Source organism: Fumia xinanensis (genome assembly GCF_014384905.1).
In the GTDB taxonomy this organism is placed as follows: Bacteria; Bacillota; Clostridia; order Oscillospirales; family Ruminococcaceae; genus Fumia; species Fumia xinanensis.
In genome coordinates this window covers 978,949-1,209,634 of record NZ_JACRSV010000001.1, presented here as the reverse complement: position 1 = coordinate 1,209,634, position 230,686 = coordinate 978,949, and the positions used below count along the sequence as shown (strand labels likewise).

Sequence of the window (230,686 nt, the reverse complement as noted above, 5' to 3'; positions counted from 1 at the left end):
TCCAGCGCCTTGGTGTCGGCCATCCGGAAGAAAAACGGCGCTCCGCACCCCAAGGCCAGTACAGCGACCAGCAACAGTGCGGCGATCCGGCGGTTTCGCTTTCGCTCAACAGCCAGATAGACGGGCGGCGGGACGATTTTCGTCCGGTGTTTCGCTGTTTCCGGTTGGTGGTGGACGGTGTCCGGTGCCTGAGAGATCATTGTCAGCGATGCGGTCTTGTCCTGGAAAGAGTGGGAAGGTGACGGCGCGCCGGGGGACAGCAGAAAAATTTTTTTCAGAAGGGCCGCCGTGTTCCCACGCTTTTTGGACGGGGCTTTTCCGCGCTCGTCCGAAAGACTGGTTTTTTCCTCCTGGGACGGGAGGTCAGAAACTCTGACCGGCACCTCCCCGTAGGAAAAACCTTCGGCGGATGAAAGAGGGGAAGTCCCCCGCCATCTTTTTCGCCGTGAAGCTGGGGAGGTTTTTTGTTCCGCATTTTCCGGCGGCAGGGAAGGTTCTTCGTCTAACGGCACCTCCTCTGGAAGCGGTTCTTCGCCAGCAGAAGGCTCGGCATAAATCGGTTCGTCTTCCGCCGTTACGGGGAACGGTTTTGATTCCTTCAAAGGGGGCTCTTCGCCGAGGGAAGGCTCTATGAAAGCTTCCTGTTTTGCAGGCCCGGCCGATGCCCCGCCTGTTTTAGGGATCAGCGGTTCCAAATCGGATTCCTCTAGATAGGATACCTCCACCGCTGCCAGCAGGCTCTCTTCCAGGTCAGACTCGTCTACCACTGGCGGCGCGATGACGGTGATGACCGGTTCTTCAGCCAGACGGTGGGCACACTTGGGGCAAAACTTCCAGTTCTTCGGGACAGAAGCGCCGCAGTGGGGGCAAATGATAATTTTTTCTTCCATAGCGGCCTCCTTCCCATTCTGTTTTATGATTGTGCAGCCAGTATAACATCGCTTCAAACCTTTTAGCTTGATATGCCGTCAGGCGGCATATCTCCGGCAGAGCCGGAGAAGGCTATATTGCAAGAAAAAGCATCCGCCGCTTTTACGGCGGGGTGCCGCGCTTTGCGCGGTGCGCATGGCTTTGCCTTGCGCGTTGCTTTTTATTATAATATAGCCGCAAGCCCAGAGGGCTTGCATACTGCCTGTCGGCATATCTCCGGCAGAGCCGGAGAAGGCTATATTGCAAGAAAAAGCATCCGCCGCTTTTACGGCGGGGTGCCGCGCTTTGCGCGGTGCGCATGGCTTTGCCTTGCGCGTTGCTTTTTATTATAATATAGCCGCAAGCCCAGAGGGCTTGCATACTGCCTGTCGGCATATCTCCGGCAGAGCCGGAGAAGGCTATATTGCAAGAAAAAGCATCCGCCGCTTTTACGGCGGGGTGCCGCGCTTTGCGCGGTGCGCATGGCTTTGCCTTGCGCGTTGCTTTTTATTATAACACAAAATTTTTACCAAATAAAGGGCTTAGAAAAAATTTTGTACAAAATGGAGAAAACTCTTTAAAGCACTGGGATTCAACCAAAAAATTGTCGTCTGCTAAGGTGTTTAGAGCCGATAACCGCGGAAAACCCACCTGCCCAAAACATATTGGCAGGCGGGTTTTCCATTTCAGCAACAAATTGCCTTATAAATGCAAAGATTTTTTAGGGCAGGCATCGACGCATGAAAAGCATAAAATGCACTCTGTTCCGTTTAACCGCTTACGGGAATTATCGGAAACGGCGACATTCATAGGACAGACTTTTTCGCACTTTCCGCAGGAGATGCATTTATCGGTGTCGTTTTTTACCCGCAGCAGGGAAAAATAGCTTGCCGGTTTCAAAAACACGGTGATGGGGCAAATGTATTTGCAGAAAGCGCGGTTGTCCTGAAAAGCAAAGGCCAGCCCGATTCCGGCGATGTAGTACAGCGCATTACCGGCGATAAAGCTCCAGAACATAATGTTTTCCAAATTCGGTACCCGAAAAATAAAGAGCGCACCCACGAACACAAGGGAAACCGCGAAGACGATATATCGGACAAAACCGATTTTTTTGCGGGGCTGCCGCGGGACCTTGTAGGGAAGCAAATCCAAAATCATCGCCGTCCAGCAGGCGTATCCGCACCATCCCCGGCCGAACAGGAGGGGGCCGAAAATTTTTGCGATCACATAGTGAATGACCGCCGCCTCGAACACACCTAAAAACAGGTAATACCAGAAACCCTCGAGCTGCATGTTTTCCCGGGACAGGATACCGAGATAAATCAGCATATAAGAGCCCACGGCGAGCTGTACGATGCTGCGGGCGTGCTTCATTTTTTTGGAATAAAACCCAATGCCCAAAGCAAGGCAGGTTCCGATGTAGGAAAAATTGAACAGATAAAAGATGTTGTCAAGGGTCAGCCACAGCGTGACGGCAATGGCTTCAAACAGCAGCCAGATGGCGAAGGGGAAAGCATATTTTTTCATGAGCGTTTTTCTCCCTTAGTGTACAGAGTGAGGGCGCTATTTTTTCGTCCATTTCATGGGGGTAAAGCGGATGCCGTCTTCCAGCTGTTCCACATCGGTGTCCTGAAACCCCATACGACGGTAAAATTCAACAGCGTATGGGGAAGAATGGACGGTGAGGCTGCCGGGTGCGTCCTTTTGGATGCGATCAATCAGCATTCGGCCAATTCCTTGGCCCTGAAATTCTTTCCGGACGAAGAGCAGGGAAAGGTGGCTGCTACCTTTTCGAGTGGCGGCGACGCCGCAGAGGCGGTCCCCGTCGAAAATGCCGTACAAATTGAGGGCACAGAGGTTTTGCCGGTTCCCAATGAAGTTTTGGAAGGTCTCGACTCCCTCGGGGCTGTAATCCGGCGCTTCAAAGAGAAGAAACGTCTCCCAGACGAGGGCAAGGGCCGGTTCCCAGTCGGATTCATGCAACGTGCGGATTTTCATGGCTTACTGCCTTTCTGTGGGGTGAAAGTAGATGTGGATGTCAGCGCAATGCCCATCCCTCAAGCGATAGCCGCCGGGAATGGTGCCGATTCGCCGGAAGCGGAGCTTTTCATAAAGGTGGATGGCGGCGGCGTTCGTCGCCACTACAGCATTGAATTGGAGGCCGTGAAAGCCCAGTTCGCCGCATTTTTGCAGCGAATGGCGCACCATTTTCTCCCCGACGCCCTTACCTCGGAGGCCCGGTTTGACCCCGAAGGAGGCGTTGGCAATGTGTCCGCAGCGGCCCACATTGTTGGGGTGGAGGATGTAAAGCCCCAGAATCTGGCCGTTTTCCTCGGCGACACCGGTAAAGGACTGGGAAGCGAAGAAGGTTTCAGCTTCCTCCAGCGAGAACGGCTTATCCTGGGGGAAGGAGTTGGCTTCTTTAACCACCGCGTTCCATATTTTCATCAGGGCGGGGAGGTCTTTCGCCTCGTAGCCGCGCACCTTGATTTCCATCGTAATCAGAACCTTTCACGTAAATAGTCACCAATATTATACAACTTTTTCATCCTTTCTTCAAGGAGAGTTGACAGCCTTCGATGGAAAAGCGTTTCAAAGTGTGGTATGATACTGGTAGAGACACTGGCGCATATAATTAAATGAAATGTTGAGACAAAGGCCCGCTCCGGCGGGCGTGACAGTAATATTTGCATCGGAAGCCGAGCCTTAACAGGGCGGCTCCGGCCGAGAAGGAGACAATTATGGGAAAATTGGCAGTGGTGCTGGCGGGGGGAGGCTCCCGGGGCGCGTATCAGATGGGTGTGTGGAAAGCCCTTAATGAGCTGGGCATCGAGTATCAAATCGTCACAGGGGCGTCGGTGGGGGCCTTGAACGGCGCCATGATGGTTCAGAAGGACTATGACAAAGCCATGGAGATGTGGGCAAAGCTCACCACTCCCGACATCGTGGACATCGATTTAAAGCCCGAGGACGTGGACTATGAGAAGCGGCACTGGGAGGCCGGCGTCTGGCAGAGCTTTATTCACAAGGCCATGGAACAAAACGGGGTGGATTTCGCCCCGCTGGAACAGATTATGCACGATGTGGTGTCGGAAGAGCGCGTCCGGGCATCCGACGTGGATTTGGGCGTGGTGACGGTGGAATACCCGACGCTGAAGCCGCTGGAACTCTGCAAAAAAGACATCCCGGAAGGAAAGCTCATCGACTACCTGGTGGCGTCGGCGGCCTGTTTTCCGGCGTTCAAGAGCAAGCAGATCGACGACAAGCAGTACATCGACGGGGGCTATCGGGATAATCTGCCCATCAATCTGGCCATATCCATGGGAGCCGACGAGGTGCTGGCCATCAACCTGGACAGCGTTGGGGTGCTCCGCAAGCCTAAAACCGAGGCGGTTCCGGTGAAGTACATCAGCAGCAGCTGGGATTTGGGGCCGTTTCTGTGGTTTGAGCCGACCCTGACCGCCCGGAATATCAAGCTGGGGTATCTGGACGCCATGAAGCTCTACGGAAAGATGGAGGGTGGGGCCTACACTTTCCTGCCACGGGAGATGAGCTACAACGCCGAGCGTCTGGCTCCCTTCGCCGATGAGATTTTTGCTCTCGCCCGGGAGAGCATGGGCGGCCCCGATTACCTCCAGCACCTGGCTCGGTTCCGGCTGGTCAAGGCCATGCGCCGCAACCCCAAGGAGGACATTTCGGTGGAAGAAGTGCTGACTTCCGCCATGGAAATCACCGGAAAGCTCATGGAAGTGGACCCGACGGAGGCCTACACCGCCAGAAGTTTCAACGAGGCGATTTTAGAGAAATTCGCCGGGGTGGAGGGCATCGTCGAGGATACGCTGGAGGAAATCCGGAACACCAAGGTGTTCGTCCTCAAGGATATCCTCGACCGGGTGCAGAAGGAGGGCAAGAGCCACATTGTGAGTTTCCTCTACGGCGAGCTCAAGCGGATGATGGCCGATGGGAGCGATATGGGCGAGTTCTGGGGCCTGGCGGTCATGGTGCCGACCGAGCTCATCGCCGCCGTCTACGTCTACGGCTTGAAGCGGATGGAGGATGCAGAGGAAGATCTACAGGCATCGGCCCTGTGAATTCAGAAACACCGCCCGCAGAAAGGTTTGCGGGCGGTGTTTTATATCAGGTATAGTTGTAATCTGCATTGCGGTTTATATATGCCTGATTGGTCAGGCTTATTGCGGGCATTTCATGCCCGCAATAATACTATTTTTTATAAAAATGCTTCTCCTGCGCTTGTTTTCGACAAAAGTAGACTTCCGCACTCTTTCCACATAAGATGTATTGCCGAAGGTGTGTCAGAACTTTTCACAATGCCGCCAAACAAATTTCCGCAGCATGTAGCCCGCAACAACACCAAAACAGTGAGCGACCTCATGCGAAAGTTTCGTTCTGCACAGCAACGGTGATATTTTCAGTCATCATAGGGGCAGAAAATATCTTTTCCGGGAACGCCATATACCGGAAATCACAATCCCCCTACCTGTAATCTTAGTGATAAGTCCGGCGCCGCCCGGATCGTCAGCGGGCGGTCTTGGAAACAGCCGCTACCGCCGGAAACCACCTGTTTCGGCTGCGCAGCATTGAGGCGCTTCTGCAAAAAGCCGGACTACATAGCGTTTTTTCTTTTGGCGGCAAAGGGGACAGGCTCTGTACAAAAAACCTATCCTGTGTTAAGATGAATCAAAGCAACACAGAAAGGATGAATCCTATGAAAGACGCCGTTGTCCTCTACAGTTCCCGCTATGGAAGCACCAAACGCTATGCCGAAGCCATCGCCGCCCGGCTTCATTGTCCGGCTTTGGACGCCAAAAATGGAAAGCAGGTCCTTTCCGAGTACGAAACCATCATCTTTGGCGGCGGAATCTATGCAAGCGGTATCCGGGGCGTTTCCCTCCTCGCCAAAAATTTTGAAAAGCTTCGGGACAAGCGTCTTTTTGTATACACAGTCGGTATTTCCGACCCTACTGTGCCGGGGCGTTTTTCTCCCATCCTCGAAAAGAATTTTTCCCCAAAAATGCGGGAACAAATTCGTTTTTTTCATTTCCGCGGCGCTTTAGACTACGGCAGAATGAGCTTTCTGCACCGTTCCATGATGAAAATGCTCAAATCCATAGTGGAGAAAAAACCTCTTTCGGAGCGGACGGACGAAGACGAGGGAATCCTCAGCTCCTTCGGAAGCAAGGTGGACTTTTTCGATGAAAACGCCGTTTCTCCTCTGGTAGAAGCGGTGGAGAAAGGAAGTTTATAAAAAATAGTGTTTGATTTTGTGCCGTCAAAAAGGCATCGAGTTGTGAAACCTATGTAAAACCCGATTTTTTCAGAGATTTAGAGGCTAAAAACAGCAATCAATTTCAATGTTTTGGTGCCCAAATGGCGCCCGATTTTCCTATAATTAAATAAAACGATATGGACAGATATAAGGGAATACCTTTCACATAAGCAAAGAACGGAGAGATAAATTCATATGTTAGTGCTATAATATAAGCAAACATATTAACAAAAAGGAATTTGAATCTGCCAAAATTTTAGTCTGTGACCACTTGTTATAGGATGATATTAAAATCTGTGGGGAGCCTTGAAGACAAAGGATTTATCGCAGTTTTCTCACCTTATCCCTTTGTACGATTTCACACACACTTGTCTTTGATCTCGCACCTTATAAGGGCAGAAACAGGGGAAGCGAAATCTGATATCAAAAGATAACATAACTAAAAAGATAAGAGATATAGAAAAGGAGTGTGAAGAAATGGAATTTCACGGGGTAAGACTATTAAATATCGACTTGCTCGGTCTTAGTCAAATATATCTTAGTTCAGATAAGGTTGCATCTGTAATGGAATGGTTTGATCCACAGCGCATGGACAATTTTCAACCCTTGCTAGTTCATGATTTTGGGAACAATATATATACACTTACAGACGGTCATACAAGGACATATGTTGCATATAAAAACGGTGTTTCTGTTTTGCCCGTAGTCTATGATAATGATGATATTATTACGAATCAGATTGGGCAAATGTTATATAAAGCGGATATTGATTGGTGCAAGAGATTCAAAATATCTCATATTAAACATTTAGAAAGTCGTATCTTGGATAAAAGTGCATATCAAAAGTTATGGCATGAACGATGCGATAGAAGTTATAATCTGCTTACCAAAACTTCTTACAATGAACGTATACAACTACAGTGTTTGGCTCCAGATTTATTTTTATATGGAGCGTCTGAGAATATGTTAGTATTGTTTTTTGAAAATGAAACAGGTGAGTTGTTTTTATACAAAGATAATACGCTCACAAAGGAAAAACAGACTACAGTCGAAACAGAAATACGCTAAGTATAAACCGGAGGTTTGTGCGAGAGGTGCATTTCGCTCTCAAACGCCGAGGGCTCTTATTACCTGCCGAAAAAGCAGTTTGGCTTTTCCCTTGTTTCGGCTCGTAAGGGCAAAAACGAGAAAACCGTTGAAAATACAGGCTTGTTCTTCGTTTCTATAAACACTTTCAAGAAATTATAAGACGATTTTTGCCTGTAAAATCAATAAAAAATAGCTATTCTACTTATATTTTTTGTTACGGCTAGGAAAAACGTAGAACTCAAAAAGGCAAATTGAAAGGCGGGGAAATTTCCCCGCCTTTCTAGCGCTGTTCGTTTTCGTGAGTGAGCTGCCAGCGGACACCAAATTTGTCGGTGACGATGCCGTAAAACCGGCTCCAGGGCGTTTGAATGGGTTCCATATCCACATGGCCCTCCCGTTGGAGGGCGGTAAACCATTTGCGGAGCTTCCGTTCGTCACCTCCTGTTATGGCAAGGCTGATGCTGTTTCCCACGGTGAAGTTCATGCCATTTGGCACATCGGAAGCCATGACACGGCTTCCGGCAATGACCATTTCACCATGCATGACCCGCCTTTTGTCCGTTTCTGTCAAAGGGAGATCTTTAGCCGCCGGACTGTCCCCAAAGGTCAAGATGCGGGGTGGCTCGGTCTCGAAGGCTTTTTCGTAAAACTCCAGGGCTTCCCGGCAGTTGCCGGAAAAGCTCAAATAAGGGTGTATCATAAACGGTTCCTTCCTTTCTGGGCCCGGCTCCAAAACCGGTTGTTGCTTTTGCATTAGTGTTCCCGAAGGAAGGGCGGTTTAGTCAAACGTCTGCCAAAGTGAGGGCTTTAAGGAGCATTTCTTCGATTTCTGGATAGGAAAACAGTTCTCCTGACCGGAGCATCCTCCGAAAGGTGGCTTCATCCACCCAGCGCGCTTCCGCCACTTCTTCCGGCTGGAGTGTCAGGTCTTTCAGATCCACGTCCATTCTCAGGGCGTATACGTCCCAGACCAGATGGTTCGGCCTGGCCACCCGGAGCAGGTGCCGCAGTGATTTCGCCTCCACCGACAGCCCCAGTTCTTCCCGGATTTCCCGCACAGCCCCCGTCCTAGTGTCCTCTCCTGCCACCATCCGCCCGGTGGTCAGGCCCCACACCGCCCAACACCTCGCAGCTTTCCGCACGCCGCTGGATGAGGATCTGCCGGTTTGAGCTTACGATCCACGCCTCCATAGCCAAATGATATTCACCTTCTCCAAAGGCAGTTCCCTTGGGGACGACGTGGCCGGTCAAATTTCCTTCGCTGTCGCAGATATCCCAGTATTCCACGAAATTTCCTTCTTTCCTCATCTGTAAAGTTATTCACTTAACACTTTTTCCAAATCTTCAATGGAAACGTCCATCCTCTTCGAAACCTGTGCCAGGGACATGCCGGAAGCGAGAAAACGATTAACCACCATTTTCATCTCTTCCCCCACTTCAATCAGATGCCCGTCCGGGTCGTAAAACCGCACCACCCGCTGTCCCCATCCGTGCTCCACCACATCGCTCAGGTAGGCGACGCCGGGATATTGTGAGAGCTTGCGGAGAAAGCCGTCGAAATCCGCTTCCTCGAAACAGAGTTCCATATTGTTGGCATCTTTGAGGATTTTTTCTTTCGGAAGGCCTGTGAGCCAGTCAAAATTTTGCTGGAGCGACAGCCCGCAGGTAAAGGAAATGTTGATCCCATAGTCCTGATAGAGCTCCAGCCCGAACAAATTCTCGTAGAATTTTCTCGATGCGTTCACGTCCGACACTGATAGAACTGTACCGCTGTATTTCATCATTTTTCTCCTTTGAGTGTTTTTGTTTCATTGTAACAGGAAAAATTCCGGCTGTCCATGCATAATGCCGCTTTTTTCCGCATAGAATGGAGAACCAAACTTTTATGGAGTCGAAATAACGGTAATCCGAGAACAATTTATAAAAATTTACCAAATTTTGCATGTTTTTTACAGTTAAAGAATGGAATTTAGTTAGTCAATCGGTTATACTAAAAGAAAATAGAGTTTTTGCGGGGAAAGGACAGGATTTAAATGATTCATGCTGTGATTGACGTGGGTTCCAACTCCATTCGTATGTCAGTTTACCAGTGCGCCGGAGACGCCATCAGCCCCATGATCGACAAAAAGGAGACTGTGGGCCTGGCTGGATACATCGAGGATGGAATCCTCACCGAAGAGGGCATGTACCGGGCCGCTGACACCATTGCCGCCTTTGTCGAAGTTCTCCGCAAGTTCGGCATCGATCATGTCTCAGTCTTTGCTACGGCGTCTCTCCGCAACGCTGTGAACCAGGAGGAAGCGGTCCGTTTTATCGAAGAGCGAACCGGCCTTAAGGTCGCCGTCATCTCCGGCGACGAGGAGGCAAGGCTCGATTTCATCGGCGCCACTCAGTTTCTCTCGGTGCAGGACGGGGTGCTGGTAGATATCGGCGGCGGCAGTACCGAGATCGTCCTTTTTGCCGACGGACGCATCTCAAACCTTACAAGCATCCCCATGGGTTCCCTCAATATGTACACCAAGTACGCTGGCGGCGTCACCTTAGATAACGAAGAGCGCAAGCTGATGCGGCAGGGGATCCTCGACAACCTGAGCACCCTCTATTGGGCGCCTATGGAACCGGTAAAGACGCTGGTGGGGGTCGGTGGCACGGCCCGGGCATTCAAAAAAATCTGCCACGAGCTCTATAAAGTGCCCCGGGACGTTCAGCGGCTGGACGCCGGATTCTTAGGCATGCTCGTGAAAATCTTCAAAAAGGGCGACGTGAATCTTTGCCGCAAAATCTATAAAATGGTGCCGGAACGGATGCTGACCATCCAGCCGGGGCTCACCATCCTTAGCGAACTGGCCAAACGGTTCGGCGTATCGGAAGTGGTAGTCAGCCGCTACGGCGTCCGGGAAGGCTATCTCATCGAACATGTACTGAAAAACGGAGGGGACAATTGATGGACGGTTATCCCGCCTATATGGTCAATCGGGAACTATCCTGGCTCAAATTCAACGAACGGGTGCTCAACGAGGCCCTCTGCCGGGAGACCCCGGTGCTGACGAGGCTCCAGTTCGTATCCATATTTTCTACAAACCTGGACGAATTTTTTATGGTGCGGGTGGGAAGCCTCACTGATTATATGCATTTCGCCCCGGATTATATCGACAACAAAACCGGCATGAACGCCAAGGAACAGCTCACCGCCATCTACGCCGAAGCCCGGGCCCTCTGCGCCCGCAAGGACGAGGTTTACAGAGAGGTCGTCAACGAACTGAGCGTTTCCGGGGTCTCATTGCTGTCCTATATGGAGCTGACAAAAGACGAGAAAAAGGAGGCGGGGGAGTACTTTTCCCGGGAAATACGGCCCCTCCTATCGCCCCAGATCATCGACCCGCGGCACCCCTTTCCCTTTATCGCCAATAAGTCGCTGAACATTGCTGTCGAGCTGGAGCAGGACGGAAACCGTCTCTGCGGCATCATCCCGCTGCCCGGCGGAGTGCGGCGGCTGTTTTTCCCTGGCAGGGGGCGGCTCTGCTGCATTTCGCTGGAGGAACTGATCCTCCACTACGCAAACGAGGTATTCGCCCTCTACAAGGTGGTCAGCAAGGCGGTCTTTTCGGTGACCCGCAACGCCGACATCGACACCGACGCCAGGGAACTGGACGAAGACGACGACTACCGTCAGCACATGAAGAAAATCCTCAAAAAGCGGCAGCGGCTTTCTCCCGTCCGGCTGGAGATCCAGGGGAGCCTCAAGAAAAAGACGATGGAATTTTTAAAAGATAAGCTGGGCCTGTCGAGCCATCAGGTGTTCTTTACCACTTCTCCCATGGACCTGTCCTTCGTCGGGGAGATCGAAAAGCGCCTGACGCCGGAGCAGAAAGAGCGGATGCTGCTGCCCGCTTATCAACCCCGGCCTTCCGCCGCTATTCGTCCCAGGGAGAGCGTCCTGATGCAGGCGGCCCGCCGGGATATCCTTTTAAGCTACCCCTACGAGAGTATGCAGCCCTTTTTGCAGCTCATCAGGGAAGCGGCAAACGACGAAACCGTCCTGTCTATTCGGATCACCCTTTACCGCATCGCAAGGCAGTCGAAACTGGCGGAATCCCTCATCGAGGCGGCGGAAAACGGCAAGGAAGTCACCGTTTTGATGGAGCTCCGCGCCCGGTTCGACGAAGAAAACAACATCGAATGGGCCCAGCGGCTGGAAGAAGCCGGCTGCCGGGTCATCTACGGCTTAGATGGGTTCAAGGTACACTCGAAAATCTGCCTCATCACCCGAAAGGCGGCGGGAAAAATCCTTACGATTACCCAAATCGGCACCGGAAACTACAATGAAAAGACGGCGAAGCTCTACACCGACCTGTCCCTCATCACTGCCGACCCTCAAATCGGCCGGGACGCCGCCGACTTTTTCCTCAACATGTCCCTGTCGAATCGAAAAGGCGAATACCGCACTCTGTGGATCGCCCCCAATGGATTTAAGCAGAACGTCCTACGGATGATCGACGGGGAAATCGCCAAGGCGCGGGCGGGAAAGCCTTGCGGCATCCTGATGAAATGCAACTCCATGACCGACAAGATTGTCATGGAAAAGCTGGCCCAGGCGTCCAAGGCCAATGTTCCCATCAAGCTCATTGTCCGGGGGATCTGCTGCCTTCTGCCGGGAATCCCCGGCGAAACCGACAACATTGAGATTATCAGCATCGTCGGGCGGTTTTTGGAGCACTCCCGCGTCTACTGCTTCGGCGACGGGGAGGAAACGGCCGTCTATATCGGCTCCGGCGACATGATGACCCGAAATACTGACAAGCGGGTGGAGATTGCCGCCCCGGTCAAGGATGTAAAGCTCAAAAGGCAGATTCTGCGGATGATGGAAATCCTGCTCCGCGATAACGTTAAGGCCCGGGAGATGCACTCTGACGGGAGCTATACCCTGCGCACCCCCGACGGGCAAAGGCCCCTCTGCGCTCAAGAGGAATTTATCCTGAGGGCCGAAGCTGCGGCCCCGGCAGAAAGCGGTAAAAGTCGTTCCATAGGGGAATTATTCGCCGGAGTACGGCGGAAACTGCCCTTCAGGAGAGGAAAAAGGTAGTTTCAAGTCAAAATATGAAAAACAAAACGGCGCCTGTGTCTCAACACAAGCGCCGTTTTGTTTAGTAACAGTCGTTGGGTTTCATGCAGTTTTCGCTTTCTGCCGCCGCTTCAGGATGCTGTACCATCTGCATCAGGTCGTGAACCGTCATACCGGAGGACTCCACCACCTCTTTCAGCTCGGAAAGCTCTTTTTGCTCTTTTTGATTGAGGAGGGCTGTCTTTTTGTCCTGCAGCTCTTTGATGGTGTTGGTCCAGCGGGTGATTTGCGCGTCAATTTTCATCAGCTCTTCGTCATAGTTGACGGATTTTTTTACGCCTCGTGGCATGAAAAACACCTCTTTTTGTTTTGTTAGATTTAGCTTGGGCAGAAAGGGCAAAAAAATACCAAAAAAATCCGCCGACTGAAATTTTCAGGCGGCGGTTCGAGGCTTATCGGGTGTTGATGCGGCTGTGGTCGTCGATAATCTGATAACCCATTTTATTCAATGTGTTTTCGATTTGGTCGTATGAGGTTCCTGAGCTGTCGTAGTCAACGGACACCTGTGAGGTTTGTGCGTTGACTGCGACGCTTTCCACGCCGTGAATCGTGTCCAGGCGGCGTTTGATGTCTTTGACGTCGTGTTTGCCCACAATGTTCTCCACCTTAAAATATGCGCTTTCCTGAGACATACTTTATCACCTCGGATTTAGTTTTCCCGTTAAAACGCCGGCGGATACGAAGCAATTTTATGTAAGGCAAACGCTTTCTGGATTTTTGATTGGAAAAAATTTCTACTAAATAACTGTTGACATATATCACGATGTGATATATGATATCTATATCACATCGTGATATAGATAAATAGTAAAACAGAGTTTTTCTGGATGATGGAAAAAAGGGAAAGGAATGTGATAAAAATGGAACTGGAGCGGCTGAAAAAGCGTTTTCTCCCCATGAGCGAAACAATGTTCTACATCCTGTTCTCGCTGCGGGAGGAGCGCCACGGCTACGGCATCATGCAGTATGTGGAAGCCCTCACAGGCGGCCGCATCATTCTGGGAGCGGGCACGGTCTACCAAACCCTATCCAAACTGGAAAAACAGCGCCTCATCGAAGCGGTGCGGGAAATCGACCGGAAGAAGGAGTACCGCATCACCAAATCGGGAGCCCTTATTCTCAAGGAAGAGGCGCGGCGTATCTCGCAGCTTTATGAAACGGCAAAGGAGCTGATTTAAATGGAGAAAAAGGCAGTGTGGTTTTCCGTCTTTCGCAGGGTGGTTCCGGCGGATTATGAAGAGTGGCTGGAAAAAATGGCTCTCCAAGGCTGGAACGTTGAAAAAATCAGGCAGTTTGACTCCTTTCGGATGGTGTTTCACAAGAGCGAGCCGAGACGATACCGGTATGTATTTGACCTGAACGCCTTCCCAAAGGCCGATTACCGGAACACCTACGAGCAGTTCGGCTGGGAGTTTGTCGGGCAGATGGCGAGCTGTTTTGTCTGGCGAAAGACTTATACCGACATTCGTCCCGAGTCCTTTTCCGATACCGAAAGCCTCGTCAAACGGAACAAACGGGTCAAAAACGCCGTAACGGCAGCTCTTATTCTGTTTTTGCTGGGAATCGCGGTACTGATGGCTGGAATCGTCGTCTGCGGGCTTCGCGGATTATGGGAACAGGTGATGGAGCTTGCCTTAGAGGCTTTTCTCCTCGCGTTCATTGCGGGATACCTGTGGTGGGTGACACGGCAGATCAGAAAAAACCTGGAACGGTAAAAAAGGGTCCCGCGCAGTATTTGCTGCGCGGGACCTGCTGTTCGGAAAACGCTTTTGTGCGAATTGGAGGTATCAAACACGGGCACTTTCCATTATTCCATTGTTGACTGCAAAGCTAGATTTGTCAAGTCAAAATTAAAGGAAATCTGCAAAAAACAGCGTGAAACGCCAGCTGTTATTATGAAATAGTGCCACTATTTTATTCGATTCTTGAAATCAGCTGGCAGTAGACGTAGACATTCTGGATTTTTTTAGCCTCGTTGCCCTTATCGGTCCGGATAATAGGCTGGGTTTCCGACGGAGTAATGTAGGTTTTGAAAACCAATCCGTCCTGGCCCACCCGCATGTCGCGGATGTGCTTGTAGGCGAAATTTCGCTGGGTAATGCCGAGATGCCCGTAAATGATGTCCTCGATGTCCCGGTTTGAGAAACATTGGAGAATGTCAGCCTCGTCGTGCATGTCGAGGATGGCCTTGGCCTCCTCAAAGGTCACATCGGTACATTTGAAGGTCCCACGGTTTACCACTGACATCATCGAGCTGTTGTCTAATAACAGTAATGGATTTGTCGTCATCTGCTGTCACCCTTTCTTTTTGGTCGGCTTTGCGATAGAAAACCATCTATCTGATTCCAGTATAAGAAAGCAGGAAAGATTTGTCAACAATCGTTAATATAATAACGCTATCTGATAAATTTTAGTCAATATTGCCCAATTCTGTAATTTCTCAAGTCAAGTTAAATTTTTGGTTATTGGAGCAAATTGTTCAAAATAAAAAAGCAGGGAGGTGGCCCGGAAAAGGCTCTCCTTGCATGAAATAAGTAGCTGCCCGCAATTGGAGCGGGCTGTGAAACCGTTGGGATTATCTGCGGCAGCAGCGGCGGCAGCAATGTCTGCAGCATTCGTGGAAGCAACGGCAGCATCTGCATCCATTGAAATCATCGTCATTATCGTTGTCATTATCATTAATGATATTTGCACTGAATACAGGGACAAAGCCGATTAGCGGGCTATTGCCATTGCCGTTATTGTCAAAATCCCAATCCCAGTCCCAGTTATTATTTCCACAGTTACACATAATCAATTCCTCCAATTATTTAGTTGCGGTGGATTTCCCATCCGCACTTCATCATATGTCGGAGAATGTCGAAATGTGTCAAACTTCCAGAGCGATTTTTTTGTTCAAATGGTGGGCTCTTGGTTCAGCGTTTCAGTTGCTTCCGGAACGGGAAGATTTTGCTCCACTGCGTTGAGATCATAAAACCGGATGGCGGCGGCCAGCAGCACCATAAGGCTGGCGAGAAAGTTTATTTGGGCCGACTGTTTGGCGATACAGTCCTGCTGAGGGGTACAGAGCGCCTGTTTCGACAGGCCGAAAAAGAAGGCGGACGCACGGAGAATCACTGCGCTGGCGGCGAATCGCAAGGGGTAGATGCCCGAGTAGTCGCAGACGGGGGTTCCTCCATGGCAGGTGGTGTCTACAAGCTGCTGCCGCTGACAGACCAAAGCCTTGTAATTAAGGATGATCGCGGCGATAATCTGCTGGATGAACGCAAGGGATTTATCAATAACGGCGAGCTGCTCCTGCACTTCCGGGGGAATTTGCTCACACTGGAAGGGATTTTCCGGAAAAGAAGACTCATCCATTGTCATTTTCCGCACCTCCTTTCTACAGGTTATGAGAGGCGGAAAGGGGATATGACTCCATCCGCGGAGGCGTTAGGGGGCAGGGGCCTATAGCAGGGGAGAAAACGGAGAACTGAAGGTCGTTTTGATGTAAAGCAATATGGTTTACATCAGAAAAATGGCCTTGACATAGGGGTTACGGCCGATTTTCACATTTATCCGCCCAATTGTCCCAGCGACGGGGAACCGTGATTCTGTACGCCGTTTCGCAGGCCGCTCACCCGCCGGGGAGGCGTTTTGTCCCGATAATCGGCGGGAAATCCGCTGATGAATCCGGCGCCTAACTCCGTCATGTGTTTCCAGAACCGCTTGGGACAGTGGTTCATCCGGCAGCGGGGGTTGTAGCGGCCTTCGATGGCGATGGTGTCGTAAAACTGCTTCCATAAGGCGCGGAAATAAAGCTCCTGATCGTCGGCTTCCGGCAGCTCTATTTCGTCGGCGGCGATGATGGAGCTGGGTTTGCCCGGTTCGTGGAGGAGGGCAAGGTCGTTTGTTTTGTCATAAATGAGAAAGTATTCGTTAGGGTAACGGGTGCAGAAGTGGTTCGACAGGATGGGGAGCACATTGTTTTTTGGCTCGATCACAGAGGAGAGGACGCCGCCGCTGTCAGAAAACCGGACGAATCCCGAGAGCATGTGGGCCTCGTGAGTCAGATGGAAAACGGCCTTGCTGAGAATGCTTACCGTGTCGTCAGTGAGCATATGAACGATTGTCGGGCCGATACGAAGCCCCTTGCGAACAAAATCCAGCAAAAGCAGTTCTTTTTTGGGGTAGCAGGTCAGAAACCCCAGGTAGACCCACTCGGCGCCGTCTTTGGAGAGCTTTCCCGGCAGTACGGCAGCCACTCGGGAGGCTTTTACAAGGTCGGTATCAATGGTGCGGGCGGGGCAGAGGGTGTCCTGGGCGTTTTGGCCGGAGACGATGTCCAAGGGCCATTCCTTTTGTTCGTAGCAGGTAAAAATACAGGTGAGAAGCCCGTCGAAGCTGCCGTCGTAGCGATAGATCAGATTTGTCCGGTTAAACATTTGTGTACATCCTCTCGAAAAACTCTGGATGAATCGGGGAGCAGGGAGAGCTGTTCGCCGATTCCGCCCACGAAACCGGCGGCATACCCCTCCGGCATCAGTGAGCGGATCATGCCGTCGGAGGTGATTTTCAGGCCGTCGGGCAGCTTGCCGGAGCAGGTGATAAAATACTGGGCCCGTTTAAGGACGACGCCGATTTTTTTGAGGCCCTTGAAGTCCAGCGACCCGGTGCGGCGGACAGTGACGATCCGCTTTGCCGATGCGACGCCGATACCCGGCACCCGCAGGAGCATTTCCAACGGCGCTTTGTTGACATCCACCGGGAAGAGTTCCAGGTGGTTCAGGGCCCAGTTGCATTTGGGGTCGACGAGGGGGTTGAAATTGGGGTTTTGCTCATCCAGAAGCTCGCGGGCCTCGAAGCCGTAAAACCGCAGCAGCCAGTCCGCCTGGTAGAGCCGGTGCTCCCGCAGAAGAGGAGGCTTTGTATCCGCCGAGGGCAGGAGGGGATTGTCCGAAACCGGCATGTATGCGGAGAAAAAGACCCTCTTCAGGCTGTATTTTTTATAGAGGGATTCCGACAGGTGGAGGATTTGGTAATCGGTCTCAGGGGTGGCGCCCACAATCATCTGGGTGCTCTGCCCGGCGGGGGCAAAGCGGGGCGCATGCTTGTAGCGGACGATGTCGTGAGAACTTTCGGTGATTTTCTGCTGAATAAAGGACATGGGCTTTAGAATCGAGTGTTTCGATTTGTCGGGGGCCAGGGTAGAAAGGCTTTTCTGGGAGGGCAGCTCGATGTTGATGCTCATCCGGTCGGCCAGCATCCCCAGCTGGTTTAAAAGCACCGGGTCGGCGCCGGGGATGGCCTTCACGTGGATGTAGCCGTGAAAATGGTACCCTGTCCGCAGAAGGGTCAGGGTTTTGATAAGCTGTTCGCAGGTGTAGTCGGGGTTTTTGATGACGCCGGAACTGAGAAAAAGCCCTTCGATGTAATTGCGGCGGTAAAATTGGATGGTCAGCTCACTGAGTTCCTCGGGGGTGAAGGCGGCCCGCCGAGTGTCGTGGGAGACCCGGTTTACGCAGTATTTGCAGTCATAGATACAGACGTTTGTCATCAGCACTTTTAAAAGGGAGATGCACCGCCCGTCGGCGGCAAAACTGTGGCAGATGCCGCAGGCCGCCGTGCTGCCGATTCCCCCGGCGGAGGGGACGTTTGCCACGCCGCTGGAGGTGCAGGCGGCGTCGTATTTGGCGGCGTCCGATAAAATTGTCAGTTTTTCCATCAAGTCCATATTCCATACCAGCCTTTGTTTGCAGAGTTTCCTTCACCTGGGAAAGGGGCATATTGTTGTTATAACTTGTTTCCAATTTGGCACGGCGGCAAAGATTCAAAAACCGTTTGCCAAAACAGCAGGGCAGACCAGAACATTTGTTTATATAGTTAGTATACCACCAAAAACAGCGTTTGTAAAGTGTAATTTCTGGAAAAAAGAAAATTTGTTCTTATATTTCATACAAAAAAGCCGCCCGCTCCCAAATTCGGAACGGACGGCTTTGAAATTTAATTTACATGACCATCATAAAGTTGTTGAAATTCTGTTCTTTCACCTTGTTCATAATGGTGATGACATCGACGAGCCAGAGGATTCCGCATACACCGCCGGTGAGAAGCTTTAACACTCCCATGCCGATGTCGCCCATCATGAAGCGGTCAACGCCCCATCCACCGAGGAAAATCGAGATGATGAGCATGACGGTAGGATCCTTGAGTTCAATGGCCGTGGCCACGACGAACTGGGAGTCATCCAGTGCGGCCAATTTCTCCCGGATAAATGGAATTTTTTCCGGGGGGAAATATTTCTGATTGGACATCAGGTAAAGGTCGAGTTTTTGTACATCCATGTGTTTCACGCCTTTCCGGCCTGTCCCGTGGGGCAAGCCCATTCGATATGTTTTAAATTGCAGGTGTTTGATATCATTATAGGGAACAGAGCGCCTGCTTGTCAAGAAAAAAAGAAAAATTTATCTTCTTTTTAATCAATAGAACGATCCCGGAGCGCAGGGGGCTTCAAGGGCATAAAAAATGTTGCAACTTGCAGGAAAAATTGATATACTTATAAATACCGTCGGTTTTCAGAAGAGTGATGGAAACCGAATAAATCCAAAAAAAGGCAGGAATCCTTCCATGACATCATTGCTGATCCGGCTGTTCGTCAAGAACAGCGACCAGGTCAAAGACCATAAAGTGCGGGAAAGCTACGGCAAGATGGCCGGCATCGTCGGCATCTGCTGCAACGCCCTTTTAAGCGCCGCTAAAATCATCGCGGGCTGGCTGTTTAAGAGCGTTTCGATTCTCGCCGACGGCGTCAACAACCTGTCCGACGCAACAAGCAGTTTGGTGACCCTTATCGGCTTTAAGCTGTCGGGCCGCCCCGCCGACAAGGAGCATCCCTTCGGCCACGCGAGGATGGAGTACGTATCGGGGCTGGTGGTGGCCTTTTTCATCGTTTTGGTGGGCTTTGATCTGACAAAATCTTCTTTCGATAAAATCATCCACCCGGAGGCCGCGGATTTCAGCGTGATTTCGGTGGTAATTCTGGGGGTATCCATTCTTTTAAAGCTCTGGATGTTCTTTTTTAACCGCAAGGTGGGTAAACTCATCGATTCCACCACCCTGGAGGCCACCGCTGCCGACAGCCGAAACGACGTTTTAATGACGGCGGCGGTCCTCATCTGCGCAGTGGTCAGCAGACTCACGAATTTTGCCATGCTGGACGGCATCGTCGGCCTTGCCATTGCCATATTCATCGTCATTTCCGGCATCAAACTTGTCAGCGAGACGTTGAGTCCTCTGCTCGGGGAAGCTCCCAACAAGGAGCTTGTCACCGAGACCCTCGAAAAACTCCGGGCCTACGACGGGGTGCTGGGGGTTCACGACCTGATGGTTCACGACTACGGCCCTGGCAGGTGCTTTGCCTCGGTTCACGTGGAGATGGACGCAAAAAACGACATTCTCAAAAGCCATGACATCTGTGACAACATCGAGCGGGACTTTCAGGGGGAGGGCATGGCTTTGGTGGTGCACCTCGACCCCATTATCACCGACGACGAAGAGACAAACGAACTAAAAAGAATGACGGCGAAGCTCCTGGCCTCCATGGGCTACGGCATTACCATGCACGATTTCCGGGTGGTCAAGGGCTACACCCACACCAACCTGATTTTCGACATTGTAGTGCCCTTTGACTGCAAACTCTCCGACGACGACCTGAAACAGAGTATCCAGCAGATGGTGCGGCAGGAGAACGAAAAGCTCTTCACTGTCATTAATATTGACCGCAACTACATTGGATAGAATAGGCGGTTTTGCCGCCCTGATGCCCAAATCCTGGAAAGGAATGAATTATATGGGAAAAGATGAATTTATCGAGATCTATCAGAGGCACATCACCCGCAGAGGAGCGGATAAACTGCTGGATTGGCTCACAAAGAGCGACTTTTTCACCGCTCCGGCAAGTACCCGGTTCCATCTGGCGGAGGAGGGGGGATTATGCCTCCACAGCGTCAACGTCTACAAGCGGCTCAAAACCCTGATGGAGCGGGAATACCCGGAAGGGTGCCCCTATTCCGACGAGGCCGTCGCTGTCTGCGGGCTTTTACACGACGTCTGCAAAGCCAACTACTACAAGCAGGAAATGCGAAACGTAAAAATAAATGGCAGCTGGGAGCAAAAGCCTTTTTACACGGTGGATGAGCAGATCCCCTACGGACACGGGGAGAAAAGCGTCTTTATCATCGAGCGGTTTATGCGCCTCAAGCTGGACGAGGCCATTTCCATCCGCTACCACATGGGCGGGTTTGCCGCCGTGCCGGGGGATTACAGCATGTCTAAGGCCTTTGAGCAGTATCCTGCCGCCGTGCTGCTTCACACCGCTGATTTGATGGCGACCTATTTGGACGAGCAGGAGACCAGAGGGCAGAGCTTCGCATAAGCTTTGCTTATATCCATACATAGCTAACATTTAGGGCGGAAAACCGCCGTTACAGAAAGGAACGATACCTATGAAAAAAGAAATCATCAGCGCCAAAAACGCGCCGGCGGCAGTCGGCCCCTATTCTCACGCGGTCAAGGCGGGCGGCGTGCTCTATACTTCCGGGCAGATCGGACTGATTCCCGAAACCGGCGTTTTAGCAGAAGGCGGCGTTTCCGCTCAGGCAGAGCAGGGGATGAAAAACCTGGGCGCAGTCCTGAAAGCGGCAGGTATGGGCTATGAAAACGTGGTGAAAACCACCCTGTTTTTGGCCGATATCGCCGATTTTGCCGTCGTGAACGAAATCTACGCCAAATATTTCACCGGCGAGACCCCGGCCCGTTCCTGCGTGCAGGCGGGAGCGCTTCCCAAAGGAGCGCTGTTCGAGATCGAAGCTATCGCAGTGGAAGACTGATTTTATTTTCGTGAAATAAACCGGGAAACGGGAACAAAACTCGTTTCCCGGTTTTTTGCTGCCGGAAAGGTTTTTCCTGGCGGTGATTTCTGCATAAACTCCGTATCCTCCTGCATAAATTGATAGGGTATAAAGCCCGCTTCCAAGCGGAAAACGCGGATCAAACAGTACGAAGCCTCGTCCCACAATAAAGGGACGGATACAGCAAAGGAGGACACACATCCATGAACGGTTCGGATAGGGACGATTTGAATGAGATGATCCGGCGGTATCAGGAAGATCTGATGCAATACGCCAAGCATAGCGCCTATGCTCAGCAGAGCCCTGGCTCCAACGTAGGAACCAATTATACCGGAAATATGCCGTCCTGCGGCTCAGGGTCAGGCCCCGTCAATACAGGAATCGACACCGGAAACCCGGTGAAGAAAAGACGGCTCCCCGATGCTCCGCCACCCATGCGGATGCCGGATACATCCGTTCCGGTGGAAGCTGCTGGAAGCCCGAGAAACCACGCAGACAACCGCACTGACGTAAAGGGCGGTGATAATAAAGCGGAACAGTCGGTACCCCAGGCGATTCCCCCAAGCCCCATGGACGACGAGGAGCTGCTCCGGATGGGTGGATGGGAACCGGCTCCTGGTGCAAACTTTTCCGACGGCAGGACGCCGTTCACACCCTTATATCCTCTTGAGAACAGGACGATGGTGCCGGCAGGGCAGCGGGTAAACGCACCTGCAACTTTTCGTCCGCAGGTCGCTCCCAACCAACAAAGCGGCCTCCAGCAGGCGCCGACCGCCCCGGCGATCCAAAATCAGAGCGGCGCATCTGCGGCAGCCGGTTCCGCCCAGCAGGCTTCCAGGGATTCTGTCACTGCAAACCAGGGCAGGGCATTTGCACCTGAACAGACAGGGGGCGGTGTCCGGCAAAATCCTTCCGCTTCCATGAATGGGAGGCAGGGAACGGCCCCTGCCAGTCAAGCAGAGGCTCCCACCTCCGGAAATACCCGGAATCAAGTCGTCCCCCTGCCGCTGGCTTCCGGAAACGTGGGCGTGCGCCCAGCTATGCCAGTGGAGCAAAGTCCTTGGGGGGCCACTTCGGCCCAGCCCCCCGCTCGGCCGGAAAGCTCAGAAATCCCGGCTCGCACCCGGGCGCCCCAATACGCCGACCTGACGGCTACAGATGCCAACACGCCCACCAGCCATCCGCTGCCCCGGTATCCCCAGAGGCGGCAATCGGAAGTGTCCCTTCGGGAACAGAACATCGCCCGTGTGGCGTCGGAGGATCCGGGCAATCCCGGAGCGGAGCAAAACCGCGGCAGTGCTGCGCCGGCTGATGGACCAGATGTTTTTGTCACCCCTTCGGTGCTCCGCTCCGGAAATGAAGAAGCAGAAGTCCCTATGTACGGGTCTGCAATGTCGCCCCAGCTTCTGCGGGATTTAGAATCAGCCTCCTTGCTTATGACCGAAGAAGCGGCGGCGCCGTCTGCCCCGGGAATCGAAAATTTCCGTACTTCGGAACTGATGAACCGCCTGAGCGCCACCGGCATGAGCAGGCCTGTACCTGGCGATGTGCCCAGCGCCTTTTCCAGCGGACAGGAGACGCCTTCCATGCCAGAGGACGACATGCAGGCCCTGTCAGCGCCCTCAGAACGGCCGCAAGCCGCCGTATCAGGGCAGGAGAGCACCGTTCAGCCAAATGGTGTCTACCAGACCGAGTCGGATTACCCCGTCCGGGAACAGGAAGAATGGGAATCGGATAACGCTACCATTACCGTTTACGCCTATACCGCCCGGCAGGGATTGCCGGTGCCCGATGCCGACGTAACCATCAGCCGGGTTTTTGAGGGGCGTCCGGTTCTGCATTTCTTCACAACCACAGGAATCAGCGGCGAAACGGTGCCCCGGGGCGTCCCCGCTCCTCCCAGAGAGTGGACTCAGGCCCCGGGCTATGAACACCCTTATGCCAGCTACAGTATTCAAGTGGACGCCCCCGGTTATTACACGGTGGAAAATTTAAACGTCCCCGTATTTGGCGGAGAAGCATCCATTCAGCCGGTGGAGCTGATTCCCATCCCCGAAAACGAAAAATTCATCCGGGAAAAGGTGGTTCGTGAAAGCGAACCGGCGGACTTATAAGAAAGGAGCGTGAGGCAAATGACCGGAGTTCCCTATATTCCCCGATACATTACCGTTCACCTGGGAAGGCCCGACGCCTACGCCCAGAACGTGACGGTCACTTTTCCCGACTACATCAAAAACGTCGCGTCCAGCGAGATTTACCCCACCTGGCCCAATAATTCCCTCAGGGCAAACATCTACGTACAGGTGACTTTCGCCCTAAACCGCATCTACACCGAGTGGTATCGGAGCCGTGGCTATGATTTCGACATCACAAACTCCACCCAGTTCGACCAGAAGTACATCCACGGCCGTGACATCTTTCAAAGTGTTTCCACCATCGTCGACGAGCTGTTTAACGACTACATCCGCCGACAGGGGTTTGTGGAGCCGCTGTTTGCTCAGTTCTGCAACGGCACTACCGTCACCTGCAACGGCCTGTCCCAATGGGGGACGGTAGATTTGGCGCGGCAGGGCTACACGCCCTATGAAATGCTCCAGTATTATTACGGCAACAACATTGACATTGTCTTTAACGCCCCTGTGGATCTGATCACCGGCTCCTACAGCGGCACGCCTCTCCGGCGGGGCTCCACCGGAAACGACGTGCGGACGCTTCAAGTGCGTCTCAACCGGGTTTCCACAAACTATCCCGCCATTCCGAAAATCTACCCGGTAGACGGCATCTTCGGACCTAAAACCGAATCTGCTGTCAAGGCGTTCCAGCGGGTGTTCGGCCTCACGCAGGACGGCATCGTGGGAAAAGCCACCTGGTATAAGCTTTCTTACCTCTACGTTTCGGTGAAGCGTCTGGCAGAGCTGGATTCTGAGGGAATTTCCCTGGGCGAGCTGTCTAAGCAGTATCCTGACGCCATCAAAGAAGGCGACACCGGTGAAAAAGTGAGTCAACTACAATTTCTTTTGGGTATGGTGGCCAATTTTAATGAGGAAATTCCGCCTATCAACGTGGACGGTGTTTTTGGCAAGGAAACCAAACGGGCGGTAATCGCCTTCCAGAAGTCCTACGGCCTGCCGCCCGACGGCATCGTGGGGGCCCGTACCTGGGATGAACTTTGGAGAGCTTACCAGGGAGTGTTGGACGTTTTGCCGGCAAATTACCTGGGAAAGGGCCCCGCTACCTATCCCGGCACGCCCCTGCGCCAGGGGAGCAGCGGAGAAGCGGTTGTGGAGCTCCAAACCTACCTTTCCTTCCTGTCGGGGGCGTTCCCCGCCATTCCGCAGATTTCCGTCACCGGAGTGTTCGGTGAAGACACCAAAAACGCCGTCCGAATCTTTCAGTCGATGATGGGCCTGCCGGTGGACGGCATCGTCGGCCCCGAAACCTGGGACGCCATCGCAAGCCTTTACGAGGATGTGCGGTTGGGGCAGGTAAAACAGCCGGGCCAGTTCCCAGGTTACGAACTGACCGAAAGACCCGCTGAATAAGATGGAGGTGCATGAAACATGCCATATGCCCGCGACAATCATCAGGAAAACGTAATGGAGCTGCAGCAGTACCTGCGCACCATCTCCCGCTTTCGCAACAATATTCCTTTGATCATACCGGATGGGGTATTCGGCCCTGAAACCACCGATACCGTCAAGGCGTTTCAGGCCGCCTATAATCTGCCCCAGACCGGCATCGTCGACGAAGCGACCTGGGACGCTATCTATCGGGAATACCTCCAGGTAGCTGCCGAAACGGCCCAGCCAGTCTGCGTGCAGGCCTATCCGTCGCCGGATTTCATGGTGGGACCGGGGGCCTCTGGGGAAAAAGTGTATTTTCTTCAGCTAATGCTCATCAGCCTCGGAAACCACTTCCACAACATCCCTCCCGTCACTCTAACGGGACGCTACGACAACGGCACCGAGGCCGCTGTCAAAAAGCTCCAGGAAAAATCCGGGCTGCCGGAGACCGGTTCAGTAGACAATTTCACCTGGAATTCCATCGCTCGGGCCTACAATATTTTCAGTAAGCCCACTTATCCCATTGCGGCGAAATAGGAATTGTGAGAAAAATTCCAGCTGGTTTCTATTGATAGATTGCTCCCAGAAACAAAAAACGAACCCCGTCGATAGGGGTTCGTTTTTTTATGGATTCCTTCTATTTGCGGTATAGATTCCAGTACTCGTCCTCTAGAATGCTCATGATGACATCAGAATAGTATTTTCCCTCGATGAGGGCGCTTTCCCGCAGGATGCCGTCTTTCTGAAAGCCGCATTTTTCGTAGCAGCGGATGGCCCTGCCGTTGTAATCCAGAACCTTCAGGTCTATCCGGTGGAGGTGAAGAGTTTCAAACCCGAATCGAAGGACAAGCTCAGTAGCCTCCGTCCCAATGCCCTTTGCGTGGAAGGCGGGATCGAAAATGCCGATCCGGTAGGTGCCGCTTTTGTCCTCAGTCGAGAGATGGTGCAGGCCGCAAGAGCCGATACAACGGCCCTGAAGGTCGATGATCCAGGAGTATTCGCCGCCCGCTCCCCGACGCTTTTCCCTGTCGTACCACCGCTCCCAGAAGGCCCGGTCTGGATATTCGGGGGCGGGGAGGCTTTCGCCGCCGCACATATGGACGAATTCGTGATGACGTCCGATTGCCGTCCGGTCGTCGATGTCCTTTTCTCTGACACTGCGAAGCAGAATCCTTGTTCCCTGCAATTCTGGCTGTATCCGCATATTGATACCTCCATTATGGTGTAAAAATTGAATTAATTATACCATAAGGGGAGGATTTGTCAAGCAGACTTCACCGTTTCCGCGCCGGTACGGCGATGGAAGCGCCCTTTGCCGCCTCTGCTCCAAAGTTAAAGAAAGGAGCGGCATCGGGCACCCGCTCATAGCCGAACTTTTCGTAATCGTACCGCTCCGCCGCCCGGAAGGCACAGCCGATAGCGATGCCGAAGTCCTCTTCGTTTTCGTAGGGTTCCGTCTGGAAATAAAGCAGCAGACAGGGGGGAAGCTCCGCGAGATCATAGCCCTCGGGGATTTTCCCGTCGTAGCTAAAGGGCACTTCCACGCCGGAAGCGATCTTGGAAAAGCCGTGCTTTTGCAGAAAAGGCGGCAGCTCCAGGAGTGCGGCGGTATCGAATTTTTCCGGAATGCTGTTTAACAGCCCGTCCCATTCGCAGCCTTTTTCCTCACAAAAAGAAAAGTAATCGGTGGCGTTTACCGAACGCAGGAACAATAATTTCCGTTTGGGGCGTTCCACTGGAGTGACCATGCAGATCAGTTCTTTTGTTTCCATTTCATTTTCCTCCTTGCCGTGCAGATAATTATAATAGTGAGTGATGGGGTATTGGATGAACAGGGGGACAGCAACCGGCTTTTTGCGGTAGCTGCTGGGGGTCACGTCAAAGAAGCGGGCAAAGGCCCGCGTGTAGCCCTCGTGGCTGTCGAAACCGGATTCCAGCGCCACCTCTAGGATAGACGCCTCCTGCTCCCGCAACTTCGTCACGCTGTCGGTGAGCCGGATCTTTTTGACGGTTTCCAGCGGCGTTTCACCGAGAAATTCCCGAAAGACCCGGTCGGCGTGGCGTCTCGAATACCCAACAGCGGCGTAGAGGCCCTCCAGGGTGAAGTCGTCCGCTTTTACGTGTTCTTCGATGTAATCCTGCATCTCCTGGACCAGATTCACTTTGTCCCGCTCGTTCATCTCATCAACTCCACTATCAGTATAAAGGGTTTGGAAAATGGTTTCTTGATTTTATTGGACAAAATTAGGATTTCCGGCGGTCAGCATAAAGTCGCGGATGTACTTGGTGATGTCCCGGTCGAACCGTTTGTTCAATTCTTCGTCAAACCGCTGATTCAGAAATGGGTAGTTGGGCTCTGAGAAGCTGTATCCTTCATCCATCAAATATTTCTGCCACAGGATTTTCAGCCCTGTATCGTCCACAATTTTGGAGGAACAGTAATAAAAAATGGAGGTTGGCTTGTTCTTCAGGGGTTTATTTTCCGTGAGATAGCAGGAGCCTAACAGCTTTTCCATGAGCGCCGTAAATTTTGAAGGATACGGACAATAAACGGGGACGACGATCATGTTCATATCAGCGGAGACGAGCCTTTTCTGAATTTTCTCGAAATCGTCGCCAAATAGGCACCGGCCTTCCGATTTGATGACACATCCCGGACAGTCCTGTTTGCAGTGGGTGATCTCACAGTCCGCCATCTCGATAAAATCATACCCGTGGGGCAAGGGGAGGGAGAGAAGCATCTGTTTGATTTCCTCGTGCTTTCCGCCGTGGCGGTTTGATGCGAATAGTACGGCAATCTTCATAGGACATTCTCCTTTTCGTTCCACCAGTTTTGTTTCATTATAAAACAGAACACCCCGTCCGTCAAAGGCTATTTGATGGAAAAACGTGACAAATTATCGTTGACACAAAAGGATAATCCCGGTATGATAAAGGTATCCTATTACGGAAAGGAAGTTTGATTATGAAAAAAACCATATCCCTCATTTTGGCCTCCGTCTTGGTATTGAGCCTTTCCTCCTGTTCTTCCGACAGCGGAAAAACAGATTCCTATGCGCTCAGCGGTGAAGCCAAAAAGGTCTTTGAAACCCTGAAACCCGACGAGCGGGCGGACGACCTGCTCCAAATGTTCGGCGCTTTGGAGAACCTCCACTACGACGACGGAAAAACCTTGAATGCCGAATTGCAGTCGGTTGTGGATATCGCGGGAAAATACAATATCGCGCAAGAATTAAACGCCAAAACTTTGCTGGAAAATCCCAGCGAGGAAGCAGACAGCCCCAGCCTGAGTAATTTCCGGGAAACCGGTCTTCAGCTGGACAAGGAAAAAATCTTCTATTCCATCCTGCCCGGCCTTTACGCCGATAAAACCGCCGCCGACAAAACCTTGAAAGGCGGGAAAGAGGCTATTATCGCCGCGGCGGAATCGAAGGGCTATGAACTGACCACGGGAAGCCACTTGGCCTCCGGCCTCCTCAAGGATGACGAGGCGGACAGCTACAAGAGTTTTTCCTTTCAGTGGGATAAAGACAGTAAACTCGTGAACGCCGTAATCGTTGCTGAACACTTGGACCTTGTGCCCGAGCTGGAAGAGGAATTCAAGCAGTTTGGCCCACCGGAACAACTGGAAAAAACCGCCGGTAACCACGCGGTCTGGCTCAGTCAGCTCACTGTCTCGGAACACCCCGTTTTGTCCCAGATTTACTCCGTGGACGAACAAGCGATGCTGCAGGAGTTTTTCCAGAAAGTGGATTCAGATTACATCTACGAAAAGAGCGAGATCAGCGGGCAGCTGGACGGTTATCCGGTGCTGGACTGGAGTTTTAACTTTGCCGGTACAGTCCTCAATTTCAATGGCCCGGTCTACGAGCTGACCATCACAGTGGAACCGGCAGACTTTGGCAGCAGCAGCTACCAGATGGGTCTTATCGAGCTGGAAAAGGTCTTTGTAGGCGGCGAAACTTATCAAAAGGGGTTCCACACGGCGGCCCTCAATCTGGAAGACGAGCTGAAAACCCTCAAAGGAGAATAATGTCCTTTTGTGAAAGACATTTGTGCGTCGTGTGACGCCTTGCACGGTCAATAGGCAAAAAAATTGGTTTGTTTTCGCCAAAATAAAGCAAAATGCCCAAAAGCCTTCCAAAAAATACGTTTTTTTCCTATGCAGAAAAATTTGCAAAATCATGTATAAATCGTTATAATATGATGTAGAAACAGTACGTTACTGGTGAAAAACGTCTGAAAATGGAAGGGGAATGCTTACATGGATTCTATTCACGAAGTGTCCATACCTGTGGGGATGCTGAGCTTGATCGGAATGAAAGGCTGCGAAGACGTTGTCCAAAAGGTGGACAAGTACCTTGCGGAATGGCGGAGTGAACGCCACGGAGAGCTGATGAGCGACGGAGACTTTATCGGCTACTGCCGCGACAGCTACCAGCTCAAGGCAGAGTGCCCCCGGTTTGGAACCGGTGAAGCCAAGGGAACCCTCAAGGAATCGGTCCGCGGCCACGACCTGTTCATCTTGGTGGACTGCTTTAACTACGGCGTCAAATACAAGATGTATGGCCAGGAAGTGCCCATGAGTCCGGACGACCACTATCAAGATCTGAAACGGGTTATCGCTTCTGCCAGCGGCAAGGCGCGGCGTATCAACGTCATTATGCCCATGCTCTATGAGGGCCGCCAGCATAAACGTTCGTCGAGAGAGTCGCTTGACTGCGCTTTGATGCTCCAGGAGCTGGCTGACATGGGAGTGGACAACCTGATTACCTTCGACGCCCATGACGCCCGCGTGCAGAATGCTATCCCGCTCAAGGGCTTCGAGAATGTCCAGCCTACCTATCAGTTTTTGAAAGCGCTGGTCAACACCATTCCCGACATTGAAATCGACAGAGAACACGTGATGATCATTTCCCCCGACGAGGGCGGTATGTCTAGATGTATGTACTACTCTTCGGTTTTGGGCGTAGATCTGGGTATGTTTTATAAGAGAAGAGATTATTCGGTCATCGTCAATGGCCGTAATCCCATTGTCGCCCACGAGTTTTTGGGTTCCGACACCGAAGGCAAGGACCTTATCATCGTGGACGATATGATATCGTCCGGCGAGTCGGTGCTTGATATCGCCGAAAAGCTGAAAGCCCATGGAGCCAACCGGATTTTTGTCTGCACCACCTTCGGCCTCTTTACCGATGGCCTCCACAAGTTTGACGAGGCCTATGAAAAGGGCTTTATCAATAAAGTTTTCACCACCAATCTCATCTACCGCACCCCCGAGCTTCGCCAGAGGGAGTGGTATCGGGAAGTGGATATGTCCAAATACATCGCTTACATCGTTGATAACCTGAATCACGACCAGTCTATCAGCAACCTTCTGAATCCTGTCCACCGCATCAACAAACTGCTGGAGCGGAAACGTCAGGAGAGGGTCGAGCAGCAGCTGAAACTAGGCGAATCCAAATAAAATTTTGATTTTAGAACAAAAAGCCCTCGGCTATACAGCCGGGGGCTTTTTATATGTACAAAACTTTCTGCAATTCGGTGTCCTATCAAAATGTGGTAAAATCAAGTCAAAATCAAAGCATAATGTACAAAAAATAAACAATATACTATAGTTTTTTTATATTAATATGTGAATCTTGATGATATAATGAGGATACAAAATGATACAAATGATGCGGAACCTGCATCAAAACCCATGAGAAAGGAGAATACAAGATGAAACTGAAAAAGTGGCTGGCCACGTTGTTGGCGGGGCTGATGGTCCTGTCTTTTACGTCCGCCTGCGGACCCTCGGGAGGTCCGTCGGACAGTGGCAAAGAATCGGACTCGTCAAAAAGCGGTTCCTCTGATGCGGAGGAAACCAAAACTATCACCTTTTGGCATTCGTTTACCCAGCCGGACCGTGAAGCGGCCATTGCTAAGGTCTGCAAGGAGTTCGAGGCCAAGCATCCCGGCGTAAAAGTCGACATCGAGATTTACCCCTGGGCTACTTTCCACACCAAATGGACAACCGGCCTTGCGACCAAAGCCCTGCCGGACATCAGTACGGCTTTGGTAGACGAGGCGATCATGATGGCCAAATCCGATGCCACGGTGCCAGTGGACGATGTCATCGATCAAATCGGCAGAGACCGGTTCGTGCAAAAACCGCTGAAAATATTGTCCTACGACGACAAGAATTACGCGATACCGTTCTACACCCACTGCCGCGTGCTGCTCTATCGGAAGGATGTATTCGCAGAGAAGAATATCGAGCCTCCTGAGACGTGGCAAGAGCTGATTGCCGCCTCGAAGGCGGTCACTGACCCTTCTAAAAACCAGTATGGGCTGGTCATTCCCATGAGCAAATCCGACTACATCGCCACCTCTTTCCTGTATATCATCTCAGAGTCACTGGGAGCGCATTTAGTCAAATCGGACGGAACCGTGGACCTGACCTCGCCGAAGATGCAGGAATCCATCAACATCCTTCTGGACCTGTACAAAGCAGGCTCGCCGGAAGGCTCCATCAACTACGCCAGCAAGGAAGAAAACGACATGTTCTTCCAGGGCAAATCCACCATCGACATCAACACCGGCTTTAACATTACCGGGGTGAGGGATTCCGCTCCTCAGTATTACGACCAGATTGGCATTGTGCCCACACCGGTGGAAAACAAAGGCGACCCGCGCAACAGCGGCTTTGCCGACTACATCTCCCTCGTCGTCTGGAAGAACGCAAAATATCCCGAACTGACGAAGGAATTGCTGATGGACCTCTACCAGGACGACAACTACATCGATTTTCTTCACTGCACCCCCGGCGGCATGCTGCCTGCCCTGACCGATATTGCCGAGTCGGAGAAGTATCTGGACAATGAAGTCATCCAGAAATTCAAAAAAGAGATTGACATCATTCAGGAAGGCGTTGCAGTCGGCGCCCCCATCGGCGGAGATATGGCTGCGTCCCCAAGTATCAACATCATCAAAAACCAAGGCTTGATTGAAAGCATGCTGCAAAAGATCATTCTGGAAGGAACCCCTGTCGATCAGGCGGCCAAGGAAACCGAGGCAAAAATCAATCAGGAAATCGCCCAATTGAAATAACCTTGTTTATCAGTTGACTGGAACCTGTCCGTCCCACGGCGGGCAGGCCGCCGGGTAAGATGTTTTCTGCCGCAGAAAAGAGAGGTGAATCCCTTGAAAATGCCGTCGCCAAACCGAGTGCGAACAAAGGGCGGATTTATGGAAAGAAGGCTGCCTGTCATCTTTTTGCTTCCGGCGCTGCTGGTGGTGTTTCTGCTCCTTTTGTACCCGGTGGTATCCAGTTTGTATTACAGCGTAACCGACAAGAGCCTGTTGAGCGACGTTTACCAGTTTGTAGGAGTCAACAATTACAAGTCCATCCTGACAGACAGCGATTTTTGGACCGCCTTTCGAAACTCGATCGTCTGGACTGTCTTTTCGGTGCTGTTCCAGCTGCTGGTCGGCCTGACCGCAGCGCTTTGTCTCCAGCATATCAAGAGGCTCCGGGGATTTTTCAGGACCGCGCTCATCATTCCCTGGGCGTTTCCCAACATCGTCATCGCATTCACCTGGAAATGGCTGATGAACGACCTGTACGGCTACGTAAATGCGGTGCTGATGAATTTAGGGCTCATCGACTCGCCGATTCTGTTCCTCGCAAACCCCAAGCTTGCCATGCCGACTCTTCTGCTCATCAACACCTGGTTTGGCTTCCCGTTCATGATGGTGAGCATTTTGGCGGCGCTGCAGGCGGTCCCCAAATCGGAATACGAGGCGGCCCAAATCGACGGAGCCAACGCGGTGCAGAGCTTTTTTTTCATCACGCTGCCCCATATCCGTATTGTGGTAGGGCTTTTGGTGGTGCTGCGCACCATCTGGGCCTTCAATAACTTTGACCTGGTGTTTCTCATCACCGGAGGCGGGCCGGGAACGGCGACGGAAACCCTTCCCATTTACGCCTACCTCACCGGATGGCAGCTAAACGCCCTGGGCAAAGCTTCCGCGGTGGCGACGATTTTGCTGGTATTCCTGCTGCTGGTCAGCCTGATTTACCTCAAAATCTTGAACCGGATGGATAAAGGAGGGGAGTCGGAATGAAAGGAAAAGCCGGAAAACACGTTTCTGACATTCTGGCCTACGGGATTTTGATTCTGCTGCTGATCTTCAGCGTATTCCCGTTTATCTGGCTGATTTTCTCCTCCTTCAAGACTCTGCCGGACTTTGTCAACAACGCAAGCAGGCTGCTGCCAGAAAAGTTCACCTTCGGCAATTACCTGCGGGTCATCAAGGATTTCGGCTTCGCAGTATACCTGCGAAACAGCGCTGTCGTGTCCATTTCAGCTATGATTATCAGTATCGTGCTCTCTTCCATGGCGGCGTACTCGGTGGTGCGTTTTTTCCCCAAGGTGGGCAAGCGCATCACAAACGCGATTATCGTCGCCTATATGTTTCCGCCCATTCTGCTGGCGGTCCCTTACGTGATGGTCGTTTCCATGATCCATCTGACCAACAGCCTTGTCGGATTGACCATCGTCTATCTTTCCTTTACCGTGCCGTACTGCGTCTGGATGCTCACCGGGTATTTTACAAGCGTGCCTCTGGAAATCGAAGAGGCGGCGCGCATAGACGGAGCTACCCGCTTCCAGACCTTTACAAGGATCACGCTGCCCCTTGTGATGCCAGGGCTTGTGGCCACTGCTGTATTCGCCTTTATCAACGCGTGGAATGAGTTTTTGTACTCTTTGGTCCTGATCAGCAGCGGCTCCAAAAAAACGGTTTCGGTGGCGCTCTATTCCCTGGTGGGGGGAGAAACGCTCCAGTACGGCGAGCTGACCGCGGCTTCGGTTTTGGTGGTAATTCCCACCATCATACTGTTTTTCTGCATTCAAAAACGGCTGGTGACCGGTCTGACCAACGGAGCCATCAAGTAAGCCGTTAAGGGCTTCGCTCCCAGATAAAATTTGCTGTTCCCTTCGAGCAAAAGGCCCCTTCCAACGCGCTTGAAAAAGAGGCCGGTTCAAATCAAATCTATTTGGCGGCACGCCGCCTGATTCTCTCCGTTTGTTTTGTTCCGCGCTGCTTTTTCAAGCGCATTTTTTATAATTTGCTTTCCTTTTTCCGCATTTTATGCGGGAAATCCATCAAAGATGGGTTCAAAAGGCATTTGCCTTTTGAAAAAGCAAATTGTTAAAAAATAGTTGCAATCCGTGTCGCGAATTGCAAACTGCCTGTTTCGTCAGGCAGTTTGCGGGCATTTCATGCCCGCAAAGATACTATTTTTTATAATTTGCTTTCCTTTTTCCGCATTTTATGCGGGAAATCCATCAAAGATGGGCTTCAAAAGGCATTTGCCTTTTGAAAAAGCAAATTGTTAAAAAATAGCAGATAAGGTATTCTCTATCATCGAGTAGGATAGCTATTTTTTATAGTAATGGAGATTAGCGTCGTGTCCGGAAGCGCGTATTCCGCTTCCGGCAATACAGAAAGGTGTGATTTTGATGGAGATGAAATTAGGCATCGTCGGATTGGATTCCTCCCATGTCAGCGCGTTTACCCATCTGCTCAACGACCCGCAGGACCCTTTTCACCTGGAAGGCGCCCGCGTCGCGTGGGCGTATCCGGGCGTGCCCAGCATGGACTTCGATTTCAGCTATAACCGGCTCGACGGATACACCAGAGAGCTCCGGGATGAGTTCGGCGTAGAGATGCTGGATAGTGAAGAGGCAGTAGCTGAAATGGCGGACGCGATTTTTCTCGAACAAGTGGACAGCCGGAAGCGGGTGGAGCAGTTTTCGAAGATCGTGACCTTTGGAAAGCCCATTTTCGTAGACAAGGCCTTTGCCCTCAATACCGCCGACGCGGCCCAGATGATCGGGCTCGCACAGCGATACAAAACGCCGCTGATGAGCTGCTCTGCCCTGCGCTACTGCCAGGGGATGAACGTGGCCATGGCGGACGACAGCTCCGGCAGCATACTGGGAGCGGATTTCTTTGGCCCCATGCCCATCCAGCCCACACAGAACCAGTTTTTCTGGTACGGCGTCCACACCGCTGACATGCTGCTGCGCGCCATGGGGCGGGGATGTGAGTCGGTCCGGGTGACCCATACCGAGCATCACGACCAGATGACCGCCCTGTGGAAGGACGGCAGAATCGGGACCATACGGGGCGTCCGCGGCGGGGCAAACTGCTTCGGCGGCGTAATCCACCGGGAAAAAGGGTCTCAATATCTCAACTCTGAAAACGATGAAATTCCATATTACGCCAGCCTGCTGGCTGTGATCCTCTCCATGTTCCAGACCGGCACTCAGCCGGACTCCAACGAGGAACTCATGGAAGTCATGCGGTTTTTGGAGGCGGCGAACCAAAGCTTAAAAGACGGGCGGGCGGTGAGGCTTTGAACATTCTTCTCACCCATACGCCGCAGGAGCGGGAAGAACTCTTCCCGGATGAGCAGTTAGCCCAGCTCCTGAGGCTGGGAAAAGTGGTCTGCAACCCCTTCAGCCACCACCTTTCCCAGCTGGAGCTCTACCGCCTCTGCCCGGAGGCGGATGTCATCGTCTCCGAGTGGGAGACCGGCCTTGAGCGGCAATACCTCATGCAAAACCCGCGTTTGAAGGCCTTTATCCGCTCAGGCGTTGAAATCCGAAACGTTGATTTTGCCGCCTGCGAGGAATACGGCGTCCAGGTGCTCAACACGCCGGGAGGTTTCGCGGTGCCGGTGTCGGAATTTACGGTGGCGGCGCTGCTCTGCCTGCAAAAAAGCATATTCCCATATTGTTCCGCGCTGAAGGAGGGGAAGGTCCTCCCCCCGCAGCGAACACCGGAGCTTTTGGGCAAGACCATAGCGGTAGTCGGCCTTGGGTTTATCGGTATGCGGGTGGCGCGGCTCTGCAAGGACCTGGGAATGCTGCCCATTGGGGTCGACGTGGCGGAGCGGGAGACTTCTTTTCCCTGTATGGCCCTGGATGAAGCGCTCATCCAGGCGGATGTGGTCACCCTGCATGTGGAACTGAATCAACGGACGAAAAACCTGCTCAGCCGGGAACGGATCGGGCGAATGAAGAAGGGCGCGCTGCTCATCAATACGGCCCGGGGCGCGCTGGTAGACGAAGAAGCCCTCTACGAGGCCCTCGTGGAAGGCCGTTTAGCGGGGGCGGCGCTGGACGTATTTTCGGAGGAAGCTCCCGCAGAACTGGCGGAGAACAAGCTGGTGAGGCTGCCGAACGTTTTATCCACACCGCACATCGCCGGTTACTCCTACGAAGCGCACCAGAGAAACGCCCAGGCCTGCGTGGAGCATCTGCGCCGGCTGACTGCAAGATAGAAGAGAAAATGGAGGTATCAGGATGAAAGAGGTAGGATATGGAATCATCGGCTGCGGCTATTTCGGCGCTGAACTGGCCCGCACCATTCAGGAATTCGAAGGGGCGAAGGTGGTCTGCTGCCAAAGTCCCGGCGAGGGCGCACGCCGGCTGTCGGCCGAGCTTCACTGTGACCGGGAAGAGACGGTGGAAAAGCTCCTCGCCCACCCGGATGTGGACGGTGTCATCGTCGCCAGCCCAAACAGCATGCACCATGAGCATGTGCTGGCCGCTGCCCGGGCGGGGAAGCATGTGTACTGTGAAAAGCCCTTTGCCCTTTCGGTGCAGGACGCCGACGAGATGATCGACGCCTGCAAAAAGGCCGGGGTGGTTTTGATGATCGGACACGTGATGCACTATTACGAAGGGGTGCGCACGGTGAAGAACCTGATCAGCAGCGGCGCAATCGGAACGCCCCTCTGCGCCCATGCCGAGCGGACCGGCTGGGAACCGCCCCATGACGCCGTCAGCTGGAAAAAACAGCAGAAATTTTCCGGCGGGCACCTGTTCCACCACATCCACGAGGTGGATTTGATGCAGTGGTATATGGGGCCGGCCAAGAGCGTATTCGCGGTAGGCGGAAACTTGGCCCACAAGGGGAAGGGGTTCGGCGACGAGGACGACGTGCTTCTGCTGACCATTGATTTTGCAAACGGCAGCTTCGGGACGATGCAGTACGGGTCCGGCTTTCGAATCGGCGAACATTTCCTCAAGATTAACGGGACCTTGGGCGGGGTGAAAATGTCCTTTAAGGACAACACCCTGACCGTTTACCGGCAGGACGGCGTTGAAACTATTCCCATGTTCACCGATGAGGCAAGCGCCGCCGATCTTTCCAAGCTGTTTAAAAAAACAGACGGCGGCATCGCTTACGGAAAGCCCACCGATAAGCCGCCGGCTTATATCGCTAAGGCGGTTTCGGACGAACTGAGGGATTTTCATTCGGTTGTTTGCGGCGCCCCGGTGCCGGAACGGGTGAAAGACCTGTTCGACGGCAGCTCCGCACGGGAATCGGTGGCCATTGCCGCCGCCGCGCTCCGCTCCAAAGAGAGCGGGCAGCCCGCCCGGGTCGAGTGACGGAAGAAAGGAAGCGTTTTTCATGAAAGAAGTCAAAATTGGCATCATCGGCTGCGGCCTTTTGGGGAAAACCCACGCCGAGTGCCTGTCAAAAATCGCCGGGGCAAAGCTCTATGCTTTCTGCGATATTTTTGAGGAAAAGGCCTGGGAGCTGTGCAGGCAGTTCGACGGCGCCTACGCAACGGACAGCTTCCAGCGGGTGGCGGAGGACCCTCAAGTGGACGCCCTTTACATCTGCACCCGGCACAACACCCACACCCCTTACTGCGTCGAGGCGCTGAATCGGGATAAGCACGTATTTGTGGAAAAACCCATGGCGATGACATTAGACGACTGCCTTGCCATTGCCGACGCGGCATCGAAAAGCCGCGGCAAGCTGATGACCGGCTTTAAGCTGCGGTATTTCGACGCCGTAAAGAAAGCGCGGGAGCTGATGCCCCATCCTATGGTCATCACCATGCAGATGATGGATGACAGGTGGCCAAATGATTTCTGGGCCAACGACCCGGTCGAGGGCGGCGGAAACGTCATCAGCCAGGGCTGCCACTCCACCGATCTCCTCCGCTACATGGCGGGTGCCGACCCGGAATGGGTATCCGCGGCGGGAGGGAACTACTACCAGCCCAACAGGGAGGCGGATAACCTCTGCGCCGTGTTCCGCTTCCAAAACGGGGTGGCTGCCAGCTGGGTTCAGGGGGATTGCAGACGCCCGACCCTGCTGAGCAAATTTTTCATGCAGCTCTACTGTGAGGACGCTTGCCTTATCATCAACGACCGGCTGACCACTCTTACCTATCAGCAGGCGGGAAAGCCCGACGAAATTTACCATTATACAGAAAGCGGCTTCGATCAGGAGGACGTGGAGTTCATCAGCTGCCTGCTTCGCGATGAACCGCCCAGGACAGGCACCCGGGAGGGGCTGTACGCGACCCTGATGGTACTTCAGGCTATACGGGCGGCAGATGGCGGCGCAATGCAGCCGGTTGCGGCGGTGGCAGAAGAAGCTCTGAAACGGCCATAGGCCAGAAAGGGAGTATGGACAATGAAACAGATTCGTTACGGCATCATCGGGGCCGGCCATTTTGGAGCGGAAATGGCCCGTATGATTCATGAACGCACCAGTTCTGCCCTGTCGGCGGTATACAGCGTAAACGGCGTGGGCGCCGCCAGAGTTCGGGAAGAACTGGGCTGTGAAACCGAGGACACGCTGGAAGGGCTGCTTGCCCGGGAGGACGTGGACGCGGTGCTGGTCGCAAGCCCCAATGTGTTCCATCCGGAGCAGGCCATTGCGGCGGCTCGGGCGAAAAAACATATTTTTTGTGAAAAACCCCTTGCATTTACCTATAAAGACGCGCAGAATATAATCAGGGAAGCGGAAAAAAACGGCGTCACCCTGATGACCGGATTTACCATGCGCTTTTACGACGGATTTGCCAAAATGAAACGGATGATCGCCGACGGCTGCATCGGAGAGCCGCTGGCGGCCTTTGCCTCCCGGGTGGGATGGGACGAGCCAAAGCCTGCCTCCGGTTGGAAAAAAGACCAGGGTATTTCCGGCGGGCATCTGTTCCATCACATCCATGAGATCGATTTGCTGCTTTGGATGGCGGGCCCCGTGGACGGCGTTTACGCCGCCGGGGGAAACCTCATCCACACCGGGCCGGGAATGGGGACCCAGGATGATTTGATCCTGCTGAATTTCCACTTCGCAGGCGGCGCTTACGGCAGCATGGAATCCAGCTCGCTGCACCAGATCCCTCAGCACTGCGTGAAAATAAACGGAACCAAAGGCGGGCTGGAGGCCGATATGCGCACTTCACAGCTGACTCTCTGGCGAAACGGGCAGCCGGTCGAGGCCTATCCCATGTTCGACGACCCGGAAAGCCAGGCCTACAACATTTCCTACAATCAGAAAGGCCCCGCCCACGGAAGCCCCGTCAATCGGCCGCCTCTCACGTTCCGCACCACCATGCCGAAAGAGCTTTGCGTATTCGAGAAAAAGCTTTTGGGGGAACCTGTCGAACCCATTTATGAGGATTTGTTCGCAGGCGCGTCGGGAGCCAGCGCAACCGCGGTGGTAGAAGCAGCCCTTCGGTCTGTCCGCTCCCAAAAGCTGGAGCCGGTGGAAAAATAAGCGCATGAAAGCAGAGCAATAAAGCACAAAAGCCTTTCCGTTGGAATGACGGATGGGCTTTTTGGGCGTAACTTAGCGGGAGGAGCAAGATGAAGCGTCGCCGGAGCAGCGTCAAGACACGGTTTTTCAACCTGCCCCTGAAGTATCAGCTCTCCATCATCTTTACGGCTATCGTGCTGGTGTTTGTGGGGGTTTTGCTGTTCAGCTTTGTGATGTATTACCGCATCCAGACCGACTATTGGTACGAGAGAACCAATCAGGAGCTTCAGCTCATTGTCAGCGGCGTGGAAAACCAGTGCAAAGGCATCGACAAAATCTCCTACAGCATGGTGGAGGACCGCGAGTTGCAGGATACTCTTCTGCATATCGCCTCGGAGAATCCGGGAAGCCGCGTCAGCTATGCCGATGAAAGTGTTCTCATGGATAAGGTGCGGGACTACACCTTTAAAGACAGCGCCATCCTCACGGTGGGGATCATCACCCCCCGCACTGTCCAGTATTACAGCAGGAACATCCAGCGGGCGTATTCCGGGAAAAGCCTTGCTTTCATCGAAGAGTACGGGCAGAAGTTCGACGGCAGGTCCTCCTGGGCAGTTTTGCAGCCGGAACAGGACGGGGTCGGCTGCATCCGGGCTTTCAAAAGCGTGAAGCCCTTTGGCATCCAGAATTTGGGGACGCTGTTTATTGAGGCGAACGTCTCCGCTTTGTTCCAGCAGGGGGAGCCGGAGCATAACCGCCGGGAGAGTCTGCTCGTTTTGGACCGCAGCACCCTTCAGACGGTTTTTTCCAGTTATGAAGGGGAGCAGTCCTTCGCCCGGCTTTTGCAGGGGGACAGCGGCTTTGGAAGGACGCGGGTGGCGGGAGAGAAGTACCTCTACAGCTATCAGCTGAGTGGTTACACCGATTGGTATTTCCTCGGCCTGACCCGGTTCGACGATATGTTCGCTGAAACGTTTGTACTCCAATACGTCCTGCTGTCGATCTGCATCCTCATCTATGTGGGCGGACTGTTTTTGACCATCCGGTTTATCGGGGTCATCATATCGCCCTTGGAAAAGCTTACACTGCGGATGAAACAGGTGGGGCAGGGCGAATTTCACGTCAGCGAAGAGGCGCTGGCCCCACGGAAAGGCAAAACCAGCGAAATCCGGAGTCTGGAATTTGACTTTGACCGGATGGTGCATGAAATCGACAGCCTTATTTATGAGAGTTACAGCAAGGAATTGCAGCTGAGGGATTACGAGCTGCGGTCACTGCAATTGGAGATGAACCCTCACTTTTTATACAACACGCTGGAATCGATCAAATGGAAAGCGCGGGTCTGCGGGCAGACGGACATCGTCGTCATGGCCAACTCTTTAGGGAAACTGCTTCGCGGAGTGCTGCGCCAAAGCCGCCCCGAAATTTCTCTGGAAGAGGAGTTGACCCTTTTGGGCCATTATATGGCGATTCAGGCAATCCGCTACGAAGATCGGCTGAGATTTGAGTCTTCGGTTCAGGCCATAACAGCGGGTATTCTGGTGCCGAAGCTCCTGTTGCAGCCTTTGGTGGAAAACGCCATCGTGTACGGGTTGGAACAGACTGCTAAAATCTGCACTGTCAAGCTGATGATCCGGCAAAGGGGAGAGAGGCTCCACCTGCTGATCAAAGACGACGGCGCGGGGATGGAAAGGGATTTTGTGAGACGTCTGCAGCAAGGAGAGATCGAGCCGCGGGGATTCGGCATCGGAATCAAGAACATCCGGGAACGGCTTCGCCTGCTGTATGGAGACAAGGGAAAAATGCGTGTCATGAGCCGTCCCGGGATTGGGACAGTCGTGTGTATCAGCCTGCCATTGAGGAGCAAAGAGGAGGAGAGCGATGGAGGACAAGACGATTTTGATATTGGACGATGAGCGGAGTATTCGGGAGGGAATTGCCTTGGTCATTCGGGAAGCTTTTCCAATGGTTCAGATCCTCACCGCCCAATCGGGCACAGAGGCATACGAGCTCATTTGCTCCCGTCCTGTCGATGTTTCCATCACCGATATCATGGTGCCGGAATTAAACGGGCTTCAGCTCATTCAGCGCTGTGTGGAGGAAGGGAGAAAAACCGGTTTCGTCGTGTTGTCGGGATACGGGGAATTCAGCTTTGCCACCGAGGCGATGCAGTACGGCGTCCGCCGCTACCTGCTAAAGCCGGTGGATGAAGAGGAACTGCTGGAAAGCGTGCGGGAAACGTTTTTAGAGCTGGATCAGCAAAAGGAAAACAGCAGATACATCAGCAAAATGAAAGGAGAACTGGACGGGCTGCGTCAGTATGCCCTCACCGAGTATCTGGCGGACTGTATGTGCAGGGGGAAAACGCCCAAAGCGTCTGGAGAGCTTTATAAAGAATCGCCCGCCCTGCTGACCAGCTCTCTGTGGGCAGTCTCCTTCCGTTTTCATCAGGCTGAACCGCCGGCGGAGGAATTGAGGCGGTATTTTCGCGGCCGTCCCGATGTGCTCGTCTGTATGATGCCTTTCGAGGAAACGGTGCTCCTGATCTGCAATGACAGCCAGCGTCAAGTCCTTTCCTTGCTGGAAGCACTCACCGGGGTTTTACCCGCGGGTTCTTACTCCGTTGGCGTGAGCAAACAAGGGAAGCTTCCGGACACGCCCAGGCTGTACCGGCAGGCGACAACGGCGCTGGAACGCCATTTTTACGAAAACAATGCAGGGACGATTCTGTTTGAAGATAACTTTTGGAGCGGTTTTGAGGGCTTCGAGGCCCGGGAGCTGCAAAACTTGCAGCTGTTTATAGAAAAGGTGGAATCCCGCTGTACCAAAGAAGCAGAACAATTGATCGAGGAACTGAACGAGCGCCTTCTAGACGAAAAACCTTCGGTGGAACAGGCGAGGGAGGTGCTGGAACGGTATGGGCTTGTAGTCAGCCGGAAGAAAGAAGCCTGCGGCATCTGCGACGCCTACCGGCTTATCGGACGGCTGGGCAGGGCTTCCACGCTGCAAGAGGCGGTGGATACGCTGCGGCAGATGCTGAGACAGCTGTATCGAAAACCGGAAAAAGCGATGAATGAAACCATCAGCAAGATGCTGACCTGTATCGAAGAACATCTCCATGACGAAGATTTTTCCCTGGGGCTGATGGCGGAGGAGATGATTTTTATGAACAGCGTCTACCTCGGGCGGCTTTTTAAAAAAGAGATGGGCATTTCCTTTTCGCAATATGTGGTGCTCGCCCGGATAGAGAGCGCCAAAGCCATGCTGGAAAACAGCAAAAAACGCTATAAGGTCTATGAGATTTCAAAGGCAGTTGGTTTTGGGGATAATCCTCAATATTTCAGCCAGATTTTCCGGCGATGCACCGGCCAGTCGCCCAGCGCCTATCAAAGCTGCTTTTTAAATCAAACAAACCACTGACCTTAAGGCCGGGATGAAAAAAGAACCAAGCGCCTGTGCGGCGCCTGGTTCTTTTTTTGTTGTTGATGAGAAACCGCAACGCAAAAGGGGATTATCTCACCCAAACGCCGCTTCCGTTGACCCAATATCCGTCGGGAGTCCTGCGGTTTGTATACATGGCACCGTCTTTTCCGACGTAGTACCATTGGTGATACCATTTAATCCATTTGGAGGTGGCCATGGTGCCGTCGGCTTGGAGGAAGTACCATTTGCTGCCGCTTTGTTTCCAGTATTTGACCACTCCTGCGCCCCAGGAATTAAGATAATACCACTTGCCGTTTACCTGAATCCATCGGTCATGTTCCCGTGCGCCGGAAGAATGAAACACATAGGCTTTACCGTTGATATACCTGAGGCCGGTCGCCATGACGCCAGTTTGAGGGTCGAGATAGTACCATTTACCGTCCTGATCCTGCCGCCAGCCGGTGATTTGACTGCCATCTTTGTCATAGGCGTAATATTTGCCGCCAGATTTTTTCCACTGGATTTGTTTTGCAGATGCCGGATAAAATTCATTTAAATTTTTTCGGAATTCACAGACCCCTCGTTCAGCGGCATCATATGCCCATTTCTCTAATGTACGAGCGATGGGGTTATATTCAGAAACGATACATTTGACATCGCTGTTGTGCCCTCCATACCCAAATGGATATTCTCCGACATTTTGAACGGTATCGGGAACGATAACAGATCCGTCAAGCCATGCTGCATAAATACCATAGCGATCGATGGTGGTAACGCCCCATGGAATAATTAGATCTTTCATATTATGCAAATCCCATAGGGAGCATTCGCCAATGATTTTCAGATTGGGATGAAAGCGAATAGAAGCTTTATGGGTGGGGCAGGAGATGAGCTTTGTGTAATCTTTGGTGTATAAAGCGCCGTCGTAGACAGCATAGTGAGTATTCCCATCGGCAACTTGGAAGGATTGCTTCACCATAGGACGAATGCTGGCGTTCGGCCAGCTGGGACGATAAGTAGCCAAGGCCTCCGTCTTTGGATGGAGGGTAATGGTGTCCCGGTCAGATGGAGTCACCAGAAGCCTTTTGTAATCCTTGGTATAAAGAACGCCGTCATAGACGGAAAAATTAGGATTGTCGGTAATCAGTTCAAATTTTTGGGAGGCAATACCCCGCAGATCATTATAATTACTGATTCTACTGCCTATCTGTACTGTATCAAAGGACGGAATGCTGTACCTAAGACCGTTTTTGTCGTCCCGGTTCAGACCGACCCGTTTGATGCCATCGGAAAGAACCAGGGTTTTGACATCGAAAGCAGACCATGCACCGGAAAAGTTATCCGCAAACAAGGTCCCCTCCCCAGTAATGGTGAGCATTTTGTCTGGCACTGATAAATTCCAGGTGAAACCGTCTTTCAGAGAGCCGCTGTAGGTCTCCAGATTGGGGAGCTGATTAAAGGCAATTAGCCTTCCTCTGCCGAAGCTGTTAATGGTGCCGGGGCCTGTTGTAATGGATGTATCTCCTTTTCCCAGCACAATATGCCGGATCTGATTTTGATAATCGGCCCAGCAGTCGTTGGATGGATAAAAAAGGGGATCCAGGTCATTAAAGTAGCCGTTTCCGTTGATGGTGAGGGTGCCGGTGTCTAAATCCATTGTCCAGCTAAATCCGTCCCGCATCCTTCCGGAATAGGATTTCGCCGAGACAGCAGCTGACGTCACGATGGAGAAGATGCAGCTGAGTACCAATGCTGACAGGACGAACTTGATTAGTTTTTTCATCATACTCCCTCTATTCATTATAAAATTTTAATAGAATGGTAATATCCTTCTGTTGCTAATACACTCCTATCTCTTAAAAAGGTTTCAATTTACGCTTTAATTTATCAAGATTTTTTAAAATCGTGAGAAATTGACACTCATTCCTTGCAATTTACGAAAAATTGCGGTATACTATCTTTATAAGCGGCGGCACGTCTTCTCAGAGAAGCGCACGCACGCTTTCATCAGTGAAAACAGGAGGGATTCCTGTTTCTTTTTATGTATAGGAAAGGATGTGAAGAGATGGACCTCGGTCCCAGTCGATTATCCGACAAAGGAAAAATACAAAAGGGCCGGGAGAATTCCCGCATCCGTTGACGCCTTGCTGGCTGTGAAGCAGGGCGGTTGATGCTCTGCGGTTTCGCCCGGCCCGAAAGGGAGGCAAAACATGGCTGCAAAAGAAGTATTAGAACTCATCGACGAGAAAAAATTTCACGAGGCCCGCGCCATTCTCGAAGAGATGAATCCGGTGGATATCGCATCGGTATTTGAGGAATTGGACGCAGAGGAAATGGTGAAGCTGTTCCGAATCCTGCCCAAGGAGACGGCCGCTGAGGCTTTCGCCTACATGACGCCGGAAGTCCAGCAGAACGTCATCACCGCTCTAACCGATAAAGAGCTGCGGGCAGTTCTGGACACCCTGTTTATGGATGACACCATCGACATGATCGAAGAAATGCCGGCAAATGTGGTCAAGCGGGTACTCAAGGTATCCGACAACGAGACGAGGGGCACCATCAATATGCTCCTGCGCTATGACGAAGACAGCGCTGGCAGCATCATGACCACTGAGTTTATCGACTTGAAGCAGGATATGACGGTCAAAGAGGCGTTTGAGCGCATCCGTGCCATCGGCGTGGACAAGGAGACCATCTACACCTGCTATGTGACGAATCATAACCGGGTGCTGGAGGGTGTCGTCACTGTCAAGGAACTGCTTTTGAGCGATTACGATAAGCGCATCGGGGATATTATGGAGGAAAACGTCCTGTTTGCCCGCACTTCCGACGACAAGGAGCACATTGCTGGAATGTTCCGGAAATACGACCTGCTGTCATTGCCAGTGGTCGATAACGAACAGCGCCTCGTCGGCATCATCACCATCGACGACGCAGTGGACGTCATGCAGGAGGAAAATACCGAGGACTTTGAAAAAATGGCGGCGCTGTCCCCATCTGAGGACACCTATCTAAAAACGCCGTCCTTTGTCCACGCAAAAAAACGGCTGGGCTGGCTTTTGATCCTCATGATTTCCGCCACCATCACCGGCGGCATCATCTCCCATTACGAGGAGGCCTTCGACGCCATTCCGCTATTGGTTTCCTTTATTCCTATGCTCATGGACACCGGCGGAAACTGCGGTGCCCAGAGCTCCACTCTCATCATCCGCGGTATGGCTCTTGGAGAAATCCGCCTGCGGGACGTATTTCGGGTGCTGTTTAAGGAATTCAAGGTTTCGCTGATGGTGGGCGCCGCGCTTGCGGTGCTCAACACCATCTGGATTTATATTCGTTACCATTCCATGCCCATTGCGCTGACCGTGGGAGTGAGTCTGCTTTGCACAGTTTGTATCTCCAAAGCCATCGGGTGCATGCTGCCCATGGTTGCGAAAAAGGTAAAGCTCGACCCAGCCATCATGGCCGCCCCTCTGATTACCACCATCGTCGACGCCTGTTCGATTTTTGTTTATTTCAACGTGGCGCTGGCGCTGCTGAAAATTTGAACATAAAAAAAGAACCTGTTAATAGCTGACAGGTTCTTTTTTATGAGCAGGAAAACTGTATTTATGATTCTTCCCGTAAACGGCTGAGCTGCTTCAAAATATCCTTATTTTTCCAGTAACAGGCCTGATACAGTGTCTGCATTGCCTGATATCGGTTTGTGTTCTCGGCAATCGGATGCTGGACTTGAGCTTTTGGAAGCAATTTTGCCGCTTCGGAGAGGGAAGGGGACAGCCCCGCAGCCGTCATAGCCAGCATACCTGCTCCCATGAGGCTTGCTTCAGCCTGATGGGAGCAGCAGAGTGTGCTTCCCAAGACGTCGGAGATGATACATCGGATTTGCCTCTCAGTTTTTACCTGACGTTTACTTTACTTCTATCGAGCGGCTTTCCAGTTTTTTAGGCTCTTCTTTGGGCAGTTCCAGCTCCAGAATGCCATTGTTGTACTGAGCAGAAATGCCGTCGGCCTTTATTCCGGTGATGTCAAAGCTTCTCGCAAAGAAGCCGTAGCGCCGTTCTTTGCGGACGAAGTTTTTCTTTTCGTCCTTTTCTTCTTTTTCTTCGTTGTGTTGAGCGCGGATGTTCAGATTGCTTCCGTCGATGCTGATATTAATGTCTTCTTTTTGAAATCCAGGAAGTTCCGCCTGGAGGACGTATTTATCGTCTTTTTCCACAATATCGGTGCGAAACGCGGAAACTTCTTTTCCGAAGCCATCGAAGAAGCTCTTTTCAAAACGGTCAAAATAGTCGAACAAATCATGCTGTTTACGGTCAAACGGAATCAGATCAAACATACAAATACCTCCTTATAAACATTATGTGTGTTTTCGTTTACTGGGAACAAAGATAGCGTTTATCCTTTGTCCGCCTTCTTTCCTTTCCTTTTGAACAACGCCCTGTTGTGAACATTGTCCTCAGGGAAAATGGTTTGTTGTTGAAGTTCTTTTCTCTTTCAACAACTATAGTATACTTTGGAATTATTAAAAAACAACAGTTCTTTTGTAACTAAATTTTGAAATATTAGCACTCTCAATATAAGAGTGCTAATATTTCAAATAAAAGAACCGATGACACTCTCATCGGTTCTTTTTAGAAAAAATTGTATTTAGGGAACAAACTTATTCTTTGGGTCACTTCGGCAGAGCTTGTTTTCGTACATATTCCGGTCCGCGGCATCGATACAATCTTCGATACTTTCACCGGCCCGCCATTGATGGCAGCCCAATGAGAAATCAATTTTGACAGGGGCTGTGCGATTGTAAGAATTTATTTCCTCATTCATCTGACACAAAATATTTCGGAATTTGCTTTCACTCATGTTGTCAAGCAGGGCGATGAACTCGTCGCCCCCAAAGCGGAAAACCTTGCCGTATGGTCCCAAATGACGCTGAAGCAGATGGGCGGTACTGCGGATGAACTCGTCGCCTGCCTGATGTCCCAATCGGTCGTTGACGCTTTTTAAGTTGTTCATATCCACATAGACGCAGATACATTTTTTGTATTTCTGGGGATTTAGACGGATATTTTCCAGCTCATTGCTGTAGGAAGTCCGATTTTGCAGGCCGGTGAGCCCATCCTGATAAGCGAGGGACTTATAGACAGCCGACTTAGTGCTGTCCCGGAAAGCTTCAGTGATGTCGTGGATACAGACAACCGCCTGGATAATCAGAAAGATAAATACGCCTAAAAAGATAAAAGCGGTGTTTCGCTGATGGGGGACGATGGGGAAGTAGTGAAGAAAGCTGTCTATTGCCATTCCGACAGCGATAGGAACGGTTCCCATCAGCATAATGGTTTTTTGGGGAAACTCTTTTTTCGGCGTCCTGATAAGGGTGTAGATGCTGAACAGAATGGCAGCTCCGTAGATCACATGGGTAGCCAGAAGCGCTTGCCGCAGATCCAACACCTTGGTAAAATGCAGTATTGTCTGTATGGCGACGTTCAAAAACGCCGCACCGATAATCAGTTGATAGACCCTGCGGTATTTGAGCAGGACTTTGTGCATGAAAAAGAACAGCAGTGGGATTGGGACGGAGGCAAAGATGATAAAATTAATGAGATACCCAGGATACGGATTATTTACCATGTAAAGGTCAAAAAGATTTTCAGAAAGGTTGTATATTCCGAAAATGACGGCAAACCAGCCGATAGATTGGGTGGATTTGCGGCTTTGACTGTTCATGAGGATACAGCTGGCGATCAGCAGGACGATTCCGATGAGCAGGGTGGAGACGACGATCAGGTTATGGGCCAAATCTTCAAAAAATGTGCGGCGAAGCACCGAAATGCCGTCTCCGAACACCACATCGGATAACTCGTATGTAAAACCGCCGTCCAGCGCCATCCAAAAATCAATCCTCAGTTCTTTTCCGTAACAGTTATGAGGAAGGGGAACCATTGTATAGGAGTTTCCTGGGGAGTAGGAGTAGGAGGGAACATCCTCGGGCAGGTAGCGGTAGATCTCCTTTCCATCCAGGGATACGGTAAAAAACATGTGGTTCATATTAATAAAGGCGTAAGGCGATTCATTATCCTCTGGGGTATAGTGCAGAGTAGTAGAAAGGGTCCATTTTCCGTTTCCTCGGTAAGTAATCTCGTGGGGGAGGGTAATGGTTTGCTGAAGGCCGCTGTCCGCCGTGGTCAAGGTCCAGTTGGATTCATAGTATTTTTTATTGTGGGAATTTGGCAGAGAATATCCTCTGCTGAGCAAAAGCGTTGCCAGTAAAAACAGGAGAAGGAACACAGCAATGATAATATTTTGTACGGCAGCCTTTTTCCGTTCACTCATATTGATGGTTCCATCCTTTCAAATAGCCGGCACTGGTGATTTTATCCTAAACTGTGACGCAAATATTACCTATAATGTTTAAGTATAACAAATGTCTGTCCAAAATGCAATCACATTATCTTTGGCGGCGCTGGCAGATAAACTTTAAGCCTGACTGTGGACTTCATAAAGCCCAGTGGAATGCCGACCACTAAGAGGCAAAAAAGAACCCTCTCTGTCGAGAAGGTTCTTTGCTATTGCACTAAATTTTGGTAATATCCACAAGCTCCACATCGTCGATGGTCTTGTCCATGGCCAGTACGTCTGCGATGGCGTTGGCCGTGTCGATGGAGGTGAGGCAGACGATGGACCGTTCCACCGCTTTTCGGCGGATTTTCACGCTGTCCCGGGCGGGCTGGCGGCCTTTTTCCGAGGTGGAGATGACGTAATCCACCTTGCCGCTGTCCAGAAGAGTCAGAACGTTGTTGTCGGGGTCCTCGCCGATCTTTTTCACCACGTTTGCGGCGATCATGTTGCGGTTTAATAGCTGTGCGGTGCCGCCGGTGGCGTAGATGGTAAAGCCCATCGACTCAAACTTGTCGGCTACTTCCAGCACTTCCTGCTTGTCGGCGTCCCTCACACTGATGAACACGCCGCCCGACTTCTTCATCTGGTTGCCGGAGGCGACGAGGCCCTTCAGCAGCGCCTCGTCGAACCGTTTGGCGATACCTAAGACCTCGCCGGTGGATTTCATCTCCGGCCCCAGGTGAGTATCCACGTTGACGAGCTTCGCGAAGCTGAACACCGGCACTTTGACGGCGATGTAGTCGGTTTCGGGGTACAGCCCGGTGCCGTAGCCCAGGTCTTTGAGGCGCTTGCCCAGAATGATGTCGGTGGCTAAAGCGACCATGGGAACGCCGGTGACTTTGCTGATATAGGGGACGGTTCTCGACGACCGGGGGTTAACCTCAATGACGTAAACCTCGTGGTTGTAGACCACGTATTGGATGTTGATGAGGCCCTTGACTTTGAGTTCTCTTGCCAGCCGGCCGGTGTACTCGATCAAAGTGCGGCGGACATGGTGAGAGAGGGTCTGGGCCGGGTAGACCGAGATGGAGTCGCCGGAGTGGACGCCCGCCCGCTCGATGTGTTCCATGATGCCGGGGATGAGGTAATCCTCCCCGTCGGAGATGGCGTCCACCTCCACTTCGGTGCCCATGAGATATTTGTCGATCAAAACGGGGTTTTCCAGCTCGTGGGCGGTGATGATGGTCATGTATTCCTCTACGTCCTTGTCGGAGTGGGCGATGATCATGTTCTGGCCGCCCAGCACGTAAGAGGGGCGGAGCAGGACGGGGTAGCCCAGCTCGTTTGCCGCCTTGAGGGCTTCCTCAGTGGTGAAGACGGTGTGGCCCTGGGGGCGGGGGATGCCGCAGCGTTCCAGCAGTTCGTCAAACCGCTCCCTGTCCTCCGCCTCGTCGATGCTGTCGGAAGAGGTGCCCAGGATGTTGACCCCCAGCTCGTCCAAAAATTTCGTCAGCTTAATGGCGGTCTGGCCGCCGAACTGGACGACTACGCCGTAAGGCTTTTCGGTTTCGATGAGGTTACGGACGTCCTCTTTGGTCAGGGGGTCGAAATAGAGCCGGTCTCCGGTGTCGAAGTCGGTGGAGACTGTTTCCGGGTTGTTGTTGGCGATGATGGCCTCATAGCCCGCTTTTTTCAGCGCCCAGACGCAGTGGACGCAGCAGTAGTCGAACTCGATGCCCTGGCCGATGCGGATGGGGCCGGAGCCGAATACGATAACCTTCTTTTTGCCGCTCTGCTGCTTCTCAATAAACTCTTTGGCCTCATTTTCCTCATCATAGGTGGAGTAGAAGTAAGGGGTTTTGGCCTCGAACTCGGCGGCACAGGTGTCGACCATCTTGTAGGCGGCGAAGCGGGGATTTTGGACTTTTTTGCCGGAGAGCCGCTCAATGGTGGCGTCCAGGTAGCCCCAGTTTTTCGCCTGAAGGTACAGCTCGTCGGTCAGCTCGCCTTTTTGGAGCGTTGCTTCCAGCTCTGTGAGGTTGAGCATCTTATAAAGGAACCACTCGTCGATCATGGTGATTTCGTGGATTTTATCGACGGAAACGCCCCGTTTCAGCGCCTCGTAGACCATGAAGATGCGGCGGTCGTCGACGATAGAGAGGGAATCTTCCACCTCTTTGTCGGAAAGTTCCGTAAATTCCGGCAGGGTCAGGGTGTCAAGGCCCAATTCGATGCCGCGGACGGCCTTCATGATGCCCTGCTCGAAGGAGGTGCCGATGCTCATGACTTCGCCGGTGGCCTTCATCTGGGTGCCCAGGGTGCGCTTGGCGTAAACGAACTTGTCGAAGGGCCATTTCGGGAATTTGACGACTAAGTAGTCGATGGCCGGCTCAAAGCAGGCATAGGTGGTGCCGGTGACGGCGTTGACGATTTCGTCCAGGGTGTAGCCGATGGCGATTTTCGTCGCAACCTTGGCGATGGGGTAGCCGGTGGCCTTGGAGGCCAGCGCCGACGAACGGGAAACCCGGGGGTTGACTTCAATCACGGCGTATTCCATGCTCTCGGGGTAAAGGGCGAACTGGCAGTTGCAGCCGCCTTCCACCTTCAGTTCGGAAACGATGTTGATGGCAGCCGTGCGGAGCATCTGGTACTCTTTGTTGGACAAAGTGACAGCCGGGGCGACGACGATGGAGTCGCCGGTGTGGACGCCGACGGGGTCGAAGTTTTCCATGGAGCAGACGGTGATGCAGTTGTCGTTGGAGTCCCGGATGACCTCAAACTCGATTTCCTTCCAGCCGGAGATGCACTTTTCGACGAGAATCTGGGTGATGGGGGAGAGGCGCAGGCCGTTTCGGGCGATGTCCCGCAGTTCCTCCTCATTATTTGCGATGCCGCCGCCGGTGCCGCCCAAAGTAAAGGCCGGGCGGACGATGACGGGGTAGTCGATGACCGAGGCAAACTCCACCGCGTCGTCGACAGTGGTGACGACTTTCGACGGAATGCAAGGCTCGCCGATGGCCTCCATGGTGTCCTTAAAGGTCTGGCGGTCCTCCGCTTTGTCGATGGTTTCGGGGTCGGCGCCCAAAAGCTTCACGCCGTTTGCGGCTAAGAATCCCTCTTTGGCAAGCTGCATGGACAGGGTCAAACCGGTCTGGCCGCCCAAGGTGGACAGCACGCTGTCCGGCTTTTCGATTTTGATGATCCGTTTGATCACGTCTAAAGTCAGCGGCTCGATATAGATTTTATCCGCCATGGCCTTGTCGGTCATGATGGTGGCGGGATTGGAGTTGACGAGGACGACTTCCAGGCCCTCTTCCTTGAGGGCGCGGCAGGCCTGTGTGCCTGCGTAGTCGAACTCGGCGGCCTGTCCGATGACGATGGGTCCGGAACCGATGACGAGAACTTTTTTAATATCGCTTCTCAGTGGCATAAAAGTTACTTCCTTTCTGGAAACTGCATTGCTTTTTGTTGAATGAAGAGGTATCCGTTTACCGGGCGGCCTGCCGCTTCACCATCTCGACAAATTCGTCGTAGAGAAAAGCGGTGTCCTGGTCGGAGCCGTCGCCCTGGGGCCTGAACTGGACCGAAAGGGCGGGGATGTCTTTATAAGTGAGCCCTTCACAGGACTTGTCGTTGGCGTTTTTGTAACGGATATTGGCCACATCCTCATCCACCGTTTCTTCGTTGACTACATAGCCGTGGTTCTGAGAAGTGATGTAGGTTTTTCCAGTCAGCGTATCGATGACCGGCTGGGAAGCGCCCCGGTGCCCGTGGAGCATCCGGCGGCATTTCATGTCGTTGGCGAGGGCCAGCATTTGGTGCCCTAATCCGATGCCCATCATGGGGATGCCGTCGTCAATCAGTTCTTCGATGGTTTTCAGCACGTCCTTGTCCTCGGCAGGGTCGCCGGGGCCTTCCGACAGGATGATGCCGTCCACTTTGTTTTCGAGGATGGTGGAGGCGGGCTGGTTGGGATTGAAGATCACCGTGTCGCATTCCCGGTCCAGCATTTCCTCTTTCAGATAGTCGCAGCAGCCCAGGTTGAGGATGCCGATACGCAGTTCTGCCTTGGGACCCAGCTGCGAGGTCTCGTTCAAAAGGGGAGTTTCTTCTGTCACCGATTGAACGGCGTTTTTGACGGTGTATTTGGCGATTTTCTTCAGGGTGTTCGCCTTGTCTCTGATCGCCTCGGTAGTGATGAGGCCGTTCATGGTGCCTTTTTCCCGGAGGATTTTGGTCAAATGCCGGGTGTCGATGCCGTAAAGACCGATGACCCCCTGTTCCCGCAGGAATTTATCGATGTCGCCCTCACAGCGGAAATTGGACGGGGTGTCGCACCATTCCCTCACAATGTATCCGTGGAGGAAACAGCGGTCGGCGCTCATATCCTCGGAGTTCACGCCGTAGTTTCCGATGAGGGGGAAGGTTTGGGTCAGAATCTGCCCGTAGTAGGTGGGGTCGGAGAGGGCTTCCTGATAGCCCGCCATGGAGGTGGAGAAAATCACCTCGCCGATGGAGGAGCCGGTGGCCCCGAAGCTTTTTCCTTCAAAGAGGGTGCCGTCCTGAAGTAAAAGCCATGCTTTTCTTTCTGTCGTAATCATGCTGTTCCCTCCAAAATCAAAGATTTACGTATTGTAAAATGTCGTCCCGCATCCGTATGGCTTCCCGGCGGGCGGCGGCGGCGTAGTCCCGCTCGTCGCAGCCCTCTTTCTGGTAAGCGCAGATGATGCCCCGAGAGGAGTTGATAATGGCGCCCAGGCCATTTTTATCGAAGCCGCCTGCCACGTCTCTCGCTCCGCCGCCCTGTGCGCCGTAGCCGGGCACCAGGAAGAAGGTATGGGGCATTTTTGCCCGCAGCTCCAATAGCTGTTCCGGGTAAGTGGCCCCTACGACAGCGCCGACGCCGCTGTAGCCGTACTTGCCGGGGAGCTCTGCGCCCCACTGCTCGCACATTTGGCCCATGACTTCATAAACGGCCTCTGCGCCGATTTTTTTGTCCTGAAGTTCGCCGGAGGAAGGGTTGGAGGTTTTCACCAGCACGAAAATTCCCTTGTCCCGCTCTTTGCAGATGTTTAGGAGGGGAGTGATGCCGTCGCTCCCCAGGTAGCCGTTGACGGTCAAAGCGTCCCCATCGAAGGGGGCGACTTCCTTTCCGCCGATGTTCACCGTACCCAGGTGGGCGGCGGCGTAGGCCTCCATGGTAGTGCCGATGTCGTTTCGTTTGCCGTCAGTGATGACATACATGCCCTTTTCATGGGCGTAGTCGATGGTTTCCTTGAGGGCTTTCATCCCGGCCCAGCCGTAGAGCTCGTAATAAGCGGCCTGGGGCTTGATGGCGGGAACCACGTCGCAAAGGGCGTCGATGAGGCCCTTGTTGTACTCCAAAACGGCCATGGCGGCGCCGTAGAGCGGGTCTTCAAATTCCGCGAGAAAGCTTTCTCGGATGTACTCGGGAACGTAGGAAAATTTGGGATCCAGTCCCGCTACGGTGGGATTTCTCAGCTCTTTAATGCGGCTTATCAGCAAATCAAATGACATGGTGACTCCTCCTGTATCATAATTCTATTTTGTACGGTTTAAATGCCTTTCCGGTAGGTGATCTGTCCATTGCAGACGGTGCAGAGGACCTTTCCCTTGAGGGTCGCTCCTTTAAACACCGAGTTTTTCGACTTGGAGTGGAGTTTTTCCGGTTCCACTGTCCATTCTTTGTCCAGGTCGGCGATGACCAGGTCGGCAATGCCGTCGATTTCCACCTTGCCGCCGGGAATGCCGAGAAGCTTCGCCGGGTTGACGCTCATGAGCTCGACTAAACGGGGGAGCCCAATTTTTCCGGTGTGGAGCAGGTAGGTGCAGCAGGCGGCGAAACTGGTTTCCAGTCCCACCACCCCGTTGGGTGCTTTTTCGAAATCGGCCTTTTCTTCGGCCGCGTGGGGGGCGTGGTCGGTGACGATGCAGTCGATGGTGCCGTCCACGATGCCTTCCATCACTTCCTTTAAGTCATCAGGCTCCCGCAGAGGCGGGTTCATCCGGTAGTCGGCGTCTTTTTTATAGAGCTCGGTGTGGTCGTAGACAAAGTAGTGGGGGCAGGTCTCGCAGGTGACTTTGACGCCCCGGCGTTTGGCGTCCCGGATGATGGAGACGGAGCCTTTGGTGCTCACGTGGGCGATGTGGATGGGGACGTTTTCCGCCTCAGCCAAGGAAATCTCCCGGGCGGTGATGCTGTCCTCGGAGGCCCGGTTCATCCCTTTGACTCCCAGTTCTTTTGACACCTTTCCTTTGTGGATGATGCCTCCGTCGATGATGTCTAAATCCTCACAGTGGGAGATGGGGAGGAGCCTATTTTTCTTTGCAAGCTTCATCCCTTCCATCATGGTTTTGGCGTTTTTAACGGGCCGTCCGTCGTCGGAGACGGCCACGGCGCCTGCTTCCCGGAGGGCTTTCATGTCGGTCAGCGCGCCGCCGTTCATCCCTTTCGTGATGCAGGCCACCGGGTAGACCCGTGCTTTGGCCTTTTTCGCCTTGTCGAGAATGTACCGTACCGTTTCCGGCGTATCCACAGCGGGATCGGTGTTGGGCATGCAGGCAACCGCCGTCACGCCGCCGGCCGCCGCCGCTTCACAGCCTGAGAGGATGTCCTCCTTGTGGGTAAAACCAGGGTCTCTAAGGTGAACGTGCATGTCGATGAAGCCGGGGAGAACGACTTTTCCTTCGGCGTCGATGATCTCACAGTTAGCCGAGATGTTTTCGTTCATTTCGGTGATGCGTCCGTTTTCAATAAGAATGTCGCAGATGGTGTCCAGATTGTTTTGAGGGCTGATGATATGTCCATTTTTAATGAGAAGCATATTTCTGTACTCCTTTTGTTATTGGGGGGATAGTCAGCTAACCATTGCTGCACAGGATTATCCTAAGATGATGACTTTATCCTCGCCGTCCCGTTCTTTGACCAAAACTTTGACCTGTTCTTCTCTGGAGGTGGGGAGATTTTTGCCGATGAAATCCGCCCGAATGGGCAGCTCCCGGTGTCCCCGGTCGACGAGTACCGCCAGCTGGATCCGCTCGGGGCGGCCCCTTGCCATCAGCGCGTCGATAGCGGCACGGACGGTGCGCCCGGTGTAGATGACATCGTCGACGAGCACCACCTTTTTGCCATTTATGTCAAAGGGCAGTTCCGATTGGTCGGGACAGGCTCCGCCGTCAGGCCGGTCGTCCCGGAAGCGGGTGATGTCGAGAAGTCCTACCGGCACCTCTCTGTCCTCTACCGATTTGATTTTGTCGGCGATGCGCCGTGCAAGCTGTCCGCCCCGGCTGAGAATCCCGATGAGGCAGAGGTTATCCACCCCTTTGTTCCGCTCGATGATCTCAAAGGAGATGCGGGCGATGGCGCGGCCCATGGCCTTTTCATCCAAGATGAGGGCTTTTTGTTCCATAACAACGTTCCTTTCTGGGAATTGGGTCACTCTGCGCCTTTGGGGGCGGCAGCGAAAAAATCAACATAACAACAAAAAACCAAACTGTCGGTATCCTGACAGTTTGGTTGCTTCCTTGCAATTCCCTTAAATAAATGCAGTTATTCCGCATCCTTTGGGCATTCTATTCAGCAGACCGCCTTGTCAGCCTCACGGGACCAACTTAAAGGTTGTCGAATTTTGCTTCTTCTATTTTACTGCATTTAAGAGCAGTTGTAAACCCTTTTTTTGATTTACGGGAAATTTTTCTACTCTTGTCAAATTTTGTTCCGGGGCTTTCATTCTTTTTGTGTTTATGCTAAAATAAATGCAGTAGAGTTATATTTATTGCCAAAGAAACGCTTTCAGGAATTTTTTCTCAATTTTGCCGCCAAGTGGGCAAAACCGGACTTCTTGCATCGTAATAAATATGGAAAAATATCCAGTAAGGCACCAAACTAATCACTTTCGGGCGAAAAGCCCTTTTCGATAGAAAGGACGTGTTCTTTCATGAGTGACATCAGCGAAAACTTTATCGCGGGAATCGCCCCCGGCGGCCTCAAGGAAGTCTATGAGGTAAAAATTCTCATCTGCTTTCTGCTTCATTCGGTAGAGACGCCGCTATCAAGCCACAACATCAGCGAAATTTTCAGTGAGGATGATGCGGTGGATTATTTCACTTTCGCCACTGCTTTGAATGAACTGAAATCGTCAGGACATCTAAATGTCCGGCAGGTGGGTGGAGAAGAGCGCTATACCCTCACCGACTTGGGAGTGGAAACTGCTGTGAATCTCAAGCAGGCGCTACCTTCTTCCCTGCGGGAAAAAGTGGTCAAGCGGGGCATGAAGCTCCTTTCAAAAATCCGTCGGGACAACGAGGTGAGCACCAAAATCGTCCCTCACCAAAACGGCTACCATGTGATTTGCTCCATCCACGAAGGGGAGCTGGAATATCTGAATTTATCCCTGTACGCTCCCGACGGCGGTACGGCGGAAATCATCGCAAGAAATTTTTATCAAAACGCCACAGGCATCTATCAGGGCCTTCTCGATAAGCTGGTGGAGTAGAAAAACTGTTTTATGTAGTAAAATCCCCGTCTATTTGTCGTACAGGCGGGGATTTTTTGTTAAAGGAATTTCTATTCTGAAAGTGGAGAAAGCGCCCTGGGCAAAAGCCGGGTCCCAGCATTTATTGTAGAACAAAGTAAAATTGAAATTTATTTTAGAATATTTATAATTTATTTTGCCGATTAAGTGGACAAAAATGCCAAATTGTGATAAAATTAGTTTACATTACAGTTTGATAAAATCTGGAGGTGTAGGGTTTCAGCGCTATGGATCATTACCGTCTTGAAGAAGCAAAAGAATACAAAGAGCGTTTGAGCATCGCTTTGAAAGCGGCAAAAATCTGTGTGTTTGAGGTGGATTTGACTCGCCAGCTGTACACTTTTTTTGAAAACGCCGAGGATATTTTCGGAGTGTCGGGCGAAGTCATTTTAAACGATGTAAGATCGTACAGCAAATTGGCACCTGCCGATTATCAAAAAGCGGTTTCAGAATACTTTTCTCACCCGGACGATGAAAAGACAATCGACAAAGCGTTTCAGTCGATTTTCAGCGGGCAATCGACAACCTATGAGGCGCGGATGAGGGCAGGCGGCTCTGATTACCTGTGGTGCAAGGTTGACGTGACGCCTGTTATAGAGAATCAGGTGCCGGTGAAGATGATCGGCGTCATAACCGACATTTCCAATTTGAAAAGCAGGACTGACCAGCTCGAAAACGAGATAAAGCACGATAACTTTACAGGGCTTTACAACAAAAAGTACACCATTGAGCTGATTGAGAATGTACTTAAAAAATATCCGGAGCAAAAAAATGCTCTCGTCCTGCTGGATATCGACCATTTTAAAAATTTTAACGACACCTATGGACATGCTCTGGGAGACGAGGCCATCCAACTGGTCGCCGGCACCCTGAAACGGTCTTTCCGGAGAACCGATGTGGTGGGGCGGTTTGGCGGCGATGAGTTTATTGTTTTTATCACAAACATTCCCAATGGGAAATGGCTAGCGGACAAGCTCCGTGGACTGCTGCGCTTTGAAAGCGGCCGGATCAGCTACACCGCCAGCATAGGAGCTGCGATTTTTCCGGAAGACGCGGACAATTTTAACTCGCTGTTTTTAAAGGCGGATGAAGCTCTTTACCAGGCCAAACTGCAAAGGGAAACCTACGCCTTTTTCTCGGATTTAACCCTCAAAGGATAACTGGGCGGCAGCCCTTACAAGAATTTAAAAGTGCGAAAACAAACGAGAGTTTTGTTTTCGCACTTTTTGTTTGGCAAGGCGCCGAAGGTTTGTAAGCTCATTTCTGGATATTTACAAAAGGCAGTTCGGTCATCCGCAGGTTGGTACAGCCGTATGGGATAAGCTTTCTGCGTCGGGGGACCGAAATGGGTTCGGATGAATCCGGCAGGGGATTGCAGACGCCGTATTGCTCCCCCCACTTCACCTCGACGATTTTAGTGTACAGGGCGATAGGCGCGTGCTGAGGGCTGAAAGGCGTGCTGAAGTCGTCAATTTCTTCCAGCTCGAAATGGGTGCTGCAAAGGCCGTAGTTCCAGCGGGAAGTGGGCGTAATTTCATAATCGCAGTAGGGGAATTTGCGCTCTACGCCGTCTCTTACATACTCCCGCTTGTCCCACTGTTCGTGGATGGGCAGGGCGTACACCAGGGGGCCTCTGCGGACGCTGACCAGGTCGTTGGGGCGGGCGACGATCTCTGGGTCGGTGCGGATGGCCATCTCGATGAGATGAAAGCCCTTCCAGTTTCGGGTCAGGGTGTGATACCCATGCGTATGGTACCCGGTAAGCATAATATTTTCGCCGTTGATGTGCACTTCGTCGGCAAAGCTGGGGATGCGGATGAGAAAATCGAAGGTCACATTGTCCTGGGCCTCGATGGTAAAGGTGATCCGGTTGCGGAAGGGGTAATTGGTGTCGATTTCACAGGTGACGGGAACGCCGTTTACAGTGGTATGGAGCCGGGTCGGAGCGAAAACGGCGGCGGCGATACCGCTTGGCGTCCTCATAAAAGTGGAGAGGGCAAATTTTGGCCAGCCCTGCCCGAAGTTTGCGGTGCAGCAGCCGAAATTCGGCTCCAGGCCGAAAAGATGGGACTCTCCATTGTTGGTGCCGAAATGCACCTTATCCTCCGGAATAGGGGTACAGGCGATTTGATTCGTCATCTGATCGTACTGATGGCACCACATGTCGGGACTGACGGCGGCGGGGAGGGCGTTAAATGCAAGAATTTCCAGCTTGTCGGCCCATTCCCGGCTGCCGCTGATTTGCAAAAGCTGTTCGTAAGAGTACATGGCTTCCACGATGGAGCAAAGTTCGCTTCCCTGGATGGGGCTGGTGCCGGCGAGGCATTCGTCGCCGGTGAAATGGCCATAGGCAGTGCCGTGGTAGCGGGTGAGCAGGTTTACCATTTCCCGGGCGAAGCGGCTGGGGTCGCCACCCAGAATCCTTGTCATGAGAGCGTCTGATTTGAGGGCCATGGACATGTTGACAACATGAGTCAGATAGCTCCACTCTTTCTTGGGGGCTTCAAACCGCCAGTTGTGGAAGATTTTTTTATAATCGATACCCTGTTCATAAAGGGTGAAGGCCAGATCAATAAGCCATTCTTCCCGGGAACGCTCGAAAAGCCAATAGATGGGAATTAAGGCCTCAAACCACCGGGACGCTGCCCAGTTTTGAAGGGTGGTATGGCAAAGCTGCCCCTTGAACTGCCAAAGGGCTTTGCGGACGACATCCTCTATCCGTTTGTCGCCGGAGCAATCATAATAGACGGTGAGAACCTTGCAGACAAGAATCAGCGCCCACATATCGTAGGTTTCTCGCTCATCGTCTTTGCAGGGGCAGATCCATCCGTCGGGGCGCTGGCTTTCGATAATGGCGTTTACATACCGGTTCGCCCTGTCGATCATCTCCCGGTTGCCCAGCAGGTAGGCGAGGGGAATGAACCCATCCAGCCAGTAGGGAACCCGTTCCCATCCTTCCCGGTCGCCGCCGACCCATTTGCTGTCCCGGACGTCGGGCCAGACTTTGTCCAAGTTGCCTGCGAGGCCTTCCGCTTGGAGCTTCAATTGAGTGAGAAGCCAGCCGGAGGGTTTGAGCTCCTTGGGAGAAAACGAGGTGAGACGCAGAGCTTTGAGGGTGGTAGCCATAATAAAACCTCCTGAATTGCTATCGAATGATGGTTTCTGTACAGGTGACGATAAAGCCGCAGTTTTGATAAAGGGACAACGCCCTTTGATTCCAGTCTGCTACATGGAGGCTAATAGGACGGTCCCGCTGCTGCATTTCGGCGACGGCGGCCAGCAGAATGGCCCTGCCAAACCCCTGTCCCTGAAATGCAGGACTGACGAACAGGTCGTCTATTTCGTTTCCGCGGAGAGCGACGGAACCAATGATACATCCATTCCTAACGAGGAGGAAAATATCTTCTTTTGGTTCCTCTAGTTCTGCGGCGGAGGCATAAACTGCATAAGGCTTAACCCCCAGAGCTTTCCGCATAGGCAAAAACGCCTCATTGTAGAGGGAGATGTACTGCCCGGCAAAGGAATCGTCAAACCGCTGGAGAAGCAGACTGCTTTGCACAGGGCCGCCCTGGTATTCCATGGCGCAGGCCGTAAATTCCATAAAAAATCCTCCTAATCCTGATCCAGCAAAGAAGTATCGATAACTTCGCTGCAAACGCCCGGTATTTGGAGCTCAGCGAAATACCGCTCTTCCAGGGGAATCCACCGCTCGTTGAACATCCGGAGAGTTTCTTTTCCGTTGCGGGCAAGAATGCGGCTTTGCTGAATCTCCGGCGAAACGGTGAGGAAGACGCTTTGCCCGTAATACCTGCGAAGGGCGGGGTGCATGGAATAGGCTCCTTCTACCACTGACAGGGGCCGAGGGGCCACTTGTATGGACGAGCCAAAACTTCCGTCTTTGCAGCAAAAAGGCTGGTAGGAAAATGGCTGGCCGGAGCAAATAGGAATGAGCACCTCGGAAAAAAAGCGTTCGTAGTGGACGTTTCCGCCGGGAGCGGAGAGCCGATCCTCTGTGCGCAGGTCAAAGGGAAGGAAAAAATCGTCCATATGAAAGACGTTGCAGGGAAAGAATGCCCTCAGCAGTGCCGCCAGAGAGGTTTTTCCGGATGCACAGCGTCCGTCGATGGCGAAAATCGGTTTTTCGCCCGCTTCCAGCAGATTTTGCGCCTCCTGGAGCACAGGGAAAAACACGGCGAAAGGGAGTTCCACTACCCGGTAATGGGGGGCGTGCCGTTCCCGAAAGGATTCGCTGTGATGGATTGGGCGGATGCCTCCCGCCAGATAGTCCTTTATGACTGAGGCCGCTTGCCTGCCGTTAAGCGGCAACTGGCTATTTTGAACCATTTGATCCAGCAGCAAGAGCTTTTCCCGAAAACTGCTATCACTTCCCCGAGGTGTTTGGGCGCTAAGAACAAAGGCGCGGGCTGCCAAGGGCAGGTCACTTTTCCGGAGCGCACCCAGATTCAGGCGGCAAAGACCGTTTCCAATATCATCAAAAAGGGGAGTGTGGGGAAAATGGCCTATATTGTCCCACTCCTCGGTCAGAAAAGAGAGGACATCTGCTCCATCGGGGCAGAGATGCCCGCAGCCGAACTCATTTTGATAAAGTAGTTTGATGTAATCGAGAGCCTCCGCGTCCGGATTCGTTTCCCCGAACCGGCGAAGGATTTGTCTGATGTCGTTCATCGGCGTTACCTCACGCCGAAATAAACTGATTGTGCTTTTCGCTGTATTTATAGCCAATGGAAGAAAGCTTTTCCTCTATTTGTGCCTGGTTGAGGGCCAAACTTTTGCAGAGGTCGTCCAGACCGGTATAAAAATCCCTCAGCTGGGTGTTGAGGTAACTCATCAAAATAACAGGATCATTGGGAATTGCCATAATTTTTCTCCTTTTTCACATATTCCTGCAAAGAACTGCATTTGTTGTATGGAGGACAGCTGCGCCTAAAATCGGAAAGCTGCTCGACGCGCTTACATAAATATTATAGCAGGTAAAGAATCCAATTGCAAAGAAATCCGGCAAAGCAGCCGACTGGCTTCTCACACTTCAGTGGCCTTGAAAATATAATACAGAAGGTTATTGTGAAAAAAGCGTCCAATAGCCTCATTTTATCGAAAAAGGGGATGAGATTTTGTATCAGGGTTCTATGCAAGAAATCATGGAACGTTACAAACAGGAACTGTACAATTATCACCAGAGGAGCAGAACTCCTGAAGCAGAGCAAGTGTCGGCTTCCGCTGACAGGCCGTCCGTTTTGGAGGCCAGCGCGGAAACTATGCCGACAGTCGCCGCCGTGTCAGCATCTGCCGCCAAAGAAGTAAAAACGGCTTCGGTTTCGCCAGAGCAGCCGGAGACATTGGAGACCGGTGCGGAGGCTAAGCCAGAGGCAGTCGCTGTGTCAGCGCCGATGTCAGAGCCTTCCTATCGGGAAGCTGATGCCGTAGTTCCAGAAAACCCGGTAAACTTTCGGGGAGAGCCTTTAGAGATAGCCCCCAGCCTGGTCCTTCCCAGTGTGGGTGCCCCTGTAGAGAAGGAAGAAGAACCGCCTAAGGCGCCGGACGAATATGAAATTTTTAAATCGGAAAATTCTGGTACCGGTACCCTTAAGGTACAAGTTTACATCGCAAAAGGCGCTATTCCGCTGCAAGATGCCGCCGTTTATGTAACGAAGGAGTTTAACGGCAGCCCCCGCGTCTTTTTCTCGGGGACAACCGACGCTGACGGCATCGTCGCCGGTATTCAACTTCCAGCTCCCCCCCGACAGGAATCCCAGCAACCGGAAGAAGTGCCTCCATATGCCACTTACAATATTTATGTAGACGCTGCGGGCTACCGGCCCGAGGAGTTTAAGGGAGTGCCAATTTTTGACGGCGTGCAGTCCATCCAGCCGGTCAACATGACTCCCGCAAATGGAGCGGATCTTCCAGCTGAGGTAACTGTTGAGGAAGAGCCAGATTTGTAAGGGGAAGGAGCTTTTCAATGCCTGAACTGCCAATTATACCGGAATACATCACCGTTCATCTGGGCAGGCCGGATGATGCCAGCGCTCGAAATATCACCATCCCCTTTGTGGAATACATCAAAAACGTGGCCTCCAGTGAAATTTATCCTACCTGGCCGGAGAGCGCCATCCGGGCAAATGTCTACGCTCAGATTACCTATGCGCTGAACCGCATCTACACCGAGTATTACCGAAGCCGGGGATACGATTTTGACATCACGAATTCCACCCAATACGATCAGTATTTCGTGGAGGGACGGGACATTTTTCAGAACATCAGTGAGATCGTCGACGACATTTTCAATGACTACGTGGTCAGACAAGGACAGGTGCAGCCGTATTTCACTCAATACTGTAACGGCACTACCGTCACCTGCGACGGCCTGTCCCAGTGGGGGACGGTGGATCTGGCCCGGGATGGGATGACCCCCTACGAAATTTTGCAGCATTACTATGGGGACGACATCGATATCGTCTTCAACGCCCCTATTGCCGCAAACATCCCATCTTACCCTGGAATCCCCCTGCGGCGAGGCATGATCGAGGAACCCATCCGCACCATTCAGCGGCAGCTGAACCGCATTGGGCAGAACTACCCCTCTATCCCGCGAATTTCCGAGCTGGACGGTATCTTCGATCTAGAAACCGAGGAAGCAGTCAAACAATTTCAGCGGATTTTTAACCTGACGCCGGACGGCATTGTGGGGAAGGCGACCTGGTACAAAATCAAGGGGATCTATAATGGGGTGACAGGCCTCAACGAGCTTTACTCCGAGGGATTAGCTCTGGAAGATGTGGACCGCATCTTCCAAACCGTCCTGAAAGAAGGGGATACCGGGCCACAGATTCGGCTTTTACAGTATTTTCTAGCCGTTATTGGGTATTTTGACAGCGATATCCCCATTGTTGCAGTAGACGGGATATTTGGCCCCGAAACCCGGGACGTAATCATGACGTTTCAAAATAAATATGGCATTCCTGTGGACGGTATCGTGGGGCGGAGAACCTGGGATACCATTAGAAACACCTACCAGAACACGATAAATGCTCTTCCACCGGAATTTCAACCGGTCCGGAATCAAATTTACCCCGGTTATTTCCTGGCTCTGGGGGAACAAAGTTCCTATGTGACAACGATGCAGCAATATCTGCGGGCCATTGCCGAAAACGATCCGGCGATTCCCACAGTAGAAGTTACGGGTACTTACGATCAGGCGACGGAAAACGCTGTCCGCCGTTTGCAGGAGCAAAACGGACTTCCCGCCAACGGGGTCATCGGGCCGCTGACGTGGGAACTGATTGTCAACCGCTTTCGCGCCCTCAGCTAAACATCAACTCCCTGGTAAAACAAACCGGGGAGTTTTCTTGTCTAAAAATAATTTTAATGTTAAACTGACAATGTGTTGCTTTTTTAAATGCTGCGGGGTATTCTCATTGAAAGCGGGGGAGAAACAGATGACGGAGCGCTCAAAAATGGATGAAATCATCAGCCGGTACGCCGACATGGTTTACCGCATCGCCCTGAACAATATGAAAACGCGTCACGACGCCGACGATGTGTTCCAAGAGGTGTTTTTGCGCTGTGTAAAATGCGGACGCAAAAAAGGGGATTTTGAAAGTGAAGAACACTTAAAAGCCTGGCTCATCCGGGTGACTATCAACTGTTGTAACAAATTTTGGTCCTCGGGCTGGCGGCGGCATGTAGTATTTGGGGAGGAGCCTTCAAAGCTCTTTGAGTTTCCGGAAGAAAACGGCATACACGAGGCGATGACCTCTCTTCCGCCAAAATACCGCAACGTCCTGCACCTGTTTTATTTTGAGGACATGGCAGTCAAGGACATTGCCGAAGTTTTGAAAGTCAAAGAACCGGCAGTGCGGATGCAGCTGACGAGAGGGCGGGCAATGCTCAGGGAAAAATTGAAAGGGGAGATGCTGGAATGACAGGGACAGAACGAATTTCTCATATGAAGGAACAAATGCGCCCCAGTGAAGAACTGGTGGCCCGGGTACGGGAGCAGGTTAGCGTTGAGCCATCTGTTTCGCCGGCCAAACTAGCCTGGATTCCCCGGGCCGCTGTTGTCTGCGCCGCAGCTCTCATTGTTGCAGGGGCTTGGGCCCTGCCGCGGATCAATCCCGGCTTGAACAGCGGTATCGACATAAACGGCCCATCTTCCGGCGGCGCTGTAACCTCCGGCTTCTCAGAAACTGGAGCAGATATAGAGGAAAACAACGCCTCCCAAATACAAAATGGCATTTATATTCCTCAAATAGTGCTGGAGGAGCCGGAGCCTGGAGTTGCTGTCGATATGGTGGGGCTCATCGTCTACCGGGGGAGCATCTACACTTGGACCAACAACCTGACCCTTTCAAACGCACAGGAACAGGCTCTGCGGGGCGAATATCTGGGACGGACCAAGGGGAACATCGACGAATGGTCAAAGCAGGATGACTACTCCAAGGAGCTTGCCTCTTCTATCGGCAAAGAGGACGTTTATACCGTCTGCGGCTACGACCGGGACTTCCGCATTATGACAAGTGACGGACAGGGAAATGTGGGAATCTATGAGCGTTTAAATGACATTTGGCTTGAGTCGGGGAACGATCTGTTCGGCAGGATGAAGCTGAAAGGAAATCTGGAAGCTTTTTGCTGGCAGCCTCTCAGTGAATGGGACAGCGGGGTGGAAAACCGATATGACCCCGGCCTTTCAGAAGAAGTTGTCAACGCCTTTATAGACGGGCTGTATGATGCGGTGTATATGGAAAAGGCCGACTGGCGCCAATTGGAGCCGAAACCCTGTTATCTAACCCTCAAGGACGGTACCGAGATTCGCCTGATGCTGCTGAAAGGCGGTTATGTGAAGTATCTGGGAATGGGCGGCAACGGGGTCTTTCGGATGGAGGAATCCGTCTTTAATGAAGTGTATGAGGACGCCTTGATTTGACAGTCCTATTCATTAGATTCATCTTATAGAAAAAAGCAGTGCACATGCACTGCTTTTTTGTTACAGAAAGAATATCATTTTTGCTGTGCTGGAAACATCCGCTTGAATTCCTTGGGAGGTTTTGCTGTAAAGCAAAGTTCCTGTCCGGTTACAGGGTGGATAAGCTTCAACTCGATGGCGTGCAGTCCCAGTCGGCGCATTGGACTCCCAGAGCCGCCATACTTTTTGTCCCCAGCCACCGGATGTCCCAGGTCTTTCATATGGACGCGGATCTGGTTTTTGCGGCCGGTGTCGATTTTTACATCCAAGAGGGCGTACTCTTCGCTGGATTTTAGGATTTGATAGTGGGTTATGGCCTCTTTTCCACTGCCGTCACTGCTGGAGTAAACAAGGTGGGTGGAGGTTTCCAGAAGAAAAGAGCGGACGGTGCCGGAAGGCTTTTCCGGGACACCCTCGACTACAGCCAGGTACCGCCGCAGCTTGACGATTTGCTCCCAGTTGTCCTGGAAGGAGTGCTTTGATTCCTCAGTTTTGGCAAACATCAGTACGCCGGAGGTATCCTTATCGAGACGATGAATGATAAAAATGCGGTTTTGCTTATTTTTTTCCTTTACATAGTCGGTGACCATGTGGTAAGCGGTGAGGTTTTTTTCTTTTTCGGTGGCTATAGACAAAAGCCCCGCCGGTTTGTCGATAACAATAATTTCGTCGTCTTCATAGAGAAGATCAAAGGGGAGAGAAGGCTCGGCTTTCGCCCGGATGGGGGCGATAGAAACCGTTTGTCCGGGCCGCAGGGGATGGTCGAATTGGGTTACCGTTTTGCCGTCGACCTGGACCAGCCTTTTGGACAACAGATTTTTTATATTGTTGCGGGACTTACCCTTAACCTGTTCCAGCAAAAAGGGAAGCAAAGTGTCCTTGTGTTCCGCTACGAAAGAAAGTGGGCGGGAGGGCTTTTTTGCGCCGTGATTTTGTTTTTTCATGGAGAGTTCTCCTTTTCGATGCTTTTGCATACTTCATCATACCACAAATCGACAGTAAAGTCACTGCATTTTCGGTCTAACTCACTCCAGTGGGCAGTTTTTATAAAAATACTGCGGCGGAAAGTGGTGAGATTTCACGAAAATAAAAGAAAATCTCCTTATTTCGCTGGTATTCTTGATAAAAATGTGCTATAATCATAATTGTAACCAACGTGTAGTTTGCTTCGCGGAACGTAAGTCCAGTTGTTGCAGGCTAGACGTTTTTATTTTCGTCGGAGGAAAAGGCAGGTGAGGAAAAAGGCAATGGCCGGAATAGAAGAAAGGGAGTTTTGTTTTCCCGACTGCATCCATCTGTCACAGCGGTATCGGTGCGATATCCTGCGGGTGGCACAGTGCGTAGGGGAAGGATGCGCCTTTCGGCAGAGTGAAACGGAGTACCGGCTGGCCTATGAACGCTGGCAGAAGGCTATCAGCGCCTTGAGCTGCGAACAGCGGGGAAAAATCGTTTCCAAATACTATGGCGGCAAAATGCCGCATGTCATGCAGGAGAAAAAGTGATGAATTATCAGATCAACGATACCATTTTATACGGCTCCCAAGGAGTCTGCAAAATTACCGGAACGGTTCAGAAGGATTTTGGTGGCTCCGTTATGGATTACTACACTTTAAAGCCGGTATACAGTGAGAATTCTGTCATTTACGTACCGATGCACAATGAGGCGCTGCTCCGGAAAATGCGGCGGGTGCTGTCCTCTGAGGAAATCTATGACCTGATCCAGGCTATGCCTCGAGAAGAAGTCTTCTGGATCGAGGATGAGAACAAACGCAAGGAGGCCTGCCGGGAGATTCTGTCTCGAGGCGACCGAACAGAACTTATCCGGGCTATCAAGGCGCTCTACCTTCACCAACAGGAACTTCAGGAAAAGGGAAGGAAGCTCCATGTGGCCGATGAGCGCTTTTTAAGAGATGCGGAAAAGATGCTTTATGACGAGTTCGCGCTGGTGTTAAACATCCGTGAGGAAGAAGTACTTCCGTTTATTATGGAGCAGATCGCAGTCGGAGAAAAACAGTCGGTTCAATGAGCCGACCGCATTTAAAAAAATTAAAGTTCAGTACGGATACAGGATGTCGGCTCCATCATCGGATACGACGCAATAAAACCGGATAGAAGCCTTAAACGGCCTTCCATCCGGTTTTTCCTGTTTGAGAGGGATATTTTTAAGCTTTATGCCGGATCAGTCGTTATCCAGCAGCGATTTATAGAATTCAGCGTAATCGCGGCGATTTTGAGTGGTAAAATCAATAGCTTCCCGAGGGTGACGGTTTAACTGGCCGGTAAACATGTATTGAAGGTCATATCCCCAGACCACGCCATCTTCTTTTAGGGGCAACATATATTTTTCAATAAAATACAGCAGATTGTAGAGATTGTATTTTGGGTTTTTGAGAAAGCCCAGTAAAAGCTCCATAGCACAGTTGCCGGCGCCCCGTCCCATTCCTTGTATCGTCGCATCCAGGTAAGAAACGCCATAGGACAGGGTTTCGATGGTATTGGCAAACGCCAAATTCTGGTTGTTATGGGCGTGAAAGCCCACCTTTTTCCCCATTTTTTCTGCTGCGGCGATATAGGTTTGCGCCAAAGCCGATGCATTTTCGGGATAGAGAGAGCCATAGCTGTCCACCAGGTAGATGACATCTACATTGCATTGACACAGCATTTCCAGCGCTTGTTCCACTTGATCGGAGTTTGCCTGGGAAATGGCCATGATGTTGCAGGTAGTTTCATACCCCAGCGTGTGAAAATGCTCGATCATTTCAATTGCAGCGGGGATTTGATGGATATAGCAGGCCACTCGCACCATGTCGATGACGCTTTCGTTTTTGGGAAGAAAGTCGGTTTTAAAATCGCATCTTCCCACGTCAGCCATGACGGCGATCTTCATATCCGAAATGTTGTCGCCGACAATGGCCCGCAAGTCCTCCTCGTTGCAGAATTTCCACTTGCCGTAGTCGCTTTCCCGGAAAAGGTTTTTGCTGGCTTTATATCCAAATTCCATATAATCCACGCCGCTTTTAATGTTTACCTTATAAAGCTCGGTGACAAATTCGTCTGTAAATTCGAAGTTGTTGCAGAGACCGCCGTCTCTGATGGTTGCGTCAAGAACTTTAATATCGTTTCTGACACCCATTAAATTTCCTTTTCTTGCTTCCATTCGATCATCTCCAATTGCAAATTGAACTTTAGGACTTTAAAGCGAATTACTGAATGTATTATAACACCGATGAATCAGTTTGTCAAAGGGTTATGGCAAAAAAATCGCTGGAAAAATGTAACGGAAGAGGAACAAGGCGGCAAAAAGGCAAGCTGGCTTCGATGCGATGATTCAGGAACCTGAAAAATATCCTCCTCTTGATACTTTCGTGCAGTTGGCAGATCCGCATCTTTGTTGTATCAAAAAGAGTTTTCATCTCAAGCATATAGCCAAACTTTTTTCTGAAATTCCCGTCCGTTTTGGGGAAATCAATCACAAAAAGGCTGTACGGCGCATTGCCGCACAGCCTTTTTCATGTATCGATTGTTATACAGGATTATTCGCTGAAATACCGGTAGGTGCCTTCAAAGCGGAAAGTCTCGCCGCCTTTGAACACCCTGGAAACGTCTCGGAACAGGTGGAAATAGGCCTTGGCATAAGATTCGTTAAAGGCGGCGTAATTATTGCTGCCGTTTAGATACTCTCTGGAGCCGATACCCACAGTGGGATCAATGCTCACTTGACAGTTGTAGCTGCCCCGTTTACAGATAAAGCTTGCACAAGTCTTATCGCCACAGTTATTAGAGGCGTTGGTGGGATTCCACTTGGTATTGGCGGCGTCGACATATTTGATGCCGTCGCTAGCCCATGGGTTGGGGAGCTGCAGGCCGTAATAAGTCTTCATTCTGCAGTCTTCCAAAATAGTGATTTCATTGGACACATGGAAGGTGTCGCCGTCAAAAACCATGCGGTAATTTTCTCTCAGAATTGGCCGGCCGCCGCCGCCTTTGATTTTGGTGTTGTTGCCCTGGATGTCGTTGACCCACTCAAAGGCGATTTCATCGGCGTAGCCTGAAAAACCTTCGGAAACTTCCGTGCCGTCGGCAAATACCTTGAGGGAAACCATTTCAGCGGTGGGGGAATCCTTTGGGTCGGGGCTGACGGTACCCGCGTTGCTGTAGTTGTGGTTGCCGCCCGTGAAGCTATAGGTGTCGCCGTCCGCTGTCGGATTGTTCACCGCGGAAACCACGTAAGGCCCAAAGCAGTCGGTACTGCTGCTCATCAAGTTCCATCCGCCGTCCTTGATGGCGTCCTCACCGTTGAGTCCGATGCTGACAATGTTTACTTTCTTAAACTCAAACAAACTGTTAGGGCCTTTTGGGCCTAGGTTGTAAAGGATGTTTTCGGCATCGCTGAACTTGGCCACAAGATTGATTTCTCCGTTCTGGTAAGAGAGGTAACTCTTCTGCTGAACGACGGGAGCAGTACCTTCCTCCGTTTTGGGGAAGGCAGCGGTAAAAATGATGCGGTTTCCGGCGTGGCTGCTGTCCAGCGTGCCGTTTGTCACTGATTCGGCACCGGATACACTGGGTTTAAACGCGGTAAACTTGGCGTAATCGTTGGCCTTGAGTGTGACTTTCAGGGAATACTGTTTGCCGGCTTCGAAAGCGCCGGTAACTTCTTTATCTCCCTCCAGCCACTCGTAAGAACTGATGACATAATCATCTCCGTCCGCCTTGATGGTGGATGGGGCTTTGCCGGCTTCCGGCGCCTCAGCGGTGATCTGCGCCGCCGAAACGGTAACCACCTGAGAGGGTGAGGGAGGATCCGGCTCTAAAATCGACTTGACTGCGAACACCGCCGTGGGCACCGCAAGGATTACTGCTGCGGTCACGGCAATGGCTGTCAGCCTTTTTTTCCATTGGCTCATTCTTTTGCCTCCTGACATTTCGTTGATGGAAAATAGGACAGTAGGGGAAGGGGAATATTCCTTCCCCCAAGCCCGCAACATTCAAAACCGGGCTTCTATTTGACCCATGCGCCGCTTGCGTCCACGCGATAGCCGCCTACGGCAGTGTCAGCGGCCATTTTTCCGCTGTCATAGAAGTAGTAACACTTGTTTCCGATCCAGTTCCAGCCGGTTGCCATCTGGCCGCTGCTGTTCAGATAGTACCAGGCGCCGCCCTGCTGGAGCCAGCCGGTCATCATAGCTCCGTTGCCTCTGAAATAGTACCAGCTGCCGTTTATCTTGACCCAACTGCTGTTTGCCATTCCGCCCCAGTCGAAGAGATAGTACCAAGTGCTGCCTTCCTGGAGCCAGCCGGTCTGCATGGCGCCGCTGGATTTGAGATAATACCAGGTATTGCCCAACTTGAGCCAGCCGGTTGCCATCCTTCCGTTGTCGCGGAGGTAGTACCAGGTGTTATCCACCTTGACCCAGCCAGTTGCCATTGCGCCGTTATCCTGGAGATAGTACCAGTGTCCGCCGTCTTTGAACCAGCCGGTTTCCATAATGCCGTCGGAGTTAAAGTAGTACTGTACCGAGTTAATGGACTTCCAGCCAATGACCGGTTTGTTGTCTTCCACATACTGCCAGTTTCCGTCGGAAAGCTGTTTCCACACGCCTACGACCACGTCGGGTTTGACGGTTGTGCCGCCCCAGCCGCCTGTGGAGCCGCCACCGGAGGGAACATCCTTTTCGGTCACGGTCAGGGTGCAGGAATTGGAAATGGTATGCGTGCTGTTGCTCTGATCTGTTACGTCTACATAGTATATGCCGCCGTCGGAGAGGGAAGCGGAAGCAATGGTGTAGGAAGCGCTGACAGCGCCCACGATCGCCTTACCATTTTTGTACCACTGATAGCTGAGAGTTCCGTTATTGTTGGAGACTGCTGTGACAGCAAAAGTCACCCGATCCCCAGTTTTAGCTGTTCTGCTGCTGTTTAAATCAGTGGTAATAGTGGGAGCGTTGGGCTCTGCGGGAACCTCTACCGTGATGACGCAGACGTTGGAAGCTGCCGTCGCTGTCGCGCCGTTTAAGGTGTTTGTCACGATAACTTTGTAGCTTCCTTCGTCGGACTTCTGGATGGAATCCATGGTGTAAGCAGCGCTGGTAGCACCATGGATGGCCTGATCATTCTTATACCACTGATAGGAGAGTGTTCCGCCGTCGCTGACAGAAGCCGCCACCGTCAAGGTGATTTTATCGCCCGCTTTGGCCTGTTTGCTGCTGCTCAGATTGGTTGTAAAAGTGGGGGCCATGGGCTCTGCTTCAGTAGGAGTTTCCGGTGTTGTCACGTTGAGGCCCTTGCTCATCAGAGAGGCTTCAGCGCTGTGATTTTCTTTGATGCGCTGATAGAAGGTGTAGCTGGTTTCAGGGGTGAGGCCTGTAAACACCGGATCGATGGTCCAGCTGCTGCCGTCTTTGCTGTATTCGTAGCCATTTACAGCTTTGAGGCTCACCCAGGTGCTGTAGGTGTCTGCCGCTGTGGGAGCGGCGGGGGTGTTCCGGTTAGACGCCTTGAGGGTGCCTTTCATCAGCTTTTCGGTGCTTTCCAGCATGCGGGCATTCTGCTCGTCAGTACCGCTTTGGGCGTCCAGACTGTAGGCACGGAACACATATTTGCCCTGGAAGCTGTCTTTCACCGCCGCATCTAAGTAGTCGAGATATTTGTCATAGCCTTGGCTCATATCCAGCGCCATTCCAAGGCCGTTTTCCTTGGCGATTTTTGCTGCTGCCGCCAGGTTCGAGCTGCCCGCCCGGCAAATCGCCGCGTCGATGCCGTGATCTTTCCAGCCTGCGATGCCGGAAGCATTGTAATCGCCGATCCAGAACGCTTTGAGAGATTTTCCGTGGATCTTCGCGGTGAGGGCGTCAGCGCTTGATAGTTCAGATTCGATCAGGATACCTACAAGTTCCAGTTTGCCGTAAGAACCTGATTCAAAGGCGCTTACTGCACTGTCGATGGAAGCGGCGTCTTTTGCGCCCAACACAATTTTCACTGTGCTGTTTGTCTTCTGGTTTAAGTCGGTGAGGGTTTTTCCGTAATTGGAAGCCTCTCCGACTATGGCTGCTCCGTCGAAGCCCTGATTCAGTACACTGCCTGCGTTTTGGAAGTCAGCAGTATCGAGAATCCCAAGATTTTTGATTCCGCCTGTTGCTTCCCCGGGAATCAGGTAGTTCTTTGCTTCGGTCGACGGCGTGGGGGGAGTCACGTCCGGCTTAACCGGCGTCGCATCTCCAAACACCTCGATTTCGTCCATTAGGGCCAGCCCGCTCTCCGAATAAAGGTAAACCATCACGTAACGGGCTTTTACCGGCGTTCCCAGGAAGGTTTGCAGCTTGTAGGTTTCAGCGGAAGAGGAGATGGATTTTCCGTTATAGACCGTGGTCCATTTTTCTCCGTCCTGGGACACGATAAACTGTACGTTTTTCGGCAGTGCCGCGATCCCGGACTTGGTCAGGAAGTTCGCCGAAATCTTGCTGACTTTGTAGCAATCTCCCAGATCGATCTTCACAGATTTTGTTCCATTTCCTTTGGAAGCGGTGAAGGAGAAGCCGGTCCAGGCTTTGTCCTCAGAACCGCCTACAGCGTATTTTCCGTCGGTGAGCTGTTTGTTCACGTCAGGATACTGGGTGTTGGATTCGGAATTAACGTAGCTTTTGCCCTTAGAGAGATTGACAAATCCCTGGCTCACCAGGTCGATGGGATCGGCAGCTCCGGTGGTGTTTCCTTTGCCGTTGATTTCGATTTCGCCGATTCCCATATAGTCGCTAGTTTGCTGGAAGACGAGCTTCACATAACGGGCGCGGAAGATTTCCGGCACGGTATAAGTCAGCTTAGCGGTGTTTCCAGATGAGGCCGGTACTGCCTCGTCATAGAGCTTGATCCAGTTGATGGTTTCGTCATTTCTCTGGTTGCTCACAAAGACCTGCATGTTGCCGGGCAGACCTACTTTGTTTGCAGCGTCCTGCGCGAAATCAGCAGTGATCTCATGGATGGCCTTTTCAGTCCCCAAGTCAAACTCCACAGACACATTCATGCTGCCGCTGCCTTTTTTCCAGCTGACCCACTGGGATTTGTTTTGGCCGGTAGAATCCACAACGCCATCAGTCAGCAGGGAACCGGTTGTGTCCGGCCAAGCCGCTTTGTCGGCCTCGGGGAAGGTAGCGGAGGGATTATCCGGGTCGGAAGCGTAGAGGTAATACGCTTTGCCCTTGGCCTGGTTTGCAAGGGTATTAGGGTCAGGGTCAGGCTCCAGTTCCTTGCCGCCTTCGCCCCAAATCTGAATCTCGTCCATAAAGAGCATCAGGCCGGTTTTCAAGGTAACCTGGACAAAACGTCCGCGGATTCCCTCTTCAGGAGCACGGTAAGTAAGCCAATCTTTGCCCAGGGTGTTGGTATCCTCGTAGACAGTCTGCCAGCGGACTCCGTCGTTGGAGACCTGGACGGTATAGCCTTGAGCAGTTGTAATGCCGTCAGCATTACCGGTATAAATATGAGCTTTGATTGCAGAGAAGGTCGCAACTTCTCCAAAGTCAAACCGGTGGGTGACAGCCTGTGCGTTCAGGTATCCGGTCCATTCCGCATTGAGATAATTCTCCAAACTGCCGATGACTACTCCATTAGTCAGTTCGTAATTATTATCTGGATTTCTCGGATAATACGATTCGTTCCCCGACGCGAAGGTAGTGGTATATGGGCGGCCGAGGGCGATATTTTCTCCGCTTGGAGGAGGAACCGGGGCAACTTCTTTCAAAATGCCGTCGGCATCAGTGCCGTCCGCTGCCCGAAATGCTTCGATTTCATCCAGGAACAGCCAGGAAGAACCGGGCGTGAGAGAAAAACGGATGTCGGTTGCCTCAAAGCTCTCTCCTTCTTCCGCGACGAAGACAAAGCGTTTGTTTACACCGAGAGAACCTTGTGTGGGTGCGTCGCAGATAATGTGCCAATCGTCTTCAGGGCCGTTTCTGATTTCAATCTTTGTATTCGACTGCAGCAGAATGCCGTTGGCATCGGGAGAAAGTGCCCCAATATTGATTTGCTGGAAAGCTTGAGGAGTATCGCCGATGTGGAAAGTGATATCTACAGGTTGAACGGGTCTACGCGAGTGATAACCAATACTGTTGGCATCGCTCCAACCGTTGGCATAGAGGCCGTCAGTCAATTTGCTTCTCTCAACATCAGGATGGTCGTCATTAAAGTCACCAAGGCCGGCATTTGCACCGCCGTCCCGCAGAGAAGTGGTATATTTGATGCCCTTGAGTATATTGCGATTTTCAGATACTGTGACCGCACAGGGGACGCTGGTTGACGAAGCGGTTACACCGTTTAAGGTGTTGGTAACAACAACCTTGTAGGTTCCGGCATCATCCTGCTGCGCCTTTGCAATCGTCAATGTACTGCTGTTTTCCCCGACAGCAGTACCACCTTTATACCACTGGTAGGAGAGGGTGCCGCCGTCGCTGACGCTCGCCTCTACCGACAAAGTAAAGGGCATACCAACGGCCGCTTCCATACTATCCGGAAGATCCTTGGTTAAAGCGGGTTTTTCCGCCGGATCAGGCTGCCCCTCAGGAACAGTCATCGTACCGTCAGACGCCGCTGCGGACACTTTGTCGTAAGCCTTGATTTCATCTAGGGAAATCCAGCCGCTGTTGGGCCCAAAGTAGACATTGAACCGCAGATAACGAGCGATTATTTTTTCTCCGTTGTCTGTACGGTAGGTAAAGGTTCGGCTGGTTTGTTCGGTGTTGTCCATAGCGCCGTCAAATACTGTCAGCCAGGTTTTGTCAGCCTCGGTGTCGTTGGAAACCTGAATCTGTATCCGAGAGGGACGGACGATGCCGTGGAATCCAGAGACAACTCCCACATAAACCTCCTGGAACGTCTTAGAACTGCCCAAATCGAAGGTAAAGTCCGCAAACTCGCGGTTACCCACTGATTTGTGGTAGTTCTGGTTGACGTAAATGCCATCGGTCAACTTCACGCCGTCATCATCGCCCACATAGTTGCCTTGAGGGCCACCTTCGGCATTGGGATCGCCGATAGAGAGGGAAGTCGTATACTTTTTGCCGAAGAGGACGTTGTCTGGATCCGCATCAGCAAGACTTGTAATATATTCCCTTGGTTTATATGTACCGTTGATAAGCTGATAGATGTTGTCGTAAAACTCACGTATAACAGGAATGCGGGAATCCGAAATATCTGAGATCGCGCCGCCGCCCTCATACCAGTTGCGGTAGTAGTTCGGGCCGTCGAAACCGTATTCTACGGCGCCATTCAGGTAATCGAGCCCCTGATTATATTTGTCGACATCGGTGGTCAGCCTTCCATCGAATTCCATCTCCACGCCGAGACCGGCATAAGCACCGATTTGGGCAGTGGTGCCAATAATTTTGGTTCCGCCGGCGCCGAAGGTGTTATCGTTGGGGTCGGCAAAGAAGTGGTTGGGCTGAAGCGTAATTGCGTCAAATCCCAAATCGGCATTCCAGAAGTAGCCGACCGAGCTGAAATAGGGAATCCAATAGAACTTGTACCCCATTTTGTGGACCTGCTCGGAAGCGTACTGAATCCGGGGGATGCCGCTGGGATACTCATTGACCCAGTAGAATCCCAGAAAATCGATATAATCATAATTCCCATTTTGAATGTAATCCTGAACCTGACCAATATACCAGTCAATGGCGTACTTCCAGTCAGCGTCTACACTCAGGTTCAGGTTCCGTCCGCCCAAGCTGCCAAAATTGATGGCTTTAGAGGGAGGGTAGGGGATCATTACGGTTAAGTTGATTTTGTAGTCGGGATCGCTGAGGTCTTCCGATGCCTTCCGAGCCGCTTCATTTAAATAAGCGATGTCAGAAGTTTCCCCTACAAAGGTCTTTTCCAGATACCAGATCCAGCCGTCAGCGGTCATCTGGTCGTTTTCAGTAGCAAAAGCCTGACCGGAAGTTCCGGGGGCGTCCAGACCTAGGAACATGGCGGCATCGAACATGGTGTCGAGGGAATTGCCGCTTTCATCTACATAGGTGAGATAAGGTTTGAAACGGTCTACGGACCATGCTCTGTGGCCATAGCCATTGTAGCAGAGCACCATGTCGTGGATATTGCCGGTGGAAGCGTCAGCGCGCTGAATCTCACCGTCTTCCAGCATAGTGGTATTGGTGACGGGCAGAGCCTGGGAATGGGCGCCATCATAGCCCATTACGGTGACTTCGTCCATAAAGTTCCAGGAAAATTTTTCCAAGTCAAAGCGGACGTATTTAGCAAGAACGATAGAATTTTCGTTCCCCGTCAAATCAACAGCTACGCCGTTTTCGCCGTCTACGTGCCAGCCGTAAGTCTGGATGCCGGTGGCATAGGTGTTGATGTTGTTCAGGCGGGACAAAGGCATCCAGTTTTCTCCGTCCATCGAGGCGAAAGTGCGGATACTCCGAGGCTGAAAAACATCTTTAGATGCTTCGGAAAGGAAATTGGCCTTGATCTGTGTGATACTCTTGACTCCTTCCAGATCAATGATGACCGAGCGCAGCGGCCAGCGGTCGTATACTTTTCCGCTCATGGAGCCGCCGTAGGAGCATGCGCTCCAGGCAGGGTCGTCGAAAGCTTGGCTCCCCAAGACACCGTCGGTCAATTCAGCTCCGTTGGTGTCGGGGTAGGAGACGTTTTCCTCTCTCCGGATGGTGTAAGGCTTCCCCAGAGAGAGGTTTACAATCTCAGTGGGATCGGAAGGGGGAGTAAGCTCTCCGTCCAAAGCACCGGCGGCCGCCTCTTCCAACACCTCAAATTCATTGAAGACGTTAAATGCAAGACCGCCTCCAGGCTCGAAATAAAAGCGAATCTTGCTGCCTGTTATGGCATTCTCTCCGCTACATCCAAGAACATAGGTTTTCAGAGAGCCGTAGGGAAGATTTCGAGCGTCACAAACCACTTCCCAAGAACCGTTCATGTACACTTCGATCTTCATCTGAGAAAACACATTAATCTTCTGTTGGAACGATTGTGTCGTAGCCGAAGTGATTTTGACTTGACGGAAAGTCTTGTCTTCCCTCAAGTCAAATTCCAAGTAGCCAGGTTTATTGAATCCAACTACCTGTGCGCCGTCCTCTACATAATCGTTCGGATCATAGATTCCGTCAGTCAGCCAGCCCTTAATTGCAGGTTTGATTCCAGGTCCCTGCCCATAGATAAATTGTTCATCTGGAATGTTGGTTGTCCATTCCAGCCCTGCCAATAGATTTTGTCCGTCGGCATAAGTGTCCAGCTGTTCGTCGATAGCAGCGGGTTCGATTGGTATTTCATCTGCCGCAACCAACAATTGAGCCGGAAGCGCCGTTGCCGCAACAGCCGCAGCTGCAAGTACCGACAACAGCCGTATCCCGGCTCGTTTTTGTAAACTCATAAATGCCTCCTCCTGTCCAACATAAAATTATGTATTTTAGAAATATTAAAAATATTTCTTTTACCGAGGATATTTTAGTAAAACTTGTTTATAAATAACAAAAATACATTAAGAATCTATACGAATATAGTCAAATTCTATCTATACATTATACATAATATATAGAAGGCATAAAATGGGTTTATTATGATATAGATGTTTTATTTTTACTTATAGCAAATTCTAACAAGTAAAGAGCAATAAAATGTTAAATCCGCTGTTTTATTCTATTTTTAACGTTTTGTAAACATAAATATAAAGATATGGTATTTTCAGCCGTTTTTGTTATGATAAATGTATGCTTTTTATGAATTAAAAAAACTGGAGGGCTGAAATACGGACCAGAAAATTGAACTGACCAATATGTGTATGGTATACGACAGGAGAAATGATTCAGTTATCGTTCAGGAACGAGTTTTGAATTGGACAGGAATATCATTTCCTGGCGGGCACGTAGAAACTGGCGAGAGCTTTATGCAATCCGCCATTCGGGAAGTCAAAGAGGAAACAGGTCTCACCGTGACTGATTTAAAACCTTGTGGAATCGTTCATTGGGATCATTTGGATACCGGAGATAAGTATTTGGTATTTTTGTACCGGACAGAAGATTACACAGGAGAGATGATATCAAAAACCAACGAGGGAAAAGTGTATTGGATGAAATTGGACGCTCTGATGAAGACTGATCCCAAAAAACTTTCGCCGAATTTTCATGAGTATCTCAAACTGTTTTTGACTGATCGCTATGTGGAATGGCATACACCTTGGGAGGATAACGACAAAACCTACACAGCAGATATCTGGTAATTAAAGCTCATATTCGTTTGACACGGATATGAGCTTATTACATATATGTATGATGAAAGAGCTTGCATTTATATGGAGAATGTGGTATACTAAATTTAGCCCCCTAGTTCGCAAAATATCTATTTTGCGAACTAGGGGAGGAAAAACAGCGGATTTTTACATCTCCTCTACATCCCATTCTGTAAAGAGCCGGAAGCAAACCGTCAAATGGTATTTTCAACCGTTTTTGTAATGATAAATGTATCCTGGAAGGCTGAAATACGGACTATAAAATTGAACTAACTTATAGATGATTTATAAGGAAGGAGTTTTTCAAATGTCTTATACCACTAATGATTATTCCGATTGTTCTCCAGTGCTGCGAGAGTTTTTATTTTATATGCTGACCATCAAAGGCCGTTCTGCTCTTACGGTCGATAATTACTATATGGATTTGCGAACCTTCTTCCGATTTATCAAGCAGTATAAAAATATTGCGTCCAAAGAGATTTCCTTTGAAGAAATTGATATTTCCGATGTGGACATTGATTTAATTGCGTCGATATCCCTTTCGGACGTCTATGAGTTTCTGAATTTCATAAGCCGTGAACGTCATAACAGTGCTCGGACACGTTCCCGAAAGATTTGCGCTATACGAATGTTCTTTAAATATTTAACCCATAACGTAAAGCTTTTGGAAAACAACCCTGTGGAATATCTGGAGCTTCCTTCTACACCGAAATCGCTGCCCAAACACCTCACATTGGAACAAAGTTTTGACTTATTAAGTTCCTTTGATAAGGAAAGTCCTTTTTACGCCCGTGATTACTGTATTGTCACCCTGTTTTTGAATTGCGGAATGCGGCTTTCTGAGTTGACAGGGCTCAATTTAAGCAGTGTAAATGGAAATACTTTACAGGTAATCGGCAAAGGAAATAAAGAACGGCAGCTTTATTTAAATGATGCTTGCGTGAGGGCGCTGGATGATTATCTGGAAACACGCTCTAAAATGAACCCGATTGTGGAAAAAGAGGCGCTTTTTTTGAATCACCACGGACGAAGATTGGGGCAAAGGTGGGTTCAAAAGGTTGTAACGAATCTGCTCGACAAAGCAGGACTTTCCGGCATGGGACTGTCCGTCCACAAACTCCGGCACACCGCTGCTACACTGATGTATCAATATGGAGAGGTGGATATTCGCGTTTTGCAGGAAATTCTCGGGCATTCCAACCTGAACACCACTCAAATCTACACCCATGTAGCCAGTAAGCAGAAGGAATCAGCGATTGAGAGCAATCCCCTTTCTAAATTCAAGAATAAGAAGTAGTTCCTGTTTTTCTGATAAATATTGATAGGTCACAAAAATCGGCCCTGCAGGCTTATTGCTGCAAGGGCCGATTTTTGTGGTTTATTCTCATCAGAATGTCAGTGTCAGCGTTTTCTCAGTGGGAATGTACTGCCGATATGCCACTCCAGCCATGTCAAACATTCGCTTGGAGGCGATCACACCAGCGGTGTCGGCGTATTTGTCCTGCATAAAGACCACTTCCTTGATGCCGCACTGGATGATGGCCTTTGCACATTCGTTGCAGGGAAAAAGTGTCACGTAGATGGAGGTTCCTTTGAGAGAACCTCCGTCGTTGTTCAAAATGGCGTTCAGTTCCGCATGGCAGACGTAGGGGTATTTGGTCTGAAGCTCCTCCCCTTCCCTTTCCCAGCACATTTCATCGTCGCTGCATCCGGTAGGCATTCCGTTATAACCCATGGATAGGATTTTGTGGTCGTGGTTGGCGATACAGGCCCCCACCTGGGTGGAAGGGTCCTTGCTCCGCTGGGCAGACAGCATGGCGATGCCCATAAAATACTCATCCCAGCTGAGGTAATCCTGTCGTTTCATTGGCGCTCTCCCCTTTTTTGTTTGTCTATGCGACCATTGTAACATATTGATGAAAAAAAAGGAAGCCTCTTTGTAAGTGAGCCTTAAAAAGTTTCCTTTCATACGCAGTCGGAAATAGAGCAGGGAGCGGCGGTAAAGAGAACGTGATAAATATAAATCCACGCTATTCGGCGATGTTCGAATAGCGTGGATTTTCATTGATATAGAACAAAATTTTTAGTTCCAGCTGTCTTTCTTATTGCGGCTGCTTTGCTCTTTGCGGCGTCCGCCTGGTTTATAGGAATCTCCCCTGCCGGATGGCTTTCTCCGATCAGGCCGGCCGTAGCGGCTGGAGGGGGCTTTTCCGGGCATGACCGAAAAGGCTACCTTGCAGTTTTTGATTTTCGTCTCCTGCATGTTCTCCAAAACGATTTTCGCGTCCTCCGAGGTCATATCCACCGTGGAATGATCGGCAAAAATGTCGATCTTGCCGATGGATTTGGCCGGAAGTCCGGTATTTTCAACGATGGCTCCGACGATGAAGTTGGGTGCCAGCTTCTGTTCCCGCCCAGCGTCAATTTTGAGGCGAACTCTCGCCGCCCTCGGGTCGCGGCTGCGGGGAGAGTCTTCGGCCGTTTTGACGACGGGGATGGCTTTGCCGTTTCGCTCCGCGGAGAGGTTCAAGAGCGCCAAGGCGATGGCCTCCGGAGTGAGCCCTTTTTCCAACAGTTTCGCGTAAATCCGCCCGCACTGGGGATTCGGCTCCGCTTCTAGGGCCCGCTCCACCTTGGAGATGAGCTTTTCGCCCCGCTTGTCGAGGATTTCCTCCGGTGTCGGCAGTTTGCCCGCCTCGATGGGAGAGCCCACATACTGCTCGATGTCCTGAATCCGCCGCACCTGTGTACGGTTGCATGCGAAGGTGCAGGAAATGCCAGTTTTACCTGCTCGGGCGGTACGGCCGATTCGGTGAATGTAATACTCGAACTCCTGGGGAATGTCAAAATTGAACACCGCTTCGATATTGTCCACATCGATGCCCCGGGCCGCCACGTCGGTTGCCACCAATATGCGGGTTTTCCCCATTTTGAAGCTGTTCATCACATGGGTGCGGACTACTTGGCGCATGTCGCCGTGGAGTCCGGCCGCCGCAAAACCGTGCTTTTCCAGATATTCGGTCAGTTCGTCCACCATCTTTTTGGTGTTGCAGAACACCACCGACCGCTCAGGGGTGAACTTTTGAAGCAGCAAGTTCAATGCATCCATTTTTTTGGACTGAGGAATCTGGTAATAGTATTGAGAGATTGCTCCCAGGGTGCGTTTTCCCTTATCGACAGCCACGATTTTGGGATCGTTCTGGAATTCCTCGGTGATTTTCATGATGGCAGGCGGCATAGTGGCTGAAAACAGTACAGTCTGCCGTTGCGCGGGAACGTTTTCCAGAATGGTCTGGATGTCGTCGTAAAAGCCCATGTTCAGCATCTCGTCGGCTTCGTCTAAAACCACGGTGCGCAGTTCATCGAGCTTCAAGGTGTGCCGGCGCATATGGTCCATGACCCGACCGGGGGTGCCGATGACGATGTTGGCGATTTTCAGCTGCCGGATTTGCCCGTCCATGGGCGCTCCACCGTAGAGAACCGCCTGCCGGACAGATTTTTTATACTTCGCGTACTTTTTTACTTCGCCGCTGATCTGCATCGCCAGCTCGCGGGTGGGGCACAAAATCAGCACCTGGGGCTTTTTCCCCTCCTCGATCCGCTCCACCATGGGAATGCCGAAGGCGGCAGTTTTGCCGGTACCGGTATTGGAACGCCCGATGACGTCCTTGCCTTCCAGAATCAGCGGGATGGCTCCGGCCTGGATTTCAGTGGCCTCGTCGTAATTCATGTCATTGATGGCGCTTAAAATTTCTTCCGATAGGTTCAGGTTTTCAAAAAGATTCATGTAAATAATTTTGCCTTTCTGTTGTTTCAGGATTACGGCGTTCCCCACCGCGCGGGATGGTTTTCGATACGGGGGCGGCTCTGTGCCCCCTCCCGCCCTTACCCTGTCACAAAAAAGAGGCGGATGGTCCAATACGTACTACGCATTTCTTCGAAAAACATTATGAATAATAGTATAACACAATTGTGCGGTTTTTACAAATCAAATTCTATATAATTAGCAAAATAGACAACTTTTTTGGTGCTGCAAACAAAATTTCTCCCGTTTCGTATTCAAAAAAGCCAATTGACAGGAATCCCCATCTTTATTTTCCGCAAAACGGCAGAAAATAAGAGTGAATTTATGAAAAGCAGGATATAGGCGTGTATTTTGCGGACGTGTTCCGCTCAAATGCAGTTTGTAAGGGAGACCTTTATGAAACGATTCAAAGAAAACGCGATGGTTTATCTCATCGGTTCGGTTGGATACAGCGGCATCGAAATTTTGTGGCGGGGCTTCACCCATTGGACCATGGCGGTGACGGGAGGAATCTGTTTTCTCCTGCTCTATCGGCTCAACTTTCGCTGCCGAAAGGAACATTGGGCGATGAAATGCCTCAAGGGTTCCGCTATCATAACTGGTGTAGAGTTTGTTGTGGGCTGCATTGTAAACCGTCAGCTCCATTGGAACGTCTGGGATTATTCCAGTTCTTTCGGTAACCTTTTGGGGCAAGTCTGCCCCCTTTATTCGATGCTCTGGTTTTTCCTCTGTATTCCGGTGTTCAAGCTGGCTACCGGGCTCAAAAAGAGATTATTTCTCAGAAGCCCCCGCAGAGCTTAGCAAAAGCGCTTTGCGTAAAGTGTATCGCTTTACAAAAAGCGCTTTTGCTTTAAATTCTGTTTTAATCTTTTGCCTATATTTTATAGGCAAATTCTGCTAGTCAATATACCATTTCTTCTACGAATAACTAAAACTTTTTCCTGTTCAATGAGTCTCCCCCTGCAAGGGCAACGAAGCCTTTGCAGGGGGAGATTTTTATCCCAAAATATTAGGTATGGGATAGAAGCGGAAAACGGAGCTTCTTTCCTCCGAAAATGCCGTTTTTGTCTTTTGCTATCACAAAGGGTTCGTCTCCTTCCGAAACGGGAATCATCTCAAATCCGCTAGCGTCATTAGGGGAAAATCCCAGCTTGACAGAGTTGGTACCGGGAGCCGCCAGAACAGCCAGAATTTCATCCAGAGATCCGCCCCTACAGAAAATATCGTAGCAAGTAAGAGTATTCCCTTCCCGTTCCGCCACAGCTACCGCATCGAAATCTTCCAAGTAATACACACCGTGAGGAAGAAAATAATCGCAGTGGAATTGAATGGTGCTATTGCCCACTACAGCCAATGCGGAAAAAGGGTTCGGAATTTGTGACTTTCGAAGAAAAAGTGCCCGGTCCTCTGGATAAGCGAGATTCAGCATCCGTATATTCCCCTTTTTTGGAGCCACAGGCTTTTGTGCTCCCCATTCCACAGACTGGGTAAAGCCAAACTTGGGATAAAAGTCCAGCACCGTCTCATTAGCATACAAAAACAGCCCATCACAGACGTCTTTCCAGTCATGGAGCACCCGCTCCATCAAAAATCGCAGCAATCCCTGTCCCCGATAATTGGGGTGAGTCATGACGGTGCCTAACTGCACAAAACACCTGCGCTTTTCGTCCAACAGAAATTCCATCCGATGGATGAGGATGTTGGAGACCGCCCGCTTCCCGTCGAACAAAGTATAGGGAACACTGTTTTCAGTCCAGCACCCGTTTTGATACCATCGCTCCAACGAAAGCCCGTCAAAACAGAGCTGGGCGAGTTGGTCAAAGCTCTGCCGCATGGTGTCGTTGTGTTGATATTTTGTCTCGAAGCGGTATTTCCGCCCGTTAATGATTGTGTTCAAAGTTCCTTTCTCCTCAAGAACGGACATCAGGTGTCCAAAATAATATCCTTTTTTTATTGTCTCCCTAAAATAGATTCCTGCGCCATTCGCTGCTTAAATCCCTTTTGGTCTACCCGGCGGAAGAAATAAAAGCACCCCGCCAGCACCATGGCGACGCACCAGCCAATGGGAATTGACCACCAGATGGCCGAGGGACCAATGGTGTCCGCCAAAAGGTAGGCAGAGCTGACCCGCAGAATCAAATCGGTCATAGTGGCACAGGTAAAGGCGAAAACCCGGCCGCTGCCCCGCAGGATGCCGTTGAAGATGAGCAGCACACCACATGCAAAATAGAACATCCCGACGATATTCAGGTATTCCACTCCGACCTTAATAACATCTGCAGCGGATTCTTTGGAATCGACGAAAACTCCAACGATTTCGCTGCCGAAAAGCCGGATAACTGTAACGGCGAGGATGCTGTAAACCGCCATGGTGAGGATTGCGGCGTTGCGGCCTTTTCGGATGCGTGTAACCGTCCCTGCACCGATATTCTGTGCTGTGAAGCTGGATATAGCATTGCTGACGCTCATTCCGGCAACTTTTAAAAAGGAATCGATCTTAATGGCGGCGGAATACCCCGCAACCACCCGTTCGTCGAACCGATTGACCAACGCCTGAACCCCCAGCTGGCCGATGGAGACGATGGACTGCTGAATAATGCTGGGGACGGCGATTTTGGACATTGCCCCCAAAAGCCGCCAATCGAAAGGCTTCGCCCGGCCTTCTGCCTCTATGCGCTTGAGCTTCCTAAAAAGCCACAGTGCCGACAAAACGGAGGATATCCCTTGGGCAATAAAGGTGGCCCAGGCAACGCCCGCTACCCCCATCTGAAATCCCGCCACGAACCAGACGTCCAGCGCCACATTGAAAAGGGAAGAAAAAATCAGGAAGAAAAGCGGTGTCCGCGAGTCCCCCAGAGCATTGAATACCGCCGTGACAATGTTATAAAGAAAGAGGAAAAAGATGCCGAACACGTAAATCCGCAGATAAAGGTCAGAATCGGAAAAAATCACTTCCGGCGTGCCCATGAGGGCGATGAGAGGGGTACAGAACAAAAGGCCCAGCAAGGTAAAGAGGGCGCTCAGGGCCGTCATCGCAATCAGAGCGGTGTAGATAGCCGACTTCATCCGGCGGTACTCCTTCGCCCCGAAAAGCTGTGAAATGATGACAGAGCTCCCCATCCCCGCTCCGGTTGCCACGGCGATGAAAAGCATGGTAACAGGATATGACGCCCCCACCGCCGCCAAAGCGTTGACTCCGGCAAACTGGCCGGCTACTACGCTGTCTACGATATTATATAGCTGCTGAAACATCCCGCTTAAGATCATGGGGAGAGAGAATCCCAGAAGAATCCGCGATGGATTCCCCACCGTCATGTCCTGAATCAAATCGTTCTCCCCCTTTTTTCAATTCAATAAAGAATTTCCCAGAATCGCTGTATAGAATCTATTTCCTTGCGCCACAATTTATGATACAATGTTATTACAAATAACGAATTTATTATACTACTTTACCTGCCATCCTGAAAATAGGAAAAGGCTCCAATATTCATCCTATGGCGGGCCTCCTTTTTTGGAGCCTGTCTTTCAGGGAAAAACATCTTAAGATTATTTGTCGAAAGGAGAGCCACAGATGAATCCGGAAGACCTTTATAAACGCCTTTTTGGACAGGCGAAAGAAGCCCGAAAAAATGCTTACTGCCCTTATTCCCACTTCGCAGTAGGGACGGCGCTGCTCTGTGCCGATGGAAGTATTTTTACCGGCTGCAACATAGAAAACGCCGCTTATTCCCCCAGTAACTGCGCCGAACGGACAGCCCTGTTTAAAGCCATCTCGGAGGGAAAACGGGCATTTTGCGCCATTGCCATTGCAGGTGGGAAAGAAGATGTTCCTGGAGACGCCTCCTGCTGGCCCTGCGGCGTCTGCCGCCAGGTGCTGAGGGAGTTTGACAGCGGAGATTTAATCATCGTCACAGGAAACGGCGTGGGCGGCATCGTTTTCAAAACATTGCGAGAGCTTTTGCCTATGAGTTTTTCCGCCGACAATCTGAAAGGAGAGGCTTAAAATGAGAATGGTGGACATCATCCGCAAAAAACGGGAGGGCAACCCGCTGAACGACGAAGAAATCAACTTTTTCGTTGAGGGTTACACCGACGGCCGGATCCCTGATTACCAGGCGTCCGCCCTGCTCATGGCTATCTGTCTCAACGGCATGGATGACCGGGAGACCGCTTCATTGACTCTTGCGATGGCTGCTTCGGGAGATTCTCTGGATTTGTCCGCCATTGCAGGCTGCAAGGTGGATAAACACTCCACCGGCGGCGTCGGGGATAAGACGACCTTGGTCGTGGCTCCCATCGTATCTGCCTGCGGTGTGCCAGTGGCCAAAATGAGCGGTCGGGGGTTGGGACATACCGGCGGCACCATTGATAAGCTCAGATCTATTCCCGGCTATCGGGTAGACCTCAGCGAACAGGAATTTATCGAGCAGGTTAGCCGCATCGATATCGGTCTCATTGGTTCTTCCAAAAACCTAGCCCCCGCCGACAAGCGGATTTACGCTTTGCGGGATGCCACCTCCACCGTGGAGAGCATTCCTCTCATCGCTTCCTCCATTATGAGCAAAAAACTCTGCTCCGGCTGTGACGCCATCCTGCTGGATGTAAAAGTTGGCAGCGGCGCCTTTATGAAAACCCTTCCAGAGGCGCAAAAGCTTGCCGAAACGATGGTTTCTATCGGCAAACACGCTGGGAAAAAGACCGTGGCTTTGCTCACCGACATGGATGCCCCCTTGGGCCTTGCTGTGGGCAACAGTCTGGAGCTTAAAGAGGCTATTGAAGTGCTCAGGGGCGGCGGAGATGAGGCACTGACCTCCCTCTGCCTGGAACTAAGCGCCTGGATGCTGTTTTTAGCGGGCCAGGGCTATCTGGAGCCGTGCCGGGCGATGGCACAAAAGGCCCTGAAAAGCGGAGCGGCCCTCCAGAAATTTCGTCGTCTCATCGAAGCCCAGGGAGGCGATCCCAGGGTTATCGAGGCTCCTTCCCTGCTCCCCGGCGCCTCACACCGGCGGGAAATCAAGGCGCAGAAAGACGGATATTTCGCCCAAATGGATGCCCAGAGCTGCGGCATCGCCGCCTCAATTCTGGGAGCGGGCCGAGAGCGCAAGGAAGACGCTATCGACTATGGGGCGGGCATCTGGTTTCAGCGGAAAATAGGAGATTTGCTCCAAAAAGGCGACGTCATAGCTGTGTTTTACACCAGTGTGCCAGAAAAATTCAAGGAAGCGGAAGACGTTTTCCGCAACGGCCTGAAAATTGCCAAAACCCCGCCCCAAAAGCGCCCCATGATACTGGGCGCCGCAAAATAAGGAGGATTTTGATGTCTGCGGTAATCCGCTATCTTGTTCGGATGGCGCCCTTTATGCTCATTGCCCTTCCTGTCGTGCTGGCTGTCAGAATATTCCTCTGCCGTTCTCGGAAAAAGGCCGGGATACCTGTGTGCGCCGCCCATGAGGTTTGGATTTTGATGTTTGCGGTGTATCTTGTCGGGCTCGCCTCCTTGACAGTACTTCCCATTGTCCGGTGGCAGGAGGGAGAGATCAGCTTTCAGCTTTACGGCCGTGGAAATTTAAACCTTATTCCCTTCCGCATTTTTTCCGATTCGCTGCGCATGGTATCCCAGGGAGACACCACCTATTTTCTAATAAACTTTTGGGGGAATATCGCAACTTTCCTGCCCATCGGTTTTTTCCCCATGCTGCTGTTTTCCAGAATCACTGTGAAAAAGGCGGTGTTTATAGGATTTTGCTCTTCCCTTTTCATCGAGGTCTGTCAAATCGCCATCCAGCGGGATTCTGATATAGACGATCTGCTTTTAAACACATTGGGCGCCCTGCTGGGAGCTCTCCTGTACTGGCTTTTGTCGCTCAAATGGAAAGAAGCTTTTGATCGGTGCAAGAACATACGCTGCAATTCCGCAGATAGAAGCGAGGTGAAGATCAATGGATCAAAAAGAAATACATAAAACCGTGCAAACTCAGCTTGCCATCGACTTAAATTGCACGGTAGACGACCTCAACAGCAAAAAAGAGCACTTTATATTCGTGGAAGCAAAAGCAAATCCAGGACGCAGACCTTTTCCGATGAAAGAGCATCATTTTGAAATGCTCTCGATGGGCAATGCTGTCGTGGTGTCGGCCGCACCCCAGATTTTACAGATTGTCAAACCGATGCTGGACGGCATAAACCGGGATGATGCTTTTTGTATGCCTTTTGTTTATGGGCAGAGCCTCTACTATCTCCCCAATCTGAAACGGCTGTCAGAGTTTGCCGTGCCCGCAGGATTTGCCTGCGAATTGGTAGAACAAAAAGAGATTCCAAGACTTTACAAACTAGAGGGATTTCACAATGCCCTAGGATATGACGTAAACCATCCCCGACCCGATGTCCTAGCGGCGGTTACCCGAGACAGAGGCAGAATCATCGGTATAGCTGGCGCAAGTTTTGACTGTGCAGGGATGTGGCAGGTAGGCATAGATGTTTTGCCGGAATACCGGCAAAAAGGACTGGCGGCATATCTGGTGAACGTTTTGACCCGGGAGACGTTAAACCGCGGGTTTATTCCCTATTACGGAACCTCTTCAAGCAATATTTTATCTCAGCGAACAGCTCATAGGGCCGGGTATTATCCTGCGTGGATCTGCAGTTACCGCGGTAATTTTGAAGGCTGCCTCCCCCAGCCCTAAAAGCCAAAAAGCTCATTGAAACGACGACCCCCGCTGCAGCCGGACGGCTTGCAGCGGGGGTTTTGAAACATTTTATGGTTTGTCGGAGACAAACATCATATTGGGGTAAACCTTTTTCATCAGTTCGTCAGGATAGTGCTTGTCGAGGAAAACCTCAACGCTGTTTCTGGGGAGAATTTCGCGGTAACGGGCGGACATCCGTGCTACCGCCATACCAGAAATCAAACTGTTCAGAATCATGAACACCAGTAAAATCCAGGTAAGAGGCTTTCCGACACGGCCGGGAATCTTTTCAATGAGGCCGGACAGAGCTGGAAACAGCAGCTTCATCCAGACCACAGCCAAAACCGCCCAGAAAATGCAGTATTTCAAATTAATGCGCCCCTGAATACTCATGGGGGAACCGCTGTATTCCCAGGAAACGGTGCCAAAGAGCATCTCCTGCACCCAGCTGCACATAAACTCGCAAAATCCTCCTAAAACGAACCCGCCCGCGGCGATAAAAAGGACGTTTTTGTGGATGAGCCAGTAAAGCCCTAAGGTGATGAACAGCGCCCCGAATCCATATACCAGATTAAAAGGCCCGTAGATGAGGCCGCTTCGGCTTTCGAATCGATGCCGAGTCAAAAACCAGTATAGGGTTTCGATAACGACTCCCGCAAAGCTCCCGATAAAGAAAATCCAGAACAGTTTGTAAAAATTGAGGCCGCTGGCGAAAGATTTTGCCGCAGGTTTTGCGGCGGATGTCTCTTGGGCCGCCGTGTAAGTGATCTTTTCCATCTGTTTCTCCTAGCAAGACTTTAAGCTTTTTCAGATTGGGTCTCTTCTTTGCTGCGTTTGTGCAGGTCGGAAAAGATGGGAATGTATAAAATAAACGACATCGCCAGGAAAAATCCTGTGACGATCATCAAAATATTGGCAACGAGGGACGGCATGTTGGGTACTGCGATAAAAATGAACATTACCACATACAACACTGCCGTAGACAGTTTTCCAAACCACATGGCGCCGTCCAGTTTTTTCCCTTTTTTCAGGAGGATGAGACCGTTGACACCCATGAAAATCTCCTTGACCGCCAGCAGGATAAACAGAAACACCATAGCTGGAAAACGGAAAATCAGAGTAAAGACAATAGCGGCCTGGGTGAGCTTGTCGGCGATGGGATCCAGCGCTTTCCCCAGCTCTGTTATCATATGAAATTTGCGGGCGATGAGTCCGTCCGCCATATCGGTGAGGCCGGAAATCAGGATGACCGCCGCCGCGATATAATAGTCCAGCGGAATCTCCGCCGTCAGGTAAAAAGCCATAAATACCGGAATCAGCAATATCCGGACAAAAGAAAGAATATTGGGGATGCTGAAAACTTCCTTTTTGGTGAACTTCATGGTGATTCTCCTTGAAAAAAGATGGGGAGCGCCTATTGGATAGAGGAAGGTGCGATTTTCTTTTCCTTGAGCCGTTCGCCCACCGCCCCTTTGATGAGGACATAGATGACCGAGAACAGCGGAATATTGATGAGCATACCCAGAACGCCCATGGTACTGCCGCCCAGCGTCACAGCCACCAGAACCCAGATAGATGGAAGGCCGACGGAATTGCCCACTACATGAGGATAGATAAAGTTTCCTTCAATTTGCTGGATAACCTGGAACAACACGATAAACCAAAGGGCTGTCATGGGGCCACTGGCCATGAGAATTAAAAATGCGCCGACGAACATCGAGATAATGGCGCCGAAAATGGGAATGAGGGCAAAAAATGCAGTCATAACACTGATCATCAAGGCATATTTGAATTGGAAAACGCTGAGGGCAATGAAAAACATCAGTCCCAGAATGACCGCTTCGGTGCACTGCCCTGCAATAAAGTTTGAGAACGTCTTGTTTGCAAGGCTGCAGATCGAGAGGAATTTGTCCACTCGGTGGGAAGAAGGTTTCAAAGAGGTCTCGTCGGCCTTTTTTTCGGGTATGAAGGCGTAAAGAATCTGTTTCAGCTGCCGGCCGAGCTTTTCCTTCTGAAGCAGGACGTAGCAAGCGAAAACCGCTCCCAGAAAGAAGTTTACGACTCCGCTGATGACACTGGTCGCAGCACTGAAAGTGGTGTTCAATACGCTGCCAGCACCGTTTTTCAGAAAACTGAATGCGGTGTCGCCCACTTTGTTCCAGTCAATGGTGATGGTGGAAATCCAGTTGTCAAGCTCCGGAAATTTCACCAATAGTTCGGTGATCCAGGAGTTGATTTTGCCGATATAAACCGGAATGTTCCGCTGGAGGATTTCAAAGGTGTTGCCCAGCTCCGGGATAATGATGAACATGACAAAGAATATGAGCGCCAGTACAAAGATAATAGTCATAACAAGGCTCAAAGGCCGTTTCAGCTTCCGAACGAGCTTATCATGCTTGCCGCCGAGGCGGAAAAATTTTTCCTCGATAAACTTCATAGGTACATTGAGGATAAACGCAATGCAGAGCCCCATCAGAAACGGGGATAAAAGCGAGAATACTACCTTGAAGAAGGTGTAGATGTTGTCAATGTTCTGCAGCCCCAAAAAAAGCACAATGGCAAAGGCCACGATAAACATAATTTTTTTCACGTTTCTCCGGTTGAGGTCCATGAAATTGACACTCCTTCTATGTAAATATGTAAGATAAAAACGAAAAACAGGGATTCTGTTTTCCGCTTTGACAAATGATTTCAATCCACATTCTACCATATCTTGACGGGAATTACCATATTTTTCGAAAAAGAATTGTCGTTTCTGGGCAAAACAGCTCTAGGTCATTTCTATAATCTTGTCACGGCGGAAAATCTCAAATACCAAAGAGATATGCTGTCTGACAATAAAACGAGGCTTGGAGCCAAATTTCTCCAAGCCTCGGCAAATTTTTATCGGGAATTACTCTCCTCGTCATCCGGTTCAGGCAAAACCACCACTTCCAGCTTTTTGATCCGCTGTTCCTCGATCTCCTTGACTGTGATCTGAAAACGTCCGATTCGAAACACCTCTTCCGCTTCAGGCAGGTGTTCGATTTCGTCCAGCACCCAGCCGCCTACAGTGGAGGTGTTATCTTCATACTGCTGAATATCCTCAGGGGCGATCTGCTCCACCATATCGTCCACTTTCATATCACCGCTGACGAGATAGTGCCCATCGCTTAAGGTGGTCAGTTCCTGGATAATGTCTTCATCTTCGTCCCAGATTTCTCCCACCAGCTCTTCGAGAATGTCCTCCAGGGTGATGATACCCAAGGTGCCGCCGTACTGGTCTGTGACGACCGCGATTTGTGATTTGATCCGCTGAAGTTCCTTGAGCAGGGCGGAAATATGCTTTTTCGGAGGCACAAAAAGAGTTTCCTGGACGATATCGTTAAGGTTAAATTTTGGATTTTTGAGATATTCCCGGAAAAAGTCCTTGTCACTTATAATTCCCAAAACATTGTCTATATTTTTATCGTAGACAGGCAGGCGGGAGAATCGTTCGGTCAGAAAGATGTTCTTGACCGCTTCTATATCCTCATTTACGTCCACTGAGACAACGTCTACCCGGTGAGTGAGAATCTCGCTGACAGTAATGTCGTTAAACTCCAGCGCCGACTGAATCAGCTCGCTTTCATGCTGTTCCAAAACGCCTTCGTCCTCGATTTCCTCAATGATGTATTTCAGTTCTTCTTCTGTTACGGTCGGCAGATTCTCCCTGGATTTAAAGAGTTTCATGACGCCTCGCTTAATCTGTACAAATACCCAGATCAGGGGCTTAAACAAAGTCATAATTGCGCTTAGAATCCCGGCTACCCGGATCGAAACCCTCTCTGCGTTTTCCTTGGCATAGGTTTTGGGAAGGATTTCGCCAAAGCAGAGGACTACAAGCGTCATCACTAAGGTCGAAACGCCGGGACCCCATTTTCCGCCGATGAGGCCGGTGAAAATTACAGTACCGATGGACGCGGAAGCAATGTTTACAATATTGTTGCCGATGAGGATAGCCGACAGTGCATCATCGAAACGGTCGATGATGGAGAGGGCTTTCTCAGCCCGCTTGTCTCCAGTGCTGGCATAATGTTTGAGGCGCATTTTGCTCACGCTGGAAAAAGCAGTTTCGGTGGCCGAGAAAAAGGCCGACAAGCAAATGAGGATGACGAGTAAAACATAAAGTAACGGGTCGTCCAAAAGTGGTTCAGCTCCTTTTTGATTGTCAAAAATTTGAGAAGAGAGTATTCCCTTCCCAAGACATAAAATTAGGATTAGTATAACATAGATAAAAAAATAATGCAAGTTTTTGCAGGGCCTTTCCCCTCTTGCAGCAAAAGAACCGTTGTGATACAATATGTTACAAGACATAACGGCCCAATGGGACCGAAAATCGAAAGGAGCGGAATTTATGAGCCGCATCAAAATTACAGGAGACAGCACCATCGACCTTTCGAAAGACCTAATGGAAAAATACCAGGTTGAAATCGTTCCCTTGTATATCAATATGGGAGAGGATTCCTTTCGGGACGGCGTAACCGTCTCCCCCAACGATATTTACGCCTATGTGGCGAAAACCGGAACCCTGCCCAAGACTGCTGCCCCCTCAGTGGGCGATTATTTGGAGTTCTTCTCGGCGCTCAAAAAGGACTGTGACGAAATCATCCACTTCAATATCAGCTCAGAGTTTTCCAGCGCACATCAGAATGCGCTGGTTGCGGCCAGCGAAATCGGTGGTGTCTACCCCATTGACAGCCGGAACCTTTCCACTGGAACGGGGCTTTTGGTATTGGAGGCCTGCGAGATGGCCCAAAAGGGCATGGACGCAGACGAAATCACCCTGGAAATCGACCGGTTGATTCCCAAAGTGGAGGCAAGTTTCATCATCAACCGGCTGGACTACCTGGCTAAAGGGGGCCGTTGTTCCAGCCTGGTGGCCATGGGGGCAAACGTTTTGCACCTGAGGCCGATGATTTTAGTGAAGGACGGCAAAATGGAAGTGGGAAAGAAATACCGGGGAAGCTACGACGACTGCATGGTCAAGTATATCAAAGACCGTATCAGCGGACGGGACAACCTCCGCCTAAAGCGCATTTTCATCACCCACACCGCCTGCCCGGACGACACGCTGGATCTAGCGGAGAAAACCGTGCGGGAATGCCAGAATTTTGGAGAAATCCTGGATACCGAGGCCAGCTGTACCATCTCAAATCACTGCGGGGAGAGTACGTTAGGCGTGCTGTTTATCCGGGAGTAAAATAACACGCAAATATAACAAAACCCCGCAGGATTTCTTCACCCTGCGGGGTTTTGTTATATATAGAAAATGGATTTTCCCTAGTAAACGGGGTTTTTGCCCTCCTGAAGCATGCTGGCGGCATTTTGGAGCATCAGGTCGGTAACCCGGTCGGTGGACATGATGCGGGCGATTTCACGGATTCGGTCTTCGTCGCTCAGAGGCGTTACCCCGGTAAAGGTGCGGCCCTCTTCCATCCGTTTTTCGATGAGCAGATGGCTGTCGCCCAGTGCGGCGACCTGCGCCGAATGGGTGACGCAGAGCACCTGCCGGCTGCGGGCCACTTCTTTGAGCTTGAGGCCGATCTTCTGGGCGGCCCTGCCGCTGACGCCGGTGTCAACCTCATCGAAAATCAGAGTGCCGATCTGGTCCTTGTCGGCCAAAGCACTCTTGATGGCCAGCATAACCCGGGACAGCTCGCCTCCTGACGCAATTTTCGCAATAGGTTTGGGCGGCTCCCCGGCGTTGGCGGAAATGAGCAGCTCCATCAGATGGCCGCCGTTTGCGCCAATTTTGCAGGGAGTGAACCGGGCTTCCAGCCTGAGATTCGGCATTTCGAGAAATTTGGCTTCTTCCTGGACTTTTTGCACAAACTGCTCCGCCGTTTTGCGGCGCTTCTCCGTGAGGGCGGCGGCTAGGGCCGCCACCTTTTGTTTTTGCTGCAAAGCTCTGGCATTTACCCTTTTCAGCTCTTCCTCGGCGCTTTCAATGCGGTGAAGCTCGTCTTTGGCCTTGTCGCCGTAAGCAATTACCTCTTCGATAGTGCTGCCGTACTTGCCCTTGAGGCGGTGGATTTCGCTCAGATGCCGTTCCACCAGGTCGGCTTCCCGGGGATCGTACTCCATGCCGTTCAGCTGTTCTTTGAGGGCAGAGGCGGTCTCATTGAGGTCTAGGGCCAGCGTTTCCAATAGTTCGGCGGCCTTCTGAAACTCCGGGAACTCGGATAACTCGGAGAGGGCTGCCTTTGCGGCCTGTATCAGGTCGCAGGCCCCTTGAGAGTCCTCTTCGTCGCCCAATAATGCTCCGCAGGCAACGCTCAAGGCACCTGCAATTTTTTCTCCGCTTCTGAAAAAGCGGGAGCGTTCTTCCAGCGCCTCTTCCAGGCCAGGCTTCAGCCGAGCGGCGGCGATCTCGTCGATTTGGTAGGTCAATGTATCGATGCGTCGCCGCTTGTCCTCTTCGTCCATAGTAAGGGTGCGAAGGGCGCGGATATCGTCCCGCAGAAGCTGGTATTCCGCCCGGTAGGCAGCGATTTGGCCCTCCAGCTCGCCGTAATCGTCGATGATGCTCAGATGCCGGTCCGGGTTTAGGAGAATCTGGTTGTCATGCTGCCCGTGGATGTTTACAAGTCCCGTCCCCACCTCTTTCAGAAAGGAAACGGTTGCGGGCCTGCCGCAGATTTTGGCGGTACTGCGGCCGTCAGCATAAATTTCCCGGGCAATGGAAAGCTCGCCCCCCTCCGGCTCGTAGCCGTTTTCCCGAAGAAGGCTGAGAATGGTCTGAGGGACGCCGGCAAAAATCGCCAAAACCGACGACTTGTCCGCGCCGGTGCGGACGATCTCCCGGCTGGCCCGTTGTCCCAGGCAGGCGTTGATGGCATCGATGACAATGGATTTTCCGGCCCCAGTCTCGCCAGTAAAAACAGTAAAGCCCCCATCGAAGTCAATGCAGGCTTTTTCGATGACCGCCAGATTTTCGATGTATAACGACAAAAGCATAGAAATCGACATTCCTTTCTGCGAGGGTTTGACCGGTTTCGGAAAAGGAACACTCATTCAAACATGTCCCCATTTGCCGGCAGAATCGTTTACAGGAGCATAGATCTGACTTCGTTACAAAGGGTTTCCGCAAGAGCTTCGGTGCGCATGAGAACAAAGATGGTATCGTCGCCGGCGAGGGTGCCGACGATGCCCTGGAAATCCATGGTGTCAAGCGCCGCGCAGGCGGCGTTAGCCATGCCGGTATGGCAGCGGATGACCACTGTGTTCAGAGCATAATCCACGTCGATTATAGACTCGACGAAAACAGCCCGGTACTTCTTTTCCATACTGTGGTTTTGTTGCTTCCGGGCGGTGGTGTACTTATATTTTCCGTCCTCGGTGATGGCCTTGACGAGATTTAACTCCTTGATGTCCCGGGAAATAGTGGCCTGGGTGGTGGCAATCCCCTCCTCCGCCAGCAGTTTTAAAAGGTCATCCTGAGTGTACACCTCATTTTTCTCCACTAATTCGACGATTTTTTGCAGTCTCAGCGCTTTCAAAATTAAATTCCTCCCTCGATGTTTGCTGATCTCCTTTTTACTTATATTTGCCCGGGCTTTGTCTGCCATTCGCTTCCGTAGAGCAGCTTGTCGTTGAGCACCTGATAGAACAATTTTCCTGTCAAGTTAATAAGCTTTACACTGGTTTTGCTCTTTTGAATGAGCACCTCATCCCCCAGTTCGATGGGGATACCCTGTTCCCCATCCACGGTCAAGAAAATCTCCTGGTCAGGGCGGGCGGGTTGAACCGAAATAACACTTTGTTCATTGAAGATAATGGTACGCCCAAATGGAGAGTGCGGCGCCACCGGCGTCAAGGTGATACAGTCGATGGTAGGGTCAATGACGGGACCTCCGGCAGACAAACTGTAAGCAGTGGAACCGGTGGGGGTGGAAAAAATCGCCCCATCAGCCCGGTAGGCGCCTACCCCCTTTCCTTTGCAGGAGATATTTAAGTCAATCATCCGGGCTAAAGCTCCCTTGGACAGCACCGCGTCGTTGAGGGCATGGTAAGTCTCTGTCCCCTTGCCGCTGCGGTGGACGATAGAGAGCATCATGCGCTCTTCCACCGTGTAATCTCCGGTCAGAAGCTTGTGCAAAAGCTCCAGCTCTCCCATTTCCAGCGTGGCCAGGAACCCCAGCCGCCCCAAATTGATGCCCAGCACCGGTTTGTTCTGCAAGACGGCGTGCTTAGCAGCATGGATGATGGTGCCGTCGCCGCCGATGGCGATACAGAAGTCGCACTGAGAGAGCAGTTCGTCGAATTTGCCGAACCGTAGGCCTTGACAATGGGGAAAATGTTTCCGCTTGGTTTCAGCCATCCAAAGCTCGGCCTTATTAAAGAGCAATTTGCAGACCTGTTCCACGCACTCGACGACATTTTTCTTGTCCAGGTTTGGCATTAACAGCAATTTCACTTTAGCCACCAGCCTTCTTTTCAGGGCAACGCCCATTCGTTTATTTCTTCTGAAAACTCCGAAAGGTCAACCGATTCCCGTCCGGGTCCAAAAAAGACAGATTCCGCGCGCCCCACGGCTGGGTTTCGGGCGGTTCGTCGACCGACACGCCCAGGCTTTGCAGCCGGGCAAATTCCGCGTCCACATCGTCCACGGTAAACGCCATTCTCAGCTTCTGGTTGCCGCAAATTCCGGCATTCTCGTCCCTGAGAATAGCCAGCGCCGCCCCTTGGGTGCGGATTTCCTGATGGATTTCACCGTCGCAGTCGGAGACGGTCTGCAAAACCGCCTGATAAAATGCCGACAGCTTCCGAACGTCTTTGGTTGCAAGGCAGATTCCCGCAAACTCCATGGCTCATCCCTCCGATGGATTGGTTTCTTTTTTATCCAGCGCCTGATGGGACTCCTGCACCAGCGTTTTCAAATCGTCCTTGGAAAAAGGTGTGGGTTCCGGGGATTTTTCGAAGTAATAGAGGTATTCAATGTTCCCCTCCGGGCCCTTGATGGGCGAAAAATGGATTCCTTTGATGCAGAGCCCCAGCTCGCCGCAGAAATCGTAAATTTTTTCGAGCACTTCTAGGTGGATTTCCGGCTCCCGGACGACGCCTTTTTTGCCCACCTTGCCCTTCCCCGCCTCGAACTGGGGCTTGACGAGGCAAACGCCCTGTCCCCCGTCCCGGAGAAGTTTGTAGAGCACTGGCAGCACCAGCGTGAGCGAAATAAAGCTCACGTCGATAGAGCCGAAGTCCAGCGGGTCGGGAATCTGCTCCTCAGTGACATAGCGGACGTTGGTGCGCTCCAAATTGACCACTCGCTCGTCGGTGCGAAGCTTCCAGGCAAGCTGCCCGTAGCCCACGTCGATGGCATAGACCTTTTTGGCCCCGTTTTGGAGCATACAGTCGGTAAACCCGCCGGTAGAAGCGCCGATGTCGGCGCAAATGGCGCCATGCAGGTCGATTTGATGGGCCTGCATGGCTTTTTCCAGCTTGAGGCCCCCGCGGCTGACGTACGGAAGGGCATTTCCCGTTACCTTGATTTGGGCGTCGACGGGGATGGACGCCCCCGCCTTATCCACCTTTTCGTCGTTTACAAAGACTTCCCCAGCCATAATCATGGCCTTGGCCTTTTCCCGGCTGGGGGCGAGCCCCTGCTCCACCATCAGAATATCCAAACGGGATTTCATCTGTTTTCCCATTCCTCTCGTAAAATTTCCATCATACCGTCCTTATCCAGCCGGTATTCCCGGAGCATCTGGGGCACCTTGCCCTGCTTGAAGAAACCGTTGGGCAGGGATACCGCCCGGTAGCGCCCTTTCCAGCCGATTTGGCTCAATAGAAGCAGCAGATGCTCCCCAATAGAGCCGTTTTGCTCCACTTCCTCGAAAAAGACGATGCTCTCATAAGAGGCGATCTTTTCGATCAGCTCATCCGGCAAGGGATTTAACTTGTTTAGCTTTAAAAGCGCCCCAAAACGCCCTTCTTCGTTGGCGGCGTACAAATCGTGAAAAATCCGCCCGTAACTGACGGCAAGATTTTGGCCTCCTTCAGCGAGAAAGACATAATCCGCCTTGGGGTCCTCGGCTCGGTACACTTTTTTGTCGCAGCCGCGGGGATACCGGACGGCGGCGACCCCTTTCGTTTCATAGACCGCCTTATAAAGCTGGGCCTCCAGCTCCTCGTTGGTGGAGGGGCTATAAACCGTCACGCCGGGGATACTCGTCAGATAGGACACGTCGTAGACCCCCTGATGGGTTTCGCCGTCGTCGCCCACCAGTCCCGCCCGGTCGATGGCCAGCACCACATGGAGCCGCTCGATGGCGGCGTCGTGGAGGATTTGGTCGTAGGCTCGCTGCAAAAAAGTGGCGTAAACCGCGAAAACGGGGACATATCCCTTGGAAGCCAGCCCCGCTGCAAAGGTGACGGCGTGCTGCTCGGCGATGCCCACATCGAAAAAGCGGTTCCGGTGCTTGGAGCAGAAAGGGGTAAGGCCCGTCCCCTGCTTCATGGCGGCCGTGATGGCACAGATTTTGTCGTCGCAGTCGGCAAGGCGGGTCAGATAGTTACCGAATACCACCGAAAAGCTGTCCTCTTCGGGCAGGTCGGGGTTGCCGGTCTCCACGTCGAATTTGCTGATGCCGTGGTAGACGAGAGGGTTTTTCTCAGCGAATTCGTAGCCTTTTCCCTTTGTAGTCTCCACATGGACGAAAACCGGACGCTGTAAGAGCTTTGCCTGGGTAAAGGCTTTTTCCAGCGCTTTCAGGTCGTGGCCGTCCACCGGCCCGATATAGGTAAATCCCATTTCCTCAAAGAAAGTGGAATGGTACAGCACGTTTTTCAGCGCCGTTTTGGAGCCCTGCACCACTCTTTTCACTGGCTTGCCTACCAGTGGAATGTGGTCCAGTACCGTTTCGGTGTGGTCTTTTAACCGCAGGTAGCCCGGCTGAAGCCGGATGGCGGACAGGTAACGGGCAAAAGCGCCCACATTGCGCCCGATGGACATGGCGTTGTGGTTTAAAACGATAATCAGGTTGGAGCGGCTCCGCCCGGCGTTGTTGAGGGCCTCGTAGGCCATGCCGCCTGTAAAGGCCCCGTCGCCGATGACGGCGATGGCGTGGGAATTGCTCTGACTCATCTGGTTGGCCCGGCTGATGGCATAGGCCGCCGAAATAGAAGTGGAGCTGTGCCCTGCCACAAAGGCGTCGTGAGGGCTTTCATCGGGTTTGGGAAAGCCGGACAAGCCCTCCGGCTGACGGAGGGTGTCGAACCGGTCTTTTCTGCCGGTAATGATCTTATGGGTGTAGCACTGGTGCCCCACATCCCAGATAATGCTGTCCCAAGGGGTGTCAAACACCCGGTGAAGGGCGGTAGTCAGCTCGACGACGCCCAGATTGGACGCCAGATGGCCGCCGGTTTTGGAAACATGCTCTACCAAAAACTCCCGCACCTCCGAGCAGAACTCCTTGAGGTCTCTACGGTTTAGATTTTTCACGTCCTGAGGGGAGTTTACGCGGTCGAGAATTGGATAACGGTTCATGTGAAAGCCCCCTCTTATATGGACATGGGAAGCAGAAATGCGACGATAATCCCCAGGATAGCACCGCCGAAGACTTCAAGCGGGGTATGGCCCAAAAATTCCTTGAGGGCTTTTTCAGCATCGATAGGCGGGTCGTCTTTTTTATGCTCAAACACCAGCTTGTTCAGCACTTTGGCCTGTTCCCCCGCCGCCCGGCGAACACCGGTGGCGTCGTACATGACAACGCAGGCCAGAATAAAGGCGATGGCGAAAAGCGGAGAACCAAGCCCCTCTAACCGGCCCACCGCCACCGTGAGCGCGACCACCGTCGCCGTATGGGAACTGGGCATGCCGCCCGCGCCGATGAGCCGTTCCAGATTGATGGTGCGGTTTTTGATACCGTAGAAAACCACCTTTAAAACCTGTGCCAACAGCCAGGCGGCCAGGGCGGATAGCAGAATATAATTGCTGAACAAATCGACAAATTCTGTCATGAGATGATCCATGTCCTTTCTTTGGCGAACGCTCCAGTCAAAAACAGCGTTCCTTTTTGGGGTACCCGCCCACATCCTTAATTTGTACCCAGCGGGTCAGGTTGTTATTTCCGGGGATTTCCTTAGTTTTCCCGGAAAAGCAGGTTTTCCGTCAGCGTTTTCAGTTCCCCGCTGCCGGAAAAATATTGCAAAGCGGAAAGCGCCTTGTCGCTGTGGGCAGACGCAAGCTCTCGCGCTTTTTTTAGTCCGTAGAGGGAAACAAAGGTGGCCTTCCCGTTTTCCTCGTCGCTGCCGATGGGTTTGCCCAGGGTTTTTTCGTCCCCGGTCACATCCAAAATGTCATCGACAATCTGGAAGGCAAGTCCCAGATGGTAGGCGTATTCACCGGCTTTTTCTATGGCTTCTTCATCGCCACCTCCGGCCAGAGCCCCCATTTCACAGGCGCTTTGCAGCAAAGCGGAGGTTTTGAGGGCGTAGGTGCGCTCCAGCGTTTCCGCGGAAATACTACTTCCCTTTTCCTCATTCTGCAAATCCATTTCCTGTCCCCCGATCATGCCGAACACCCCGGCCCGCTGGGACAAAACTTTCACCGCACCGATGCGGACGTCTGCGGGAAGGTCGGCCCCTGCGATCATCGAAAAAGCCATGGTCAGCAGCCCGTCTCCAGCTAAAAGCGCCGTCGCTTCCCCAAACTGCTTGTGGCAGGAGGGTTTCCCCCGCCGCAGATCGTCGTTGTCCATACAGGGCAGGTCGTCGTGGATCAGCGAATAGGTGTGGATCATCTCGACGGCGCAGGCAAGAGGGAGCGCTTTATTTACATTCCCGCCCAGCATCCGGCAAAACATCAGCAGCAAAACCGGGCGGATGCGTTTACCTCCAGCCTCGGCGCTGTAGGCCATGGCACGGAGAACCTGATACTCATCGGTACTTCCCAGCGCTTTATCCAGTGCCCCCTCAACAAGGGCGATATACTCATTCATCTGTTTCATCTATTTCTCCCTGAGGCTCTTTGAGTTCACTGATTTTAAGCTTAGCCCCTTTGAGCTCTTTGTCGCAGAAAGCGGTCAGCTTGACCCCCTCTTCGTAGAGCTTTAAAGATTCCTCCAACGGCAGGGAACCCGCCTCCAGTTTTTCGACGATTTGCTGGAGGGCGTCCATGGCCGCTTCCAGTGTCTGTTTTTTCTGTGCCATATTATCGTTCGGCCGTTTTTCCGGCCGCTCCTTTGCTAGACTTGATTTTCGTCACGGTGCTGACAATGGTCCCGTCCGTCACCAGAGTGTGGATTTCATCTCCCACAGCCGCCTCTTTCACCGAAGTAACGGCCTTTTCACCGGAAAAGGTGATGGAATAGCCTCTCGTCAGGACTTTTAAGGGGCTTAACGCTTCCAGCTTTCCCGCAAGGCCCAAAAAGGCGATGGCCTTGATTTCGGCAGTTTGTTCCGCCGCCGCGGTGAGGCGGTTTTTGAGGGAAATAAGCCGCTCCCCCGACCGCTCTACCGCCGTGTCCGGGGAATTCGCCCGCAGATCGTTTTTCAGAGCTTCCAACTCATCTGTTTTGTCCCGGAGGACTTCCTCTATGGCGCCGTCTAATTCCTGCTTCATGACAGCCACCGCCCGGATAAGGTTTTGCACATCGGGGGCGGCAAGCTCCGCCGCGGCGGAAGGAGTTGGCGCCCGGAGGTCCGCCACAAAGTCGGCGATGGTGTAGTCCACTTCATGCCCCACCGCCGAGATGACAGGAATCGTACAATTGTAGATGGCGTAGGCCACCCGTTCATCGTTAAAGGCCCACAGATCTTCCAGCGACCCGCCTCCCCTGCCGACGATGAGCAAGTCGAGGCCCAGCATTTCGGCTTTCCCGATGGCGTCGCAGATGGAGTCGGGGGCGTTTTCCCCCTGCACCAGAGCCGGAATCAGCACCACTTCGCCGATAGGATACCGGCGGCTCAGAATATTCAGGATGTCGTGGATGGCCGCCCCGGTTTTTGCGGTGACCACCCCGATGCGCCCCGGCATGGGCGGCAGAGGCCGTTTGTGTTCCTCATCAAAAAGGCCCGCGGCCCCCAGCTTTTCCTTGAGCTGTTCAAAGGCCATGTAAAGGGCCCCCACCCCGTCGGGCTGCATGTCCGCGCAGTAGATCTGGCAAATGCCGTCCCGTTCAAAGAGCTGGACGCTGCCGAAGATGATGACGTTCATGCCGTTTTGAGGCATAAAGCGCAGGTGCTGGGTGTTCCATTTGAACATAATTCCCTTGATAGAAGCTTTCTGATCCTTTAAGGTAAAATAGTAGTGGCCGGTTTTCAGATGGTTTGTGAAATTGGATATCTCTCCCCGGATAAAGATGCTCTTGAGCTGGACATCCTCGTCTAAAAGCTGCTTTAAGTATCCGTTTATCTGGGAGACGGTCAAAATCTGATCCATAACGGTATTCCTCAATCTTCCGGCTCATACCCCTCCGACAATGCGGCAAGCAGGGCGATGCCCGCGCTGTTATCGGAAGAAAACCGGGGTTCGGCGAAAAATCCGCCGTATTTATTTTCTATGTAGCCGCGGATAATGGAATTGGACATCACCCCGCCGGCGTAGAGCAGCGGCAAATCGCCGTACGCCGCAAGAAGGGTTTCGGTCATAGCGGAAAGGGACGCCTTGATAGATTCCAGGCAGTATCGGGCCACAAAGGAAGGCTCTTTTCCTTCATCCAGGAATTTCTGACATTTGTTTTCCACCCCCGAAAGGCAGCAATTAGCCCCCTTCATGGTGGGTTTTGCTTTGACCGGTTCTCCCCATTGGAGGGCGAGGGCTTCCAGCTCCGGCCCGCAGGGAAATTTACACCCCAGCATCAGCCCCACCCGGTCGACCACCTGTCCAGCCTTTAAATCCAGGGATTTGGCAACAGGCGTCACCGAAAAAAAAGGCTTCCCGGGTTCCACCAGCAAAGCGTCGGTGGTGCCGCCGGAAAGGTGGAATGCCAAGAACCGTTCCTTTAAAAGAGAGAGCTTTTTGGCGCTGTAAAGAGCCGCCGCCAGATGCCCCTCCTGATGAGAAAATTTGTGTACCGGGATGTGGTTGACGGCTCCCAGCATCTCCGCCGCCGTCTCCCCCACGAGAAAACAGGGCATGTAAGAACCTTCCGCACGACGGGGAAAAACCGACACGCCGACGGCGCTGACAACCCCTTCCCGTCCGTCCATTAGCCGGTGTGCAAGGTCTCCCAGCTGCTTCACATGGGCGAACACCGCGTCGCTTTGCCGCAGCCCCAAGCTCCCTTCTTTTGTGGGCAGAAGTTTCTTTTCCATCAAAACTTCTCCGTTACCGCTGTCAAACAGGGCTACCGACGTGGTGTAATTGCTGGTGTCGATACCAAAATACCGGGACATTATGCTTTAAGCCCCCGAACAACTGAACCCAAAACCCCGTTTACGAAGGACACGTCGTCGTCAAAGGCGAAGGTGGTGGCGAGCTTGACGCACTCACTGACAACGATGTCGTCGTCCACGTCGGCGCAGTAGAGGATTTCATAGACGCCTAAGCGCAAAATCGCCAGGCTCACTTTAGAAATACGCTCCTTCTTCCAGTTTTTGAGGTTTTTTTCGATGAGAACGTCGATGTCCGCCACGTGGTCGAGCACCCCTTTGAACATCTGCTCCACCTGGTCGTTTACCGTCAAATCCTCGCACTCTCTCGCCAATTCTAGGATGTCGTCGGCGCTTTCCTCCCGGAACAGTTTTTCAAAAACCAGGATAAAAGCGTTTTCCCGCATCTGATGTCTTGTGATCTTCTTCATAAGTCCTCCAAAGTGTTTTCAAGTTACAGTTTTTTGTCGTTGGGCCGTATTATAACAAATGCGCTGCCGTTCGCAACACAAAATCAAGCCCCCTAAAAGATTTAGAGGGCTCTATATGACTTAAGCCTGTTCTTTTGGCTTGGCGCCGGCAACAAAGACGTTTACCTTGCTGACGGCAATGCCGGTCATATCCTGAACGGTATCCTTGACCTTCTGCTGAATCTGTTCGGCGATGGATTTGAGTTTCACCCCGAAGCAGAGGTTCACGCAGATGTCGATAGCCGCCACATCAGCGCTCAGGTAGATGGTAATGGGTTTGAGAGAAGCGTTTTTCATCAGCATTTCGGAAGGAGCCACCGGCCGGGTGGCCAGGGAATGCACCCCTTCGATTTCACTCAAAACGGATTTGACGATGGTAGCCACGACCTCCTCGGAAATCTTCATGCTGCCGGTTGCCTTATTGTTTTTCGGTTCCATAATCTGCCCTCCAGTTTAGCCCGCCGCACAAACGCGACGCCGGTAGTGGACCCGGTTTCTTTAAAATCAAATTTACTGTCTCATAATATACACATCGGCAAGCTCTTTAAAGCTCGCACGCCGCTTTCAGCGGCATAAAACGGTCAAGGCCGTTTGAATGTCAGCGATAATCAAATACAAAACCTTGCGTTTTAACACGCAGCACGCTTCACGTGCTGTTTGTAGATATTATACCATAAATTAGTGGACGAAGTCCACGATAACGGGCATAGCCCGCGCAAAAGGCTCTGCCTTTTGCAAATTTATGATACAATGTTCTCACTTATCCCGTGCCAGCGGGATAAAAGCGCCTTTTAGGCGCTTTACAAACAGCAAAGCTATTTGCTTGTGAGGTAATTATACCATAAATTCAGTGGACGAGGTCCACGAAAGCCGCGCAGCGGCTGCAAACTATTTGTGGTTTGTAAATTTATGATAAAATGTTATCACTCTTCCCGCGCTAGCGGGACAAAAGCAGCGAAAGCGCTATGCAAACAGCCAAAAGCTGTTTGCCTGTGAGGATATTATACCACATTTTCTCAAAGAAACAACCATTTTTACCTACCTTTTTTAAGAATATACAAAAACTTTGGAGTTTTATACAGCCTTTTCATCAAGCTCCGCAGAAAAAGCGCTTTCCATTTACGAAAAGATGTGATATGATTTTTTCAAATACATTTGATAAAAAGAAATAAAGAGCTGATTACAGTGCATATGCTGTGTTTCGCAAAGATATTTTGACGACAAACAGGGAATCCGCAGGAAAGAAATGCCGATGCACCTGAACAGTAGCACCATATGGAGAATTTTCAAAAACTACTTCTCCAGTAATACAACGGAGGAATTGATGAACATTATCGATTTTCAAAAACAGCATATAGGGCAGGCGACAGAACTGGCCTTTATGAATTACCGGGAGGAACAGAATAAGGTTTCCTCCCTGCCGTCCGTCATCAGCATTCCCGACTTAACGGAGTTTGCAGAGAACGGGCTGGGAGTCGCGGCATTTGAAGGCGACCGGATGCTCGGCTACCTCTGCTGCTACGAACCATGGGACAACGTGTTTAACACCGGCGCAAAAGGCGCCTATTCACCAATTCACGCCCACGGTGCGGCAGCAAAAAATCGTACGCTAATTTACAAGCGGATGTATCAGACCGCCGCTGAAAAATGGGTGCGCAGCGGTGCCGCTTCCCACAGTATTGGGTTGTATGCTCATGATACGCAGGCTGTCGCCGCCTTTTTCTCCTATGGATTTGGGCTGAGACTGATGGACGCTGTACGTCCCATGGAAAACGCCGGTGCGCCGTCCATGTCCGGGATTGTCTGCAAAGAATTGAGCCGCAGGGAAATTCCCCTCGTCCGCCCTTTGCGCCGGGGCCTCGCCTGTCATCTGGGGCAGAGTCCCTGCTTTATGGTTTCCTCAGAAGAGGCGTTTCAAAGTTGGCTGGTCCGTGCGGAAACCCGGGACACAAGGCTTTTCGGGGCGTTTATTGGGGAAATTTGTATCGCGTTCTTCGAGGTCGCGGACAGGGGTGAGAATTTTATCACGGAAATGGAAGGCATGAAAAATATCTGCGGCGCGTACTGCCTGCCCGAGTACAGGGGAAAGGGCGTCATCCAGGCATTGCTCGACCACATGATTTCCGTCCTGAAATCCGAGGGTCATGCCCGGTTGGGCGTGGACTTTGAAACCTTCAACCCGACCGCCGCGGGATTTTGGCCAAAGTATTTTGAAGCTTACACCAATGGATTGGTTCGGCGGGTGGATGAATGCGCATTAGAGACTGGTATCTGAACCGCCCAAAGGCATAAAAAAGCGAAAGCAACTGATTGCTTTCGCTTTTTATGGTTTTATTTATTTTACTTCATCTACGACGATGTTCTCCGCCGGCATGTTAGTCTCTTCCACGATGATATTCTTGATTTGAGCGGCCTGCTCGGCGTTTAGCCCCTCGGTCTGGACGACGACTTTGACGTTTTCGTCATCGACGAACGCCAGGCATTCCTGGAAGCCTTTGGCTTTTACCAAGGTTTCGATTTTATTCTCGCTCTCGATCTGCTTGGAGACCTCCAGTGCCTTGTTGGTGGCCACTTCCTTCTCCTCATCGGAGAGGTTCCCGTCTTTCAGGGTGGTGGCCAGCGTCTCCACCGACTCGTCGCGGGCCTTCTTCCGCTCTACACGGGCGGCGGTAAAATATTCGTCCGGCGCGGCGCTGGTGAGCTGGGCCTCGCCATAAGTCCGGTCGTCGGTGGTGGTTTCACTGTTCGCGGAAGCTGTAATATCATAACCGTTCCCGCTTTCGGAGAAGGTATAATTCAGATAGATCGCCACCCCCAATACCAGCACCAGGGACGCTAAGATAATTTGTTTTTTTCCCAAGATCATGTTGAGTTTCATAAGGCTCCTCCTCGATTTGTTTAATAAGCCCGTTTATTTTGCGAGCTTTGAGATATATACCCTGACAGAGCTTAGATCCAGCGCTGTTGTGACCGCGTCCAGAATCCTCGATTGAACGACGGGGCTGTCCCCGCCTGCGCAAACCACCACAACCCCCTTTATCTCCGGCTCCAGCTGGGATTTGACGACGGTGTTCCTGCCGTTTTTCCCATCGGTGACGACGTAGCTCTCGGAAACGCTCCGGTGTTCGGAAAAATTTTCCATTCCGGTATCGCCCTGCTGGTTGACGTCAGTCTTTTGCTCCTTTAAGTAGACGGTTTCCCCCGTCCCCTTCAAGGTAACCATGACCTTCGTCTCCCCCGCCCCTTCGATTTGAGAGATAAAAGCGGCGAGATCCTCTTCCAGCATCTTCCGATACGCTGCCGTCGTGACCGTTTCACCGGACTCTACGGTCTGATTCTCCTTCGGTTTCGGGGACGAAAACACCTGCGATAAAAAGATGAGCAGGATGCCCAAAATCCCCAGAAGCATGATGATTTTGACCTTTTTGTCCCCGCTTTTGAGCATTTTTACAAAAGCGGAGTCCCTCAGTTTTTCCATCATAAATTTGCCCTTCCCTTTTCCTTGTTCCGTTTGAAAATATCGGTGGGCAGAATCGTTTGCCCGCCGCCCTTTTCAAACGGAATCATCAAGTCCCGTCGGTGAACGCCAAAAGCGCGGTGACGCCGAACATTTCATTGAGTTCGCGTACTGCATTGCCGCACCGATCTTTATCCGATCCTTTCAGGAGAATTTCTAATTTACTAATATCTATGCTCCTGTCCGACTGGACATTCATACTAAATTCAATTTTTTCTGGGACGATTTCATATTTTTTAAAAACCGCCTCCGCCTGAAGCCGCAGACTCTTGTCGAAACTGCGGAGAAGCTGCTCGTCCGCCAGCTCGTTTAAGCTTTTCGCCGTTTCGTTCTGTTCCCAGGTAAAGGCCTCCGCGCTCGATGAGAAATCTATGGGCTGCCCGATAAACGGGGTGAGAATGGCAATGAGCAGGAACAGGTGGACGGCGAATTTGACGATTTTCGCCATCTTTCCTGACGGCAGCAGCATTAAAAAAATGGAGGTAACTACCAATGTCACGCAGATGGCGTAACCGATGGTGCGCAGGGTGTTCATTCGTCGTCACTCCTTTCGGGATAAAATTTTTTATCTGTGCTCTCTGCTGTAAAATTTGGCCCGATTTTGCGGCTTTCCGCAAAATTGCCGCAACGATACGCGGCAAAGGGCCAAATTTCGGGGATGAAAATTTTTAATTTTCATCCCGTGCCGAGCATCAGCATGATGGTAATCGAGACGATAATCATCATGCCGTAGCAGAGGATGACCCCCAACATGACGGTCAGGGCCGAGGATGCGGCCTTTAAAATAGAAACCTCCTTTTCCCGCCCGAAGATGTCCCCAATGGCCGCCGAGCCCCAAAGGGCTGCCATCATCATAATGAGCTCCAGCACCACCGGCAGGAAGGTGACCACGATGGCAATGATGCCGAACACCCCCACGGTACTTTTCACCACCCCAAGGCAGCCGAATACCGAGTTGTAGGCGTCGCTTAAAGCCCCGCCCACCACCGGAACGAAAGAGCTGATCATAAATTTCGTCGCCCGCACCGTCACGGTGTCGGCCGCTCCGGAGACCAGCCCTTTGACGGTCAAAAGTCCCACGAAAACTGTCATGCAAAAAGTGAGAATCCAAGTGGCGGCAGTTTTCAGGCTCTTTGCAAGGCTGTCCACCTTGATGACGTTGGTGGCGGCCCCGGCGATACTGATGGCGAGGAAAAGGCCCAGAAGAGGGACGATGAGGTTCGCCATCAGCTGGGAAAAAAACTGTGCCGAGGCGAAGATGGTGGCGTGGTACGCCACCGAGGAGGCGGGCTTCCCCGCGGCCGCCGTCACGCCGGAAAAGACGGGTATAAAGCTCAAAACGAAGTAGGAAAGGTCCTTGACCACCTTGGATGTGCGGAGAATGCAGCTTGTTACGGAAGTGACCATGACGGCACAGATGGAGAGGGAGATCACCACCGAAAAAGTGTGCTTCGTCCCGTCCATGCCGTCGGTGAAAGCGGCGATGAGCGCTGCCAAAATCAGGATTCCTGCGATGCTTAAGAGAAGCTTTAAGGGCTCTGATGCCTTGTCCTTTATTTTCTGCCAGATGTAGGAGAAAAAATTCTGGGGGGTGAGCTTTTCGACGCTGTGCTGGTCGAAGCCGCCGTAAAAGAATTCCTGTCCCTCTTCAGGAATCAGGCTCAAAAGACCGTTCAACCCGCTTTCGTTTAACTGTTCCTCGATGATTTCGTCCTCGCTTTGGGACTCCTGCCCATAGGAGGGAAGCTCTTCCGCCCCCGCACGCTCGGTGGGGAAAACCCAGAGAAACCCCACCGCCCAGCAGGCCATACAAAAAAATAAAATTCCTTTTTTCATTTTGTCAATCCTTCTGTCGCGTCCGCTAGATGTTGATAAGGTTGAGCGCGGTTTTTAATAGCTCCTCGAACATGGGAAGGGACAGCACGAGCACCATTACCTTTCCCGCCAGCTCGATTTTGGAGCTGATGGCAAGCTGGCCCGATTCTTTGCAGAGCTGGCTTCCGATTTCGGTAAGGTAGCATATCCCCAAACATTTCATGATGATTTTGATGTACTCCGACGAGAAGGACACCTGGGCCATCAGGTTTCTCATGGTAGAAAAAGCGGGAATCATCTCGATGAGGATTACCGAAAAGATGAGCACCACCCCGATGCAGGAGATCATCATGGAATATTCGGGCTTGTACTGCTTGAAAAGCAGGGAAAACGCCGCCGCCACTACGCCGACGCCGATGACCGCAATCAGGTTCATAGCAGGTTCATTCCTTTCTGGGAATTGGCCGTTTTCGAGGCTCCGCCGCAAAATTGCCGCATCATTTTGGCGGCAAAGGCCCAAAATCAGGCTTGAAAGCTTGCTTTCAAGCCAATCACCACAAGCCGAAAAGCTGCTTGATGGTGTCGAAAAGGCTGCTGATCTGGGTTACAATCATCATCAGCACCACAATGAGCCCCGCCAAGGTGGTCATCATAGCCTGTTCTTCCCTGCCGGAACGGATCAGCACCTGATTGAGCACCGCCACTATGATGCCGATGGCGGCGATCTTGAAAATCAAATCCACGTCCATAATGTTATTCCGTCCTTTCCGCGCTGCCGGCTAAGCGATGCGAATATTTTTATTGTGCCGACGGGCCGGGCAATGTAAGCATTGACCCTTGCAAATGGAATTGATAAAAATGATAGGAAACGCATTTTAGCAATGCTTCAAAAGGTGAGGATTATCAGCAAAAAGCCACAGAGTACACCCATAGACCGAAAGAGTTTTCCCTGGGTCTGCTGTTTTGCCATGGCCTCCTCCAAAATGAGGGCCAGCTTTTTTTGCTGAAGGCTGAGGGCGTTCACCTGGGATTCGCTGTCGGTTGACCCGAGGATTTTTCCCGTGTCCCGCAGCAGTTCCAGTTCCTCTTTTTGCAGTCCCGGCTGTTTTTCCAGGGCATCGTTCCAAAGCCGGGAGACGGGGGCCGTCTGCACCTGCAAATCCTGGAATTCGCCGAGAAAACTGAGCTTTTCGTAGCTCTCATCACGGCTCAAGTCCCTCAGAAGCCGGACGGTGGGAGTTTTCTGATAACTTAAGTCATTTGATAGGGTCAAGAGGAGCTTTTGGATGAGCAGGATGAGCTCCGTTCGTCTGGCAAGCCTTCTCGACAATAAAAGGCCCGTCCCCGCCGACCCGAGAAAGAGAAAAACCATACCAAGTAGTTTCAGCATATCATCTTCCCTCCTGACAGGCAGAATTCAGCGCCTTCGCCCACCCGCCGGACTTCTTTGATCCGGCAGGGGGCTTCCTGCCCCTCAAGCTGGATCAGATAGTCGAAGGCCCCTTCCTCGATGAGGGCGCGTATCTGAGGCCGCCGTGTCAGCGCCGTGAGATTTCCGGCGTGGGCCGTGGCAAGCACAGCCGTACCGGCGTTTAAACTCATACGGATGGCGTCCGACTCGGCTTCCCCGCCGATTTCGTCGCAGACGATGAGCTCTGGCGACAGGGTGCGCAAGGCAATGTTCATCCCCTCCCCTTTGGGGTAGCCGGTGAGCACATCGGTACAGGGGCCCAGCTCGATTTGAGGCGTTCCGTTATACACGGCTCCCAGCTCGCCCCGTTCGTCGATGACGGCGACTTTTCGGTACCGCCCTGCCTTCCCAGAGGAAAGGGCGCCGATAACGTCCTTCAAAAAGGTGGTTTTTCCACTCATAGGGGCGCCGGACAGCAAAATGGATGGCAAAGCATCACCGTAAAACCGCCGGACAAAATCGCCGGAAACGCCGGGAAAGCTTCGGGCGACGCGAAAATTCATCGAACTGATTTCCCGCAGGGTGACGATTTTTCCGTCCTCCTGCACCGCTGTGCCGGAGAGCCCAACCCGGTGGCCGCCGTTTAGTGTGAGAAACCCCTGCCGTATTTGCTCTTCACAGCTGTGAACCGAGTAACCGCAGACCCGCTGGAAGCAGTCTTGCAGGTCGGCCTCATCTGGGACCAAAGCGTCCTTTCCGGGGGTTTCCAACACCGTACCTCCCGGCGTTAGAAAAACGGTTGTCCCCATGAGGACAAGGCTTAAAGGCCTCCCCTGCCGCAGGCGGATTTCCCGGACGGTATTCCGCATCTGCGACGGGATTGCCGCCAAAGGTGCACGGATTTTATCGGGAAAATACGGGATGACTTGCAGATACGCTTCCATGCTTTTTCCTTCCTTTCCGCCTCGCGGACAAACTTTAACTGTGATTCATCTTATGCCTTGTCCCCAACAGATAGAACCATTTTTCTATGGTTTTTTGGTTGCCCAGCAGGGGCAGATGTGGTAAGATGAGGCAGATAGGAGGAATAGTCTATGAAATACTGCTGCACAAACAACGAGCGACAAGGTTCCTGCTATTTTGAGTTCCAAAAGGGACGGTTTTCAGAGGAATTCTGGCGGGATGACTCGCTGTATCTTACAGATGATGACTTCAATACACTGGGGCTTTATAAAGTTTTTATAAGTGTTTTGCCTTCCTTCGACTATTACGGAATCACCGAAGTCACTCGGGAACAATGGGAGCAAATCGTCAAATCCGCCAGGAAAACAGGAGGGGAAGTCGAGCAGGCTATAGAGGAAATCCACTGCTGGGTCCAGCGGTTCTTTCAAAAAGAGCAGGTATTGACGGTGCTTGGAATATGAACGGATTTATGCTCCTTTCATTGACATCGTATTCCAAAAGAAGTATAATAATTGAACAATTATAACAGAAAGGGATGACGGATAATGATAACCCTGCAAAACAACGGTATGACAGCACATATTTCCCTCACCGGCGCCGAGCTGAAGTCGCTTCGGGACAGCGCCGGCAACGAGATGCTATGGCCCGGTGATCCAAACGGCTGGGAACGGAGCTCGCCCCTGCTGTTCCCCATCGTCAGCAACACCCGCAACAAAAAGCTCACCATTAAGGGCAGGGAATATGACATGCCAAACCACGGTGTTGTCCGAAACCTTCCCTGGGAGGTGGAGCAGCCCTCTGCCGAGCGGGCAGTATTTTCGGTCTGTGAGAATGAGGAAACACTCTCCCACTATCCCTACCGGTTTTCCCTGACAGCGGAATACACGCTGCTTCCCGGCGGCATCCGGCTGGAGCTGACAGTACATAACACAAATGACGAGCCAATGCCCTACTGCATCGGCACTCATCCGGGCCTGAAGGTGCCTTTTGAGTCGTCTAAGGGCAGTGATTTCTCCGACTACAGCCTCCTTTTCGACCAGCCGGAACGGCAGGACTGCCCCTTGTATAACTTTAAGGAACGGCAGATCGACATCGACCGCAGAGAGACCTTTTTGTCCGATCCTCAGACCTTCCGGCTGGACCATAATATCTTCAACCGGGTTGATTCGGTGATTCTAGATAATCTTAACTCCCGGAAAGTCATCCTCAAAGACAGCAAAACCGGAGAAGCGGTGGAATACAGGCTTCAAAACTTCAGCGACCTCTGTGTCTGGAACATGATGAACGCGAAATTCCTCTGCGTCGAGGCGTGGCAGGGGCTTTCGGTTCTGAACACCGAGGACAACACTCTTGAAAACAAACACAATGTTGTGACGCTGGCACCCGGCGAAAGCAAAACGCACATATTGGAAATCGAAAAAGTGTAGGACGTGGAAAATCCGCATACCCGAAACGATATGCGGATTTTTAGAATACAGAAAGGAAGCCTAAGCCATGCCAACGATTGCCGTCGTACCCCATAACTCCCAGTGGAAGGCGGAATTCAGCAGAATCCGCGAAGAACTGAACCGTGGCCTCCAAGGCCTTTCCCTTGCGATTGAGCATGTGGGAAGCACCTCGGTGGAGGGCCTCCCCGCCAAACCCATTATCGACATCGACGTGGTAATCTCAGACATGCTTGTGTTTGACTCCGCTGCGGTACGGCTACAAAGGGGGCTATGTCCGAAATATTTATCAGATATGCGGCTTGCTCAATAAAAACGAAAAATGATAAATAACAGGTTAATCTTTTCAGCATTTCTCCATTAAAAAAGCGCCTCCATCATCCTGGAGGCGCTTTTTTAATGGAGAGATTATTATTTTTCCGCAATGGAGTAAATGGCCCACTGGCTTTTTCCCCGCTTTTTCGCTTCGTATAGGGCCTCGTCTGCCTTTTGGAACAACGTAGGGTAGTCATTTCCGGCTTCACTGACGGCAATGCCCAAGCTGCATGAAATTTGAGGCCGGCTGAAGGCTGGAAAGGCTGCGTTTGCCTTGGTAATCAGCTCATGGCCTCTTCGTACCGCTGCTTCCCGATCCTTTATCCCTTTCATCAAAACCAAAAATTCATCGCCGCCGATCCGGCCGACCACATCGTCTTTATGGAAGTTATCCTGCAAAATGGTCCCGATCTTCGAGAGCACCCTGTCCCCTTCCAAATGCCCGTAAGAGTCGTTGATGTCCTTAAAATTGTCCATATCCAGAATTATCAGGGCGCAGCGGGAATTTTTGTCCAGATGCTTCAAATAGATATCGCACAGCTCCTCGGTGGTAGCCTTATTGAAAACTCCGGTTGGTTTGTCAATGATACTAAGTTGCTGGAACCGGAGCCGGGAACGATAGTCCCGCAGGCGAAGCACCGCAATGTTATAGGCACAGACCACCGAAATGGCATAGGACGGTATCGCTGCCCAGATGTCGTAACGCACTGCATTCTGGGCTTTAAAGCAAATCACCAGAACACAGTACACCGCCATATAGCAGGAAAGCAGAATCACCTGTCGGTGAAATGAAAGTATAAAAATAACGGATATACCCACTAAAACCGGAGCAAAAAAGATAGCTGGCCGTTCCGGAAAGGGAAAAATCGAAACGAGAATGACAAAGGATGCGATCATGATACTCATGCAGGAGCACAGATGCTGGACTTCCCTTGCCTTCATCGCTTTCTTCCTCAGCAGGTAGAAAATCAGCCCGTCAACACTGTATTGAACTGCCAGGCAGATAAGATAGATAAAATTTAAAACCTGGCTTTGAAAAAAGGTAAAGGCGAGGATGGTATAAGCCGATAAAATCAGCGTATAGACCACAGTAACGGTTTTCAGAGAACCGAGATTCTGCTCACAAATGAGGGCTTCGTCCTGCTGTAAATAGTCGCTGCTTTCCCGAATGAGAGCTTTTAACTTGTCAAACGCCATCGTTATCACCGCCTTTATCATCAGTTCGATTTTATCAAAAGCCAATGGCTTGTACATCTAATTTACAAATCGTAATTTTAAATCATTTACAGGCCATTTGGATTTATTTTTGGAGATTCCTGCCATATAGTTTCTGAAAAAGTTGATTGGATTTTGCAGTAAATTCTTTCGGAGTCGAAATATTCTGCTTCAAACCAACGATTTCCCACGTTGCAGTCCAAATCAGGTAAGGGTGCAACGGAAGCGACCTCTCCACTTTCAGATGTTGTCCATCCCGGATGAGCAAGCCGTCCGCTGCGATTTTGGCCGCATCGAAGTAGAGGCGGGCTCCAGGCGTATATGGCATGTTTTCATCCATAACTATCTTCCCGTTTTGTTTAGATAAAACCACGATTTCACTGGATATTGCACCTGTAGAAAACATCACGTAATCGCTGAAATCCTTGGGGTCCCCCAGCCGAAGCCCTATAGGGGCATCTTCCCAATGGCGTTTTTCTTTAGCCAAAATGTTCCAGCTTTTGAGACAGCCATCAGCCTGGATGCTCTGCCAATTTTCGCCTGAGGTACTGTGAACCAGCACATCCGGCTCATAGTCCCTCAGGCATGCCTCGTTGAAATGATGTCCCTTACATTTTTCTTTTGCCGCTTGAAGCTCTTCTCGTCCGATGAACAAAATGATATTTTTTCCCTTTGTTTCCTGAAACTCGATAAAATCACATACCGCCGACTCCCAATAGGGATACCGTCTGCTCACTTTCAATGTATAGGCACAGCCGCATTGGCTTCCGCACAACATATGATATTCGCTGGAATCGGTGAGACAAAATACCATCCAGGAAGAGTCATAAGGCCGATTGGTGATGGGGTTTATGCCGGATTCTGCAAAGCCGCGTTCGATGACATATACCAAATCAGCGCCCTCTTTCAAATTTAAAACCTTTACGGCAGCTTGTTTCCCGCCGCTTTATACAGGTCATACCACTCCGCCCGGGTGAGCTCCACTTCGGAGGCCTGGCAGATATCGGCAAGTCTTTGTGGATTTGTGGTGCCGGCGATGGGCTGCATTTTGGCTGGATGTCGCAGCAGCCAGGCAAAGGCGATAGCGGTGTCCGATACGTCGTATTTCCGGGCCAGCTCGCCGATGACAGTGTTTAGTTCCGGATATTTGTCGCTCCCCAGGAAAACGCCCTCAAAAAATCCATATTGCAAGGGGCTCCACGGCTGGATGGTGATGTCGTGTAGTCGGCAGTAATCGAGTACCGATCCGTCCCGGTTAATGGCGCCGTCAAATTGGGTGTTGACGTTGATACCGGCGTCGATCATGCCGGTGTTTGTCAGGCTAAGCTGGAGCTGGTTTATAATGATACGGTCCTGCAAATATTTCTGCAAAAGCTCCATCTGGTAAGGATTTTGGTTGCTGACTCCAAAATATCGCACTTTGCCGCTTGTCCGCAGTTCGGCAAAGGCCTCCGCCACTTCTTCCGGCTCCATGAGGGCGTCAGGCCGGTGAAGGAGCAAAACATCGATATAGTCGGTGTGTAGCCGACGAAGGCTCCCCTCCACCGAGCGCAGGATGTGTTTTTTCGAAAAGTCATAGTATCCGTCGTGGATGGCGCACTTGGTCTGGATGAGAATTGTCTCCCGTACGTCGTCATTCATGTGGAGTGCATCGGCAAACACTTCCTCCGATTTGCCGCCGCCATAGATGTCGGCGTGGTCAAAAAAATCGATTCCCTGTTCCAGCGCCGTGCTAACTAAGATTTCTGCTTGCTTGCTGCTGAGACCGTTTATCCGCATACAGCCCAGCGCGATTTCCGAAGCGCTGAACGCCCCGTTTCCGATGGAAATGTACTTCATTGATCCGACCGCCTTTCTTGTTCCGTTCTCTTTTCAGGTTGATTTGCAGATTTGTCCAATATGCCTATTATAATGCAGATCAAAGCGAAAAAAAAGGGGCATTCTGTAAACATTGCAAAAGCCCCGCCGGCATGTTCCCGGCAGGGCGTATTTTGGCGCGTCTACCCTAACAGCCGGATAAACGCCAGAACCATCAGGATGACGCCGCCCAGCCATTCCAGCTGGAGATGCTTGGTGCCCGCCCCTTTGGAGACCTTCTCCCCCAGAAAGTGCCCCAAAAGGATAGCCGTCATGTGCATGATGAGCGCCAATGCCAGAATCAGCAGATAATTCTGCCCGATAAGCCCGCTGCCGAAGCCGGTGGCCAGCGAATCAATGGACAGCGCCGCCCCCAGCGCCAGCGCCTCCTTGGCGGAGAGGACCTTGGAGCAGTCGGCATCCGCTTTTGTCTCGTCCAGGCAGACCGAGAGCATAAACGAGATACCTGACCAGCGGAAGCTCATCTTTTTGCTGTTGTCGCTGGCTTTTTGGAGGATCGCCTTGACCGAGTTCTGGAACAGGTTGCAAAGACCGATGAGAAACAGCACAGAAAAGCTCAACACCTTGCACACATGGGGCGGTATGTATCCCCCCACCCAGTCTGCCGCTCCCAGGGAAAGCATCAGCATCCCCGTGCCCATCAGGGAGATGAGCACCGCCGACAACAAAGGAATTTTTATCCGATTGACCCCGTAGGCAAAACAGGCGGTAAATCCATCGAGAACCACCGCCAAAACCAGCAAAACACTGACCAAACCCCTCACCCGCCTTATAATAATCCTCTTACACAATATGCGGAAGCGGAAGGAGGGGTGAAAATCGGCTTCATCCAAAAACTGCTTTCTCCTCTCACAAACGGCTTGCACTACAGATCCCCCGCAGACAGCTTCGGCAGACACTATGAGGTTAGGGCCCTCTGTCAACCGGCGCAATACAGGAGCGGAGGCGGCGTTCGGGTGCTCAAAAAAATGAGCCGGAGTCTGTAATTTTATAACATGACTTTGCGTTGTCAAGTTTTTGTGGTACAATAAACGTAGTAAAATTGCGCTTATCGCTGAAGAAATCCTTTGAGGATTCCGTCCTCAAATTTATCGCCAAGCCGACAAAACCAGCCTTTTTGTATCAAAATAAAATGTGGTGCAATGGGCGTATGGAGGGATAAAGCATGAAAATTGCCTTTTTAGATAGGGATGGAACAATTAATAGGGATTATCCGGATTTGTGTTGGAGTCAAGTCAAAAAGCCCGAAATATTAGAGGGAGCTATAGAGGCAATGAACAAATTCATTATAGCAGGATATAAAATCATTATAATAACAAATCAATATATTATTGGTGATGGAATCATATCTTTATCCGATTATCAAAGCTTTACAGAAATGCTCTTAGATGAGCTTCATAATAATGGAGTAGAAATATTGGATATTTTTTATTGTCCACACAGCAAAAATGTCAACTGCAACTGCTACAAGCCAAAACCTGGCATGATACAGGCAGCTTGCAGAAAATATCCAGAAATTAATTTAAGAGAATCTTTTTATGTGGGTGATTCTTTTGCAGATATGGAATTGGCTGAAAAATGTGGAATAAAATTTTTTGGTATCAATTTAAAATGTAAAAACTCTATTCAAAAACTATCGGATATGAGTAAAATCCAATTGTAGATTATGAATAAGCCTCCAAAACGGTATCGCTTTGGAGGCTTACTACTGGTTTGGTTCCCGTAAAACTGTTTGTAGACTTACTCTTCTTTTTCCCTGCCGTCACAACAGTACGGCAGCAGGGATTTGAGTATTTTCCGCTCCACCAAAGCGTGTATGGAAACCCCCGCTTCCTCGAAGCTTTCGGCATAGACCTTTCCCTGCTGGCGGATGTGGTTTAACAGGCTTCCCTGGTCGTAGGGAATGAGGAGCCAAACCTCTTTCATCGAACCGGAGAGCGCGTCGGCGATGGCTTCCATCAGCCGGTCGACACCTTTGTTCTCCTTCGCCGAGATATAAACGGCACGGCTTTCTTTTAAAGGTTCGGGAACATCGTCCAGCAGATCCGCCTTGTTGTAGACGGTGATGACCGGCGTGTCGCCGCAGCCCAGTTCGCCCAAAAGGGTTTTCGTCACCTCGATCTGCTGCTTCGCCATAGGGTCGGCGGCGTCGCAGACATTGAGGATCACGTCGGCAGAGGCCGCTTCCTCCAAGGTGGACTTAAACGCCTCGACCAACTGATGCGGCAGCCGCTGGATCAGGCCGACCGTATCGATGATGACAGCGTGCTGGCCGTCGGGCAGGACGATTTCCCGGGCCGTAGGGTCCAGGGTGGCGAAAAGCTGATTCTGAGTGTAGACCCCCGCGTCGGTCAGTAGATTGAGCAGAGTGGATTTTCCCACGTTGGTGTAGCCGACGATTGCAATGGTGGGGACGCTCAGTTTGCTTCGCCGTTCCCGCACCCTGGCCCGGCGTTTTCCCAGAGTTTCCAGCTCCTGCTCCAGGGCGTTTATCCGTCTGCGGATATGCCGCCGGTCGCTTTCCAGCTTGGTTTCGCCGGGGCCGCGGGTACCGATGCCGCCGCCCAGCCGGGACAAGCTTTTGCCCAGTCCGATCAGCCGTGGGAGCCGGTATTTCTGCTGGGCCAGCTCTACTTGCAGTTTACCCTCGCTGCTCTTGGCCCGCTGGGCAAAAATGTCTAGGATAAGGGTGGTTCGGTCGATGACCCTCACGTCGACGATTTCTTCGATGTTGCGGAATTGGCTTCCCGTCAGCTCGTCGTCGAATATCAGGAGATCGGCCCCGCTTTTTACGATGAATTCCTTGATTTCCTGTAGCTTTCCGCCGCCGATGTAGGTGGCGTTATCGATGCCGTCCCGGTTCTGGGTAAAGCGCCCGATGACGTCGGCGCCCGCGGTATCGGCAAGCTCCGCTAGTTCGTCCAGCGAGGCAAAAAGGTCGTAGCTTCCGGTATCCACACCGGCGATGACGGCTTTCTGCCGCCGTTCTTCACGATTCATATTCATATATGCAATCACCTTTCCTTTCGGTGTTGTTCTATTAGTGTACCACGGATTCTTCTAAGGGACAACCGGTTTGCTCAGATAATCCCGTTCAAATTCTTCCAAAGTTTCGTATGTCAACGGTTCAAGCCCCACTTTTTCATACTCGCCGAGGAATTGTTCCAAGGCGTTGTCGAAAAATGCGGCGGACGCGCTGAGATTATCCGGACAGAAGCCGCTGATCGCGTCGTAACGCTCCATATCGTACTGCTCATGGAGTTCGTCGAATAGCTGCTGTAAACTCGCCATGTTCATCAAAGCGAGATGGGGGTCGTTGATTTCGTCGGCCAGGAGCATTTTGTTTTTCCAATTTGAGACCATTTCCTCGTAGACACCGCGAATATCGTCCCTCGACGGAGCTTTTTTCGGAAAGGAAATGCTGTTGAAATAACTTTGCACTGCTGCCAGCAGCCGGCAGCCCGCTTCGTTTCTTTCGGCCGCCGTTTTTGAAGCGACGGCGTTTTGGATGAGAAAAACGAAGTTTTCAGGTTTTCGCGGCATCTGTTCCAATTCACAAAACCGCCTTCTCAAACCCAGTTTAAAATAGGTTTGGTTTAAAAGGCAGATCGTGTTTTCTGTTTCGTCAATCATTTCCGCCAGGAATTTTTTACAATCCCCTTCCTTTTTTTCGAGAAGCATGTCGGCAAAAGCCTGTTTTGCACGGGAAAACGCGGCATCAGCCCGGTCAAACACTTCTTTCGAAAAAGGTCTTGACAGAATATCCGCTGCCCTCAGCCTGAGCTCTGCAAGCCGTTTTTTTGCTTCCTCTCCGGAAGTGTAGACAATGTCCGCGTCTAACAGCTTTGATAGATGGGGCGACGCGCAGGCTGCGTCCGCCTCCAACCTCTCCCAGCTGGTGCAGTAAAGGTCGTAGCCCACGTCTCTCAGAAGGAAGGTTTTTCCTAAGGCCCATCCCCGGTCGTCGTCGATGACGATCAGCAGGTCCAAGTCCGATTTCGAGTGGACGTCTCCGGTCTGCTGGGAGCCGTATACGCCGATGAGGGCCAGCGCCCCGGGGCAGTCCCTTTCCGCTTTTTGGATAACGGCTTCGATGATTCGCCCGCTTGTTTTCTTGAGGCTCATCAGAAGAGTTTTGTTATTTTCTTTCATCGGAATTTGCCTCCCGCCTTCTTTTTCTCCTTCACCCACTTGGAAATCTCTTTGTGCCACTGCTGCTTTTCCCGGAGATAGCCCATTTTGTCCTCCACATAGCGATTTTCCGCCTTGAGGCTTAAATAGCTCTGCCAGCGCTTTTCGGAGAGGCTCCCGTCAGCGATAGCGGCGCGGATGGCGCAGCCCGGTTCATTTTGGTGGGTGCAGTCGGAGAATTTACATCGTCCCAGAAAATCCTCCACGTCGGAAAAAGCGCCGCTCAAGCCTTCTTCCGCGTCCCACATACCGATTTCCCGCATACCGGGGGTGTCGATGACCATAGCTCCGCTCGGGAGCATCAAAAGCTGCCGATGGGTGGTGGTGTGCCGCCCGCGGGAGTCGTCTTCTCGGATGGCGGCGGTGTTCATGACGGTTTCCCCCGCCAGGGCATTGACGAGGCTCGATTTCCCCACACCGGAGGAGCCGAGGAATACCAGGGTCTTCCGGGGGCGCAGGTAAGGCGCCAGAGCGTCGATGCCCTCCCCTGTCACCGAGCTGACAGCGTATACGTCCACGCCAGGGGCGGCGTCCTGCGCCTTTCGCACCGTCTCTACCGCGTTTTCCGCCATATCCCGCTTGGTAAGCACGACGACCGGCGTGCCGCCGCTCTGCCACGCCAGCGTGAGATACCGTTCCAGCCGCCCCACCTTAAAGTCGTGGTTGAGAGACGACAGAATGAACACATAGTCAAAGTTTGCCGCCACCGCCTGTTCGCCCCGGCCGGGGGTGGGGTCGAGCCTGCTGAAGAGGGATCTTCGAGGCAGGGTCTTGACGATGAGGCTATCGCCGCTCTCGTTATACTGGATGCGGACAAAGTCCCCCGCCGTGGGAAAAGGCTCCGGTTCCCTACCGTAGTAAACGGCGGTTTTCAGCTGGGCGAAGACGGGCCCTTCCCCGCAGACCAGCTCATACCGCTCCCGGTGGACGGCGGTGACACGGGCGGGAATGGTGTTATGGCTGTTTTCTTCTTCGATTTCGCAGTATCCGTAACTGGATAAATCCATCATTGTTTTCCTCCATAAAATAAACATATTTCTTGTTGACACAGTTGTTGACGACACGCATCAAAATCACTCCTTTCAAAAAATACGATCAGTTGGTTTCTGTGAAGCCGGATGGGGATATTTCTCATTTGGACGCAAAAATCCCGCAGAAAGCAGCCGTTCGGGGCTGCTTTCTGCGGGATTTAAGGCATAACGGAAATCCGTTTAAAGAAACGATTCCAAAAAATATGCACAAAAAAGGACACACCTGTTTCGATGTGTCCTGCAGTTAAACAGTATTCACGAAAGGTTACTTTGATTCCGGCCACGGCAAAACAAGGCGCAAAGCACCCAAGCCAAAGCCGCCTATTCAATTTTAGACAGAAGCCACCCTAATCCGGTACATTGTGGAAATCATCTAACATGCTCCTTTCGTTGCAGGCGGCAAAACCACCTGATGCTGTATATAGTATAACACGAAATTCTAAATTTGCAACTGCTTTTAAAAAAATTTATTCTGCAGTTGGCGGCCCGGCAAAACTCCGTTCCAAAACGCCGGCCCCAGCTATTGCATTCTAATCCCCCGTCACGCGGTATCTTCGCTCCAATGAGGAGCGGCGGTCAGAGCCGCTTCCCCGCAGAACACCGCTTTCTCCTGCCGGAGTGTTATTTTCCTCCGGTCGAAAAACGGATGGGAGCCAAACCTTTTTTCTTTATATTTAATACAGGCAAACTGCGACTGGACGGGGTCGTATCCGTTTGGGGACAGGTACAGCGTCCGGCTGCCTGAGACGTTATCTGAATCGGAGGTCTGGACCTCCAGCCATTTGAAATAAAAGAGATTTTTCGCGTAATACTCCTTCACGTCCTCAAAATCAAGATTGCGGTCGCCGTTATAGTGAAACCCATCGGAAAAGCCCACTTCTCCCTGACAGCCCAATAGTTTCCGCAGTTCAAGAAGGCTCAGCGCCCTGCCGGCTTCGTCCACAAGATAACCGCCGTAGCTGGGGTCCAGCATGACCCACCGTTTTTCCTCCGGGAGCCACGCCTCGCAGACTACGTGATTATCGCCATCATAGGGGGAAAGGGGCATCATGGACATCCTTCGGGCGAAAATCCCGACGCTGAGGCACATCTCCGTGAGTGCCGTCGACAGGGACAGGCAGTTGATGCCGGATTCCGGCCCTTTGTCGAGGGAATAGTCCAAAAGATCGATTGCGTTGGTGAGCCGGCTGTCATAATCCCCTTTGTGGTACACATGGGCCGCCAGCCAGGTCAAAAGCCGGCATGCCCGCGAAAAAGTATCCCCTATCCCCGCGATTTGGGAGAAGGAAAACCGTTTTTCCAGCTCCTTAAGGGACGGATGGGAACGGAAAAGAGTTTCCACCTCGGTTTTATCGTCCTGAAAGGAATCAAACATTCTCAGGGCGCCGGTAAAGACATCGTAACTCATAAAACAGCTCCATTCAGTAAATTGAATCGCCGCAACTGATATCAAAAGGCATAATCAGCAGCTTGAAAATGCTCTTGGCGTGATTCTCGAAAAACCATTTTGTCGCTTTGCCGTAGTTTTCTTTCTTGTCGAATTCCCAGTAGGAAAAATACTTGATGCATTTTACGATTTTTGTTAATTCTCTCGGCGGTTCGCCCAATTCGACCCCGTCGATGGTGTAAAACCGCTTCATGTATTTCACACTGATGCAGCCCGGCTGTTTTTCCTGTTCCGGGGCCAACGCGCGGATCAGCGTTTCAAAATCCTCCAGCTTTTCGGGTTTTACCTGGAACCGTTTTACTTCGGAAAAGGCGCTCATATTTTTCATCCTCTCTGTCGTGAGTTAAAACCAGCTGGAAACGGCGCGGAAAATAGGCGCCATCAAAAACGCCCCCGCGGCACAGCTTAAAAGATTGGCGCAGACGGCATATCCCACCCGCCTGCCTTTTGTCTTTCCTTTGAGAAAAACGGCACAGGCAACTGCTTCAGCGATAAAGATGATGATTTCAACGGGAATCATCACAAAGCCCGCCGATAATGTGCCACTGCGGACGAGGGTCACTCCCGCTGTCACCGTGAGGAACATCTGGGTCGCAAAGTTCATCAACAGGAGCAGAACCCAGTTTTCCCGGAGCTTGAATCCGAAGAGCAGCAGCATGATGCCTTCGATGAATAGTGTAGGGAGAAAGGTAGCCGCAAACTGTAACAGGTAGGCGAAAAAGGACGGTGTTTTGGCAGTATGGCCGGAAAAGTAGTCGTACCTGACGGTGCTCTGCAGTACCTCCCGCACTTGGGGTTCGCTCACCCGCACTTCCCCGCCTTTGGAGACGGTGATGATCCGGTACCGGTCTGGCAATCCAAAATACCCGAAAGTATGTACCCGCTCGTTCCCCTTTTTCTCGCCCTTTAGTTCCCCCCACAGCGGCACCGCCGTACCGCCTGAATAGGCGGGATACCAGCCCTCTGATTCATAACTTTTCAATTGCTCCAGCATCTCCGGGTCGTAACTGTCTTCGTCCGATTCCAGATTGTCGTAATCCCCCGGAGCTTCGGTGAGCAGGTCGAGATAGTATTCCTCTTCGGGAGGATTTTCGACTACGACGGTGAGCTGGGGTTTCGGTCCCATGTCGGCGCAGACTTTCCGGGGCGCAAACAACGTAAAAATCAGCGCCAGCGGCAGTAGAAAAAACAGGATGCGCTTGCAGTTCAGTCGTTCCACGGTGATGCTCCTTTCTCACACAGGGCTTCTCGTGACAAATACTCTGTTCGTACCATGACGTCCTTAAAGGAGTTTTATTTCCCGATAGACCACATAACGGCGCCCAGGTTACATGGTGATATCTTCTCGATAATCGGTTTCCAGCGATTCCTCCCCGAAGGTACACATGTCGTTCATAGCGGCCAAAGCGGTTTCCACGACCTGCATCATGATAGGGCAGCCGCTCCCTTCTCCCAGCCGCATGTTCAGCGCCAAAACGGGCTTTAGTCCCATTTCGTCCGCCGCGATGCGGTAGGCTGGTTCTTCCGATAAATGGGACGGGATGATGTAGTCCTTGATAAGGGGATTCAGGCGGTATGCGAGCAGCGCCGCCGCTATGGAGATCACCCCGTCGGCGACGATGGGAAGCCTGAAGTACCCGCACCCTAAGTATAACCCCACCATGGCCCCGATGTCCAGCCCCCCTACACATGAGAGAATGGAAACCGCGTCCTCGGGAGACAGCCGGTATTTTTGGAGTGCTTCCCCGATGACCGCCTTTTTCCGAGAAAAGGCCTCGTCGGTGAGGCCGGCTCCCCGCCCAACGATCCCTTCCGGATCAATTAAGCCGCAGGCCGCCATGATGCAGGCGGCGGCTGTAGTGGTGTTTCCCATGCCTACCTCACCGTTTCCGACGAGATCTACACCCTGTTCTTTCGCTTCCTTTGCATACCCCCAGCCAATTTCCATGGCGGTGAGGGCGGTTTTCGGATCCATGGCCGGTTCCCTGAGGAAATTGCGGGTACCGTCCATTAGGCGGCAGTCGTCGATGTTGGGATGACCCACGCCGTCTTTGACCCCCATGTCGACCACCCTCAGCTCTACTCCACAGTGGGCGCAAAGAACGTTGATGGCGCATTTTTTGCCGGAGGCGTAGTTCTCCATAAGGGCTCTCGTAAAATGCTGGGGCGTGGCGGCGACCCCTTCCTCGTACACGCCGTTATCCGCTCCGAAGAGGTAGAGGACTTTCTTCCCCGCCGCGTTTTTTACCTTGCCGGTAATACCTGCGATCTGGATGCTGATGGTTTCCAGCCGGCCCAAACTCCCCATAGGCTTTAGGAGGTTTTCCTGCCGCAGTTCGGCTTCCCGCAGGGCCTCTTCATTAGGTGGTTCGATGGCAGCTGCCATTTTTAAGATATCCATTTTATGGTCACTCCTTTCTGGGAATGCCATCAAATTGCCGCATCGGTTTGGGGCAATTTGATGGCATTGCGGGTTGGAAAAACTCTCTCACTCCCGGGGAAAAGCCATGTAAAGCAGGGCGTTGACGATGGCCGCCGCCACGTTGCTGCCGCCTTTTCGTCCCCGGGCGACGATGCAGGGCACATCGCTTCGGATAACAGCTTCCTTCGATTCCACTACATTCACAAATCCCACCGGCACTCCAATGATGAGTTTGGGAGAAACCTTTCCCTCTTCTATGAGACGGCAAAGGGTCAAAAGGGCGGTGGGAGCGTTTCCGGCAGCGAAAATCAGAGGTTTTCCGATGCTTGCCGCCCGCTCCATTGAAACAGCGGCCCGAGTAATTCCCCTTGCCTTCGCTTCCTCCGCCACGTCCTCGTCGGACATGAAACAGATGGCCTCGCTCTCGCTTTTTTGCAGAGCCGCCTTGTTGATTCCCGACCGGGCCATCTGAGTGTCGGTGACGATGACACAGCCCTCTTTTAACGTCTCGAGAGCCTGTTCTACCGCCCCAGGCGAGAAATAAAGGTTATCAAGATAATCAAAATCCGCCGTGGTGTGGATGACCCGCTTGATGATGGGCTCCTCCATAGGGTTCAGTTCCACGTCTCCCAGCTCTTTCGTGATGATTTCAAAGCTTTTCTTCTCGATGTCCATGGGTTTCTGGTAATTCATAAGTTCCCTTTCTATAACTCGATCCCCACCCGGGCGGTGATTCCCTCGTCCATGGGGTGCTTCAATTTCCGCATTTCGGTGACGTAGTCCGCAAGCTCAATAAGCTCCGGCGCCGGGTTTCGACCGGTGAGTACTACTTCCAAAGCGGGGGGCTTTCCCCCTAAAAAGCGCAGTACCGCCTCTCGGTTCAGATACCCGCCGGCGCAGGCCCCGACGATTTCGTCCAGCACCAGAAGAGTATCCTCCCCATCTCCGCAGAGGGAAACTGCCTTTTCAAAAAGCTTATTGTGTTCGCTAATGAGCGTTTCCTTCTGGGGCTCGGTCAGTTCCCAGGTAAAGCCACGGGGAAGATTCCCCCGTAAAACCGTTACACCGATGTCCTGTAAGGGCAGGATTTCCCCCGTTTCCATGGACTTTAGAAACTGGGCGAAAACCACCTTGAACCCCCGCCCTGCCGCACGGACGGAAAGCCCGACGGCAGCGGTGGTTTTTCCTTTTCCGTCGCCGCTGTAGAGATGAATAAGCCCTTTTCTTTCCGGTGTTTGCATAAACCTTTCCCCTTTCCGGATGATAGATAAAAATCCTTTTTTATGGTTCTAGTTTCCCCCCAGGAATGTTATGCTTTTGCTATCCCTTCCTCCAGGATGCGGTAAATCAGCTCTATATCAAGGCTTTTCCGCAGCGCGTCAGCCAACAGGTCGTACTGCCTCTCCTTATATTCCGTTCGGTCGAAAGTCCGCCCCTTGACGTAAACTTTTCCTTTTGCGCTGTAGAGCGCTTCGCCCAAGGCATCCAGAACTTCCCCGCTGTCAAAAATCCCGTGGACATAGCTGCCGCAGACGTTTTCCCGCTGCATCCCGTCGGGCTTTTGGCTGCCGTTTAGCTCGGTGAGAGTAGCCAGCGGAGGCAAATCGCCTTCGGTCTCCCCCATGTGGATTTCGTATCCGGAAAACCGTTTGCCCCGAAGGGAAGCGAAAAAGCCCTCCATGTCCCCAAACATCCCGTCTACCCGTGTACGAATTTTTTCGGTGCGGAAGACGGTTTTCCCAGGCAGCAGTCCTATCCCGGCCATTTCTCCCCCATTTTCGGCCCCTTCCGGGTCGGAGATGGTTTCAGTCAGCATCTGGTAGCCGCCGCAAATACCGAAGATGGGCGTCCCCTTTTCACAGAGCTGTATGATTCGGGCTTCCAGGCCCGACTGCCTCAGCCATTTAAGGTCGGCCATGGTATTTTTTGTGCCGGGAAGGATAACGAGATCCGGTTTTACCAGTTCTCCCGCCGACGAAACATACCGAACCGCCGCTCCTGCGATTTGGTTTAAGGGATCAAAGTCGGTGAAGTTTGAAATTCGCGGCAGGCGGATTATAGCAATGTCGATTTCTCCTTTGGGGGCGCTGTTATGTAGTTTTTCGCTCAAACTGTCCTCATCGTCGATGTCCAAATAGAGGTAGGGCACCACCCCCGCTGTCGGTATACCAATCAGGTCGTAAAGCATCTGAAGGCCGGGGCGCAGAATTTCCACGTCGCCCCTAAATTTATTGATGATGGTGGCTTTGATGTAGGTCCGTTCCTCCTCGGTTAAAAGCATGACCGTCCCGTAAAGGGCGGCGAATACCCCGCCCCGGTCGATGTCCCCTGCCAGCAGAACCGGTGCTTTTACGAGTCTCGCGAGCCCCATGTTCACGATGTCGTTTTCCTTTAAGTTGATTTCGGCAGGGGAACCTGCCCCCTCGATGACGATGATGTCGTTTTCAGCTGAAAGACTGTCGTAGGCAGCCAAAATATCGGGGATGAGTTGACTTTTATACTTAAAGTAATCGGCGGCGGCCATATTGCCCCGCACTATCCCGTTAACGATTACCTGGGAACCTCGGTCGCTGGTTGGCTTTAAAAGAATGGGGTTCATCCGCACGTCGGGAGGGATACCTGCCGCCTCTGCCTGCACCACCTGCGCCCGGCCCATCTCAAGGCCCTCGGCGGTGATATAGGAGTTGAGCGCCATGTTCTGGGACTTGAAAGGAACCACCTTGTAGCCGTCCTGCTTAAAAATCCGGCACAGCCCGGCAGCTAAAAGGCTTTTTCCCGCATTTGACATGGTGCCCTGTATCATAATAGATTTTGCCATAATCCGCTTCCTTTCTGGCTCCTTGTAGATTGTGGCAGCAGCCTTTTTCTGCCGTTATCCGTTTTCCTCCGCAATTTGCTTCATTGCCGCCAAAAGGGCGAGATTGTCAGCTTCGGTGCGTACGGCAATCCGGTAATAGCCCGTTCCCAGCCCCCTGAAGTTGGAACAATCCCGGATGAGGAAGCCCCGGGCACACAGCTTTTGATACAGTTCTTCGTCCGGATACCTAAAAAAGACGTAGTTTGCTTTGGAACCATAGACCGTCGCCCCCAGCTCGGTCACACCGTCGATGAGCCGCTGGCGCTCCGTTTTTAGGAAGCTGCGTGTCCTTCGCAGAAATCCTTTATCCTGCAACGCCGCTGCACCGCATGCGAGGGCAGGCACAGATACGTTCCAGCAGGGCCCGCAGAACACCATCCTGTGAAGCAGCTCCCGGTTTGAGGTCATACAGTACCCAAGCCGCAGTCCCGGCATAGCGAAAGTTTTGGTAAAAGCCTTCAGGATAATCAGCTGCGACGCAATAGGAGCCCCTTCTTTAAAAAGTCTTTTAAGGGAAATGCGCTCGGCGGCAAAATCCAAAAAGCACTCGTCAATGCAGAGCAGGCAGCCCTGTTTGAAGCATTCATCTAGAATCTGTTTGAGCAGTTTTTCTCCTAAGAGGGTCCCAGTGGGATTATTGGGGTTGCAAATGACTAAAACATCATGGCCCGCAATGTCAGGGAGAATTTTTTCAGTGAGGGCGAAGCCATCCTCTTCCCGCAGCATGTGGAAGTCAATCTCCGCCTCTATGGCCCGCAGCGCCCGTTCATACTCCGAAAATGTAGGCGCCATCAGCAGGGCTTTTTTGGGCTTTGCCGCAAACATGAGCCGATAAATCAAATCGGAAGCGCCGTTGCCGCAAAGGAAAAAGCTCCCTCCGAGGCACTCAAAGGCCGCCAACTCTTTTATAAGGGTTCCGCACACCGGTTCGGGATATCGGATGAGGTTCTGTTCGGCCTGCCGATATGCCTCAACTGCTTCCTCTGGCATTCCCAGCGGATTAATATTGGCTGAAAAGTCAACAGGCGTCTGGTGGAAGCGCCTTTCGAAAGAGTAAATATCTCCCCCATGTGCAAATCGATTCTGATCCATTGTATTTCTCCTTCTATTTATTGATGGAAAGGTAAAAAGTCCATTTTAAACACTTAATCAAAAGAAAAACGCTGTGAATCCCGTCCGAAGTCCTGCAAACAGGATTAGTCCCAGAACCGCTGTTATGTAGAGCAGCCGGTTGGCCCGCCGGATATCCTCCGGTTCTGCCGGACGGGTTTCGTCGCCGATGGTGGGCTTGCGGACCATCTTGCCGGAATAGGTTGCGTCCCCACCTAGGCAAAGGCCCAGTGCCCCCGCCGCGGCCGCTTCCGACTGTGCACTGTTGGGACTTGCGTGGTTATGACGATCCCGCTTCCAGACGCGGAAAGCGGCTTTTCCGTCATATCGGAGCAAAAAGGCCGACAGAATGGTCAGAAACGCCGTAATACGGGCAGGAATAAGGTTTGCAGCATCGTCCAGCCTTGCGGCGAATCGTCCGAAATAGAGATATCTGTCGTTTTTGTAGCCGATCATCGAGTCCAGGGTGTTGACAGCCTTGTACAGAAAACCCATCGGCGCGCCGCCGATCGCCATGAACAAAAGCGGGGCGATAACCCCGTCGGAGGTGTTCTCCGCCACCGTTTCCACCGCCGCTTTTGCCACCTTCTCTTTTGAGAGGGTTTCGGTGTCCCGCCCCACGATCCAGGAAAGGGCCTTCCGCGCTTCCTCCAGGTTCCCCTCTTGAAGGGCGGCGTAAACCTTCATGCTTTCGGTCCGCAGAGACTTGACCGCGAGGATTTGGTAGCAGAAAAAAGTTTCTGCCAGAAAAGCGCAGGCGGGATGGATCAGCCGGAGGAGCCAAAGCAGCAAAAGCGGCAGCAGAAAACTCAGGAGCACCACATAAACTGTCAATACCGTCCCCGCCGCCTGTTCCCCGCCGGGGGTTTGAGGAAAACGGGGGCGGAGAAACTTCTCCCCCTTTTCGATCATCCTGCCCATGAGCCGAACAGGGTGATAGAGCCAGTGGGGGTCCCCGAAAATCAGGTCCAGCACAAAGGCCAGAAGCAGAATCAAAACGAGTTTCATGGAGGCATTCCTTTCCCAAAAATCATATTTCCTCTAATATCGAGAGAACTTTACGGCATTCATCCCACTGGGCCTGGTAGCCATGGCCGTTTTTGGCCTGATAGCCGTAAAAGCCCATCTTCCGGCGCTCGAACCGCTCCATGACCGCCATGATCGTCCCGCCGTGGCAGACGATGACAGCGTCTGGGACGCTGCTTTTATCGAGCTCTGTTACGACCTCCAAAAAGCCCCGGCAGCACCGCTTCCGAAAGGCGTCTCCCGGCTCGCCGTTTGGAATCTCCATCCCCATAGTGTCGATAAATCTTTGATAAGCGGGGCTTCCATTGAGCTCAGCGTAGTTTTTGCCCTCAAAGTCCCCAAAGTCACATTCCCGGAAATCCGGGACAAACCGGGGTTCCACGCCGGGAAACAGGATGGCCGCCGTTTCAACGCACCGCCTCATGGGACTCGCGTACAGGGCAGACGGCGCGGTGAGCGGCTCCCTTTGAAGCAGTTCCGCTCGCCCCTCCGGGCAGAGGGGTTCATCGGTGACGCCGATGTACCGCTGTGTCAGATTTCCGGCGGTTTTTCCGTGGCGGAGAAAAGTCAGAATCATTTGGCGTCCCCTCCCGGCAGTTTCCCTTTTAGCATGGCTGGCAATCCACATTGGAGCAATAATACCGTGTCGGCGAGTTCCGCCAGCTTGCAGCAGAGCCGTCCCACACATTCCCGCCAGGCCCGGTCTTCCTTTTCCAAAGGGACTACGCCGCAGCCAATTTCATCGATGAGGACGATGCGGCAGTTCCCATCTGAAAGGCCGTTTAAGACAGACTCTTCAATCTGTTTTTCAGTCATTCCGGCCTTCAGCATTCGTTTGACGAGCAGGTGCAATCCGTTGAGGGCAGCTTTTTCGTGAAAGCCGTTCAAGGGGCAGCTCCCCCCATCGGCAAAATCGCCGTCGCGAAGGGAAAATCGCTCCTTAGCAAAGGCCGTCTTTCCCTGAAAAGCACCGCCTGTAATGAGAACCATGAGATGCCTCCTTTGATCCATTCCGCGGTTTGACCGCCGCGTTTCCCGTATTTTTCCTGAGTTTTTTCTTTTCCCAAAAGCGATTTTCGCTGTATTTGCGGCGGTTTCCGACTTCCCCGGTTTAAAACAGCGCGCAGGCCGCCAGGATGATGATTTCACTGATTTGCAGGTAAAAACCCGCCAGGTCTCCGGTGATGCCACCAAACTGTTTTTGACAAAGCTGCCGGAAAATCAGGGTATTGCATAGAAGCAGCGCCGCCCCGATCATCGTGATGTGGAAGGAAAACCACACTCCCGCCGCCAGCAGCAGGATGCTCAGTCCTCCCAGCACCACCTGTACCGTCCGGCGGTCGGCGTTCCCGGAAAACAGATGGGCAAGGCCCGAACCTTTGGCGGTGTTCATCGAAACCACCGCCAAACCGCTGAGAATCCGGCTCACCACGTATCCCATCCCGATTTCTACAATGTGAAAAGGATCATTGTACACCTGAGTGAATAGGCCGAAAAGCAGAAGGAAATAAACGCAGGTGTAGATTACGGCGAAAGCGCCGCTTCTGGGATCCTTAAGGATTTCCAGCTTTTTTTCCGGTTCGCCGTAGGAAAAGATCGCGTCGCAGGTATCGGCGTAGCCATCCATGTGGATGCCGCCGGTGAGCAGCACCGGAATTACCGCTGCCACCGCCCCGTAGAGCATGGCGTTAAGGCCCCAGTAATCAGCCAGGTAGTACCATCCGACCGAAACGCCGCCAATGACCGCTCCGATGAGCGGAAAAAAGCAGAACACGTATTTCATGTTCTCCTTTTTCCAGTCCACCTGGGGCATGGGAATTTTTGAGTACATGGAAAAGCAAATACTGAAAGCGCTTAACAGATTTTTCATGAAAGCGGCTCCTTTCGTCAGGATTTAGGTTGAATTAGGCGGCTGAGCGCTTTGCTTCGAAAATTTTGAAAGGTTCCCTTTCAGCATTAGAGGAATGCCCGCCACCGCCTTGACCACCAGGTCAGACTGAGCCGCCAGAAAACGGTTCACCTTCCCTAAATCCCGGATATACCGGGCGGTTTCAGGGGGGTAATCCTCTCCGTCGGAAAAAATTTCTCCGGTGATGACGATGAGGTTCGGGACGGCGTTTCTAAGCGCCAGTACATCCGCCTTGATGTAGGAAACAGGGTCTCCTCCCGGATTTGCCGGCGAAAAGGTCTCATTTGCAAGCAGATTCAGCATACACTCCAGCAAAACGGTTGTGGTATTTTGGAAGGACGGCTCATCCAGCGCCTCGCCCAGGTTCCGGTAAATCTCCAGCGTCTCGAACCCTTTTCCCTGCCGCAGGGTCCGGTGGCGCGCTACGCGGCTTTTCCCCTCTTCTCCGAAAGGCTCCATAGTAGCGATGTAAAGGAGAGGTCCCCCCAGGCGTAGAGCGTAATCCTCCCCCAGCCTCGACTTGCCGGAGGACGCCCCGCCGGTGATGGTGATGAACATGCTTCGGTTTCCCCCTTTCCGCCCATTTATGGGATATCATATTTGCCCAACGCACATGGAATCAGGATTTACAAAACCGCCTTTTCCTTTGATGAAAAAATAAAAATCACTTTTTCCCTTTTGGGCGGGTTTTTTCCCGCTTTTTTCGGTAATCACAGCAGGCCTCCACAAAATTCCGGGCGAAATTTTGGTTGCCGTAAAAATGCAGATGAGGGTACCCCGCCAGGATGTTCCCCTTTTTCTGGAAGCAGCCCCAGTTTTTTCCCGACGGCCTTTCCGCCAGAAAAACGCCGCCGTTGTAGCTGCTGTCAGAGTAGTGGAACTCGTGGGCGTTGATAACTGCCCCCTTCTCGCAAAGGAGGTTCTTCACCTGGGCCCGGAGGGTCACATACCCGAACCGGGTGAGCCGACTTGTCATCCTCCCCTCGCCAGGCAAAAGCCCCGCCATGGGGTAACGCCTCCCTTCGGCGGGAGAAAGTGCTTCCTGCAAGTAGAGAAACCCGCCGCATTCGGCGTAAATGGGGATTCCCTCTGCGGCGGCCGCCCGGAGGCTTTTGAGAAAAGAGCCGTTTGCCGCGAGCTTCGGCCCGTGGAGTTCCGGATAACCGCCGCCGAAGAGGAGGCCGTCCAGGTTTTCCGGCAGCGCCTCGTCACTGAGCGGCGAGAATGGAACGATTTCAGCCCCCAGCTCTTCCAACAGGTCTAAATTGTCCCGGTAATAAAAGCAAAAGGAATGATCCAGCGCCACTCCGACGCGGCATTCGCCCACCGGGGCCTCGGACAACGCCTCGTATGCCAGCGAAGGTGCCAGTTCCGCCAGCTCGAGAATTCCTGCCAAGTTTATCGTCTTGGCGGCTTTTTCTCCCAGAAGACGCACCTTTTCCTGCAAAGAGGTCACTTCCCCCGCTGTGACAAGCCCCAGATGCCGGCTTTTAAAGGAAGCCTCGGGAATCGCCGGCAGGTATCCAAGCGCTTTTAAGCCCGTCTGTTCCTCAACGATGCGCCTGTACATGGGATAGGACATGGGGGTGGCTCCATTTAGGATAACCCCGGCGATCCGATTGGGGCGGAAAGTGTGAAACCCTTTCAGTTCAGCCGCCAGGGACAGGGATTTCCCCTTGCAGTGGGCAACCAGCACCACCGGCGTTTCGGTGGCTTCACTCAGATGGTGGGAAGACGCCTCTGCGCTGTCCCCCGAAAGTCCGTCGTAAAACCCCATGACCCCTTCCATCAGGGCCAGAGAAACGTTTTTACTGTTCTTAGCAAGGAGAGACTTGACCGTTTGTTCCCCGCAGAGGAACAAGTCGAGGTTCCGGGAAGGAACCCCCACCACCCGGGTATGGAACATAGGGTCGATATAATCAGGGCCGCACTTAAAGGCGGCAACCTGCCTGCCCTCAGCCTTTAGAGCGGCCAGTAAAGCGCAGGTGACTGTCGTTTTGCCGCAGCCGCTGTGAGTACCGGCGATCATGATTCTGGGAAGGTTAATTTGTTCCAGTTTTGAGCCCTCCTTTCGACAGAATTATATGTAAAGCGATATTCTTTACATCTTAAAATCCCTATATTATCGGGCCTTTTCCGCTGTGATAACAGTTACAGGATTATGAGCCTCCATCAGGTGGTTTGCCCCCGCTTTCTTTGCCCGTGAGACGTTTACCGTGACGATTTCCGCCTCGCACCGAAGCTCCTGCAGCACTGAAATCGCCGCTGCAGTCGTTTCCAGCGTCACGGCATTCAAAACCACCCGCACTTGGGGATTCCGTTCAAAAAGCAGAGACAAAATTTCCCGCAGCTTCCCTCCGGTGCCGCCGACAAATACTTTGTCCGGAGCGGGCAGCCCACGAAGGCAGTCGGGAGCATCTCCAAGAATCGGAACAACGTTGAATGCGCCTAGATTTTGCCGGTTTTGCCGGATAAGTTCAATCGCCTCTTCATGGTGCTCCACGGCGTAAACCGTTCCATCACAGGCCTTTCTAGCCAGTTCCAAAGACATGGAACCCGTCCCCGCTCCCACATCCCAGACGATGTCGCCTGGATTGACCCGCAGTTTGGCGGCGGAAAGAATGCGCACCTCTTCTTTGGTCATGGGAACGCTTCCCCGGATAATATCGTCATCCCGAAGGGAAAGGTGTGCGTTTACATAAACAGGATTCTCAATATACAGCACTGTCAAATCGGAAAATTGCTCTTTTGAAAGCTCTTCTGCCGTCCCGGAAACAATCCGCTCGTCAGCCATGGAGAGATTTTCCCCGGCGTATACCTGAATCTGCGAAAGTCCCTGTTCAGAAAGCTCCCGGCAAACGTCGTGTGCCTTCTGTTTTCCCCCCGTGAGGACGAACACCTCCGGATGATAGGACACCGCCCCGAGAATCGAGCCGCCTCTTCCGTGGAGGCTCACAAATTTCACGCCCTCATAGGAACGCCCCAGCTTGGCTAGAAAATACTGGAAGCTGCTGATGCCGCAGCAAATTTCTACGTCACACTGTTCTTTGAGAGCCGCGGAAAGCCGTTTGGCCGCGCTGAAAAACCCCGCGTCCCCGGAAAGCAGAATTCCAACCGAGCGGTTTTCGTCGGCAAGAGCTTTGTCCACCAGTTCTCCCACGGGTACCGAAACGGCGTCTGGCCGGAGCGCACAACAGAGGGCGCAAAGCCGGTCAGTTCCATAAACGCTGGATACGCCCGAGAGAATTTCCCAGGACTCTGCGGTCAAAAGCTGGAGATTTCCCGGTCCAACACCGATGAGGAATACTTTTTTACGTCTGTTTGGCATGATGATGGGCATGATTTGTCCCCTTTCGATCAAGATGGCACCGGCGGACAATGGAGATAAGCAATTTCCATCGTGCCCGCCTCTTCTGTCAATTTGGCCGAATCAAGCCGACCTTAGTCCCTATGCCGGCTACAGGACTTCCCGCACCCTGTCGCAGAGCACGTCTGCGATGCGGGGGTCGGCCCCCAGCGTGTTCCCCAGGGTCACCTTGAGACCGGGATGGGCGGCGAGATATTCTTGGATCTCTTTCGGGATATCCTCCCGGATGTGGACGCCGGAGAAGAGAAAATAGGGCACCACCACGATGTCGTCCGCCCCCTGTTCCCGGAGCTTGTCGAGGCCCGCCTCCAGGTTTACGTCGCAAAACTCCATATAGGCCTGCTCCATGAGGACGTGGCTGAGCTTCTCCTTGACCATGGCGAACACATCCTCCATGGTTTTGAGGGTTTCGGGTTCCCGGCTTCCGTGGGCGATGATGAGAATTCCTTTCATTTGTACCTGGTTCCTTTCTAAAATAAACCTTCCGCCTTCATCTCGGCGAAGGTTTCGTCCGCCGCCTGAAGGGTCTTGTCAATATCCGATTCGGTGTGGGCGTCTCCGATGAAAATCGCCTCGAACTGGGAGGGGGCGAGATAGATTCCCCGCCGGAGCATCCCTTTAAAATACCGGGCGAAAAGCGCGGTATCGCACTGCTGAGCTTCCGGGTAGTTTCTGACGCCCCCCTCCCGGAAAAAGAGACAACACAGGGAGCCACACCGGGTGACCGAGGCTGGAATCCGATACTTTTCGACGAGGGACTGAAGCCCGTTTTCCAGCCTTTGGGCCAAATTGTCGATGTGCTCATAAATCTCCGGATGTCCGTCCAGGATTTTCAGTTGGGCAAGCCCCGCCGCCATGGCGACAGGATTTCCGGACAAAGTGCCCGCCTGATAGACCTTTCCGGTGGGCGAAACGGTTTCCATGAGGGCCCGGCTGCCGCAGTAGGCGCCCACCGGCATTCCGCCGCCGATGATTTTCCCGAAGGTGACAAGATCGGCCCGAACGCCAAAATACTCTTGTGCGCCGCCTTTTGAGAGCCGGAATCCGGTGATCACTTCGTCGAAGAGGAGCAGGGCGCCGCTTTGGTCGCAGATTTCCCGCAGTCCGCTGAGAAAGCCCTTCTCCGGCGGCACAACCCCCATGTTAGCGGCGACAGGTTCCACAATAACGGCGGCGATTTCGCCGGTATACCGCTCAAACAGCTCCCGCACGCTCGACAGATCGTTATACTCTGCCGTCAGGGTGTCTTCCGCCGCCTTTTCCGGCACTCCCAGACTGCTGGGAACACCCGCCGTCATCAGGCCGGAGCCCGCTTTGACGAGCATCGGGTCGCTGTGGCCGTGGTAACAGCCGGAAAACTTGACGATTTTATCCCGACCGGTGGCGCCCCTCGCCAGACGTACGGCGCTCATAACCGCTTCGGTGCCGGAATTAACCATCCGCACCATCTCCACGTGGGGCACCATCTTTGTGATGAGCCTCGCCATCTCCACCTCTCTCGCGGTAGGGGCGCCGAAGCTGAGGCCGTCTTTTGCCGCCTCCATGACGGCATTGCAGACCCGCTGGTCTGCCTGCCCCAAAATCATCGGCCCCCAGGAACCGATGTAGTCGATATATTCCCTGCCGTCCTCGTCATAGACGCGGGCGCCTTTTGCCTTTGCGATAAAGGGCGGTTCCAGCCCCACCGACTGGTAGGCCCGAACCGGGCTGTTGACCCCGCCGGGAATGACTTTCTTGGCCTCCCGGAACAAATCCGCACTTCTCATCATCAGCCGATGTCCCCCTTTTTCATGGCTTCGGCCAGTTCTTTTGCGTAGTAGGATATGAGGATGTCCGCCCCCGCCCGGTAGATGCTCACGGCGCTCTCGCACATGACGTTATATTCGTCGATGAGATTCTGTGCAGCGGCCGCCTTGATCATGGCGTATTCGCCGCTGACGCTGTAGGCGGCCAGGGGAAGCGTTGTCTGCTCCTTCACCGCGCGGATGACATCGAGATAGGACAGGGCGGGCTTTACCATCAGCGCGTCGGCCCCTTCCTCGATGTCGAGGAGGGCTTCCTTGAGGGCCTCCCGGACGTTGTGGCAGTCCATCTGGTAACCCTTCCGGTCCCCGAAGGCGGGAGCCGACCCGGCGGCATCCCGGAACGGCCCGTAAAAGGCCGAGGCGTACTTGACAGCGTAGGATAAAATCGGCGTGTTTTCAAAGCCGTTTTGATCCAGTGCCTCCCGGATGGCCCCGATGCGCCCGTCCATCATGTCCGAGGGCGCCACCATGTCGGCTCCTGCCTCCACATGGGACAGGGCGATTTTTTGCAGGAACGGCAGGGTCTTATCATTGTCCACCTCCCGCCCGCTCAAAATGCCGCAGTGGCCGTGGGAGGTGTACTCGCACATGCAGATGTCGGTAACCACGTACAGTTCGGGATACCGCTCCTTGAGGGCGCGAATGCCCTGCTGCAACGCGCCGTCCGGATTAAAGGACTCGCTGCCGCAGTCGTCCTTGTGAGCGGGCAGGCCGAAGAGCAGAAGGGACTTCACGCCGGACCGAAGGGCTTCTTCAGCGATTTCGCCCACCCGGTCCGGGCTGTAGTGGTACTGCCCCGGCAGGGACGAGATTTCTTCCTTAATATTTTCCCCTTCCCGGATAAAAACGGGCAGGATGAGGGAATCGGGGGACATGCGGGTCTCCCGCATCATTTTCCGCAGGGTGAGCCCATTTCTGAGGCGGCGGGGACGGATGATCTGGTTCATGGAATTTCCTCTTTTCTCAATCTATTTCAGGCGGTCTAAAACGCAAGTCACAAGGCTTTGGACCGAAGCTTCTTCCGATACAATTGTTTTCATGCCGTGCTTCTCTGCGGCCGTTGCGGTCTGCCGCCCAATGCAGAAGGCGGTGAGGCCGGACAAATCTTCTCCCGATAGGGATTCGGCGAAGCCCTCCGCCGTGGAGGCGCTGGTGAAAATCACGCCGTCGGACGAGAGGATTTCCCCGGCGTTTTCCGGCGGTTCTCTGCGGCGGCTTGTCCGGTAGAGAGGGAAATAGTCATAGGAAACCGCCTCCCCGAACACCTTTTCAATACCGCCGGAAGATTGTTCCGGCCCCAGCACCAAAACTCTTTCGCCGGGCAGGATTTGATCCTTCACAAGCTCCGCCAGATGCTCCCCATCGTATGTTTCGGGCACACAGTCGGCGCAGACGCCGCGGTTTTGAAGCGCCTCGGCGGTCTGTGTCCCCACCGCCCCGATTTTCGTGCCGGAGAGGGCGCGGGCATCCTTCCCGGCCTCGAAAAGCCAGTCGAAAAAGGCATCTACCCCGTTTTTGCTCGTAAAGAGCAGCCAGCGGTAGCCGGATAGCCCCTCAAAAACCCCCTTTATCACCGACAGCCGCTGGGTTTCGATGCAGGGATAGGACAGGACCTCCGCCCCCAGCTCCCGAAGCCGTTCCGTCAGGGTTCCCGCCGATGCTTTGGGCCTAGTGACTACGAGCTTTTTTCCCTTGAGGGCAAGTTTTGTAAACCAGTCGAACCGTTCCCCGTAGGAGCAGACCTCCCCCACTGCGATGACGGCGGGGGAATGAATCGCCGCCTTTCGCGCTTCTTCCGCCAGAGTCCCCACCGTCGCCACAATTTTGCGTTGCTCCGGCCGGGTGCCGTTTTCCACCACGGCGGCAGGGGTTCCGGCAGCCATCCCAGCCTCCAAAAGCCCCGCCATCAATTCCGGCAGTGCCGATACCCCCATGAGGAAAATCAACGTGCCGTTCAGTTCACAAAGCGCCCTGTAGTTGATGGAAAGCGCCTTTCCCTTTCGGGCGTGGCCGGTGACGATGTGCAGGGACGAGCAGGAGTCCCGGTGAGTGACAGGAATCCCGGCGTAGCAGCACGCGGCGATAGCGGAAGTGATCCCCGGAACCACCGTAAAAGGAATCCCGTTTTCGTTCAAAAGTTCCAGTTCTTCTCCGCCCCGTCCAAAGACGAAGGGGTCGCCCCCCTTCAGCCGGACGACGAAATTGCCGTCCAACGCCTCCCGTAAAAGGATTTCATTGATTTCTTCTTGGGGAACGGGGTGGTTTCCGGCGTTTTTTCCCACGTCAATGCGGCGGGCCGAATCGGGAATCTCATCGAGGATTTCCCGGGAAACCAGCCGGTCGTAGACCACTATCTGGGCCTTTCGGAGCAAATCCGCCCCTCTCCGTGTCAACAGCCCCGCGTCCCCCGGCCCCGCGCCCACTAAGGCGACAAACCCGCTCTTTTTCATCAGTCTTCCCCTCTCTGCCGCAGCTCCCACTCACAGGGCAGACTGCCTCGCTTCATTCTCATGTACAAAATCGGATAGGGATTTCCCTGCTCGTCACGCTCCGCCCTTTTATGGATCCGAAAGCCCATATGCTCGTAAAAACCTCTGGCCTGTGGATTTTGCTCGTTAACGGTCAGCTCGTATACCCCGTAACGCTCCACTCCGTATTGGAGCAGCGCTTTGCCGATCCCCTTTCCCCGTCTTTCCGGGGAGAGAAACAGCATTTCCAGCTTTTGTCCCCCTATCCCCATGAACCCGACGGGAGCATTCTCCTTTTCGGCAACGATCAAATGAGGGATTTCTTCCAGCGCTTGGGGGACATACTCCTTAATATTCTGGATTTCCCCCTCCGGCAAAAACAGATGGGTCGCTTTGACCGAACTTTCCCACAATTTTACCAGTCCCTCAATCAGAGCCGGCGTTCTCTCTTGTACCTCGATTATTTTCATCTGAGTTTCTCTCTCCTTGTGACCGCTGGAGAAGCCTGTCACTTCACCATTTTGGCCTCTTTGCTGAGCCGTTCTCCCAGAAGCTCGGCGTCCTCTTTCATGCCGCTGACACTTCCGAGAAAGATAGGTTTTCCTTCCTCGTAGTAAAATCCCTTGAGGCTCAAATCCTCGTCCAAAACCTCCGCAAAAGCCGCCACCGGCGCAGTGCAGCCGCCGTCCAGCGCTTTTACGAAGCTCCGCTCCGCCAGAGATACAAACCAGGACTCCACAGAGTTAAACTCCCTTAAGTAACTGTGATCCTCCCCCAGCCGGCCCTGTACCGCGATGATGCCCTGACTGGCGGCGGGGAGGATTTCGTCTGTCGAAAAATACCGGCTGATACGTCCCTGAAGCCCCAAACGCTCCACCCCGGCCGCCGCCAGCACAAGCGCTCCGTATTCGCCGCTGTCCAGTTTACGGAGCCTCGTCTGAACGTTTCCCCGCACCGGTTTGCAGGGGGTTTCCGGGAACAGGGCGGCAAGCTGGAGCTGCCGCCGTTTGCTGGCGCAGCCGATGGGCTTACCCGGCGTGAGCTCCAATGCCCCTTCCGGCAAAATCAGCACGTCCCTCGGATCTGCCCGCTTCGACAGCGCCACTACCGGCAGCTGTTCCGACAGGATCATCGGCAAATCCTTGTAGCTGTGGACGGTGATGTCTACAGCCCCTGACAAAAGCGCCTCGTCCAGTTCTTTGACAAACAGCCCTTTGCCGCCGATCTGCTCCAGCGTCCGGTCGAGGATTTTGTCGCCGGTCGTCTTCATTTTGACGAGCTCTATTTTGATTTCCGGGTGATGTCTTTCAATGCTGTCGATGACCATTTGGGTTTGAATCAGCGCCAGCTTGCTGTCCCGGCTGCCGATGCGGATGAGTCGTTTCATAGGGCCTGCCTTTCTATTTTCCACTTAAATTTTCTCGTAAAAATCTTCTCACTTTTTCCGTCTGCTCCCGGACGAGGGAATGGCCTTTGCCGTCCTTGGAAACGAAGCCGCCGATGAGGTTTCCCTCCGCCACCACAGCCGGAAAATAAAAGCTGCTCTCCTCCCGGCTGTCGGCCACGCTGACGGGGATGCGGAGGGCTTTCGCCGCCTCTCCCACCGCCCGGTTTACCGCCCGGTCGGTTGTCGCCGCTATGGCCAAAACGTAGCGGGAAGCCAGATCGTCCCGGTATTCCCGCCGTTCCCAGCGGATTTTTCCCCCATGTGCCAACGCTTCCACTGCCGCCGAGCCGTCCGGCGCGACGACGGTGATGGAAGCGCCGAAATGCAAGAGCGTTTCCACCCGGCGGGAGGCGATTTCACCGCCTCCCACCACCAGCACCGGTTTCCCGTTCAAGTCGATAAAGGCGGGAAACCGAGGAACCTCCGGACTTGCCGCCGGCTTCTTTCCGCCAAACCGCCGCCTCAGTTCCTCCTTCACCTGTTCCAGGCTGAGTCCCGCTTCCCGAGGCCTCGCAATGACCACCGCCGTCACCCCGCACCGGCGGGCGGCGGCGAGCTTTTCGAGAAAGCCCCCTTCCCGCCCGGCGTCCTTGGTGACGAGGTATTTCGCCCCCACCTGCCGGAGCAGGGCGGCGTTCAGTTCGGCGGAAAACGGCCCCTGCATGGCGATGATGTGCTTGGGGCTGAGCCCCAGCTCCCGGCACTGGCTGATCGCTTCCCCGCTGGGGAGCACCCGGGCGTAAAACCGCTCCGAAAAGCCCCTCAGCTCCGCAAAGGCGCAAAGTTCCTTGCTCCCGGTGGTCAGCAAAACACTGCCCTCCCGCCTGTCCAGCCAATCCGCCGCCGCTTCGGCGCTCTCCACGATGACGCAGCCGGACAGATCCCCGTCCCCCGCGGGCCGCAGCAGCCGCAGATATACAGCGTTCCTGTTTTTGCAGGCCGCTTTCAGGTTGGCGCTCACCTCCCGGGCGTAGGGATGGGTCGCGTCGATGACAATGCACCCTTCCGGGAACGCCACCTCCATCTCCGCCGCGCCGAGCCGCCCCTCATGGACCGTGAGCCCCGGCCGTTCGGGAAAAATCTCCTTCCCGTATTCTGTAGCGACGAAAACATCGGCAGGGAAGCCCGCTTCGCTCAGGAATTCGCCGCAAAGCCGCCCTTCCGACGTTCCCGCGAAGAGAAATATCCGCTCTGTCATGGTTTCGCCGCCTTTCAATCACTCATTGGTATTTCAAACGCTGCCACGTCAGTGGGCAGTCTATGACCAGCTGGTCTCCCGGAAAATACTGGATGGAATTCCGGATTCGGCCAGCCGCGCCGACGTGGGCCAAATGCTTGAAACCACCCCGTACCCTCGGTATGGGTGGACATCCACCGCCCACAAGGGAACCTTTCTCCCTGCTTCCGCTTTCATCGGGCTCCCAATGGGATACACAGGCTGACACCTTGCCTTAAAACGCTCCCCGCCGTAGGCTTATTCTCCCCCGTCCACCCCGCGGTATCCCCTCGGGGTGATGAGCTTGCCGTCGATCACCTTGGTCGTCCTGTTGCCGATGATGACGGTGGTGAACATATCCGCCGGGTATTCTTCCAGCTCCTTGAGGGTCAGCACCGCCGATTCCTGTCCCGCCCGCCCGATGTTGCGGACCACCCCGCAGGGGGTGTGAGGCGGCAGGTGCTCCGAAACGATGCGGCAGGCCTTTTTCAGGTAATCCGCCCGCTTTTTGCTGGCGGGATTGTAAATCGCCATGACAAAGCCAGCCTCTGCCGCCAGCCTAAGCCGCTTTTCTATGTTCTCCCAAGGGGTCAGCAGGTCGCTTAGAGAAATCACCGCAAAATCGTGGGTCAAAGGTGCCCCCAGCACCGCCGCCGCCGAGCAGGCCGCCGTGATGCCGGGAATGACCTTCACCTGGACATCTGCGTCAGTGTACTCGGCGAGCACCTCGTAGATAAGCCCCGCCATGCCGTAGATGCCTGCGTCCCCGCTGGACACCATGGCCACCGTTTTGCCGGAAGCCGCCGCCTCCACCGCCATGCGGCAGCGCGCAAGTTCCTGCTTCATGGGGGTCATAAGAATTTCCTTCCCCTCTGTGAGATGCCGAATCAGGTCGATATAAACGCCGTACCCGACGATGCAGTCGCTGTCCCCGATGGCGCGAAGGGCCTCCGCCGTCATCATGGCATCGTCCCCCGGCCCTAAGCCGATCACGTATAACTTCACTGCCTGTCCTCCTGTTTTTTCAGCGCCTCGTCCATGAGGCGGATAAAATCACCGGAAATCTCGTCCTTTGCGGCAAAAATCAGGCTGTCCACCGCCTTCTCCACCGCCAGTTCAATGAGGGTTACAGGATCCTCACTGAGCGATACTTCTTCTTTATAAATCAGGGCGTTTTTCACCTTTTCCACGAGACGGTGCTTCACTGACTGGATTTCTTCGGCACTTCCGTGAATCTCGAGCCATTGCCGGAACTGCCCCTCGTATTTCTCGATCACCGCCCCGATTTTCTGGAGGGAGCCGAGGACTTCGTCATCTCCATCGGAGCCGATGTCATCGATGTTGTAGCAAGAAACCCCCGGAATCGCCCCCACCTCCGGCTCGATGTCCCGCGGAACCGCCAAATCGACGAAAATAGCCGGTACACGGGCAAGGCCCTCCACCATCGCCTTAGTCACAGTAAAATGGGGGCTCGTGGTGGCGCTGACGACAAAGTCGGAGCGGCCGATTTCCTCCACCCGTTCCTTATAATCTACCGTGCGGCAGCCAAAGGGCACCACCGTCTCCCCGTGGCGGTACGTCCGGAGGGTCACCGTCACCGCGCATCCCGCGTCCCGCAAAAGCCCGGCACAGAGCCGTCCTATCTCGCCGTTTCCGATGACCAGCGCCTTTTTGTCCCTGAGTTCCCCGCAGACCGACCGCAGAAGCTCCACCGCCTGTGCGGCGGAGGACCGGGGCACCGCCCGGACCTGGACTTCCGTTTTCGCCTTTTTGGCGGCGGTCACTGCCATCCGGAACAGCGTTTCCAACACCGGGCCCGAAGCCTTCTCCTCCCGGGCGACTGCCGCGGCGGTTTTTACCTGGGTGATAATCTGGTCTTCGCAGAGAATTTGGGACCGAAGCCCGCAGGCCACCTCCATCAGGTGGTGAACCGCCGCCTCTCCCTCGTACCGCTGGAACAAATCACTGTAAAAATCTATATCCACCTGGCGGTCGGCACACAAAAGCGCCCCCGGCTCAGAGTCTTCCTCACCGTAGAGATAAAGTTCGGTCCGGTTGCAGGTGGACAGCAGTACCGCTTCCTCCACGCCCGCTTTCTTCAAGCGGCTAAGCTCCTCCCGCACTTGGGTTTCCGTAAAGCTCAGTGCCTCCCGAAGCCGGAGCTCCGCCGAGTGATGGTCGATAGAAAGCCCTTGCAGTCTATTCAAAACGGCACCTCCAATCCAGTTCCACGGCGGCCACGGTCACGCCGTTCCCCGCCGTCTTTCGAAACAGAAACCGCGGGTAATTTCTGCTTCCCTGTTCTTTTCCGGAAACAGCTTCCTTTGTCTGGCGGGCAAACTCTTCCTGTGCCGCCAGCCACGCCGCCCGTTCACAGACGTTGTCCACCCCGATCTGCGCCTCCACGAATTTGGACGGGGTAAATTCCCCCTCCAACTCCCGGAGCGCGTCTGCCGGAAAGGTGCGAAACCCGAGCTTCCACTCTTTTTGCAGCCGGAGAAGCGCCGGCTCCTCTCTTTTTAAATCCACGCTGGCCAAAAGGGTTACCTGCTCCATCGTCAAATTGTGTTCGCATAACGCGGACATAATTTGACGGTACAGCAGCTCATAATTAATATTTTTTCGACACCCCACACCTAACACAATTCGTCTGGGCACCAGATGAAGGGTCGTTTCAAAAGGTGACTTCTCCCGGTCGTCGGAAATGAAGATGCCCACCGTATGATTTGTTTCTTCCATTAGTTCCGGCGGCAATTTTCCCTCCACCGGATAATCTGACTGAAATCCAACGGGATTTCCTTTGAGTATTTCTGAGGAAATTGCCTTGATTCGGTCAATTTCAACTGTAAACGCATTTACCTTTACAGAAAATGAATCCACTGAAAACAGGGCATTGCAGTCGGTAGAGGTGGTGATGACCGCCTCCGCTCCCAAAAAGGTCGCAATCTGCTCTGAAAGATGATTAGCCCCGCCCAGATGCCCTGACAAAATGGGGATGACATACTTTCCCGTGTCGTCAAGCACCAAAACAGCTGGGTCTTTGTCCTTTTGCCGAACAAAAGGCGCAATGGCCCTTACCGCAATTCCGGCGGCGCTCACAAATAAAATTCCATCCGCCTCAGAGAATGCCTTTTCAGTGAAGTGCCGCAAACTGTTCTCCAAAAGCAGACAATTTTTCACAGGATATTTGGCGAACGCCCTGAAGCCCATTCCCTGAGATGCGAAAAATGCCCCCAGCTTCTCCTGAAGCGCCGCCCCCTGACGGGTAAAGGACACCGATAAAATCCGTTTCATGGGTTGCGATTCGCTCCTTTCAAAAAATGAATTCAGGGCCTCTATTCGGCCGTTCCCTGCCGAAATTCGTGGGAAAATTTGGGGTCGTAGAGCCTAGAGCGCTCATAATCGCTTCCCAGAAATCCACCGACAAGGATAAGCGCTGTCTTTTGTATACCCGCTTCCTTCGCCGCCCCAGAAAGGCCTTCCACTGTGGTCCGCACCGTTCTTTCGTCCGGCCATGTGGCCTTGTAGACGATGGCAGCAGGGGTTTCCGGCGGATACCCACCCTCAATCAGCTCTTTGGAGAGCTCCTCGGTCATGCCGGCGCTCAAAAACACCGCCATGGACGCGCCGTGAGCGGCGAGGGCCGCCATCCGCTCCCTTTCCGGGACCGGGGTGCGGCCTTCGAGCCTTGTGAGAATCACCGTCTGGCTCACGCCAGGAAGAGTGTACTCTGCATGAAGGGCCGCCGCCGCGCCGCAGAAGGAGCTCACCCCCGGCACGCAGTCAAAGGGGATGCCTCGCTCATCCAGGCCGTCCATCTGCTCCCGTATCGCCCCATACACGCTGGGGTCTCCGGTATGGAGCCGCACCGTGTCTTTGCCGTCCCGCTCCGCCTGCTCCATCACCGAAAGCACTTCGGGGAGCGTCATGGAGGCGCTGTTATAAACGGCGCATCCTTCCTTCACATACTCGAGCAGGGCGGGATTCACAAGGCTCCCAGCATAGATCACCACATCGGCTTGTTCCAGTAGATTTTTGCCCCGCAGGGTGATGAGGTCAGGCGCTCCTGGCCCCGCGCCAACAAAGTGTACCATAAATGCTTCTTCCTTTCCGAAAATCCAAAAATCACCGCCCGCTATTTGACGATGAGGATGGAAAAATAGCTGCTCTCGTCGGGAATTTCGTTGAAACTCTCATATAGCCGCTCGTTCTCCATAGAACAGCACTCCGCCATTTGAACCCGGCCTTGAAGGCCCATTTTCTGGAGGCTTTTTTTCACTTTCCCAAGGCTCCTGCCGCTTTTCATCAGCACTTTGTTCCCCTCCAGCTGGAGCAGTTCCTCTGTTCCCTCATAGGAAGCAGGCAGGATGTGGAGCGGCTCTCCACCGTCGCATAAGGAGATATTGAGAGCTGCCGCCGCCGCGCAGAAAGAGGGTATCCCCGGAACCATCTGGGCATCAAACCCCGCTTCCCGGATGAGCCGGTGCAGATACATATAGGTGGAATAAACGCTGGGGTCTCCCAGAGTGATAAACGCCACATCCTCCCCGATATCCAGCTTTTCAGTAATAAGCAGTGCGCTTTCTTCATGCGCTTTCCGGAGGGCTTCCTTATCCCTCGTCATGGGCATGGGGCAGAAAATCTGTGGCTTCCCTTCAATGTAAGGGGCGGCTATGGAAAGGGCGGATTTTTCGCCGCCAGTGTCAGGCACGGCGATCCATTGGACTTTTTGCAGGGTTTTGACCGCCTTTACCGTCAACAGCTCCGGGTCCCCCGGCCCGACCCCTACGCCATACAGAATTCCCTTCAATTTCCTTCCCCTTTCAGTTTTTGGCAGAGTTCCATGGCCCCCTTCGACTGGACGACGATCTCGTGCTCGTTGACGAACAGGATCACTTCCACACGGCAGATCTCGTGTACCCGCCGCTCAAGATATTGGAGCATTTTTTGCAGGATGCTGTCCCACACCTTCTCTGCCATCCCGTACAAACATAGTAGTCTGTGGATCTCACTGGTGGAGGCCGCCTCCATGATGGCGGCAATAAGAGCCCGATCCGCGCCCAAAAGCGCCGCGTGAGCAGCAAAAATCTCGCATCGGCAGTCAGCCACCTTGGAGTGGGTGTTCATGATGCCCGCCGCCAGCTTGGAAAGTTTGCCTGCGTGGCCCACCAGCAGAATATTTTTCACCTTTTTATAGACGGCGTAATCCAGTGTCTCCCCGATGTAATTGGAGCACTTGACGCCCTTTGTAAAGTCCAGGCCCAGCTGACCTTCAGCCACCTCTTTACCGTAGTTGCCGGGACAGAGGAGCAGATTTTCCCCTCCCTCCGCCAATATAGTGTCCATTTCGGTCTGGATGGTTTTGATAAGAGCCTCCTCACTCATGGGTTCGACGATGCCGGTGGTCCCGAGAATCGAAATGCCGCCGACGATACCCATATGTGGATTAAAGGTATGTTTGGCGATTTTTGCCCCGTCTCGGGCAGAAATGAGAACTTCCAGACCGCCACTGTATCCCGCTTTCTCCATAATTTCTGTCAAAGCAGCCCGAATCATCTTCTGTGGGCCTGGATTGATGGCCTTAGCCCCCACCGGACATCGCAGGCCCGGTTTTGTCACAGTGCCAATACCCTCTCCGCCGTAAAGCCAAACTCCGCTTTCACACTTGCGCACCCCCACTGTAATCCGGATGCCGTTTGTCACATCCGGGTCGTCCCCCGCGTCTTTGACGACGGTGCAGCGAACCGCGCCTCCTTCCGCCCACTCCCAGTCGGAAAGCGGCAGATAAAGCCGTTCTCCCTGGGAATTGCCGATTTCAACTAAGCGGATTTCCTCTCCGCAAAGGAGCATTAAGGCCGCCGCCTTGGCCGCAGCGGCCGCGCAGGCGCCAGTGGTGTAACCCTTTCGCAGTTTTTTTCCCTCTTTGACGGCGAAATCACTCACAACGGCCAATCCTTTCTAAGCAGTTTATTGACAGCGGCGCGGCCCTGAGATACAGTAGCTGCCGTCCTGTCGACAGGGAGCTTGTCCTCTTTCCCCAGGACTTCCATCAAATGGGCGATACGAGGCAGGCGCAGGTGGTTTTCCCGGAGCTTTTGCGGCTCGTCAAACAGTTCCTTCGGCGTACCGCTGAGCGTCACCCGGCCGTTATCCATCACATAAGCATAGTCACAGAAAAGCGGCACAATATCCATTTCGTGGGTAGCGATGACAATGGTAACACCTTTTTCCCATTGAATTTTCTGCAGCAAGCCCATAATCCCGCTGACCCCTTCCGGGTCGAGGCCCGCCGTGGGCTCGTCAAGGATGATGAGCTCCGGCTCCATAACCAGCACCCCGGCGATGGCGGCTCTCTTTTTTTGCCCGAAACTTAAAGCGTGGGTGGGCCTATCCGATAACTGCGCAATTCCTGTATCCCTGATGGCCTCTTCCACCCGTCGCTCCACCTCTTCTTTGGGAAGTCCCAGGTTTACCGCACCGAAAGAGATGTCTTTGCGGACGCTGGCGGAAAAAAGCTGATCGTTTGGGTCCTGAAAAACAATGCCGATTTTCCTCCGCACCTCCAGCAGGTCCTTTTTTCTGTAGGAAATCCTCTCTCCGTCCAGAAAAACTTCCCCGCTGTCCGGGGTCAGTACCCCGTTGAGATTCAAAAACAGGGTGGATTTTCCCGCCCCGTTTCCGCCCAGCACGGCGGTGCATTTCCCCTTAGGGAATGAAATACTCACGTTGTCAAGGGCTGGCTTTCCCTCCTCATAGCTGTAGCATAAATTTTTGGTTTCAATAATATTCAACTGAACGCCCTCCTTTGGGCGGCCCTTTTAAGGCTATTTTTTTATTTTATCACAAACTGCCTGTTATTACAATCAAAAGAACAGCCGGCAGATAATTTCCAACCCGGCCAACCCCACGGCAAAACTACCCGCTGCCCAGTAAAATTCCTTGCAGGGGCGGTATTTTTCTGTTAGCGTGTCAAGACACCCTCCTCGGCAGCCTCTCGATTCCAGCGCCGCCTGCGCCCGGTCCACCCGTTGATAGGCCCGAATGAACAGTGTCGCCGCCAGCGTTCCTGTGGACATCATCGCTGTTTTGAAATTTCGGTAGCCCAGCCGCGACTGCTGGGCTACTCGCATGACGGCGGCTTCCTCCCAAATGACAAAAACATACCGGTAAATAAGCTCCGTCAAAGACACGATTATCCTCGGAAGCGGGCTTTTTTCCAGCACGCCGAACAATGCGTTCATAGGGGTGTTGAGAGCGAGGAAATACATACAGCTGATAGCCCCCAGCGCACGTAGAATGAGCCTGCCGCCCCGCAGAAGCGACTCCGCCGTCACCCCATAGCTGCTGCCACCCGCCTCAAAGCCCAGGAGCATCTCGGCGCCGGCAGGAATCCGGCCGACGATGATAGTGAGCGTCCCCAGCAGCAAAAACACCCCGGGCACCATTAAAAGACGCAGATAACGCCTGATGCCCGCCGCTCCGTAGTAAAGGGAGGCGGCGGACATGACAAAAAGCGTGCAAATACTCACCAGCATGGATTTTGACGCAATGCAGACTGCCAAAGGCAAAAGGGAAAACCAGAGTTTTCCCTTTGGATCCACCTTCGCCAGCTTGGAGCGGTACGCCAAATCGTCTATGGCGATCACTGCTTTGATTCCTCTGTTTTTTCCGGTTTTTTGGCTGTCACCCGTCCCAAAACGAAGCCGACTACCCCCGCGCCCAGCGCCGCCTGAAGCGCAAACAGCAGCGATTCGATCTCGCCGCTGGCGGGCTCCAAGAGGGAGCTGTACCAGGGCTCATAGTCCGGAGCGATTTCGGTGATCGCTTCTTCCGCCAGGCCGTCCGCCCCACCGAATTCCGCGTCTTTTAAAAACACCAGCGGAATCACGGCAATAAGGACGACAATCGCAATTAGAATCAGATTTTTCTGCCAAAGTTTCATCATAATGTTCCTTCCTTTCTTACATGGCGCCCAGGGCAGTGAGCTCTTTGGAGCTGTATTTGGCCAGTACGTTGTAAACGACTACCGTGAGCAGCCCTTCGCAGACAGCCAGCGGAATTTGGGTCAAGGCAAAGATGCCCATAAATTTCACGATAGCCTCTCCAAAGGTGGGGGAGGGATAGGCAAATGATAGCTGGAAGGATGTGACTACATAGGTAATGAGGTCTCCGAAAAAGGCCGCCAGAAAAACACTGATCGAAGCGCTGACTTTCCATTTGCGGCAGAGTTTATAGATGCCGAACGCACAGACAGGCCCGACGATTGCCATGGAAAAGGTGTTGGCGCCCAACGTTGTAATGCCGCCGTGAGCCAGCAAAATCGCCTGGAACAGCAACACGATAACGCCCATAACCGCCATAGCTGCAGGCCCGAACAGAACCGCCCCCAGCCCTACGCCAGTGGGATGAGAACAGCTTCCCGTCACCGACGGAATTTTCAGCGCCGACAGCACAAAGGCAAACGCGCCGCACATGGCAAGCAGAATCAGGTTCTTAGACGACTCAGCGACCTTTTTCTTGATAGAGAACACGCCCCACACCACAAACGGCAGGCATAAGGCTCCCCACAAGATGCACCACCCGGGGGCCAAATACCCCTCGGCGATGTGCATGGCCTGGCCCTTGACCATCGGGAAGAGCAGCATGAGGCTGAGGGCCGTCGCCACGGCGACTGCGAATTTCTGGACTTTTGATGTTTTCATGATTTTTCCTCCAATAGATGTACTTACCAAAACGACAAAAATCCCCGGAAAACCGTCCCTGCTATGAAGCAGAACAGTTTACCCGGGGCTTTTCGTCCGCACGAAAATAGACGCAAAGAAAACCTCGCTCCGTATGAGGAAAATCCATTGCAATAGCGCCGATATTGGCGATCAGATGCATATTCCTCAGACAGAAAAGCTAAAAAGCCGTATTTTTCCAGAAAAAACCCGCCGGCCGGCTTCTCGGTCAAATACCCCGTCTTCTTTCCGCTTTTTCCTTAAGCAAACGATACACCCCATACACTGTGAAGTTACCGCCTTCCGCATTTTGGCGATGCGGAGCGCATCGGCAGGTCTTCCGGCTCGGACGTCAGCAGACTGTATCTTCCGCCTTCCCAGGGTTTCCCCCAGTGGCCGCGCCGCCAAAGCAGCGCATGGAAGCGTCCTCTTTCCACACGGCAGCAGGACTGCTCGGGATTTGCACCCGATTCCCTTTTAATGCGCGGCTTCCCGCGCAACCGATACCAACTATTAAAGCTTTTTAATTGTACCATAATTTCCATTCATTGGCAATAAAATTACGGCAGAATGATGAACTTTCTGCCCTCTCCTGTTTCCCTTATCATCAAAAAGGCTGGACAGAAATCCTGTCCAGCCTTTTTCTATATTAACGCATGCCGAAATCCTAGGACGGCAGCCGTTTCGCTTTTTTCCCGAAAAGTTGAGCTCCCGTCGTCACCACCGCCCCGACTCCCAGGTAAAAATAGTAGGTGATACCGCGCCAAATGAGCATAGCGGGCAAAATGAGCTGGGACGGGAAAAAGACAGCAAATACCGACATGAATCCTAATTCGGAAGCCCCCACCGCTCCGGGCAGCGGCACCGAGGACACGGCGATGTTCAAAAGCGCCTGAATAGCCAGCATGGCAAAAATGGATTTTCCGCTGAGCCCAAAGGCCTTATAAACCGCAAAGGGCACCAGGTACATGACGTTGATCTGAATCACCGTCATCACGAGCACTTTGACCATCAGTTTCGGATTTTTCTTGATGTAGTCAGCGCCCCGGCGGTACTCTGAAATCTGCTTATCGGCAATATCCACCCACTTCTGTTCATTTTTTATGAGCTTGATGCGGTGCAGCAGATGAATCAGCCCCATCACCGCTTTCCGCACCCAACCGCTTTTGAATATCATCAGCCCGATGCATACGATGAGGATCAGGTTCACCGCCGTGCCGTAGATGACAAGGTAAATCACCCCGCCGAAGTTATCCTTGATAAGAGTTCCCTGCAAAATGAACAGCACCAGCGCGCTCCCCAGCATGGCGATCTGGTAGAACATGACCATCACGAGCAGCGACAGGGACGAATGCCCCACTTCGATGTTGTCTTTCTTCATAAAATAAACCTGGGCCGGCTGGCCCCCGGAGGACGACGGGGTGATGGAGCTGAAATAAAACCCGATCATCGAGTATTTGAGCGCCTGCAAGGGTTTCAGCTTATAGCCCATGGTTTTGAGGATCATGGTATTGTTCACCGCCTCGCAGCAGATGAAACACAGCATCATGAGAAGCCCCAGCCCCACATAACGCAGGTCGATGCTCTTAAAAATTGCCGCCAGGTCTTTCAGGCTGTTATCCTTTAAAAAAATGAAGAGGGTCAGCCCAATGAGTCCTCCGCAAACAATCAGACTCAATGCATGTTTTTTCTTGTCCTGCATCAGGCCGTCCTCTCCTCTCGTTTTGTCCCCTGCCCTATGATTTTCTGAAGGGCCCCGCTGTCGAGAGCCTGACGGATGCGCCCCATATTCCGGCGCATTGCCATAAGGGAATACTCGTCCATCAAAAATTCATATATGGCGGTGGCCAGGTTCTTGGGCCTCTTCCAGAGCACCCGACCGATATGGTGCTGTTCAATATATTTGGCGTTGTTCAGCTCCTGAGGCAGCGTGGGATGAACCACCATCATGGGTAGCCCTGAATGAATAGATTCGAACAGGGTGATGCCGCCGGGCTTTGTGAGGATGAGATCCGCCCATCCCATATATTCGTCCACCTTTTTGGTGTATCCCACTACATTGACGTGGGGGAACCTGCCGTGGAGCTTGTCGTAAATCTCCCGGTTGCTGCCGGCTAGGATCACCGTTTCCACGTCGGGTAGACTTGAGAGCTCCTCGTAAAAATCCATCTCTTTTGGGAGCATCCCCAACCCTCCGCCCATGATGAGCAGGTGCTTTTTCAGGGAACTCTCAGCGGGCTTCTGACCCTTGAAACACTGCCGCACCGGAATCCCGTAGACAAAAACCTGTTCGGCGGGAACGCCCCGCCCCACAAGCCCTTTTTTCACCTTTTCGGCTCCCACCAGATAGTAGTCCGTTCCGGTACTCACCCATTCAGGGTGAACCGAAATGTCGGTGATACAGGTAACGAGGGTAATGTTGTCGCCAGTCTTTTCCTTGTAGGCGGTGATGATGTCCGACGCCACTGGGATAGTGGAAATGATGATGTCGGGCTTCTCCGTCCGAATGAGCCGCTTGGCGCACTGGACGAGAAAATCACCCATAGGATATCGGGCTATATTGAGCTGCTTTTCCGCATGGGAGGAAAACTTGTAAAAGGTGCTGTAAAGCTTGCTCCCCCTCCGCACCAAAAGCTCGAAGGACTGATATATTTTCTGTGAAAAGTTAGGCATAGCGCAGCTGAGGATGTCCCTTACCACCGCCTGAGAACCGGGAAAGCTCCTTTCCCAGTCGGATTTCAGGCTTTGTGCCGCCGAATAATGCCCCATACCGAATTTTGCTGTCAAAATCAATGCTTTCATCGATACTGACTCCTTTCTGGGAATTTCTCTGGTCAAACCGTTTTCCCGGAGGTTTTGTTCTACTAACAGAACGAATCGTTTGTCCGCCTGTCTTCAAAAACTGAAAAATCTTTTCCATAGATAATATTTTACCCTGAAAATTCAACTTTCTATCAATTTTTGGAAAATAAGGGGTTCTTTTCCCTACTGCTATTTTTTGCCAGAACATTTCCTGCATGTTCCTCTGAAAACCCGTCCATACTGACGGTACAAGGTTGAAGGGGGCTAAAAATAGTGTACAGTAACAAAGTGGAAATCTGCGGCATCAACACTTCTAAGCTGACAGTATTGAAAGAGAAGGAGAAAATGGAGCTTCTAAAAGCTATGCACGAAGGCAGTCCCACCGCCCGTGACCAGCTCATTAATGGAAATTTGCGGCTGGTTTTGAGCGTTATCCAACGGTTTACAAACCGGGGCGAAAATTTGGACGACCTGTTTCAGGTGGGCTGTATCGGGCTGATGAAAGCCATCGACAACTTTGACGTATCCCAAAACGTAAAATTCTCCACCTACGCCGTGCCCATGATCGTGGGCGAAGTACGGCGTTATCTCCGAGACTACAATCCGGTGCGGGTCAGCCGTTCTTTAAAAGACACCGCCTACAAGGCCATGCAGGCCAAGGAGCGCCTGACCGACAAGCTGGGCCGGGAGCCCACCATCGTTGAAATCGCCGACGAAATGGGCGTTAAAAAGCACGAGGTGGTTTTGGCGCTGGAAGCCATCGTCGATCCGGTTTCCCTCTACGAGCCGATTTTCTCCGACGGCGGCGACACCATCTACGTCATGGACCAGGTGTCCGACTCCGCCGACGACGGCAACTGGGTGGACGAAATCGCCATCAAGGACGCTCTGGCAAAATTAAACGACCGGGAGAAACGGATCATCGCCCTGCGGTTCTTCCAGGGGAAAACCCAGGTGGAAGTGTCTAACGAAATCGGCATTTCCCAGGCCCAGGTGTCAAGGCTCGAAAAAGGGGCGCTTGCCAAGGTCAAGGGAGAGGCGTAACGGGATTCCCCAGTTGATAGAAACGAAAAACAGCCGGTTTGTTACGACCGGCTGTTTTTTATGGCGTTGACAACGATGTAGGGGCGGGGCTCAGGCAATTTGCAGGTGTAGGAGCGAACAGCGTTCGCCCGCGATGAACCGCGAACGTTCGGAAAGAAAGGCGGGCGGAGCAGAGCCCCGCCCCTACTCTTTCAAAAATGTATTGACTTCCTGTAGCTACTATATTATAATAATTGTAGCGACTGAAAGGAGGTGTGCCATGTCGCAGAAAAAAATAGGCCGTCCGCCATCCCCTGATTCCAAACACACCATGTTTCGGGTCCGCTTGGACGATGAATCGGTAAAACTGCTGGATGAATGTGCAGAGAAGCTCCAAACCAGCCGTTCCGAAGTCGTCCGCAAAGGAATCAAACGGATACACGATGACCTACATTAAAAAGCGGGAGAAACGGCGCAACTCTGTGACAAGAAATCACCGCTTCCCCCCAAGGCACATCCGCCACAAGACGGTGTACATGAAATATTATACATCATGTCGCCCCGACTTGCAAGCGTATGTGCACCAAAAACAAAACGAGGTGACAACTATGTACGAAGCAATCGGAGCTTTATACGACGAACTAATTGATTCCATCAGCCATGAGGTAACTTCCTTGCCTGATTACTGGGACGTCAGCGACAACGCCGTCAAAGCCGAGGAGGCCTTATACAAAACTCTTTCAGACGAACAACGGACACTTTATGACAAATTAAATTACGCTGACTACGAACTGGATTCTCTGGAAGCCAAATCCGATTTTACCGTCGGCTTCCGTCTCGGCGGCGCGCTGATGCTGGAAATACTGTCCGAATAACCCCAAAAAAGGAACAGTCAAACTGACTGTTCCTTTTTGTTATCATTTATTTTCTCTTCTTGATTTTCACAGGGCTGATTCGGGTGTCGGCGGGCGGCTGATAGCCGCCCCTACGCTTCACCCGCGGCGGCTTTCGGACTAATTCCGCCGTCTACTCCCCTTGCAGGTATTCATCTATCGCCTGTGCGGCGGATTTTGAGGTAATTCTGCTGCTATTTACCTTGCAAATACTCATCAATGGCTTGTGCGGCGGATTTACCAGCGCCCATCGCCAAAATAACCGTAGCAGCACCGGTAACCGCGTCGCCGCCGGCGTAAACGCCTTCCCGGGAGGTCAGGCCGCTGTCGTCCTGGGTGACGATACAGCCGCGGCGGTTGACTTCCAGATTCTTCGTCGTGTTTTTGATAAGGGGGTTGGGGGACGTTCCGATGGACATGACCACACAGTCGCAGTCCAAGATGAACTCGGAGCCTTCAACCACCACCGGGCTTCTTCTGCCGGATTCATCCGGCTCGCCTAGCTCCATCTTGACGCATTTCATACCGCCGACAAAGCCGTTTCCGTCGTTTACAATCTCAACGGGGTTTGTCAGCACGTGGAAATCAATGCCCTCTTCCTTGGCGTGCTCGACTTCCTCGAGACGGGCGGGCATTTCTTTCTCGGAGCGGCGGTAGACGATGCTCACCTTCTCCGCTCCCAGACGCATGGCGCAGCGTGCCGCGTCCATAGCGACGTTTCCGCCGCCGACCACCGCCACGTGGCGGGAGTGCTGAATCGGGGTGTCGCTCCCCTCTTTGTAAGCTTTCATCAGGTTGACACGGGTTAAAAACTCGTTTGCCGAGTAGACACCCTTGAGGTTTTCGCCCGGAATATTCATAAACCGGGGAAGTCCTGCGCCGGTGCCGATAAATACTGCCTCAAAGCCCTGATCGAACAGCTCGTCGATGGACTCGATGCGGCCGATAACCATATTGGTCTCGATGTCTACTCCCATGGCCTTCAAATTGTCGATTTCCTTGCCGACGATCTCCTTGGGCAGTCTGAACTGGGGAATTCCGTACACCAAAACGCCGCCTGCGGTGTGCAGCGCCTCAAAAACCGAGACCTTGTAACCCCGTTTCGCCAAGTCGCCCGCACAGGTCAGTCCTGCGGGGCCTGCGCCGATGACGGCGACCCTGTGGCCGTTCTGCTTAGGAACTTTTACTTCTTCTTTGTTGTGAGCCATGTGCCAGTCGGCCACAAAACGCTCCAACCGGCCGATAGCCACCGGCTCGCCTTTGATGCCCCGGACGCATTTGCTTTCGCACTGGGTCTCCTGAGGGCAGACGCGGCCGCAGACCGCGGGCAAAGAGCTGGATTTGTGGATGATCTGGTAAGCGCCTTCAAAGTCCTGCTCCTTGATTTTCGCGATAAAGGCGGGAATATCGATGGCAACGGGGCATCCCCCGACGCAGGGTTTGTTTTTGCAGTTTAGGCAGCGGTTTGCCTCGTCCACCGCCTGCTCCGGGGTGTAGCCCAAAGCCACTTCCTCAAAATTTCTTCTGCGGACGCTGGGGTCCTGAACCGGCATTTCGTTTTTTTTGAGCGACATGTTTGCCATATTTTATCCAAACCTTTCTGATTGTAAAGTCCGTTCCCTTTACGGGAGTTCTATCTCATGGGAAGAAGCCTATTTGACCTCTTTTTTGAAGAGGTTGCAGGTATCTTCATACTGATGGCGCTCAAAATCCTTGTACATGGTTGCGCGCTCCATCGCTTCGTCGAAATCCACTAAGTGCCCGTCGAAATCAGGGCCGTCCACGCAGGCGAACTTGGTCTCTCCCCCTACGCTCAAGCGGCAGCCGCCGCACATGCCGGTGCCGTCGATCATAATGGGGTTCATGCTGACGACGGTTTTGATGCCGTACTCTTTGGTGAGCTTGCAGACGAATTTCATCATGATGAGCGGGCCGATAGCGATGACTTCGTCGTACTGCTCGCCCGCGTCGATAAGGGCTTTCAGCGCGTCGGTGACAAGGCCTTTATCCCCGTAGGAACCGTCGTCGGTGCGGATGCAGAGCTTGTCGCTGACAGCGTTGAACTCATCCTCCAAAATCACCAGGTCCTTGTTGCGGAACCCGACGATAGAATGTACTTCCGCTCCCAGCTCGTGGAGCTTCTTTGCGATGGGGTACGCGATGGCGCAGCCCACGCCGCCGCCTACAACCGCCACTTTTTTGAGCCCTTCTACGTGGGAAGGTACCCCCAAGGGTCCGACAAAATCGTGAAGGCTGTCGCCCTCATTCAAATGGTTTAATTTCTCGGTGGTAGCGCCGACGATCTGGAAAATAATGGTGATGGTGCCCTTCTCCCGGTCGTAATCGGCAACTGTTAAGGGAATCCGCTCGCCGTTTTCATCCACTCTGAGGATGATGAACTGGCCGGGTTCGGCCTTTTTGGCGACGAGCGGCGCTTCGATCTCCATGAGGGTGACGGTGGGATTCAGGCTTTTTTTCTTCACAATACGGTACATAAATTCACGACTCCAAATCTAAAAAATTTCGGTTGATGAAAAATCAATATATACGAACAATAGAAGGGGCAAGCGGGACGCCCCTGTCGGGGGTACCCTGTTCGTCCCTTCTATCCTGTTCATCCAACTAATTTATGTCGCGGGCAGCAAACTAAGCTTAATGAATTGCAACGGCAATATTGCCGCTGCAGGCTCGCCGTCCCCCTCCTGTACAGTCCTAAAACCTCTTAGAAATCGATTTCGGTGTCGTAGTAGCAGGCTTTCAGGAGTTTTTCCATCTCTTCCTGAGTGGGGATACGGGGGTTGGAGCCGGTGCAGGCGTCGCCGATGGCGTTTTTGGCCACTTCGGGGAGCTTCTCGAGGAATTCCTTCTCGTCGATGATGCTCTGATCGGCTTTCAGGCCGCCTTCGCCGTAGTTTTTGATGCCCTGAGGGATGTTCAGCTCGTCGTTCATGTGACGGAGCTCGGCGATCAACGCGTCAACCAGCTCGGCGGTGTTGGAACCTTTCAGGCCCAGGAACCGGGCGATGTTTGCGTAACGCTCAGCAGCCACTTCGTTTTTAGAGTTAAACTTGATGACTTTGGGCAGGTACATGGCGTTTGCGCAGCCGTGGATGATGTGTCCGCCGCTGAAAGCAGCGCCTGTCTTGTGCGCCATAGAGTGTACGATGCCCAGCAGAGCGTTGGAGAAAGCCATACCGGCCAGGCACTGTGCATTGTGCATCCGGTCGCGGGCTTCCATGTCGCCGTCGTAGGATTTTTTCAGGAATGTATGAATCATCTGGATGGCATGCAGAGCCAGAGGATCGGTGTAATCGCAGTTGAGGGTGGATACATAAGCCTCAATGGCGTGGGTCATGGCGTCCATACCGGTGTGAGCGGTCAGCTTCTGAGGCATGGTCTCCGCCAGATCGGGGTCGACGATTGCCACGTCGGGGGTGATATTAAAGTCAGCCAGGGGGTATTTGATACCTTTCTGGTAATCGGTGATAACAGAGAATGCGGTCACTTCGGTAGCAGTACCGGAGGTAGACGGAATGGCGCAGAATTTGGCTTTCTGTCTCAGTTCCGGAAAGTTGAAGGGGGTAATCAGATCCTCAAAGGTGGTGTTGGGGTATTCATAGAACGCCCACATTGCTTTCGCAGCGTCGATGGGAGAGCCGCCGCCCATTGCGACGATCCAGTCGGGCTCAAACTCCCGCATAGCCTCGGCGCCTTTCATAACGGTCTCTACTGAAGGATCGGGCTCGACGCCTTCGAAGAGTTTGACTTCCATACCGGCCTCTTTCAGATAGCTTTCCGCTCTTTCCAAAAAGCCGAACCGTTTCATAGAGCCGCCGCCTACGACAACAATCGCTTTTTTACCTTTTAAGTTTTTCAGTTCTTCCAAGGAACCTTTTCCATGGTACAAATCTCTCGGCAGTGTAAAACGCATTTCAAATTCCTCCCCATACAATGTCACTAATGTAATCGTTTCAAAAATCGGACAAGCTGTCGAATTTTCTCTACTGATAATATTTTAACATTGTTTTTTGGGGCCGGGTAATGTATAATTGATATGACGTCATCTAAAATGATACATAGGAGTAGAAAAATGAATTTGCAGCAGCTTCGTTATGCAACTGAGATCGAAAAAACCGGCTCAATTACAAAAGCCGCAAAAAACTTATATATGGGCCAGCCCAACCTTTCAAAATCCATCAAAGAACTGGAACAGGAGCTGGGCGTGACCATTTTTGAGAGAACCACAAAGGGGGTAAAACCCACCCGCATCGGTCTGGAGTTTCTATCCTACGCCCACACCATTCTGGCACAGATGGAGGAACTGGAATCCCTTTACAAACCTCGTTCCGAGAAGGATTTTTCCTTCAGCATATCGGTCCCCCGGGCAACCTATTTGACAGCCGCGTTTACCGACTTTTTGACGGAATATGTAGGCGATGGGCCGATAGACGTCCATTTTCGGGAAACCTCCAGTATGGCGGCCATCCAGGACGTGGCGTCGGGCAGTTCCCAACTGGGGATTATCCGCAGCGAAAACATTCACGAGCGTTATTTCCTGAACTTTCTCAGTAACATGCATTTGGAATGCAAACCGATTTGGGAGTTTCAAATGTGCCTGCTCATGAGCAAGAACCATCCTCTTGCCAGCTGCAACGAAATCGTCTACCACATGCTGGACGGCTACATTGAAATCGCCCACGGGGATTTTCAGGTGCCGTCTCTGACGGCTGCCGACCTTTCGGAAACCGCCAAAAACATGGGGAGCAAGCGAAGAATCAGCATTTATGAGCGGGGCAGCCAATATGATTTACTGAAACGGCTGCCGGGGACTTACATGTGGGTCTCCCCTATCCCCTGCTCCATCCTCCAGGAAAACGGCCTTGTATTAAAGGAATGCGCCGTGGGAGCCGTCAGCAAAGACCTGCTGATTACCCGCACCGGACACATTTTCACCAAAGAAGAACAAGCCTTTTTAAATACCGTCCGCCGTTTTACCGAAAATAATCCCTTTCAGGTGGGACACACCCGCTGATTTCTGAATACGCTTTAAAACATTATACTACCAAAGTTATTATAGTATATTTTGTCCTTTGATACAATATCTATTTTCGGCAAAATATCTCTGTCCGAAGCTGCAAATTGTGACGATTTTTCCAATAAATTGCAGAGTTTGCCTGAAAATCCTGCATTTTGATTCTAAAACTGTTTAAACAAAATTCTGTAGAAAACGATTTTTTCGGTAAACCGCTTGCTATCCCTGTCTTATAACCAGTAACCTGTCATTCAAAGGAGTTTTTTATGAAACTTGTCGTCACCGACGAAACCCTCATCACCCACAAAACCATCCGTCTAAAACTTTTGGATGATTTTCCTGACTGTAAAATCTACGATTTCACTTCGAAAGAACAGCTCATTCCACGTATCCACAATGCCGACGCAGTGTTCATCAATCGCATCGCCATCCCGCGGGCTGTCATGGAGCAGTGCCCAAACCTGCGGTATATCGGCCTTTTTGCCACTGGCTATAACGGCGTGGACATACAGGCCGCCACAGAACGGGGGATTACCGTCTGCAACGTACCGGAATACTCTTCTTACGCCGTAGCCCAGCACACCATGGCCCTGCTTTTGGACATCGTCAACCGGGTGTCGGTTTACTCCCCCATGGTGAAACAGGGCGGCTGGAATGATGAAAGTATCATCTCAGTACCGCTTACAGAACTTTGCGGCAAAACTCTGGGCATCATCGGCTGCGGCGACATCGGTATGACCTTTGCAAAAATGGCACAGGCCATGGGGATGAAGGTGCTGGGGCATCGCCGAACCCCCAACCCATCGGACGAAACCGACACCTTCCGTTACGCAGACCTTCCCACCCTTTACCGGGAATCGGATGTAATTTCCATCCACTGCCCCTTAAACGACGAAACCCGCGGTATGATTGACCGGAATGCCCTTTCCAAAATGAAGGACGGCGCCATCCTCCTCAACACCGCCCGCGGCCCCATTTTAAACGAACCGGACGTGCTGGAAGCTCTGAACTGCGGAAAGCTTTACATGGCGGGCCTCGACGTTCTCGCCAAAGAGCCACCCGTCCCTGACAATCTCCTTCTCCGCCATCCGCGATGCATCGTCACGCCTCACGTGGCCTGGTCGCCCCTGGAAACGAGACAGCGCCTCATCGACATTACCATCGAAAACTTTTACGCTTATCTGAAAGGACAACCGCAGAACGTGGTGAATTTTTAAACGTCAAAATAAGCGCTAATAGAATCCCCCTGAAGCAAAAGACTGCTTCAGGGGGATTATTGTTTAATCGCCGCAGGTCCTTATAAATTGGAGGATGGCCCCTCCAGTTCTGCCTGTTCCGCTGTTTCTTCAGTTGGTGCATAATCGGTAAGGCCGTCCTGCCAGTAGTCCTGCGAGGCAGATTGGACGGATTCTTCTGGCAAAGTCACGCGTTTTCTCCGACTTGGCTCCGGCGTCACAGCCAGCACTGCCAAAAATAAAGCCGCCGCCCAGAAAAAATGGGACAATCCCAAATCGTTGCCAAGGTTTACAAGCATGGTGAGAAGAAATCTCAAAAAATTGAGGCCAAAAAAGACGAAAACCGGGATGAGGGTGGGAATTTTCCCCCGCACTGTCAAAATGGTGACAATTAAAAATCCCAGGGGAAACACCGCGATAAACAATGTAATAAAAGCCCACATGGTATCGTATTGATACTGTGAACTGAAAGCGATCAGATAATTTATCGCATCTGCTGCCCAATACAGGGAAAACGGCAACCCCAGCCATTGAACAGAACACTTGCCGAGCAGAATCAGAACCGATACCACTGCCAGACAAATCATCATCGCCGGCGTAATCAGATCGTCCACACTAAAGATTTCAATGAACTCCCGGTAACGAACGTTAAATATGAGGTCGTTTACCTCCTGCAACGCACACACACAAGATAAAACCGCCGCAATGAGCAAAAAAGTGTTTCCATTCGCGTTTTTCGTCAATTTCATCTTCTGACTTCCTTTCTTTTCGCAGAAAGTGAGCGCGCATCCTTCGAGCACTTCCCTCTGTTTATATTGTCGATCTAAAATAATTCAGTTTACTCCGGCATGGTTACGGACTTTTACCGGCAAAGCAATCACCGAAAGCAACACCGCCGTCAAAAACAGGATATTGCTCCACTGATAGTTGGAAAATAAGTACCATCTTTCGCTGTGCAGCATCACATATGCCAAAGGGGCTGCCATGTAAAATCCCAATAAAACAATGACCGTGATCCTTGTGGGAATCACCAGCAGCACCGTCATCAGGATGATGGCATAGAGAAGGGCCGGAATCAAAAAAGAAAACAAAATCTCCTGATAATGATAAGCCCAATAATCAGGCACAAAGATGCCAAAGAGTATGCCCCTCCCATATTTCTGAAGCGCAGTTAAAATAGACGGCACAAAGTAAAATGTCAGCGGCAGAATCATCATGGCCGCTTTGGTTTTTGCCCGAATGAGGGCGGCTGACACTGCGGCGAGAAATACCGCTCCTAAAAATCGGGTCACTCCAATAAAAGAATACCCCATTTGCATTTTCAATTTTCGCAGTTCGTGGTACCCCTCAATGCCGTCGGCGATTACCAAAAGTGCCGCCAATCCGGCCAGCACTGATGCCGTGATGAACAATGCCCGTTGCCTACCTAAAACCTGCCTTTCCACCGTATCACCCCCTATGGATTTTGTCAGTGACTCGTCCGTTTACAGCACGCAGTACTGCTCCATATAAGCATCCATTTTCTGAAGCATCTCGCTGTAGTTTCCCTCGCCCGCCAGATATTCCCGAATGTCTTTGACCGTCACAATGGCGTGAACGTCGATGCCGAATTCCTCTTTTACCTCCATAACGGCGGTTTTTCCGGCGTTTTGGCCCACTTCACAGCGGTTGACCGAGATGAACATGTCGTTTACCGTCACCTTCGCCGCGTTCATGAGCACCGGTACCGTTTCCCGGACGGCGGTTCCAGCGGTAATCACGTCTTCGATGATGATGATTTTGTCTCCATCCTGGGGCTGATACCCGACAAGCGAACCGCCTTCGCCGTGGTCTTTTGCTTCTTTCCGGTTGAAGAAATACGGTTTGTTGATGCCGTACTCCCGAGCCAGCGCTCCAGCAGCGGCCGTCGCCAGAGGGATTCCTTTATAGGCTGGGCCGAACATGGCGGTGAAGTTTTCCCCGCAGGTTTCCTTTATGCACTGGGCGTAGAATTTGCCCAAAGTATCGATTTGCTTTCCAGTGCGGTAATTACCGGTGTTCACAAAATAAGGGGAAAGCCGTCCGCTTTTGGTCTTAAACTCTCCGAAGCGGAGCACATCGGCACTCATCATAAACTCAATAAATTCTTTTTTGGCTGCTGATAACATATTTTTCTTCCTTTCCGGCCGAGATACCCAAACAGGTAAATTTTTCTTAATCAATTGATTTTATTTTATCACAATTTTCATACAAATGCAATCTCTTTTCTGCAAAAAAGCCTTCCCGGAACGAGCCGGAAAGGCTTTTTGCTATATATGGGTTTTCGTATAATGGCTATATTGGAAGTTTTTGTTGTGATAAAACTGTTTTTCAATATAGCGATTATTTTTTGCCCATTTCTCCGTAGTAAGCCTGGGTGTACAGGTCTTTCAGCTCGGAGATCAAGGGATAGCGGGGGTTAGCAGGGGTGCACTGGTCTTCGTGAGCCTCGTCGGCCAGATCGTCCAAAGAATCCATAAAGGTTTTCTCATCGACGCCGAAGTCCTTGATGGACATACACTCGTTGAGGGAGTGTTCCAAATCGATGATGGCTTTGACCAAGCTCTGAACGCCCTCTTCAGTGGTCTTGCAGGGCAGGCCCAGGGTTTCAGCGATTTCGGCATAGCGAACGTCGGCGCTAAATTTTTCGTATTTCGGCCAGGTGGCGAATTTGGTGGGTTTCTGGGCGTTGTAGGTGATGACGTAAGGCAGCAAGATGGCGTTTGCACGTCCGTGAGGAATGTGGTATGCGCTTCCCAGCTTATGGGCCAGAGAGTGGTTGATTCCCAGGAATGCGTTTGTAAAGGCCATACCTGCGATACAGGAAGCGTTGTGCATCTTTTCACGGGCTTCTCTGTCGTTGCCGTTGTCGTAAGCGCGTTTCAGGTACTTAAAGACGATCTTGATGGCCTGGAGAGCCAAACCGTCGGTGTAATCGGAAGCCAGAACCGAAACGTAAGCCTCGATGGCGTGGGTCAGAACGTCCAAACCAGTGTCAGCGGTGACAGATTTGGGAACCGACAGGGTGAACTGGGGGTCAACGATAGCCACATCGGGGGTCAGCTCGTAGTCAGCCAGAGGATATTTGATGTTTTTCTTCTTGTCGGTGATAACAGCAAAGGAAGTAACCTCAGAACCGGTACCGGAAGTGGTGGGTACGCAGACCAGCTGTGCTTTGTTGCCGAGTTTGGGGAAATGGTAAGCACGCTTTCTGATGTCAAAGAATTTCTGTCTCATGCCTTCGAAGGAGATGTCGGGGTGCTCGTAGAACATCCACATACCTTTTGCAGCGTCCATTGCCGAACCGCCGCCCAAAGCGATGATGACGTCCGGCTGGAAGTGGTTCATAGCCTCCACACCGTGCATGATGGTTTCAACGGAAGGATCGGGCTCGACCTCTGCGAAGATCTCAGCATGGCAGTATTCAGGACGTTTTCTCAAGTAGTGGAGGACTTTATCGACGTTTCCGAGTTTCACCATCATCTCGTCGGTGACGATGAAAGCACGGCTGATGTCGGGCATTTTCTCCAGGTACTGGATAGCGTTGTATTCAAAGTAGATTTTCGGGGGAACTTTAAACCACTGCATATTGACTCTCCTCTTGGCGATGCGTTTTACGTTGACAAGGTTCATCGCGGAAACGTTGGAGGTTGTGGAGTTTTTACCGAAGGAGCCACAGCCCAGGGTCAGCGAAGGAGTATTTTCGTTGTAAATATCGCCGATACCGCCCTGAGAAGAAGGAGAGTTGACGATGACACGGCCGACCTGCATAGCCTCGCCGTAAGCGTCGATGACCTCTTCGTCGGTGGAGTGGATGGCAGCGGAGTGTCCTAAGCCGCCCATGTGGAGCATCTTTCTTGCCATAGCAAAGCCTTCTTCGCGGCTATTGACCACGATATAAGCCAGGATGGGAGAAAGTTTCTCTTTAGAAAGAGCATACTCAGGGCCGACATCGGGGATGCGGGCGATGAGAATTTTGGTGTTCGCAGGAACTTTGATTCCTGCCTGCTCTGCGATCCAAGCAGCGGGTTTGCCGACGATAGCGGCGTTTACGCCGGTCTTCTCAGCGGGGAAAGCGTAAGCGGACAGTTTCTTTGTCTCTTCTTCATTTAAGAAATAGCAGGAATTGTCCTTCATGTATTTCTCGAATCCCTTCTGGAGCTCTTTGTCAACGATGACAGCCTGCTCAGAAGCACAGATCATACCGTTATCGAAGGTTTTAGAAAGCATCAGGTCGTTGCAGGCACGTTCCAGATTTGCGCTCTTCTCGATGTAGCAGGGAACGTTGCCGGGGCCTACGCCCAGAGCCGGTTTACCAGTGGAGTAAGCGGCTTTAACCATTCCTGCGCCGCCAGTGGCCAGAACCAGAGCGATGTCGGGGTGGTTCATCAAAGCATTGGTTGCGTCAAGGGAGGGGACTTCGATCCACTGTACACAGTTTTCGGGAGCACCAGCTTTGATAGCTGCATCACGGACAATTTTTGCGGCCTCAGCAGAGCATTTCTGAGCGGAGGGATGGAAGCCGAAAATGATCGGGCATCTAGCTTTTGCAGCAATCATGGCTTTAAACATAGTGGTGGAAGTCGGGTTTGTAACAGGGGTTACACCTGCGACAATGCCCACGGGCTCTGCGATCTGCATGATGCCGGCCAGGTCGTCGTCTTCGATGATGCCGACGGTTTTCTGGGACTTGATGTCGTGCCAGATATATTCGGTAGCAAACAGGTTTTTGATGATTTTGTCTTCGTAAACGCCGCGGCCGGTTTCCTCGACAGCGAGTTTTGCGAGTTTGGTGTGATTGTCAAGACCTGCCAGCGCCATGGCGTGGGCGATCTCATCCACCTGCTCCTGATCGAGTTTCATGTACTCTTCGAGAGCAACTTTTGCTTTTGCGGCCAGTTCGTTGACCATTTCAACGGGATCAACGGTCTGAGGGGCAACTGCTTTTTCTTTTGTAGCCATAATACGAAAACCTCCCATTATTCTTCACTGGAATCAGTGTGTGTAACGACTGTGATTTTGCTTGTTAATCATTTAACAATGCCATTATAGCCTATTGTTATTTTTTTGTCAATAACCATATCTGGTTTTTCGCCCTTTTTCACCCCCAATGTTTCACATACAAAAGCAATGATTTTTGTATGCATTGCACAATCATCCTTTTTTTCTATCAAAACTGCGCCGATGGGAACCAAAAAATGGAAAAACGTTTATACTGTTTCTATTCTATCGGATTACTTCCCTTTAATCAAGACTTTGACACGAAAATTCAAGGGTTTTCCGATAATTTGTCACAAACAAAAAATTTTGCGCTCAAATGGCCTTTATATATAAATGTAGAAACTGTTCATTGTACATACCGCTTTACCGCGTCCTCTGCCCTATTCGGATATAAAAACGAACCTTTTATTTTTTCATCCTTCATAATCTTCTTTAAAACCATGTCGACACTTTCTTTTTTTCCTCTGCTCCATAATATGAGGGGACTCGCAGAAGGATTTTTGAAGAGCAATGGAAAGAAAAACTGCAAAACAACGCAAAAGAGCTCTAAAATTTTTAGAAATTCCAGACAAATTTAGGCCGATACCATGGTTTTTTTGCCCTCAACTTCCAGATTCATACAAATTGAACAGAAGTCTCCTCTTTTTCATAGGATAATTTGGCAGAATTATTTTGCAGGATTTTTAAAAATAACTTGCAAAACAAAAATAGATGGTGTATGATAAGTACAATGCCTCGAAAGCACCTGTTTGTTCCGTGCGCACAAAACGAACCGAAAAGGGCTTCACACAGGCTTCAAGTATGATTATTGGAGGTACCGGCAATGGCTCGTTACAGTGAATTGTCCGTTGATGAATTGTCTGCTCTGAGGGAATCTTTGCAGGCTGAATACGAAGAAATCAAATCTTGTGGACTCAAACTCGATATGTCCAGAGGCAAACCCTCTGCGGCCCAGCTGGATCTGTCTATGGATCTATTAAACTGCCTCACTGAGGAAGATATCAAAAGCGTCAGCCCAGACGTGAGAAACTATGGGCTTTTGGAAGGTCTGCCTGGAATGCGCAAGCTGTTTGCCGATATGCTTGGCCTCAAGCCGGAAGAAATTTTTGTCGGCGGCAACTCCAGCCTAAACTTGATGTACGATACCCTGGCTAAAGGAATGCTCTTCGGTTACTACAACAGCGAGAAACCCTGGAGCCAGTGCGGCAAAATCAAATTTCTCTGCCCCGTTCCTGGTTACGACCGCCACTTTGGCGTCACTGAGACCCTGGGTATTGAGATGCTCACCGTTCCTATGACTTCTACCGGCCCTGACATGGACATCGTCGAGGAACTGGTGAATAACGACGCTTCTATCAAAGGGATCTGGTGCGTCCCCATGTATTCGAACCCCGACGGCATCACCTACTCCGACGAGACCGTCCGCCGGTTTGCAAATTTGAAGCCCGCCGCCAAGGATTTCCGTATCTTTTGGGACAACGCCTACTGCGTCCACCATGTCAGCGACCAGCACGACGAGCTTTTAAACCTCATGGACGAATGCCGGAAAGCCGGTACCGAGGACAGCGTCTTTATGTTTGCCTCCACCTCCAAGGTGACCTTCAGCGGAGCGGGCGTTGCCGCTTTCGGATGCAGCGAAAACAATATGAAACACCTGGTAAAACTGATTTCTATGCAGACTATCGGATTTGACAAAGTAAACCAGCTTCGCCACCTGAAATATTTCAAAGATTTGGATGGTGTCAAAGCCCACATGGAAAAACACTGTGCTTTGATGAAGCCCAAGTTTGAGACGGTTCTCCGCCACCTGGATGAAGAAATCGCCCCGCTTGGCATCGCCGAGTGGAAACGTCCCAACGGCGGTTACTTTATTTCTTTGAACGTCTTGAGCGGCTGCGCAAAGCAGGTTGTCTCTCTCTGCAAAGAGGCAGGAGTCGTCCTGACTCCTGCAGGCGCCACCTTCCCCTATGGTGTCGACCCCTTGGATCGGAACATCCGTATCGCTCCATCTTTCCCCACGGCGGAAGAACTGGAGATGGCGACCAAGGTGCTCTGCCTCTCGGTGAAGCTGGCTTCTGCCGAACAGCTCCTGGCTCAAAAAAAAACAGCTGGAAGTGAAAAGGACGCTACGGTAGTGGCATAACCAAAGCTAATAAAATCCCCCGGATTACATACCGGGGGATTTTTAATTGAATAAAAACAGCTTTTTGCATTTTAGAATACAGGGTTTCCTTTTTCTGGCAAAATTTGAAAATTTTTATGACACAATTTCGAACAAAGGATAAACCTTATAAAATTTAACCTACTATTTTTCATAAACCCCTCCCAATTTGATTCTTTTTATGGTAAAATGAAACACAACAGCCTTTTTCCGCCACTATTGATATGAAAATGTACATATTTTACAGGGGAAGTCACTCCCCTTGCCGCTCATTGCGGCCCATCCACAGCGAGAACGCGAAAACTCCCCCACTGTTTTGGCGTTGTCAATAAATTAAAGGAGTGAATTGTGTGAAAAATTCATTTTTTAAGAAACTCATTTCTCTGGCGGCAGCGTGTGTAATGGCCTTATCTGTGATGCCCGCTACAGTAGGCGCTGCAATCTACGACCGCGACCCCCAGTATCTTATCAACGTTCAGACTACAAGGCGCGCCTTTGTTTCCGCTGGCAGACAGAAAGCCTATGAGGGCGATTTAGTCAACTTGGAAGTTGTCGCAGATGAAGGATACATGGTGGACACCATTGACATCGTCTGGTACGAAAGAGGTGTCACCCGCCATACCTACCTCTATGAAGAAGACATGACGGAAAAAATTTCCGATCAGCAAGGTATTTGGCAGTTTGAAATGCCTGCATCTGACATTGACATTTCTGTAACACTGCAAAATGACTGGCGCCAGTCTCAAATCGAAGTAAAAATTTACGATGAAAACGTAAATCGCGGCGATATCTATTCCAGCAAATACTATCCCTATTATGGGGACACCATTACCTTAAGAGCGATCCCCGATGACGGCTACACCATCGAATATCTCAAGGTCAACGGCAAAGCGCTGACCCCCGTCAAAGAAAACTACGGCGGCGAGACCGAATTTAATTATACCGTCGATGAGCCGCGCATCAACATCACGGCAAACTTCGTCCGCATGGACAAATCCACCTATTCCGTGAGTGTCAACACTTTGGACGGCGGCAAAGCCTACTTGAACGCTACTACCGCCAAGGCCGGCGACAGAGTCACCCTCACTGTCACCCCCGATAAAGGCAAAAAGATCGACACCGTCAAGTATGGTTCCACCGTTCTCCAAGGCAAAGACGGTATCTATACCTTCACGATGCCTCCGCAGAACGTAAACCTCTCCATCACCTTCAAATCCGACGGAACGGAACCTGTAAATCCCTCCGCCCCCACCTGGGTACAGGTCGGCGGCCACTGGAGAATCAAAAATACCGACGGCAGCTATATCACCGGCTGGTATAAAATGGATAACCAGTGGTACTACATGGACGGCGCCGGCGATATGCTCACTGGTTGGCAGCTCATCGACAACACATGGTACTATCTGAAATCTTACGGAGCAATGGCAACCGGCTGGCAGCTCATCAACGGTACTTGGTATTACTTTAAAGATTGGGGCGGTATGGCAACCGGCTGGCTCCAGCTTGGAAACACCTGGTACTATCTGAAATCCAATGGTATGATGGCAACCGGCTGGAACTGGATCGGCAATAAATGCTACTACTTCTACACCGGAGGCAACATGGCCTACAGCACCACAATTAACGGCTACAAATTAAATGCAAGCGGCGCTTGGATCGCTTAAAGAGGTTTTAAAAAGGGCATCCGTTTTGGATGTCCTTTTTTGCGTCCTTTTCATTCAATACCAAATTTTCCCCCGGCTCATCGATACGCAGCCCGGGGATTTTTCTGCTGTCTGAACTTTTTTCAAAAATTCTTTCCTTGTTAATTGATTATCAATCAAAAGTATGGTAAAATAAGCAATATATTGCTATAGAAACGACGTTGAAAGTTTAAGGAGAGGACGGTTACATGTATTCAAATTACGAAAGCCCTTTTGGAACCAGATACGCAAGCGAAGAAATGCAGTATCTCTTTTCCGCCGACAAAAAGTTTAAAACCTGGCGGAAGCTCTGGATCGCTTTGGCGAAAGCCGAGCACCGTTTGGGGCTCCCTATTACTCAGGAGCAGATTGAAGAGCTCGTCGCCCACCAAGACGACATCAACTACAATGTGGCTGAGGAACGGGAAAAACTCACCCGCCACGACGTGATGAGCCACGTTTACGCCTACGGTGTCCAGTGCCCCAAAGCCAAGGGGATCATCCACCTGGGAGCCACCTCCTGTTATGTGGGAGACAACACCGACGCGGTCATTTTGCGGGAGGCTTTGCAGATCGTCCGGCGAAAGGTGATAAATGTCATCGCCAATCTAGCCCATTTTGCCAAAGAATACAAGTCCCTCCCCTGCCTCGCCTACACCCATCTCCAGCCGGCCCAGCTCACCACCGTGGGCAAACGGGCAACGCTGTGGATGAACGAACTGCTCTACGACTTGGACGAAATCGACTACCGGATCAAAAACCTGAAACTCTTAGGCTCCAAAGGCACCACCGGCACCCAGGCCAGCTTTGTCGAGCTGTTTGAAGGCGACCGGGAAAAAATCAGGCTTCTCGACCAGTACATCTGCGAGGATATGGGTTTTGACGGGGTGGTCCCCGTTTCGGGCCAGACCTATTCCCGCAAAATCGACGCCGCCGTCCTCGCCACCTTGAGCGGCGTGGCCCAGTCGGCGTCTAAGTTCTCAAACGATTTGCGGATTCTCCAAAACTTCAAGGAAATGGAAGAGCCTTTCGAGAAAAACCAGATTGGTTCCTCCGCTATGCCCTATAAGCGCAATCCCATGCGCTCCGAGCGGATTACTTCCCTTGCCCGCTACGTGATTGTCGACAGTTTAAACCCCGCCTTCACATCCGCCACCCAGTGGTTTGAGCGGACGTTGGACGACAGCGCAAACAAACGGATCTCCGTCGCCGAGGCCTTCTTGGCTGTCGATTCCATCTTAAACATCATGTTAAACGTCACCTCCGACCTGGTGGTCTACCCCAAAGTGGTCACCCAGCGGGTCATGAAGGAACTTCCCTTTATGGCCACTGAAAACATCATGATGCAGGCGGTCAAAAAAGGAGGCGACCGGCAGGAACTCCACGAAAAACTCCGCCAGCACTCCATCGCGGCGGCCAAAGTCGTCAAGGAAGAAGGCGGAGAGAACGACCTCATCGACCGGGTTGTCAACGATAAGAGCTTTAACCTGACAAAAGACGAGATCATGGCCGTCATGCAGCCCATCCACTTCGTCGGCCGGGCGGTTGAACAGGTGGACGAGTTCCTCGATACCTGCGTTAACCCCATTTTGGACGCCAACCGCGACATCTTAGGGGAAAGCGCCCAGCTCAAGGTATAAACAGAGTCATTTGCAAGCTGTAGGGACGACGCAAGATCAAATGCTGCCGCATGAGATTCATCATCGCCCCGGGAAAAAATGCACAGCTTCGCTCCCTACTTCAATCAATACAGGAAGGAAGTGCCCCACATGGGATACACCATTGCAGAAAAAATCATCAAAGCACACCTGGTAGACGGCGAGATGGTCAAAGGTCAGGAAATCGGCCTTAAAATCGACCAGACCCTCACCCAGGACGCCACCGGAACCATGGCTTACCTGGAATTTGAGGCCATGGGCGTCAAACGGGTCAAAACCGAGAAAAGCGTCGCCTATATCGACCACAATACCCTTCAGTCCGGCTTTGAAAACGCCGACGACCACCGTTTTATCGGCTCCGTCGCCAAAAAGCACGGCATTTACTTCTCCCGCCCCGGCAACGGCATCTGCCATCAGGTGCAGTTAGAGCGGTTCGCCGTCCCCGGCAAGACTTTGATCGGCTCCGACAGCCACACCCCCACTGCCGGCGGTATCGGCATGTTCGCCTGCGGCGCGGGCGGCTTGGACGTTGCTGTCGCCATGGGCGGCGGCGCCTACTACATCACCATGCCCCAGATGGTCCGCATCAACCTGACCGGCAAACTGAACCCCTGGGTCAGCGCCAAAGACGTAATCCTTGAAGTGCTGCGCATCCTGTCGGTCAAAGGCGGCGTGGGCAAGGTCATCGAATACGGCGGCGAGGGCGTCAAGACGCTTTCCGTCCCCGAACGGGCCACCATCACCAACATGGGCGCCGAACTGGGCGCCACCACCTCCATCTTCCCCTCTGACGAAATTACGAGAGAGTTTTTGAAGGCTCAGGGCCGTGAACAGGACTGGAGCGAAGTAAAACCCGACGCCGATGCCGTTTACGACGAAACCTATGACATCGACCTGTCAGCTTTGAAACCCCTGGCCGCCTGCCCCCACAGCCCCGACAACATCAAGTCCATCGAAGAGCTTTCGGGACAGAAGGTAGACCAGGTCTGCATCGGATCCTGCACCAACTCTTCTTACCTCGATATGATGAAGGTGGCCCACATCCTCAAGGGCAAAAAGGTCCATCCCGACGTGAGTTTGGCCATCGCCCCCGGCTCCAAGCAGGTCCTCAACATGCTGGCTTTAAACGGCGCGCTGGCTGACCTCATCGGCGCGGGCGCCAGAATCCTCGAATCCGCCTGCGGCCCCTGCATCGGCATGGGCCAGTCCCCCAACTCCAAGGGTATCTCTCTGCGCACCTTCAACCGGAACTTTGAAGGCAGAAGCGGCACCAAGGACGCGGGCGTGTACCTCGTGAGCCCTGAAACCGCGGCGGCTTCAGCCTTGACCGGCGTGTTCACCGACCCCACCACTTTGGGAGAGATGCCCACTATCCCCATGCCGGAAGCTTTCCTCATCAACGACAACATGGTGGAGCCCCCTGTGGACGAAAAGGACATGGATTCTGTCGTCATCCTCCGCGGCCCCAACATCAAACCCTTCCCCACCACCACTCCTCTCGATGAAACTATCGCTTGCGACGTGATTTTGAAGGTGGGCGACAACATCACCACCGACCACATCATGCCTGCGGGGGCGAAAATCCTCCCCTACCGCTCCAACATCCCCCACCTGTCCCAGTACTGTTTCGCGGTCTGCGACGAAACCTTCCCCGAGCGGGCCAAGGCTGCCGGCAAAGGCATCATCATCGGCGGCAGCAACTATGGACAGGGATCTTCCCGTGAACACGCTGCTCTCGTTCCCCTGTATCTGGGCATCAAGGCAGTCGTCGTTAAGAGCTTCGCCCGTATCCACAAGCAAAACCTCATCAACGCCGGTATCCTACCCCTGACTTTCGCCAATGAGGCGGATTACGACGCTGTTTCTCAGGGCGATGCGCTGGAGCTCAAAGATGTGCGCAAATCCATCGAAAACGGCGAGGACATCGTTCTCACCGACAAGACCACAGGCAAAGAAATCCCCGTTATCTGCGACCTGAGCGGCCGGGCCAAGGATATTTTGCTGGCCGGCGGGCTCTTAAACTACACCAAGGAACAGAGCGAGAAATAGACAACCGAAAGGATGACCAAAATGTCCGATAAAATTCAGATGAAGACCCCCCTAGTCGAGATGGACGGGGACGAAATGACGAGAATCATGTGGCAGATGATCAAAGACATTCTGCTGCTGCCCTACATCGACTTAAAAACCGAGTATTACGACCTGGGGCTCGTCAAACGCAACGAGACAAACGACCAGATCACCATTGACGCCGCCAACGCCAACAAAAAATACGGCGTGGCCGTCAAATGCGCCACCATCACCCCCAACGCCGCCCGTATGCCGGAGTACAACCTGAAAGAGATGTGGAAATCCCCCAACGGCACCATCCGCGCCATGCTGGACGGCACCGTTTTCCGGGCGCCCATCATCGTCAAGGGAATCACCCCCTTTATCCCCACCTGGACGAAACCCATCACTATCGCCCGTCACGCCTACGGCGACATCTATAAAAACAGCGAAATGCGGGTGGAGGCAGACTGTAAAGCGGAACTCCTTGTCACTGATAAAGACGGCAACGAGAGCCGCCAGCTCATCCACGATTTCAAAACTCCCGGCATCATCCAGGGCGTCCACAACGTGGATGAATCCATTGCCTCCTTTGCGCGAAGCTGCATGAACTTCGCGCTGGACACCAAACAGGATTTGTGGTTCGCCACCAAAGACACCATCTCCAAAACCTACGACCACCGGTTTAAGGACATCTTCGCCGAGGTATACGAGACGGAGTACAAAGAGAAATTCGAGGCGGCAGGCATCGAATACTTTTACACCCTCATCGACGACGCGGTCGCCCGTGTCATCCGCTCGGAAGGCGGCTATATCTGGGCCTGCAAAAACTACGACGGCGACGTCATGTCCGACATGGTTGCCACCGCCTTCGGCAGCCTGGGCCTCATGAGTTCGGTCTTGGTCTCCCCCGACGGCGTCTACGAGTACGAGGCGGCCCACGGCACGGTACAGCGCCACTATTATAAGCACCTGAAAGGTGAAAAGACTTCCAGTAACTCAATGGCGACCATCTTCGCCTGGACCGGGGCCCTCCGCAAGAGAGGCGAACTGGACAATCTCCCCGAGCTCTGCGCTTTTGCCGACAAACTGGAGAAAGCCTCCATCCAGACCATCGAGGAAGGCGTCATGACCGGCGACTTGATTCCCCTCTGCTCTCTCGAAAACAAACAAAAGGTGGATACCGAGACTTTCCTTAGAGAAATCGACAGCCGCCTGAAAAAACTGCTCTAAACACAGCGAAACGACCGCCGAGCGATTTTTGCAAGCCGCTCCGACGGTTTGATTCCATCACCATATCTGATTTTTAGGATAAGGAGTTTCTACCATGGCAAAAGGCAACGTTTCTTTATCCGTCATTCGGCGTCTCCCCCGGTACCACCGTTTTCTCCGGGAGCTCGCGGAAGGCGGCGTCGTGCGGATTTCCTCCGGCGACCTGTCGAAACGGATGGGGCTCACCGCCTCCCAGATCCGGCAGGATCTGAACTGCTTCGGCGGATTTGGCCAGCAGGGCTACGGCTACAATGTAAAAGCCCTTTACGAAGAAATCAGCAAAATCTTGGGCCTTGGAATTTCCCGTAAGACCATTCTCATCGGCGCCGGCAATTTAGGCCGCGCCGTCACCCAGCACATGGACTTTTCCGCCCGCGGGTTCGAGCTGATCGGCATGTTCGACGTAAACCCTGAACTGATCGGTGAAAAAATCGGTGGTGTGGAGATTTATGACAGCAGCTACATCGCCGAGTTCTGCGAAAAGCATCACCCCACCATCGCCATCCTCTGCATTCCGAAAGAGGCGGCGAAGGAACTGGCCAAAGTGCTGGTCTCCCATGGCATCAAGGGATTTTGGAACTTCAGCCACTACGACCTGGCCATCGATTACGACGACATCGCCGTGGAAAATGTCCATCTCGGCGACAGCCTATCCATCCTTTGCTACCGGGTCCACGAGCTGGAGAACTCGGACGAGGGAGCACCTGCCGAAAAATAGGGCTTCTTCAAAAAATGGTAAAAAACGGGGATTTTTTCTTGACAAATACACGCAAAAGCAGTATAATGTATTTTGCGTGATGTCAACGGGATATAGCGCAGTTTGGTAGCGCGCTTCGTTCGGGACGAAGAGGCCGCAGGTTCGAATCCTGTTATCCCGACCACGAAAAAGCACTTGGGCCTTGGCTCAGGTGCTTTTATTTTTTACAATAAGCGTACTTCTTTTGTGGAATGGTAAATACATATGCTTTTAAACTATACTTTTTTCGGTATTGTTGACTATTATTTATACTTTAAAAAAAACACTTTTATGGTATAAATAATCTGTTGATATATAATTGTGCAAGTACAATTTGTCAATTAATAAGGAAAGGGGCATTGCAAACATGTCTGACTCTATCAAATTTCGTCGCTTTGGCGTAATGCTGGATTGTTCCCGTAACGCCGTGATGAACCTGCCGACTCTGAAAAAATGGATCGATCTGACCGCCGATATGGGCTACAACACTCTGCTGCTTTACACAGAGGATACCTATGAGGTGGACAATCAGCCTTATTTTGGCCATCTGAGAGGACGGTACTCCCAAAAAGAGCTGAAGGAAATCGACGACTATGCTTTTCAGAAAGGAATGGAGGTCATCCCCTGCATTCAAACTCTGGCGCACTTAAACGCTATCTTCCGTTGGCCCCAGTACCAGAAAATCCGCGACTGTGACGACATCCTCATGGCTGGCGACGAAACCGTCTACGCTTTGATTGAGGACATGTTCTCCACTTTGAAAAAATGTTTCCGCAGCCGCATCGTCAACATCGGTATGGATGAGGCGCATATGTTGGGCAGAGGCCAGTATCAGACCAAAAACGGCCTGCGTGACCGTTCTGAAATTCTGGTGGACCATCTGGCTAAAGTCGCTGAAATCGCCGCCCGACAAGGCCTTGAAGTCACTATGTGGGGCGATATGTTCTTCCGTCTGGCCAGCGGCGGTGATTACTATGTTAACGAAGTCCACGTCTCGGACGAGCTGAAGGCAAAAATCCCCTCAAACGCAAACCTCATCTACTGGGATTATTATTCTTCTGACAAAAACCGTTATGATACTCAGATCCGCCTCCACTCGGCCATCAAAGAGGATATCTGGTTTGCTGGCGGTCTGTGGAGCTGGACCGGCTTTGCTCCCCACAATGTTTACAGTATCGAATGCACCACTGCCGCTCTAACAAGCTGTCTCGAAAACAACGTTCAAAACGTATTCCTCACCATGTGGGGCGACAATGGCGCCGAATGTTCCAAATTCTCCTGCCTCCCCTCTCTTTACTACTCGGCGGAATACGCCAAAGGAAACACCGACCCCGATGCTATCAAAAAGGGCTTTGAGGAAAAGTACGGTATCCCCTTTGACTCCTTTATGCTGTTGGATCTTCTTGGCACGCCCAACGAGGACAAAGTGGAGCCCTTTAACCCGGATAAATACATTATGTTTAGTGACTGCTTTATGGGTATCTTCGACAGTACCGTCCGCGACGGCGATGCTGCAAGTTATGCCGCCTGTGCCCAGAAGCTGGCCGCTTTGCAAGACGAGCCCACCTGGGGCTATCTCTTCCGCACTATGAAAACACTCTGCGATGTTCTGGCCATCAAAATGGATCTCGGCGTCAAAACGCGCAAAGCTTACCTGTCCGGCGACAAAAAAGCCCTCGCCGCTTTGGTCGAAGATTACGGCAAGCTGGCTGAAAAAATTGACCTCTTCTACGACGCTTTCCGCAGCCAGTGGGAAAAAGAAAACAAGCCCCACGGCTTCGACGTTCAAGATGTACGCCTGGGCGGCTTAACCCGTCGGGTGCTGCATTGCCAAGACCGTCTGCAGCAGTACATAGACGGTGCTTTGGATCGCATTGAAGAGCTGGAGGAACCGGTTTTGGATTCTAAAGGCAACGGCCCGGCAGAAGCCACCGGCCCTGTTAGCTACAACGAGTGGAAATCCACCGTCAGCGCCAACGTTATCTAATTCTTATCTTTACAACAAATCCGCCGGTAATCATACCGGCGGATTTTCATGTATAAATACCGCCTCTGTGCTGGCGATAGAAAAAATTTTTAACACGGGGCGAGAAAAACAACTCCTCTTGATAGAATGAAAATGCGGTCTGCCAACTGCAATTCATAATATCAAAAGGAGGATATCCAATGAAGGACACAATCAGTTTTGTACACGCCAATTATTCTGCCTATAGAGGAAGTTTTCCTATTCCATCGTCACCGCCGTGTCCAGCGCGAGGCCAATCATTTCGGCAAAGCCGGTCTGCCGCTCGTCGGAGCTGAGAGCCTCTCCCGTAGCAAGATGGTCTGAGATGGTCATAAGGCCCAGAGCTTTTTTCCCAGCTCGAGCCGCGTTCATGTAGAGGGCCGCCGCCTCCATCTCCACTGCCAGGATCCCCATCTTCTCCCAGGTGAAGGAATCTTCCGGCAGGTCGTTATAAAACACGTCGGAGGACAGGATATTTCCCACCTGGATGGAAAGACCCTTTGCCTCAGCAATTTCCACCGCATGGCGTAGAAGACTGAAATCGGCGATAGGCGCAAAGGTACCCGGCAGGTGGAACTGAGAGGCATAATTGGAGTTGGTGGAAGCCCCCATGACCGCTACAATGTCCCGCAGGCCCACCTTTTTGGAAATGCCGCCTGCCGATCCCACCCGGATAATGCAGTCCACATCATAATGGTGGAACAATTCGTAGGAATAGATGCCAATAGAAGGCATTCCCATTCCTGAACCCATGACAGAAATCTTTTTTCCCATATATGTGCCTGTAAAGGCAAGCATGTTTCGCACTGTATTGACACAGGTGTAATCCTCCAAAAACGCATCAGCGATTTCCTTCGCTCTCAGCGGGTCGCCGGGCATCAGCACCGTTTTGGCGATTTCACCCAGGGCCGCTTCATTGTGAGGGGTGGGGGTAATATACATAAACATCTCTCCTTTGTGGACTTTTGATACACAGCTCCCAATAAGGAGCGTTTTCCATAGACCTATCATACCACATTCTGGAGAAAAAAACACCGTATTTTGAAAAGATGAAGAGGTTCTGTTTGAGAACCTCTTCATCTTTTAATCCTCGATAGGAGATTTTTTGCTGTTGATCGCCCGAATCACCACGGGATCGAACTTGGCTTTCCGGTCATAAGTATAAAGGCCGTTTACCTCCTGCTCAATATCGTAAAGCTGGGTGTAGCAAAAGCCAATAACCCGGTCGTTGTCCAGCAAGGCGTGGGTCAGCCCTTTATAACGCTCCAAAAATTCCTCTTTGGTTTTGGGCGATTCTCCATAGCCCCAGCTATTTTCCGGCAGATCGCTGTCCATGTCCCAGCGTATGCCGCCGTACTCGCTGACGAAAACCGGCTGTCCCCCGTATTCGTATTCGTAGGGTCCGGGCCAGACGCCCTCTTCCTTAACTCGACGATAGGTCTCCCGGAAATGTTTCGGATCCTGAATATAATCGTGAACATCAAAAATCTCCGCCCTCATGTTGTGAACGTAGCCGCTGATGTCAATGCAAGGCCGTCCGGGGTCAAAGGCTTTGGTCACTTGATAGACAATCGGCTGAAATTCCGGGATCTGCCGGAGGATTTCATTGAGCGGGCACCAACCGATGATAGAGGGATGGTTGCAGTCCCGTTTCATCACTTCCAGCCACTCCGGAATCAAGGAAACCAGTGCATTCTGATCGAAACTCTCAAATCCCCAGTTTGCAAATTCGCCCCAAACCAAGTAACCCATCCGGTCACAGTGATAGAGGAATCGGGGTTCAAACACTTTCTGATGGAGCCGTGCCCCGTTAAAACCCATGTCCATGGACAACTCAATATCCTTTTTCAGCGTCTCATCGTCTTTAGCGGTGTAGATACCGTCCCGATAATATCCCTGGTCCAGCACCATCCGCAAAAAAATGGATTTGTCGTTCAGGCGGAATTTGAGTCCATCCAGCTCCACATCGCGTAGGCCGAAGTAGCTTTGTACCACGTCCTGCCCATAGGTGAATTTCACATCATAGAGCCGCCCGTGTCCCGCTTCCCACAGGTGTTTTTCCTGGAGAGGCACGATAAAGCGGACCATCGGTTTTCCCTGCACTTCGGCACGGCCGACCGGTCTTCCCTCGTAGGAAATTTCCACCGAAAGCCGGTCTTTTCCGGCCAGCTCCGCCTCAATCTCTACCATTTGGTTTGCCGCGTCCGGATAAAAGCGGAAACTTTTCAGGTGGCTGTCCGGCAGATGCTCCAACCAGACTGTCTGCCAAATGCCAGTGCATCGGGTATAATCGCAGCCGTTGGAATAATAAAGGCTCGATTGTTTGCCCCTGGGTTGAGCACAGGAGCGTATATCGTCTTGTACACAAACCGTCAGGCTGTTCTCCCCTTCCCGGAGAAACGCCGTTACATCCAGCCCAAAAGAGGAATAGCCCCCCCTGTGACTCCCTACAAACTGTTTGTTCATATAAACGAAAGTTTCATAATCGGCTGCCCCAAAGTGAAGGATTACCTTCCCCTCTCGCCAGCTTTCTGGAGCGGAAAAGGTTCTCCGATACCAAACTGCGGGCATAAAATCCAGATTCTCGACGCCGGAAAGCGCACTTTCCACGCAAAACGGAACGTTGATTTGGCCCTCCAGATGGTCGAGATTATACATTTTCCGTTCAATGCCGCTTTTGCCCATGTCCAGCTGAAATTCCCAGATTCCGTTTAAATTCAGCCACTCTTTCCGCTCAAATTGGGGATTGGGGTGTTCTGGTCTTGGAATGCTCATAACTAACAACTCCTTTTAGATTTTCTTACCGCCGGTTGACCCAATTTTAGTCCTTTTTGCTTATAAAATACATGAGGAATCCTGCAAAAAAAGTGTGACAAACAGCTATTAAAAATCCATATCCATATTGCATTTTGCTTCTTGCCTCCTCCTAAAAAGGAAAAGGGGGGAAAATTTTGTTTATGTTGTGAAATAAAAGCATTGTATCCATAAAAATCCCCCGCGGTCAAACCACGGGGGATTTTTGGGCATATTCAGCTCAAATGAGCCATCAAAAGTTCTTTCATGACAGCGGGATTTCCCTTTCCCTTGGAGGCCTTCATGCACTGGCCCACCAGAAAACCCAGGGCGTTTGTCTTGCCGTTTTTGTAGTCCTCGATGGACTTCTGATTATTGGCCACGACTTCGTCCACAATGGCTTTGAGGGCACCTTCGTCGGAAATCTGGCCCAAGCCCTTTGCATCCACGATTTTCTGGGGTGTGTCGCCGTTTTTGAGCATCTCCTCAAAGACCGTCTTGCCAGCAGAGTTGGAAATGGTATTTTTCTCCACCAGCTCAATGAGGGCGGAGAGGTGCTCGGCCGAGATGTTCAGTTCGCTCAAAGGCTTACCCGTCTCGTTCATCACCCGGGAAACGTCGCCTAAAATCCAGTTGGAGGCGTTTTTAGGCTTCACCTTGCCGAGTGCGACGACGCTTTCAAACAGCGCCGACTTCTCCATGTTGTCTACGATGAGGCCCGCGTCTTCTTCCGGCAGACCGTACTCTTTCATGTACCGCATGACCTTCTTGTTGGGAAGCTCCGGGATGGACGCCTTAATAGAGGCTAAGTAATCCTCGTCCAGCACGATGGTCGACAGATCGGGCTCCGGGAAATACCGGTAATCCTGAGCGTCCTCCTTGCTTCTCAAAAGGACATTCACGCCCTTCGCGTCGTCCCAGCGGCGGGTTTCCTGAGAGATCGTCTCCCCCGCCTCCAGCGCCTTGATCTGCCGGTCGGCCTCGTACTCGATGGCACGGACAGCGCCGGAAAAGGTGTTGACGTTTTTCATCTCGACGCGGGTGCCAAATGGCTCGCCCTTTTTATGGACCGAAACGTTGATGTCACAGCGGATGGAGCCCTCCTGCATCTTACAGTCGGAGATGCCGATGTACTGGAGAATGGATTTGATCGTCTCAAGGTAGGCTTTCGCGTCTGCGGAGCTTCTCATATCCGGCTCGGAGACGATTTCAATGAGCGGCACGCCGCAGCGGTTGAAGTCGACCAGAGTGCCGGTAAAGCTGTCGTCGTGGATGAGCTTGCCCGCGTCCTCCTCGATGTGGATACGGGTCACACCGATGCGCTTTTCCTCCCCGTCCACCAGAACGTCTACATAGCCGTGCTCGCACAGCGGAATGTCAAACTGGCTAATCTGGTAGGCCTTGGGCAGGTCAGGATAAAAGTAGTTTTTCCGGTCCTGTTTGGAGACGGGATTGATAGTGCAGTTTAAGGCGTAGCCCATTTTGACGGCGTACTCGACGACCTTTTCATTGAGGGTCGGCAGAGTGCCAGGCATTCCCATACAAATGGGGCAGCACTGGGTGTTTACCTCCAGCCCGAAAGCGTTTTTACAGCTGCAATAGATTTTCGACTGGGTATTCAGCTCCGCGTGGACTTCTAAGCCCACGACGGTCTCGTAATCAGTGTATGCCATGATGTTCGTTCCTCCTACTTCCCTACTGTAACGTCGCGGACAAATCAAATCCGCCCACAAGCTGTTCGTAGCAGTTTGCCGTGTCAAACAGCCTCTGCTCGCTGAACTTGGAGCCGATGAGCTGACAGCCGATGGGCAGCTTTTTGCCGTCAAAGCCGCAGGGCATGCTGATGGCAGGAAGTCCCGCGATATTAATCATAACGGTTAAGAGGTCGTTCATATACATCTTGACCGGATCGCTCTCGTTTTCCCCGATTTTGAAAGCGGTGTCAGGAGTGGTGGGGGTCAGAAGCAAGTCGCACTGGGTAAATGCGTCGGCATACTGCTGCTGAATGAGCTGCTGTGTAAACTTCGCCTTTTTGTAGTAGGCGTCGTAGTAGCCGGAAGACAACACGTAGGTTCCCAGCATGATCCGGCGCTTCACTTCGTTGCCGAAGCCCTCGCTGCGGGTGTTTTCGTAGAGCTCTTCGAGGCTGCCGAAGCTTTCCGTCCGGTAACCGTATTTCACTCCGTCGAAACGGGCCAGGTTAGAGGAAGCCTCCGCCGACGCAATGATGTAATAAGCGGAAAGGGCATAGTCGGTGCTGGGCAGGGAAACGTCAACCAACGTCGCCCCCATCTTTTCGTACTCTTTAGCCACCTTCATGATCGCTTCTTTGACGTCGGCGGTGACGCCTTCGGCGAAATATTCTTTCGGAAGGCCGATTTTAAGGCCCTTTACGTCGGATTTGAGGTTTTTGGTAAAATCAGGGTACTCTCTCGAAACGGTGGTGGTGTCCATGGGGTCCCGTCCGCAGATGGCGGAATAGGTCATAGCCAAATCCCTGACGCTCCGGCCGATGGGCCCGATCTGGTCGAGGGAAGAGGCGAAGGCGATGAGCCCGTAACGGGAAACCGAGCCGTAGGTGGGTTTAAGCCCCACCACGCCGCAGTAAGCCGCCGGCTGCCGAATAGAGCCGCCGGTGTCGGAACCTAACGTCACGATTGCTTCCCCCGCTGCCACCGCCGCAGCGCTTCCGCCGGAGGAACCGCCGGGCACATAGTCGGTATTAAAGGGATTTTTGGTCTTTTTAAAGGCGGAATTTTCGGTGGAGGATCCCATGGCGAACTCGTCCATGTTGAGCTTGCCGAGATACACGCAGTCGGTTTTGTTGAGCTTTTCGATGACCGTCGCGTCGTAGGGCGGTACGAAGTTTTCAAGCATTTTGGAGGCGCAGGTAGCGGGCATTTCCCTCACGCAGATGTTGTCCTTGATGCCCACCGGGATGCCGGCCAACGGATGCAGGCTCTCTCCTTTGGCCCGTCGTTCGTCCACCTGAGCGGCTTTTTTAAGGGCTCCTTCCCTGTCCACCGACAGGTAGGCCCCAATTTCATCCTCTTTGGCGTCGATGCGTCCGAGGACGGATTTTGTGAGCTCCACGCTGGAGCAGTCTTTATTCTGGAGCATCTGAGAAAGCTCAGATGCCTGAAGTTTATAAAGTTCCATAGTTTTGTAAAATCCTTTCCTTCGATACTCAGTCGACAACCTTGGGGACGACGATACAGCCCGCCTGGACATCAGGGGCATTTTTTAGGAGCTCTTCCCGGCTGAATTTCTTCTCGGGGACATCTTTTCGCATCACCATAGGGTTATCTGGGTCGATCAAAGCGCCTGACGCATCGATATCCGGGAGTTTTTCCACCATAGCCACGATGTTTTCCATCTCTTTTTCGAACTTTGCCTCTTCTTCCGGCGAAAATTTGAGCTTACTGAGTTTCGCCAGACGTTTCATGTCGATTTTCATGAATTTATGACCTCCAAAAATTGATCTTTTCTATGTACGGACGCCAAGAAGCGCCCGAAAATTTACAAATCAAGCATCCGGTTCAGCTCTTCCTCGCTGAGAATCTGCACTCCGAGCTGCTGGGCTTTTGTCAACTTGCTGCCCGCATCCTCGCCGGCTAAAACATAGTCGGTCTTTTTGGACACCGACGAGCTCACCTTGCCGCCGTTTTTCTCGATGAGGGCCTTGGCTTCGTTTCTGGTATAGGTGGGAAGCGTTCCGGTCAGAACAAAGGTCCTGCCCGTAAACAGGTCGGTTTTATCCTCTACGTCCTCTGTGAGTTTGACCCCGGCAGCGCGAAGTTTTTCGATGAGCTCCCGCGTTTCCGGCTTGCTGAAATAATGAACGACACTCTCCGCCATGGTATCGCCGTAGCCGTCGATGGTGGTAATGTCCTCTACCGAAGCCTCAAAAATCTGCTCGATGGCGGGAAAATGCTCCGCCAGAAGCTTTGCCGCCCGTTCGCCGATACCCCGGATGCCCAGGCCAAACAGCAGGTGGGAAAGGCCTCTTTTTTTCGACGCCTCGATGGCGTTTACGAGGTTTTGGGCGGACAAGTCGCCCATCCGCTCCAAAGAACTCAGCTGCTCCGGCTTGAGGGCGTACAAATCCGCCGGGGAGGCGATGAGCTCGTTTTCCAGGAGCAGCTCTACGATCGCGGGCCCCAGCCCCTCGATGTTCATGGCGTTTCGGGTGGCGAAGTGGATGAGATTTCGGCGCACCGTGGCGGGACAGGCGGGATTGACACAGCGGATGACCGCTTCATCCCCGTCTTTCACCGTCTCGCTGCCGCAGACCGGGCAGTGGTCGGGGATGAAGTAAGGCTCACTCCCCTCCCCGTGCCGCACCGATTGGAGCACCTCAGGGATAATGTCCCCCGCCTTCCGGACCAGAATGGTATCGCCGATACGGATGTCCTTCTCGGTGATAAAATCCTGGTTGTGAAGCACCGCGCGGCTCACAGTCGTCCCCGCCAAAGTGATGGGATCAAAAGAGGCCGTTGGCGTCAACGCACCGGTGCGCCCTACGTTTATCTGGATTTCCCGCAGTACCGTTTCTTTTTCTTCCGGCGGGTACTTAAAGGCCACCGCCCATTTGGGGAACTTGCTGGTAGAGCCCAGCTGCTCACGCTCGGAAAAATCGTCCACCTTGACGACGGCCCCGTCGATTTCAAAGGAAAACTTCGCCCTATTTTCACCGATTTGAAGAATTTCGGCCACAACTTCGTTAAAGTCAGTGAACCGTTTGTAAGAAGGCGTCACCGCAAAGCCCAGGCTTTTGAGATAGTCCAGCGACTCCTTGTGGGAGGAAAGGGTTTTCCCTTCGATCTGCTGGATGTTAAAGACAAAGATGGAGAGCTTCCGCTGGGCGGTGATCTTCGGGTCTTTCTGCCGCAGGCCGCCCGCCGCCGCGTTTCTGGGGTTTTTGAAAGGCTCCTCCTCATTTTTGAGCTGTTCTTCCACCAGGGATTCAAACACCGCCCGAGGCATGTACACCTCGCCGCGTACCTCAAGAAAGGGAAGCTTTTCCGGCAGTTCCTGGGGGATGTCCGCAATGGTCATCAGGTTTAAGGTCACATCTTCGCCCACGAGGCCGTTGCCCCGAGTGGACCCCCGCGTGAACCGTCCGTCTCGATACTCGAGAGAGACCGACAAGCCGTCGATTTTCGGCTCTACCACGTACCGCGGATTCGGAAGAACCGCCCGGCATCGTTCGTCGAAAGAGTATAGCTCATCAGTGCTGAACACGTCCTGCAAAGACCCCATCTGCACCGTGTGCTCTACCTTCTCAAAGGTGTTGTAGAGTACGTCGCCCACCCGCTGGGTCGGGGAATCGGGGCGTATCCAGTCTGGATGCTCCTCCTCCAGCTTTTTGAGCTCCATCATCATCATGTCGTAGTCATAGTCGCTGATAACGGGGGCATCTTTTGTATAGTAGAGCTTGCTGTGGTAGTTGAGTTCCTCCACCAGCTCATTGTAGCGTTTGCTAGGTTCCATAGACCGCTGAACCATCCTTATTATAATAATTTAGACCATATTCGAGTAATAGTATACCACATTTTTTTCCATTTCGGTAGTGCCGATGGCAATTTTTGCAAAGAATATCAAAAGAAAGCTGAAAACAGGCGGCTAATTTATCAATATACTTGCAATGCAGAAGGTTTTTCGCTATAATTAATCTTGTGTTGTTATGTCCATAGAACGGATTTTTTTATAAAAACACCATCTGCATCTAACAGACAACTCATGGAAAGGATGTATACCCACAATGAAAGTTGCACTTTTCGCGGAGACTTATCTCCCTTATATCAACGGCGTCGTCACCCACGTCAAGCTCCTCAAGGAAGGCCTTGAAAAGTTGGGCCACGAGGTGCTCGTCGTCACCGCTGACCCGGACACCCACCGCCACTATATCCAAAATGGAGTGCTCCACTGCCCGGCCAAGGCCTTCAAACGGTTTTACGACTACGGCATCGCTATGCCGTTAAGCCACAAGCGCCTCAAAATGATCGAGGACTTCGACCCGGACATTATTCATCTGCACCAGGAGTTCAGTATCGGTATCTCGGCGGCTCACATTGCCAAAAAGCTGAAAAAACCGCTGGTCTACACCCTGCACACCATGTACGACGACTATATTTACTACGTGGCGCCGAAACCACTCATCCCCTTTGTGACCAAGCTCTCACACCAGTATTTCAAATTGTTTGCAAAACGGGCAAACATCATCACTGGCCCGTCCAAGAAGTGTGACGAGTACATCAAAAACGACTGCAAAATGGACAAAGACGTAGTGGTTGTCCCCAACCCTGTGGAACTTGACAAATTTGCCCCCCACAACATCACAGAGGAAGACAAACGCGCCTTCCGGCATAAGTACGGCATCCAGGACGACGAAATGGCGGTCTGTTTCTGCGGGCGCATCGGCCGTGAAAAAAGCGTTGATGTAATTTTAGACTATTGGGCCGCCAAAGTACGCCCCTCCGATAAGATGAAACTCGTCATCATCGGCGACGGCCCCTGCCGCCCTGAACTGGAACAACAGGCCAAGGACCTGGGTATCGCCGACATGATAATTTTCACTGGCGCTGTACCCAACGCTGAGCTCCCCCCCTACTACGCCGCTTGCGACCTGTATATCACAGCTTCTCTGTCGGACACCAACTCCATTTCCATGCTGGAGGCTATGGCAACCGGCCTGCCGGTGCTTCACCGATTTGATAAACTCAATCAGGGCCAGGTGCAGAACGGCGTCAACGGATACATCTTTTTCGATGCTGACGAAATGTATAAAGAACTGAAAGACTACCAGAAAAAAACTCCTGAAGAAGCGGAGCTCCTGCGCAGTTCGGTACGGGAGAGCGTTAAACAGGCGGGCAGCGAAAATTTAGCAAACTACCTGCTGGGCGTCTACAATACCGTTTTTGGAGAAATTCCCAATCATATCATTGAGCGCCCCCATCACAGGGCAAAAGTCCATCCCAGGCGGAAATAAGAAAAAATTTTTGGGCTGTCAGTGGATCCATTTCTTTGGAATACCTGCTGCTCTTTTAGCCTAATCGCAAAGTACAGCATTTTTTTGACGGATTTCTAATTGGTATCATATAACAGTTTTGCAAAAGGCCAGTTTAATGGCCTTTTGTGTTGTCAGGAAAAATATACAAGTAAAAGGAAGGTTCATCATGAATATCAAATCCCATTACGACGTTGCCATTATCGGCGGCGGCATCGGCGGCATCATGACCGCTTATCGGCTGTCGGCCCAAAATCCGGAGCTGAACGTCTGCATCATCGAAAAGGGCCACTCTATAAAGGAACGTGTCTGCCCTATTGTCACGAAAAAAGTAGACAAATGCGTTAAATGCAAATCCTGTGCCATTATGGAAGGAATGGCCGGCGCAGGAGCTTTTTCCGACGGAAAATACGTTATCTCTACGGAGTACGGCGGCTGGCTCACAGATTTTCTCCCCCCGGAAGTGGTTATCGACTATATCGAGCAGGCGGACAAGATTCTGGTCTCCTTCGGGGCTACTACCGAGAGGTTCATGCCCAACAACGAGCTGAAAAAGCTCTGTCTGGAGCACGATCTGCACATGAGCCAGGCACAGTTAAAGCATCTGGGTACTGACGCCAACTTTGACACTATGAGAAAGCTCATCGAATCCATGGAAGACAAGGTGGACATCATCGTCAACACCGAAGTTACCAACGTGGACAAAGACACACACAAGATTTTCTACACTGTCTCCGGCAAACAGCCGGGCGAAATGGACGCAGATAAAATTATATTCGCCGTGGGCCGGGCCGGAAGCCGCTTTTTCGCAAAATGGTGCATGGAGAACAAAATTCCCCTGGAAAACAATCAGGTGGATATCGGCGTCCGGGTGGAACTTCCCTCCATCATCTGGGAGGACTTCTCCAAAAAGATTTACGAGCCCAAAATTTGGTACCGCTCAAAACTTTACGGCGATGTGACGAGAATGTTCTGCTTCAACGAACGTGGCCAGGTGGTTACTGAGAACACTGCAGGCGTTTTGACTGTAAACGGCCACTCCTACCGGGACGAAAGCCGCAAAACCATCAACTCGAACTTTGCATTGCTCTCCACTATACGTTTTACTCAGCCCTTTAAAGAGCCCATCGAATACGCCCGCCACGTGGCCAGTCTCGCCAATCTCATCAGCGGCGGCAGCGTGATGGTGCAAAGGCTCGGAGATCTTGAAAACGGTCGCCGAACCGATGAAAAACGCCTCCAGCAGTCCACCACACGGCCGACCCTTAACGCCGTTGCGGGGGATCTAAGCCTCTGCCTTCCCAAACGCCAGCTGGACAACATCGTCGAAACCCTTCATGCCCTGGACCACATCGCCCCCGGCACTGCTAACTACGACACCCTTCTTTACGGCATCGAGTGCAAATACTACTCCGCCCGCCCCAATTGCGAGGATTTCGAAATTTGCGGCACCAAAGGGCTTTACGCTATTGGCGACGGAGCAGGATTTACCAGATCCCTTTCCCAGGCGGCGGCAAATGGCCTGTTTGTCGCAGATTTACTGCTGAAATAAAAAAGGTTATGAAATAATTGGTTTATTTTTGTTTTACCCAACGAAGTAATGCTTTGATTTTCCTGTTTATGATAAAGAATGTCCGCTTGTAAAGGTAAAGAGGATAACACAGCTAAAAATGCTTAGCCACATTCAAAACCGGAGGTCCATCAATGAACAAAACCATTACAATTCGGAATGAAACCGTATCAGATTATATCCGCGTAGAAGAGATTACAAGAAAGGCTTTTTGGAATCTGTATATTCCGGGGTGCGTGGAGCATTATCTTGTTCACGTAATGCGGTCGCATGAAGATTTCCTGCCGGAGCTGGACCTGGTCATCGAATTGGACCATCAGGTGATCGGGAATATTATGTACACGAAAGCAAGGCTCGTTGATGAGGCGGGCACTGAAAAAAACATCCTCACTTTCGGCCCGGTCAGCATTCTGCCGGAATATCAGCGAAAAGGGTACGGAAAAAAGCTGATTGAGCATTCTTTTCAAGAGGCGGCCGCACTCGGCTATGACGTGATTGTGATTTTTGGAAACCCAGGCAATTATGTCAGCCGTGGGTTCAAAAGCTGCAAAAGGTACAATGTCTGTATAGAAAATGGGACATATCCGGCGGCGATGCTTGTAAAAGAGCTCAGGCCAGGAGCTTTGGACGGACGGAAATGGATTTATCATGACAGCCCCGTCTTCCAGGTAGATGAACAGCAAGCGGAGCGCTTCGATGAGGGACTTGAAAAACTGGAGAAGAAATGTCAGCCCAGTCAGGAAGAATTTTATATTCTCAGCCAATCCGCTTTGCAGTGATTTCTTTAGAAAACTGATTCCAGCCAAGTGAGGCAATTCTCCAAATATTTTCCTATTGACAAATGCGCAAAAAAGGATTATTCTGTTATTGAACATTGTTCAGTTTGTTTATCAAGGAGTGGTTTTGATGAATACTGTCGTCACTTCCCGAGAGCAGATTCTCGACGCCGCCAAGGAGATTGCCGCGCTGGAAGGTGCCACGCAAATCAGTATCCGCGGCGTTGCCAAGGCCTGCGGCGTTTCGGTGGGCTCTATCTACAACTACTTCCCCACCAAATCAGAGCTGGTCATCGCCGTCATCGAGGATTTCTGGCGAGGCGCCTTTTCCGGTATGCCTATGGAGGAGCTGACAGTACTTCCCCTCCCCGACTGCTTCCACCGTGTCTACACCTCTCTGGAAAGCTACATGCAGACCTTTCAGAAGAGCTGGCTGCGGGAGCTGTCCCATCTGGAAGAAACGGAAAAACAAATAGGCCGCAGCCGAGAAGAGGGATATTTTTCCCGCATCCGTTCCCTTTTTCTCACCTGCCTTGAAAACGACAGCAAAATTCCCGCCTCCCTTTGGTCGGAATCCTTTACCAAAGACGATGTGGTAGAGTTCTGCTTTGTGAACCTGATTACTCTCCTGCGAGCAGGAAAAGGCGAACCCTTTTTCCGGGAGGTACTCTGCCGCTGCCTCAAATGACAGTCAGTATCCGCCCTTCGGGGCGTTTTTCCGGCACCAAATTGAACATGGTTCATTATAATGTACCACTCACATAACGTACAGCCCTTTAGGGCCCGCCCTTAAGGGCGCGAAAGAAGGAGATTTACATGCAAGCTATTATGGAGACACTTTTCGACATCGTTTACCTCTGTACTGTCATCACTTTAGGCATCATAATGGTAGCCAACGCAAAGGGCCGGGGCGAGATCCGGCTCTTTGGTGTCATGGCGGTCATCTTAGGGTGTGGAGACGCCTTCCATCTGGTTCCCCGGGCGTATGCCCTCTGCACCGACGGGCTGGCGGCCCATGCTGCTTCCCTGGGCTTTGGAAAATTTGTCACTTCTATCACCATGACGGTATTTTACGTCATCCTCTACCACATCTGGCAGAAGCGCTATCAGCAAAAAAGCAAAGGCCTGACCGCCTCGGTGTACGTCTTAGCCGCCGTGCGAATTTTCCTCTGCCTCATGCCTCAAAACGACTGGCTGTCCGCCGACGCGCCCCTCACCTGGGGAATTGCCAGGAACGTGCCCTTCGCCATCTTAGGGCTTCTTATTATCATCGTGTTTTTCCGCGGAGCCTCCCGGACTGACGACAAGTCCTTCCGTTTCATGTGGCTGGCCGTCACCCTCAGCTTCCTCTTCTACATTCCCGTGGTTCTCTTCTCCTCTGCCTTCCCCCTGGTCGGCGTGCTGATGATTCCCAAAACAGTTGCATACGTCTGGATCGTGTGGATGGGCTTTCACGACATGCGACTCAACGACAAACGCTGAACCGGGAAGGAGCGGATATTCATGCGCTTTCCCAAAGTCAAACGCAACACCCTTCTGTTCATCGCCGGGACAGTTTGGTTAGTGGCCGGGTTCAACATCATGCGCATCGGCACCCCCGGCATGATCGAAAACTGGGCCTCTCCCCTGTGGGCGCTCCTCATTTCCGCCCTGGTTTTCGGGCTGTTCTATGGGCTTATTTTTCACCGAATGGTCAAAAAGCACTGCACCCGCATTCAGGAAATGGAAGACGAAAAAATCCCGATCTACCGGTTTTTTGACCGAAAGGCCTACTGCATCATGGCGTTTATGATCACCTTTGGCGTTTTGCTACGGGCTTCCGGCTGGATTCCTCCCTATTATCTGGGTATTTTCTACACCGGCCTAGGTTTTTCCCTGATGACAGCTGGAGTTTTCTTCCTGTGGCGGTTTGCACGTAGGTTCGCCGCATAAAAAGCTGGTCAAGAGGGACACTCTATGCTACAATAGTTTCATCAGATGATGAAAGGAAAGGAATTTTGACGAAACGCAGCACAAAGGGTTTTACCCTCGTTGAAATCATTGTGGTACTGGCTATCGCAGCCATCTTCACCGCCGTCACGATTCTCTCCATCACCGATTTTGTGGACAGGAGGCCCGAGAGGCCGCTACACTGCCTATATTCTGGATGCAATCAAACACTACTTTGGTGAGGAAATCAAAAACGGGCAAATGACAAAAATAGTCTACGGAAATGCTGAGAAAACAGGCTTTTCTGATAAATGCGCCCACTTTGATTTTGAGACCAATGGCACCACGGTAAACGACAGCAAAACTATCGATTAACGGGAGGATTTTACTATGACGGACTGGCAGAAAACCGACAAGACCCGGGAGCCCACTGCAGATTCCCTCCACACTTATGTATCAAACCCCCTTTGGGACGGTCTCTGTGCCTCTATTGAAGCGGACTACGGAGTAAAGCCTCTTATCGAGTTCAGCAACTGTTCTATGTTACGAGGCTGGAATGTAAAATATAAAAAATCTGGGCGCAGCCTCTGCACGCTGTATCCCGAGAAGGGCACCTTTTCTGTCCTTGTCGTCATCGGCGAACGGGAGCGCCCGGAAATGGAGTTGCTTCTCCCCACCTTCAGCGAGTATTTGCAGGAGCTTTATCGCAAAACTCAAGTTTCCATGGGCCAGCGATGGCTTATGATCGACGTAACCGACGAGGAAATTCTGGAGGACGTAAAACGCTGCATTTTCGTCCGCAGAAACTCCAAAAAGAAAGTTTGACGGTAAAAGCCGCCTCCCCATCTGGGAAGGTGGCTTTTTTCGATAACCTCCGGAATTATGGAAAGTTTTTCTCCGCATCCCCATGGCCCCGCCAATATAGAAAACCGCCGCCCGCAAATATCGCGGTCGGCAGTTTCATTATCAAACGGATTTCTGATCTTTTTCCCGGATTTCTACCCGACGGATTTTTCCGCTGATGGTCTTGGGGAGTTCCGTTACAAATTCAATGGCGCGTGGGTATTTATAGGGAGCCGTCAGCTTTTTGACAAAATCCTGGATTTCCTTTTTAAGCTCCTCTGAAGGCGCGTATTTGCTTGTGAGAACGATAGTCGCTTTGACCAGCTGTCCCCGAACCGGGTCGGGCACGCCTGTGACAGCGCATTCCAGCACGGCGGGATGCTCCATCAAGGCGCTTTCCACCTCAAAGGGCCCGATGCGATAGCCGCTGGACTTGATGATGTCGTCTTTCCTCCCCACATACCAGTAATAGCCGTCCTCATCTCGGTAGGCGGTATCCCCGGTATGGTAGTAACCGTTTCTCCAGGCGTAAGCCGTGTTTTCCGGATCGCGGTAGTATTCGAGGAACAGTCCTGGCTGAGAGCAAAGTGCCTGGTCAGCCCTCAGAACAATCTCGCCCACCTCTCCGGTGGGGACGCTGTTGCCCTCGTCGTCAAGAAGTGCCACGTCGTATAGGGGTGAAGGCAGTCCCATGGATCCTGGGCGTACCCGATCAACTGAAAGGTTTGCGATGGTGAGGGTGGTTTCGGTCTGTCCATAACCTTCCATCAGGGAAAGGCCGGTGTACTCTTTAAATTTTCGGTAGACCTCTTCATTGAGAGCCTCGCCCGCAATGGTCACATGCTGGAGGGAACTGAGGTCATAACCCTCCATTCCTTCTTTGATGAAGAACCGGTAGATGGTGGGCGGCGCGCAGAAGGTAGTAATGCGGTATTTTTCGATGAGATGGAGGAGCTCTGCCGGCACAAATTTGTCAAAGTCATAGACAAAGATGCCTGCTCCAGCCAGCCATTGGCCGTAGAGCTTGCCCCAAACGGCTTTGCCCCATCCGGTTTCCGCCACTGTCAGGTGAAGCCCTTCGGGATCGACGTTTTGCCAGTGGACTGCTGTCACGATATGGGCCAAGGGATAAAAAAAACCATGGAGCGCCATCTTCGGCTCCCCAGAGGTGCCGGAGGTAAAGTACATGAGCATCCCGTCGGTCCGGGAAACAGGCACCCGCTCAATAGTAGTGGGCTGTTTCACCATCTCTTCGTCGAAGTTAATGTAACCGTCAAAATCGCCCATGGCGGAGAATTTTAAAATGGAATAGCCGAGCTTCTTTTCCGCCTCGTCAATATGCTGGTGAACGTCGCACTCACAGGTGCAGACTGCTGCCTTGATCTGAGCGGCGCTCAGGCGGTAGACAATGTCCTTAGTGGTCAGCAGGTTTGTGGCGGGGACAGCGATGGCGCCGATTTTGTGCAGGCCCAGAATGGCAAACCAGAACTGGTAGTTCCGCTTGAGGATCAGCAAAACGGTGTCGCCTTTTTTGATACCGTGAGCCTTAAAGAGGTTTGCCGCCTGGGTAGAATAGTCACTGATCTGCTTAAAGGTGAACACCTTTTCATCGCCGCGGACATTGGTCCAAACCATGGCCCTGCGATTCGGCTCCATCTCTGCGATTTTATCCACTACGTCGTATGCAAAATTGAAGTCATCGGGAGCCTTGACGTCGAAATGCTTCAAAACGCCGTCTGTATCAAACTCCTCGATGCAGAATTGTTTGTAAAAATTTTTGATTTCCATTGGGTTGCGGCGCCGGGCCTTCGGAACATTCCGTCTGCCTTCGCCTCCCACCTTTCTGTGTAAAATTTGCCATTAAAATAACCTAAAATCTATTATACCCGCAAATGGACAAACCCGCAACGGGGATTTTGTGAATTTTCGGAAGAAAATCCAATACAAAGCTATATGGTGCTGCCATTTTGTCAAAACGCAAGCAACAACCGTGATGTATAGCTCCTCTGAGGTGTTTGAAGCCTTATCTAAAAAAGGAGAAAGCAGTTGCTTTCTCCTTTTCTCGGATTTATCCAAGATTCCTGTTATTGATTCTTTCCACTCAATGCATTGCACACCACCATAATCGCCGCGTAAATAAGCGCCGCCACAGGCCAGATGATCCAGCTGTTGTTCCAATCTTCAGCGGTAAAGCTCACCGCAAGGTATCCCGCCACCACAATAAGCCAATAAACCGTACTAATAGCGCCGGTCAAATTGCTTTTTTTCTTTTTCTGGCGGCTATAGTCGCCTTCCTGGAGCAATTTTTCCATGCTGGCCCAATGGATGCCCGCCGTAATGAAAAACACGACCCCAATACCAGCCAGAATCATCGTCACCGACAGCATACACACCATAAACAAATCGTTCTCTGTCAAAAACGCCCCCGAAAACAGCGGAATCACTGACAGGATACAGATACAGGCGCCCAACACATTACAGCGGGTATAGGTGTCCCGGTACTGTTTTTGCCGCTCCTTCACCATACCTGTGACTCCGTATTCCGTCTCGAAAACCTGCTTTTCCAAATATTCAAAGGGGGCCGTTTTCGCCCCACAGGAAATAAATACAGCCACTGCAGCCGCCACCAGCAAAAACATAGTAATAAGCCCGAATCCACCGGCAAAATTTTCAGAAAATGGAAATGTCCCCACTTCGCTTCCCGCCGCCATTACCATAAGGGGCACGGGCGAAAAAATGCAAAGAAAAGTGGCGAAGGCGATCCGCTTTGCCGTAAACTCCTTGACCCCCAGGAACTCATTTGCCTCTTCTATGGATACCCGGCGCACCGCGGGCGTCTCTTCCGCCTCGTTGATGTATTCCGCTTCTCCCAACTCGTCTTTAAGCAGATAGTCAGTACTGACGCCGAATAGCCCGCTAAGCTGCAAGATTTTTCCCAAATCAGGAGTTGATTGTGCGCTCTCCCATTTGGAGACTGACTGCCGCGTCACGTTCATTTTTTCTGCCAGCTCTTCCTGAGACCAGCCGCTTTTTTTCCGAAGCTCTATAATTTTATCCGCTAAAATCATCGCCATACCACCTATCATTTTTTCTATAAGCGCTTTTGTCCTTTGGGTCAGTTTCAGTATAGCATGTTTGGAAGTTGCACGCCACCTACCACCTCCTGTCAATTTGTAAACTGGTGGTTGCAGTCCGCGAAAACAGGCGGTTTCTAAGTAAAAAACTTTATTGAGGATACCTGATTAAAACAGTGCCCGCTCATCAATTTTTTTCTTCAAGACAGCAAAAAGCCGGAACTTACTTCCGGCTTTTCATCATTCCTTATTGTTGCGACGGTAGTTGAGGTAGCTTTCGAGAATAATGGTCGCCGCCACGGCGTCCACCACCTCTTTGCGCTTTTTGCCGCGGGTGTTGGTCTCGTTGAGCACCTGGTGGGCACTGACGGTGGTAGAACGCTCATCCCAAAGTACCACCGGCACGTTTACCAGCGCCTTCAGCTTCTCTGCGAAGAGTGCGCATTTCTCTGCCCGCTCCCCCGCCGTACCGTCCATGTTCAGCGGGTGACCTACTACAACCATCTGTACCGCGTATTCCTCCACGGCGTAAGACACTTTTTTCACCGTATTCTCAAAATTGTATTCCTGGATGACGCCGATGGGCGAAGCGAGAAACTCCGTCCGATCGCAGGCAGCAAGGCCTGTCCGCGCGTCACCGTAGTCAACAGCCATTATTTTCAATTGATCAAATCCTTTTCCAGCGGTCATTTATTGTGGAAAGACCGCCTATCATAGAGCAATGAGTACCCTCTTTACATTATCATACCCATTTACCAGGGCTTTACCGTCCCAGTCAGCTCGGAAACATTGTGTATGCCGTGGTCATCGAGCCACTGGTTGACCCTATCGACGATATAAACCGGGGTCAGCGGGTCAGTAAAAATCGCTGCTCCTACCTGCACCGCGGAGGCACCTGCCATCATCATTTCGATGGCGTAAATGGAATCATAGATACCGCCCATTCCGATAATCGGTACCTTTACGGCATTATAGACTTCCCAGACCATCCGCAGGGCGATAGGAAAAATCGCCGGACCGGACAGGCCGCCCACGTTGTTGTGAAGAATCGGCCGCTTGGATTCTACGTCGATGCGCATCCCTAAAAAGGTGTTGACCAAGCTCAAGGCATCGGCCCCTTCGGCCTCCACCGCTTTGGCGATTTCGGAAATACTGGTCACATTAGGGCTCAGCTTGACCATCAAAGGCTTACTTGTCGCCTGACGGACTGCTTTGGTCACTTCGGCGGCGCTTTGGCAGTTGGTGCCAAAAGCCGCTCCTCCCTGCTTCACATTGGGACAGGAAATGTTGAGTTCAATCATATCCACATTGGTGGGATCCAGCTTTCTGACAATGGCAACACAGTCCTCCGGCGTGCTCCCCGCCACATTTGCAATGACTGTCGTGCCCTTCTGGGACAGATAGGGCAGCTCATGCTCAATAAAATGGTCCACGCCCGGATTTTCCAAGCCAACAGAATTAAGCATGCCGCTGGGGGTTTCGGCAATACGGGGAGGAGGATTGCCCGCTTTGGGATGAAGCGTCATGCCTTTGACGGAAATTCCGCCCAATCTGGACAGAGGAAACAGTTCCTCATATTCCCGGCCGAACCCTGCACAGCCCGAGGCCACAATAACCGGGTTATTTAACTCGACACCAGCTATTTTTACACGCATATGTGCCATTAGAAAATCACCTCTTTGCTGTTGAATACAGGCCCATCCTTGCACACGTGGGCATAGCTGGAAGTCCCGTCATGCTCGTGAGTCTTGCAGGCGCATCCCAGACAGGCACCGATGCCACAGGCCATCCGTTCTTCCATGGAAATTTCGCATTCTATATCAAATTCAGCAGCCAATTGCGCCACCCTCTGGAGCATGGGCTTAGGACCGCATGCATAGATCATGTCGGGCCGGTCGCCGCCCTTGAGGCGCTGGTACAACACATCAGTGACAAATCCCTTAATGCCCATACTGCCATCGTCGGTGCAGAGGATGTGCTCGTTGAAAAACTTTTTAAATTCGTCATCAAGAATCACCGCTTTGGCATTGCGAAAGCCGGTAATAACAGTCGCGTTTCCGCCATAATATCCGGCCAGAGGCACCAGAGGAGGAGTACCGATGCCGCCACCGATGAGATATACCCGCTTGTTTGGCGGAAGCATGGTGAATCCACGCCCCAGTGGGCCCAAAATATCCAGGTTGTCCCACGCTTTGAATTGAGCGAGATATCCGGTTCCCTGCCCCTTGATTTCAAAAACAATGCGGATATAATCCTTGTCCAGATTGATGTCCGCCAGGGAGATGGGACGTCTCAGCGGCATGTAGGGCACACGGATTTGCACAAATTGCCCTGGTTGGGCAAGACTTGCGATCTCTTTGCTTTTGATTGTAAAGTCAAAAACATTTTTGGAGAGATTTTCCTTAAAAAGGATAGGGTAAATTCCCTGAACATACGGCACTCTTTTTTCCTCCTTATATTTTCGGATAGTCTTATTTTACATCAAATAGCTTTATTTTGCAATCAATCATATTAAATGATAAATTTTTTGCAAAATGTCAAAAAAGACCGTCCCAGGAGGGTGCACCTGAGACAGCCTTTTTCCATTTTTAGTCGATAAAAGCTTCCGACAGGGCATTCATAGCTTTAACGCCGTTTGCCTTTTCAATCAAGACGGAAATCTTGATTTCAGAGGTGGAAATCATCTGGATGTTGATGTCCGCTTCGAAAAGTGCTTCGAACATTTTGGCGGCGACGCCGGCATTGGTCTGCATACCCGCTCCGACAATAGAAACCTTGGTCACGTCGTCATCCACCTCGATGCGGTGTGCGCCCAAAGTGTCCAGGTTGTCGTTAAGAAGCTCCAGAGCGGTATGGCGCATATCAGTCGGAATGGTAAAACTAATGTCCTTTGTACCGTCACGGCCGATAGACTGGAGAATAATATCCACATTGATTTTTTTCGTCGCCAAAAGGGAGAAAAGCCGAAATGCGATTCCGGGCCGGTCGGGAATACCAATTACCGCGATTCTGACCACATCATCGTCTTTTGCAACACCTTTAATCAACAATTTTTCCATTTTGGTCACCTCTTTCACCTTAGTACCGGGAACGCGCTCCAAACTCGAGCACACTTCAAGATTCACGTTGTATTTCTTCGCCATTTCAACCGAGCGGTTGTGAAGCACCTGAGCGCCGCATGAAGCAAGCTCCAACATCTCGTCGAAGGAGATCTCAGAAAGCTTTTGAGCGGACGGTACGATGCGGGGATCGGCGGTGTAAACGCCGTCCACGTCGGTGTAAATCTGGCAGAGATCGGCGTGCATCGAAGCAGCGATGGCCACAGCGCTGGTATCGCTGCCGCCGCGACCCAAGGTGGTGACGTCGTCGTATTTGTTGAGGCCCTGGAAGCCGGTCACGATGACGATGCGGCGTTTGTCCAGTTCCTTCTCCATCCTCTCAGGCTCCAGTTTTTTGATGCGGGCACGGGAGTAGTTGGAATCGGTGACAAAGCCCGCCTGACGGCCGCTTAAAGAAATCACCGGGAAGCCCATGCTTTCAATAGCCATAGCGAGTAGGGATGCCGAAATCTGCTCACCGGTGGAGAGCAGCATATCCATCTCTCGCTTGCTTGCATTGGGGTTTATCTCCTCCGCCTTAGCGATTAAGTCGTCGGTGGTGTCCCCCTGTGCGGAAACCACAGCGATGACATTGTTCCCTTCCTTGTAGGTGTCGGTGATGATCTTCGCCACATTGAAGATGCGGTCCTTGTCTTTCACAGAGGTGCCGCCGAACTTTTGGACGATGAGTTTCATGAAAAGTACCATTCCTTTCAGAAAACCGCCTATAAAAGCGGCTTTGAATCTATCAGAGTGCCCTCAAAGGGCCAAAACTGCTTAATAATCCAGCACACGGATCTTCTGGAGAACCTTGTAGTCGGGACTCATGGATTTGAGCTTATCTTCCAGTTCGTACTCGGTCATTTTACCGGTGACAAAAGCGTATTCCCCGTCGGGCTCGTTGTTGCGGGAGAGGAAGTCGGAATCCCCAAAAATCTCTGCAATCTCCTTTTTGGAAGTGGCCTCATCAGGAGTCGCCACCCGGATGTAGAACTGCAAAGGAGAAGTTTTATAGTCCACCACAATATTTTCGGTGGTATCTTCCCAGCTCAGCGACTTGACGGTGCTGTGCTTTTTGGCAATGTCGATGACGTCGGCCACGACTGCGCTGGCTGTCGGGAACTTGCCTGCACCCTTGCCGTAGAACACCACGTCGCCGGTGGCGTCGCCGCGGATGAGCACACCGTTAAAGACATCGTCGATGTTGGCGAGCTGGCTGTGGTGTGGAATGAAAGCCGGGTAGACGGTGACAACGAGCTTGCCGTCGTCTAGCTTTTTAGCACGGCCAATGAGCTTGATGACCCCGCCCCATGCATCTGCGTACTCTACGTCCTCCAGGGTCAGTTTGTCGATTCCTTCCGTGTAGACAGTGTTGGGATAGACGTGGCGGCCAAAGGCAAGAGAGGCCAAGATACAAATCTTACGGCAGGCATCGTGACCTTCCACGTCGGCGGAAGGGTCACGCTCAGCGTAGCCCAGCTGCTGAGCCAGTTTAAGCGCCTCGTCGAAGGGCATCTGATCGTGGATCATTTTGGTGAGAATAAAGTTGGAAGTGCCGTTTAAGATACCCGCCACCTCGGTAATTTCATTGGCGGCCAAACAAAGGTGCATGGGGCGAATGATAGGAATGCCGCCACCAACACTGGCCTCAAAGAAAAAGTTCACGTTATGGTCTTTGGCGATTTTGAGCAAAGTCGCTCCTTTGGCGGCCACCAGCTCCTTGTTGGAGGTCACAACGCTCTTTCCGTGTTCCAGCAGAGATTTGACGAAATCGAAAGCCGGAGACAGCCCGCCCATGACTTCGGCGACGATGGAAATTTCCGGATCGTTTAAAATTACATTAAAATCCTTGGTGAATTTGTCTTTATAAGGAACGTCGAATTCCTTCAGGTCCAGAATGTATTTGACCTCAATCTCCTGCCCCGCTTTTTTCGTGATGCTTTCGCTGTTCTTCATCAGCAGTTCCACCACGCCGGAGCCAACGACACCGTGGCCCATGACCGCAACTTTTACCATTTATGATCATTCCTTTCGATTGAACTTGCATATAGGCGGCAGGCGTTTCGGCCTTTTCGCCTAAATGGCCGAAACCGTTTGGAAATTACCTTCCAAACGCCACGCCTCATTAAAATATCGTTGTCCTTCCATCAGACTGTAACAGCAGCATTTTCAGGTGATATTATGATATTCCGCCGCGCGCTGTTTGTTGACAGATGTTTTCGGAAGACGCACAGTCTCAACAATCTAGATTTTTTTCACCGACACTACGCCGTACAGTCCGGATAGGCTGCGCACAATGTCCTCCGGGTCCAGCTCGTCCCGGTTGATGCGGATGCCCACCGTCACGATGGCCACCGTATCTACGGGGATGTTCTGGTTGACAGTGAGGATGTTGGCTCCCAGCTCATAGAGAAGCTTTAGGACCTTCGACAGTACGCCGGGCTCGTCAGAAAGTTTCAGATACAAGGTGCTGATCTGCCCCGAGCCCTTTTCATCAAACACCTGGACATTGTCCTTGTATTTATAAAAGGCGCTCCGCGAAATTCCCACCATGCGACAGGCATCGGAAGAATTTCTGGCCTCATTTTTGGAGAGGAGATGCTTTGCCTCAATGACCTTCAAAAACACGTCGGGCAGCACGTCAGTGCTGACGACCAGGCGCTTCGGTTTCTTTTCCATTTCCATGAAAATCAACATTCCTTTCCAGAGATTTGAGCCCACTTTGCCGCTATTGCGGCAAAGACACAAAACTCCATCTTGCCTGCGCTGCAAATGGGCGTTCCGGTTTCAGGCGAAAAAAGAAACCCCGTCCTTTTTCAGGCGGGGCCTGATTCCGTCTAACAAGTACAGTTGTCAATCAACTAAAAACAACTATAACACTTATTTGAACGGAATACAATTCTTAAAATATTGGATATTTTTATGAAAACATGTAATATTCTCTCAATTTAGATAAATATCTTTATTTTGCGCTTATTTTCTTTTATTGTAAAAGGTAATTAGTTGAAATCACTGTTATTTTGTTGATTTTTACCTAGTTTTTGTGAACTTCGCAAAATAGCTTTGGGACTCTCTGGAAACAATTTTGCTGAGTGCTACCACCGCGATGATATTGGGTATCGCCATGATGAGGTTTAACAGGTCCGACAGGTTCCAAATTAGGTCGATCTGCGCCACTGCACCTAAAAATACCGACAGGACGAAACACACCCGGTAAACGTTGACCCAAATCCGCTTGGGCGACAGGAATTCGATGGCCTTTTCTCCGTAGTAGGCCCAGCCCACGATGCTGGCAACGGCAAAAAAGATGGTGGAAATGGCAACGAAGGAGGCAGCGTGCTTCCCCAAGGCTGTGGCGAATGCCGAGGTGGTCAGAGCCGCCCCTGTGGCGCCGCTCTGATACTGGCCGGAGGTGAGAATGACAACTGTGGTCATCGTACACATGAGGATGGTGTCGAGAAACACCTCGACGATGCCCCAAAGCCCCTGCCGCACCGCGCTGTCGGTCTGGGCAGCCCCGTGGGCGATGGGTGCGGAACCGAGGCCCGCCTCGTTGGAGAAAACCCCTCTTGAGATGCCGAACCGGACGGCACGGCTTGTGAGATATCCTAGTACGCCGCCTGAAATCGACTGGGTGGTAAAAGCGTCTCTGAAAATCACCGAAAAGGCCTCCGGCAGTGCCCGCCAGTTGACGGCAATAGCGGCGATAGAGCCGATAAAATAAGTGAGAGCCATAATGGGCACCAGCCGTTCTGTCACTGCACCAATACGCTTGATACCGCCGATGATGATGAGGCCGATGACCGCCATAACGACGAGCCCCACTAACCACTTAGGCGCGCCAAAGGTGCTGTAGAGGGCGTCGGAGATGGCGTTAGACTGGGAGAGATTCCCCACTCCGAAGGAGGCTCCCACACAGGCGGCAGAAAAAATGACAGCCATCCATCTGCTGTGGATGCCGTTTTGGATGTAGTACATGGGACCGCCTACCGTTTCACCATTCCGGTTCTGGGTACGGAAATGGACGGCCAGGACGATTTCTGAAAACTTTGTGGCCATGCCGAAAAAGGAACTGACGCACATCCAGAAAACCGCCCCCGGCCCGCCGCTGACGATAGCGGTGGCCACGCCGATGATGTTGCCGGTACCTAAGGTGCCGGCAAGAGCGGTGGCAGTTGCCTGAAAGGAAGAGATGCTCCCTTCCCCTCCCCCTTTTCCGATATTTTGAAAGGTGTCCTTAAAAGCTCGGAAAAAGTGCCGAAACTGAACAAACCGCAGCCGGAAGGTGAGAAAAATCCCCGCCCCCATCAGCGCCACCAGATAGATGATGCCCGTAGGCAGCGAGAGAATCCAGTCGTTAAGTGCGTCAAAAAAGCCCATAAAACAAGCCTTCCTTTCGGGAAGTCCGGCCCTGAGGGCCAGAGCGACCTCCATGTGATTTCATCTGGACGTCCGCTGTTTTTGGGCTTTCGTTATTTTTGACGTAGCAAGGCCGGGGCCTTTGGAATAAAAGCGAGAGGTTCTCCCCTGCGGTTTGCTGTGGGCTTCAGGCGGAAAACCCTGCGTCCCAATTCGGCTTTCCAACCATTTCAGGGCCGGGAAAACCGCCTTACTGATCAGGTGTTGTGGTCGGAGACGTGAAACTGCTTTAAGTTGCCGATTTTCTGGCGGCGCTGTTCCAAAATCGCCACCACATCTTCGATGGCCAGGTTCTGCTGGGCCATGAGCACCAGCACGTGGTAGCAGAGGTCGCAAATCTCGTTTGCCAGTTCCTCATTGTCGTTATTTTTGGCGGCGATGATCATCTCGGAACATTCCTCGCCGCATTTTTTTAAGATTTTGTCCAAGCCCTTGTCAAAGAGGTAGCAAGTGTAAGAGCCTTCCTCGAAATGCTCCTTCCGCTGTTTTACTACTTCCGATAGACCTTTTAAGGTTTCGTTCATTTTGTTCGCCATGCCTTTCTTTTGGAATTTACTCCGGTTTCGGCATTGTTTTCTAGTGTCAAAACCGTTTAAAAACATCGTGGAAAAAGAAACTTCCGCCCGATTTATTTGCTGTCGTCCGCTTTCCAGACCTGGTTGAAAAAGCAGCTGTAAGAGCCGGTATGGCAGGCGGCTCCTGTCTGGTTCACTGTGACGAGCAGGGTGTCGTTGTCGCAGTCGGCCACGATGCTTTTGACCTTTTGCAGATGGCCGCTTGTTGCTCCTTTGTTCCAGAGCTCCTGCCGCGACCGGCTGTAAAACCAGGTGTAGCCGGTTTCCATCGTCTTTTGCAGGCTTTCTTTGTTCATATAGGCCAGCATCAAAACCGCGCCGTTTTTTTCCTCTACGACGACGGCGGGGATCAGCTCCCCTTTCTGAAAATAAACGTCCAAATCCACTTTGATGACATTCCTTTCCTATTGGGGCAGGCTCTACCCCTATTCTATCGTCCAACCCTGACAAATATGCCGGTTAAAGGGTATTTTTAACTGTAAAGCAACATTCTTTACAGTTAAAAATCACAGTCGTACCGGGATATTTCTCTCTTTTAGATGCTCTTTTACCTCTCCCACCGTCAGCTCCCGGTAATGGAAAAGAGACGCCGCCAGAGCCGCGTCGGCGTCGGTTTTCTCGAACACTTCGGAGAAATGCTGGAGCTTGCCGCAGCCGCCGGAGGCGATAACCGGGATGTTTACCACCGCCGTAATGGCGTTTAAAAGCTCCAAATCAAAGCCCTGCTTGGTGCCGTCCGCATCCATGGAGGTGAGGAGGATTTCCCCCGCCCCCAGTGCGCAGGCTTTTTTCGCCCACTCCACCGCGTCCAATCCAGTGTCGATACGGCCGCCCGCCACGTAGACGTGGAAACTTTGGTCGCCGGCCCGTTTGGCGTCGATGGCGACGACGACGCACTGGCTGCCGAACTTGTCGGCCGCATCGGCGATGAGCTGCGGGTTTTTGATGGCGGCGGAGTTGACGCTCACTTTGTCGGCTCCCGCCCGGAGCAGCACCGAAAAATCCTCGATAGTGGAGATGCCGCCTCCCACTGTCAGGGGGACGAAGACCTGCTTCGCCGTCTCTCTGACGATGTCGACGATGGTTTTCCGGGCCTCGACGGTGGCAGTAATGTCGAGAAAGACGATTTCGTCCGCCCCCTGTTCGTTGTACATCCGGGCGCATTCCACCGGGTCGCCCACCTCTTTGATGCCGACGAAGTTAATTCCTTTGACCACCTTGCCGTCCCGCACGTCCAGGCAGGGAATGATGCGTTTGTTGAGCATAGGAAAATTCCTTTCTAAAGGGTTCAATAAGGGGCTTTGCCCCGTCATTCAACGTTTTCAGTGGGAGCCTGTGCTCCCACTGAAAAAATTACGTGGCACCCGCCGCCTATAGAGGCGGGGGACATCTTAATTTAGTTATTCTGCCGCTGCCTGCAATGCTTCTTTCAGGTCCAGCGTCCCCTCGTAGAGGCTCTTGCCGCAGATGGCGCCGTAGACCCCCAGCTCTTTGAGGGCGCGGATGTCCCCGATGCCGGAAATCCCGCCGGAAGCGATGATGTTGCAGGACACCGCCTGTTTGATGCGGGTCAGCTGGTTCAGGTTGGGCCCTTCCAGCGTCCCGTCCTTGGAAATATCGGTGTAAACAATGTGGGCAACTCCGATTTTCTCCATTTCCTTTGCCAAATCGAGATAGTGGACCGAACTGCTGTCCAGCCATCCTTCCACCGAGACCATGCCGTTTTTCGCGTCGATACCGACGACAATCCGGTCGTCAAATTCCTTGACCGCTTCCTTGACGAAAATGGGGTCCTTGACGGCGGCGGAACCTAAAATTACCCGGTCAATGCCGTGACGCAGGTAGTGTTCCACTGTGTCGAGGCTGCGGATACCGCCGCCCACCTCCACTTTGAGAGAGGTGTTTTTCGCCACCTCGATGAAAATATCGGCGTTCTGGGGGCGGGCGTCTTTAGCCCCGTCCAAGTCGACCATATGTAAGAAGGAGGCACCATCCGCTTCAAAGCGTTTCGCCGTCTCAAGCGGGTCTTCCGCCACCTTGTGAACGGTGCTGAAATCCCCTTTGTAGAGCCGCACGCAGTTGCCGTCCTTGATGTCGATTGCAGGTAAGATAACCATCTGTATGACCATGCTTTGCGTAAAACAAAAGCTTCCTTTCCATTTGAGATGAGGCCGCCCGCAGGAGGAGCAGCCCTGAAATGAAATTTAACCTCTATCTTTTGGTGAGGTCTCCGAAATTTCTTAGAATCTGAAGCCCTACCTCCCCGCTCTTCTCCGGGTGGAACTGAGCGCCAAAGACGTTCCCCCGCTCCACCAGCGCCGGGATTTTCACCCCGTAGTCGCACTGAGCCGAGATGTTCTCCCCACTAGTGTACGCCATGAAGGAGTGGACGAAATAGACGCTGTCCCCCTCGCTGAGGCCTCTGAGCAGCGGGCTTTTCCGGGTAAACTCCAAGCTGTTCCAGCCCATGTGGGGGATTTTATAGGGGCAGACGATTTTGTCGATCTTCCCGGGAATCAGCGAAAGCCCCTCGGTGCGGGTGAACTCCTCGCTTTCCTCGAAGAGCATCTGCATTCCGAGGCAGATGCCGAGAAGCGGCTTTTTCTGAGCGTTTTCCCGAATACAGGACACAAGTCCCGTCTCCCGTAGCTTCTCCATCGCAAGCGGAAATGCCCCCACGCCCGGAAGGATCAGCCCGTCCGCACGGTCCAGGTCTTTGGGGTCGCTGGATACCTGGTTTTCGAGGTCCAAAAAATTTAGGGCGTTCTGCACCGAAAAAAGGTTCCCCGCTCCGTAGTCGATAATGGTAATCATATCGCCTCTCCTTTTGTACCGATTTCTGTGTCGAAAGCTGTGGTTAGCTCGCCGCGGAAAAGCCCTTACAGCACCCCTTTAGTGCTGAGGGTTTCGCCCTCCTTGAGGGCCACCGCCGCTTTAAGGCTGTGAGCCAGCGCCTTGAAAAGCGCCTCCGCCTTGTGGTGGTCGTTTGCGCCGTACTCCGCCTTCAGGTGGAGGGTGATTCCCGCCTGAAAAGCAAAGGCCCGCATAAATTCCTCCACCATCTGGGTATCCATGTCGCCGATTTTGTCGGCCTTGAAATCGCAGGCAAAAACCAGATAGGGCCGGTTGGAAACGTCCAGCGCCGCAAAGCCCAACGCCTCGTCCATGGGGATGAAGGCGGAGCCGTAACGGCAGATGGGGCCGGAATCTTTGAGGGCTTCTTTCAAGGCCTGTCCCAAGACGATACCGGTGTCCTCGACGGTGTGGTGGCAGTCCACGTTCAAGTCCCCGCTGACCGACACGCTCAAATCAAATCCCCCGTGGACGCAGAGGGCGGTGAGCATGTGGTCGAAAAATCCGACCCCGGTCCAGATGTCCGCCTCCCCTTTTCCGTCCAGATTCAGGGTGACGCTTACATCGGTCTCTTTGGTTTGCCGTTTCAGTGACGCCGTTCTCATAAAAAACATCCTTTCCTGTCAAAGCCGCTCTTTCCTGAACCGGAATCAGTCCAGGGCAGATAAAATTTCCTCCAGCGCCGTAAACAGCCGCCGGTTATTTTCAATAGAATCGGTGGAAATCCGCAAATACCCGCCAAAGCAACGCACAGCGATGCTCTTTTGGAGCAGTTTTTGGTAGATTTCTTTCGCCACGGCCGTTTTGATGTAAACAAAGTTTGTGCAGCTGTCAAAAACCCGCTCCAACGCCGGATATTTGGCCGCCAGCGCCTGTATCCCTTCCTTTAGGGTTTGGGCCGAAGCGATGATCTCGTCCTCGCACTGCCGCAAAAACGCCTTGTCTTTTAATACGCAGGCGGCGATTGCCTGAGAAATGGAATTGACGTTATAAGGGGACTTGACCGCTTTGAGGGCCTTGGTTATCACTTCGTTTGCCACCGCAAACCCCACCCGCAAAGCCGCCATGCCGATGGCCTTGGAACAGGTCTTTAAAATGATGAGGTTATCATAGTCCGAAACCTCGGACAGCAAGCTCTGGTCCCAGAAGTCCATGTAGGCCTCGTCCAGCACCACAAGGGCATCCACCCCGCGGACGATCTTCCGCACATCCTCAGCCGCAAGCCCCACCGAGGTGGGATTGCAGGGGTTGGAAAAGATGAGCATTTTCACGTCCTGACGTTTTACTTCGTCGATGACGGCCTGAGGGCCGATGGAAAAATCCTCCCCTTTGGGGATTTGGACGACGGGGTTTTCGTAAATCTCCCCGTAAAACCGGTACATGGAAAAATCCGGGGTCAAATTGGCAATTTTTTCGCCCTTTTGCAGCAGCGCCCCCACAATCAGTCCAATCAGTTCGTCGGAGCCGTTTCCGGCGGTGACAAGCTTCGAATCAACGCCGTAATAGTCGCCGAAGGCGGCGCAGAGCTCAGTGGCGTAGGGGTCAGGATACCGATTCAAGGCCGTCTGGGCGGCGATGGCCGCCGCCTTTTCTTTGAGGCTGTCCGACAGGGACAGATAGCTCTCGTTGGCGTCCAGCCGCAGATCGTAATTCCCCTGTAACGGGTCATAAGGGGTTAAGTCCCTCACCTTTTTGCAAAGTTCGTAACTCATATCCGCTCCCCTAAAACCGCACCTTGATGGAATTGGCATGGGCGGTGAGGCCCTCTTTTTCCGCCAGGGTGACGATATCGCCGGAAGCTTCCCGCAAAGCGTCCTCGGTGTAATAAATGTAGCTTACTTTCTTCACGAAAGCGTCCACTGACAGGGGCGAGAAAAACCGGGCGGTGCCGCTGGTGGGAAGGACGTGATTGGGGCCGGCGTAGTAGTCACCCAACGGCTCCGGCGCGTATTTGCCGAGGAAGATGGAGCCGGCGTTGTCCAGTTTTCCGATGTATTCAAAGGGGTTTTCCATCATCACTTCCAGGTGCTCCGGCGCGATTTCGTTGGCGAGGGTTACCGCCTCGTCCACCGTCTCACAGACGATGATGCCGCCGAATTCAGAGAGGGACTTTTTGATGATCTCCTTCCGAGACAGGGTTTCCACCTGTCTTTCTAGCTCCTTCGCCGTCTCGTCGGCGATTTTCCGGCTGGTGGTAACCATGATGGCGGAAGCCAAGACGTCGTGCTCCGCCTGCGACATGAGATCTGCCGCCAGATACTTCGGCTCCGCCGTTTCGTCGGCCAAAACGAGGATTTCGCTGGGCCCAGCGATCATGTCGATGTCAACGACGCCGTAAAGGAGCTTTTTGGCGGTGGCCACATAGATGTTGCCGGGACCGACGATTTTGTCCACTTTGGGAACGGTCTCGGTGCCGTAAGCCAGCGCTGCCACAGCCTGTGCGCCGCCTAATAGGAATACCCGGTCCACACCGCAGATCGCCGCCGCAACGAGAATGTCCGGGTTCGCTTTCCCCTCTTTTGTGGGGGGCGTCACCATGACGATCTCCTTCACCCCGGCGATTTTCGCAGGGATGGCGTTCATCAAAACCGATGAAGGGTATGCAGCCGTGCCGCCGGGCACGTAGAGGCCTACCCGCTCAAGACCGCGGATGCGCTGGCCCAAAATCACCCCGTTTTCCTTGGGGTCGATAAAACTCTGGTGCTTTTGCCGGTTGTGGAAATCGGCGATGTTCTCCTGAGCGTTTAAAAGCGCCGAGACAAAATTCTCGTCGGCGTTTGTCAAAGCATCGTTGATTTCCTCCCGGGAAACCTCAATGGCGGGGGGCAGTTTGCCGTCGAATTTTAGGGTATATTCGTTGACGGCCTCGTCTCCCTTTAGCCGGACGTTTTCGATGATTTCAGAGACAACAGCAGTCACCTTCCGGTCCACTTCCCCGCTGCGGGAGCGGAGCGCCCCGAGAAGTTCCCGTTCATCCTTGCCGTTGGCGGTTACGATTGGCAGCATCTATATTTCCTCCTTTAAAGTGCGTTAACGGGCAGAGCCCTGCTGGATGGCGTCGATGAGGGGTTCCAGCTCTTCCTTGCGGAGCTTTAAGGACGCGGTATTGACGATGAGGCGAGCGGAAATATATGCTACATCCTCCGCTACCTCCAAACCGTTTTCCTTTAAGGTGGTGCCGGTTTCGACGATATCGACGATGCCGTCGGACAGCCCAACCAGAGGGGCCAGCTCAACCGAGCCTTCGATCTTGATGATCTCGATGTCCATCCCCTTTTCGGCGAAATACTCCCGCGCCACATTGGGATATTTGGTGGCGATGGTCTTGATGTTATAGCCACTGTAAAAATCGGAGCCTTTTTTGACGGCCAGGGCGAATTTGCAGCGCCCAAACCCCAAATCGGCCACTTCGAAAAAGCTGCCGCCGTGCTCCATAATGGTATCCTTGCCGACAACGCCCAAGTCGCAGACGCCGTGCTCCACATAGGTGATGACGTCGGCGGCCTTGGCCAGCACCACTTCGATATTCCGGTCGGGAATCTGCAAAATCAGCTTTCTCCCCTTGTTGATGAGCTCATTGCAGTCGTAGCCCAGCTTTTCAAACACCGCTACCGTGTCTTTTTCGAGCCTTCCCTTAGTGAGGGCGATGCGGATGGGTCTCAATGAATTACTCATGCCTTCACCTCCACAATGTCGTCCCGGACGATGTACACCGTCTCAATGCCTTTTTCTGCCGCGTATTTTTTGGATTCCTCAAAGGTCTCAAACACCGAAAACTCGGCCCGAAAGCCCATTTCGGTCAGGCGTTTCACCTGCGCCAGAGCCTTGCCTTCATACCCCTCCTCGGCGAAAACCAGCACGTCGGGGGGAAGCACTGCGTCGTCAGCCGATTTCATCACCCTGGCCACCGCGTCTACGTCGATGCCAAAGCCCACGGCGGGCAGATCCACGCCGTAGTCGGACAGGAGGCTGTCGTACCGGCCTCCCACCAGCGCGGTGGTGCCGAGGCCCTGAACATAGCCTTTAAAGACGATGCCGGTGTAGTAATCGTTTCTCGTGACGATGCCCAAATCCAGGGAAATCTTGCCGTCAAGGCCCAGCTTCTGCAAATCCTTGTAGAGACTGCGGAGATACACCGTTGTTTCCAGCAGCTCCGGGCAGTCCAAAAGCTTTTTGGCCTTGTCAAAAACCTCTTCCCCACCGAAGAGGGCGGGAAGCTGCTTTAAGGCGTTTGCCACTTCCTTGTTTTCCAGTTTATCCAGCCGGTCGTTTAAGGCTGGGTAGTTTTTCGACTCGATGAGAGCGCGAATCTCGTCCTTATCAGAATCGGACAGGTTAAGCTTTTGAATGAGGGTATTGAAAAAGCCGATGTGCCCGATTTCCAGCCGGAAGTCAGCAAGGCCGCAGCTTTCGAGAGCCTCCACGGCGGTTGCGATCACTTCCAGATCGGTGCGGCGGGTGCTGGAGCCGATGAGCTCGATGCCCGCCTGCACTGTTTCATCGCTGCGGCCGCTCAAGGCCGGGTTGATGGCGTAAACGCTCTGGTTATAGAAAAGCCGGAAGGGCAGCGTATGGCCTTTGAGCCGGGTCGCCGCCAGCCTTGCTATCGGCATGGTCAGGTCGGGCCGGACGGTGAGGATGCGCCCTTTTAAGTCGGTGAGTTTATACATCCGTTCCTGAGGAATGCCGTGCTCCGGCGAATTAAACACGTCGTAAAACTCCAGTCCCGGCGTCACCACTTCGGAGTAGCCCCGGGAGAGGAACACTTTTTTGATGTTTTGCTCTGCCTTGCGGCGGGCGATGCAGTCCTCAAAGAGGGTATCTCGAGTGCCCTCGGGCGTGATCAGCCTGTTCTTCATCATAAGCCAAGTAACCTTCCTTGTCAGCAATTTGAAAGCAATTTTTTTGCGGATGTGCCACTCTTGAACTTACATCTCTCCAAGTTAATCGCTTTAGTATGCTAATATGGTAACACGTCACAGCGCATCTGTCAATAAATTTTGCTTTAGCTTTAAAATTTTGGAAAACCGTCCGATTTTTTTCCACAAAATAAAAGTGTAGTTAGGCATTTTACCTTAGAAAAACATCATCTGGCTGGTTTTCGGAAGCCCTTCCAGAGCGCCGGCCCCTTCCAGCATCTCGATGACCGCCTTGGATACGCCGGAACGGGTCTGCACCTCATCCACCGAGATGTAATCCCCCTGTTCCCCCGCTTCCTGCAAGCCCTTAGCCGCAGCCTCCCCCAGTCCCTTGAGGGCGGTAAAGGGCAGCCTGATTTTTCCGTCCTCGATGACATACTTTGTCGCGTGGGATTTATACAGATCCACCGGCAGGAACTCATACCCCCGGCAAAGCATTTCGTTGATGATCATGAGGGTATTGTAAACGTCCTCTTCCTTGACGCTGCGGTCCATGTCCTTTAATTGCATCAGCCGCGCCCGACAGGCCGCTTTGCCAGCCACCGCCGTATCGGCTTCCAAATCGCCGCCCCGGACGGTGAAAAACGCCGCGTAGTACTGGAGCGGATAGTAAACCTTGTACCACCCGAGGCGGATAGCCGCGATGACGTAGGCGGCGGCGTGGGCTTTCGGGAACATATACTTGATTTTAAAGCAGCTGTCTACGTACCACTGAGGCACACCGTGGTCGAGCATATCCTGCACCATCTCGTCGGTTAAAAGCTTGGGCGCCTTGCCCTTACGGGTGATCTCCATGATCTTAAAGGCCAGCTTCGGTTCCAGCCCCTTGTGGAGCAGGTAGGTCATGATGCTGTCACGGGTACCGATAACTTCCGAAATGGTGCAGGTCTTGTTGTCGATTAGATCCTTGGCGTTTCCCAGCCATACGTCGGTGCCGTGGGACAGGCCGGAAATCTGCAAAAGGTCGGCAAAGGTCTTGGGCTGGGCCTCTTCCAGCATACCGCGGACGAACGGCGTACCCATTTCCGGCAAGGACAGGGTGCCGGTGTTGCTGAAAATCTCGTCGGGGGTGACGCCCAGCGCCTCGGTGGAGGTAAAGAGGCTGATGACCTTCTGGTCGGACATGGAAACGTCCATCACCTTGATGCCGGTCATGTCCTCGATGTGCTTATATAGGGTCGGAACATCGTGTCCCAGCTCGTCCAGTTTTAAGATGGTGTCGTGGAGGGAGTGGAAGTCGAAGTGGGTGGTCAGAATGTCGGAATCTGCCTTATCGGCCGGGTGCTGGATGGGGCAGAAATCGTAGACCTCGTACTCCGACGGGATGACGACCATGCCGCCGGGGTGCTGGCCGGTGGTGCGCTTGACCCCCTCGCAGCCTTTTGCAAGCCGCAGCTCCTCCGCCTTGTGGATAACCCTCCCCCGCTCCTGCATGTAGTTCAAAACAAAGCCGTAGGCGGTTTTTTCCGCCACCGTCGAGATGGTGCCCGCCTTGAACACGTGGTCGGAACCGAACAGCTCTTCGGTGTATTTGTGGACGTAGCTCTGGTACTCGCCGGAGAAATTAAGGTCGATATCCGGCTCTTTGTCGCCGTCGAATCCCAGAAAAGTCTCAAATGGGATGTCATGGCCGTCCTGATTGAGCTTTGCGCCGCACTGTGGACAGGTTCTCTCCGGCAAATCGAAGCCGGAGCCGTACTCGCCCTTTGTATAAAATTCGCTCCATTTGCATTCTGGGCAGACGTAATGGGGCGCCAGCGGGTTTACCTCCGAAATACCGGCCATGTTCGCCACAAAAGACGACCCTACCGAACCACGGGAACCGACTAAATACCCGTGTTCCTCGGAGTAGTAGACCAACTTCTGGGCGATCATGTAAAGTACCGCAAATCCGTGTTTGATAATAGAAGTGAGCTCCCGGTCCAGTCGGTCTTTGACCAGATCCGGCACCGGGTCACCGTAAATTTTCTTCGCCCGCTCCCAGGTGATCCTCTGCAAATCCTCATCGGAGCCCTCGATGTTGGGCGGAAACGTCCCCTTGGGGATGGGCCGCACGTCGGGGTCGATCATATCGGCGATTTTCAGAGGGTTCTCCACCACCACTTCATAGGCCTTCTGTTCTCCCAGATACTCAAATTCCTTGAGCATTTCCTCTGTGGTGCGCAGGTAGAGAGGTGGCTGCTGATCGGCGTCTTTGAACTTCATGCCAGCCATCAAAATGGTGCGGAAGATGGCGTCTCCGGGGTTTAAAAAGTGGACGTCGCAAGTGGCGACTACCGGCTTATTCAGCTTTTCCCCGATTGCCACTATCGTCTTGTTGAAGTCCTGAAGCTGCTCGACGCCGGACGCCTGCCCGTTCATCAGCATAAACTGGTTGTTTCCGATGGGCTGGATTTCCAGATAATCGTAAAAGGATGCAATTTCGCAGAGCTCGTCAAAGCTTTTGCCCTCGACAATAGCCCGGAACAGCTCTCCCGCCTCGCAGGCGCTTCCGATCAACAGCCCTTCCCGATACTTCATAATTTCGGATTTTGGGGTGCGGGGCCGACGAAAATAATACTTCACATGGGCAAAGGAAACAAGCCGGTAGAGGTTTTTCAGTCCGGTTTTATTTTTGACCAGGATAATTTGGTGATAGGTCTTAAGTTGTTTCGGATCGCCGCCGCTCATGGCGGTGTTGATGCCGGAAATGGAGTGGATGTCTTTCTCCGCCTCCATCTGTTCCATCATTTTGAGGAAGATGTTGCCCAGAACCTCGGCATCGTCGCAGGCCCTATGGTGGTGGAATTCCGGCAGCTCCAGATGCTTTGCGATCACATCCAGTTTGAATTTAGAAAGCTCCGGATAGAGGTTCCTCGCCAGCACCAGAGTATCGATGGAAGTATAGGGGAACTGTTTGCCGCAGCGCTCCGCCGCCACCCGCATGAATCCCATGTCAAAGGAGGCGTTGTGGGCGATGAGAGGCCGATCCCCCGCAAACGCCATAAACTGCTCCAAAGCCTCCGCTTCCAGCGGCGCGTTTGCTACCATGGCGTCTGTTATGCTCGTCAGCTCGGTAATTTTTGGCGGAATGGGCCGTTCCGGGTTCACAAAGGTGTCAAACCGGTCGGTGATCTTTCCGTTTTGGATGAGTACTGCGCCGATTTCGGTGAGCCTGTCGTTTTTGGCGGAAAGGCCGGTAGTCTCCACGTCAAAGACGACAAATTCCCCAGTAAAGTCTTCTTCTTTACATCCGTGAACCGCCGCCACGCAGTCGTTCACGAAGTAGTCCTCCACCCCGTAGATGACCTTGAAATCGCCGCCGTCCTTGCGGATGCCCTCAACGCAGTTCATAGCGTCGGGATAGGCCTGGACCACCCCGTGGTCGGTAATAGCGATAGCCTTGTGTCCCCAACGGTAGGCCGTTTTAATGATTTCGGTCACGTCGCTTACGCCGTCCATCGAGGACATTTTAGTGTGGCAGTGGAGTTCTACCCGCTTCACCTCTGCATCGTCAGTTTTCGGAATTTTCTTCACTGTCATGATGTCGTAGGGCTTGATGGAAATCTCCCGATCGTACTTGTCGTCCACCACGTCGCCCCGAACGAGAATCGTCGTCCCCTTGGAGAGGCAGTCATACTTATCCTGTTTTTTTACGTCGTCGATGATCTTCATAGTGTTGCTGGAGGTGTAGTCAGTGAAATTGTAGGTTAAAATCACCTTGGTTCCGTCTCTCGTCACTCGGCAGTCGGTGGCAAAAATGTCGCCCCAGACCACTACATTGCCGCTCATGGAATTGATTTCATTGAGGGGTGTGGGCTTCTGGGTGATTTTCCGGCCCTTAATGAGCATAGCCCCCTCGTTCTGGAACTGCATATCGGCAAAATTGATGGTGACAGGGGTGGGATCCTTCACGCCGGAATCCCGCCGGAACCCGCCGCTGCCTCCCCCAAAACCTCCCCCATTTCCACCGTAGGACGGCCTGTCGCCATTGCTGGGCCGGGGGGCGGGCGCAGGCGGCGCCTCTCTGATGACGATGGGCGGCGGCTCGGGGAAATCCGCCTCGGTGATTATCTCGACCCCTTCAAAGGACACGGTAATTTTCCTCGAAAAACGTTCGTAAACAAGTCTTTCAATTTGTTTATCTGCCCCCGCCTGCACAAGTATGTTCTTACCGCCGTTTTTCAGGGAAATGTGGAGTACTTCCCCGTCAAACTGCGCGTCCGCGTTATCCAGAAAGCCGTTGACCACACCGCAGACGCTCTTCAGCTCGGTGATAAGCTCGGGAAAATAGGAGATGTCAAACAAAGTTGGCAGGTACTTCAAGGTAAAACGCACACTGTTTAGCCCCGCGTTTTTCGCCACTGCCCGCTGGCAGTCCCTAATGTGCTCCACCTTGATGACACTCCCGTTTTTCATCACAGTAGAGATGGTGCGGGCGCCCGGGTCGGCATCTAGGCGCAGCATCTCACAGTCTTTAAAAATCGAGAGATAGGGTTCTTCTATGTAGTCGCCGAACACGGCGAGAAAGCTCTGTTCTGTCACTGGTGCTTGTCCCCTTTATTCAACATTGGTCATATGGCTTCATAAATTTTCAGGCACTTTTCCTTCAAATTCTTGGTTAAAGATAAATTCCAGGCCTGCATTCTGCTATGCCACTTTTTGTTCGCTAAAAAAGTATCCCAGTCCATTTGATAAATAGATTCCAACTTGTAATTTTCATCAAATTTACATACGATTACATATTCAAATTTTTGGGTATCTATTTTGGAAGAATTCTTCGGTTCCAACCCATAAAAAACGCTTGTCACGTTTTTACTAGTCGACTTGATACTGTAACGGTCTCCCTTTCGGCTAATAGCATCGATATTCTCTGTCCCTACAGGAGCCGGAGAAAGATTCGGTAAATTGGGAGTATTGTTATAATATTGAATTGCCAGGTATTCTCCCAAATCACCGATTACGTTATTTGTCCTTATAACTTCTCGATCCTTTAATTCCTTGATAATATCGCTATACATCCGTATCAAGCCATCGGTCGGAATTTCATGAAAACTATTTTCCATCCTTTTACACACCACTCTTATCTACTTTAGCTCCCTACAGCTTCTCGATCTCCTCCATCAGCGCGTCGAGGATTTCCCCCTCCGGCACTTTGCGCAGGATTTCTCCCTTTTTGAAGAGCACCCCGCAGCCCACGCCGCCCGCCACGCCGATGTCGGCTTCTTTGGCCTCGCCGGGCCCATTGACGACGCATCCCATGACCGCGACCTTGATAGGTTTCTGCACCGTCTTGAGCCGCTCCTCCACCTGGTTCGCAAGGGAAATAAGGTCGATCCGCGTCCGGCCGCAGGTAGGACAGGAAACCACTTCTGGCCCCTCGAACATTCCGATACTTTTGAGGATGTCCCGCGCCGCTTCCACTTCTTGGACCGGGTCGGCGGTCAGGGAGACCCGGATGGTCTCACCGATACCCTGAAGCAGCAGGCTCCCAATGCCCACAGCCGACTTGATGATCCCCATCCGCTCGGTCCCCGCCTCGGTGACGCCCAAATGCAGCGGGTAGCTGCACTGCCTAGCTAAGAGGGCGTAAGCTTCTACCATGGTCTTCACGTTGGAGGACTTGATGGAGATGACGATCTGGTCAAAATCAAACTTTTCCAACAGCCTTGCGTGATATAGTCCGCTCTCCACCAGAGCTTCCACCGTCGGTCCGCCATGTTTCGCCAAAATCCCCTTTTCCACCGAACCGGAGTTCACCCCGATGCGGATGGGCACCCTCGCTTTTCTACAGGCGTCGGCTACCTCTTTAACCCGGCTGTCGTCACCGATATTTCCGGGGTTGAGACGGATTTTGTCCACTCCCGCCGCCACTGATTCCAGCGCCAGCCTGTAATCGAAATGGATGTCTGCTACCAACGGAATTTTGACCTTTTCCTTGATGGCGGGAATCAGTTTCACCGCCTCTTTATCGGGGATGGCCGCCCTGATGATATCGCACCCGGCTTCCTCCAGGCGGACTGCCTGTCGGACACTTCCCTCAATATCGGTGCTGGGCACGTTTAACATTGACTGGATATAGACTTTCCCCTCACCGAACAGCAAATCTTTCAGTTTTACCGGGATGACTTTTCGTTCCATCATCTAAAGCACGCTCCGTTATCTCAGGCGGCAACTGAGCCGCGAATTTTGCATATAAAATAAGTATAGCATAAAAGAGGGATTTTTTCACCTGTTCCTGCGGATTTTTTCTCCCGGATTTGCGGAAAATTCAAGCCTAGCGTGCCGGAGACCGTTTGGCACATACAAAAAGCCGCGGGATTTTAAATCCTGCGGCAAATTTTTTATCAGCCTTTAAACAGCTTCAATATATCGTTGAAGGTCACGGCAATCATCAGTAAAATCACCGCAATAAATCCCGCCATGTGGATGTACCCCTCGTACTCAGGTTTGATGGCCTTGCCTCTTATGGCCTCGACAAGCAGGAACAACAGCCGTCCGCCGTCCAGCGCCGGGATGGGCAGAAGGTTGAAGATTCCCACATTGATGGTGATAAATGCCAGCAGCAGAATGAGGTTCGGCCAGCCGACCCGCGCTACCTCGCCGACCACCTGGGTCATGCCCACCGGCCCCGAAAGGTCATTGAAGGAAGCCTGCCCCGTCACCAAATCGACGAGGGAAACCCATATAAGCCGCGCAATACAAACCGTGTATTTAGCCGAGTAGGTCACAACGCCTAAAAAAGTCTTTTCGACCGCCTGCACCTTGATGCCCAAACCGCCGTCGTTTTTGGTGTTGTACCGCACGGAATCCAGCGTGATCTTCTCGCCGTCACGCCGCACCACCATGGAAACGTTTTGATCCGGGTCCCGCATCAGCTCATAGCTGATGTCACCGGTGACAAACATGGTGCGTCCATTGACCTTGAGGATGGTGTCCCCTGCCTGCAGGCCGCTCTGGGCCATGAGGGAATCGGGCCGAACCTCCGCCAAAGTGTTTGTGACGATGGAAGATTGGGACATGGTCATTCCCACCAGCACCAGAAAACCAAGCACTACATTCATGATTGCGCCGGCGCAGATGATGAGGATTCGCTTCCAGACGTTCTGGTTGCTGAAGGCCCGCTCGTCGTCGGACGGCCCCTCTTCCCCTTCCATGCTGACGAAGCCGCCAATGGGAAACGCCCGCACCGAATAAGTAGTTTCTTTGCCTTTTTTGCGGAAAAGAGTAGGTCCCATGCCGATGGCGAATTCGTTGACCTTGACGCCGCAGAGCTTGGCGGTAATAAAGTGGCCGAATTCATGTATCAGGATGATGACGATAAAAATCAGAAGTGTAAGCAGAATGTTGACGAATATTTGCATGTTACCTCCAAAGCGGATTTCCGCTTCTACCAGGGGCGTGGCCCCGTCATTTCACAGCCGCCTGATACCGCGTTGGATTTTCATCAGGAAAATGCTGCACCCAAAACCGGTTAAGGCACGCTTAAATCGAAGAAAGGACGAATTCCCGGGCCGCCGCCTCGGCGTTCAAGATATTGTCTACCGTGACCTCGCCGCGGCCGTCCAGCTCCAAAACCCGCTCGTTCAGCTCGGCGATTTGCAGAAAGGAAATCTTCCCGTCGAGAAAAAGCTGCACCGCCAGTTCATTGGCGCAGTTCATCAGGGTAGGATAGAGTTTTCCCCGCCGAATGGCCTCTTTCGCCGTCTTGAGGCAGGAAAAAGTTTCCATGTCAGGCTCGTAAAAGGTGAGCTTCCCCACCTCCCACAGGTTGAGAGGCTTCGTCGGACAAGGTCTCCGTTCCGGATAAGTAATTGCGTACTGGATAGGGAGCTTCATGTCCGGCATTCCCAACTGGGCAATAACTCCACAGTCTTCGAACTCTACTGCCGAATGGATGATGCTCTCCCGGTGGATCACAACCTCGATTTGTTCCGGCGGCACATCGAACAGCCAGTAAGCCTCGATGAGCTCCAGTCCCTTGTTCATCATGGTGGCGGAATCGATGGTGATTTTCTGCCCCATACTCCAGTTGGGATGGTTCAAGGCGTCCTTTTTGGTCACATATTGTAATTCCGCTCTGGTTTTCCCGAAAAAAGGGCCGCCGGAAGCGGTTAGTAGTATTCTATTCACCTTGCAGTGCCGATATCCATTGAGACACTGAAAAATTGCCGAATGTTCGCTGTCTACCGGCAGAACCGGTACATTTTGTACCTTCGCCCGTCTCATGACTAGCTCTCCGCCGGTGACCAGAGTCTCTTTGTTTGCCAGGGCGATCTCCTTGTGGGCGTCGATAGCGGCCAGGGTGGGCCGCAGCCCAATCATGCCGCTAACGGCGTTGAGCACCATGTCCGCTTCTGCTAAGGAAGCCGCCTCGCAGAGTCCCCCGATGCCTGTGACCACCCTGACGGGCAGGTCGGCCACTCGCGCCTTCAGGCTATGATACCGGCTTTCATCGAAAATGCAGACGAGCTGAGGCCGAAACCGTCTCGTCTGCTCCTCCAAAAGCGCTTCATTGCTGTATGCGGCAAGCCCCATGACCGAAAAGCCGTGGGCCTCGCAGACTTCTAAAGCCTGGGTGCCGATAGAGCCGGTGGAGCCCAGGATGGATAATCGTTTCAACAGTCCGTTCCTCCAAGATCAAAGGTATGTGATCACCGGGATCACCTGGATCAGCAGGTAAAAGGTAGGGGCCACCAGCAAAAAGCTGTCAAACCGGTCCATGACCCCGCCGTGGCCCGGCATGATGTTTCCGTAATCCTTGATGCCGGTCTGACGCTTGATAACCGATGCCAGTAAATCCCCCGCCATGCCCGCCGCCGCGCACAGAAGCCCCAGCACCATCACCATAAACCAGTTAAAGCTAACCGATATGTCCATGCTCCCAAGAATCGCCTGATAACCAAGACAAAATAGCGGATAGCAAATCGTCGTTACAAGCAGTCCTCCAACAGCACCCTCCACCGTTTTGTGGGGGCTGATAAGGGGAGCCATTTTGTGCTTGCCGAAGGCCCGGCCCGAAAAATAAGCTGCGCTGTCGGTGAGCCAAGCAGCCGCACAGACTAGGAAGGTGTAAAAGATTCCGTGCTCATGGAAATCACGCATGAGGATGGTCATGGAAAAGGCTACCGGCACCACCAGGGAGATGAAAAAGGCGATGGCGATCTCCTGAAATTTTACCTTTTCATGGCACTTGAGCAAGACGGAGAAAAGGATAGTGAAGTATCCCACCGTTACGTAAACGTGGATATTTTTCACATCCAATGTCTCGAAAAACGGAACCACCAGCGCATAGAGGCAGGAAGCCGCCAAAATCACCGGATTCTTTACGTATTTTGTCGAGTGTAAAAGCTCATATACCGCAATTGCGCCGATGAGGGCGATAAAAAAGTTAAAGAGGATGCTGTTGTAGCAAAATAGCGCCACCGCTAGGAGCGCCAGCGCCACAACGGCGGAAATGATACGCTGTTTCATTGATTTTTCCTATGGCGGGCGCGATTATACACCGCCGAACCGCCGGTTCCTTCTGCTGTATTCATTGAGGGCCGCATCCAGGTCTGAGGGTTTGAAGTCAGGCCACAAAATGTTATCCATAAAAACGTACTCGGCGTAGGCCGACTGCCAGATGAGGAAGTTTGATAGCCGATACTCCCCGCTGGGCCGGATAATCAGGTCCACCGGCGGATCGTCGCCGGTATACAGGTTTCGCTCCAGCATCTTTTCGTCGATGTCGTCGGGATTCAGCTCCCCGGCAGCCGCCATTTTTGCGAGTCTTTTGGCCGCCGCAGTGATTTCCGCCCGACCGCCGTAGTTGATGGCGAGATTGAGAGTAAGCCCGGTGCTTTTGGCGCTGGTGTCCACCGCCCGCTTCATTTTCTGCTGGATGTCCTCATCGAAAACGCTGAGATCTCCCAAAAAACGGACCCGGATGTTTTCTTCGATGTAATCGTCCATCTCATCCAGGTAGTTGCGAAGAATCTTGATGATGCCGTCGATCTCATCCTGAGGCCGCACCCAGTTTTCGGTGGAAAAAACGTACATGGTCATGTACTTTAAACCGATTTGGTTGGCGTACCGGGCGATGGCTCGGAAGGCATTGGCCCCGGTGCGGTGCCCGAATTTGCGGGGAAGCCCCCGCTTTTTGGCCCACCGCCCGTTGCCGTCCATGATGACTCCGATATGCTGGGGAAGTGTATTCTGATCGATCATCCGTTAGATCTCCATGATTTCTTTTTCTTTGGCGGCAATCATCTTGTCGATCTCGTCGCAGTATTTGTCGGTGTATTTCTGGACGTCTTTTTCGCCGTCTTTTACGTCGTCCTCGGTGATTTCCTTGGCTTTGAGCTTGGCCTTGATCTTTTCAATGGCGTCACGGCGCACACCGCGGACAGCTACTTTGCCCTCTTCACCGTATTTGTGGATTTCCTTTGCAAGGTCTCTGCGGCGCTCTTCGGTCAGAGGGGGAAAATTGAGGCGGATGACTTTGCCGTCGTTGTTGGGGGTGATACCGATGTCGGTGGCAAGAATCGCCTTCTCGATGGCCTTGAGGCTCGAAGCATCCCAGGGCTGGATCATCAAAGTGCGGGCGTCGGGAACAGAAACAGCCGCCATCTGGTTCACTGGAGTCATGGTTCCGTAGTAGTCGACGCTCACTTTATCCAGAACCGCGGGATTGGCGCGGCCGGCGCGGATAGAACCTAGCTCTTTTCCCAGTGCTTCTACGGTTTTGTTCATCTTGCTGTCAGCTTTTTCAAGAATTTCTTTCATTGTCATCTATGTCCTTTCTTACTGGGCATCGATGCCCGTTTTTATTTAAAGGTGTCGCAAAAAGTCCTGTTGTAAAACAACTAGGCTCTGTCACGTGTCCGCAATCTCCGATTGCATTAACAGGGCGGAGTTGTTATTCCGGGATGACCACAGTGCCGACTTCTTCTCCCCTGACCGCTGCCACGATGTTCTGCGGCTGCTTGAGGTTGAACACCAGCATGGGCAGGCCGTTGTCCTTGCACATAGAGGCGGTGGTGGAGTCCATGACCCCCAGATTCTGCCGCAGCACCTCGCTGCAGGTAACGGTGTCATACTTGACCGCATCGTCAAACTTGTTGGGGTCCTTGTCGAATACCCCGTCGGCCATGGTGGCTTTGAAGATCACATCCGCTTCGATTTCCGCCGCCCGCAGGGAGGCCGCCGTATCGGTAGAGAAGAAGGGATTTCCGGTGCCACATCCAAAGATGACCACCCTTCCCTTTTCCAAGTGGCGCACTGCCCGGTTACGAATATAAGGCTCAGCCACCTGCTGCATAGCGATGGCTGTCTGCACCCGGACGTCCACGCCCTGTTCCTCCAAAGCGTCCGCAACAGCCAGGGCGTTCATAGCGGTACCCAGCATGCCGATGTGGTCGGCACGGGTCCGATCCATGGCGCCGCTCGACCGGCCGCGCCAGAAGTTGCCGCCGCCGACGACGACACCGATCTGTGCGCCCAAATCGACACATTCTTTGATCGCCTTGCAGATAGGATTGATGACGTCAAAGTCCAAACCGAATTTTTTGTCCCCCGCAAGGGCCTCTCCGCTTAATTTCAGCAGGATCCTTTTATATTTGAGCTCCACTGGAAAACACTCCCGTCTTTGTTTTTAGTCAGTACTATTCTACCCTATCTTTGCTCCAAAGTAAAGTGGGAAGTTTACATTTTCTCGGTTTTCCCTGTGAATTTTTCTTAAAATTCGGCCTAGTAAAGGGTTTCCCGGCCCTCTTGAGGTGAGAAAAACCGTTTTCAAAAAACGATTGTCAAAGTGAAGCCTATCAGGTATAATAGCTTTATCACTAGCGCTTTATGGAGGAATATCATATGGTATCGCTGGAAGAATATCTCTCCAATCCTTGTGGGACGCTGTCCATTCCTTTTTGGAAAGCGGAAACCATCAGACTGCCTGACAACATGCGGATTATCCACCAAAGCCGGTTTTTTCCGGAATCCTTTGCAGAATATACGGACGAACCCTATTTTCGCCTTTACCATGACTTACAGGCCATTCCAAAGCCCGATTTACCCCAGATTGAGCTTCTCCCCTGTAAACGACCAGACGACATGGTTTCCCTCATCAATGGCTCCTACATCGATTTGCAGGTCGACCGCCGGCAGATAGAAAGCTACACAAAAACTCCTATTTATGCCCCGGATTTGTGGCTGCTGGCCACGGAAAAAAACACCGGAAAAATTGTCGGCGGTGGAATAGCGGATTATCACGAAGAGACAGGTGAGTTAATTTTGGAGTGGATTCAGGTTTTGCCGGAATACCGCAGGAAGGGGATCGGACGTGCGATCGTAAATGAACTGCTCGCTCGAAAACAAGGCGCGGCGCAGTTTGCAACCGTTTCCGGAAAAGCAAACAACCCGGACAATCCTGAGGCGCTTTACCGTGCTTGCGGCTTCACCGGACAGGATATCTGGCATGTACTGCGCAAAAAATAAGCAATTCTCCCTTTATCTGCCGATAAAATCTAACGTTGAATGGAGCAATCTTTATGGATTTTCCCCTCCCCCTTCGAACCGCCCTGGAAGCCCGTCTTGACGGACTTTCCCAGTCCCAGCTGATAAAAAACGCCCAAACTTTGAGCGTCCGCTACCGCGAAAAAAGCGGCTCCGGCCAGCGGCTTTTGACCACCGAAGCCGAAGCCGCCGCCTATGCCGCCACCCGGATGCCCGCCACCTTCGGGGCAGTTTCCGCTGCCCTGTCGTACGCTCTCCAGTGTACGGATCTGCGTCCCGCCACCCTCCTGGACGCAGGAGCCGGAACCGGCGCCGCCTGCTGGGCGGCGGATGCACTTCTGAACCTCAGCGAAATCACCTGTCTCGACCGTGAGGGGGCTATGCGCCGCCTGGGAGAGGCCCTGATGAAAACGGGTTCCCCAGCCCTTCAGTCCGCCCGCTGGATTGATCGGGACGTCATAAAGGAAAATCTGGGTGTGACGGCGGATCTGGTCGTCGCCTCCTACGTCCTCAACGAGCTCTCGGAGGAAAATCGCCTCAAAGCGGCCCGGAATCTCTGGAACGCCGCAGGACAGATGCTCCTCATAGTGGAGCCCGGCACCCCCGCCGGATACGCCCATCTGCGAGAAATCCGTTCCCTTCTCCTGAAGGAAGGCGCTCATATGGCCGCCCCATGCCCTCACGAAAACGCCTGCCCCCTGCCGGAGGATGATTGGTGCCATTTCACCTGCCGCGTCGCCCGAAGCCGCCTCCACAAGCAGTTAAAGAGCGGCGACGCCCCCTATGAAGACGAAAAGTTCTGCTATCTGGCCCTGACCCGGAAGGAATGCACACCCGCCATCACCCGCATCCTTCGCCACCCCCGCATCGACCCGGGCAGAATCACCCTTCAGCTCTGCACAAAAGAGAGCCTTGCTGTGCGGGAAGTCCGCAAAAAGGACGGCCCTCTTTTTAAAGCCGCCCGCAAAGCAAACTGTGGGGATTCCTTCCCGGAATAAGGAGATGATTTTACGCTGATCTTGACTTCCAACGGCCTCAGTTCTGACCCTCTGCTGCGAGAAACTGCCCAGCGGTTGCGCGGCAAAACAGCCGCCCTTATCACCACCGCCTCTCTGGGCTATAAGGAAAAGGACTGGAACGTTCCCCGCCTCACCGAGGAGCTCCACTCCCTGGGGCTCTCGACAGAGTGCGTCGACTTGGACGAGGAGCCGCCGGAAACCCTTCTCTCCTTCGATGTAATCGAGCTCATGGGAGGAAACCCCTTCTATCTTTTAAAGAGGATGAAGGAAACAAACTGCACCCCTGTCCTTAAAACCCTCGCCGCGGAAAAAACCGTCATCGGTGTCAGCGCCGGAAGTCTGGTTTTGCAACGTTCCATCGAACTGGCCGCCGGGTTCACCCCGGAAATGAACAGCCAAGTCGGCCTCTCCGACCTGTCGGGCCTTGGGCTCACCGAATCGGAAATTTTTCCCCATTATCACAAATTTCTCCCCCGATTCGACCGGCTGGAAGAACGGATCAAAGAATATGAGAGCCGCAAAGGCTCTGCTGTGATCCGCCTCGATGACGGCCAGGGAATATTTGTGGATGATGAAAACTTTTATCTTATCTGACAATAGAAAGGACACCATTGCTATGACTGTAAAATCTATGATCTCCCTCGCCTGCGCCGCGGCTCTCGCCCTGATGATGACGGCGGGCTGCGCCGCTCCTGGAGCCAGCCTCTCTCTGCCTTCGACCAAAGTGATGGACTTTGACGCGCCCCTCACCCTGAAAAAACCCGCCGAGCCGGTCAAAGAAAGCCCGGAGGTGCTGTTTTTGGGCAACAGCTTCACCTTTTACAACGACCTGCCCCAGACCTTTCTGGAACTGTCCTACGAAGGCGACTTTTCTCCCGAAGTCTACGACTACACCGAGGGCTACTATCAGCTCCGGATGTTTGCCGACCCGCAGGACGAACTGGGAGCGGAGGTTTACGATGCCCTGGAAAATTACAGTTGGGATTACGTAATTTTGCAGGACCACAGCCTGTTGCCCGCCATCCAGGCTGAGGAGCTCATGTACCCCGCCGCCCGAACGCTGGACAAAATGGCCAAAGACGCAGGGGGATGTTCTGTTTTCCTCATGACCTGGGCCTACCGGGACGGCTACGACCTGAGCGAAATGGGCCTGGACACACAGGCCACCAGGGAGGAAATGCAGACGCAGCTTTCCAAAAGCTACACCGCCATTGCCGACGAGCTGGACGCGCTCCTCTGCCCGGCGGGAATCGCCTTTATGCGGAGTATTGCCCAACACCCCGATATTGATCTCTGGGACGAAGAAGACGGCCAGCATCCCTCGGAAGCCGGAAGCTATCTTGCCGCCTGCTGCATGTACGCGACCATTTATAATGAATCCCCCGTGGGACTCACCTACCTGACGGAGAACCTGGACGCCGACACCGCCGCAAAGCTTCAGCAAATCGCATCGGATACGGTTCTGAGCACCGAATGACAGCGGTATGAAGGCAGCGCTTTGCCACAAGTGTCGGTCTGTAAATTAAAATTGCTTTACAGCGATCAAATACCCTCTGTGCTACTGGCACAGAGGGTATTTTTTGATTTGGATAAAAAAACAGCTTCGAACGGCTTTCCGTTCAAAGCTTGATATAATCCTTACTCTGACAGTTCTTCCTTGAGCCTCAGTACCGCCACAAGCGGAAAATGATCGGAAGGGTACATGCCGTCGATGGCCGTCGTGTCGATATACGCGTCGTCGATCTCGAACTCCTCGCTGACGAAAATATAGTCGATGGGCTGTTCTTTGTATTTGCCTTTGAAGCCGTGGTAAGTGTTGCGGATTTCGCCTGCGTCAAAGCTCTGATAGATGTTTGTGAGCTTGATGTCGTCAAAGGTGTGAAGGTTCTCGCTGAGCATCTGGATCGGCTTGCTGTCCGGCTTGCAGTTTAAATCCCCCATAAGG

The 230,686-nt window shown here is 52.3% G+C and carries 219 protein-coding genes, 1 tRNA gene and 1 riboswitch (2 of these 221 running past the window's edge); of the genes, 73 read left to right on the top strand and 147 right to left on the bottom strand.

The genetic code is table 11. The features are described 5' to 3' along the window. From H8710_RS05695 to H8710_RS05680, 4 genes are all read right to left on the bottom strand, one after another. Positions 1-890, bottom strand: partial view of a zinc ribbon domain-containing protein gene (locus H8710_RS05695; RefSeq protein WP_249294451.1) — the 5' portion only. The gene continues 289 nt to the left of window position 1, outside the view; only the first 890 of its 1,179 coding nucleotides appear in the window; its start codon is at positions 888-890; its stop codon lies off the left edge, out of view. Between the two features lie 721 nt (positions 891-1,611). After that, the gene (locus H8710_RS05690; protein ID WP_249294450.1) at positions 1,612-2,436 is read right to left on the bottom strand and encodes a 4Fe-4S binding protein; all 825 of its coding nucleotides are present in this window, start codon (positions 2,434-2,436) and stop codon (positions 1,612-1,614) included. Between the two features lie 36 nt (positions 2,437-2,472). Next, positions 2,473-2,907, bottom strand: coding sequence for a GNAT family N-acetyltransferase (locus H8710_RS05685; RefSeq protein WP_249294449.1), 435 nt, complete (start codon positions 2,905-2,907; stop codon positions 2,473-2,475). A gap of 3 nt (positions 2,908-2,910) precedes the next feature. After that, positions 2,911-3,405, bottom strand: a complete 495-nt coding sequence (locus H8710_RS05680) for a GNAT family N-acetyltransferase (protein WP_249294448.1) — start codon at positions 3,403-3,405, stop codon at positions 2,911-2,913. Between the two features lie 245 nt (positions 3,406-3,650). On the opposite strand from H8710_RS05680, the gene H8710_RS05675 reads away from it, so the two are divergent. The 3 genes from H8710_RS05675 to H8710_RS05665 all read left to right on the top strand — a co-directional run bounded on the left by H8710_RS05675 (position 3,651) and on the right by H8710_RS05665 (position 7,264). Beyond that, complete coding sequence (locus H8710_RS05675) at positions 3,651-5,000, top strand: patatin-like phospholipase family protein (RefSeq protein ID WP_249294447.1); 1,350 nt, start codon at positions 3,651-3,653, stop codon at positions 4,998-5,000. A 635-nt stretch (positions 5,001-5,635) separates the two neighbouring features. Beyond that, the gene (locus H8710_RS05670) at positions 5,636-6,175 is read left to right on the top strand and encodes a flavodoxin domain-containing protein (RefSeq protein WP_249294446.1); all 540 of its coding nucleotides are present in this window, start codon (positions 5,636-5,638) and stop codon (positions 6,173-6,175) included. 498 nt (positions 6,176-6,673) lie between these two features. Then, on the top strand, positions 6,674-7,264 hold the full coding sequence (locus tag H8710_RS05665; protein WP_249294445.1) for a hypothetical protein: 591 nt from the start codon (positions 6,674-6,676) through the stop codon (positions 7,262-7,264). 301 nt (positions 7,265-7,565) lie between these two features. On the opposite strand, the gene H8710_RS05660 is transcribed toward H8710_RS05665, so the two are convergent. The 4 genes from H8710_RS05660 to H8710_RS05645 form a co-directional block, all read right to left on the bottom strand. Then, positions 7,566-7,985 (bottom strand): VOC family protein, encoded by a 420-nt coding sequence (locus H8710_RS05660; RefSeq protein WP_249294444.1) that lies wholly within the window; start codon positions 7,983-7,985, stop codon positions 7,566-7,568. 82 nt (positions 7,986-8,067) lie between these two features. Next, positions 8,068-8,400 (bottom strand): NUDIX domain-containing protein, encoded by a 333-nt coding sequence (locus H8710_RS05655; RefSeq protein WP_249294443.1) that lies wholly within the window; start codon positions 8,398-8,400, stop codon positions 8,068-8,070. Then, positions 8,354-8,572: an NUDIX hydrolase gene (locus H8710_RS05650; RefSeq protein WP_249294442.1), complete on the bottom strand. Its 219-nt coding sequence runs from the start codon at positions 8,570-8,572 to the stop codon at positions 8,354-8,356. The genes H8710_RS05655 and H8710_RS05650 overlap by 47 nt, the downstream gene beginning before the upstream one ends. Before the next feature lie 29 nt (positions 8,573-8,601). Further along, positions 8,602-9,069: a VOC family protein gene (locus H8710_RS05645; RefSeq protein ID WP_430413304.1), complete on the bottom strand. Its 468-nt coding sequence runs from the start codon at positions 9,067-9,069 to the stop codon at positions 8,602-8,604. A gap of 249 nt (positions 9,070-9,318) precedes the next feature. Between H8710_RS05645 and H8710_RS05640 the strand changes: the two genes are divergently transcribed. Together H8710_RS05640 and ppk1 are read left to right on the top strand one after the other, a co-directional pair. Next, on the top strand, positions 9,319-10,230 hold the full coding sequence (locus H8710_RS05640) for a Ppx/GppA phosphatase family protein (protein WP_249294441.1): 912 nt from the start codon (positions 9,319-9,321) through the stop codon (positions 10,228-10,230). Continuing rightward, complete coding sequence (gene ppk1 / locus H8710_RS05635; protein ID WP_249294440.1) at positions 10,230-12,368, top strand: polyphosphate kinase 1; 2,139 nt, start codon at positions 10,230-10,232, stop codon at positions 12,366-12,368. Before H8710_RS05640 ends, ppk1 begins: the two co-directional genes overlap by 1 nt. Positions 12,369-12,429: 61 nt before the next feature. Here the strand turns inward: ppk1 and H8710_RS05630 are convergent, their stop codons facing one another. Together H8710_RS05630 and H8710_RS05625 are read right to left on the bottom strand one after the other, a co-directional pair. Next, entirely contained in the window at positions 12,430-12,696 is a 267-nt protein-coding gene (locus tag H8710_RS05630) for a DUF4315 family protein (protein ID WP_249294439.1), read from the bottom strand. A 103-nt stretch (positions 12,697-12,799) separates the two neighbouring features. Then, positions 12,800-13,039 carry a heavy-metal-associated domain-containing protein gene (locus tag H8710_RS05625; RefSeq protein WP_249294438.1) on the bottom strand — a complete coding sequence of 80 codons (240 nt, stop codon included), beginning with the start codon at positions 13,037-13,039 and terminating at the stop codon, positions 12,800-12,802. 228 nt (positions 13,040-13,267) lie between these two features. Here H8710_RS05625 and H8710_RS05620 point away from each other — a divergent pair, with 228 nt between their 5' ends. After that, positions 13,268-13,585 (top strand): PadR family transcriptional regulator, encoded by a 318-nt coding sequence (locus H8710_RS05620; RefSeq protein ID WP_249294727.1) that lies wholly within the window; start codon positions 13,268-13,270, stop codon positions 13,583-13,585. Next, positions 13,586-14,122, top strand: a complete 537-nt coding sequence (locus H8710_RS05615; RefSeq protein WP_249294437.1) for a DUF2812 domain-containing protein — start codon at positions 13,586-13,588, stop codon at positions 14,120-14,122. It abuts the gene before it with no gap. A gap of 199 nt (positions 14,123-14,321) precedes the next feature. Here H8710_RS05615 and H8710_RS05610 read toward each other — a convergent pair whose 3' ends face one another. Beyond that, entirely contained in the window at positions 14,322-14,696 is a 375-nt protein-coding gene (locus H8710_RS05610; RefSeq protein WP_249294436.1) for a hypothetical protein, read from the bottom strand. A 232-nt stretch (positions 14,697-14,928) separates the two neighbouring features. Here H8710_RS05610 and H8710_RS05605 point away from each other — a divergent pair, with 232 nt between their 5' ends. Further along, positions 14,929-15,126, top strand: coding sequence for a hypothetical protein (locus H8710_RS05605; RefSeq protein WP_249294435.1), 198 nt, complete (start codon positions 14,929-14,931; stop codon positions 15,124-15,126). A gap of 176 nt (positions 15,127-15,302) precedes the next feature. Here the strand turns inward: H8710_RS05605 and H8710_RS05600 are convergent, their stop codons facing one another. The 4 genes from H8710_RS05600 to H8710_RS05585 all read right to left on the bottom strand — a co-directional run bounded on the left by H8710_RS05600 (position 15,303) and on the right by H8710_RS05585 (position 18,730). After that, a complete protein-coding gene (locus tag H8710_RS05600) occupies positions 15,303-15,773 on the bottom strand; it encodes a hypothetical protein (RefSeq protein ID WP_249294434.1) in 471 nt (156 codons plus the stop codon). Positions 15,774-15,961: 188 nt separating this feature from the next. Further along, complete coding sequence (locus tag H8710_RS05595) at positions 15,962-16,831, bottom strand: TIGR03915 family putative DNA repair protein (protein ID WP_249294433.1); 870 nt, start codon at positions 16,829-16,831, stop codon at positions 15,962-15,964. Continuing rightward, on the bottom strand, positions 16,810-18,120 hold the full coding sequence (locus tag H8710_RS05590; RefSeq protein ID WP_249294432.1) for a putative DNA modification/repair radical SAM protein: 1,311 nt from the start codon (positions 18,118-18,120) through the stop codon (positions 16,810-16,812). The genes H8710_RS05595 and H8710_RS05590 overlap by 22 nt, the downstream gene beginning before the upstream one ends. Before the next feature lie 274 nt (positions 18,121-18,394). Beyond that, complete coding sequence (locus H8710_RS05585) at positions 18,395-18,730, bottom strand: TM2 domain-containing protein (RefSeq protein WP_249294431.1); 336 nt, start codon at positions 18,728-18,730, stop codon at positions 18,395-18,397. A 283-nt stretch (positions 18,731-19,013) separates the two neighbouring features. Between H8710_RS05585 and H8710_RS05580 the strand changes: the two genes are divergently transcribed. The 6 genes from H8710_RS05580 (at position 19,014) to H8710_RS05555 (ending at position 25,395) form a co-directional block, all read left to right on the top strand. Then, complete coding sequence (locus tag H8710_RS05580; protein WP_249294430.1) at positions 19,014-20,183, top strand: cation diffusion facilitator family transporter; 1,170 nt, start codon at positions 19,014-19,016, stop codon at positions 20,181-20,183. Positions 20,184-20,235: 52 nt separating this feature from the next. Next, entirely contained in the window at positions 20,236-20,820 is a 585-nt protein-coding gene (locus tag H8710_RS05575) for a hydrolase (protein ID WP_430413303.1), read from the top strand. A 70-nt stretch (positions 20,821-20,890) separates the two neighbouring features. Continuing rightward, positions 20,891-21,274 (top strand): RidA family protein, encoded by a 384-nt coding sequence (locus H8710_RS05570; protein WP_249294428.1) that lies wholly within the window; start codon positions 20,891-20,893, stop codon positions 21,272-21,274. A 224-nt stretch (positions 21,275-21,498) separates the two neighbouring features. Continuing rightward, positions 21,499-23,409, top strand: a complete 1,911-nt coding sequence (locus H8710_RS05565; RefSeq protein ID WP_249294427.1) for a hypothetical protein — start codon at positions 21,499-21,501, stop codon at positions 23,407-23,409. Between the two features lie 18 nt (positions 23,410-23,427). Further along, a complete protein-coding gene (locus tag H8710_RS05560; protein WP_249294426.1) occupies positions 23,428-24,837 on the top strand; it encodes a peptidoglycan-binding domain-containing protein in 1,410 nt (469 codons plus the stop codon). An 18-nt stretch (positions 24,838-24,855) separates the two neighbouring features. Then, on the top strand, positions 24,856-25,395 hold the full coding sequence (locus H8710_RS05555; RefSeq protein WP_249294425.1) for a peptidoglycan-binding domain-containing protein: 540 nt from the start codon (positions 24,856-24,858) through the stop codon (positions 25,393-25,395). Between the two features lie 100 nt (positions 25,396-25,495). On the opposite strand, the gene H8710_RS05550 is transcribed toward H8710_RS05555, so the two are convergent. The 3 genes from H8710_RS05550 to H8710_RS05540 form a co-directional block, all read right to left on the bottom strand. Next, a complete protein-coding gene (locus H8710_RS05550; protein WP_249294424.1) occupies positions 25,496-26,062 on the bottom strand; it encodes a GNAT family N-acetyltransferase in 567 nt (188 codons plus the stop codon). Positions 26,063-26,132: 70 nt separating this feature from the next. Next, on the bottom strand, positions 26,133-27,038 hold the full coding sequence (locus H8710_RS05545) for a helix-turn-helix domain-containing protein (protein ID WP_249294423.1): 906 nt from the start codon (positions 27,036-27,038) through the stop codon (positions 26,133-26,135). A gap of 51 nt (positions 27,039-27,089) precedes the next feature. Further along, on the bottom strand, positions 27,090-27,662 hold the full coding sequence (locus H8710_RS05540; protein ID WP_249294422.1) for an NAD(P)H-dependent oxidoreductase: 573 nt from the start codon (positions 27,660-27,662) through the stop codon (positions 27,090-27,092). Between the two features lie 161 nt (positions 27,663-27,823). On the opposite strand from H8710_RS05540, the gene H8710_RS05535 reads away from it, so the two are divergent. The 12 genes from H8710_RS05535 (at position 27,824) to H8710_RS05480 (ending at position 42,843) form a co-directional block, all read left to right on the top strand. Continuing rightward, positions 27,824-28,891, top strand: a complete 1,068-nt coding sequence (locus tag H8710_RS05535) for a hypothetical protein (protein WP_249294421.1) — start codon at positions 27,824-27,826, stop codon at positions 28,889-28,891. Positions 28,892-29,122: 231 nt separating this feature from the next. Then, positions 29,123-30,325, top strand: a complete 1,203-nt coding sequence (locus tag H8710_RS05530; protein WP_249294420.1) for a ribose-phosphate pyrophosphokinase — start codon at positions 29,123-29,125, stop codon at positions 30,323-30,325. A 254-nt stretch (positions 30,326-30,579) separates the two neighbouring features. Beyond that, entirely contained in the window at positions 30,580-31,950 is a 1,371-nt protein-coding gene (locus tag H8710_RS05525) for an ABC transporter substrate-binding protein (protein WP_249294419.1), read from the top strand. A gap of 138 nt (positions 31,951-32,088) precedes the next feature. Next, positions 32,089-32,967 carry a carbohydrate ABC transporter permease gene (locus H8710_RS05520; RefSeq protein WP_249294418.1) on the top strand — a complete coding sequence of 293 codons (879 nt, stop codon included), beginning with the start codon at positions 32,089-32,091 and terminating at the stop codon, positions 32,965-32,967. Next, complete coding sequence (locus tag H8710_RS05515) at positions 32,964-33,800, top strand: carbohydrate ABC transporter permease (RefSeq protein WP_249294417.1); 837 nt, start codon at positions 32,964-32,966, stop codon at positions 33,798-33,800. Before H8710_RS05520 ends, H8710_RS05515 begins: the two co-directional genes overlap by 4 nt. Positions 33,801-34,367: 567 nt before the next feature. Beyond that, positions 34,368-35,270 carry a Gfo/Idh/MocA family protein gene (locus tag H8710_RS05510; protein ID WP_249294416.1) on the top strand — a complete coding sequence of 301 codons (903 nt, stop codon included), beginning with the start codon at positions 34,368-34,370 and terminating at the stop codon, positions 35,268-35,270. Further along, a complete protein-coding gene (locus H8710_RS05505; protein ID WP_249294415.1) occupies positions 35,267-36,196 on the top strand; it encodes an NAD(P)-dependent oxidoreductase in 930 nt (309 codons plus the stop codon). The genes H8710_RS05510 and H8710_RS05505 overlap by 4 nt, the downstream gene beginning before the upstream one ends. Before the next feature lie 22 nt (positions 36,197-36,218). Further along, positions 36,219-37,310 (top strand): Gfo/Idh/MocA family protein, encoded by a 1,092-nt coding sequence (locus H8710_RS05500; RefSeq protein ID WP_249294414.1) that lies wholly within the window; start codon positions 36,219-36,221, stop codon positions 37,308-37,310. A gap of 22 nt (positions 37,311-37,332) precedes the next feature. Further along, positions 37,333-38,331, top strand: a complete 999-nt coding sequence (locus tag H8710_RS05495) for a Gfo/Idh/MocA family protein (RefSeq protein WP_249294413.1) — start codon at positions 37,333-37,335, stop codon at positions 38,329-38,331. A 21-nt stretch (positions 38,332-38,352) separates the two neighbouring features. Beyond that, positions 38,353-39,444, top strand: a complete 1,092-nt coding sequence (locus tag H8710_RS05490) for a Gfo/Idh/MocA family protein (protein WP_249294412.1) — start codon at positions 38,353-38,355, stop codon at positions 39,442-39,444. Between the two features lie 89 nt (positions 39,445-39,533). Next, complete coding sequence (locus H8710_RS05485; protein WP_249294411.1) at positions 39,534-41,339, top strand: sensor histidine kinase; 1,806 nt, start codon at positions 39,534-39,536, stop codon at positions 41,337-41,339. Next, positions 41,305-42,843 (top strand): response regulator, encoded by a 1,539-nt coding sequence (locus tag H8710_RS05480; protein WP_249294410.1) that lies wholly within the window; start codon positions 41,305-41,307, stop codon positions 42,841-42,843. Before H8710_RS05485 ends, H8710_RS05480 begins: the two co-directional genes overlap by 35 nt. Positions 42,844-42,934: 91 nt before the next feature. Here the strand turns inward: H8710_RS05480 and H8710_RS05475 are convergent, their stop codons facing one another. After that, on the bottom strand, positions 42,935-44,632 hold the full coding sequence (locus H8710_RS05475; protein ID WP_249294409.1) for a hypothetical protein: 1,698 nt from the start codon (positions 44,630-44,632) through the stop codon (positions 42,935-42,937). A gap of 424 nt (positions 44,633-45,056) precedes the next feature. Between H8710_RS05475 and mgtE the strand changes: the two genes are divergently transcribed. Then, on the top strand, positions 45,057-46,391 hold the full coding sequence (gene mgtE / locus H8710_RS05470) for a magnesium transporter (protein ID WP_249294408.1): 1,335 nt from the start codon (positions 45,057-45,059) through the stop codon (positions 46,389-46,391). 61 nt (positions 46,392-46,452) lie between these two features. On the opposite strand, the gene H8710_RS05465 is transcribed toward mgtE, so the two are convergent. From H8710_RS05465 to pyrR, 8 genes are all read right to left on the bottom strand, one after another. Continuing rightward, a complete protein-coding gene (locus H8710_RS05465; protein WP_249294407.1) occupies positions 46,453-46,659 on the bottom strand; it encodes a hypothetical protein in 207 nt (68 codons plus the stop codon). A gap of 94 nt (positions 46,660-46,753) precedes the next feature. Continuing rightward, positions 46,754-47,182: an Hsp20/alpha crystallin family protein gene (locus tag H8710_RS05460; protein ID WP_249294406.1), complete on the bottom strand. Its 429-nt coding sequence runs from the start codon at positions 47,180-47,182 to the stop codon at positions 46,754-46,756. Positions 47,183-47,493: 311 nt separating this feature from the next. Beyond that, a complete protein-coding gene (locus tag H8710_RS05455; protein ID WP_249294405.1) occupies positions 47,494-49,176 on the bottom strand; it encodes a GGDEF domain-containing protein in 1,683 nt (560 codons plus the stop codon). A gap of 241 nt (positions 49,177-49,417) precedes the next feature. Further along, positions 49,418-52,612 carry a carbamoyl-phosphate synthase large subunit gene (gene carB, locus H8710_RS05450; RefSeq protein WP_249294404.1) on the bottom strand — a complete coding sequence of 1,065 codons (3,195 nt, stop codon included), beginning with the start codon at positions 52,610-52,612 and terminating at the stop codon, positions 49,418-49,420. A gap of 58 nt (positions 52,613-52,670) precedes the next feature. Beyond that, a complete protein-coding gene (locus H8710_RS05445) occupies positions 52,671-53,783 on the bottom strand; it encodes a carbamoyl phosphate synthase small subunit (protein ID WP_249294403.1) in 1,113 nt (370 codons plus the stop codon). Between the two features lie 16 nt (positions 53,784-53,799). Then, positions 53,800-54,720 carry an orotidine-5'-phosphate decarboxylase gene (pyrF, locus tag H8710_RS05440; protein ID WP_249294402.1) on the bottom strand — a complete coding sequence of 307 codons (921 nt, stop codon included), beginning with the start codon at positions 54,718-54,720 and terminating at the stop codon, positions 53,800-53,802. Between the two features lie 38 nt (positions 54,721-54,758). Beyond that, a complete protein-coding gene (locus tag H8710_RS05435) occupies positions 54,759-56,027 on the bottom strand; it encodes a dihydroorotase (RefSeq protein WP_249294401.1) in 1,269 nt (422 codons plus the stop codon). A 57-nt stretch (positions 56,028-56,084) separates the two neighbouring features. Continuing rightward, entirely contained in the window at positions 56,085-56,612 is a 528-nt protein-coding gene (gene pyrR / locus H8710_RS05430; protein ID WP_249294400.1) for a bifunctional pyr operon transcriptional regulator/uracil phosphoribosyltransferase PyrR, read from the bottom strand. 528 nt (positions 56,613-57,140) lie between these two features. Here pyrR and H8710_RS05425 point away from each other — a divergent pair. Further along, positions 57,141-57,698: a DUF4364 family protein gene (locus H8710_RS05425; protein WP_249294399.1), complete on the top strand. Its 558-nt coding sequence runs from the start codon at positions 57,141-57,143 to the stop codon at positions 57,696-57,698. Positions 57,699-57,964: 266 nt separating this feature from the next. Continuing rightward, complete coding sequence (locus H8710_RS05420) at positions 57,965-58,897, top strand: sensor domain-containing diguanylate cyclase (RefSeq protein ID WP_249294398.1); 933 nt, start codon at positions 57,965-57,967, stop codon at positions 58,895-58,897. A 97-nt stretch (positions 58,898-58,994) separates the two neighbouring features. Here H8710_RS05420 and H8710_RS05415 read toward each other — a convergent pair whose 3' ends face one another. The 4 genes from H8710_RS05415 to H8710_RS05400 are packed head-to-tail and all read right to left on the bottom strand — an operon-like array spanning position 58,995 to position 62,616. Further along, on the bottom strand, positions 58,995-60,863 hold the full coding sequence (locus H8710_RS05415; RefSeq protein WP_249294397.1) for a beta-L-arabinofuranosidase domain-containing protein: 1,869 nt from the start codon (positions 60,861-60,863) through the stop codon (positions 58,995-58,997). A gap of 19 nt (positions 60,864-60,882) precedes the next feature. Then, positions 60,883-61,338 carry a GNAT family N-acetyltransferase gene (locus tag H8710_RS05410; RefSeq protein ID WP_249294396.1) on the bottom strand — a complete coding sequence of 152 codons (456 nt, stop codon included), beginning with the start codon at positions 61,336-61,338 and terminating at the stop codon, positions 60,883-60,885. An 11-nt stretch (positions 61,339-61,349) separates the two neighbouring features. Beyond that, entirely contained in the window at positions 61,350-62,423 is a 1,074-nt protein-coding gene (locus tag H8710_RS05405) for a uridine kinase family protein (protein WP_249294395.1), read from the bottom strand. A 10-nt stretch (positions 62,424-62,433) separates the two neighbouring features. Beyond that, positions 62,434-62,616, bottom strand: coding sequence for a DUF4250 domain-containing protein (locus tag H8710_RS05400; protein WP_249294394.1), 183 nt, complete (start codon positions 62,614-62,616; stop codon positions 62,434-62,436). 253 nt (positions 62,617-62,869) lie between these two features. On the opposite strand from H8710_RS05400, the gene H8710_RS05395 reads away from it, so the two are divergent. The 4 genes from H8710_RS05395 to H8710_RS05380 all read left to right on the top strand — a co-directional run bounded on the left by H8710_RS05395 (position 62,870) and on the right by H8710_RS05380 (position 66,681). Next, positions 62,870-63,700, top strand: a complete 831-nt coding sequence (locus H8710_RS05395; protein ID WP_249294393.1) for a carboxypeptidase-like regulatory domain-containing protein — start codon at positions 62,870-62,872, stop codon at positions 63,698-63,700. Positions 63,701-63,717: 17 nt separating this feature from the next. Next, positions 63,718-65,067 (top strand): peptidoglycan-binding protein, encoded by a 1,350-nt coding sequence (locus H8710_RS05390; protein ID WP_249294392.1) that lies wholly within the window; start codon positions 63,718-63,720, stop codon positions 65,065-65,067. A gap of 127 nt (positions 65,068-65,194) precedes the next feature. Further along, positions 65,195-65,680, top strand: coding sequence for an RNA polymerase sigma factor (locus H8710_RS05385; protein ID WP_249294391.1), 486 nt, complete (start codon positions 65,195-65,197; stop codon positions 65,678-65,680). Next, positions 65,677-66,681, top strand: a complete 1,005-nt coding sequence (locus tag H8710_RS05380) for a hypothetical protein (RefSeq protein WP_249294390.1) — start codon at positions 65,677-65,679, stop codon at positions 66,679-66,681. The genes H8710_RS05385 and H8710_RS05380 overlap by 4 nt, the downstream gene beginning before the upstream one ends. A gap of 74 nt (positions 66,682-66,755) precedes the next feature. On the opposite strand, the gene H8710_RS05375 is transcribed toward H8710_RS05380, so the two are convergent. Next, positions 66,756-67,664: an RluA family pseudouridine synthase gene (locus tag H8710_RS05375; RefSeq protein ID WP_249294389.1), complete on the bottom strand. Its 909-nt coding sequence runs from the start codon at positions 67,662-67,664 to the stop codon at positions 66,756-66,758. Between the two features lie 303 nt (positions 67,665-67,967). Here H8710_RS05375 and H8710_RS05370 point away from each other — a divergent pair, with 303 nt between their 5' ends. Both H8710_RS05370 and H8710_RS05365 read left to right on the top strand, forming a co-directional pair. Then, positions 67,968-68,222 carry a hypothetical protein gene (locus H8710_RS05370; protein WP_249294388.1) on the top strand — a complete coding sequence of 85 codons (255 nt, stop codon included), beginning with the start codon at positions 67,968-67,970 and terminating at the stop codon, positions 68,220-68,222. After that, positions 68,222-68,746 carry a CarD family transcriptional regulator gene (locus H8710_RS05365; RefSeq protein ID WP_249294387.1) on the top strand — a complete coding sequence of 175 codons (525 nt, stop codon included), beginning with the start codon at positions 68,222-68,224 and terminating at the stop codon, positions 68,744-68,746. Before H8710_RS05370 ends, H8710_RS05365 begins: the two co-directional genes overlap by 1 nt. 153 nt (positions 68,747-68,899) lie before the next feature. Here H8710_RS05365 and H8710_RS05360 read toward each other — a convergent pair whose 3' ends face one another. The 3 genes from H8710_RS05360 to H8710_RS05350 form a co-directional block, all read right to left on the bottom strand. Beyond that, positions 68,900-69,853, bottom strand: a complete 954-nt coding sequence (locus H8710_RS05360) for an aldolase catalytic domain-containing protein (RefSeq protein ID WP_249294386.1) — start codon at positions 69,851-69,853, stop codon at positions 68,900-68,902. A 400-nt stretch (positions 69,854-70,253) separates the two neighbouring features. Continuing rightward, the gene (locus H8710_RS05355) at positions 70,254-71,627 is read right to left on the bottom strand and encodes a hypothetical protein (protein ID WP_249294385.1); all 1,374 of its coding nucleotides are present in this window, start codon (positions 71,625-71,627) and stop codon (positions 70,254-70,256) included. Positions 71,628-71,722: 95 nt separating this feature from the next. Beyond that, entirely contained in the window at positions 71,723-79,099 is a 7,377-nt protein-coding gene (locus H8710_RS05350; protein ID WP_249294384.1) for a DUF4855 domain-containing protein, read from the bottom strand. 408 nt (positions 79,100-79,507) lie between these two features. Between H8710_RS05350 and H8710_RS05345 the strand changes: the two genes are divergently transcribed. Together H8710_RS05345 and H8710_RS05340 are read left to right on the top strand one after the other, a co-directional pair. Next, positions 79,508-79,945: an 8-oxo-dGTP diphosphatase gene (locus H8710_RS05345; RefSeq protein WP_249294383.1), complete on the top strand. Its 438-nt coding sequence runs from the start codon at positions 79,508-79,510 to the stop codon at positions 79,943-79,945. A gap of 316 nt (positions 79,946-80,261) precedes the next feature. Continuing rightward, entirely contained in the window at positions 80,262-81,251 is a 990-nt protein-coding gene (locus H8710_RS05340) for a tyrosine recombinase XerC (RefSeq protein WP_249294382.1), read from the top strand. Between the two features lie 90 nt (positions 81,252-81,341). Here the strand turns inward: H8710_RS05340 and H8710_RS05335 are convergent, their stop codons facing one another. Both H8710_RS05335 and H8710_RS05330 read right to left on the bottom strand, forming a co-directional pair. Then, positions 81,342-81,821: a deoxycytidylate deaminase gene (locus tag H8710_RS05335; protein ID WP_249294381.1), complete on the bottom strand. Its 480-nt coding sequence runs from the start codon at positions 81,819-81,821 to the stop codon at positions 81,342-81,344. Between the two features lie 216 nt (positions 81,822-82,037). Continuing rightward, on the bottom strand, positions 82,038-83,741 hold the full coding sequence (locus H8710_RS05330; protein WP_249294380.1) for a DEAD/DEAH box helicase: 1,704 nt from the start codon (positions 83,739-83,741) through the stop codon (positions 82,038-82,040). A gap of 414 nt (positions 83,742-84,155) precedes the next feature. Between H8710_RS05330 and H8710_RS05325 the strand changes: the two genes are divergently transcribed. After that, positions 84,156-84,560, top strand: coding sequence for a putative ABC transporter permease (locus tag H8710_RS05325; RefSeq protein WP_249294379.1), 405 nt, complete (start codon positions 84,156-84,158; stop codon positions 84,558-84,560). 208 nt (positions 84,561-84,768) lie between these two features. Here H8710_RS05325 and H8710_RS05320 read toward each other — a convergent pair whose 3' ends face one another. Both H8710_RS05320 and H8710_RS05315 read right to left on the bottom strand, forming a co-directional pair. Beyond that, positions 84,769-85,656 (bottom strand): GNAT family N-acetyltransferase, encoded by an 888-nt coding sequence (locus H8710_RS05320; protein ID WP_249294378.1) that lies wholly within the window; start codon positions 85,654-85,656, stop codon positions 84,769-84,771. A 53-nt stretch (positions 85,657-85,709) separates the two neighbouring features. Continuing rightward, entirely contained in the window at positions 85,710-87,086 is a 1,377-nt protein-coding gene (locus H8710_RS05315; RefSeq protein WP_249294377.1) for an MATE family efflux transporter, read from the bottom strand. Between the two features lie 244 nt (positions 87,087-87,330). On the opposite strand from H8710_RS05315, the gene cdd reads away from it, so the two are divergent. From cdd to H8710_RS05295, 4 genes are read left to right on the top strand one after another with little or no spacing between them, the layout of a single operon-like run. Then, positions 87,331-87,762, top strand: coding sequence for a cytidine deaminase (gene cdd, locus H8710_RS05310; RefSeq protein WP_249294376.1), 432 nt, complete (start codon positions 87,331-87,333; stop codon positions 87,760-87,762). Position 87,763: 1 nt separating this feature from the next. Then, positions 87,764-89,065, top strand: a complete 1,302-nt coding sequence (locus H8710_RS05305; protein ID WP_249294375.1) for a pyrimidine-nucleoside phosphorylase — start codon at positions 87,764-87,766, stop codon at positions 89,063-89,065. Between the two features lie 11 nt (positions 89,066-89,076). Beyond that, entirely contained in the window at positions 89,077-89,721 is a 645-nt protein-coding gene (locus H8710_RS05300; RefSeq protein ID WP_249294374.1) for a VanZ family protein, read from the top strand. After that, on the top strand, positions 89,699-90,442 hold the full coding sequence (locus H8710_RS05295; protein WP_249294373.1) for a GNAT family N-acetyltransferase: 744 nt from the start codon (positions 89,699-89,701) through the stop codon (positions 90,440-90,442). Before H8710_RS05300 ends, H8710_RS05295 begins: the two co-directional genes overlap by 23 nt. 72 nt (positions 90,443-90,514) lie before the next feature. Here H8710_RS05295 and H8710_RS05290 read toward each other — a convergent pair whose 3' ends face one another. The 4 genes from H8710_RS05290 to H8710_RS05275 all read right to left on the bottom strand — a co-directional run bounded on the left by H8710_RS05290 (position 90,515) and on the right by H8710_RS05275 (position 94,609). Further along, a complete protein-coding gene (locus H8710_RS05290; protein WP_249294372.1) occupies positions 90,515-91,222 on the bottom strand; it encodes a putative ABC transporter permease in 708 nt (235 codons plus the stop codon). A 20-nt stretch (positions 91,223-91,242) separates the two neighbouring features. Further along, entirely contained in the window at positions 91,243-91,827 is a 585-nt protein-coding gene (locus H8710_RS05285; RefSeq protein WP_249294371.1) for a CDP-alcohol phosphatidyltransferase family protein, read from the bottom strand. A 32-nt stretch (positions 91,828-91,859) separates the two neighbouring features. Continuing rightward, complete coding sequence (locus H8710_RS05280; RefSeq protein ID WP_249294370.1) at positions 91,860-93,056, bottom strand: AI-2E family transporter; 1,197 nt, start codon at positions 93,054-93,056, stop codon at positions 91,860-91,862. A gap of 272 nt (positions 93,057-93,328) precedes the next feature. After that, complete coding sequence (locus H8710_RS05275) at positions 93,329-94,609, bottom strand: HlyC/CorC family transporter (RefSeq protein ID WP_249294369.1); 1,281 nt, start codon at positions 94,607-94,609, stop codon at positions 93,329-93,331. A gap of 211 nt (positions 94,610-94,820) precedes the next feature. Here H8710_RS05275 and H8710_RS05270 point away from each other — a divergent pair, with 211 nt between their 5' ends. Further along, positions 94,821-95,666 (top strand): DegV family protein, encoded by an 846-nt coding sequence (locus tag H8710_RS05270; RefSeq protein ID WP_249294368.1) that lies wholly within the window; start codon positions 94,821-94,823, stop codon positions 95,664-95,666. Positions 95,667-95,746: 80 nt separating this feature from the next. Here the strand turns inward: H8710_RS05270 and recN are convergent, their stop codons facing one another. From recN to H8710_RS05205, 13 genes are all read right to left on the bottom strand, one after another. Continuing rightward, positions 95,747-97,435 (bottom strand): DNA repair protein RecN, encoded by a 1,689-nt coding sequence (recN, locus tag H8710_RS05265; RefSeq protein ID WP_249294367.1) that lies wholly within the window; start codon positions 97,433-97,435, stop codon positions 95,747-95,749. A 77-nt stretch (positions 97,436-97,512) separates the two neighbouring features. After that, a complete protein-coding gene (gene argR, locus H8710_RS05260) occupies positions 97,513-97,965 on the bottom strand; it encodes an arginine repressor (RefSeq protein ID WP_249294366.1) in 453 nt (150 codons plus the stop codon). A 41-nt stretch (positions 97,966-98,006) separates the two neighbouring features. After that, positions 98,007-98,882 (bottom strand): NAD(+)/NADH kinase, encoded by an 876-nt coding sequence (locus tag H8710_RS05255; RefSeq protein WP_249294365.1) that lies wholly within the window; start codon positions 98,880-98,882, stop codon positions 98,007-98,009. A 40-nt stretch (positions 98,883-98,922) separates the two neighbouring features. Then, complete coding sequence (locus tag H8710_RS05250; RefSeq protein ID WP_249294364.1) at positions 98,923-99,273, bottom strand: VOC family protein; 351 nt, start codon at positions 99,271-99,273, stop codon at positions 98,923-98,925. Positions 99,274-99,276: 3 nt separating this feature from the next. Continuing rightward, positions 99,277-100,116, bottom strand: a complete 840-nt coding sequence (locus H8710_RS05245; RefSeq protein WP_249294363.1) for a TlyA family RNA methyltransferase — start codon at positions 100,114-100,116, stop codon at positions 99,277-99,279. Then, complete coding sequence (gene dxs, locus H8710_RS05240; RefSeq protein ID WP_249294362.1) at positions 100,101-101,954, bottom strand: 1-deoxy-D-xylulose-5-phosphate synthase; 1,854 nt, start codon at positions 101,952-101,954, stop codon at positions 100,101-100,103. Before dxs ends, H8710_RS05245 begins: the two co-directional genes overlap by 16 nt. A 14-nt stretch (positions 101,955-101,968) precedes the next feature. Continuing rightward, positions 101,969-102,427 carry a divergent PAP2 family protein gene (locus H8710_RS05235; RefSeq protein ID WP_249294361.1) on the bottom strand — a complete coding sequence of 153 codons (459 nt, stop codon included), beginning with the start codon at positions 102,425-102,427 and terminating at the stop codon, positions 101,969-101,971. A gap of 122 nt (positions 102,428-102,549) precedes the next feature. Then, complete coding sequence (locus H8710_RS05230) at positions 102,550-103,416, bottom strand: polyprenyl synthetase family protein (RefSeq protein ID WP_249294360.1); 867 nt, start codon at positions 103,414-103,416, stop codon at positions 102,550-102,552. Beyond that, positions 103,400-103,618 carry an exodeoxyribonuclease VII small subunit gene (gene xseB, locus H8710_RS05225; RefSeq protein WP_249294359.1) on the bottom strand — a complete coding sequence of 73 codons (219 nt, stop codon included), beginning with the start codon at positions 103,616-103,618 and terminating at the stop codon, positions 103,400-103,402. Before xseB ends, H8710_RS05230 begins: the two co-directional genes overlap by 17 nt. Position 103,619: 1 nt before the next feature. Further along, positions 103,620-104,849, bottom strand: coding sequence for an exodeoxyribonuclease VII large subunit (gene xseA, locus H8710_RS05220; RefSeq protein WP_249294358.1), 1,230 nt, complete (start codon positions 104,847-104,849; stop codon positions 103,620-103,622). 11 nt (positions 104,850-104,860) lie between these two features. Continuing rightward, positions 104,861-105,805 (bottom strand): tRNA (adenosine(37)-N6)-threonylcarbamoyltransferase complex transferase subunit TsaD, encoded by a 945-nt coding sequence (locus H8710_RS05215; RefSeq protein WP_249294357.1) that lies wholly within the window; start codon positions 105,803-105,805, stop codon positions 104,861-104,863. Beyond that, positions 105,805-106,212: a transcription antitermination factor NusB gene (gene nusB / locus H8710_RS05210; RefSeq protein WP_249294356.1), complete on the bottom strand. Its 408-nt coding sequence runs from the start codon at positions 106,210-106,212 to the stop codon at positions 105,805-105,807. Before nusB ends, H8710_RS05215 begins: the two co-directional genes overlap by 1 nt. A gap of 120 nt (positions 106,213-106,332) precedes the next feature. Further along, positions 106,333-106,689, bottom strand: coding sequence for an Asp23/Gls24 family envelope stress response protein (locus H8710_RS05205; protein ID WP_249294355.1), 357 nt, complete (start codon positions 106,687-106,689; stop codon positions 106,333-106,335). An 814-nt stretch (positions 106,690-107,503) separates the two neighbouring features. Between H8710_RS05205 and H8710_RS05200 the strand changes: the two genes are divergently transcribed. Further along, positions 107,504-108,526 (top strand): GNAT family N-acetyltransferase, encoded by a 1,023-nt coding sequence (locus tag H8710_RS05200; RefSeq protein WP_249294354.1) that lies wholly within the window; start codon positions 107,504-107,506, stop codon positions 108,524-108,526. A 60-nt stretch (positions 108,527-108,586) separates the two neighbouring features. Here H8710_RS05200 and H8710_RS05195 read toward each other — a convergent pair whose 3' ends face one another. The 8 genes from H8710_RS05195 to H8710_RS05160 form a co-directional block, all read right to left on the bottom strand. Further along, a complete protein-coding gene (locus H8710_RS05195) occupies positions 108,587-109,129 on the bottom strand; it encodes a SpoIIIAH-like family protein (RefSeq protein WP_249294353.1) in 543 nt (180 codons plus the stop codon). A gap of 33 nt (positions 109,130-109,162) precedes the next feature. Then, positions 109,163-109,732, bottom strand: coding sequence for a hypothetical protein (locus H8710_RS05190; RefSeq protein ID WP_249294352.1), 570 nt, complete (start codon positions 109,730-109,732; stop codon positions 109,163-109,165). An 85-nt stretch (positions 109,733-109,817) separates the two neighbouring features. Further along, entirely contained in the window at positions 109,818-110,303 is a 486-nt protein-coding gene (locus tag H8710_RS05185) for a stage III sporulation protein AF (RefSeq protein WP_249294351.1), read from the bottom strand. 140 nt (positions 110,304-110,443) lie between these two features. Then, complete coding sequence (locus H8710_RS05180) at positions 110,444-111,604, bottom strand: stage III sporulation protein AE (protein ID WP_249294350.1); 1,161 nt, start codon at positions 111,602-111,604, stop codon at positions 110,444-110,446. 25 nt (positions 111,605-111,629) lie between these two features. Further along, positions 111,630-112,019 (bottom strand): SpoIIIAC/SpoIIIAD family protein, encoded by a 390-nt coding sequence (locus tag H8710_RS05175; RefSeq protein WP_249294349.1) that lies wholly within the window; start codon positions 112,017-112,019, stop codon positions 111,630-111,632. Between the two features lie 115 nt (positions 112,020-112,134). Further along, the gene (gene spoIIIAC, locus H8710_RS05170; protein ID WP_249294348.1) at positions 112,135-112,332 is read right to left on the bottom strand and encodes a stage III sporulation protein AC; all 198 of its coding nucleotides are present in this window, start codon (positions 112,330-112,332) and stop codon (positions 112,135-112,137) included. Between the two features lie 137 nt (positions 112,333-112,469). Then, the gene (locus tag H8710_RS05165; protein WP_249294347.1) at positions 112,470-112,973 is read right to left on the bottom strand and encodes a stage III sporulation protein AB; all 504 of its coding nucleotides are present in this window, start codon (positions 112,971-112,973) and stop codon (positions 112,470-112,472) included. After that, a complete protein-coding gene (locus tag H8710_RS05160) occupies positions 112,967-113,938 on the bottom strand; it encodes a stage III sporulation protein AA (protein ID WP_249294346.1) in 972 nt (323 codons plus the stop codon). Before H8710_RS05160 ends, H8710_RS05165 begins: the two co-directional genes overlap by 7 nt. A 150-nt stretch (positions 113,939-114,088) precedes the next feature. Here H8710_RS05160 and H8710_RS05155 point away from each other — a divergent pair, with 150 nt between their 5' ends. From H8710_RS05155 to H8710_RS05145, 3 genes are all read left to right on the top strand, one after another. Continuing rightward, entirely contained in the window at positions 114,089-114,418 is a 330-nt protein-coding gene (locus H8710_RS05155; protein ID WP_249294345.1) for a hypothetical protein, read from the top strand. A gap of 84 nt (positions 114,419-114,502) precedes the next feature. After that, positions 114,503-115,384 carry an aldose epimerase family protein gene (locus tag H8710_RS05150; protein ID WP_249294344.1) on the top strand — a complete coding sequence of 294 codons (882 nt, stop codon included), beginning with the start codon at positions 114,503-114,505 and terminating at the stop codon, positions 115,382-115,384. A gap of 67 nt (positions 115,385-115,451) precedes the next feature. Next, positions 115,452-115,715, top strand: a complete 264-nt coding sequence (locus H8710_RS05145) for a GrpB family protein (protein ID WP_249294343.1) — start codon at positions 115,452-115,454, stop codon at positions 115,713-115,715. A 98-nt stretch (positions 115,716-115,813) separates the two neighbouring features. Here the strand turns inward: H8710_RS05145 and H8710_RS05140 are convergent, their stop codons facing one another. From H8710_RS05140 to H8710_RS05125, 4 genes are all read right to left on the bottom strand, one after another. Beyond that, a complete protein-coding gene (locus H8710_RS05140) occupies positions 115,814-116,959 on the bottom strand; it encodes a GGDEF domain-containing protein (protein WP_249294342.1) in 1,146 nt (381 codons plus the stop codon). Positions 116,960-117,017: 58 nt separating this feature from the next. Next, positions 117,018-117,842, bottom strand: a complete 825-nt coding sequence (locus H8710_RS05135; protein WP_249294341.1) for a hypothetical protein — start codon at positions 117,840-117,842, stop codon at positions 117,018-117,020. A gap of 11 nt (positions 117,843-117,853) precedes the next feature. Further along, complete coding sequence (locus H8710_RS05130; RefSeq protein ID WP_249294340.1) at positions 117,854-118,771, bottom strand: aldo/keto reductase; 918 nt, start codon at positions 118,769-118,771, stop codon at positions 117,854-117,856. 161 nt (positions 118,772-118,932) lie between these two features. Next, a complete protein-coding gene (locus H8710_RS05125; protein WP_249294339.1) occupies positions 118,933-119,565 on the bottom strand; it encodes a manganese efflux pump in 633 nt (210 codons plus the stop codon). Between the two features lie 410 nt (positions 119,566-119,975). On the opposite strand from H8710_RS05125, the gene H8710_RS05120 reads away from it, so the two are divergent. Next, positions 119,976-120,473 carry an HAD-IIIA family hydrolase gene (locus tag H8710_RS05120; RefSeq protein WP_249294338.1) on the top strand — a complete coding sequence of 166 codons (498 nt, stop codon included), beginning with the start codon at positions 119,976-119,978 and terminating at the stop codon, positions 120,471-120,473. A 77-nt stretch (positions 120,474-120,550) separates the two neighbouring features. Here H8710_RS05120 and hflX read toward each other — a convergent pair whose 3' ends face one another. The 37 genes from hflX to H8710_RS04935 form a co-directional block, all read right to left on the bottom strand. Next, on the bottom strand, positions 120,551-121,816 hold the full coding sequence (gene hflX / locus H8710_RS05115) for a GTPase HflX (protein ID WP_249294337.1): 1,266 nt from the start codon (positions 121,814-121,816) through the stop codon (positions 120,551-120,553). A gap of 54 nt (positions 121,817-121,870) precedes the next feature. Next, on the bottom strand, positions 121,871-122,962 hold the full coding sequence (locus H8710_RS05110) for a nucleotidyltransferase domain-containing protein (protein WP_249294336.1): 1,092 nt from the start codon (positions 122,960-122,962) through the stop codon (positions 121,871-121,873). Beyond that, positions 122,959-124,011, bottom strand: coding sequence for a ribosome small subunit-dependent GTPase A (gene rsgA / locus H8710_RS05105; RefSeq protein ID WP_249294335.1), 1,053 nt, complete (start codon positions 124,009-124,011; stop codon positions 122,959-122,961). Before rsgA ends, H8710_RS05110 begins: the two co-directional genes overlap by 4 nt. A gap of 562 nt (positions 124,012-124,573) precedes the next feature. Next, positions 124,574-125,440 carry a transglutaminase domain-containing protein gene (locus H8710_RS05100; protein WP_249294334.1) on the bottom strand — a complete coding sequence of 289 codons (867 nt, stop codon included), beginning with the start codon at positions 125,438-125,440 and terminating at the stop codon, positions 124,574-124,576. Between the two features lie 13 nt (positions 125,441-125,453). Next, on the bottom strand, positions 125,454-125,798 hold the full coding sequence (locus H8710_RS05095; protein WP_249294333.1) for an antibiotic biosynthesis monooxygenase family protein: 345 nt from the start codon (positions 125,796-125,798) through the stop codon (positions 125,454-125,456). Positions 125,799-125,822: 24 nt separating this feature from the next. Continuing rightward, positions 125,823-126,698, bottom strand: coding sequence for a hypothetical protein (locus H8710_RS05090; RefSeq protein WP_249294332.1), 876 nt, complete (start codon positions 126,696-126,698; stop codon positions 125,823-125,825). Positions 126,699-126,806: 108 nt separating this feature from the next. Continuing rightward, positions 126,807-127,880, bottom strand: a complete 1,074-nt coding sequence (gene cobT, locus H8710_RS05085) for a nicotinate-nucleotide--dimethylbenzimidazole phosphoribosyltransferase (RefSeq protein WP_249294331.1) — start codon at positions 127,878-127,880, stop codon at positions 126,807-126,809. Between the two features lie 87 nt (positions 127,881-127,967). After that, entirely contained in the window at positions 127,968-128,594 is a 627-nt protein-coding gene (locus H8710_RS05080; RefSeq protein WP_249294330.1) for a precorrin-8X methylmutase, read from the bottom strand. Positions 128,595-128,605: 11 nt separating this feature from the next. Then, complete coding sequence (locus tag H8710_RS05075; RefSeq protein WP_249294329.1) at positions 128,606-129,142, bottom strand: cob(I)yrinic acid a,c-diamide adenosyltransferase; 537 nt, start codon at positions 129,140-129,142, stop codon at positions 128,606-128,608. A gap of 68 nt (positions 129,143-129,210) precedes the next feature. After that, positions 129,211-130,719, bottom strand: coding sequence for a cobyric acid synthase (locus H8710_RS05070; protein ID WP_249294328.1), 1,509 nt, complete (start codon positions 130,717-130,719; stop codon positions 129,211-129,213). Positions 130,720-130,773: 54 nt separating this feature from the next. Beyond that, on the bottom strand, positions 130,774-131,850 hold the full coding sequence (locus H8710_RS05065; RefSeq protein ID WP_249294327.1) for a pyridoxal phosphate-dependent aminotransferase: 1,077 nt from the start codon (positions 131,848-131,850) through the stop codon (positions 130,774-130,776). Between the two features lie 57 nt (positions 131,851-131,907). Continuing rightward, positions 131,908-132,876, bottom strand: a complete 969-nt coding sequence (gene cbiB, locus H8710_RS05060) for an adenosylcobinamide-phosphate synthase CbiB (protein ID WP_249294326.1) — start codon at positions 132,874-132,876, stop codon at positions 131,908-131,910. Between the two features lie 22 nt (positions 132,877-132,898). After that, complete coding sequence (locus H8710_RS05055; protein WP_249294325.1) at positions 132,899-133,471, bottom strand: histidine phosphatase family protein; 573 nt, start codon at positions 133,469-133,471, stop codon at positions 132,899-132,901. Beyond that, positions 133,468-133,884, bottom strand: a complete 417-nt coding sequence (locus H8710_RS05050) for a bifunctional adenosylcobinamide kinase/adenosylcobinamide-phosphate guanylyltransferase (RefSeq protein ID WP_249294324.1) — start codon at positions 133,882-133,884, stop codon at positions 133,468-133,470. The genes H8710_RS05055 and H8710_RS05050 overlap by 4 nt, the downstream gene beginning before the upstream one ends. A 121-nt stretch (positions 133,885-134,005) precedes the next feature. Further along, a complete protein-coding gene (gene cobS, locus H8710_RS05045; RefSeq protein ID WP_249294323.1) occupies positions 134,006-134,764 on the bottom strand; it encodes an adenosylcobinamide-GDP ribazoletransferase in 759 nt (252 codons plus the stop codon). A gap of 24 nt (positions 134,765-134,788) precedes the next feature. Then, a complete protein-coding gene (locus tag H8710_RS05040) occupies positions 134,789-135,361 on the bottom strand; it encodes a bifunctional adenosylcobinamide kinase/adenosylcobinamide-phosphate guanylyltransferase (protein ID WP_249294322.1) in 573 nt (190 codons plus the stop codon). Between the two features lie 106 nt (positions 135,362-135,467). Further along, complete coding sequence (locus H8710_RS05035; RefSeq protein WP_249294321.1) at positions 135,468-136,832, bottom strand: cobyrinic acid a,c-diamide synthase CobB; 1,365 nt, start codon at positions 136,830-136,832, stop codon at positions 135,468-135,470. 93 nt (positions 136,833-136,925) lie between these two features. After that, positions 136,926-138,143 carry a precorrin-6y C5,15-methyltransferase (decarboxylating) subunit CbiE gene (cbiE, locus tag H8710_RS05030; RefSeq protein WP_249294320.1) on the bottom strand — a complete coding sequence of 406 codons (1,218 nt, stop codon included), beginning with the start codon at positions 138,141-138,143 and terminating at the stop codon, positions 136,926-136,928. Between the two features lie 117 nt (positions 138,144-138,260). Next, on the bottom strand, positions 138,261-138,623 hold the full coding sequence (locus tag H8710_RS05025; protein ID WP_249294319.1) for a sirohydrochlorin chelatase: 363 nt from the start codon (positions 138,621-138,623) through the stop codon (positions 138,261-138,263). 17 nt (positions 138,624-138,640) lie between these two features. After that, positions 138,641-139,939 (bottom strand): glutamate-1-semialdehyde 2,1-aminomutase, encoded by a 1,299-nt coding sequence (gene hemL / locus H8710_RS05020; protein ID WP_249294318.1) that lies wholly within the window; start codon positions 139,937-139,939, stop codon positions 138,641-138,643. Then, the gene (gene hemB / locus H8710_RS05015) at positions 139,939-140,922 is read right to left on the bottom strand and encodes a porphobilinogen synthase (protein ID WP_249294317.1); all 984 of its coding nucleotides are present in this window, start codon (positions 140,920-140,922) and stop codon (positions 139,939-139,941) included. The genes hemL and hemB overlap by 1 nt, the downstream gene beginning before the upstream one ends. Positions 140,923-140,943: 21 nt before the next feature. After that, complete coding sequence (cobA, locus tag H8710_RS05010; RefSeq protein ID WP_249294316.1) at positions 140,944-142,425, bottom strand: uroporphyrinogen-III C-methyltransferase; 1,482 nt, start codon at positions 142,423-142,425, stop codon at positions 140,944-140,946. Further along, positions 142,425-142,913 carry a GNAT family N-acetyltransferase gene (locus H8710_RS05005; protein WP_249294315.1) on the bottom strand — a complete coding sequence of 163 codons (489 nt, stop codon included), beginning with the start codon at positions 142,911-142,913 and terminating at the stop codon, positions 142,425-142,427. The genes cobA and H8710_RS05005 overlap by 1 nt, the downstream gene beginning before the upstream one ends. Positions 142,914-142,951: 38 nt before the next feature. Then, positions 142,952-143,830, bottom strand: a complete 879-nt coding sequence (gene hemC, locus H8710_RS05000) for a hydroxymethylbilane synthase (protein WP_249294314.1) — start codon at positions 143,828-143,830, stop codon at positions 142,952-142,954. Between the two features lie 13 nt (positions 143,831-143,843). Beyond that, the gene (cobK, locus tag H8710_RS04995) at positions 143,844-145,088 is read right to left on the bottom strand and encodes a precorrin-6A reductase (protein ID WP_249294313.1); all 1,245 of its coding nucleotides are present in this window, start codon (positions 145,086-145,088) and stop codon (positions 143,844-143,846) included. Positions 145,089-145,364: 276 nt separating this feature from the next. Next, on the bottom strand, positions 145,365-146,111 hold the full coding sequence (gene cobJ / locus H8710_RS04990; RefSeq protein ID WP_249294312.1) for a precorrin-3B C(17)-methyltransferase: 747 nt from the start codon (positions 146,109-146,111) through the stop codon (positions 145,365-145,367). Continuing rightward, complete coding sequence (gene hemA / locus H8710_RS04985) at positions 146,108-147,313, bottom strand: glutamyl-tRNA reductase (protein WP_249294311.1); 1,206 nt, start codon at positions 147,311-147,313, stop codon at positions 146,108-146,110. Before hemA ends, cobJ begins: the two co-directional genes overlap by 4 nt. After that, on the bottom strand, positions 147,306-148,400 hold the full coding sequence (locus H8710_RS04980; protein ID WP_249294310.1) for a cobalt-precorrin 5A hydrolase: 1,095 nt from the start codon (positions 148,398-148,400) through the stop codon (positions 147,306-147,308). Before H8710_RS04980 ends, hemA begins: the two co-directional genes overlap by 8 nt. A 41-nt stretch (positions 148,401-148,441) precedes the next feature. Further along, complete coding sequence (gene cobM / locus H8710_RS04975; protein WP_249294309.1) at positions 148,442-149,200, bottom strand: precorrin-4 C(11)-methyltransferase; 759 nt, start codon at positions 149,198-149,200, stop codon at positions 148,442-148,444. Between the two features lie 41 nt (positions 149,201-149,241). Further along, on the bottom strand, positions 149,242-149,916 hold the full coding sequence (cobI, locus tag H8710_RS04970) for a precorrin-2 C(20)-methyltransferase (RefSeq protein WP_249294308.1): 675 nt from the start codon (positions 149,914-149,916) through the stop codon (positions 149,242-149,244). Next, the gene (cbiD, locus tag H8710_RS04965; RefSeq protein WP_249294307.1) at positions 149,913-151,049 is read right to left on the bottom strand and encodes a cobalt-precorrin-5B (C(1))-methyltransferase CbiD; all 1,137 of its coding nucleotides are present in this window, start codon (positions 151,047-151,049) and stop codon (positions 149,913-149,915) included. Before cbiD ends, cobI begins: the two co-directional genes overlap by 4 nt. Beyond that, positions 151,046-151,897: an ATP-binding cassette domain-containing protein gene (locus H8710_RS04960; protein ID WP_249294306.1), complete on the bottom strand. Its 852-nt coding sequence runs from the start codon at positions 151,895-151,897 to the stop codon at positions 151,046-151,048. The genes cbiD and H8710_RS04960 overlap by 4 nt, the downstream gene beginning before the upstream one ends. A gap of 72 nt (positions 151,898-151,969) precedes the next feature. Then, positions 151,970-152,752, bottom strand: coding sequence for a cobalt ECF transporter T component CbiQ (cbiQ, locus tag H8710_RS04955; protein WP_249294305.1), 783 nt, complete (start codon positions 152,750-152,752; stop codon positions 151,970-151,972). Then, a complete protein-coding gene (locus H8710_RS04950; protein ID WP_249294724.1) occupies positions 152,749-153,048 on the bottom strand; it encodes an energy-coupling factor ABC transporter substrate-binding protein in 300 nt (99 codons plus the stop codon). Before H8710_RS04950 ends, cbiQ begins: the two co-directional genes overlap by 4 nt. A 19-nt stretch (positions 153,049-153,067) precedes the next feature. Continuing rightward, positions 153,068-153,808, bottom strand: coding sequence for an energy-coupling factor ABC transporter permease (locus H8710_RS04945; protein ID WP_249294304.1), 741 nt, complete (start codon positions 153,806-153,808; stop codon positions 153,068-153,070). A 331-nt stretch (positions 153,809-154,139) separates the two neighbouring features. Continuing rightward, a riboswitch (cobalamin riboswitch) is annotated at positions 154,140-154,346 on the bottom strand. A 147-nt stretch (positions 154,347-154,493) separates the two neighbouring features. Beyond that, entirely contained in the window at positions 154,494-155,528 is a 1,035-nt protein-coding gene (locus H8710_RS04940; RefSeq protein ID WP_249294303.1) for a lysylphosphatidylglycerol synthase transmembrane domain-containing protein, read from the bottom strand. Next, on the bottom strand, positions 155,528-156,628 hold the full coding sequence (locus tag H8710_RS04935) for an MGDG synthase family glycosyltransferase (protein WP_249294302.1): 1,101 nt from the start codon (positions 156,626-156,628) through the stop codon (positions 155,528-155,530). The genes H8710_RS04940 and H8710_RS04935 overlap by 1 nt, the downstream gene beginning before the upstream one ends. A 273-nt stretch (positions 156,629-156,901) precedes the next feature. On the opposite strand from H8710_RS04935, the gene sigG reads away from it, so the two are divergent. From sigG to H8710_RS04920, 3 genes are all read left to right on the top strand, one after another. Continuing rightward, positions 156,902-157,672 carry an RNA polymerase sporulation sigma factor SigG gene (sigG, locus tag H8710_RS04930; RefSeq protein WP_249294301.1) on the top strand — a complete coding sequence of 257 codons (771 nt, stop codon included), beginning with the start codon at positions 156,902-156,904 and terminating at the stop codon, positions 157,670-157,672. Positions 157,673-157,931: 259 nt separating this feature from the next. After that, a complete protein-coding gene (locus tag H8710_RS04925; RefSeq protein WP_249294300.1) occupies positions 157,932-158,108 on the top strand; it encodes a ribbon-helix-helix protein, CopG family in 177 nt (58 codons plus the stop codon). Positions 158,109-158,259: 151 nt separating this feature from the next. Then, complete coding sequence (locus tag H8710_RS04920; protein WP_249294299.1) at positions 158,260-158,526, top strand: DUF6809 family protein; 267 nt, start codon at positions 158,260-158,262, stop codon at positions 158,524-158,526. A 212-nt stretch (positions 158,527-158,738) separates the two neighbouring features. Here the strand turns inward: H8710_RS04920 and gltA are convergent, their stop codons facing one another. The 3 genes from gltA to H8710_RS04905 all read right to left on the bottom strand — a co-directional run bounded on the left by gltA (position 158,739) and on the right by H8710_RS04905 (position 162,475). After that, positions 158,739-160,127 (bottom strand): NADPH-dependent glutamate synthase, encoded by a 1,389-nt coding sequence (gene gltA, locus H8710_RS04915; protein WP_249294298.1) that lies wholly within the window; start codon positions 160,125-160,127, stop codon positions 158,739-158,741. Positions 160,128-160,196: 69 nt separating this feature from the next. Next, positions 160,197-161,039 carry a sulfide/dihydroorotate dehydrogenase-like FAD/NAD-binding protein gene (locus H8710_RS04910; protein ID WP_249294297.1) on the bottom strand — a complete coding sequence of 281 codons (843 nt, stop codon included), beginning with the start codon at positions 161,037-161,039 and terminating at the stop codon, positions 160,197-160,199. Between the two features lie 227 nt (positions 161,040-161,266). Next, positions 161,267-162,475 carry an iron-containing alcohol dehydrogenase gene (locus H8710_RS04905; RefSeq protein ID WP_249294296.1) on the bottom strand — a complete coding sequence of 403 codons (1,209 nt, stop codon included), beginning with the start codon at positions 162,473-162,475 and terminating at the stop codon, positions 161,267-161,269. A 159-nt stretch (positions 162,476-162,634) separates the two neighbouring features. On the opposite strand from H8710_RS04905, the gene H8710_RS04900 reads away from it, so the two are divergent. Beyond that, on the top strand, positions 162,635-163,576 hold the full coding sequence (locus H8710_RS04900; RefSeq protein ID WP_249294295.1) for a LysR family transcriptional regulator: 942 nt from the start codon (positions 162,635-162,637) through the stop codon (positions 163,574-163,576). A gap of 266 nt (positions 163,577-163,842) precedes the next feature. After that, positions 163,843-164,793, top strand: coding sequence for a D-2-hydroxyacid dehydrogenase (locus H8710_RS04895; RefSeq protein WP_249294294.1), 951 nt, complete (start codon positions 163,843-163,845; stop codon positions 164,791-164,793). Positions 164,794-164,873: 80 nt separating this feature from the next. Here H8710_RS04895 and H8710_RS04890 read toward each other — a convergent pair whose 3' ends face one another. The 4 genes from H8710_RS04890 to adhE form a co-directional block, all read right to left on the bottom strand. Next, the gene (locus tag H8710_RS04890) at positions 164,874-165,560 is read right to left on the bottom strand and encodes a hypothetical protein (protein ID WP_249294293.1); all 687 of its coding nucleotides are present in this window, start codon (positions 165,558-165,560) and stop codon (positions 164,874-164,876) included. 84 nt (positions 165,561-165,644) lie between these two features. Continuing rightward, a complete protein-coding gene (locus H8710_RS04885) occupies positions 165,645-166,256 on the bottom strand; it encodes a hypothetical protein (protein WP_249294292.1) in 612 nt (203 codons plus the stop codon). A gap of 39 nt (positions 166,257-166,295) precedes the next feature. Then, entirely contained in the window at positions 166,296-166,958 is a 663-nt protein-coding gene (gene pyrE, locus H8710_RS04880) for an orotate phosphoribosyltransferase (RefSeq protein WP_249294291.1), read from the bottom strand. Positions 166,959-167,172: 214 nt separating this feature from the next. Further along, the gene (gene adhE / locus H8710_RS04875; protein ID WP_249294290.1) at positions 167,173-169,791 is read right to left on the bottom strand and encodes a bifunctional acetaldehyde-CoA/alcohol dehydrogenase; all 2,619 of its coding nucleotides are present in this window, start codon (positions 169,789-169,791) and stop codon (positions 167,173-167,175) included. Positions 169,792-170,653: 862 nt separating this feature from the next. Between adhE and H8710_RS04870 the strand changes: the two genes are divergently transcribed. From H8710_RS04870 to H8710_RS04835, 8 genes are all read left to right on the top strand, one after another. Beyond that, positions 170,654-171,973 (top strand): aspartate aminotransferase type Ic, encoded by a 1,320-nt coding sequence (locus H8710_RS04870; RefSeq protein WP_249294289.1) that lies wholly within the window; start codon positions 170,654-170,656, stop codon positions 171,971-171,973. A gap of 368 nt (positions 171,974-172,341) precedes the next feature. Continuing rightward, positions 172,342-173,655 carry an InlB B-repeat-containing protein gene (locus H8710_RS04865; RefSeq protein WP_249294288.1) on the top strand — a complete coding sequence of 438 codons (1,314 nt, stop codon included), beginning with the start codon at positions 172,342-172,344 and terminating at the stop codon, positions 173,653-173,655. A gap of 227 nt (positions 173,656-173,882) precedes the next feature. Further along, positions 173,883-175,313: an adenylosuccinate lyase gene (gene purB, locus H8710_RS04860; RefSeq protein WP_249294287.1), complete on the top strand. Its 1,431-nt coding sequence runs from the start codon at positions 173,883-173,885 to the stop codon at positions 175,311-175,313. A gap of 129 nt (positions 175,314-175,442) precedes the next feature. Then, positions 175,443-177,380 carry an aconitate hydratase gene (locus H8710_RS04855; protein WP_249294286.1) on the top strand — a complete coding sequence of 646 codons (1,938 nt, stop codon included), beginning with the start codon at positions 175,443-175,445 and terminating at the stop codon, positions 177,378-177,380. 21 nt (positions 177,381-177,401) lie between these two features. Beyond that, positions 177,402-178,613 (top strand): NADP-dependent isocitrate dehydrogenase, encoded by a 1,212-nt coding sequence (locus tag H8710_RS04850; RefSeq protein ID WP_249294285.1) that lies wholly within the window; start codon positions 177,402-177,404, stop codon positions 178,611-178,613. Between the two features lie 94 nt (positions 178,614-178,707). Beyond that, positions 178,708-179,370: a redox-sensing transcriptional repressor Rex gene (locus tag H8710_RS04845; protein WP_249294284.1), complete on the top strand. Its 663-nt coding sequence runs from the start codon at positions 178,708-178,710 to the stop codon at positions 179,368-179,370. A gap of 86 nt (positions 179,371-179,456) precedes the next feature. After that, positions 179,457-179,533 (top strand) — tRNA-Pro (locus H8710_RS04840). A 222-nt stretch (positions 179,534-179,755) separates the two neighbouring features. Further along, positions 179,756-181,375 (top strand): beta-N-acetylhexosaminidase, encoded by a 1,620-nt coding sequence (locus H8710_RS04835; RefSeq protein ID WP_249294283.1) that lies wholly within the window; start codon positions 179,756-179,758, stop codon positions 181,373-181,375. A 237-nt stretch (positions 181,376-181,612) separates the two neighbouring features. On the opposite strand, the gene deoD is transcribed toward H8710_RS04835, so the two are convergent. The 6 genes from deoD to ligA form a co-directional block, all read right to left on the bottom strand. Beyond that, a complete protein-coding gene (gene deoD / locus H8710_RS04830) occupies positions 181,613-182,335 on the bottom strand; it encodes a purine-nucleoside phosphorylase (RefSeq protein WP_249294282.1) in 723 nt (240 codons plus the stop codon). A gap of 141 nt (positions 182,336-182,476) precedes the next feature. Further along, positions 182,477-184,168 carry a glycoside hydrolase family 2 protein gene (locus H8710_RS04825; protein ID WP_249294281.1) on the bottom strand — a complete coding sequence of 564 codons (1,692 nt, stop codon included), beginning with the start codon at positions 184,166-184,168 and terminating at the stop codon, positions 182,477-182,479. A 254-nt stretch (positions 184,169-184,422) separates the two neighbouring features. Next, a complete protein-coding gene (gene gatB / locus H8710_RS04820; RefSeq protein WP_249294280.1) occupies positions 184,423-185,859 on the bottom strand; it encodes an Asp-tRNA(Asn)/Glu-tRNA(Gln) amidotransferase subunit GatB in 1,437 nt (478 codons plus the stop codon). A 22-nt stretch (positions 185,860-185,881) separates the two neighbouring features. Beyond that, on the bottom strand, positions 185,882-187,345 hold the full coding sequence (gene gatA / locus H8710_RS04815; RefSeq protein ID WP_249294279.1) for an Asp-tRNA(Asn)/Glu-tRNA(Gln) amidotransferase subunit GatA: 1,464 nt from the start codon (positions 187,343-187,345) through the stop codon (positions 185,882-185,884). 28 nt (positions 187,346-187,373) lie between these two features. Further along, the gene (gene gatC / locus H8710_RS04810; RefSeq protein WP_249294278.1) at positions 187,374-187,643 is read right to left on the bottom strand and encodes an Asp-tRNA(Asn)/Glu-tRNA(Gln) amidotransferase subunit GatC; all 270 of its coding nucleotides are present in this window, start codon (positions 187,641-187,643) and stop codon (positions 187,374-187,376) included. A gap of 62 nt (positions 187,644-187,705) precedes the next feature. Further along, entirely contained in the window at positions 187,706-189,679 is a 1,974-nt protein-coding gene (ligA, locus tag H8710_RS04805; protein ID WP_249294277.1) for an NAD-dependent DNA ligase LigA, read from the bottom strand. A 271-nt stretch (positions 189,680-189,950) separates the two neighbouring features. Here ligA and H8710_RS04800 point away from each other — a divergent pair, with 271 nt between their 5' ends. The 8 genes from H8710_RS04800 to H8710_RS04765 all read left to right on the top strand — a co-directional run bounded on the left by H8710_RS04800 (position 189,951) and on the right by H8710_RS04765 (position 196,295). Further along, complete coding sequence (locus tag H8710_RS04800; protein ID WP_249294276.1) at positions 189,951-191,177, top strand: glycosyltransferase; 1,227 nt, start codon at positions 189,951-189,953, stop codon at positions 191,175-191,177. A 187-nt stretch (positions 191,178-191,364) separates the two neighbouring features. After that, complete coding sequence (locus H8710_RS04795; protein WP_249294275.1) at positions 191,365-192,747, top strand: NAD(P)/FAD-dependent oxidoreductase; 1,383 nt, start codon at positions 191,365-191,367, stop codon at positions 192,745-192,747. A 152-nt stretch (positions 192,748-192,899) separates the two neighbouring features. Next, on the top strand, positions 192,900-193,544 hold the full coding sequence (locus H8710_RS04790; protein ID WP_249294274.1) for a GNAT family N-acetyltransferase: 645 nt from the start codon (positions 192,900-192,902) through the stop codon (positions 193,542-193,544). Positions 193,545-193,632: 88 nt separating this feature from the next. Next, positions 193,633-194,229, top strand: coding sequence for a TetR/AcrR family transcriptional regulator (locus tag H8710_RS04785; RefSeq protein WP_249294273.1), 597 nt, complete (start codon positions 193,633-193,635; stop codon positions 194,227-194,229). Between the two features lie 128 nt (positions 194,230-194,357). Beyond that, positions 194,358-195,023, top strand: a complete 666-nt coding sequence (locus tag H8710_RS04780; protein ID WP_249294272.1) for a hypothetical protein — start codon at positions 194,358-194,360, stop codon at positions 195,021-195,023. A 21-nt stretch (positions 195,024-195,044) separates the two neighbouring features. After that, positions 195,045-195,473, top strand: coding sequence for a hypothetical protein (locus H8710_RS04775; RefSeq protein ID WP_249294271.1), 429 nt, complete (start codon positions 195,045-195,047; stop codon positions 195,471-195,473). A 65-nt stretch (positions 195,474-195,538) separates the two neighbouring features. Next, positions 195,539-195,712, top strand: coding sequence for a pilus assembly FimT family protein (locus tag H8710_RS04770; RefSeq protein WP_249294270.1), 174 nt, complete (start codon positions 195,539-195,541; stop codon positions 195,710-195,712). A gap of 148 nt (positions 195,713-195,860) precedes the next feature. Continuing rightward, positions 195,861-196,295 (top strand): DUF3788 domain-containing protein, encoded by a 435-nt coding sequence (locus H8710_RS04765; RefSeq protein ID WP_249294269.1) that lies wholly within the window; start codon positions 195,861-195,863, stop codon positions 196,293-196,295. Positions 196,296-196,436: 141 nt separating this feature from the next. Here the strand turns inward: H8710_RS04765 and H8710_RS04760 are convergent, their stop codons facing one another. From H8710_RS04760 to pyrH, 28 genes are all read right to left on the bottom strand, one after another. After that, entirely contained in the window at positions 196,437-198,101 is a 1,665-nt protein-coding gene (locus H8710_RS04760; protein WP_249294268.1) for an AMP-binding protein, read from the bottom strand. 296 nt (positions 198,102-198,397) lie between these two features. Further along, positions 198,398-199,387 (bottom strand): helix-turn-helix domain-containing protein, encoded by a 990-nt coding sequence (locus tag H8710_RS04755; protein WP_249294267.1) that lies wholly within the window; start codon positions 199,385-199,387, stop codon positions 198,398-198,400. Between the two features lie 240 nt (positions 199,388-199,627). Next, positions 199,628-200,050, bottom strand: coding sequence for a Holliday junction resolvase RuvX (gene ruvX, locus H8710_RS04750; RefSeq protein WP_249294266.1), 423 nt, complete (start codon positions 200,048-200,050; stop codon positions 199,628-199,630). A gap of 89 nt (positions 200,051-200,139) precedes the next feature. Beyond that, complete coding sequence (locus H8710_RS04745) at positions 200,140-201,051, bottom strand: dihydroorotate dehydrogenase (protein WP_249294265.1); 912 nt, start codon at positions 201,049-201,051, stop codon at positions 200,140-200,142. Continuing rightward, positions 201,051-201,827 (bottom strand): dihydroorotate dehydrogenase electron transfer subunit, encoded by a 777-nt coding sequence (locus tag H8710_RS04740; RefSeq protein ID WP_249294264.1) that lies wholly within the window; start codon positions 201,825-201,827, stop codon positions 201,051-201,053. Before H8710_RS04740 ends, H8710_RS04745 begins: the two co-directional genes overlap by 1 nt. Positions 201,828-201,975: 148 nt before the next feature. After that, positions 201,976-203,181 carry an aspartate kinase gene (locus H8710_RS04735; RefSeq protein WP_249294263.1) on the bottom strand — a complete coding sequence of 402 codons (1,206 nt, stop codon included), beginning with the start codon at positions 203,179-203,181 and terminating at the stop codon, positions 201,976-201,978. A gap of 81 nt (positions 203,182-203,262) precedes the next feature. Beyond that, on the bottom strand, positions 203,263-204,501 hold the full coding sequence (locus tag H8710_RS04730) for a homoserine dehydrogenase (RefSeq protein ID WP_249294262.1): 1,239 nt from the start codon (positions 204,499-204,501) through the stop codon (positions 203,263-203,265). Positions 204,502-204,729: 228 nt separating this feature from the next. Next, a complete protein-coding gene (locus H8710_RS04725) occupies positions 204,730-205,170 on the bottom strand; it encodes an ACT domain-containing protein (RefSeq protein ID WP_249294261.1) in 441 nt (146 codons plus the stop codon). Positions 205,171-205,515: 345 nt separating this feature from the next. After that, a complete protein-coding gene (locus H8710_RS04720) occupies positions 205,516-206,865 on the bottom strand; it encodes an alanine/glycine:cation symporter family protein (protein WP_249294260.1) in 1,350 nt (449 codons plus the stop codon). A gap of 236 nt (positions 206,866-207,101) precedes the next feature. Beyond that, positions 207,102-207,440 (bottom strand): phosphoribosyl-ATP diphosphatase, encoded by a 339-nt coding sequence (gene hisE, locus H8710_RS04715; RefSeq protein WP_430413302.1) that lies wholly within the window; start codon positions 207,438-207,440, stop codon positions 207,102-207,104. A 92-nt stretch (positions 207,441-207,532) separates the two neighbouring features. Next, complete coding sequence (hisI, locus tag H8710_RS04710; RefSeq protein ID WP_249294259.1) at positions 207,533-207,865, bottom strand: phosphoribosyl-AMP cyclohydrolase; 333 nt, start codon at positions 207,863-207,865, stop codon at positions 207,533-207,535. A gap of 120 nt (positions 207,866-207,985) precedes the next feature. Beyond that, entirely contained in the window at positions 207,986-208,744 is a 759-nt protein-coding gene (gene hisF, locus H8710_RS04705) for an imidazole glycerol phosphate synthase subunit HisF (protein WP_249294258.1), read from the bottom strand. Positions 208,745-208,879: 135 nt separating this feature from the next. Beyond that, entirely contained in the window at positions 208,880-209,596 is a 717-nt protein-coding gene (gene hisA, locus H8710_RS04700) for a 1-(5-phosphoribosyl)-5-[(5-phosphoribosylamino)methylideneamino]imidazole-4-carboxamide isomerase (RefSeq protein WP_249294257.1), read from the bottom strand. A 94-nt stretch (positions 209,597-209,690) separates the two neighbouring features. Further along, positions 209,691-210,293 carry an imidazole glycerol phosphate synthase subunit HisH gene (gene hisH / locus H8710_RS04695; protein WP_249294256.1) on the bottom strand — a complete coding sequence of 201 codons (603 nt, stop codon included), beginning with the start codon at positions 210,291-210,293 and terminating at the stop codon, positions 209,691-209,693. A gap of 65 nt (positions 210,294-210,358) precedes the next feature. Then, on the bottom strand, positions 210,359-210,937 hold the full coding sequence (hisB, locus tag H8710_RS04690; RefSeq protein ID WP_249294255.1) for an imidazoleglycerol-phosphate dehydratase HisB: 579 nt from the start codon (positions 210,935-210,937) through the stop codon (positions 210,359-210,361). Positions 210,938-210,982: 45 nt separating this feature from the next. Continuing rightward, a complete protein-coding gene (locus H8710_RS04685) occupies positions 210,983-212,044 on the bottom strand; it encodes a pyridoxal phosphate-dependent aminotransferase (RefSeq protein WP_249294254.1) in 1,062 nt (353 codons plus the stop codon). A 10-nt stretch (positions 212,045-212,054) separates the two neighbouring features. Then, positions 212,055-213,338 carry a histidinol dehydrogenase gene (gene hisD / locus H8710_RS04680; protein ID WP_249294253.1) on the bottom strand — a complete coding sequence of 428 codons (1,284 nt, stop codon included), beginning with the start codon at positions 213,336-213,338 and terminating at the stop codon, positions 212,055-212,057. Positions 213,339-213,362: 24 nt separating this feature from the next. Beyond that, the gene (gene hisG / locus H8710_RS04675; RefSeq protein WP_283242769.1) at positions 213,363-214,007 is read right to left on the bottom strand and encodes an ATP phosphoribosyltransferase; all 645 of its coding nucleotides are present in this window, start codon (positions 214,005-214,007) and stop codon (positions 213,363-213,365) included. Further along, entirely contained in the window at positions 214,004-215,194 is a 1,191-nt protein-coding gene (gene hisZ / locus H8710_RS04670) for an ATP phosphoribosyltransferase regulatory subunit (protein ID WP_249294252.1), read from the bottom strand. Before hisZ ends, hisG begins: the two co-directional genes overlap by 4 nt. 213 nt (positions 215,195-215,407) lie before the next feature. Continuing rightward, complete coding sequence (locus H8710_RS04665) at positions 215,408-219,697, bottom strand: PolC-type DNA polymerase III (RefSeq protein WP_430413307.1); 4,290 nt, start codon at positions 219,695-219,697, stop codon at positions 215,408-215,410. 107 nt (positions 219,698-219,804) lie between these two features. Continuing rightward, the gene (locus H8710_RS04660) at positions 219,805-220,296 is read right to left on the bottom strand and encodes a DUF6998 domain-containing protein (protein WP_249294250.1); all 492 of its coding nucleotides are present in this window, start codon (positions 220,294-220,296) and stop codon (positions 219,805-219,807) included. Positions 220,297-220,330: 34 nt separating this feature from the next. Continuing rightward, a complete protein-coding gene (ispG, locus tag H8710_RS04655; RefSeq protein WP_249294249.1) occupies positions 220,331-221,374 on the bottom strand; it encodes a flavodoxin-dependent (E)-4-hydroxy-3-methylbut-2-enyl-diphosphate synthase in 1,044 nt (347 codons plus the stop codon). Between the two features lie 203 nt (positions 221,375-221,577). Next, the gene (gene rseP / locus H8710_RS04650) at positions 221,578-222,594 is read right to left on the bottom strand and encodes an RIP metalloprotease RseP (protein ID WP_249294248.1); all 1,017 of its coding nucleotides are present in this window, start codon (positions 222,592-222,594) and stop codon (positions 221,578-221,580) included. Positions 222,595-222,715: 121 nt separating this feature from the next. Then, entirely contained in the window at positions 222,716-223,852 is a 1,137-nt protein-coding gene (dxr, locus tag H8710_RS04645; protein WP_430413301.1) for a 1-deoxy-D-xylulose-5-phosphate reductoisomerase, read from the bottom strand. Positions 223,853-223,870: 18 nt separating this feature from the next. Then, a complete protein-coding gene (locus H8710_RS04640) occupies positions 223,871-224,704 on the bottom strand; it encodes a phosphatidate cytidylyltransferase (RefSeq protein ID WP_249294247.1) in 834 nt (277 codons plus the stop codon). A gap of 24 nt (positions 224,705-224,728) precedes the next feature. Beyond that, the gene (gene uppS / locus H8710_RS04635; protein ID WP_249294246.1) at positions 224,729-225,439 is read right to left on the bottom strand and encodes a polyprenyl diphosphate synthase; all 711 of its coding nucleotides are present in this window, start codon (positions 225,437-225,439) and stop codon (positions 224,729-224,731) included. Positions 225,440-225,442: 3 nt separating this feature from the next. Next, entirely contained in the window at positions 225,443-225,997 is a 555-nt protein-coding gene (frr, locus tag H8710_RS04630; RefSeq protein WP_249294716.1) for a ribosome recycling factor, read from the bottom strand. A 133-nt stretch (positions 225,998-226,130) separates the two neighbouring features. Next, positions 226,131-226,841, bottom strand: a complete 711-nt coding sequence (pyrH, locus tag H8710_RS04625) for a UMP kinase (protein WP_249294245.1) — start codon at positions 226,839-226,841, stop codon at positions 226,131-226,133. A gap of 239 nt (positions 226,842-227,080) precedes the next feature. Here pyrH and H8710_RS04620 point away from each other — a divergent pair, with 239 nt between their 5' ends. From H8710_RS04620 to H8710_RS04605, 4 genes are read left to right on the top strand one after another with little or no spacing between them, the layout of a single operon-like run. Then, positions 227,081-227,704, top strand: a complete 624-nt coding sequence (locus tag H8710_RS04620; RefSeq protein WP_249294244.1) for a GNAT family N-acetyltransferase — start codon at positions 227,081-227,083, stop codon at positions 227,702-227,704. Between the two features lie 53 nt (positions 227,705-227,757). Next, on the top strand, positions 227,758-228,720 hold the full coding sequence (locus H8710_RS04615; RefSeq protein ID WP_249294243.1) for a small ribosomal subunit Rsm22 family protein: 963 nt from the start codon (positions 227,758-227,760) through the stop codon (positions 228,718-228,720). A gap of 21 nt (positions 228,721-228,741) precedes the next feature. Further along, positions 228,742-229,335 (top strand): Type 1 glutamine amidotransferase-like domain-containing protein, encoded by a 594-nt coding sequence (locus H8710_RS04610; protein ID WP_249294242.1) that lies wholly within the window; start codon positions 228,742-228,744, stop codon positions 229,333-229,335. Positions 229,336-229,357: 22 nt separating this feature from the next. Next, positions 229,358-230,218 (top strand): SGNH/GDSL hydrolase family protein, encoded by an 861-nt coding sequence (locus H8710_RS04605; protein ID WP_249294241.1) that lies wholly within the window; start codon positions 229,358-229,360, stop codon positions 230,216-230,218. 161 nt (positions 230,219-230,379) lie between these two features. Here H8710_RS04605 and H8710_RS04600 read toward each other — a convergent pair whose 3' ends face one another. Beyond that, positions 230,380-230,686 carry the 3' portion of an endonuclease/exonuclease/phosphatase family protein gene (locus H8710_RS04600; protein WP_249294240.1) on the bottom strand. 506 nt of this gene lie beyond the right edge of the window, so only the last 307 of its 813 coding nucleotides appear in the window; its start codon lies off the right edge, out of view; it ends in the stop codon at positions 230,380-230,382.

Excerpts from the sequence above, each read along its gene's own strand:
- ispG (WP_249294249.1), bottom strand. The coding sequence starts at position 221,374 with ATGATGGAACGAAAAGTCATCCCGGTAAAACTGAAAGATTTGCTGTTC.
- recN (WP_249294367.1), bottom strand. The coding sequence starts at position 97,435 with ATGTCGATTTCTATGCTTTTGTCGTTATACATCGAAAATCTGGCGGTC.
- H8710_RS05180 (WP_249294350.1), bottom strand. The coding sequence starts at position 111,604 with ATGAAAAAAGGAATTTTATTTTTTTGTATGGCCTGCTGGGCGGTGGGG.
- H8710_RS05675 (WP_249294447.1), top strand. The coding sequence starts at position 3,651 with ATGGGAAAATTGGCAGTGGTGCTGGCGGGGGGAGGCTCCCGGGGCGCG.
- H8710_RS05185 (WP_249294351.1), bottom strand. The coding sequence starts at position 110,303 with ATGAACACCCTGCGCACCATCGGTTACGCCATCTGCGTGACATTGGTA.
- H8710_RS05160 (WP_249294346.1), bottom strand. The coding sequence starts at position 113,938 with ATGGAAGCGTATCTGCAAGTCATCCCGTATTTTCCCGATAAAATCCGT.
- H8710_RS05025 (WP_249294319.1), bottom strand. The coding sequence starts at position 138,623 with ATGAAAGGAATTCTCATCATCGCCCACGGAAGCCGGGAACCCGAAACC.
- H8710_RS04940 (WP_249294303.1), bottom strand. The coding sequence starts at position 155,528 with ATGCAGGACAAGAAAAAACATGCATTGAGTCTGATTGTTTGCGGAGGA.
- H8710_RS05335 (WP_249294381.1), bottom strand. The coding sequence starts at position 81,821 with ATGAAACGACAGGATTACCTCAGCTGGGATGAGTATTTTATGGGCATC.
- H8710_RS04730 (WP_249294262.1), bottom strand. The coding sequence starts at position 204,501 with ATGGTAAAAGTTGCGGTCATGGGCCACGGTGTCGTTGGCTCCGGCGTG.
- H8710_RS04855 (WP_249294286.1), top strand. The coding sequence starts at position 175,443 with ATGGGATACACCATTGCAGAAAAAATCATCAAAGCACACCTGGTAGAC.
- H8710_RS05500 (WP_249294414.1), top strand. The coding sequence starts at position 36,219 with ATGAAAGAGGTAGGATATGGAATCATCGGCTGCGGCTATTTCGGCGCT.
- H8710_RS05130 (WP_249294340.1), bottom strand. The coding sequence starts at position 118,771 with ATGAAGTACATTTCCATCGGAAACGGGGCGTTCAGCGCTTCGGAAATC.
- hisZ (WP_249294252.1), bottom strand. The coding sequence starts at position 215,194 with ATGATGAAGAACAGGCTGATCACGCCCGAGGGCACTCGAGATACCCTC.
- H8710_RS05065 (WP_249294327.1), bottom strand. The coding sequence starts at position 131,850 with ATGGATCAGAATCGATTTGCACATGGGGGAGATATTTACTCTTTCGAA.
- H8710_RS05495 (WP_249294413.1), top strand. The coding sequence starts at position 37,333 with ATGAAAGAAGTCAAAATTGGCATCATCGGCTGCGGCCTTTTGGGGAAA.
- H8710_RS04615 (WP_249294243.1), top strand. The coding sequence starts at position 227,758 with ATGGATTTTCCCCTCCCCCTTCGAACCGCCCTGGAAGCCCGTCTTGAC.
- H8710_RS05215 (WP_249294357.1), bottom strand. The coding sequence starts at position 105,805 with ATGTCCCGGTATTTTGGTATCGACACCAGCAATTACACCACGTCGGTA.
- rseP (WP_249294248.1), bottom strand. The coding sequence starts at position 222,594 with ATGCAAATATTCGTCAACATTCTGCTTACACTTCTGATTTTTATCGTC.
- H8710_RS05540 (WP_249294422.1), bottom strand. The coding sequence starts at position 27,662 with ATGAAGATTGCCGTACTATTCGCATCAAACCGCCACGGCGGAAAGCAC.
- H8710_RS05235 (WP_249294361.1), bottom strand. The coding sequence starts at position 102,427 with ATGACAGAATTTGTCGATTTGTTCAGCAATTATATTCTGCTATCCGCC.
- H8710_RS05380 (WP_249294390.1), top strand. The coding sequence starts at position 65,677 with ATGACAGGGACAGAACGAATTTCTCATATGAAGGAACAAATGCGCCCC.
- H8710_RS05340 (WP_249294382.1), top strand. The coding sequence starts at position 80,262 with ATGTCTTATACCACTAATGATTATTCCGATTGTTCTCCAGTGCTGCGA.
- H8710_RS05630 (WP_249294439.1), bottom strand. The coding sequence starts at position 12,696 with ATGCCACGAGGCGTAAAAAAATCCGTCAACTATGACGAAGAGCTGATG.
- H8710_RS05580 (WP_249294430.1), top strand. The coding sequence starts at position 19,014 with ATGACATCATTGCTGATCCGGCTGTTCGTCAAGAACAGCGACCAGGTC.
- H8710_RS05155 (WP_249294345.1), top strand. The coding sequence starts at position 114,089 with ATGAAATACTGCTGCACAAACAACGAGCGACAAGGTTCCTGCTATTTT.
- H8710_RS04660 (WP_249294250.1), bottom strand. The coding sequence starts at position 220,296 with ATGGAAAATAGTTTTCATGAAATTCCGACCGATGGCTTGATACGGATG.
- rsgA (WP_249294335.1), bottom strand. The coding sequence starts at position 124,011 with ATGATGGATTTATCCAGTTACGGATACTGCGAAATCGAAGAAGAAAAC.
- cobK (WP_249294313.1), bottom strand. The coding sequence starts at position 145,088 with ATGACAGAGCGGATATTTCTCTTCGCGGGAACGTCGGAAGGGCGGCTT.
- H8710_RS04735 (WP_249294263.1), bottom strand. The coding sequence starts at position 203,181 with ATGAAACTCATCGTCCAAAAGTTCGGCGGCACCTCTGTGAAAGACAAG.
- H8710_RS05640 (WP_249294441.1), top strand. The coding sequence starts at position 9,319 with ATGATTCATGCTGTGATTGACGTGGGTTCCAACTCCATTCGTATGTCA.
- H8710_RS05325 (WP_249294379.1), top strand. The coding sequence starts at position 84,156 with ATGAAACGATTCAAAGAAAACGCGATGGTTTATCTCATCGGTTCGGTT.
- H8710_RS05005 (WP_249294315.1), bottom strand. The coding sequence starts at position 142,913 with ATGAAAATAATCGAGGTACAAGAGAGAACGCCGGCTCTGATTGAGGGA.
- H8710_RS05110 (WP_249294336.1), bottom strand. The coding sequence starts at position 122,962 with ATGAAAGAAAATAACAAAACTCTTCTGATGAGCCTCAAGAAAACAAGC.
- cbiB (WP_249294326.1), bottom strand. The coding sequence starts at position 132,876 with ATGAAACTCGTTTTGATTCTGCTTCTGGCCTTTGTGCTGGACCTGATT.
- H8710_RS04685 (WP_249294254.1), bottom strand. The coding sequence starts at position 212,044 with ATGAGTTACGAACTTTGCAAAAAGGTGAGGGACTTAACCCCTTATGAC.
- cdd (WP_249294376.1), top strand. The coding sequence starts at position 87,331 with ATGAATCCGGAAGACCTTTATAAACGCCTTTTTGGACAGGCGAAAGAA.
- H8710_RS05035 (WP_249294321.1), bottom strand. The coding sequence starts at position 136,832 with ATGATCGCCGGTACTCACAGCGGCTGCGGCAAAACGACAGTCACCTGC.
- H8710_RS05245 (WP_249294363.1), bottom strand. The coding sequence starts at position 100,116 with ATGGGAAAACAGATGAAATCCCGTTTGGATATTCTGATGGTGGAGCAG.
- hisG (WP_283242769.1), bottom strand. The coding sequence starts at position 214,007 with ATGAGTAATTCATTGAGACCCATCCGCATCGCCCTCACTAAGGGAAGG.
- pyrF (WP_249294402.1), bottom strand. The coding sequence starts at position 54,720 with ATGTCATTTGATTTGCTGATAAGCCGCATTAAAGAGCTGAGAAATCCC.
- H8710_RS05460 (WP_249294406.1), bottom strand. The coding sequence starts at position 47,182 with ATGTTTGATCTGATTCCGTTTGACCGTAAACAGCATGATTTGTTCGAC.
- H8710_RS05670 (WP_249294446.1), top strand. The coding sequence starts at position 5,636 with ATGAAAGACGCCGTTGTCCTCTACAGTTCCCGCTATGGAAGCACCAAA.
- H8710_RS05465 (WP_249294407.1), bottom strand. The coding sequence starts at position 46,659 with ATGGGAGCAGGTATGCTGGCTATGACGGCTGCGGGGCTGTCCCCTTCC.
- H8710_RS04755 (WP_249294267.1), bottom strand. The coding sequence starts at position 199,387 with ATGGCGATGATTTTAGCGGATAAAATTATAGAGCTTCGGAAAAAAAGC.
- H8710_RS05585 (WP_249294431.1), bottom strand. The coding sequence starts at position 18,730 with ATGGATGTACAAAAACTCGACCTTTACCTGATGTCCAATCAGAAATAT.
- hflX (WP_249294337.1), bottom strand. The coding sequence starts at position 121,816 with ATGAATATGAATCGTGAAGAACGGCGGCAGAAAGCCGTCATCGCCGGT.
- gatC (WP_249294278.1), bottom strand. The coding sequence starts at position 187,643 with ATGAAAATCGACATGAAACGTCTGGCGAAACTCAGTAAGCTCAAATTT.
- H8710_RS05415 (WP_249294397.1), bottom strand. The coding sequence starts at position 60,863 with ATGGCTACCACCCTCAAAGCTCTGCGTCTCACCTCGTTTTCTCCCAAG.
- gatB (WP_249294280.1), bottom strand. The coding sequence starts at position 185,859 with ATGGCATACACTGATTACGAGACCGTCGTGGGCTTAGAAGTCCACGCG.
- dxs (WP_249294362.1), bottom strand. The coding sequence starts at position 101,954 with ATGAACCGTTATCCAATTCTCGACCGCGTAAACTCCCCTCAGGACGTG.
- H8710_RS05555 (WP_249294425.1), top strand. The coding sequence starts at position 24,856 with ATGCCATATGCCCGCGACAATCATCAGGAAAACGTAATGGAGCTGCAG.
- H8710_RS04905 (WP_249294296.1), bottom strand. The coding sequence starts at position 162,475 with ATGCGTTTTACACTGCCGAGAGATTTGTACCATGGAAAAGGTTCCTTG.
- H8710_RS04895 (WP_249294294.1), top strand. The coding sequence starts at position 163,843 with ATGAAACTTGTCGTCACCGACGAAACCCTCATCACCCACAAAACCATC.
- H8710_RS05520 (WP_249294418.1), top strand. The coding sequence starts at position 32,089 with ATGGAAAGAAGGCTGCCTGTCATCTTTTTGCTTCCGGCGCTGCTGGTG.
- H8710_RS04900 (WP_249294295.1), top strand. The coding sequence starts at position 162,635 with ATGAATTTGCAGCAGCTTCGTTATGCAACTGAGATCGAAAAAACCGGC.
- H8710_RS04790 (WP_249294274.1), top strand. The coding sequence starts at position 192,900 with ATGAACAAAACCATTACAATTCGGAATGAAACCGTATCAGATTATATC.
- H8710_RS05560 (WP_249294426.1), top strand. The coding sequence starts at position 23,428 with ATGACCGGAGTTCCCTATATTCCCCGATACATTACCGTTCACCTGGGA.
- H8710_RS04780 (WP_249294272.1), top strand. The coding sequence starts at position 194,358 with ATGCAAGCTATTATGGAGACACTTTTCGACATCGTTTACCTCTGTACT.
- H8710_RS05120 (WP_249294338.1), top strand. The coding sequence starts at position 119,976 with ATGAAAATTGCCTTTTTAGATAGGGATGGAACAATTAATAGGGATTAT.
- H8710_RS04640 (WP_249294247.1), bottom strand. The coding sequence starts at position 224,704 with ATGAAACAGCGTATCATTTCCGCCGTTGTGGCGCTGGCGCTCCTAGCG.
- mgtE (WP_249294408.1), top strand. The coding sequence starts at position 45,057 with ATGGCTGCAAAAGAAGTATTAGAACTCATCGACGAGAAAAAATTTCAC.
- H8710_RS05350 (WP_249294384.1), bottom strand. The coding sequence starts at position 79,099 with ATGAGTTTACAAAAACGAGCCGGGATACGGCTGTTGTCGGTACTTGCA.
- H8710_RS04775 (WP_249294271.1), top strand. The coding sequence starts at position 195,045 with ATGCGCTTTCCCAAAGTCAAACGCAACACCCTTCTGTTCATCGCCGGG.
- H8710_RS05100 (WP_249294334.1), bottom strand. The coding sequence starts at position 125,440 with ATGAGTTACGATGTCTTTACCGGCGCCCTGAGAATGTTTGATTCCTTT.
- H8710_RS05205 (WP_249294355.1), bottom strand. The coding sequence starts at position 106,689 with ATGGAACCGAAAAACAATAAGGCAACCGGCAGCATGAAGATTTCCGAG.
- carB (WP_249294404.1), bottom strand. The coding sequence starts at position 52,612 with ATGCCACTGAGAAGCGATATTAAAAAAGTTCTCGTCATCGGTTCCGGA.
- hisF (WP_249294258.1), bottom strand. The coding sequence starts at position 208,744 with ATGCTCAACAAACGCATCATTCCCTGCCTGGACGTGCGGGACGGCAAG.
- H8710_RS04720 (WP_249294260.1), bottom strand. The coding sequence starts at position 206,865 with ATGGGCTTTTTTGACGCACTTAACGACTGGATTCTCTCGCTGCCTACG.
- H8710_RS05680 (WP_249294448.1), bottom strand. The coding sequence starts at position 3,405 with ATGGAAATCAAGGTGCGCGGCTACGAGGCGAAAGACCTCCCCGCCCTG.
- H8710_RS04765 (WP_249294269.1), top strand. The coding sequence starts at position 195,861 with ATGACGGACTGGCAGAAAACCGACAAGACCCGGGAGCCCACTGCAGAT.
- H8710_RS05420 (WP_249294398.1), top strand. The coding sequence starts at position 57,965 with ATGGATCATTACCGTCTTGAAGAAGCAAAAGAATACAAAGAGCGTTTG.
- H8710_RS05645 (WP_430413304.1), bottom strand. The coding sequence starts at position 9,069 with ATGATGAAATACAGCGGTACAGTTCTATCAGTGTCGGACGTGAACGCA.
- H8710_RS04605 (WP_249294241.1), top strand. The coding sequence starts at position 229,358 with ATGACTGTAAAATCTATGATCTCCCTCGCCTGCGCCGCGGCTCTCGCC.
- frr (WP_249294716.1), bottom strand. The coding sequence starts at position 225,997 with ATGAAAGAAATTCTTGAAAAAGCTGACAGCAAGATGAACAAAACCGTA.
- H8710_RS05535 (WP_249294421.1), top strand. The coding sequence starts at position 27,824 with ATGAAAAAAACCATATCCCTCATTTTGGCCTCCGTCTTGGTATTGAGC.
- H8710_RS04665 (WP_430413307.1), bottom strand. The coding sequence starts at position 219,697 with ATGCTGCGCCTAGATGCCGACCCGGGCGCCCGCACCATCTCTACTGTG.
- H8710_RS05195 (WP_249294353.1), bottom strand. The coding sequence starts at position 109,129 with ATGAAACTCAACATGATCTTGGGAAAAAAACAAATTATCTTAGCGTCC.
- H8710_RS04890 (WP_249294293.1), bottom strand. The coding sequence starts at position 165,560 with ATGAAATTGACGAAAAACGCGAATGGAAACACTTTTTTGCTCATTGCG.
- H8710_RS05145 (WP_249294343.1), top strand. The coding sequence starts at position 115,452 with ATGCCAACGATTGCCGTCGTACCCCATAACTCCCAGTGGAAGGCGGAA.
- H8710_RS05290 (WP_249294372.1), bottom strand. The coding sequence starts at position 91,222 with ATGGAAAAGATCACTTACACGGCGGCCCAAGAGACATCCGCCGCAAAA.
- H8710_RS04870 (WP_249294289.1), top strand. The coding sequence starts at position 170,654 with ATGGCTCGTTACAGTGAATTGTCCGTTGATGAATTGTCTGCTCTGAGG.
- H8710_RS05355 (WP_249294385.1), bottom strand. The coding sequence starts at position 71,627 with ATGAGCCAATGGAAAAAAAGGCTGACAGCCATTGCCGTGACCGCAGCA.
- H8710_RS05285 (WP_249294371.1), bottom strand. The coding sequence starts at position 91,827 with ATGAAGTTCACCAAAAAGGAAGTTTTCAGCATCCCCAATATTCTTTCT.
- cobA (WP_249294316.1), bottom strand. The coding sequence starts at position 142,425 with ATGAAAAAGAGCGGGTTTGTCGCCTTAGTGGGCGCGGGGCCGGGGGAC.
- H8710_RS05360 (WP_249294386.1), bottom strand. The coding sequence starts at position 69,853 with ATGGGTGTCAGAAACGATATTAAAGTTCTTGACGCAACCATCAGAGAC.
- H8710_RS05375 (WP_249294389.1), bottom strand. The coding sequence starts at position 67,664 with ATGAAAAAACAAAATCACGGCGCAAAAAAGCCCTCCCGCCCACTTTCT.
- H8710_RS05690 (WP_249294450.1), bottom strand. The coding sequence starts at position 2,436 with ATGAAAAAATATGCTTTCCCCTTCGCCATCTGGCTGCTGTTTGAAGCC.
- xseB (WP_249294359.1), bottom strand. The coding sequence starts at position 103,618 with ATGGCACAGAAAAAACAGACACTGGAAGCGGCCATGGACGCCCTCCAG.
- H8710_RS05620 (WP_249294727.1), top strand. The coding sequence starts at position 13,268 with ATGGAACTGGAGCGGCTGAAAAAGCGTTTTCTCCCCATGAGCGAAACA.
- H8710_RS04945 (WP_249294304.1), bottom strand. The coding sequence starts at position 153,808 with ATGAAAACATCAAAAGTCCAGAAATTCGCAGTCGCCGTGGCGACGGCC.
- H8710_RS04745 (WP_249294265.1), bottom strand. The coding sequence starts at position 201,051 with ATGGCACATATGCGTGTAAAAATAGCTGGTGTCGAGTTAAATAACCCG.
- adhE (WP_249294290.1), bottom strand. The coding sequence starts at position 169,791 with ATGGCTACAAAAGAAAAAGCAGTTGCCCCTCAGACCGTTGATCCCGTT.
- uppS (WP_249294246.1), bottom strand. The coding sequence starts at position 225,439 with ATGATCGATCAGAATACACTTCCCCAGCATATCGGAGTCATCATGGAC.
- H8710_RS04845 (WP_249294284.1), top strand. The coding sequence starts at position 178,708 with ATGGCAAAAGGCAACGTTTCTTTATCCGTCATTCGGCGTCTCCCCCGG.
- cbiE (WP_249294320.1), bottom strand. The coding sequence starts at position 138,143 with ATGCCCATCATCATGCCAAACAGACGTAAAAAAGTATTCCTCATCGGT.
- H8710_RS05190 (WP_249294352.1), bottom strand. The coding sequence starts at position 109,732 with ATGATGGAAAAACTGAGGGACTCCGCTTTTGTAAAAATGCTCAAAAGC.
- H8710_RS05625 (WP_249294438.1), bottom strand. The coding sequence starts at position 13,039 with ATGTCTCAGGAAAGCGCATATTTTAAGGTGGAGAACATTGTGGGCAAA.
- H8710_RS04835 (WP_249294283.1), top strand. The coding sequence starts at position 179,756 with ATGTCTGACTCTATCAAATTTCGTCGCTTTGGCGTAATGCTGGATTGT.
- H8710_RS05055 (WP_249294325.1), bottom strand. The coding sequence starts at position 133,471 with ATGATTCTGACTTTTCTCCGCCACGGAAAAACCGCCGGAAATCTGACA.
- H8710_RS05525 (WP_249294419.1), top strand. The coding sequence starts at position 30,580 with ATGAAACTGAAAAAGTGGCTGGCCACGTTGTTGGCGGGGCTGATGGTC.
- gltA (WP_249294298.1), bottom strand. The coding sequence starts at position 160,127 with ATGGCAAACATGTCGCTCAAAAAAAACGAAATGCCGGTTCAGGACCCC.
- H8710_RS04760 (WP_249294268.1), bottom strand. The coding sequence starts at position 198,101 with ATGGAAATCAAAAATTTTTACAAACAATTCTGCATCGAGGAGTTTGAT.
- H8710_RS05600 (WP_249294434.1), bottom strand. The coding sequence starts at position 15,773 with ATGACAATGGATGAGTCTTCTTTTCCGGAAAATCCCTTCCAGTGTGAG.
- H8710_RS05570 (WP_249294428.1), top strand. The coding sequence starts at position 20,891 with ATGAAAAAAGAAATCATCAGCGCCAAAAACGCGCCGGCGGCAGTCGGC.
- H8710_RS05445 (WP_249294403.1), bottom strand. The coding sequence starts at position 53,783 with ATGATTACGACAGAAAGAAAAGCATGGCTTTTACTTCAGGACGGCACC.
- H8710_RS05050 (WP_249294324.1), bottom strand. The coding sequence starts at position 133,884 with ATGGTTCTCATTACAGGCGGTGCTTTTCAGGGAAAGACGGCCTTTGCT.
- H8710_RS05370 (WP_249294388.1), top strand. The coding sequence starts at position 67,968 with ATGGCCGGAATAGAAGAAAGGGAGTTTTGTTTTCCCGACTGCATCCAT.
- H8710_RS05305 (WP_249294375.1), top strand. The coding sequence starts at position 87,764 with ATGAGAATGGTGGACATCATCCGCAAAAAACGGGAGGGCAACCCGCTG.
- pyrE (WP_249294291.1), bottom strand. The coding sequence starts at position 166,958 with ATGTTATCAGCAGCCAAAAAAGAATTTATTGAGTTTATGATGAGTGCC.
- H8710_RS05515 (WP_249294417.1), top strand. The coding sequence starts at position 32,964 with ATGAAAGGAAAAGCCGGAAAACACGTTTCTGACATTCTGGCCTACGGG.
- nusB (WP_249294356.1), bottom strand. The coding sequence starts at position 106,212 with ATGAAGAAGATCACAAGACATCAGATGCGGGAAAACGCTTTTATCCTG.
- H8710_RS05390 (WP_249294392.1), top strand. The coding sequence starts at position 63,718 with ATGCCTGAACTGCCAATTATACCGGAATACATCACCGTTCATCTGGGC.
- hisA (WP_249294257.1), bottom strand. The coding sequence starts at position 209,596 with ATGGTTATCTTACCTGCAATCGACATCAAGGACGGCAACTGCGTGCGG.
- hemL (WP_249294318.1), bottom strand. The coding sequence starts at position 139,939 with ATGATGAGAAGTGCGGATTTGTTCCGGGAGGCCAAGAAAGTCATTCCC.
- H8710_RS05230 (WP_249294360.1), bottom strand. The coding sequence starts at position 103,416 with ATGAAACAGATGAATGAGTATATCGCCCTTGTTGAGGGGGCACTGGAT.
- H8710_RS05280 (WP_249294370.1), bottom strand. The coding sequence starts at position 93,056 with ATGGACCTCAACCGGAGAAACGTGAAAAAAATTATGTTTATCGTGGCC.
- H8710_RS05510 (WP_249294416.1), top strand. The coding sequence starts at position 34,368 with ATGGAGATGAAATTAGGCATCGTCGGATTGGATTCCTCCCATGTCAGC.
- cobT (WP_249294331.1), bottom strand. The coding sequence starts at position 127,880 with ATGGATATCTTAAAAATGGCAGCTGCCATCGAACCACCTAATGAAGAG.
- H8710_RS05550 (WP_249294424.1), bottom strand. The coding sequence starts at position 26,062 with ATGCGGATACAGCCAGAATTGCAGGGAACAAGGATTCTGCTTCGCAGT.
- H8710_RS05295 (WP_249294373.1), top strand. The coding sequence starts at position 89,699 with ATGGATCAAAAAGAAATACATAAAACCGTGCAAACTCAGCTTGCCATC.
- H8710_RS05590 (WP_249294432.1), bottom strand. The coding sequence starts at position 18,120 with ATGGACTTGATGGAAAAACTGACAATTTTATCGGACGCCGCCAAATAC.
- H8710_RS05175 (WP_249294349.1), bottom strand. The coding sequence starts at position 112,019 with ATGAACCTGATTGCGGTCATCGGCGTCGGCGTAGTGGCGGCGGCGTTT.
- H8710_RS05405 (WP_249294395.1), bottom strand. The coding sequence starts at position 62,423 with ATGAACGACATCAGACAAATCCTTCGCCGGTTCGGGGAAACGAATCCG.
- cobM (WP_249294309.1), bottom strand. The coding sequence starts at position 149,200 with ATGGTACACTTTGTTGGCGCGGGGCCAGGAGCGCCTGACCTCATCACC.
- H8710_RS04920 (WP_249294299.1), top strand. The coding sequence starts at position 158,260 with ATGTACGAAGCAATCGGAGCTTTATACGACGAACTAATTGATTCCATC.
- H8710_RS04935 (WP_249294302.1), bottom strand. The coding sequence starts at position 156,628 with ATGAAAGCATTGATTTTGACAGCAAAATTCGGTATGGGGCATTATTCG.
- H8710_RS04825 (WP_249294281.1), bottom strand. The coding sequence starts at position 184,168 with ATGAGCATTCCAAGACCAGAACACCCCAATCCCCAATTTGAGCGGAAA.
- H8710_RS05480 (WP_249294410.1), top strand. The coding sequence starts at position 41,305 with ATGGAGGACAAGACGATTTTGATATTGGACGATGAGCGGAGTATTCGG.
- H8710_RS04850 (WP_249294285.1), top strand. The coding sequence starts at position 177,402 with ATGTCCGATAAAATTCAGATGAAGACCCCCCTAGTCGAGATGGACGGG.
- H8710_RS04795 (WP_249294275.1), top strand. The coding sequence starts at position 191,365 with ATGAATATCAAATCCCATTACGACGTTGCCATTATCGGCGGCGGCATC.
- H8710_RS05385 (WP_249294391.1), top strand. The coding sequence starts at position 65,195 with ATGACGGAGCGCTCAAAAATGGATGAAATCATCAGCCGGTACGCCGAC.
- purB (WP_249294287.1), top strand. The coding sequence starts at position 173,883 with ATGTATTCAAATTACGAAAGCCCTTTTGGAACCAGATACGCAAGCGAA.
- H8710_RS05660 (WP_249294444.1), bottom strand. The coding sequence starts at position 7,985 with ATGATACACCCTTATTTGAGCTTTTCCGGCAACTGCCGGGAAGCCCTG.
- H8710_RS05435 (WP_249294401.1), bottom strand. The coding sequence starts at position 56,027 with ATGCTTCTCATTAAAAATGGACATATCATCAGCCCTCAAAACAATCTG.
- H8710_RS05685 (WP_249294449.1), bottom strand. The coding sequence starts at position 2,907 with ATGAAAATCCGCACGTTGCATGAATCCGACTGGGAACCGGCCCTTGCC.
- hisD (WP_249294253.1), bottom strand. The coding sequence starts at position 213,338 with ATGCTGCCAATCGTAACCGCCAACGGCAAGGATGAACGGGAACTTCTC.
- pyrR (WP_249294400.1), bottom strand. The coding sequence starts at position 56,612 with ATGGAACAAAAAGCCCTCATCTTGGATGAAAAGGCCATGGGCCGCGCC.
- H8710_RS05300 (WP_249294374.1), top strand. The coding sequence starts at position 89,077 with ATGTCTGCGGTAATCCGCTATCTTGTTCGGATGGCGCCCTTTATGCTC.
- hemB (WP_249294317.1), bottom strand. The coding sequence starts at position 140,922 with ATGAACCAGATCATCCGTCCCCGCCGCCTCAGAAATGGGCTCACCCTG.
- H8710_RS05475 (WP_249294409.1), bottom strand. The coding sequence starts at position 44,632 with ATGATGAAAAAACTAATCAAGTTCGTCCTGTCAGCATTGGTACTCAGC.
- gatA (WP_249294279.1), bottom strand. The coding sequence starts at position 187,345 with ATGGAACTTTATAAACTTCAGGCATCTGAGCTTTCTCAGATGCTCCAG.
- H8710_RS04925 (WP_249294300.1), top strand. The coding sequence starts at position 157,932 with ATGTCGCAGAAAAAAATAGGCCGTCCGCCATCCCCTGATTCCAAACAC.
- spoIIIAC (WP_249294348.1), bottom strand. The coding sequence starts at position 112,332 with ATGGACGTGGATTTGATTTTCAAGATCGCCGCCATCGGCATCATAGTG.
- H8710_RS05040 (WP_249294322.1), bottom strand. The coding sequence starts at position 135,361 with ATGTTCATCACCATCACCGGCGGGGCGTCCTCCGGCAAGTCGAGGCTG.
- H8710_RS05595 (WP_249294433.1), bottom strand. The coding sequence starts at position 16,831 with ATGTTTAACCGGACAAATCTGATCTATCGCTACGACGGCAGCTTCGAC.
- ppk1 (WP_249294440.1), top strand. The coding sequence starts at position 10,230 with ATGGACGGTTATCCCGCCTATATGGTCAATCGGGAACTATCCTGGCTC.
- H8710_RS05200 (WP_249294354.1), top strand. The coding sequence starts at position 107,504 with ATGCACCTGAACAGTAGCACCATATGGAGAATTTTCAAAAACTACTTC.
- hisB (WP_249294255.1), bottom strand. The coding sequence starts at position 210,937 with ATGAGAACGGCGTCACTGAAACGGCAAACCAAAGAGACCGATGTAAGC.
- xseA (WP_249294358.1), bottom strand. The coding sequence starts at position 104,849 with ATGGATCAGATTTTGACCGTCTCCCAGATAAACGGATACTTAAAGCAG.
- H8710_RS05490 (WP_249294412.1), top strand. The coding sequence starts at position 38,353 with ATGAAACAGATTCGTTACGGCATCATCGGGGCCGGCCATTTTGGAGCG.
- cobS (WP_249294323.1), bottom strand. The coding sequence starts at position 134,764 with ATGAAAAATCTGTTAAGCGCTTTCAGTATTTGCTTTTCCATGTACTCA.
- H8710_RS05575 (WP_430413303.1), top strand. The coding sequence starts at position 20,236 with ATGGGAAAAGATGAATTTATCGAGATCTATCAGAGGCACATCACCCGC.
- H8710_RS05545 (WP_249294423.1), bottom strand. The coding sequence starts at position 27,038 with ATGAACGAGCGGGACAAAGTGAATCTGGTCCAGGAGATGCAGGATTAC.
- H8710_RS05455 (WP_249294405.1), bottom strand. The coding sequence starts at position 49,176 with ATGAGTGAACGGAAAAAGGCTGCCGTACAAAATATTATCATTGCTGTG.
- hisH (WP_249294256.1), bottom strand. The coding sequence starts at position 210,293 with ATGATTACCATTATCGACTACGGAGCGGGGAACCTTTTTTCGGTGCAG.
- H8710_RS04980 (WP_249294310.1), bottom strand. The coding sequence starts at position 148,400 with ATGAAACGGATTTTATCGGTGTCCTTTACCCGTCAGGGGGCGGCGCTT.
- H8710_RS04620 (WP_249294244.1), top strand. The coding sequence starts at position 227,081 with ATGGTATCGCTGGAAGAATATCTCTCCAATCCTTGTGGGACGCTGTCC.
- H8710_RS05250 (WP_249294364.1), bottom strand. The coding sequence starts at position 99,273 with ATGGAGTTTGCGGGAATCTGCCTTGCAACCAAAGACGTTCGGAAGCTG.
- hemC (WP_249294314.1), bottom strand. The coding sequence starts at position 143,830 with ATGAAACGACTCATCCGCATCGGCAGCCGGGACAGCAAGCTGGCGCTG.
- H8710_RS05070 (WP_249294328.1), bottom strand. The coding sequence starts at position 130,719 with ATGGCAAAATCTATTATGATACAGGGCACCATGTCAAATGCGGGAAAA.
- H8710_RS04910 (WP_249294297.1), bottom strand. The coding sequence starts at position 161,039 with ATGTACCGTATTGTGAAGAAAAAAAGCCTGAATCCCACCGTCACCCTC.
- H8710_RS05565 (WP_249294427.1), top strand. The coding sequence starts at position 21,499 with ATGAACGGTTCGGATAGGGACGATTTGAATGAGATGATCCGGCGGTAT.
- H8710_RS05365 (WP_249294387.1), top strand. The coding sequence starts at position 68,222 with ATGAATTATCAGATCAACGATACCATTTTATACGGCTCCCAAGGAGTC.
- H8710_RS05080 (WP_249294330.1), bottom strand. The coding sequence starts at position 128,594 with ATGAATTACCAGAAACCCATGGACATCGAGAAGAAAAGCTTTGAAATC.
- H8710_RS05330 (WP_249294380.1), bottom strand. The coding sequence starts at position 83,741 with ATGAATCTTTTTGAAAACCTGAACCTATCGGAAGAAATTTTAAGCGCC.
- H8710_RS05165 (WP_249294347.1), bottom strand. The coding sequence starts at position 112,973 with ATGCTGAAACTACTTGGTATGGTTTTTCTCTTTCTCGGGTCGGCGGGG.
- H8710_RS05400 (WP_249294394.1), bottom strand. The coding sequence starts at position 62,616 with ATGGCAATTCCCAATGATCCTGTTATTTTGATGAGTTACCTCAACACC.
- hisE (WP_430413302.1), bottom strand. The coding sequence starts at position 207,440 with ATGGCGAACAAAATGAACGAAACCTTAAAAGGTCTATCGGAAGTAGTA.
- H8710_RS04725 (WP_249294261.1), bottom strand. The coding sequence starts at position 205,170 with ATGGAAATGGAAAAGAAACCGAAGCGCCTGGTCGTCAGCACTGACGTG.
- H8710_RS05615 (WP_249294437.1), top strand. The coding sequence starts at position 13,586 with ATGGAGAAAAAGGCAGTGTGGTTTTCCGTCTTTCGCAGGGTGGTTCCG.
- ligA (WP_249294277.1), bottom strand. The coding sequence starts at position 189,679 with ATGGAACCTAGCAAACGCTACAATGAGCTGGTGGAGGAACTCAACTAC.
- H8710_RS05610 (WP_249294436.1), bottom strand. The coding sequence starts at position 14,696 with ATGACGACAAATCCATTACTGTTATTAGACAACAGCTCGATGATGTCA.
- H8710_RS05150 (WP_249294344.1), top strand. The coding sequence starts at position 114,503 with ATGATAACCCTGCAAAACAACGGTATGACAGCACATATTTCCCTCACC.
- H8710_RS05270 (WP_249294368.1), top strand. The coding sequence starts at position 94,821 with ATGAGCCGCATCAAAATTACAGGAGACAGCACCATCGACCTTTCGAAA.
- H8710_RS04800 (WP_249294276.1), top strand. The coding sequence starts at position 189,951 with ATGAAAGTTGCACTTTTCGCGGAGACTTATCTCCCTTATATCAACGGC.
- deoD (WP_249294282.1), bottom strand. The coding sequence starts at position 182,335 with ATGTATATTACCCCCACCCCTCACAATGAAGCGGCCCTGGGTGAAATC.
- H8710_RS05530 (WP_249294420.1), top strand. The coding sequence starts at position 29,123 with ATGGATTCTATTCACGAAGTGTCCATACCTGTGGGGATGCTGAGCTTG.
- H8710_RS05095 (WP_249294333.1), bottom strand. The coding sequence starts at position 125,798 with ATGAGCGCCTTTTCCGAAGTAAAACGGTTCCAGGTAAAACCCGAAAAG.
- H8710_RS05425 (WP_249294399.1), top strand. The coding sequence starts at position 57,141 with ATGAGTGACATCAGCGAAAACTTTATCGCGGGAATCGCCCCCGGCGGC.
- H8710_RS05485 (WP_249294411.1), top strand. The coding sequence starts at position 39,534 with ATGAAGCGTCGCCGGAGCAGCGTCAAGACACGGTTTTTCAACCTGCCC.
- H8710_RS04950 (WP_249294724.1), bottom strand. The coding sequence starts at position 153,048 with ATGAAACTTTGGCAGAAAAATCTGATTCTAATTGCGATTGTCGTCCTT.
- H8710_RS05410 (WP_249294396.1), bottom strand. The coding sequence starts at position 61,338 with ATGGAATTTACGGCCTGCGCCATGGAATACCAGGGCGGCCCTGTGCAA.
- H8710_RS05345 (WP_249294383.1), top strand. The coding sequence starts at position 79,508 with ATGGTATACGACAGGAGAAATGATTCAGTTATCGTTCAGGAACGAGTT.
- H8710_RS05075 (WP_249294329.1), bottom strand. The coding sequence starts at position 129,142 with ATGCAAACACCGGAAAGAAAAGGGCTTATTCATCTCTACAGCGGCGAC.
- H8710_RS05665 (WP_249294445.1), top strand. The coding sequence starts at position 6,674 with ATGGAATTTCACGGGGTAAGACTATTAAATATCGACTTGCTCGGTCTT.